The sequence below is a fragment of the Streptomyces sp. ML-6 genome, from assembly GCF_030116705.1.
In the GTDB taxonomy this organism is placed as follows: domain Bacteria; phylum Actinomycetota; class Actinomycetes; order Streptomycetales; family Streptomycetaceae; genus Streptomyces.
This window is the reverse complement of sequence record NZ_JAOTIK010000001.1, coordinates 5,193,094-5,423,779: the sequence shown is the minus strand read 5'-3', so window position 1 is coordinate 5,423,779 and position 230,686 is coordinate 5,193,094. Positions and strand designations below refer to the sequence as shown.

At 72.0% G+C, this 230,686-nt stretch carries 179 protein-coding genes, 2 tRNA genes, 4 pseudogenes and 1 riboswitch (2 of these 186 running past the window's edge); of the genes and pseudogenes, 70 read left to right on the top strand and 115 right to left on the bottom strand.

Annotated elements, in window-relative coordinates:
* Window positions 1-581 carry the 5' portion of a sensor histidine kinase gene (locus OCT49_RS24150; RefSeq protein ID WP_283855923.1) on the bottom strand. Its footprint begins 886 nt before the window's first position, so 581 of the gene's 1,467 nt are visible here — the first part of the coding sequence; its start codon is at window positions 579-581; its stop codon lies beyond the left edge, outside the window.
* Between the two features lie 584 nt (window positions 582-1,165).
* On the opposite strand from OCT49_RS24150, the gene nagB reads away from it, so the two are divergent.
* The gene (nagB, locus tag OCT49_RS24145) at window positions 1,166-1,951 is read left to right on the top strand and encodes a glucosamine-6-phosphate deaminase (protein WP_283853923.1); all 786 of its coding nucleotides are present in this window, start codon (window positions 1,166-1,168) and stop codon (window positions 1,949-1,951) included.
* A 289-nt stretch (window positions 1,952-2,240) separates the two neighbouring features.
* On the opposite strand, the gene OCT49_RS24140 is transcribed toward nagB, so the two are convergent.
* The 4 genes from OCT49_RS24140 to OCT49_RS24125 all read right to left on the bottom strand — a co-directional run bounded on the left by OCT49_RS24140 (window position 2,241) and on the right by OCT49_RS24125 (window position 7,076).
* Window positions 2,241-3,782, bottom strand: coding sequence for a glycoside hydrolase family 3 protein (locus OCT49_RS24140; RefSeq protein ID WP_283853922.1), 1,542 nt, complete (start codon window positions 3,780-3,782; stop codon window positions 2,241-2,243).
* 9 nt (window positions 3,783-3,791) lie between these two features.
* The gene (locus OCT49_RS24135) at window positions 3,792-4,652 is read right to left on the bottom strand and encodes a carbohydrate ABC transporter permease (RefSeq protein ID WP_283853921.1); all 861 of its coding nucleotides are present in this window, start codon (window positions 4,650-4,652) and stop codon (window positions 3,792-3,794) included.
* Window positions 4,649-5,662, bottom strand: a complete 1,014-nt coding sequence (locus OCT49_RS24130) for a carbohydrate ABC transporter permease (RefSeq protein WP_283853920.1) — start codon at window positions 5,660-5,662, stop codon at window positions 4,649-4,651. The genes OCT49_RS24135 and OCT49_RS24130 overlap by 4 nt, the downstream gene beginning before the upstream one ends.
* 115 nt (window positions 5,663-5,777) lie before the next feature.
* Complete coding sequence (locus OCT49_RS24125; RefSeq protein WP_283853919.1) at window positions 5,778-7,076, bottom strand: sugar ABC transporter substrate-binding protein; 1,299 nt, start codon at window positions 7,074-7,076, stop codon at window positions 5,778-5,780.
* A gap of 282 nt (window positions 7,077-7,358) precedes the next feature.
* Here OCT49_RS24125 and OCT49_RS24120 point away from each other — a divergent pair, with 282 nt between their 5' ends.
* The 5 genes from OCT49_RS24120 to OCT49_RS24100 all read left to right on the top strand — a co-directional run bounded on the left by OCT49_RS24120 (window position 7,359) and on the right by OCT49_RS24100 (window position 14,144).
* Window positions 7,359-8,123, top strand: coding sequence for a GntR family transcriptional regulator (locus OCT49_RS24120; RefSeq protein ID WP_283855922.1), 765 nt, complete (start codon window positions 7,359-7,361; stop codon window positions 8,121-8,123).
* 285 nt (window positions 8,124-8,408) lie between these two features.
* The gene (locus OCT49_RS24115) at window positions 8,409-8,663 is read left to right on the top strand and encodes a DUF3311 domain-containing protein (RefSeq protein ID WP_283853918.1); all 255 of its coding nucleotides are present in this window, start codon (window positions 8,409-8,411) and stop codon (window positions 8,661-8,663) included.
* On the top strand, window positions 8,660-10,294 hold the full coding sequence (mctP, locus tag OCT49_RS24110) for a monocarboxylate uptake permease MctP (RefSeq protein WP_283853917.1): 1,635 nt from the start codon (window positions 8,660-8,662) through the stop codon (window positions 10,292-10,294). Before OCT49_RS24115 ends, mctP begins: the two co-directional genes overlap by 4 nt.
* A 155-nt stretch (window positions 10,295-10,449) precedes the next feature.
* A riboswitch (cobalamin riboswitch) is annotated at window positions 10,450-10,576 on the top strand.
* Window positions 10,577-10,716: 140 nt separating this feature from the next.
* The gene (locus OCT49_RS24105; protein WP_283853916.1) at window positions 10,717-13,128 is read left to right on the top strand and encodes a ribonucleoside-diphosphate reductase subunit alpha; all 2,412 of its coding nucleotides are present in this window, start codon (window positions 10,717-10,719) and stop codon (window positions 13,126-13,128) included.
* On the top strand, window positions 13,128-14,144 hold the full coding sequence (locus OCT49_RS24100) for a ribonucleotide-diphosphate reductase subunit beta (RefSeq protein ID WP_283853915.1): 1,017 nt from the start codon (window positions 13,128-13,130) through the stop codon (window positions 14,142-14,144). Before OCT49_RS24105 ends, OCT49_RS24100 begins: the two co-directional genes overlap by 1 nt.
* A 5-nt stretch (window positions 14,145-14,149) precedes the next feature.
* Here the strand turns inward: OCT49_RS24100 and OCT49_RS24095 are convergent, their stop codons facing one another.
* Entirely contained in the window at window positions 14,150-14,362 is a 213-nt protein-coding gene (locus OCT49_RS24095; protein WP_283853914.1) for a hypothetical protein, read from the bottom strand.
* 81 nt (window positions 14,363-14,443) lie between these two features.
* Here OCT49_RS24095 and OCT49_RS24090 point away from each other — a divergent pair, with 81 nt between their 5' ends.
* Window positions 14,444-15,418: a GlxA family transcriptional regulator gene (locus tag OCT49_RS24090; protein ID WP_283853913.1), complete on the top strand. Its 975-nt coding sequence runs from the start codon at window positions 14,444-14,446 to the stop codon at window positions 15,416-15,418.
* A gap of 100 nt (window positions 15,419-15,518) precedes the next feature.
* Here the strand turns inward: OCT49_RS24090 and OCT49_RS24085 are convergent, their stop codons facing one another.
* The 9 genes and pseudogenes from OCT49_RS24085 to OCT49_RS24045 all read right to left on the bottom strand — a co-directional run bounded on the left by OCT49_RS24085 (window position 15,519) and on the right by OCT49_RS24045 (window position 24,482).
* Entirely contained in the window at window positions 15,519-16,256 is a 738-nt protein-coding gene (locus OCT49_RS24085) for a D-Ala-D-Ala carboxypeptidase family metallohydrolase (protein ID WP_283853912.1), read from the bottom strand.
* A gap of 176 nt (window positions 16,257-16,432) precedes the next feature.
* On the bottom strand, window positions 16,433-17,071 hold the full coding sequence (def, locus tag OCT49_RS24080) for a peptide deformylase (RefSeq protein WP_283853911.1): 639 nt from the start codon (window positions 17,069-17,071) through the stop codon (window positions 16,433-16,435).
* A 155-nt stretch (window positions 17,072-17,226) separates the two neighbouring features.
* Window positions 17,227-18,219 carry a tetratricopeptide repeat protein gene (locus OCT49_RS24075; protein ID WP_283853910.1) on the bottom strand — a complete coding sequence of 331 codons (993 nt, stop codon included), beginning with the start codon at window positions 18,217-18,219 and terminating at the stop codon, window positions 17,227-17,229.
* A 91-nt stretch (window positions 18,220-18,310) separates the two neighbouring features.
* Window positions 18,311-19,576, bottom strand: a complete 1,266-nt coding sequence (locus OCT49_RS24070) for an HD-GYP domain-containing protein (protein WP_283855921.1) — start codon at window positions 19,574-19,576, stop codon at window positions 18,311-18,313.
* Between the two features lie 252 nt (window positions 19,577-19,828).
* Window positions 19,829-21,211: pseudogene (locus tag OCT49_RS24065) on the bottom strand (HD-GYP domain-containing protein); the annotation flags it as partial.
* 311 nt (window positions 21,212-21,522) lie between these two features.
* Window positions 21,523-21,843: a mycothiol system anti-sigma-R factor gene (gene rsrA, locus OCT49_RS24060; protein WP_283853909.1), complete on the bottom strand. Its 321-nt coding sequence runs from the start codon at window positions 21,841-21,843 to the stop codon at window positions 21,523-21,525.
* Entirely contained in the window at window positions 21,840-22,496 is a 657-nt protein-coding gene (locus OCT49_RS24055) for a sigma-70 family RNA polymerase sigma factor (protein WP_283853908.1), read from the bottom strand. Before OCT49_RS24055 ends, rsrA begins: the two co-directional genes overlap by 4 nt.
* Window positions 22,497-22,771: 275 nt before the next feature.
* Window positions 22,772-23,347 (bottom strand): annotated as a pseudogene (locus tag OCT49_RS24050) (alpha/beta hydrolase family protein); the annotation flags it as partial.
* Window positions 23,348-23,666: 319 nt separating this feature from the next.
* A complete protein-coding gene (locus OCT49_RS24045; RefSeq protein ID WP_283853907.1) occupies window positions 23,667-24,482 on the bottom strand; it encodes an SOS response-associated peptidase in 816 nt (271 codons plus the stop codon).
* Between the two features lie 65 nt (window positions 24,483-24,547).
* On the opposite strand from OCT49_RS24045, the gene OCT49_RS24040 reads away from it, so the two are divergent.
* The 4 genes from OCT49_RS24040 (at window position 24,548) to OCT49_RS24025 (ending at window position 28,388) form a co-directional block, all read left to right on the top strand.
* On the top strand, window positions 24,548-25,261 hold the full coding sequence (locus tag OCT49_RS24040; RefSeq protein WP_283853906.1) for a M50 family metallopeptidase: 714 nt from the start codon (window positions 24,548-24,550) through the stop codon (window positions 25,259-25,261).
* Window positions 25,262-25,416: 155 nt separating this feature from the next.
* Window positions 25,417-26,757, top strand: a complete 1,341-nt coding sequence (gene aroA / locus OCT49_RS24035; protein ID WP_283853905.1) for a 3-phosphoshikimate 1-carboxyvinyltransferase — start codon at window positions 25,417-25,419, stop codon at window positions 26,755-26,757.
* Between the two features lie 3 nt (window positions 26,758-26,760).
* Window positions 26,761-27,777 (top strand): ribosome small subunit-dependent GTPase A, encoded by a 1,017-nt coding sequence (rsgA, locus tag OCT49_RS24030; RefSeq protein ID WP_283853904.1) that lies wholly within the window; start codon window positions 26,761-26,763, stop codon window positions 27,775-27,777.
* 287 nt (window positions 27,778-28,064) lie between these two features.
* Window positions 28,065-28,388 carry a DMT family transporter gene (locus OCT49_RS24025; protein ID WP_283853903.1) on the top strand — a complete coding sequence of 108 codons (324 nt, stop codon included), beginning with the start codon at window positions 28,065-28,067 and terminating at the stop codon, window positions 28,386-28,388.
* Window positions 28,389-28,403: 15 nt separating this feature from the next.
* On the opposite strand, the gene OCT49_RS24020 is transcribed toward OCT49_RS24025, so the two are convergent.
* On the bottom strand, window positions 28,404-29,090 hold the full coding sequence (locus OCT49_RS24020) for a TetR/AcrR family transcriptional regulator (protein ID WP_283853902.1): 687 nt from the start codon (window positions 29,088-29,090) through the stop codon (window positions 28,404-28,406).
* A 119-nt stretch (window positions 29,091-29,209) separates the two neighbouring features.
* Between OCT49_RS24020 and hisN the strand changes: the two genes are divergently transcribed.
* Both hisN and OCT49_RS24010 read left to right on the top strand, forming a co-directional pair.
* The gene (gene hisN / locus OCT49_RS24015; RefSeq protein WP_283853901.1) at window positions 29,210-30,010 is read left to right on the top strand and encodes a histidinol-phosphatase; all 801 of its coding nucleotides are present in this window, start codon (window positions 29,210-29,212) and stop codon (window positions 30,008-30,010) included.
* Window positions 30,011-30,288: 278 nt separating this feature from the next.
* The gene (locus tag OCT49_RS24010; RefSeq protein WP_283853900.1) at window positions 30,289-30,693 is read left to right on the top strand and encodes a CBS domain-containing protein; all 405 of its coding nucleotides are present in this window, start codon (window positions 30,289-30,291) and stop codon (window positions 30,691-30,693) included.
* A gap of 73 nt (window positions 30,694-30,766) precedes the next feature.
* Here OCT49_RS24010 and OCT49_RS24005 read toward each other — a convergent pair whose 3' ends face one another.
* The gene (locus tag OCT49_RS24005; RefSeq protein WP_283853899.1) at window positions 30,767-32,218 is read right to left on the bottom strand and encodes a catalase; all 1,452 of its coding nucleotides are present in this window, start codon (window positions 32,216-32,218) and stop codon (window positions 30,767-30,769) included.
* A 161-nt stretch (window positions 32,219-32,379) separates the two neighbouring features.
* On the opposite strand from OCT49_RS24005, the gene OCT49_RS24000 reads away from it, so the two are divergent.
* The gene (locus OCT49_RS24000; protein WP_283853898.1) at window positions 32,380-32,799 is read left to right on the top strand and encodes a Fur family transcriptional regulator; all 420 of its coding nucleotides are present in this window, start codon (window positions 32,380-32,382) and stop codon (window positions 32,797-32,799) included.
* A 170-nt stretch (window positions 32,800-32,969) separates the two neighbouring features.
* Here OCT49_RS24000 and OCT49_RS23995 read toward each other — a convergent pair.
* The 4 genes from OCT49_RS23995 to OCT49_RS23980 form a co-directional block, all read right to left on the bottom strand.
* Window positions 32,970-33,043: transfer RNA gene (locus OCT49_RS23995), tRNA-Met, on the bottom strand.
* 352 nt (window positions 33,044-33,395) lie between these two features.
* Window positions 33,396-35,540: a tetratricopeptide repeat protein gene (locus OCT49_RS23990; protein WP_283855920.1), complete on the bottom strand. Its 2,145-nt coding sequence runs from the start codon at window positions 35,538-35,540 to the stop codon at window positions 33,396-33,398.
* A 214-nt stretch (window positions 35,541-35,754) separates the two neighbouring features.
* Window positions 35,755-35,828, bottom strand: a tRNA-Met gene (locus OCT49_RS23985).
* Window positions 35,829-35,880: 52 nt separating this feature from the next.
* Complete coding sequence (locus tag OCT49_RS23980; protein ID WP_283855919.1) at window positions 35,881-38,865, bottom strand: UPF0182 family membrane protein; 2,985 nt, start codon at window positions 38,863-38,865, stop codon at window positions 35,881-35,883.
* A 138-nt stretch (window positions 38,866-39,003) separates the two neighbouring features.
* Between OCT49_RS23980 and OCT49_RS23975 the strand changes: the two genes are divergently transcribed.
* Window positions 39,004-39,564, top strand: a complete 561-nt coding sequence (locus tag OCT49_RS23975) for a PPA1309 family protein (RefSeq protein WP_283853897.1) — start codon at window positions 39,004-39,006, stop codon at window positions 39,562-39,564.
* Window positions 39,565-39,594: 30 nt separating this feature from the next.
* Here the strand turns inward: OCT49_RS23975 and OCT49_RS23970 are convergent, their stop codons facing one another.
* The 4 genes from OCT49_RS23970 to OCT49_RS23955 form a co-directional block, all read right to left on the bottom strand.
* A complete protein-coding gene (locus OCT49_RS23970) occupies window positions 39,595-40,683 on the bottom strand; it encodes a YlbL family protein (protein ID WP_283853896.1) in 1,089 nt (362 codons plus the stop codon).
* Window positions 40,684-40,824: 141 nt separating this feature from the next.
* The gene (locus OCT49_RS23965) at window positions 40,825-40,995 is read right to left on the bottom strand and encodes a hypothetical protein (RefSeq protein WP_187438840.1); all 171 of its coding nucleotides are present in this window, start codon (window positions 40,993-40,995) and stop codon (window positions 40,825-40,827) included.
* Between the two features lie 129 nt (window positions 40,996-41,124).
* Entirely contained in the window at window positions 41,125-41,586 is a 462-nt protein-coding gene (locus OCT49_RS23960) for a molybdenum cofactor biosynthesis protein MoaE (protein ID WP_283853895.1), read from the bottom strand.
* Window positions 41,587-41,915: 329 nt separating this feature from the next.
* On the bottom strand, window positions 41,916-43,058 hold the full coding sequence (locus OCT49_RS23955) for an SDR family oxidoreductase (protein WP_283853894.1): 1,143 nt from the start codon (window positions 43,056-43,058) through the stop codon (window positions 41,916-41,918).
* Between the two features lie 192 nt (window positions 43,059-43,250).
* On the opposite strand from OCT49_RS23955, the gene OCT49_RS23950 reads away from it, so the two are divergent.
* Entirely contained in the window at window positions 43,251-44,699 is a 1,449-nt protein-coding gene (locus OCT49_RS23950) for a zinc-dependent metalloprotease (RefSeq protein WP_283853893.1), read from the top strand.
* Complete coding sequence (locus tag OCT49_RS23945) at window positions 44,696-45,244, top strand: NUDIX hydrolase (protein WP_283853892.1); 549 nt, start codon at window positions 44,696-44,698, stop codon at window positions 45,242-45,244. Before OCT49_RS23950 ends, OCT49_RS23945 begins: the two co-directional genes overlap by 4 nt.
* A gap of 80 nt (window positions 45,245-45,324) precedes the next feature.
* Here the strand turns inward: OCT49_RS23945 and OCT49_RS23940 are convergent, their stop codons facing one another.
* From OCT49_RS23940 to OCT49_RS23925, 4 genes are all read right to left on the bottom strand, one after another.
* Window positions 45,325-46,080, bottom strand: coding sequence for an AIM24 family protein (locus OCT49_RS23940; RefSeq protein ID WP_283853891.1), 756 nt, complete (start codon window positions 46,078-46,080; stop codon window positions 45,325-45,327).
* Between the two features lie 16 nt (window positions 46,081-46,096).
* Window positions 46,097-46,777: an AIM24 family protein gene (locus OCT49_RS23935; RefSeq protein ID WP_283853890.1), complete on the bottom strand. Its 681-nt coding sequence runs from the start codon at window positions 46,775-46,777 to the stop codon at window positions 46,097-46,099.
* A gap of 11 nt (window positions 46,778-46,788) precedes the next feature.
* Window positions 46,789-48,492 carry a TerD family protein gene (locus OCT49_RS23930; RefSeq protein ID WP_283853889.1) on the bottom strand — a complete coding sequence of 568 codons (1,704 nt, stop codon included), beginning with the start codon at window positions 48,490-48,492 and terminating at the stop codon, window positions 46,789-46,791.
* A gap of 107 nt (window positions 48,493-48,599) precedes the next feature.
* On the bottom strand, window positions 48,600-49,223 hold the full coding sequence (locus tag OCT49_RS23925; RefSeq protein WP_283853888.1) for a M48 metallopeptidase family protein: 624 nt from the start codon (window positions 49,221-49,223) through the stop codon (window positions 48,600-48,602).
* Between the two features lie 220 nt (window positions 49,224-49,443).
* Between OCT49_RS23925 and OCT49_RS23920 the strand changes: the two genes are divergently transcribed.
* Window positions 49,444-50,589: a ThiF family adenylyltransferase gene (locus OCT49_RS23920; RefSeq protein ID WP_283853887.1), complete on the top strand. Its 1,146-nt coding sequence runs from the start codon at window positions 49,444-49,446 to the stop codon at window positions 50,587-50,589.
* A gap of 41 nt (window positions 50,590-50,630) precedes the next feature.
* On the top strand, window positions 50,631-52,073 hold the full coding sequence (locus tag OCT49_RS23915) for an ABC1 kinase family protein (RefSeq protein ID WP_283853886.1): 1,443 nt from the start codon (window positions 50,631-50,633) through the stop codon (window positions 52,071-52,073).
* A 286-nt stretch (window positions 52,074-52,359) separates the two neighbouring features.
* On the opposite strand, the gene OCT49_RS23910 is transcribed toward OCT49_RS23915, so the two are convergent.
* From OCT49_RS23910 to OCT49_RS23890, 5 genes are all read right to left on the bottom strand, one after another.
* Entirely contained in the window at window positions 52,360-52,587 is a 228-nt protein-coding gene (locus tag OCT49_RS23910; protein ID WP_283853885.1) for a hypothetical protein, read from the bottom strand.
* A 208-nt stretch (window positions 52,588-52,795) separates the two neighbouring features.
* Window positions 52,796-53,119, bottom strand: coding sequence for a putative WhiB-interacting protein (locus tag OCT49_RS23905; protein ID WP_283855918.1), 324 nt, complete (start codon window positions 53,117-53,119; stop codon window positions 52,796-52,798).
* Between the two features lie 32 nt (window positions 53,120-53,151).
* A complete protein-coding gene (locus tag OCT49_RS23900) occupies window positions 53,152-53,520 on the bottom strand; it encodes a WhiB family transcriptional regulator (RefSeq protein ID WP_148839094.1) in 369 nt (122 codons plus the stop codon).
* Window positions 53,521-53,693: 173 nt separating this feature from the next.
* On the bottom strand, window positions 53,694-54,026 hold the full coding sequence (locus OCT49_RS23895; protein WP_283853884.1) for a hypothetical protein: 333 nt from the start codon (window positions 54,024-54,026) through the stop codon (window positions 53,694-53,696).
* 163 nt (window positions 54,027-54,189) lie between these two features.
* Window positions 54,190-56,403, bottom strand: coding sequence for an ATP-dependent DNA helicase UvrD2 (locus OCT49_RS23890; RefSeq protein WP_283853883.1), 2,214 nt, complete (start codon window positions 56,401-56,403; stop codon window positions 54,190-54,192).
* A 433-nt stretch (window positions 56,404-56,836) separates the two neighbouring features.
* Between OCT49_RS23890 and OCT49_RS23885 the strand changes: the two genes are divergently transcribed.
* Window positions 56,837-57,091 carry a glutaredoxin domain-containing protein gene (locus OCT49_RS23885; RefSeq protein ID WP_283853882.1) on the top strand — a complete coding sequence of 85 codons (255 nt, stop codon included), beginning with the start codon at window positions 56,837-56,839 and terminating at the stop codon, window positions 57,089-57,091.
* Between the two features lie 131 nt (window positions 57,092-57,222).
* On the opposite strand, the gene nudC is transcribed toward OCT49_RS23885, so the two are convergent.
* From nudC to OCT49_RS23860, 5 genes are all read right to left on the bottom strand, one after another.
* Complete coding sequence (gene nudC / locus OCT49_RS23880; RefSeq protein WP_283853881.1) at window positions 57,223-58,170, bottom strand: NAD(+) diphosphatase; 948 nt, start codon at window positions 58,168-58,170, stop codon at window positions 57,223-57,225.
* Between the two features lie 44 nt (window positions 58,171-58,214).
* Window positions 58,215-59,609 carry a dipeptidase gene (locus OCT49_RS23875; RefSeq protein ID WP_283853880.1) on the bottom strand — a complete coding sequence of 465 codons (1,395 nt, stop codon included), beginning with the start codon at window positions 59,607-59,609 and terminating at the stop codon, window positions 58,215-58,217.
* A 10-nt stretch (window positions 59,610-59,619) separates the two neighbouring features.
* The gene (locus tag OCT49_RS23870) at window positions 59,620-63,312 is read right to left on the bottom strand and encodes an ATP-dependent helicase (RefSeq protein WP_283853879.1); all 3,693 of its coding nucleotides are present in this window, start codon (window positions 63,310-63,312) and stop codon (window positions 59,620-59,622) included.
* 196 nt (window positions 63,313-63,508) lie between these two features.
* Entirely contained in the window at window positions 63,509-66,985 is a 3,477-nt protein-coding gene (locus OCT49_RS23865) for an ATP-dependent helicase (RefSeq protein WP_283853878.1), read from the bottom strand.
* A 611-nt stretch (window positions 66,986-67,596) separates the two neighbouring features.
* Window positions 67,597-68,070: an MGMT family protein gene (locus tag OCT49_RS23860; protein WP_283853877.1), complete on the bottom strand. Its 474-nt coding sequence runs from the start codon at window positions 68,068-68,070 to the stop codon at window positions 67,597-67,599.
* A gap of 221 nt (window positions 68,071-68,291) precedes the next feature.
* Between OCT49_RS23860 and OCT49_RS23855 the strand changes: the two genes are divergently transcribed.
* From OCT49_RS23855 to OCT49_RS23845, 3 genes are all read left to right on the top strand, one after another.
* Window positions 68,292-71,090, top strand: coding sequence for a lysylphosphatidylglycerol synthase transmembrane domain-containing protein (locus OCT49_RS23855; RefSeq protein ID WP_283853876.1), 2,799 nt, complete (start codon window positions 68,292-68,294; stop codon window positions 71,088-71,090).
* 286 nt (window positions 71,091-71,376) lie between these two features.
* Window positions 71,377-72,972, top strand: a complete 1,596-nt coding sequence (locus OCT49_RS23850) for an alpha/beta hydrolase (protein WP_283853875.1) — start codon at window positions 71,377-71,379, stop codon at window positions 72,970-72,972.
* 217 nt (window positions 72,973-73,189) lie between these two features.
* A complete protein-coding gene (locus OCT49_RS23845; protein ID WP_283853874.1) occupies window positions 73,190-74,770 on the top strand; it encodes an alpha/beta hydrolase in 1,581 nt (526 codons plus the stop codon).
* A gap of 82 nt (window positions 74,771-74,852) precedes the next feature.
* Here the strand turns inward: OCT49_RS23845 and moeZ are convergent, their stop codons facing one another.
* From moeZ to OCT49_RS23790, 12 genes are all read right to left on the bottom strand, one after another.
* Complete coding sequence (gene moeZ / locus OCT49_RS23840; RefSeq protein WP_283853873.1) at window positions 74,853-76,031, bottom strand: adenylyltransferase/sulfurtransferase MoeZ; 1,179 nt, start codon at window positions 76,029-76,031, stop codon at window positions 74,853-74,855.
* An 85-nt stretch (window positions 76,032-76,116) separates the two neighbouring features.
* The gene (locus tag OCT49_RS23835; RefSeq protein WP_283853872.1) at window positions 76,117-76,947 is read right to left on the bottom strand and encodes a spherulation-specific family 4 protein; all 831 of its coding nucleotides are present in this window, start codon (window positions 76,945-76,947) and stop codon (window positions 76,117-76,119) included.
* Window positions 76,935-77,900 carry an NAD-dependent epimerase/dehydratase family protein gene (locus OCT49_RS23830; protein ID WP_283853871.1) on the bottom strand — a complete coding sequence of 322 codons (966 nt, stop codon included), beginning with the start codon at window positions 77,898-77,900 and terminating at the stop codon, window positions 76,935-76,937. Before OCT49_RS23830 ends, OCT49_RS23835 begins: the two co-directional genes overlap by 13 nt.
* Window positions 77,901-78,159: 259 nt before the next feature.
* Window positions 78,160-79,602 carry a hypothetical protein gene (locus OCT49_RS23825; protein WP_283853870.1) on the bottom strand — a complete coding sequence of 481 codons (1,443 nt, stop codon included), beginning with the start codon at window positions 79,600-79,602 and terminating at the stop codon, window positions 78,160-78,162.
* On the bottom strand, window positions 79,595-81,508 hold the full coding sequence (locus OCT49_RS23820) for a glycosyltransferase (protein WP_283853869.1): 1,914 nt from the start codon (window positions 81,506-81,508) through the stop codon (window positions 79,595-79,597). The genes OCT49_RS23825 and OCT49_RS23820 overlap by 8 nt, the downstream gene beginning before the upstream one ends.
* Before the next feature lie 189 nt (window positions 81,509-81,697).
* Entirely contained in the window at window positions 81,698-83,374 is a 1,677-nt protein-coding gene (locus OCT49_RS23815) for a dipeptide ABC transporter ATP-binding protein (protein WP_283853868.1), read from the bottom strand.
* Entirely contained in the window at window positions 83,371-84,360 is a 990-nt protein-coding gene (locus tag OCT49_RS23810; RefSeq protein ID WP_283853867.1) for an ABC transporter permease, read from the bottom strand. Before OCT49_RS23810 ends, OCT49_RS23815 begins: the two co-directional genes overlap by 4 nt.
* Complete coding sequence (locus OCT49_RS23805; protein WP_283855917.1) at window positions 84,357-85,325, bottom strand: ABC transporter permease; 969 nt, start codon at window positions 85,323-85,325, stop codon at window positions 84,357-84,359. The genes OCT49_RS23810 and OCT49_RS23805 overlap by 4 nt, the downstream gene beginning before the upstream one ends.
* A 79-nt stretch (window positions 85,326-85,404) precedes the next feature.
* On the bottom strand, window positions 85,405-87,129 hold the full coding sequence (locus tag OCT49_RS23800; RefSeq protein WP_283853866.1) for an ABC transporter substrate-binding protein: 1,725 nt from the start codon (window positions 87,127-87,129) through the stop codon (window positions 85,405-85,407).
* Window positions 87,130-87,366: 237 nt separating this feature from the next.
* Complete coding sequence (locus OCT49_RS39855; RefSeq protein ID WP_349632801.1) at window positions 87,367-87,462, bottom strand: Ms4533A family Cys-rich leader peptide; 96 nt, start codon at window positions 87,460-87,462, stop codon at window positions 87,367-87,369.
* Between the two features lie 169 nt (window positions 87,463-87,631).
* Window positions 87,632-89,002 (bottom strand): DUF3152 domain-containing protein, encoded by a 1,371-nt coding sequence (locus OCT49_RS23795; protein ID WP_283853865.1) that lies wholly within the window; start codon window positions 89,000-89,002, stop codon window positions 87,632-87,634.
* Window positions 88,987-89,952: an alpha/beta fold hydrolase gene (locus OCT49_RS23790; RefSeq protein WP_283853864.1), complete on the bottom strand. Its 966-nt coding sequence runs from the start codon at window positions 89,950-89,952 to the stop codon at window positions 88,987-88,989. The genes OCT49_RS23795 and OCT49_RS23790 overlap by 16 nt, the downstream gene beginning before the upstream one ends.
* Window positions 89,953-90,061: 109 nt before the next feature.
* Between OCT49_RS23790 and OCT49_RS23785 the strand changes: the two genes are divergently transcribed.
* The 4 genes from OCT49_RS23785 (at window position 90,062) to OCT49_RS23770 (ending at window position 92,089) form a co-directional block, all read left to right on the top strand.
* Window positions 90,062-90,277, top strand: coding sequence for a hypothetical protein (locus tag OCT49_RS23785; RefSeq protein WP_283853863.1), 216 nt, complete (start codon window positions 90,062-90,064; stop codon window positions 90,275-90,277).
* A 168-nt stretch (window positions 90,278-90,445) separates the two neighbouring features.
* Window positions 90,446-91,087, top strand: coding sequence for a TetR/AcrR family transcriptional regulator (locus tag OCT49_RS23780; RefSeq protein ID WP_283853862.1), 642 nt, complete (start codon window positions 90,446-90,448; stop codon window positions 91,085-91,087).
* Between the two features lie 166 nt (window positions 91,088-91,253).
* Complete coding sequence (locus tag OCT49_RS23775; RefSeq protein ID WP_283853861.1) at window positions 91,254-91,481, top strand: DUF3107 domain-containing protein; 228 nt, start codon at window positions 91,254-91,256, stop codon at window positions 91,479-91,481.
* Between the two features lie 338 nt (window positions 91,482-91,819).
* A complete protein-coding gene (locus OCT49_RS23770) occupies window positions 91,820-92,089 on the top strand; it encodes a hypothetical protein (RefSeq protein WP_283853860.1) in 270 nt (89 codons plus the stop codon).
* Window positions 92,090-92,207: 118 nt separating this feature from the next.
* Here OCT49_RS23770 and OCT49_RS23765 read toward each other — a convergent pair whose 3' ends face one another.
* The gene (locus OCT49_RS23765; protein ID WP_283853859.1) at window positions 92,208-92,942 is read right to left on the bottom strand and encodes a ferritin-like fold-containing protein; all 735 of its coding nucleotides are present in this window, start codon (window positions 92,940-92,942) and stop codon (window positions 92,208-92,210) included.
* 486 nt (window positions 92,943-93,428) lie between these two features.
* On the opposite strand from OCT49_RS23765, the gene OCT49_RS23760 reads away from it, so the two are divergent.
* Window positions 93,429-95,270: a DEAD/DEAH box helicase gene (locus OCT49_RS23760; protein WP_283855916.1), complete on the top strand. Its 1,842-nt coding sequence runs from the start codon at window positions 93,429-93,431 to the stop codon at window positions 95,268-95,270.
* Between the two features lie 327 nt (window positions 95,271-95,597).
* Window positions 95,598-96,443 carry an alpha/beta fold hydrolase gene (locus OCT49_RS23755; protein ID WP_283853858.1) on the top strand — a complete coding sequence of 282 codons (846 nt, stop codon included), beginning with the start codon at window positions 95,598-95,600 and terminating at the stop codon, window positions 96,441-96,443.
* A gap of 121 nt (window positions 96,444-96,564) precedes the next feature.
* Here the strand turns inward: OCT49_RS23755 and OCT49_RS23750 are convergent, their stop codons facing one another.
* The gene (locus OCT49_RS23750; RefSeq protein ID WP_148839063.1) at window positions 96,565-97,452 is read right to left on the bottom strand and encodes an NYN domain-containing protein; all 888 of its coding nucleotides are present in this window, start codon (window positions 97,450-97,452) and stop codon (window positions 96,565-96,567) included.
* Window positions 97,453-97,671: 219 nt separating this feature from the next.
* Here OCT49_RS23750 and OCT49_RS23745 point away from each other — a divergent pair, with 219 nt between their 5' ends.
* Window positions 97,672-97,824, top strand: coding sequence for a DUF8834 family protein (locus OCT49_RS23745; protein ID WP_266729866.1), 153 nt, complete (start codon window positions 97,672-97,674; stop codon window positions 97,822-97,824).
* A gap of 100 nt (window positions 97,825-97,924) precedes the next feature.
* Here OCT49_RS23745 and OCT49_RS23740 read toward each other — a convergent pair whose 3' ends face one another.
* From OCT49_RS23740 to OCT49_RS23730, 3 genes are all read right to left on the bottom strand, one after another.
* Window positions 97,925-98,530 carry a MarC family protein gene (locus tag OCT49_RS23740; protein WP_283853857.1) on the bottom strand — a complete coding sequence of 202 codons (606 nt, stop codon included), beginning with the start codon at window positions 98,528-98,530 and terminating at the stop codon, window positions 97,925-97,927.
* A gap of 147 nt (window positions 98,531-98,677) precedes the next feature.
* A complete protein-coding gene (locus tag OCT49_RS23735; RefSeq protein ID WP_283853856.1) occupies window positions 98,678-99,544 on the bottom strand; it encodes a PHP domain-containing protein in 867 nt (288 codons plus the stop codon).
* Between the two features lie 128 nt (window positions 99,545-99,672).
* Window positions 99,673-100,317: a DUF6758 family protein gene (locus OCT49_RS23730; protein WP_283853855.1), complete on the bottom strand. Its 645-nt coding sequence runs from the start codon at window positions 100,315-100,317 to the stop codon at window positions 99,673-99,675.
* A gap of 157 nt (window positions 100,318-100,474) precedes the next feature.
* Between OCT49_RS23730 and OCT49_RS23725 the strand changes: the two genes are divergently transcribed.
* A complete protein-coding gene (locus OCT49_RS23725) occupies window positions 100,475-101,707 on the top strand; it encodes an MFS transporter (protein ID WP_283853854.1) in 1,233 nt (410 codons plus the stop codon).
* Window positions 101,708-101,866: 159 nt separating this feature from the next.
* Here OCT49_RS23725 and OCT49_RS23720 read toward each other — a convergent pair whose 3' ends face one another.
* The gene (locus OCT49_RS23720) at window positions 101,867-102,451 is read right to left on the bottom strand and encodes a suppressor of fused domain protein (protein WP_283853853.1); all 585 of its coding nucleotides are present in this window, start codon (window positions 102,449-102,451) and stop codon (window positions 101,867-101,869) included.
* A 411-nt stretch (window positions 102,452-102,862) separates the two neighbouring features.
* Here OCT49_RS23720 and OCT49_RS23715 point away from each other — a divergent pair, with 411 nt between their 5' ends.
* Entirely contained in the window at window positions 102,863-103,978 is a 1,116-nt protein-coding gene (locus OCT49_RS23715) for a magnesium and cobalt transport protein CorA (protein ID WP_283853852.1), read from the top strand.
* Window positions 103,979-104,036: 58 nt separating this feature from the next.
* Entirely contained in the window at window positions 104,037-104,573 is a 537-nt protein-coding gene (locus OCT49_RS23710) for a hypothetical protein (protein WP_283853851.1), read from the top strand.
* A 188-nt stretch (window positions 104,574-104,761) separates the two neighbouring features.
* Here the strand turns inward: OCT49_RS23710 and OCT49_RS23705 are convergent, their stop codons facing one another.
* Entirely contained in the window at window positions 104,762-105,526 is a 765-nt protein-coding gene (locus OCT49_RS23705; RefSeq protein WP_283853850.1) for a hypothetical protein, read from the bottom strand.
* A 216-nt stretch (window positions 105,527-105,742) separates the two neighbouring features.
* On the opposite strand from OCT49_RS23705, the gene OCT49_RS23700 reads away from it, so the two are divergent.
* The 3 genes from OCT49_RS23700 to OCT49_RS23690 all read left to right on the top strand — a co-directional run bounded on the left by OCT49_RS23700 (window position 105,743) and on the right by OCT49_RS23690 (window position 108,794).
* Entirely contained in the window at window positions 105,743-107,017 is a 1,275-nt protein-coding gene (locus tag OCT49_RS23700) for a magnesium transporter MgtE N-terminal domain-containing protein (protein WP_283853849.1), read from the top strand.
* Window positions 107,007-107,564, top strand: a complete 558-nt coding sequence (locus OCT49_RS23695) for a DUF1003 domain-containing protein (RefSeq protein ID WP_283853848.1) — start codon at window positions 107,007-107,009, stop codon at window positions 107,562-107,564. The genes OCT49_RS23700 and OCT49_RS23695 overlap by 11 nt, the downstream gene beginning before the upstream one ends.
* A 96-nt stretch (window positions 107,565-107,660) precedes the next feature.
* Complete coding sequence (locus OCT49_RS23690; protein ID WP_283853847.1) at window positions 107,661-108,794, top strand: Mrp/NBP35 family ATP-binding protein; 1,134 nt, start codon at window positions 107,661-107,663, stop codon at window positions 108,792-108,794.
* Between the two features lie 69 nt (window positions 108,795-108,863).
* Here the strand turns inward: OCT49_RS23690 and OCT49_RS23685 are convergent, their stop codons facing one another.
* From OCT49_RS23685 to sigE, 6 genes are all read right to left on the bottom strand, one after another.
* Window positions 108,864-109,526, bottom strand: a complete 663-nt coding sequence (locus tag OCT49_RS23685; protein ID WP_283853846.1) for a hypothetical protein — start codon at window positions 109,524-109,526, stop codon at window positions 108,864-108,866.
* Window positions 109,527-109,645: 119 nt separating this feature from the next.
* A complete protein-coding gene (locus OCT49_RS23680) occupies window positions 109,646-110,131 on the bottom strand; it encodes a sec-independent translocase (RefSeq protein ID WP_283853845.1) in 486 nt (161 codons plus the stop codon).
* Window positions 110,132-110,230: 99 nt separating this feature from the next.
* A complete protein-coding gene (locus OCT49_RS23675) occupies window positions 110,231-111,757 on the bottom strand; it encodes a S1C family serine protease (protein ID WP_283853844.1) in 1,527 nt (508 codons plus the stop codon).
* On the bottom strand, window positions 111,736-112,107 hold the full coding sequence (locus OCT49_RS23670) for a hypothetical protein (protein ID WP_283853843.1): 372 nt from the start codon (window positions 112,105-112,107) through the stop codon (window positions 111,736-111,738). The genes OCT49_RS23675 and OCT49_RS23670 overlap by 22 nt, the downstream gene beginning before the upstream one ends.
* Before the next feature lie 110 nt (window positions 112,108-112,217).
* On the bottom strand, window positions 112,218-113,264 hold the full coding sequence (locus OCT49_RS23665) for an anti-sigma factor family protein (RefSeq protein ID WP_283853842.1): 1,047 nt from the start codon (window positions 113,262-113,264) through the stop codon (window positions 112,218-112,220).
* Window positions 113,261-114,022, bottom strand: coding sequence for an RNA polymerase sigma factor SigE (gene sigE / locus OCT49_RS23660; protein WP_262375829.1), 762 nt, complete (start codon window positions 114,020-114,022; stop codon window positions 113,261-113,263). The genes OCT49_RS23665 and sigE overlap by 4 nt, the downstream gene beginning before the upstream one ends.
* A 186-nt stretch (window positions 114,023-114,208) precedes the next feature.
* Here sigE and OCT49_RS23655 point away from each other — a divergent pair, with 186 nt between their 5' ends.
* Window positions 114,209-114,874, top strand: a complete 666-nt coding sequence (locus OCT49_RS23655; RefSeq protein WP_283853841.1) for an O-methyltransferase — start codon at window positions 114,209-114,211, stop codon at window positions 114,872-114,874.
* A 228-nt stretch (window positions 114,875-115,102) separates the two neighbouring features.
* Here the strand turns inward: OCT49_RS23655 and OCT49_RS23650 are convergent, their stop codons facing one another.
* On the bottom strand, window positions 115,103-115,270 hold the full coding sequence (locus tag OCT49_RS23650; RefSeq protein WP_003966491.1) for a DUF3117 domain-containing protein: 168 nt from the start codon (window positions 115,268-115,270) through the stop codon (window positions 115,103-115,105).
* 314 nt (window positions 115,271-115,584) lie between these two features.
* On the opposite strand from OCT49_RS23650, the gene chcB reads away from it, so the two are divergent.
* The gene (gene chcB, locus OCT49_RS23645; protein ID WP_283853840.1) at window positions 115,585-116,397 is read left to right on the top strand and encodes a 2-cyclohexenylcarbonyl CoA isomerase; all 813 of its coding nucleotides are present in this window, start codon (window positions 115,585-115,587) and stop codon (window positions 116,395-116,397) included.
* A gap of 68 nt (window positions 116,398-116,465) precedes the next feature.
* On the opposite strand, the gene OCT49_RS23640 is transcribed toward chcB, so the two are convergent.
* Together OCT49_RS23640 and OCT49_RS23635 are read right to left on the bottom strand one after the other, a co-directional pair.
* Window positions 116,466-117,053: a DNA-3-methyladenine glycosylase I gene (locus OCT49_RS23640; protein WP_283853839.1), complete on the bottom strand. Its 588-nt coding sequence runs from the start codon at window positions 117,051-117,053 to the stop codon at window positions 116,466-116,468.
* Window positions 117,050-117,496, bottom strand: a complete 447-nt coding sequence (locus tag OCT49_RS23635; RefSeq protein WP_283853838.1) for a DivIVA domain-containing protein — start codon at window positions 117,494-117,496, stop codon at window positions 117,050-117,052. The genes OCT49_RS23640 and OCT49_RS23635 overlap by 4 nt, the downstream gene beginning before the upstream one ends.
* A gap of 248 nt (window positions 117,497-117,744) precedes the next feature.
* Between OCT49_RS23635 and folP the strand changes: the two genes are divergently transcribed.
* On the top strand, window positions 117,745-118,617 hold the full coding sequence (gene folP / locus OCT49_RS23630) for a dihydropteroate synthase (protein ID WP_283853837.1): 873 nt from the start codon (window positions 117,745-117,747) through the stop codon (window positions 118,615-118,617).
* A gap of 121 nt (window positions 118,618-118,738) precedes the next feature.
* Here folP and OCT49_RS23625 read toward each other — a convergent pair whose 3' ends face one another.
* Together OCT49_RS23625 and dapE are read right to left on the bottom strand one after the other, a co-directional pair.
* Entirely contained in the window at window positions 118,739-119,488 is a 750-nt protein-coding gene (locus OCT49_RS23625; protein WP_283853836.1) for an LOG family protein, read from the bottom strand.
* Between the two features lie 99 nt (window positions 119,489-119,587).
* Window positions 119,588-120,667 (bottom strand): succinyl-diaminopimelate desuccinylase, encoded by a 1,080-nt coding sequence (gene dapE, locus OCT49_RS23620; RefSeq protein WP_283853835.1) that lies wholly within the window; start codon window positions 120,665-120,667, stop codon window positions 119,588-119,590.
* Between the two features lie 222 nt (window positions 120,668-120,889).
* Here dapE and OCT49_RS23615 point away from each other — a divergent pair, with 222 nt between their 5' ends.
* Both OCT49_RS23615 and OCT49_RS23610 read left to right on the top strand, forming a co-directional pair.
* Entirely contained in the window at window positions 120,890-121,843 is a 954-nt protein-coding gene (locus tag OCT49_RS23615; RefSeq protein ID WP_502963410.1) for a hypothetical protein, read from the top strand.
* 297 nt (window positions 121,844-122,140) lie between these two features.
* A complete protein-coding gene (locus OCT49_RS23610) occupies window positions 122,141-122,539 on the top strand; it encodes an ATP-binding protein (RefSeq protein WP_283853834.1) in 399 nt (132 codons plus the stop codon).
* A gap of 225 nt (window positions 122,540-122,764) precedes the next feature.
* Here OCT49_RS23610 and dapC read toward each other — a convergent pair whose 3' ends face one another.
* Both dapC and fdxA read right to left on the bottom strand, forming a co-directional pair.
* On the bottom strand, window positions 122,765-123,874 hold the full coding sequence (dapC, locus tag OCT49_RS23605; RefSeq protein WP_283853833.1) for a succinyldiaminopimelate transaminase: 1,110 nt from the start codon (window positions 123,872-123,874) through the stop codon (window positions 122,765-122,767).
* A 160-nt stretch (window positions 123,875-124,034) separates the two neighbouring features.
* Complete coding sequence (gene fdxA, locus OCT49_RS23600; protein WP_018105475.1) at window positions 124,035-124,355, bottom strand: ferredoxin; 321 nt, start codon at window positions 124,353-124,355, stop codon at window positions 124,035-124,037.
* Between the two features lie 117 nt (window positions 124,356-124,472).
* On the opposite strand from fdxA, the gene OCT49_RS23595 reads away from it, so the two are divergent.
* From OCT49_RS23595 to OCT49_RS23575, 5 genes are all read left to right on the top strand, one after another.
* Complete coding sequence (locus OCT49_RS23595; RefSeq protein ID WP_283853832.1) at window positions 124,473-125,561, top strand: GNAT family N-acetyltransferase; 1,089 nt, start codon at window positions 124,473-124,475, stop codon at window positions 125,559-125,561.
* 47 nt (window positions 125,562-125,608) lie between these two features.
* The gene (locus OCT49_RS23590; RefSeq protein ID WP_283853831.1) at window positions 125,609-126,466 is read left to right on the top strand and encodes a transglutaminase-like and tetratricopeptide repeat-containing protein; all 858 of its coding nucleotides are present in this window, start codon (window positions 125,609-125,611) and stop codon (window positions 126,464-126,466) included.
* Between the two features lie 553 nt (window positions 126,467-127,019).
* Window positions 127,020-127,889, top strand: coding sequence for a hypothetical protein (locus OCT49_RS23585; RefSeq protein ID WP_283853830.1), 870 nt, complete (start codon window positions 127,020-127,022; stop codon window positions 127,887-127,889).
* A 195-nt stretch (window positions 127,890-128,084) separates the two neighbouring features.
* Window positions 128,085-128,828 carry a class F sortase gene (locus OCT49_RS23580; protein ID WP_283853829.1) on the top strand — a complete coding sequence of 248 codons (744 nt, stop codon included), beginning with the start codon at window positions 128,085-128,087 and terminating at the stop codon, window positions 128,826-128,828.
* Between the two features lie 132 nt (window positions 128,829-128,960).
* Window positions 128,961-130,499, top strand: coding sequence for an FG-GAP-like repeat-containing protein (locus tag OCT49_RS23575; protein ID WP_283853828.1), 1,539 nt, complete (start codon window positions 128,961-128,963; stop codon window positions 130,497-130,499).
* A gap of 59 nt (window positions 130,500-130,558) precedes the next feature.
* Here the strand turns inward: OCT49_RS23575 and OCT49_RS23570 are convergent, their stop codons facing one another.
* Both OCT49_RS23570 and OCT49_RS23565 read right to left on the bottom strand, forming a co-directional pair.
* Window positions 130,559-130,852, bottom strand: coding sequence for a DUF397 domain-containing protein (locus OCT49_RS23570; RefSeq protein WP_283853827.1), 294 nt, complete (start codon window positions 130,850-130,852; stop codon window positions 130,559-130,561).
* A complete protein-coding gene (locus tag OCT49_RS23565; RefSeq protein WP_283853826.1) occupies window positions 130,839-131,666 on the bottom strand; it encodes a helix-turn-helix domain-containing protein in 828 nt (275 codons plus the stop codon). Before OCT49_RS23565 ends, OCT49_RS23570 begins: the two co-directional genes overlap by 14 nt.
* A 123-nt stretch (window positions 131,667-131,789) precedes the next feature.
* Between OCT49_RS23565 and OCT49_RS23560 the strand changes: the two genes are divergently transcribed.
* From OCT49_RS23560 to OCT49_RS23550, 3 genes are all read left to right on the top strand, one after another.
* Window positions 131,790-132,014, top strand: a complete 225-nt coding sequence (locus OCT49_RS23560; protein ID WP_283853825.1) for a hypothetical protein — start codon at window positions 131,790-131,792, stop codon at window positions 132,012-132,014.
* Between the two features lie 127 nt (window positions 132,015-132,141).
* Window positions 132,142-133,137, top strand: a complete 996-nt coding sequence (locus OCT49_RS23555; RefSeq protein WP_283853824.1) for a hypothetical protein — start codon at window positions 132,142-132,144, stop codon at window positions 133,135-133,137.
* A 355-nt stretch (window positions 133,138-133,492) separates the two neighbouring features.
* Window positions 133,493-134,374: a glycosyltransferase family 2 protein gene (locus tag OCT49_RS23550; RefSeq protein ID WP_283853823.1), complete on the top strand. Its 882-nt coding sequence runs from the start codon at window positions 133,493-133,495 to the stop codon at window positions 134,372-134,374.
* A 7-nt stretch (window positions 134,375-134,381) separates the two neighbouring features.
* On the opposite strand, the gene OCT49_RS23545 is transcribed toward OCT49_RS23550, so the two are convergent.
* A complete protein-coding gene (locus OCT49_RS23545) occupies window positions 134,382-135,104 on the bottom strand; it encodes a DUF981 family protein (RefSeq protein ID WP_283853822.1) in 723 nt (240 codons plus the stop codon).
* Between the two features lie 297 nt (window positions 135,105-135,401).
* Here OCT49_RS23545 and OCT49_RS23540 point away from each other — a divergent pair, with 297 nt between their 5' ends.
* From OCT49_RS23540 to OCT49_RS39845, 5 genes and pseudogenes are all read left to right on the top strand, one after another.
* Window positions 135,402-135,827 carry a DUF6507 family protein gene (locus tag OCT49_RS23540; protein ID WP_283853821.1) on the top strand — a complete coding sequence of 142 codons (426 nt, stop codon included), beginning with the start codon at window positions 135,402-135,404 and terminating at the stop codon, window positions 135,825-135,827.
* Window positions 135,824-138,184: a hypothetical protein gene (locus tag OCT49_RS23535; RefSeq protein WP_283853820.1), complete on the top strand. Its 2,361-nt coding sequence runs from the start codon at window positions 135,824-135,826 to the stop codon at window positions 138,182-138,184. The genes OCT49_RS23540 and OCT49_RS23535 overlap by 4 nt, the downstream gene beginning before the upstream one ends.
* Before the next feature lie 13 nt (window positions 138,185-138,197).
* On the top strand, window positions 138,198-138,485 hold the full coding sequence (locus tag OCT49_RS23530) for a hypothetical protein (RefSeq protein WP_283853819.1): 288 nt from the start codon (window positions 138,198-138,200) through the stop codon (window positions 138,483-138,485).
* Window positions 138,486-138,572: 87 nt separating this feature from the next.
* Window positions 138,573-139,109 (top strand): annotated as a pseudogene (locus OCT49_RS39850) (immunity 49 family protein); the annotation flags it as partial.
* A 70-nt stretch (window positions 139,110-139,179) separates the two neighbouring features.
* A complete protein-coding gene (locus OCT49_RS39845) occupies window positions 139,180-139,284 on the top strand; it encodes a hypothetical protein (protein ID WP_349632832.1) in 105 nt (34 codons plus the stop codon).
* A gap of 60 nt (window positions 139,285-139,344) precedes the next feature.
* On the opposite strand, the gene OCT49_RS23520 is transcribed toward OCT49_RS39845, so the two are convergent.
* From OCT49_RS23520 to OCT49_RS23480, 9 genes are all read right to left on the bottom strand, one after another.
* Complete coding sequence (locus OCT49_RS23520; RefSeq protein WP_283855914.1) at window positions 139,345-140,157, bottom strand: DUF3626 domain-containing protein; 813 nt, start codon at window positions 140,155-140,157, stop codon at window positions 139,345-139,347.
* A gap of 182 nt (window positions 140,158-140,339) precedes the next feature.
* Complete coding sequence (locus tag OCT49_RS23515; RefSeq protein ID WP_283853818.1) at window positions 140,340-140,951, bottom strand: response regulator transcription factor; 612 nt, start codon at window positions 140,949-140,951, stop codon at window positions 140,340-140,342.
* Window positions 140,948-142,096, bottom strand: a complete 1,149-nt coding sequence (locus OCT49_RS23510) for a sensor histidine kinase (RefSeq protein ID WP_502963409.1) — start codon at window positions 142,094-142,096, stop codon at window positions 140,948-140,950. Before OCT49_RS23510 ends, OCT49_RS23515 begins: the two co-directional genes overlap by 4 nt.
* A gap of 99 nt (window positions 142,097-142,195) precedes the next feature.
* Window positions 142,196-142,936, bottom strand: coding sequence for an ABC transporter permease (locus OCT49_RS23505; RefSeq protein WP_283853817.1), 741 nt, complete (start codon window positions 142,934-142,936; stop codon window positions 142,196-142,198).
* On the bottom strand, window positions 142,933-143,868 hold the full coding sequence (locus tag OCT49_RS23500) for an ABC transporter ATP-binding protein (RefSeq protein WP_283853816.1): 936 nt from the start codon (window positions 143,866-143,868) through the stop codon (window positions 142,933-142,935). The genes OCT49_RS23505 and OCT49_RS23500 overlap by 4 nt, the downstream gene beginning before the upstream one ends.
* A 305-nt stretch (window positions 143,869-144,173) precedes the next feature.
* Window positions 144,174-145,547 (bottom strand): peptidoglycan binding domain-containing protein, encoded by a 1,374-nt coding sequence (locus tag OCT49_RS40145; protein ID WP_502963408.1) that lies wholly within the window; start codon window positions 145,545-145,547, stop codon window positions 144,174-144,176.
* Window positions 145,548-146,476: 929 nt separating this feature from the next.
* On the bottom strand, window positions 146,477-146,923 hold the full coding sequence (locus OCT49_RS23490; protein ID WP_283853815.1) for a DUF6113 family protein: 447 nt from the start codon (window positions 146,921-146,923) through the stop codon (window positions 146,477-146,479).
* The gene (gene mshB, locus OCT49_RS23485) at window positions 146,920-147,825 is read right to left on the bottom strand and encodes an N-acetyl-1-D-myo-inositol-2-amino-2-deoxy-alpha-D-glucopyranoside deacetylase (protein ID WP_283853814.1); all 906 of its coding nucleotides are present in this window, start codon (window positions 147,823-147,825) and stop codon (window positions 146,920-146,922) included. The genes OCT49_RS23490 and mshB overlap by 4 nt, the downstream gene beginning before the upstream one ends.
* 228 nt (window positions 147,826-148,053) lie before the next feature.
* Window positions 148,054-148,248, bottom strand: a complete 195-nt coding sequence (locus tag OCT49_RS23480; RefSeq protein ID WP_148839028.1) for a hypothetical protein — start codon at window positions 148,246-148,248, stop codon at window positions 148,054-148,056.
* 174 nt (window positions 148,249-148,422) lie between these two features.
* On the opposite strand from OCT49_RS23480, the gene OCT49_RS23475 reads away from it, so the two are divergent.
* Window positions 148,423-150,558 (top strand): alpha/beta fold hydrolase, encoded by a 2,136-nt coding sequence (locus OCT49_RS23475; RefSeq protein WP_283853813.1) that lies wholly within the window; start codon window positions 148,423-148,425, stop codon window positions 150,556-150,558.
* 135 nt (window positions 150,559-150,693) lie between these two features.
* Here OCT49_RS23475 and OCT49_RS23470 read toward each other — a convergent pair whose 3' ends face one another.
* The 6 genes from OCT49_RS23470 to OCT49_RS23445 form a co-directional block, all read right to left on the bottom strand.
* Window positions 150,694-151,707: a hypothetical protein gene (locus OCT49_RS23470; RefSeq protein ID WP_283853812.1), complete on the bottom strand. Its 1,014-nt coding sequence runs from the start codon at window positions 151,705-151,707 to the stop codon at window positions 150,694-150,696.
* Between the two features lie 196 nt (window positions 151,708-151,903).
* Window positions 151,904-153,235: an ABC transporter ATP-binding protein gene (locus OCT49_RS23465; protein WP_283853811.1), complete on the bottom strand. Its 1,332-nt coding sequence runs from the start codon at window positions 153,233-153,235 to the stop codon at window positions 151,904-151,906.
* Window positions 153,225-154,202: an ABC transporter ATP-binding protein gene (locus OCT49_RS23460; RefSeq protein ID WP_283853810.1), complete on the bottom strand. Its 978-nt coding sequence runs from the start codon at window positions 154,200-154,202 to the stop codon at window positions 153,225-153,227. Before OCT49_RS23460 ends, OCT49_RS23465 begins: the two co-directional genes overlap by 11 nt.
* A 13-nt stretch (window positions 154,203-154,215) precedes the next feature.
* Complete coding sequence (locus tag OCT49_RS23455) at window positions 154,216-155,190, bottom strand: ABC transporter permease (protein WP_283853809.1); 975 nt, start codon at window positions 155,188-155,190, stop codon at window positions 154,216-154,218.
* Window positions 155,183-156,106 (bottom strand): ABC transporter permease, encoded by a 924-nt coding sequence (locus tag OCT49_RS23450; protein WP_283853808.1) that lies wholly within the window; start codon window positions 156,104-156,106, stop codon window positions 155,183-155,185. Before OCT49_RS23450 ends, OCT49_RS23455 begins: the two co-directional genes overlap by 8 nt.
* A 118-nt stretch (window positions 156,107-156,224) precedes the next feature.
* Complete coding sequence (locus OCT49_RS23445; protein WP_283853807.1) at window positions 156,225-157,856, bottom strand: peptide ABC transporter substrate-binding protein; 1,632 nt, start codon at window positions 157,854-157,856, stop codon at window positions 156,225-156,227.
* Window positions 157,857-158,388: 532 nt separating this feature from the next.
* Between OCT49_RS23445 and OCT49_RS23440 the strand changes: the two genes are divergently transcribed.
* The 5 genes from OCT49_RS23440 (at window position 158,389) to OCT49_RS23420 (ending at window position 164,550) form a co-directional block, all read left to right on the top strand.
* Entirely contained in the window at window positions 158,389-159,414 is a 1,026-nt protein-coding gene (locus OCT49_RS23440; protein ID WP_283853806.1) for an ABC transporter permease, read from the top strand.
* 77 nt (window positions 159,415-159,491) lie between these two features.
* A complete protein-coding gene (locus tag OCT49_RS23435) occupies window positions 159,492-161,276 on the top strand; it encodes an ABC transporter substrate-binding protein (RefSeq protein WP_283853805.1) in 1,785 nt (594 codons plus the stop codon).
* Window positions 161,277-161,363: 87 nt separating this feature from the next.
* Window positions 161,364-162,344, top strand: a complete 981-nt coding sequence (locus OCT49_RS23430) for an ABC transporter permease (protein ID WP_283853804.1) — start codon at window positions 161,364-161,366, stop codon at window positions 162,342-162,344.
* Window positions 162,345-162,415: 71 nt separating this feature from the next.
* Window positions 162,416-163,381, top strand: a complete 966-nt coding sequence (locus OCT49_RS23425; protein ID WP_283855912.1) for an ABC transporter ATP-binding protein — start codon at window positions 162,416-162,418, stop codon at window positions 163,379-163,381.
* 26 nt (window positions 163,382-163,407) lie between these two features.
* A complete protein-coding gene (locus OCT49_RS23420) occupies window positions 163,408-164,550 on the top strand; it encodes an ABC transporter ATP-binding protein (RefSeq protein ID WP_283853803.1) in 1,143 nt (380 codons plus the stop codon).
* A 215-nt stretch (window positions 164,551-164,765) separates the two neighbouring features.
* Here the strand turns inward: OCT49_RS23420 and OCT49_RS23415 are convergent, their stop codons facing one another.
* The 8 genes from OCT49_RS23415 to OCT49_RS23380 form a co-directional block, all read right to left on the bottom strand.
* Window positions 164,766-165,917 carry an ABC transporter ATP-binding protein gene (locus tag OCT49_RS23415; RefSeq protein ID WP_283853802.1) on the bottom strand — a complete coding sequence of 384 codons (1,152 nt, stop codon included), beginning with the start codon at window positions 165,915-165,917 and terminating at the stop codon, window positions 164,766-164,768.
* Entirely contained in the window at window positions 165,910-166,962 is a 1,053-nt protein-coding gene (locus OCT49_RS23410) for an ABC transporter ATP-binding protein (protein WP_283853801.1), read from the bottom strand. Before OCT49_RS23410 ends, OCT49_RS23415 begins: the two co-directional genes overlap by 8 nt.
* A gap of 14 nt (window positions 166,963-166,976) precedes the next feature.
* Entirely contained in the window at window positions 166,977-167,930 is a 954-nt protein-coding gene (locus OCT49_RS23405) for an ABC transporter permease (RefSeq protein WP_283853800.1), read from the bottom strand.
* Complete coding sequence (locus OCT49_RS23400; protein ID WP_283855911.1) at window positions 167,923-168,849, bottom strand: ABC transporter permease; 927 nt, start codon at window positions 168,847-168,849, stop codon at window positions 167,923-167,925. Before OCT49_RS23400 ends, OCT49_RS23405 begins: the two co-directional genes overlap by 8 nt.
* A gap of 150 nt (window positions 168,850-168,999) precedes the next feature.
* On the bottom strand, window positions 169,000-170,643 hold the full coding sequence (locus OCT49_RS23395) for a peptide ABC transporter substrate-binding protein (RefSeq protein WP_283853799.1): 1,644 nt from the start codon (window positions 170,641-170,643) through the stop codon (window positions 169,000-169,002).
* A 767-nt stretch (window positions 170,644-171,410) separates the two neighbouring features.
* Window positions 171,411-173,315, bottom strand: coding sequence for a translational GTPase TypA (gene typA / locus OCT49_RS23390; RefSeq protein ID WP_283853798.1), 1,905 nt, complete (start codon window positions 173,313-173,315; stop codon window positions 171,411-171,413).
* Between the two features lie 703 nt (window positions 173,316-174,018).
* A complete protein-coding gene (locus OCT49_RS23385; protein ID WP_283853797.1) occupies window positions 174,019-176,418 on the bottom strand; it encodes an ABC transporter family substrate-binding protein in 2,400 nt (799 codons plus the stop codon).
* 302 nt (window positions 176,419-176,720) lie between these two features.
* Entirely contained in the window at window positions 176,721-177,092 is a 372-nt protein-coding gene (locus tag OCT49_RS23380) for a hypothetical protein (protein ID WP_283853796.1), read from the bottom strand.
* Between the two features lie 283 nt (window positions 177,093-177,375).
* Between OCT49_RS23380 and OCT49_RS23375 the strand changes: the two genes are divergently transcribed.
* Window positions 177,376-178,431, top strand: a complete 1,056-nt coding sequence (locus OCT49_RS23375) for a LacI family DNA-binding transcriptional regulator (protein ID WP_283853795.1) — start codon at window positions 177,376-177,378, stop codon at window positions 178,429-178,431.
* 147 nt (window positions 178,432-178,578) lie between these two features.
* Here OCT49_RS23375 and OCT49_RS23370 read toward each other — a convergent pair whose 3' ends face one another.
* Window positions 178,579-179,571 carry an acetylxylan esterase gene (locus OCT49_RS23370; RefSeq protein ID WP_283853794.1) on the bottom strand — a complete coding sequence of 331 codons (993 nt, stop codon included), beginning with the start codon at window positions 179,569-179,571 and terminating at the stop codon, window positions 178,579-178,581.
* 247 nt (window positions 179,572-179,818) lie between these two features.
* Here OCT49_RS23370 and OCT49_RS23365 point away from each other — a divergent pair, with 247 nt between their 5' ends.
* The 5 genes from OCT49_RS23365 (at window position 179,819) to OCT49_RS23345 (ending at window position 186,348) form a co-directional block, all read left to right on the top strand.
* Window positions 179,819-181,069, top strand: a complete 1,251-nt coding sequence (locus OCT49_RS23365; protein ID WP_283853793.1) for a sugar ABC transporter substrate-binding protein — start codon at window positions 179,819-179,821, stop codon at window positions 181,067-181,069.
* A 5-nt stretch (window positions 181,070-181,074) separates the two neighbouring features.
* The gene (locus OCT49_RS23360; protein WP_283853792.1) at window positions 181,075-182,067 is read left to right on the top strand and encodes a carbohydrate ABC transporter permease; all 993 of its coding nucleotides are present in this window, start codon (window positions 181,075-181,077) and stop codon (window positions 182,065-182,067) included.
* Window positions 182,064-182,951 carry a carbohydrate ABC transporter permease gene (locus OCT49_RS23355; RefSeq protein WP_283853791.1) on the top strand — a complete coding sequence of 296 codons (888 nt, stop codon included), beginning with the start codon at window positions 182,064-182,066 and terminating at the stop codon, window positions 182,949-182,951. Before OCT49_RS23360 ends, OCT49_RS23355 begins: the two co-directional genes overlap by 4 nt.
* A gap of 111 nt (window positions 182,952-183,062) precedes the next feature.
* A complete protein-coding gene (locus OCT49_RS23350) occupies window positions 183,063-184,265 on the top strand; it encodes a glycoside hydrolase family 1 protein (protein WP_283853790.1) in 1,203 nt (400 codons plus the stop codon).
* Between the two features lie 304 nt (window positions 184,266-184,569).
* Window positions 184,570-186,348 carry a TPM domain-containing protein gene (locus OCT49_RS23345; RefSeq protein WP_283855910.1) on the top strand — a complete coding sequence of 593 codons (1,779 nt, stop codon included), beginning with the start codon at window positions 184,570-184,572 and terminating at the stop codon, window positions 186,346-186,348.
* 248 nt (window positions 186,349-186,596) lie between these two features.
* Here the strand turns inward: OCT49_RS23345 and OCT49_RS23340 are convergent, their stop codons facing one another.
* The 5 genes from OCT49_RS23340 to OCT49_RS23320 form a co-directional block, all read right to left on the bottom strand.
* Window positions 186,597-189,125, bottom strand: coding sequence for a SpoIIE family protein phosphatase (locus OCT49_RS23340; RefSeq protein ID WP_283855909.1), 2,529 nt, complete (start codon window positions 189,123-189,125; stop codon window positions 186,597-186,599).
* Between the two features lie 192 nt (window positions 189,126-189,317).
* Window positions 189,318-189,746, bottom strand: a complete 429-nt coding sequence (locus tag OCT49_RS23335) for an ATP-binding protein (RefSeq protein ID WP_283853789.1) — start codon at window positions 189,744-189,746, stop codon at window positions 189,318-189,320.
* Between the two features lie 326 nt (window positions 189,747-190,072).
* Complete coding sequence (locus OCT49_RS23330; RefSeq protein ID WP_283853788.1) at window positions 190,073-190,285, bottom strand: acyl-CoA carboxylase subunit epsilon; 213 nt, start codon at window positions 190,283-190,285, stop codon at window positions 190,073-190,075.
* A gap of 69 nt (window positions 190,286-190,354) precedes the next feature.
* Entirely contained in the window at window positions 190,355-191,917 is a 1,563-nt protein-coding gene (locus OCT49_RS23325) for an acyl-CoA carboxylase subunit beta (RefSeq protein WP_283853787.1), read from the bottom strand.
* A gap of 29 nt (window positions 191,918-191,946) precedes the next feature.
* The gene (locus tag OCT49_RS23320) at window positions 191,947-192,969 is read right to left on the bottom strand and encodes a polyprenyl synthetase family protein (RefSeq protein WP_283853786.1); all 1,023 of its coding nucleotides are present in this window, start codon (window positions 192,967-192,969) and stop codon (window positions 191,947-191,949) included.
* Window positions 192,970-193,262: 293 nt separating this feature from the next.
* On the opposite strand from OCT49_RS23320, the gene OCT49_RS23315 reads away from it, so the two are divergent.
* Entirely contained in the window at window positions 193,263-195,416 is a 2,154-nt protein-coding gene (locus OCT49_RS23315; protein WP_283853785.1) for an MMPL family transporter, read from the top strand.
* A gap of 539 nt (window positions 195,417-195,955) precedes the next feature.
* Here OCT49_RS23315 and OCT49_RS23310 read toward each other — a convergent pair.
* The 3 genes from OCT49_RS23310 to OCT49_RS23300 all read right to left on the bottom strand — a co-directional run bounded on the left by OCT49_RS23310 (window position 195,956) and on the right by OCT49_RS23300 (window position 199,572).
* Window positions 195,956-196,480 carry a PadR family transcriptional regulator gene (locus OCT49_RS23310; RefSeq protein WP_283853784.1) on the bottom strand — a complete coding sequence of 175 codons (525 nt, stop codon included), beginning with the start codon at window positions 196,478-196,480 and terminating at the stop codon, window positions 195,956-195,958.
* Between the two features lie 84 nt (window positions 196,481-196,564).
* Window positions 196,565-198,505: an ABC1 kinase family protein gene (locus tag OCT49_RS23305; protein ID WP_283853783.1), complete on the bottom strand. Its 1,941-nt coding sequence runs from the start codon at window positions 198,503-198,505 to the stop codon at window positions 196,565-196,567.
* A complete protein-coding gene (locus tag OCT49_RS23300) occupies window positions 198,502-199,572 on the bottom strand; it encodes a methyltransferase (RefSeq protein ID WP_283853782.1) in 1,071 nt (356 codons plus the stop codon). Before OCT49_RS23300 ends, OCT49_RS23305 begins: the two co-directional genes overlap by 4 nt.
* A 302-nt stretch (window positions 199,573-199,874) precedes the next feature.
* On the opposite strand from OCT49_RS23300, the gene OCT49_RS23295 reads away from it, so the two are divergent.
* The 3 genes from OCT49_RS23295 to OCT49_RS23285 are packed head-to-tail and all read left to right on the top strand — an operon-like array spanning window position 199,875 to window position 202,728.
* The gene (locus OCT49_RS23295) at window positions 199,875-200,879 is read left to right on the top strand and encodes a hypothetical protein (protein WP_283853781.1); all 1,005 of its coding nucleotides are present in this window, start codon (window positions 199,875-199,877) and stop codon (window positions 200,877-200,879) included.
* Window positions 200,876-202,072: a sensor histidine kinase gene (locus OCT49_RS23290; protein ID WP_283853780.1), complete on the top strand. Its 1,197-nt coding sequence runs from the start codon at window positions 200,876-200,878 to the stop codon at window positions 202,070-202,072. Before OCT49_RS23295 ends, OCT49_RS23290 begins: the two co-directional genes overlap by 4 nt.
* A complete protein-coding gene (locus tag OCT49_RS23285) occupies window positions 202,069-202,728 on the top strand; it encodes a response regulator (RefSeq protein ID WP_283853779.1) in 660 nt (219 codons plus the stop codon). Before OCT49_RS23290 ends, OCT49_RS23285 begins: the two co-directional genes overlap by 4 nt.
* A gap of 56 nt (window positions 202,729-202,784) precedes the next feature.
* Here the strand turns inward: OCT49_RS23285 and OCT49_RS23280 are convergent, their stop codons facing one another.
* The 9 genes and pseudogenes from OCT49_RS23280 to OCT49_RS23240 all read right to left on the bottom strand — a co-directional run.
* On the bottom strand, window positions 202,785-203,240 hold the full coding sequence (locus OCT49_RS23280) for a YbaK/EbsC family protein (RefSeq protein WP_283853778.1): 456 nt from the start codon (window positions 203,238-203,240) through the stop codon (window positions 202,785-202,787).
* Window positions 203,241-203,317: 77 nt separating this feature from the next.
* Window positions 203,318-204,553, bottom strand: a complete 1,236-nt coding sequence (locus OCT49_RS23275) for a cytochrome P450 family protein (RefSeq protein ID WP_283853777.1) — start codon at window positions 204,551-204,553, stop codon at window positions 203,318-203,320.
* Between the two features lie 13 nt (window positions 204,554-204,566).
* Window positions 204,567-205,529 (bottom strand): ATP-binding cassette domain-containing protein, encoded by a 963-nt coding sequence (locus tag OCT49_RS23270; protein WP_283853776.1) that lies wholly within the window; start codon window positions 205,527-205,529, stop codon window positions 204,567-204,569.
* A 6-nt stretch (window positions 205,530-205,535) separates the two neighbouring features.
* On the bottom strand, window positions 205,536-208,289 hold the full coding sequence (locus OCT49_RS23265) for a cytochrome P450 (protein WP_283853775.1): 2,754 nt from the start codon (window positions 208,287-208,289) through the stop codon (window positions 205,536-205,538).
* A 7-nt stretch (window positions 208,290-208,296) separates the two neighbouring features.
* On the bottom strand, window positions 208,297-209,091 hold the full coding sequence (locus OCT49_RS23260; RefSeq protein ID WP_283853774.1) for an ABC transporter permease: 795 nt from the start codon (window positions 209,089-209,091) through the stop codon (window positions 208,297-208,299).
* A gap of 28 nt (window positions 209,092-209,119) precedes the next feature.
* The gene (locus tag OCT49_RS23255) at window positions 209,120-212,290 is read right to left on the bottom strand and encodes a non-ribosomal peptide synthetase (RefSeq protein ID WP_283853773.1); all 3,171 of its coding nucleotides are present in this window, start codon (window positions 212,288-212,290) and stop codon (window positions 209,120-209,122) included.
* Window positions 212,287-215,712 (bottom strand): annotated as a pseudogene (locus OCT49_RS23250) (non-ribosomal peptide synthetase); the annotation flags it as partial. The gene OCT49_RS23255 and the pseudogene OCT49_RS23250, both read right to left, overlap by 4 nt.
* A 113-nt stretch (window positions 215,713-215,825) precedes the next feature.
* Window positions 215,826-217,130, bottom strand: coding sequence for a cytochrome P450 family protein (locus tag OCT49_RS23245; protein ID WP_283853771.1), 1,305 nt, complete (start codon window positions 217,128-217,130; stop codon window positions 215,826-215,828).
* A 50-nt stretch (window positions 217,131-217,180) separates the two neighbouring features.
* On the bottom strand, window positions 217,181-230,686 hold the 3' portion of the coding sequence (locus tag OCT49_RS23240; protein ID WP_283853770.1) for a non-ribosomal peptide synthase/polyketide synthase. Its footprint extends 5,778 nt past the window's final position; 13,506 of the gene's 19,284 nt are visible here — the last part of the coding sequence; the start codon falls outside the window, past its right edge; its stop codon occupies window positions 217,181-217,183.

Below are 230,686 nucleotides of genomic sequence, written 5' to 3'. Positions count from 1 at the left end.
GCGGAGAGGCCGTTGGGGCTGGCGTACTGGACGATTCCGTCGGCGTCGAGCCTGATCAGCCCGTCGCCGACGCGTGGCGACGCGTCCATGTCGACCTGCTGGCCGGGGAACGGGAAGGCCCCGGCGGCGATCATCTGGGCCAGGTCGGAGGCCGACTGGAGGTAGGTGAGCTCCAGCCGGGACGGGGTGCGGACGGTGAGGAGGTTGGTGTTGCGGGCGATGACGCCGAGCACCCGGCCCTCCCGGCGCACCGGGATCGACTCGACCCGTACCGGCACCTCCTCGCGCCACTCGGGGTCGCCCTCGCGGACGATCCGGCCCTCGTCCAGCGCCGCGTCCAGCAGCGGGCGGCGCCCGCGCGGGACCAGGTGGCCGACCATGTCGTCCTGGTAGGAGGTGGGGCCGGTGTTGGGCCGCATCTGGGCCACGGAGACGTAGCGGGTGCCGTCGCGGGTGGGGACCCACAGCACGAGGTCGGCGAAGGACAGGTCGGAGAGCAGCTGCCACTCCGATACCAGCAGGTGGAGCCATTCCAGGTCGGTGTCACCGAGGGCCGTGTGCTGGCGGACGAGGTCGTTCATGGAGGGCACGGGTGCGAGCGTACCCGCGGACGGGCAATGGTTCCGAACCGGACGACCCGGCCGTACGTGCAGAGGGGAGGGCCCGGAAATTTGCCGTGCTCCCATGGATGGACACGGGCGAATGGTCTAGTCCACAATGCCAGTACACGACTTCCGCTCTCCCCGCACAGGAGGGCGGATCGAGGTGCCGCGCTCTCTGCCCTGACCGCGTCGGCACCTCTCCCCGGCCGGGGGCACCGCACACCGCCGGCCTTGCTCCGGGCTGCGGTGCCGGACGGGCTGAGGGTCCCGTCCCGGCGCCGTGGCCCGTGGGTTTTTCCGGGGCCGTTCCCGCGCCCGGCAGGACTCGGTGACCTCGGCCGGCGCCCGGAGCGCGGCCGGGCCCCGGCCCCGGGCGATCGTCACCTCGTACGCCGGCCTCCGCACCGGCGGGATCCCCAGGACCGGCCGGTCCCCTCGGCACCCCCGGCCGCCGGCGGACAACCCCTGAGACAGCCGTGCCCGCGGCGGGCAGGTCTGCTAAATTGGGGCGCGATTGGTCTATACCACATCTCGATTCGACTCCTCAGATCGGCAGGCCCCGCGTGGAAGTTGTCATCGTCCCGGACGCCCAGGCAGGCGGAGAACTCATCGCGGAGGCCATCGGTGCCCTGCTGAGCCGCAAGCCCGACGCCCTTCTCGGCGTTGCCACCGGCTCGACCCCGCTGCCCATCTACCGCGCGCTGGCGGAGAAGGTGCGCTCCGGCGCCCTGGACGTCTCGCGCGCCCGCATCTGCCAGCTCGACGAGTACGTGGGGCTGCCGGCCGGCCACCCCGAGTCCTACCGCTCCGTGGTGCTGCGCGAGGTCGTGGAACCGCTCGGTCTGTCCGAGGAGTCCTTCATGGGCCCCGACGGCTCCGCCGAGGACATCCCGGCCGCCTGCCGGGCGTACGACGAGGCGCTCGCCGCGGCCGGCGGGGTGGACCTCCAGCTCCTCGGTATCGGCACCGACGGGCACATCGGCTTCAACGAGCCGTGCTCCTCGCTCGCCTCCCGCACCCGGATCAAGACGCTCACCGAGCAGACCCGGATCGACAACGCGCGCTTCTTCGACGGCGACATCGACCAGGTGCCGCACCACGTGATCACCCAGGGCATCGGCACCATCCTGGAGGCCCGCCACCCGATCCTGCTCGCCACCGGCGAGGGCAAGGCGGAGGCCGTGGCGCAGACGGTGGAGGGGCCGGTGGCCTCGATCGTGCCCGCGTCGGCGCTCCAGCTGCACCCGCACGCGACGGTCGTGGTGGACGAGGCCGCGGCGTCGAAGCTGAAGCTGGCGGACTACTTCCGCGCCACGTACGCGGCGAAGCCCGCGTGGCAGGGGCTGTAGACCGGCCCTGAGGCTGGTGGGAGGGCCGGGAACACCGTGGTGGTGTTCCCGGCCCTCTCGCGTGCCGTGACCTGTTACCGGGGCGTACGGGGCCGCGACGCACCGCGGTCCCCGGCGCGCGGGGACCGCCCCGTACGCGCGGACGCCCGGTGCCGACGCCCCGCGCGTACGCGTCGGGGAGGTCCTCCGCCCCGTACGCACGCGAACGCCCGGTGCCCGTCCGTGCGGACGGGCACCGGGCGTTCCGGTCGGGTGTGACGCGCCTCGGTCCGCGTCACACCCCGTGTGCTCAGGCCGTCGGGCCGGCCGTGCCCTTGACGATGACCTCCGCCGCCGCCCGGCCGCAGACGCGGGCGGCGCCGTGGGTGGCGATGTGCAGGGCGCCCCTGGCGGGTGCCTGCGGGAGGCCCATCTCGACCACGACCGTGTCGGGGCGCAGCGCGACCAGGGCGTCCAGGGCCTCGCCCATCCAGGCGTGGCGGTGGGCGTCGCGGACGACCACGACGACGGGCCGCTCCCCCGCCGCCCGCGCCACGGCGGCCGCCGGGTCCTCGGTGTCGCCGCCGTACATGCCGCTCTCCGTGCCCGGCACCAGCCGGTCCAGTTCGACGGCCACGCCCCACGGGGTCTCGTCGCCGACCGCGATGTTCGACTCGGAGGTGAAGGAGGCGACGTGGGCGGGGGTGGTCAGCGGCGCGGCGGAGCCGGTCACGCGCACCGCGCGGCGGGCGGCGACCAGGCCGACGTCGGATCCGGTCCCGGTGCCGGGCGCGGTCCCCTCCTGCGCTGCCGCACCCGGCTCCGGACCGGTCTCCTTCGCGCTCCGCGTCCAGGACGCGAGGGCGCGTACCCGTGCGGCCGCGTCCGCGAGCCGCTCCTCGGGAAGTTCACCGCTGCGCACCGCCGCGACCAGCGCGTCGCGCAGCCGGAGCACGGTGCCGTCGTCCTCCAGGCCGCCGCCGACGCACAGCGCGTCGGCGCCCGCGGCGATGGCGAGGACGGAGCCGCGCTCGATGCCGTAGGTCCCGGCGATGGCCCGCATCTCGACGGCGTCGGTGACGATCAGGCCGTCGTAACCGAGTTCCTCGCGCAGCAGGCCGGTGAGGATGCGCGGGCTGACCGTGCCGGGGCGGTCCGGGTCGAGGGCCGGCAGCAGGATGTGCGCGCTCATCACGCACTTGGAGCCGGCCTCGATGGCGGCGCGGAAGGGCACCAGCTCCCGGGCGTGCAGGGTCTCCAGGTCGACGTCGATGCGGGGCATCGCGTGGTGCGAGTCGATCGCGGTGTCGCCGTGTCCGGGGAAGTGCTTGGTGCAGGCGGCGACCCCGGACGCCTGGAGGCCCTGGATGTACGCGGCGGTGTGCCGCGCGACGAGTCCGGTGTCGGAGCCGAAGGCGCGGACACCGATGATCGGGTTGTCCGGGTTGGAGTTGACGTCGGCGGACGGGGCCCAGTTGAGGTTGACGCCGCACTCGGCGAGCCGGCGGCCCAGTTCCTGGGCGACCGCGCGGGTCAGGTCCACGTCGTCGACGTACCCGAGCGCGAGGTTGCCGGGGAAGGAGGAGCCGGTGCGGACCTCCAGCCGGGTGACGTCCCCGCCCTCCTCGTCGATCGCCACGAGGAGGTCCTCGCGCTCGGCCCTGAGCTGGGCGGTGAGCGCGGTGACCTGCTCGGGTGTCTGGACGTTGCGGCCGAACAGGGCGACGGAGGCGAGTCCTTCGTCGACCCGGCGCAGCACCCAGTCCGGGGCGGTGGTGCCGGTGAATCCGGGCTGGAGGACGGCGAGGGCGTCGCGGGTCAGGGTGTCCGTGGCAGAGGTGAGGGTGGTCATGAGGCTGCGTTATCCCTTCACTGCGCCCGAGGTGAGGCCCGTGGCCATCTTCTTCTGGATGAACATGAAGAACACGACGACCGGAAGCGCGATCATCGTCGACGCCGCCATGAGCGCGCCGTAGTCGGTGCCCCGCTCGGTGGTGAACGTCATCAGCCACACGTTGAGCGTGTACTTGGAGTTGTCGTTGATCAGGATGTACGCGAAGAGGTACTCGTTCCAGGCATTGACCAGCGCGAAGATCGAGGCGGCGGCGAGCCCGGGGGCGAGCAGCGGGAAGATCACGCGGCGGAAGGCGCCGAAGCGGGTGCAGCCGTCCACCATGGCGGACTCCTCCAGCTCCACCGGGATGTTCACCACGAAGCCGCGGATCATGATGGTCGCGAACGGCAGGGTGGAGACCAGGTAGACGACGATCAGGCCCCAGTACTCGTCGACCCCGCCCATGGCGTTCAGCTGTGCGTAGATCGGGATGAGCATCGCCGTCGGCGGCAGCATCTGCACCAGGATCATGATCAGGAGCAGCGGCTTGCGGCCGAAGAAGCGGAAGCGGCCGATGGCCAGCGCGGCCAGGGTGGCGATGATCATCCCGCCGACCACGGCGGTGAGGGAAACGATCAGGCTGGCCTGGATCGCGGTCTCGAAGTTGGGCTGCTTGACCGCCCGGACGAAGTTGTCGAAGGTGATCGACGTGGGCCACAGGGTCTGGTCGTAGGACCGGATCTCCCGGTTGGGGCGCAGGGAGCTGATCACCAGCCAGTAGACCGGGAAGACCATGACGAGCGCGATGCCCAGGCCGAGGACGTCGAATCCGAATCGGCTCTTCTTCCGGTCCGGCCGCAGGACCTGTGTGTCGGTCGTGGTGCTCATTCGACCTCTCCCGTCTTCATGAGCTGGCGCAGGTAGTACACGGCCACGCCGGACAGCAGGACCACCGTGATCAGGGCGATCGCGGTTCCCTGGCTGAAGGAGGTGGACGTGAATGCCTTGGAGTAGGAGTAGAGGCCGAGGGTTTCGTACTCCGGTTCGGGCTTGTTGCCACGCAGCAGCCAGATCTGGCCGAAGACGTTGAAGTCCCAGATGATCGAGAGCGTGGACACCATGGTGAAGACCGGCTTGATGACCGGCCAGGTGACGTACCGGTAGACGCCGTAGCTGCTGGCGCCGTCGAGGGCGGCGGCCTCCTCCAGTTCCTTGGGGACCTGGGTGAGCGCCGCGTACAGCGTGACGACGACGAAGGGGATGGCGCCCCAGACCACGAGCAGCGTGATGATCGTGAAGCCCTGGAGGGGGTCCAGGTACCAGTTGTGGCCCAGCCAGTCCTCGCCCACGACCTTGGCGATGAGGGTGTTGATCAGGCCGTAGTCGGAATCCGCCATGAAGCGGAAGACCGAGGCGGCGACCATCAGCGGCATCGACCAGGCCGCGATCAGGGCGAACGTCAGCACCAGCCGGACCCAGTTGGTCAGGCGGCGCATCAGGAGGGATATCAGCAGCCCGATGCCCATCGTGAGCACCACGCAGACCGTCATGAAGACGATCGTGCGAAGCGTGACCCACCAGAACTCGGAGTCACCGAGGATGTTGGTGAACTGGTCCAGTCCGACCCACGGCGCGGCTTCACCGGTCCAGAGCTCGCGGCGGCCCATGTCCTGGAAGGACATGATGACCGTCTTGCTGAGCGGGTAGAGGTAGACGGCGGCGATCGCCACAATCGCCGGGAGTATCAAGAGGTAGGGGAGGAGTTCCCCCTTCTTCCGCTGCCTCTTCTGCTTGCGTGGCCCCGTGCCGGCCTCGTGGGACGAGGAGGTGGCGGGCACTTGGGAATCACGTGGTGCGGGGACCGGTGGTCCGGCAGCCTTGGTATCAGCGGCAGTCACGTGGCTGACCTTCCATCGCGGGATCCGGGGCGAGCCCCGGAAATCACAGCAGTCTCTAGCTGAAAGGGTGGGGGCCCGGCACAGTGCCGGGCCCCCACCTGGCAGTTCGGAAGGCTCAGGCCTTCTTGTTGATCAGACCGTTGATCTCGGCGTCGGCCTTCTTGGTGGCCTCGGCGACCGAGGTGCCCTTCAGGACGTCCAGGAGAAGCTTCTCCAGCGTCTCTTCCTTCTCGATCGAGGCCCAGCCCGGAGCGATCGGCGTGAACCAGGCTTCCGGCACCGCGTTGGCGATGGGGGCCGTCTCCGGCTTGGCCTTCAGCGGCTCGAGCTGCTTCTCGTTGTTCGGGAGGATGTTCTTCGACGCGAGGACGTCCATGGACTTCGCGTTGGTGAAGAGGGAGATCCACTCCTCGCCGAGGTCCTGGACCTTGGACTTGGAGATGGTCGCCAGGTCGGAGCCGCCGATGAAGGACGGGAGCGCCTTGCCGTTCGGGCCGGGCATACCGGCGGTGGCGATCTTGCCTTCCAGCTTCGGGTTGCCGTTCTCGCCCGCGGTGACGCTGCCGGCCTCCCAGCCCTGGCCGTAGATGACCGCGGCCTTCTCGTTGGCCATGACGTTGGCGTGGTCCTGCTCGTCCTTCGTCTGGTCGGCCTTGTTGTACTTCTTGACCAGATCGACGTAGTGGGTGATGCCCTTCTGCGCCTCGGGCGAGGAGAGGGAGCCCTTCCACTCCTTGCTGCCCTCGTCGTACGTGGCGATCTGGCCGCCGTAGGCCGCCACGTAGGACATCGCGGCGTACCAGTACCGGCCCGGGTAGTACACGGAGGAGGCGCGCTTGTCCTTCTTGCCGAGCTCCGCCGAGACCTTGTCCATCGCCTTGAGGAACTCGTCCTCGCTCTCCGGGAGGACGTCGCTGCCGGTGCCGGCCTTCAGCATGTCCTTGTTGTAGATGGCGAGGCGGGCGCTGGCGTAGTACGGAACGCAGTAGAGCTTGCCCTCGTAGGAACAGGTGTCCTTGAGGCCCTTGATCCAGGTGTCGGAGTTCTCGTACTTCTTGGGGTCGATCTCGCCGAGCGCACCATTGAGGATGTACTGCATGGTTTCGGTGTTGCCGAGTTCGACGACGTCCGGGAACTTGTCACCACCGAGCGCGGTGTCAAGCTTCTTGACCTTGTCACCCCACTGCTGGTACTGAATGTTGACCTTGACGTTGGGGTACTTCTTGTTGAACTCGGCGTTGACGTCCTTGACCAGCTCCGGCCAGGTGGACTGGGCGTCGCCCATCAGCCAGACGGTCAGGTCCTCCTTGCGGTCCTTCGGGTCCTTGGACGACGCCTTGTCGTCCGAACCGCATGCCGCGACCGACATCAACATGCCCGCGACGCCGATCGCCGCGATGAGCTTGCGCTTCACGCCAAACCCTCCTCAGGGATGCTGCAACCCCGCCCACCACCGCGAAGACATTCGACGAGTACTGCTGGGGCTGGACCTGGTCTTTAATGGTTTAGACCAGTACCGGGAGCTTGGCCTAGACCTTTAGGGGTGTCAAGGGTGTATAAGAAGTGCACTCGCGTCCGTTATCGGACCGACACCTAAGGGAGGGCGACGACCCGTGACCGGACCGTGCCACCATGTGAGCCGCGACAGACGGAGGAGCCGGTGACGGCAGCAACGCAGCAGTCGGGAAGGCGGGCCATGGGTGCCGACGGGGGAAGCACGGAGAACGAGACGGGCGCGGCCACGCGGACGGCGCGCGTCCCGAAGTACTACCGGCTGAAGCGACATCTCCTCGACATGACGGACACCATGCCACCGGGCACCCCCGTGCCTCCGGAGCGGACCCTGGCCGCCGAGTTCGACACCTCGCGCACCACCGTGCGCCAGGCGCTCCAGGAGCTGGTCGTCGAGGGCCGGCTGGAGCGCATCCAGGGCAAGGGCACCTTCGTGGCCAAGCCGAAGGTCTCGCAGGCCCTGCAACTGACCTCGTACACCGAGGACATGCGCGCCCAGGGGCTGGAACCGACCTCCCAGCTCCTGGACATCGGCTACGTCACGGCCGACGACACGCTCGCCGGACTGCTCGACATCACCACCGGCGGCCGGGTGCTGCGGATCGAGCGGCTGCGGCTCGCCAGCGGGGAGCCGATGGCGATCGAGACCACGCACCTTTCGGCCAAGCGCTTTCCCGCGCTGCGCCGTTCGCTGGTGAAGTACACCTCGCTCTACACCGCGCTGGCCGAGGTGTACGACGTGCGGCTGGCGGAGGCCGAGGAGACCATCGAGACCTCGCTGGCCACCCCGCGCGAGGCCGGTCTGCTCGGCACGGACGTGGGCCTGCCGATGCTGATGCTGTCCCGGCACTCGCTCGACGGACGGGGCGAGCCGGTGGAGTGGGTGCGCTCGGTCTACCGGGGCGACCGGTACAAGTTCGTGGCGCGCCTGAAGCGGCCCACCGACTGAGCACGGCGGGGCCGAGGACGAATTCCGGCCATCGGCCCGCCACCGCCACCCCTCGGAATCCCTACGGAAAACCCCTGCGGAACCCACCGTTCCGCAGGGGTTTTCCGCATGCCGTCCACCCCGTTGGTACGGACCGGAACCGTGCGTACGACCGCTCGTCGCACGTATCCGCCCGCTCGACGCACCGTTGCCGGACCGCAATGCGGACGGGGGTGACGCTGCCCGGAAGCTCGCTTAGATTCCCTGCCCATCACGAGGTAACCAGCGAGGGGACGGAGCCGCCTCATGCCAGCAGAACCCGAAGAGAAACCACCCACCGTCACACCCGTGCGCGTGGTCATCGCCCTCTGTCTCGTCGCCCCGTTCGTGGCGATGCTCTGGGTGAGTTCCTACGCGAAGGTGGACCCCGCCTTCATCGGCATCCCGTTCTTCTACTGGTACCAGATGCTCTGGGTGCTGATCTCCACCGCGCTCACGATGGTCGCGTACAAGCTGTGGCAGCGTGACCAGCGCGCCCGCAAGGGGGGTTCTTCCTCATGAAGGACGGTGTGAACGGCGTCGCGCTCGGCGTCTTCATCTTCTTCTTCGTGGCCGTCACGGTCATGGGGTTCATGGCGGCGCGCTGGCGCAAGGCGGAGAACGAGGCCAGTCTCGACGAATGGGGCCTGGGCGGACGGTCGTTCGGCACCTGGGTCACCTGGTTCCTGCTCGGCGGCGACCTGTACACCGCGTACACCTTCGTCGCCGTTCCCGCGGCGATCTACGCGGCGGGCGCGGCCGGCTTCTTCGCCGTGCCGTACACGATCCTCGTGTACCCGCTGATCTTCACCTTCCTGCCCCGGCTGTGGTCGGTCTCGCACAGGCACGGGTACGTCACCACCTCGGACTTCGTGCGCGGACGGTTCGGCTCGAAGGGCCTGTCGCTGGCGGTCGCCCTCACCGGCATCCTCGCCACGATGCCGTACATCGCGCTCCAGCTCGTCGGCATCCAGGCGGTGCTGGACGTGATGGGCGTCGGCGGCGGCGAGAACACCCACTGGTTCATCAAGGACCTGCCGCTGCTGATCGCGTTCGCGGTGCTCGCCGCGTACACCTACTCCTCCGGGCTGCGGGCCCCCGCGCTGATCGCGTTCGTCAAGGACGGGCTGATCTACCTGGTCATCGCGGTGGCGATCATCTACATCCCGATCAAGCTGGGCGGCTTCGACGACATCTTCGCCAAGGCGGGCGAGGCGTTCTCGCAGACCAACCCGGACACCGGCAAGCCGCGCGGCGCGCTCGCACCGGGCGAGGCGGGCCACTGGGGATACGCCACCCTGGCCCTGGGCTCGGCGCTGGCGCTCTTCATGTACCCGCACTCGATCACGGCGACGCTCTCCAGCCGCAGCCGTGACGTGATCCGGCGCAACACCACGATCCTGCCGCTGTATTCGCTGATGCTGGGCCTGCTGGCGCTGCTCGGCTTCATGGCGATCGCCGCCGGGATCAAGGTGGACAACGGGCAGCTGGCCATTCCGCAGCTGTTCGAGAACATGTTCCCGGACTGGTTCGCCGGCGTCGCGTTCGCCGCCATCGGCATCGGGGCCCTGGTGCCCGCCGCGATCATGTCGATCGCCGCGGCCAACCTCTTCACCCGCAACATCTACAAGGACTTCCTGAAGCCGGACGCCACCCCGGAGCAGGAGACCAAGGTCTCCAAGCTGGTCTCGCTGCTCGTCAAGGTCGGGGCGCTCGCCTTCGTCCTCACGATGGACAAGACCGTCGCGATCAACTTCCAGCTGCTCGGCGGGATCTGGATCCTCCAGACGATGCCGGCCCTGGTCGGCGGCCTGTTCACCCGCTGGTTCCACCGCTGGGCGCTGCTCGCGGGCTGGGCGGTCGGCATGGTGTACGGGACGGTGGCCGCGTACGGGGTCGCCTCGCCGACGCAGGAGCACTTCGGCGGCTCGTCCGCGGAGATCCCCGGCATCGGCGAGATCGGCTACATCGGTCTCACCGCGTTCGTGCTGAACGCGGTGGTCGTGGTGGTGCTCACCCTGGTCCTGAACGCCATGAAGGCGCCCGCCGGGACCGACGAGACCTCGCCGTCCGACTACACGGCCGACGCGGGCGATCCGGGTGTCGCCGCCGAGCTCCCGCCGGCCACGGCGGGGGCGCCCGGCGGCCACTGACGCCCCGTGACGGCCCGTTCCCGCCCCTTCCCGAAGGGCGGCGGGAGCGGGCCGTCCGCTGTTTCCGGAAGGCCCGCAGGGCGCTTCCCGCCGGTCCGGACCGAGCTGACCGACACAACATCTGGGGGCTGCTTCATCGGGCTGCCCCCACATGTATGCTCATCCTCGCTGTCGCCGCAGGGGAATCCGGTGCGAATCCGGAACTGTCCCGCAACGGTGTGTTCAGTGCGCATTCGCGCACCCCGGACAAGTCCGAGGACCTGCCGACAGTGCGTCCGGCTCGACCGATCCGGGCGCCAGACGTCCGGGCCTCGCGGTTGGGCCGGCGGACGCCGTGCGGAGCGCCGTCCCGTCCCGGGTGCGTGCCCGCACGGCCGCCCCGTTCCCCCGCCGGCCCCGAGCCGAGCGAGGGAGAGCACCACGTGACCATCGCGCCAGCCGATCCGGCTTCGGTCGCCGCGTCCACGGCCGCCGATTCCGGGGCAGCCGCACACGACGGACCGGGGGCCGCGCTGCTGCGGACCCTGACCGACCTCACCGCCGATCTGCCCGACACCGACCCCGGGCGCGTCGCCGCCGCCGCACTGCGCGGCCGCAGCGCGCGGGCGGACGAGGCCGAGCTGTGTGCGCTGGCCACCGAGGCCGCCGCCGGACTGATCTCCGAGGACCCCGCCTACTCCCGGCTCGCCGCCCGGCTCCTGACCCGCGCCATCGCGGACGAGGCCGCCGGCCAGGGCGCCGTCTCCTTCTCCGCCTCGGTCGCCGTCGGGCACCGCGAGGGCCTGATCGCCGACCGCACGGCCGGCTTCGTCGCCCGCAACGCGGACGCCCTCGACGCGCTGGTGGAGCGCGCGCTCGCCGACGGCGCCGACGACCGCTTCGGCTACTTCGGGCTGCGGACCCTGCACAGCCGCTACCTGCTGCGTCACCCGCACACCCGTCAGGTCGTCGAGACGCCGCAGCACTTCATGCTCCGGGTCGCGTCCGGGCTCGCCGAGGACGACTCCCCGCGTGCCGTGGACGAGGTCGCGGCGCTGTACGGGCTGATGAGCCGGCTCGACTACCTGCCCTCCTCGCCGACCCTCTTCAACTCCGGCACCCGGCACCCGCAGATGTCCTCCTGCTACCTGCTGGACTCCCCGCTCGACGAGCTGGACTCGATCTACGACCGCTACCACCAGGTGGCCCGGCTCTCCAAGCACGCCGGGGGCATCGGCCTGCCGTACTCCCGCATCCGTTCCCGGGGTTCGCTGATCCGCGGCACCAACGGGCACTCCAACGGCATCGTGCCGTTCCTGAAGACGCTCGACGCCTCCGTCGCCGCGGTCAACCAGGGCGGCCGGCGCAAGGGTGCCGCCGCGGTCTACCTGGAGACCTGGCACGCGGACATCGAGGAGTTCCTGGAGCTGCGGGACAACACCGGCGAGGACCAGCGGCGCACGCACAACCTCAACCTGGCGCACTGGATCCCGGACGAGTTCATGCGCCGGGTCGAGGCGGACGGCCACTGGTCGCTGTTCTCGCCCGCCGACGTGCCCGAGCTGGTGGACTTGTGGGGCGACGACTTCGACGCGGCGTACCGGGCCGCGGAGGCGAAGGGGCTGGCCCGCAAGTCGATGCCCGCCCGGGAGCTGTACGGCCGGATGATGCGCACCCTCGCCCAGACCGGTCAGGGCTGGATGACGTTCAAGGACGCCGCCAACCGGACCGCCAACCAGACCGCCGAGCCGGGCCGCGTCGTCCACTCGTCGAACCTGTGCACGGAGATCCTGGAGGTCACCGACGACGGCGAGACGGCCGTCTGCAACCTGGGCTCGGTCAACCTCGGCGCGTTCGTCGTCGACGGCGCCATCGACTGGGAGCGGCTGGACGCCACCGTCCGCACCGCGGTGACCTTCCTGGACCGGGTCGTCGACATCAACTTCTACCCGACCGAGCAGGCCGCCCGCTCCAACGCCAGGTGGCGCCCGGTGGGCCTGGGCGCCATGGGTCTCCAGGACGTCTTCTTCCAGCTGCGGCTGCCGTTCGACTCCGCCGAGGCCCGTGCGCTCTCCACGATGATCTCCGAGCGGATCATGCTCGCCGCGTACGAGGCGTCCTGCGAGCTGGCCGAGCGCTCGGGCCCGCTGCCCGCCTGGGAGCAAACCCGTGCCGCGCGCGGGGTGCTGCACCCCGACCACTACGGCGTCGAGCCGAACTGGCCGGAGCGCTGGGACGCGCTGCGCGCCCACGTCGCACGGAGCGGGATGCGCAACTCGCTGCTGCTGGCCATCGCGCCGACGGCGACGATCGCCTCGATCGCGGGCGTGTACGAGTGCATCGAGCCGCAGGTCTCCAACCTCTTCAAGCGCGAGACGCTCAGCGGGGAGTTCCTCCAGGTCAACGCGTACCTGGTGGAGGACCTGAAGCGGCTGGGGGTGTGGGACGCGCGCACCCGGGAGGCGCTGCGCGAGGCGAGCGGCTCGGTGCAGGGCTTCGCCTGGATCCCCGAGGAGGTGCGGGCGCTGTACCGCACGGCGTGGGAGATCCCGCAGCGCGGTCTGATCGACATGGCGGCGGCCCGTACCCCGTTCCTCGACCAGAGCCAGTCGCTGAACCTCTTCATGGAGACGCCGACGATCGGCAAGCTCTCCTCGATGTACGCGTACGCCTGGAAGCAGGGGCTGAAGACGACGTACTACCTGCGTTCGCGCCCGGCGACCCGGATCGCCCGTGCGGCGTCCGGTGCCGCGTCGGCCGCCGCCCCCGTTCCCGTACCGCGGGTTCCGGCGCCCGACGCGGACGCGATCGCCTGCTCCCTGGAAAACCCCGAGTCCTGCGAGGCCTGCCAGTAATGACCGCCAACGAAGAGAAGAACCTGCTCGACCCGGGCTTCGAACTGACCCTGCGCCCCATGCGCTACCCGGACTTCTACGAGCGCTACCGGGACGCGATCAAGAACACCTGGACGGTGGAGGAGGTCGATCTGCACTCCGACGTGGCCGACCTCGCCAAGCTGTCGCCGGGCGAGCAGCACCTGATCGGCCGGCTCGTCGCGTTCTTCGCCACGGGTGACTCGATCGTCTCCAACAACCTCGTGCTGACGCTGTACAAGCACATCAACTCCCCCGAGGCGCGGCTGTACCTGTCGCGGCAGCTCTTCGAGGAGGCCGTGCACGTCCAGTTCTATCTGACGCTGCTGGACACCTACCTGCCCGATCCGGACGACCGGGCGGCGGCGTTCGACGCGGTCGAGGAGATCCCCTCGATCCGGGAGAAGGCGCAGTTCTGCTTCAGGTGGATGGACTCGGTCGAGAAGATCGAGCGCCTGGAGACGAAGGCCGACCGGCGCCGCTTCCTGCTGAACCTGATCTGCTTCGCCGCGTGCATCGAGGGGCTGTTCTTCTACGGCGCGTTCGCGTACGTCTACTGGTTCCGTTCGCGGGGGCTGCTGCACGGTCTCGCCACGGGCACCAACTGGGTGTTCCGGGACGAGACGATGCACATGAACTTCGCGTTCGAGGTCGTGGACACCGTCCGCAAGGAGGAGCCGGACCTCTTCGACGAAGAGCTGCGGCAGCAGGTCACGGACATGCTCAAGGAGGCCGTCGAGGCGGAGCTGCAGTTCGGCCGCGACCTGTGCGGTGACGGCCTGCCCGGCATGAACACCGAGTCGATGCGGCAGTACCTGGAGTGCGTCGCCGACCAGCGGCTCACCCGGCTGGGCTTCCCGGCGGTCTACGGCTCCGAGAACCCGTTCTCGTTCATGGAGTTGCAGGGGGTGCAGGAGCTGACGAACTTCTTCGAGCGCCGCCCGTCCGCGTACCAGGTGGCGGTGGAGGGCTCGGTCGCCTTCGACGACGACTTCTAGGTTCTCTAGATCCTGGCCCAGCTTCTGACGTACGGGCGCCGCGCGGTTCTGACGGGCTGCGCGGCGTCCGCCGTTTTCGGCGGTCCGTCGCTCCGGGCCCGTTGTGCGGCGCGCAGTTCGCGGTCGATGCGGCGCTCCCGGGCGAGCCCGGCCAGGGCGGGCAGCAGGACGAGAGCGATAAGTGCGAGTATGCCCAGGACGTTCTGGAATGTGTTCATGGCTCTACTCTCGCCTGCGCGGCCCCTTCGCAGCAGTGGCAGGACTGTCATGGAACGTCGAATTACTGCCACACTGATTCCATGCTGAACAATGTCGCCGCTCTGCTGCTCGACGATGTCCATCCCTTCGAACTGGGCGTGCTGTGCGAGGTCTTCGGGCTCGACCGCAGCGAGGACGGGTTGCCGGTGCACGACTTCGCCGTGGTCTCCGCCGAGGGCCCGGTGCTCCGGACCCACGCCGGTTTCACCATCGGCACGTCGCACGGCCTCGACCGCCTGGAGGAGGCCGATCTCATCGCCGTGCCCGCCGGTGGCCGCTTCGTGGACCGGGAGTACCCCGAGGAGGTCCTCGCCGCCCTGCGCCGGGCGGTGGACCGGGGCGCCCGGGTGCTGAGCGTCTGCTCCGGCGCGTACCTCCTCGGCGCGGCCGGGCTGCTGGACGGGCGCCGCTGCACCACCCACTGGCGCCATGCCGGGGAACTGGCCCGCCGCTTCCCCCGGGCCGTCGTCGAAGCCGACGTGCTGTACGTGGACGAGGGCCAGATCATCACGTCGGCGGGCACCGCGGCCGGTATCGATGCCTGCCTGCACCTGGTCCGGCAGGCGTACGGGCCCCACGTCGCCAATGCGATCGCCCGCCGCATGGTGGTGCCGCCGCACCGGGACGGCGGCCAGGCGCAGTACATCGAGCGCCCGCTGCCGCGCACCTCCTGCGACACCGTCGGCGAGACGCTCGTCTGGATGGAGCGCCACCTCGACCGGGAGATGACCGTCGAGCAACTGGCCGCCCAGGCCCACATGTCGCCGCGCACCTTCGCCCGCCGCTTCCAGCAGGAGACGGGCACCACGCCGTACCGCTGGCTGCTGCGCCAGCGGGTGCTCCTGGCGCAGCACCTGCTGGAGACGTCCGACGAGACGGTGGACACCATCGCCGGGCGCACCGGCTTCGGGACCGCCGCCGCGCTGCGCCACCAGTTCGTGCGCTCCTTGAACACCACCCCGAACGCGTACCGCCGCGCCTTCCGCGGCCCCGGCGCGGTGTCCGAGGTGGCCTGATCCGCGGCCCCGCACGGCACCCGGCACGCGAAGGGCCCCGGGCGCCGGTCCGTGAGGAACCGGTGCCCGGGGCCCTGGTGCGCAGGACGTGCCGGGTGCGTCAGATGCCGCAGCTGGGCGCCGACCAGTAGTGCGAGGGGCCCTGGTTCACGTGGATGTGGTCGTTGTGGCCGGGGTAGCCCGGGCCGAGGATCCCGTTGAAGCCGTGGTAGCGGGCCTGCTTGGCGATGGTGCACAGGGAGTGCGGTCCGGAGCCGAGGTCGACCGCGTCCCCGTACATGTGGCGGCTGTTGGACGCCCCGCCGACCGCCGAGTTGCAGGAGACCGAGCGGAATCCGCTGGTGACCCGGATCGACTGGTCACCGAGCGCGTGCCGCAGCGCCTCCAGCTTCCACATGGAGCTGAGCGCGTTGGCCCTGGCCGTTCCGGCCGCCACCTTGCCGCCGCTCCAGGTGCTGTTGCACTTGTTGAGCTCGGGGTAGGTGAAGTGCGCCGGGGTGCAGTCGCCGTCCTGCAGCGCGTAGATCTTGGCCTGGGTGGCCGGGCCCGCGATGCCGTCGGCGGCGAGGCCGTAGGCGGCCTGGAAGCGCTTGACGGCGGCGGTGGTGGCCGGGCCGTAGGAACCGTCGATGGCCAGCACGGAGTTGTAGCCGGGGTATCCGGCCACCCGTATCTGGAGCTGGACGACGTCGTTGCCCGTGGCGCCGGGGCGCAGCGTGCGGGACCAGGTGTAGCAGTCGTCGGCCTGTGCGGTGCCGGCGGTCACCACGACCCCGCCCAAGGCGAACGCCATGGTCATGACAAGGCCGAGCAGGAGTCGTGCGGTACGTCTGAGCATGAGGGAGCTCCCTACCCGATAAAGGTGTGGGAAGAAAGCCTGTCGGACGAGTCGACGCGCGTCAACTTCCCGCAAAGAAATGGCAGTTGGCGGCCACAGCCGGTCCGGGAACCCGACGGGCCCCGGCCCTCCCCGCGGGGCGGGCCGGGGCCCGTCGGCAACAAGCTGACGCCCGGTCAGTCGTTCGGCACGACCTCGTAGCGCGGGGTGTTCTCCGCCATCTGCCGCAGCGCGTCCTTGCGGTCCCGCTTGGAGAGGCGGTCGATGTACAGGTAGCCGTACAGATGGTCCGTCTCGTGCTGGAGGCAGCGGGCGAAGTAGCCGCTGCCGCGGACCTTGATCGGGTTGCCCTTGGCATCCTGCCCGCGGACCACCGCGTAGTCCGGGCGGGCCAGCGAGGCGTACGCCGTCGGGACGGAGAGGCAGCCCTCGTTGGAGTCGTCCAGGACCCGGTCCTCGGGCGCCAGCTCCTCCAGCACGGGGTTGCAGACGACGCCCACGTGCCGCACGCCGTCGTCGTCCGGGCAGTCGTAGACGAAGACCTTGAGGTCGACGCCGATCTGGTTGGCGGCCAGGCCCACGCCCTCGGCCGTCCGCTGGCTGGCGAACATGTCGTCGATCAGCCCGGCCAGCTCGTCGCCGAACTCGGTGACGTCCTTGCACTCCTTGTGGAGCACCGGGTTGCCCACGACCGTGATCGGGCGGGAGGTGCCGCGCTCGCGGTAGGCGGCCTCGCGCGCCTCACAGTCCTCGGTGTCCACGACGAATCCCTCGTCGTCGACGTTGATCTGCTCGTCCGTGTCCTGTTGCGCCATGTCCGCCGTATGCCTTCCTCAAAAACCTTGGGACCCGGGCAGTCCGGGGAACCGCCGAGCACCTCGACCGGTGCGCGTACAGCCTAACGGCCGCGGGTGGGGCCGTCGGGGCCGTGCCGCGGCCCCGACCGACGCGGGCTTTCCGGCCGCACCGGTCAGCAGACCTCTTCGAGGTCCCGCCACTCCCGGCTGTCCGGGCTGTCCGCCACCCAGCCGTCCAGCAGGCCGCGCACCAGCCCGGCCGGCGCGGCTATCCCGCACTCCCGCTCCGGCACCCACAGCTCACCGGCGGTGCGGTGGCCCAGCGGGCCGGGGTGTCCCGGCTCGCTGTGGTCGTGCGGGTCGAGGTGGTCGCCGTCGCCCTCGTCGCTCTCCATCCGGCTCTCCGAACAGGCCCGGCAGAGCAGCCGCACGGAGGACGACCAGTCCTCGGCGGCGAACCCGGCGTCGGACGCCAGCCGCTCCAGCGCGTCCCGGTCCGCCTCGGTGGCCGCCTCGAGCAGCACCACCCAGGTGGGCACGGGGGACGGCGCCCACAGCTCGATCTCGTCGAAGACGGGGTACGAGGGCCCGGCCGCGGTGACCCGTTCGCCATTGGGCACCCCGTCGTGCAGGACGACCTCGCCCCAGCGGCGCCCGGACGACGGCAGCGGGATGGACAGCACCTCCATCCGGGCCGGGTCGAGCCTGCGGCCCCACACGACCTCGGCCTCGCCCTCCGGCGACAGCCGCACCGCGGCGCTGCCCAGCTCCATGCCGACCGGCTCGCTGTTGGCCGCCGAGGTGTGCTGAGCGGCGCCCGGCACCTTCAGGCCGTACGCCTGCCAGGCCCGGCGCGCCAGCGGCCAGTCCTGCAGCGCGGTGGCGGCGATCCCGACGTTCCACCAGTCGGGGGCGCCGGACTCCTTGTCGAGCAGCGCCACGGCCCGCAGGCCCGCCGCCCTCGCCTGTTCCCAGTCATGCCGGAACTTGTGCAGCAGCGCCAGGTTGAACCACGACTCGGAGAGCCAGGGTTCCAGATCCGCCGCACGTGTCAGCAGCGCGCCCGCGTCCTCGTACCGGCCGTCGCCGATCAGCGTGAACGCGCGGTCCGTGGCCTGCCGCCAAGAGGCGGAGGGCCGATGCCGTACCTTCCCGAAGATCCTCACGATTCCCGCCCGTCCCGACTGGACACCCTCGTTTTCCGCTCTTCTTCGCATCCAACCATGCCGGGCCGGACGCTCGCTCATTACCCATGGGTTACCCGGGGAGAACCGGGGCCGGACCGCTCCGGGCCAGGACCCGGGCCAGTGATTCCACGACTTCGGGCTGATAGTCGTGGGCGGTCCCGAGCCTGAGCTGTTCCAGTGCGCCCAGCGGCCCGATGAGCCCTTCCCCGCAGAGGTCGTCGTATGCGTTGACCGTCCTGACGATCCTGGCGGACAACGGCTGCTCGCGATAGGGGTCTGCCTGTCTCTCCACCACGACGGCGACCTCGGCGTCCACCCCGGTCTGCCGGACCACGGCCCCGCCGAGCAGGGCGATGCGGCGCTGCTCGGCGGCGGGCAGGGTGGCCGTCGCCCCGTCCGGCACCGGGTCGACGAGGGAGAGCTGCCCGATGTCGTGCATCAGGGCCGCGTACTCCAGCACGGTCAGCTGGGGCCCGGAGAGCCCCAGCTCACGGCCGACGGCCCGGCAGAGCACCGCCACCCGGCGGGCGTGCCCGTGCGGGGTGTATCCGGCGACCTCGGTGGCCCGGGCGAGCGAGGCGATGGTCTGCCGGTAGGTGGTGCGCACGGCGACGAACCGGCGGAAGGAGACCTGGGTCAGCAGCAGCGGCACGCACAGCACGGGCAGCGCCCACAGCCCGGCGACGGCCACCCCGAGCGCCATCACGACACCGGTCGCGCAGACCGCCGAGCCGATGCCGGCCAGACCGCGCAGCTGGTCCCGCAGCAGCGGCGGATAGGGGTGGCGGGTGCGCGAGTGCAGCAGCAGGGCCGCGAGGACGGCGTCGCACAGGGCGGTGAGCCCCAGGAGCAGCAGCAGGACGAGCACGTAGTACGGGCCCTCGCCGAGCCGGCTCATGATCTGGCCGGAGTTGTACAGCGGCTGGAAGCAGACGGCGGCGAAGGTGACGGACAGGATCCGGCGGGCCACCCGGTCGGGACCCGGCCCGGTGCCGCGCGCCACCTGGGGCACGCAGGCGACGAGCTGCGCCGCGACGAGCACGGCGATCACCTGGAACACGTCGTGCGCGGTGGGCGCCCCGCCGCTGCGGCCGAGGAGGGCGTACGCGAGCGTCCCGGCGGCGCCGAGCGGCGCGGGCTCGCGCTCGGCGGGCAGGGCGCCCCAGCGGGCCAGCTCGCCGACGGCGATCAGGACGCCGAAGGCGAGGGCGTGGCCGGGGTCGTGGACGCCGTACCAGAAGGTGTGGGCCAGTCCCGCGACGGCGAGCAGGGCGGCGGCGCCCCGGACGACGAGGGCGACGGGGGACGGCCGCGCCCCGGCCCGGTCCCGGCTCACCGGGGGTGGTCCGCGGACGACTGCGGCCCGGACGGCTGAGGGCCGGACGACTGTGTGCGGGCGGGCCGGACGGTCCCGTCCCGCGACGGCCGCGCGGGGGCGTCCGGCCGGTCCCGGGCCCGGTCGGGGGCGTCCGGTCGGGCCCGTTCCCGGCCGGGGGCGCTGCGGAGGTCCGGCCGGTCCCGCCCTGCGACGGGCGGGCGCACGACGCGCCGCCGCGCCCGGGGCCGTCGCCTGCGGGGGCGGGACGTGGTCGGGTCCGGACGGCGGCCGTGGACGGGCCGGCCGCCGGAGGGCCCCGGCGTCCCCGTCGCCGCCCGGCCGGGCGTCCTGGGGCTCGTCCGCCGTGACCCCGGCCGTCACCGCCGACCAGCCGTGCCGCTCCAGCCCGCGCACCAGCGCCCGCACCATCTGCGGATCGAACTGCGTGCCCGCGCACCGCTTCAGCTCCTCCAGCGCGGCGGGCACCGGCCTCCCCCGCCGGTACGAGCGGGTCGAGGTCATCGCGTCGAACGCGTCCGCCACCGCGACGACCCGCGCGAACTCCGGGATCTCGCGCCCCCGCAGCCCGTACGGATAGCCGCTGCCGTCGAGCCGTTCGTGGTGGTGCAGGATCGCGGCCCGCGCCTCGCCGAGGAAGCCGATGCCGCGCACGATCTCGTGCCCGTACTCCGGGTGCAGCTCGATCACCTGTCGTTCCTCCGGGGTGAGCGGCCCGTCCTTGCGGAGCACCCGGGTGGGGACGCCGAGCTTGCCGACGTCGTGCAGGATGCCGGCGAACCGGAGGACCTCCAACCGGTCCTTCTCCATGCCCAGTTCGCGGGCGATGATGACGGAGGCCCGGCCGACCCGTTCGCTGTGTCCCCGGGTGTAGGTGTCCTTGATGTCGACGGCCTGCACCAGCGCCCTGATGGTGGCGCGGTGGGCGGCGTGCTCGCGGTGGTACTGGGCGAAGACCCAGCAGGAGATGTACATCGGCAGCAGGACGATGAGCGCGGACAGCGGTCCGTACGGGCCGCGCCACAGCACCGCCATCATCAGCCCGGCGAGCCCGTGCACCTGGTGCGGCCCCAGCGAGCGGGACAGCAGTCCGCTCCAGGCGCGCCCCGGCGGCAGCCGTTCGGCCACGACCAGGATCGAGCCGTCCAGCGCGGTCAGGACGAGGCTGAAGACCAGGGCCGCGACGCAGGCGGGCAGGATCGCGTACGGGAGGTCGGGGCCGGTGCCGGTCCCGCCGAGCGCCGCGGTGCCGCCGAGCAGTGCGTGGACGGTCGAGGCCGCCCAGACCGTGACGGCGAGCTGCGCGGCCCGCCAGACCCGCCGGGCGGCGGCGGGCGGCTGCTCCACCCGGCCGACGAGCGATCCGGGCACGGCGACGAGGGCGGCGGCGGCGGGCGGCAGCAGGAACGCGGCGGCGAGCAGCAGCGGAAAGAACGATCCGGCACTGATCGGCACGGAGCCGCCGAAGAACGGGCAGCGCCCGGGGAGTTCACAGACCAGGTAGAGCCCGGTGAGCAGCGCGAGGGTGAACCACGGGACCTCCGCCCCGGTCCGCAGGACGGGGAGCACGCAGGCCAGGGCGCCGATCACGGCCACCAGGATGTATCCGCGCGCCGCCCCGCGTGTGGCTCTCACCCGCCCGGCCCGCCCCCCAACATGGTCAATGGAGGCGCCACGCTAGCGATTCGCGGGCAGGCCCGAGCGGCAATGGACCGGATTAGCACATTCGGGTGACAAGCGGGGTGACGTACCGGGCCGGGACCGTCGATGCTTGCCGCCCGCCGTGCACATCCGGGGCTTGTCACCCGCCGTGCACGTCCGGGCGGACCGCCGCGACGGGGATGCGTGCCGGGCCCGGAGAAACGAGTGGGGGCGCGCCGCGTGGTGCGCGGCGCGCCCCACCCGTACGGAACGCGAGGAGGACCGGTCGGGCCGGGGCCCGGCCGTCACTCCTGGGCGGTGGCCGACGTCTCGTTCTCCGCGGCCGTCAGGTCCTGCTCGGGCACCGCCTGGCCCGAGCGGATCAGATCGATCCGGCCCATCACCTTGGACCGCAGATCACTCGGTACGTCGTCCTGGCCGCAGCAGCGCTTCACCAGCTTCTTCACGGCCTGCTCCAGACCGTACTTCTCCAGGCACGGGGAGCACTCCTCGAAGTGCACCTCGAACTTGGTGCAGTCACTGTCGGGCATCTCGTGGTCGAGGAACTCGTAAAGATGATCGAGCACCTCCGAGCAGTCCGTCTCGTGCGGCTCTCCGCAGCTCATGAGCCCGAGCCTTTCCGATCGTCCGACTCTCCGGCACCGGCCGGGACGAGCCCGCGCTCACGGGCGTAGTCCTCCAGCATGCCGCGCAGCTGGCGGCGGCCCCGGTGCAGTCGGGACATCACCGTACCGATGGGAGTCCCCATGATGTCCGCGATCTCCTTGTAGGCAAAGCCCTCCACATCGGCGAGATACACGGCGATGCGGAACTCCTCGGGGATCGCCTGCAGGGCGGACTTCACGTCAGAGTCGGGCAGGTGGTCGAGCGCCTGCGACTCCGCGGATCGCAGACCGGTCGACATGTGGGACTCGGCGCGCGCCAGCTGCCAGTCCTCGATCTCCTCGGCGGCGCTGCGCTGGGGTTCCCGCTGCTTCTTGCGGTACGAGTTGATGAAGGTATTGGTGAGGATGCGGTACATCCACGCCTTGAGGTTGGTGCCCTCACGGAACTGATGGAAGGAGCCGTACGCCTTGGCGTACGTCTCCTGGACCAGGTCCTCGGCGTCCGCGGGGTTGCGCGTCATGCGCAACGCGGCCGAGTACATCTGGTCGAGGTAACCGAGAGCGTCCCGCTCGAAGCGTGCGTTGCGCTCGGCAGCCGTCTCCGGTACGCGGCCCTCGTCGGTCCCTGTGTCGGTCCCAGTGACCGGACCCACCTCCTCCAACGCTGGGGCGGAGCCGAAACCGGACCCGCTCGAATCGGAGAATAGTCGACCTCGCTCCGGGACGGCCTGTCGATTCGTTCCGCCCGCCGCCCGCTCGGGAGCGGTCCTGGCCGCATGCAGGACCGTCCACTCCAGGTCAGCGGCGTTCGAGCGACGCGGGCAGATGGTCGAACCCATGCGACGGACTCCCTCTCCACACATACGACGTTGATGTACCGATGACACGCACAACAGCCGCCCCTCCCCCAACATTCCCGGGGTGCGCGTCACCCGGGGGCGAGGACCATGGAGAGCCACCCGGTCACGGCGGCGGTCAGGGTCTCCAGCGCCTCCTCCTGCGTCGTGCCGGCCTTCTTCGGCACGGCGAAGCCGTGGTCGCCGTACGGCACCTCGGCGATCCGGTACGTCCCCGGGGAGAATTCGGCGGGCCGCCCGAACGGGTCGTTGCCGCCCTGCACGACGAGCGTGGGCACCCCGGTGCCGAGGAGCTCGTCCTCGCGGGACTTCTCCGGCTTTCCCGGGGGGTGCAGCGGGAAGGCGAGCGCGAGGACGGCGCGGGCGCCCAGCTCCGCAGCCGTCCGGCAGGCCACCCGGGCCCCGGCGCTGCGTCCGCCCGCGACGACGGGCAACCCGGCGGCGGCGAGGGCGGGCCACACCCCCCGCCATCCGGTGTCCAGCGTCTTCGGGGCGGGCGCGAGCTTCTTCCCGGCGACCCGCCACGGCTGCTCCACCAGGGCGACGGTCACCCCGTGGGCGGGCAGCGCGGCGGCCAGGGCCCGGAGGTCGCGGGCCTCGATGCCGCCGCCCGCGCCGTGGCCGAGGGCGAGCACGAGCCGGGCACCCGCCGTGCCCGTGGTGTCCGCCGCGTTCGTGGCGTTCGTGGCGTTCGTCGTGCCCGTGGCGTTCGTGGCGTTCGTCGTGCCCGTGGCGTTCGTGGCGTTCGTCGTGCCCGTGGCGTTCGTGGCGTTCGTCGTGCCCGTGGCGTTCGTGGCGTTCGTCGTGCCCGTGGCGTTCGTGGCGTTCGTCGTGCCCGTGGCGTCCGTGGCGGGGAACCAGGTGATCCTGGCCGGTCCGACGTCGGTTTCGACCGTCTCGACCGTACGGTCCTTCTCTGGGGTGGTCACGTCTCCCATCCTCCCCCGGCGGGAGGCCGAGAGGGCGTCAGAAGAGGGTGCCCTCCTCCGGCGCGGCCAGCTCCTCCACCAGCTCGGGCCCGTTGTTGCGGACGTTGCTGACGGCCGTGGCCACCGGGTAGGCCCGCATCAGCCCGGCTGGCGGCGGGGCGAGCAGCCCCCGCACCTCCTCGGCCTCGGTGTTCGACGGGTCGAGCCAGGCGTCCCACCGGTCCGGGGTGAGCATCAGGGGCATCCGGGGGTGGATGTCGGCGAGCGTCGCCGGGCCCTCGGCGGGGGCGACGCCGAGCGGGGTGGTCTCCGCCTCCGTCGTGATCACCGAGCAGGTCACCCACCAGGCCCCCGGGTGGTCGTCGGGCAGGGTCCGGTCGCGCCAGAAGTCGTACAGCCCGGCCATCGCGAAGACGGACCCGTCGGCGGGCGTCACGAAGTACGGCTGCTTGCGCGGGCGCTTCTTCTTCCCCTTCTCCTCCAGCTGCCGCTCGTCCGCGCCGGTGACCCATTCGTAGTAGCCGTCGGCGGGCAGGATGCAGCGCCGGGAGACGAAGGAGCGCCGGAAGGACGGCTTCTCGTGGACGGTCTCCGCGCGGGCGTTGATCATCCGCGCGGCACCGTCGGGCGACTTCGACCAGGACGGCACGAGTCCCCATCTCAAGGTGCGCATCTGGCGAACCGGACGCGGGTCCGCCGCGTCCTTCACAGGACGTTCCAGTACCGCGTGGACCTCCTTGGTCGGCGCCACGTTCCAGTCCGGCGCCAGGGCCTCCGCGGGCTCCCACTTCTCGACCTGGAAGATTCCGGCCAGGTCCTCGGGCCGCCGACTCGATGCATACCGTCCGCACATGAGTGCCAGACTGCCACGACCGTCACGACGACAGGACGCCGATACCGCGAGGAGCCGCCCGCGTCATGGACAGCACCGATCTGGGCAATCTGTGGGACCGCCTCACCGGCACCCAGCCCGCCCCCGAACAGTGGCTCGTGGTGGTGACCGGGACGCTCGCCCTCATCGCCGTCGTACCGAATCCGCTGTGGCGGCTGAGCCGCAACGCGATCACCCTCACGCACGAGGGCGGCCACGGGCTGATCGCACTGCTCACCGGCCGGCAGCTCACCGGCATCAGACTGCACTCGGACACCAGCGGCCTGACCCTCAGCCGCGGCAGACCGACCGGCATCGGCATGATCCTCACCGCCGCGGCCGGTTACACCGCCCCGCCGCTGCTGGGGCTGGGCGGGGCGTGGCTGCTGGTCGACGGCAGGATCACGCTGCTGCTGTGGCTGGCCACCGCGCTGCTCGTGGCGATGCTGGTGATGATCCGCAACGTGTACGGGGCGCTGGCGGTGATCCTCACCGGTTCGGCCTTCCTGCTGGTGTCCGGGCTGGCCTCGCCCGCCGTGCAGTCGCTGTTCGCGTACGCCGTGGTCTGGTTCCTGCTGCTCGGCGGCGTACGGCCGGCCTTCGAGCTCCAGTCGATGCGGCGGCGCGGGGGCGCGCCGGACTCGGACGCGGACCAGTTGTCACGGCTGACCGACGTGCCCGCACCGCTCTGGCTCTTCCTCTTCCACACGGTGTCGCTCTCCTCCCTGATCGGTGGGGGTCGCTGGCTGCTCGGCATGTGAGACGGGCGGTGCCCCGGGCGCGGGACGGACGGTGCCCCGGGCGCGGGACGGACGGCGAAGGCCGGGCCGCGTCGGCTGCCGCACCCGTGTGACGCCAGGGTTCATATCGTTTCGCCCAGGATTCGGGTTCGCGGTGAGCCACTAAAGTGAGGGCCATGACCGAAAGCTCCGTGCACCCCGCCCTCTGGCCCGCCCCGCATGCGACCGGGGCCGTCGACGCGACCGTCACCGTGCCCGGGTCGAAGTCGGTCACCAACCGCGCGCTCGTCCTCGCCGCGCTCGCCGCCGAGCCCGGCTGGCTGCGCCGCCCGTTGCGTTCCCGCGACACCCTGCTGATGGCCGAGGCGCTGCGCGCGATGGGCGTCGGCATCGAGGAGACGGTCTCGTCCAGCTCCGCCGTCACGGGCGGCCCGGAGGCGTCCGGCGAGGCGTGGCGGGTCATCCCGGCCGGTCTGCACGGCCCCACCACGGTCGACGTCGGCAACGCCGGCACGGTGATGCGCTTCCTGCCGCCGGTCGCGGCCCTCGCCGACGGCCCGATCCGGTTCGACGGCGACCCGCGTTCGTACGAGCGCCCGCTGGACGGCGTGATCGACGCGCTGCGGGTGCTCGGCGCCCGGGTCGACGACGAGGGGCGCGGCTCGCTGCCGATGACGGTGCACGGCAGCGGTGCGCTGGACGGCGGGCCGGTGGCGATCGACGCCTCCTCGTCCTCCCAGTTCGTCTCGGCGCTGCTGCTCTCGGCGCCCCGCTTCAACCAGGGAGTGGAGGTGCGCCACACCGGCGCCCGGCTCCCCTCCATGCCGCACATCCGGATGACCGTGGACATGCTGCGGGCGGTCGGCGCGCAGGTCGACGAGCCGGAGACGGGCGGCGAGCCGAACGTCTGGCGGGTCTCCCCCTCCGCCCTGCTCGGCCGCGACCTCACCATCGAGCCCGACCTGTCCAACGCCCAGCCGTTCCTCGCGGCCGCGCTGGTCACCGGCGGCCGGGTCACCATCCCCGACTGGCCCGAGCGCACCACCCAGCCGGGCGACGCGCTGCGCGAGATCTTCACCGCGATGGGCGGCAGCTGCGAGCTGACCGAGCGCGGCCTCACCTTCACCGGATCGGGCCGCATCCACGGCATCGACGTCGATCTCGGCGAGGTCGGCGAGCTGACGCCCGGCATCGCGGCGGTCGCGGCCCTCGCCGATTCGCCGTCCACCCTGAGCGGTGTCGCCCATCTGCGGCTGCACGAGACGGACCGGCTGGCCGCGCTCACCAAGGAGATCAACGAGCTCGGCGGCGACGTCACCGAGACCGCCGACGGGCTCCACATCCGGCCCCGGCCGCTGCACGGCGGTACCTTCCATACGTATGACGACCACCGGATGGCAACCGCGGGGTCGGTCATCGGCCTTGCCGTCCCCGGAGTGGAGATCGAGAACGTGGCGACAACCGCCAAGACCCTGCCGGACTTCCCGCAGATGTGGACCGGAATGCTCGGGGTCTGAGAGATGCGCCGTTACGGCAAGAACCCCGACGAGGACGACGTCCGGATCCGCCCCAACCGCAAGGGCAACCGGCCCCGTACCCACATCCGTCCCAAGCACGAGGACGCCGAGGACGGCATGGTCCTCACCGTCGACCGCGGCCGTCTCACCTGTCTCGTCGACGGCCGTACGGTCGTGGCGATGAAGGCCCGCGAGCTGGGCCGGAAGGCCGCCGTGGTGGGCGACACCGTCTCGATCGTCGGGGACCTCTCCGGCGACAAGGACACCCTCGCCCGCATCGTCCGCATCGGTGAGCGCCGCTCGGTGCTGCGCCGGACCGCGGACGACGACGATCCGTACGAGCGGGTGGTCGTCGCCAACGCCGACCAGCTGGCGATCGTCACGGCGCTGGCCGATCCGGAACCCCGGCCGCGGATGATCGACCGCTGTCTGGTCGCCGCGTACGACGGCGGCCTCTCCCCGCTCCTGGTGCTCACCAAGTCGGACCTGGCCTCCCCGGACAAGCTGCTGGAGGCGTACACCCCGCTGGGCGTCCCGTTCGTCGTCACCAGCCGCGAGGAGCTGGAGAGCGGCGACGCGGCCGAGCGGGTCCGCGAGCAGCTCCAGGACCGGGTCACCGCCTTCGTCGGGCACTCCGGCGTCGGGAAGACCACGCTGGTCAACGCCCTCGTGCCGAAGGACCGGCGGCGCACGACCGGGGTGGTCAACGCGGTCACGGGCCGCGGCCGGCACACCACCACGTCGGCGCTCGCGCTGCCGCTGTCCGGCGGTCGCGGCTGGGTGATCGACACCCCCGGGGTGCGCTCCTTCGGGCTCAACCACATCGACCCGTCCCGGGTGATCCACGCGTTCCCGGACCTGGAGCCCGGCGCCGAGGAGTGCCCGCGCGGCTGCACCCACGACAGCCGGCAACCGGAATGCGCCCTGGACGCCTGGGTGGCGGACGGCCACGCCGACCCGGCCCGGCTCGACTCGCTGCGCCGGCTGCTGTCCACCCGCGAGCGGCGCGAGGGCGACTGACCCGGCGACCGGCCGCACGTCGCGGGACGAGGGCGTCGGCCACCGCTCGCCGCGGGACCACGCGTGCCGGGGCCGCGGCGGCGGCCGTTCCCTGCGGACGACGCACGGCCACCGCTCGCCACCGAACGCTCCGTCGGCGGTCGTTCGGCGCCGGGCGGCGCCGGGCGGCGCCTCGGCGACCGGGCGACGCGTCGGGGGCCGGGCACGTTTGCGAGCCGCCGCCGCCGGTAAGTGCATAATCACACCGAGCCTGGCAAGGCGGTCACCGACGTGGGAGGGCACTGACGATGGCGTGGCTGCTGGTCGTGGTCGCAGGACTTCTGGAGACCGGTTTCGCCGTCTGCCTGAAACTCTCGCACGGCTTCACCCGGCTCTGGCCGACCATCGCGTTCGCCGTCTTCGCCCTCGGCAGCTTCGGTCTGCTGACGCTGTCGCTGAAGAAGCTCGACGTGGGGCCCGCCTACGCCGTGTGGACCGGCATCGGCGCGGCGGGCACCGCGATCTACGGCATGGTCTTCCTCGACGACGTGGTCTCCACCCTCAAGCTGGTCTCCATCAGCCTGGTCATCCTCGGGGTGATCGGCCTCCAGCTCTCGGGCTCGGCCCACTGACCGGCGCCGCACCGGTCACCTGCGGGAGCGCGGCTCGGACGAGCGGACCGGGCGCCCCTCCAGCACATGGCGCACCAGTGGGACCGGCCCCCGCCCCGTTCCGGGCCGCGCCGGCACCAGCGCGTAGCTCAGGGCCAGTCTGAGCACGATCTCGCAGCGCGGGGCGAGCACCGCCGGGTCGTGCGGCGAACGTTGCGCCGTCGGGTCGGTCGGTGGCCGTTGCGCGGACGGGTCCGGGCCGAAGGCTCCGAGGACGGCCGCCGCGCGTTCCCTGGCCAGGCGGAGCAGCTCCGCGGGCGGTGGCGTCCCGGCATCGGCGCGCCGTTGGGCGGGCACCGACGAGACGGGCGGAGTGCCGCAGCGCACGGGGCGGGGTGCCCGCTCGCTCCAGCACCCCGTCAGCACCCCTCTGACCAGGGCGTTCGCGCGTACGACCCGGACGGTCCAGACAGCGGTGGCGGTCAGCTTCTCCGTCGCGCCGCCGTCCGAGGCCAGGGCCCGCTCCACCCCGGCCAGATAGCCGTCTGCGGCGTCCCGGAGCAGGGCGCGGGCCAGGCCGTCCTTGCCGCCGAACTCGTTGTGGAGGGTCTGCCGGGAGACGCCGGCGGCGGCTGCCACGTCGACCATGCGCACCGCCGTCCAGGGCCGGGTCGCCAGCGCCGAGAGGGCGGCGTCCAGCAGTGCTTCCCGCGCTGTGGGCATCGTCGCCTCCCGCGCCGAGGGCTCCGTCCCAGCGTTGGGGCACCTTGGGGAAGTGTCAATGACCCGTGCGGGGCCGGGGTCATGTGGTCCCGTTCACCCGCGGTCGATACTGTGACGACATGCCCGATTACCACGATGATCTGCGCCTTGCCCATGTACTGGCGGACGCCGCCGACGCGGCGACGATGGAGCGGTTCAAGGCCCTGGACCTCAAGGTCGAGACCAAGCCGGACATGACGCCGGTGAGCGAGGCCGACAAGGCCGCCGAGGAGCTGATCCGGGGCCATCTCCAGCGGGCGCGCCCGCGTGACGCGATCCTGGGCGAGGAGTTCGGCATCGAGGGCACCGGTCCGCGGCGCTGGGTGATCGACCCGATCGACGGCACCAAGAACTACGTGCGCGGCGTGCCCGTCTGGGCGACGCTGATCTCGCTGATGGAGGCCGGGGAGGAGGGTTTCCAGCCGGTCGTCGGCGTGGTGTCGGCCCCGGCGCTGAACCGGCGCTGGTGGGCGGCGAAGGGGGCCGGGGCGTTCACCGGCCGCAGTCTGACCTCCGCGACCCGGCTCCAGGTGTCGAAGGTCGAGCGGATCGCGGACGCCTCGTTCGCGTACGCATCGCTGAGCGGCTGGGAGGAGCAGGGCCGGCTCGAGGGGTTCCTGGATCTGACCCGGGCCTGCTGGCGCACCCGCGGGTACGGCGACTTCTGGCCGTACATGATGGTTGCCGAGGGCTCGGTGGACATCTGCGCGGAGCCGGAGCTCTCGCTCTGGGACATGGCCGCCAACGCGATCGTCGTCCAGGAGGCGGGCGGGAGTTTCACCAGCCTGGACGGGGTCTCCGGCCCGGGCGGCGGCAACGCCGCAGCCTCCAACGGCCTGCTCCACCACGAACTGCTGGGCTATCTGAACCAGCGCTACTGACCCGGGACCGGGCCCGATCCCGGGCCCGCCCTCGCGCCCCGCTCGCCCCGTACCGCCCGGGGCGCGCACGGGGGGCATCCGCCACCCGGACCGCCTCAAGGGCCCGCCCCGGCCGACCGGGGGCGGTCCGGGACGGCGTCACGCGCCCCCGTGTGCGCACTCCGGGGCGGCTTCGCGCCTTGCCGGTCCCCCGCATCGGTGCGATTCTGGGATTCCCCCCACTTGTGCATTTGTGAACCGATCCGTGTGGTCGTTCCGACAAGGAGGTGGCTCCCTTCATGCTCGTCCGTGACGCCATGAGCACTCTGGTCCTCACCATCGGCCCCGCCCACACGCTCCGTCAGGCGGCGCGGCTGATGTCGGTCCGTCGCGTCGGGGCCGCGGTCGTCCTCGACCAGGACACCAGCGGGCTCGGCATCCTCACCGAACGCGACATACTCGACGCGATCGGCTGGGGCCAGGATCCCGACGTCGAGACCGTCGCCACCCACACCACCACCGACGTGGTCTTCGCCGCCCCCACCTGGACCCTGGAGGAGGCCGCGGAGGCCATGACGCACGGGGGGTTCCGCCATCTGATCGTGCTGGACGACCACGGGCCGGTGGGCATCGTCTCCGTCCGCGACATCCTGCGCTGCTGGACGCCCACCAGGCGCCGCCGCCACGCGGAGCTGATCGGCTGAGAGCCCTGGAACGACCGGTGGGCCGGTCCCCAGGGAAGGGGGACCGGCCCACCGCCGACGACAGGCGTCCGGGTCAGCCGCGCAGGGCCTGGACCGCGGCCTCCAGACGCTTGCCGAAGTCGCCGTCCGCCTGGCGGAAGTTGTTGATCGCGCGCTCGATGATGTCGTCGCGCGACACCTTGGCGATGAACCCGGCGAGGTTGTCGATCAGCCGCACCTTCTCGTCCTCGGAGAAGAGCCGGTAGAGGTTTCCGGCCTGCACGAAGTCGTCGTCCTCGGCGTGGCTCGGGGCCGCGTGCGTGCCGACCTCGCCGTTGACGGTGGTGGGCCCCCACAGCGGGCGGTCCGTCTGCGCCGGGCCGCCGAAGCTGTTCGGCTCGTAGTTCTTCGCGCCCTTGTGGCGGCCGTCGTACAGGTAGCCGTCACGGCTGTTGGTGCGCGCCTCGGTGGCGTGCGGGCGATTCACCGGCAGGTGGTCGGCGTTGATGCCGACGCGGTAGCGGTGGGCGTCGCCGTAGGCGAAGAGACGGCCCTGGAGCATCTTGTCGGGGGACGGGCCGATGCCCGGCACGAAGTGCGCGGGGCTGAAGATCGACTGCTCGACCTCGGCGAAGATGTTCTCCGGGTTGCGGTTGAGCTCCAGCTTCCCGATCTCGATCGGCGGGTAGTCCTCGTGCGGCCACACCTTGGTGAGGTCGAACGGGTTGAAGCGGTACGTGGCCGCCTCGGCCGCCGGCATGATCTGGACCTGCACGGTCCAGGTCGGGAAGTCGCCGCGCTCGATGGCCTCGCGCAGGTCGCGCTGGTGGCTGTCCGGGTCGGAACCGGCGAGGAGGGCGGCCTCCTCCGAGGTGAGGTTCTTGATGCCCTGGTCGGTCTTGAAGTGGTACTTGACCCAGAAGACCTCGCCGGCCTCGTTGTTCCACTGGAAGGTGTGGGAACCGTAGCCGTTCATGTGGCGGTAGCTGGCGGGAATGCCTCGGTCGCCGAAGAGCCAGGTCACCTGGTGGGTGGACTCGGGGGACAGACCCCAGAAGTCCCAGACGTTGTCCGCCTCCTGCGAGCCGGTGTACGGGTCGCGCTTCTGGGTGTGGATGAAGTCGGGGAACTTGATGGCGTCCTTGATGAAGAACACCGGGGTGTTGTTGCCGACGAGGTCGTAGTTGCCCTCCTCGGTGTAGAACTTCAGCGCCCAGCCGCGGGGGTCGCGCACCGCGTCGGCCGCACCGAGGTTGCCCGCGACGGTGGAGAAGCGCAGGAACGTCTCGGTCTGCTTGCCGACCTCGGAGAGGAACTTCGCCCGCGTCCACTGCGAGACGTCACGGGTCAGCGTGAACGTGCCGTACGCACCGGCGCCGCGGGCGTGCACGACGCGCTCCGGAATGCGCTCGCGGTTGAAGTGCGCCAGCTTCTCCAGCAGTGACTGGTCCTGCACCAGGACGGGACCGCCGACGCCCGCGGTCTGGCTGTTCTGGTTGTCGGCGACCGGCGCGCCGGCCTCCGTGGTGAGCGGTCCCTGCGTCACGTGCGCCTCCTGCGTCGTTCCTGCACATTCGTCATGTCCTGCACAGCCTGTCCCTTGGCGTATGCCGGTCTCGATCCTACAATGGACATTGTCCAAGTCAAGCGAGCATCCAAATCAACACCCGTTCGGGACACGCTCCCTCCACTGTTAGGCTTGTCGTCATGAGTGACCTGCTGGAACGACTCCGCGGACGCGGCTGGCGCATGACCGCACAGCGGCGCGTCGTGGCCGAGGTCCTCGACGGGGACCATGTGCACCTGACGGCCGACGAGGTCCATGCGCGGGCCGTCGCCAAGCTGCCCGAGATCTCCCGCGCCACCGTCTACAACACCCTGGGCGAGATGGTGACGCTCGGCGAGGTCATCGAGGTCTCCACGGACCGGCGCGCCAAGCGCTACGACCCGAACGCGCACCGCCCCCACCACCACCTCGTCTGCGCGAGCTGCGGCGCGATCCGCGACGTGCACCCGGTCGGCGACCCGATGGCGGACCTGCCTCACGAGGAGCGCTTCGGCTTCACGGTCTCCGACGTCGAGGTGACCTACCGGGGCATCTGCCCGAACTGCGCCGCGACGGCCTGAGCCGACCCGAGTCGGCCCGGCCGGCCGGCGATCGCGGCACGGGGCTTCCCCCGTCCGCCACTTCCCCGTCTGCGATTTCCCGTCCACGGGGGTGCCCCGTGGACTCCCGGACCGGGCCCCGGCATGCACAGAGGGCCGGATCCCTGAAGGATCCGGCCCTCTGTTTTCAGTAGCGGGGACAGGATTTGAACCTGCGACCTCTGGGTTATGAGCCCAGCGAGCTACCGAGCTGCTCCACCCCGCGTCGTTGTGTGCACAACACTACGTCACCTCTCCGGACCAGTGCAAATCGATATAGCCCCCCAGCAGGGACGGCACGGATCCGGAGCCCTCACCCCGGTCGCGCCTCGCACGCGGAGGGTCCGGAACGGGGCGGGGCAGTCCGGGGACGCGGCACGCAGGCCGGGCCGGGGAGGGTACGCAGGCCGGGCCGGACCGACGGGGGCGGCGCCGCCGCACAGCCCGGGGGCAACGCAAGGACGGCGCAGGCATACCTCGCCGTTCGGCGCGCGGGCGGTGCCTCGCCTTCCCTTTCAGGGGCGGTGCGGGCGGTGCCTCGTCACCCCGGCCCCGTCCGCCCCGTCCACCCGCCCCGCCTACGCGGTCAGCTCCTGGTGGAGTGCCTCACTCAGCCGGGCGGCCCGTTCGGCGACCTCCGCCGGGCCCAGCTCGACGGCCCGCGCGCACCAGCGCCGCCCCTCGGTGAGCTCACCGCGACGGGCGGCCAGCAGGGCCAGCCGCAGGGCGGCCCGACCGTGCCCGTCGTTCGCGGCGCGGCTCCACCACAGCGCGGCCTCCCGCTCGCTGCCCTCGCGGGCGAGCAGCAGCCCCAGGTTGAAGGCGCCGTTGCGACTGCCCGCCTCGGCGGCCTCGCGGTACCAGCGGGCGGCGCTGTCCACGTCGCCGCGGGCGGCCGCGAGCATCCCGACCCGCACCTGGGCACGGCGGTGCCCCTGCTCGGCGGCCCGCTCGTACCACTCCTCGCACTCGGTCTTCTCCGGCATCGGCTCGCCCAGCGCGGGAGGGCCCGGGGGCGGCCGGCGCGAGTCCAGCACCCCGGCCAGCCGGAAGGCGGCCTCGGCGCTGCCGCCGCCGGCCGCGCAGCGCAGATGGCGTTCGGCCTCCTGCTCCTCGCCCTGGTGCAGCAGGGCCATGCCAACCTGGAGCGCGGCCTCGGTGTGCCCGGCCGCCGCCGCCCGCTCGTACCAGACCAGGGCGGCACGGTCCTCGTCGCGCCCGGCGTACAGGATGCCGAGGTTGAACGCCGCGTCCACGCTGCCCGCCTCGGCCGCCTTGGAGAACCAGGGCTCGGCGCCGGTCGCGTCACCGGCCTGGAGCAGGAGCACGGCCAGCGCGTTGGCGGCCTCGCGGTGGCCCGCGTACGCGGCGCGGCGGTACCACTGCTCGGCCTGCGCGGTACGGTCCTGCGCCGCGCAGAGCAGCCCGAGGTTGTAGGCGCCGTTGACGTCGCCCGCGTCCATCGCGGCGCGGTACCAGCGTTCGGCGGTCTGCTGCTCGCCGCGGGCGGCGTGCAGCGCGCCCAGGGCGTTGGCCGCGTTGCCGTCGCCGTCCTGCGCCGCGCGCAGCCACCACACGGCGGCGCTCTCCTCGTCACCCGCGTCACGCAGCAGGAAGCCGAGCGCGCAGGCGGCCCGCGCCTCACCGGCCTTCGCGGAGATGAGGTACCAGCGGCCGGCCTCCTTGGGCTCGCCGCGCTGTTCGAGGATGGCGCCGAGGTGCAGGGCGGCGCGCTGGTGCCCCCGCGCGGCGGCCTGCCGGTACCACTGCTCGGCCTCGCCCACGCGGCCGGTCGCCGGGCCCGCCACCGGGCCGTCGTCCCTGCGCGCCATGATGCGGTCGAGGACGTCCGGCCGGTCGGCGCCCCTCCCGCCGGGGCCGGAGCCCGGCCGTCCGAAGGCGTCGTGCGGGTCGTCCGCGGCGCTGCGGTCCAGCATCCGCGCGAGACGGTACGCGGCTTCCCGGTGCCCCTGTTCCGCGGCGGCGCGCAGCCAGCGTTCCGCGCCGACGTCGCTGCGGTGTTCCAGCAGGTCGGCGAGGGCGTACGCGCCCAGCGCGTGGCCCTGCTCGGCGGACTGCCGCAGCCAGTACTCGGCGCCGGGCTCGTCGCCGCGCTCGCGGTAGTGACGGCCGAGGGCGTGTGCGGCGGCCGCGGAACCCGCGACGGCGGCGACGCGCCACCAGCCGGCCGCTTCGTCGGGGTATCCGCGCTGGTGGAGCAGGACGCCCAGGTTGTTGGCCGCGGCCCGGTCGCCGTCCGCGGTGGCGCCGCGCAGGTAGGGTTCGGCGCCGTCCAGGTCGCCGCGGCGCAGCAGCAGCGCGCCGAGGACGCTCATCGACGCGGTGTTCCCGGCGTCGGCGGCGCGTCGGTAGCGGGCCTCGCTCTCGGCGCTCTCCGGGCTCTCAACACCGCCGGTCGTCCCGGTCGTCCCGGAGGCCCCGCGAGCCTCGGCGCTCCTGCCGATGCGGGCGCTTCCCGTGTTCTCTGTGAACTCCGTGCTCTCGGCGGTCGCGGCACACCCCGCAGTCTCGGCGGTCTCGGTCGTCCTGATGATCTCAGGCGTTTCAAGCGTCTCGGGTGTCTCAGGTGTGTCGGTGGTCTCACTCTTTACTGCGGCATCACCGCCAAAAGCCGCATTTGCCTTGCTATCCGGCCGATGAACGCGGCGCTGCACAAACCGCCCTGTCTCCAACAGAGTTGCCCTGTCCCCCATAAATACCATCGTCACACCACCTGTAACCCGCGTACACCCGGTATATCGCGGCCAGTGAGGTCACTTCAGCGTTTTGTCGACATGCCCACAGAGAGACAAGTCAAACACGTCCGGGCTCAACTCGTGCCCTGCGAACCGCCCTTCACGCGCTTCGCACAAGAAATCTCGTCATGGCACGACAAAGGCCCGGATCCTCGAAAGGATCCGGGCCTTCGTCTTTCAGTAGCGGGGACAGGATTTGAACCTGCGACCTCTGGGTTATGAGCCCAGCGAGCTACCGAGCTGCTCCACCCCGCGTCGTTGTGTGGAAACCGTACCACGACGCGGGGTGGAGCCTTTACCGGGTTTCTCAGCCGCCGCCGCTGCGGGCGACGGAGGCGTTCTCCTTGTCCTTGTCCTCCGGCCTGCCCTTGTCGTCCTCCGGCTTGCCCTGTTCGGAGCCGTTCTTGTCCGTGCTGTCCGTGCTGTCCGGCTTGGACTGGGCTGCCGCCGCGCGTTCGAGCGCGTCCTGCAGGTCCTTCTGGGCCTCGCCGTAGGCGGTCCAGTCCTGTTCCTTCAGGGCTGCCTCACCCGCCTCGTAGGCCTTCTGCGCGTCCGCGATGGCCTTCTTCAGCGCCGCCTCGCCGGTGGCCGGCGGCTGCGTGGTGTCGCTCGGTGGCCGGGTGGTGTCCGTGGGCGGCTGGCCGGTGTCGGAGCCCGCCACCCCGAAGACCGCGTTGAGCGCCTCGCCGAGGCTGTTCTCGAAGACGGTCTTCGACCCGTACGAGGCGGCCACCTTCCGCAGCAGCGGATAGTTCTGCGTGCCACCGCGCGTGTAGACCGGCTCGATGTAGAGGAAGCCCCCTTCGAGCGGCACGGTCAGCAGGTTGCCGTACTCGATGTCGGAGTCGGTCCCCTTCAGGTTCCTCACGAACTCGGCGACGTCGTCGTTGCCGTTGAGCTCACTCTGTACCTGACCGGGGCCCTTCACCGTGGTGGTGACCCTCAGCAGCCTTATCGTGCCGTAGTCCTTGCTGGCCGCGTCCGCGTCCACCGCCATGAACGCCCCGAGGTCGGGTCGTCCCTTCGGTGTGAACGTCGTCGTCAGCGAGAACTTCTGATCCTCCTGCCCGGGCATCTTTATGCTCAGGTAGTACGGCGGGACGGAACCGGACTCCTTGTTGGTCGGGTCGTCCGGGACCTGCCACGCGTCACTTCCGCTGTAGAACTGGGCGGGGTTCGTGACGTGGTAGCGGGTGAGCAGTTCGCGCTGCACCTTGAACAGGTCCTGCGGGTAGCGCAGGTGGTCCATCAGCTCCTGCGGGATGTCCGTCCTCGGCTCGACGGTGCCCGGGAACGCCTTGCGCCAGGTCTTGAGGACCGGGTCCTCGGTGTCCCACTCGTAGAGCTTGACCTTGCCGTCGTACGCGTCGACGGTGGCCTTCACCGAGTTGCGGATGTAGTTGACCTGGTTCTGCTGGGCGACGACCGCGCGCTGGTTGGTGGTCAGCGAGTCGGCCGTGGTGTCACCGAGCGTCGTGCGCGAGGCATACGGGTAGCTGTTGGTGGTGGTGTACGCGTCGACGATCCACTGGATGCGGCCGTCCACCACCGCCGGGTAGGCGTCGCCGTCGATGGTCAGCCACGGGGCGACCGCCTCGACGCGCTCCTTGGGCGTGCGGTTGTAGAGGATCCGCGAGCCCTCGCCGATGGCTCCCGAGTAGAGGATCTGCGGCTCGCTGAACGCGACGGCGTACGCGGCACGGTTGAAGGCGTTGGAGAGGCTGACCCCGCTGTCGCCCTGGTAGCTGGTGGTCTTCTCGCCGTCCTCCTCGTAGTCGAGCTCCTTCTGGGGCCCGCCGACGATGGAGTACTGCTCGGTCTTCTCGCCGTAGTAGATCCGCTGCTCGTACTTGCCGAGCTCACCGTCCGTCGGCAGGCCGGACTCGGTGAAGTCCGGGGAACCCTTCGGGTTCTTGCCGGTCGTCGTGCCCCGGGCCGCGATGGCACCGTAGCCGTGGGTGTAGGTGAAGTGGTCGTTGATCCAGTTGCGCTTGGGGATGCCGTCGAGGTTGAGCTCGCGCAGACCGATGATCGTGTCCTGGTCCTTGCCGGCGGCGTCCTTGTAGCGGTCGACGTCCAGCGTCCTGGGGAACTGGTAGTAGTTCCTCTTCTGCTGGAGCTGCTGGAAGGCCGGGGAGACGACATTGGGGTCCATCACCCGGTAGCTGGCGGCGCTGTCCGCGCTCGCGCGCAGCTTGGCGTCGTCGTCCGTCGTGCTCTTGCCGGAGTAGTCGTCGACCTGCGCGTCGTCGATGTCGTACGCGTCACGCGTCGCGTCGATGTTCTTCCGGATGAACGGTGCTTCCTTGGCCTGCTCGTTCGGCTGGACCTGGAACTTCTGCACGATCGCCGGGTACAGCCCGCCGATCAGGATCGCCGAGAGCACCATGAGGCCGAAGCCGATCACCGGGAGCTGCCAGGTGCGGCGCCAGAGCGTCGCGAAGAACAGCACGGCGCAGATCGCGGCGATGCAGAAGAGGATGGTCTTCGCCGGGAGGTAGGCGTTGGCGTCGACGTACCGCAGGCCCGTCCAGTTGTCCGTGGCCTTGAAGTCGCTGGACTTCACGGCCAGGCCGTACCGGTCGAGCCAGTACGCCACGGCCTTCAGCGAGACGAAGATCCCGAGCAGCACCGACAGGTGGCCGGTGGCCGCACCGGTCGCGCGGGCGCCGGGGCTGGTGATGCGGAGCCCGCCGTACAGGTAGTGGGTCAGTCCGGCGGCGATCAGCGAGAGCACCGTGGCCGCGAAGCCGAAGCCCAGCAGGAAGCGGTACCACGGCAGGTCGAAGGCGTAGAAGGACACGTCCAGGTGGAACTGGGGGTCCTTCTGTCCGAACGCCACGCCGTTCACGTACATCAGCCAGGTACGCCACTGGCCGGAGGCGGATGCTCCGGCGATCAGTCCGACGAGGGCGGTGATCGCGAGCAGCACCCACTTCTTGTGCGGGGCCAGGCTCATCCGGTAACGGTCCAGGCTCTGCTGCTCCAGGGACATCGCGCTCAGCGGCGGCCGGAGCCGGTGCGCGAGCCAGATGTTCAGACCGACGGCCACGGCCATCAGGAGTCCGAAGACGAGGAACAGCCCGATCTTGGTCCACAGGGTGGTGGTGAAGACGGACGAATACGAGACCGACCGGTACCAGAGCCAGTCCGTCCAGAACCCGGCGAACATGACGAACACCATGGCGAGAATCGCCAGGACGCCCAATGTCATGAGCAGGGTACGGGCGCGCCGGGACGGGCGGCCGACTCTGATCCGTGGCCCTGTCGGGCCTCCGCCGCGGTCCGGCATCTGGAAAGCCAACGTGCGCACCTCGAAGTTCGCGGGTCGTTGTGAAGCGGGCCCAGCGATCGTAGAGCCCACCTATGCAACTTACTGAGGCTTTACCTAGTTCCCGTTACCGGGTCGGAAGGAGGCAGGATATTGGCCATGTCCAATGTTTCCCCCTCTGGCCCCCCGATGGCCGCGAGCCCGCTCACCGTCGCCGTGCTCGAAATCGACGAGTACATCTCCGGTCTCGGCTGGGACCAGCCGGCCCGGCTCTTCGCCCTGGTCGACACCGCCAAGCTGCGTGACCAGGAACCCGGTCTCGCGGCCCAGCTCGGCCTCGAAGACCCCGAGGCCCCGGCCTCCTCGCTCACCCCCATCGAACAGGACGAGCTGCCGCCGGGCACCGCCCTGGACGAGTTCCTGGCCACGATCGCCTGGCCCGACGCGGTGATCGGGTGCGCGATGTCGGTGGAGCGGCTGATGCTGCCGCCGTCCGCCGAGGCGTCCGTGCCGGAGGGGCTCAGCGACGCGCAGCTGACCAAGTGGGTCGCCAAGCACCCGGAGCGCCAGGAGGTGCGGATGACCGTGGCCGTCCTCCGGGACGGTACGCGCGAGTCGGCCGTGCGGCTGCGGGCGAAGGACACCCCGAGCGAGGTGCGGACCGGCGCCGGTCTGGTGCCCGGACTGGCCGACGCACTGGCCGCCACCTTCGAGGCCTGACCCGCCGCAGCCGCCCCGCCGGGGGCGCGGTCAGCCTGCCGAGCAGCTCGGCAGCCCGGCCGTGTCCCCCGCCCCGATCTTCTCCAGGGACTCCCGCGCGTCGGCGAGCGTCTTGACCCTCACCAGGGTGAGCCCGCTCGGCGTGTCGGCGGCGGCGGACCTGCAGTTCCCGTCCGGTGTCAGGAAGTACCTGGCACCCGCCTCGCGTGCGCCGACCAGCTTCATGTTGATGCCGCCGATCGGGCCGACCTTGCCCTTGTCGTCGATCGTACCGGTGCCCGCGACGAACTTCCCGCCGGTGAGCTTGCCGGGCGTCAGCTTGTCGATGAGGCCCAGCGAGAACATCAGGCCGGCGCTCGGTCCGCCGACGTCGGCGAGCTCGATGTCGATCCGGAACGGGAAGGTGTGGTCCGTCCCGGCCTGGATGCCGACGATCGCGCGGTCCTCCTTGGGGGCCTTCGCGGTCGTGATGACGATCTCCCGGCTGCCTTCGGGCTCCTTGCCGGCCTTCTCCGCCGCCTGTGCCGTCTTCGCGGGGATGATCGTGAACGTGACCTTCTCACCGGGGTCGTGGCGGGTGACGAGCTTCGCCACGTCCTCCGGCTGCTCGACCGGCGTGCCGTCGACCTGCTTGATCACGTCGCCCGCGTGCAGCTTGCCCTGGGCGGGGCTGTCCTTCACGACCGTGGAGACCACGACGCGCGAGGAGACCGGGATGCCCAGCTCGGTCAGCGCGGCGACCTTGGCGCTCTCCTGGGACTGGCTGAACTCCTCGGCGTTCTCCTGGGTCGACTCCTGCTCGGTCTTCCCGTCGGGGTACAGCGTGTCGTGCGGCACGACCACGCTGTCGTGGGCCAGCCAGCCGTAGACGGCCTCGACGAGGTTCATCCGGTAGTCGGCGCCGGTGACCCTGACCGTCGTCATGTTGAGGTTTCCGGACGTCGGATACGTCTTGTGCCCGGAAATCTGCAGGACGGGTTCGCTGCCGACCTTGCCGAGGGTGTTCACGGTCGGTCCGGGGGACATTTCCGAGTACGGCACTTTGATCAGCACGCCTGCGCAGAGCAGCGCGATGAGGATCAGGGTGGAGGCGAGCATCGTCGCGGTGCGGCGTGGCATGGAACGACAGTACGGGAAGGGACTGTCAGTGCACTGTCGGGGCCGGTCCGCAGGGAGGGAGACGGGGCGGGGCGCGACGCCGGAAGGCGGCCGTGGCCGGAGCCGTGCCGCGAATTGGCGACTGCGTATGTGTGACGGATTTCAGACGACGTCGGAACCGGAGTGCGATTTCTCCATCGCCTCACGGAACCGGGCATACCCGGCGAGCTCGGAGACATCACCGGTCGTGCGATTACGAGCGGCCCAGCTCCCCCATATCGCAGCGCCGAGCGCAGCGAAAAGCGGAATCAACAACCAGGCGAGTGCTGCCATTACGACCTCCCTACCCCGTGAGCGACCGCAACTGACCGATCAGCAGATTAACCGTCTGCGGAATCAACGCTCACGGCAGGGGGGCGGTTACGCAAATCAGGTCCGGTGTGACGTCCGTCCGGGTTGCGCTCAGCAGGCGCCGACCCACTCCTCGGTGCCGTCCGAGAAGCGCTGGTGCTTCCAGATCGGAACCTCGTGCTTGAGGTCGTCGATGAGCTTGCGGCACGCCTCGAACGCCTCGGCGCGGTGCGGGCAGGAGACGGCGACGACCACCGCGAGATCGCCCACTTGGAGCTCGCCCACCCGGTGGACGGCGGCCAGCGCGCGGACCGGGAAGTTCGCGGCGACCTTCTCGGCCACCCGGCGCAGCTCGTCCTGCGCCGACGGGTGACAGGAGTACCCGAGCGCACCGACGTCCTGACCGCCGTCGTGGTTGCGCACCGTGCCGACGAAGAGCGCCGTGCCACCGGCGGCGTCGTCCCCGACGGCCCGGAAGACCTCGTCGACCGACAGCGGCGTGTCGCGGATCTCCAGCAGCCGGACGGGGTCCGTAGACGCCTGCTCGCCGGGGTGGTCGTGAATGGGAGCCATGCGCCCCATGGTGCCGTACGGCACCGACAGCGCGGAACCGCGTTTTCCACCGGCGGGCCGCCCCCTGCCTTGGAGCCTTCTCCAGGCACCCCGAAGGGGTGCGTGCGGGCATCCGGCCGGAAGGAACGCGACAAGGGCCGTGCCGCAGGGGCCCGTGCCCTGGACGCCGCACCCGGGAGGACCGCGCCTTGGACGCCATGCCCTGGGGGATGTGTCCTGGACGCCATGCCCTGGAGGCAGGTCCGGAAGACCGTGTCCTGGGAGGCGCGGGGCCTGGGAGCGCGTATCCGGGGGCGCGGGGGCCGGGAGGGCGCCCGCGCCCGCCCCGCTCAGATGCGGCGGCGGGCCTTGCGGGCGCGGCGGACCAGCGCGGCGGTGCCCAGGAGCGCCACGGTCGCACCGGCGGCGCCCGCCGCGGTGGCGTCCTTGCGGCCGAGTCGACGGCCGGCGACGGTGTGCCGACCCTCGACCTCTTCGAGGAGCGCGGCGAGCACCTCCTCGTTGGTCCAGGCCGGGCGCCAGCCCACGTCGTGCAGCCGGCTCACGCTGACCACCCAGGGGTGCATCGTGTACGCCAGATCGCCCGCCGGTGACGGGGTGAGGCCGATCCGGTGCAGCCGGGCGGCGGCGCCCAGGGCCACGGCGGAGGGCAGTTCCATCCGGCGGACGCCGCTGAGCTCCTCGACCTCCTCCTGTTCCAGCCAGCCGTCGCAGCCGACCGCGAACTCGCCGTCGATCTTCTCCAGCGCGGCGTACTCCAGGGCCGTGACCAAATCGTCGACGTGGCAGAACTGCCAGGCCGGTCGTGATCCGGCGACGACCAGGAGGCGCGGCGACTCGAAGTAGCGGGTCAGCGCGGTGTCCGTACCGCCGACCAGGACCGTGGGCCTGACCACGGTCACGTTGAGTCCGGGGTGGGCGCGGGGCGCGCGGCGGCCGAGCCGCTCGATCTCCAGGAGGTCGCCGACGCCGGTGGCCTCGGCCGTGGCCCGCAGCTCGGCGTCCTCGGCGAGCGGGATGTCGTTGTCGGGCAGCGCCCCGTAGACCATCGCCGATGTGCACAGCACGACCCGGTGGACGCCGACGGCCGCCGCGGCCGTCAGCACGGTCTGGGTGCCGCGCACGTTGTAGGCGGTGCGGGCCGCGGGGTCGGTCTCCAGGTCGAGGTCGAGCGCCAGGTGCACCACGACGTCCGCGCCGCGCAGTTTCTCCGCGATGGCGGGGTCGCGGACGTCGAGGAGGTGCCAGGTCGCCTCGGACACCTCGCCGCGCCGCTCGTCGATGGCGATGACCTGCTTGATCTCCTCGGACGCCGCGAGGCGCGCGGTGAGCAGCTCGCCCACGCCACCGGCGGCTCCGGTGATCGCGACGACGGGGCCACGGCTTCGGGAACGGCTCTTTGCGGGTTTGTTCTCGGTCGAGGGGGCGGACGGGTTTCGCGCTGCGCGAACCTGAGGGTCTGGGGAACTCACCGGGCGTCTCCAGCGGTTGTCTTCAGTACGTACCCGAGTGACGCGTGCGTACCAGGTGGCGTCCATCCTGCCGCAGGGCGGGCCCCGACGGAGCACTGAGGCCCTGAGCGGACTTTTGGTGTCTACGCTGGATGGTGATGTCGGGCAGTCGCCGCCGGTTCGAGCCGGCGGCCCTACGAGCCGAGGAAACCCGTGAGTGACACCCCATTCGGATTCGGCCTTCCGCCGGAGGAGCCGGAGAACGGCGACGAGGGCAAGAAGAAGGACCCCACCGGAGGTGGGCAGGGTTCGGGCGGGCCTGCGAACCCGTTCGGCTTCGGGCCCGGCGCGGGCGGTGAGAATCCGTTCGCGGCGATGTTCGGCACGATGAACCCCAACGACCTGGGCGCCGCCTTCCAGCAGCTCGGCCAGATGCTGAGCTACGAGGGCGGTCCCGTGAACTGGGACATGGCCAAGCAGATCGCCCGCCAGACGGTCTCGCAGGGCACGCCGGACGGCACCAAGGACGCCAGCGTCGGCCCGGCCGAGCGGTCCGCGGTCGACGAGGCGCTGCGCCTGGCCGACCTGTGGCTGGACGGCGTGACGTCGCTGCCCTCCGGTGCGGTCTCGACCGTGGCGTGGAGCCGGGCGGAGTGGGTCGAGGCGTCCCTGCCCGCGTGGCAGAAGCTGGTCGACCCGGTGGCCGAGCGCGTCGGTCTCGCCATGGGCGACGTGCTGCCCGAGGAGATGCAGGCGATGGCCGGCCCGCTGATCGGCATGATGCGGTCGATGGGCGGCGCGATGTTCGGCCAGCAGATCGGGCAGGCCGTCGGCGTGCTGGCCGGTGAGGTCGTCGGTTCGACCGACATCGGGCTGCCGCTGGGCCCGGCGGGCAAGGCCGCGCTCCTTCCTCTGAACGTCGAGAGGTTCGGCAAGGACCTCAGCGTCCCGCAGGACGAGGTGCGGCTGTACCTGGCCCTGCGCGAGGCCGCCCACCAGCGTCTCTTCGCCCACGTCCCGTGGCTGCGCTCGCACCTCTTCGGTGCCGTCGAGGGGTACGCGCGCGGCATCAAGGTCGACACCAGCAAGCTGGAGGACGTGGTCGGCCAGTTCGACCCGTCGCAGCCCGAGCAGCTGCAGGACGCCCTTCAGCAGGGCATGTTCCAGCCGGAGGACACGCCGGAGCAGAAGGCCGCCCTGGCCCGGCTGGAGACGGCGCTCGCGCTGGTCGAGGGCTGGGTCGACGCCGTGGTCCACGAGGCCGCGAAGTCCCGTCTGACCTCGGCGGACGCGTTGCGCGAGACGATGCGCAGGCGCCGTGCCTCCGGCGGTCCGGCCGAGCAGACGTTCGCCACGCTCATCGGTCTGCAGCTGCGCCCGCGGCGGCTGCGCGACGCCTCGCGGCTGTGGGCGTCCCTCACCGACGCACGCGGTCTCGACGGACGCGACGCCCTGTGGGAGCACCCCGACATGCTGCCGACGGCCCGGGACCTGGACGATCCGGACGGCTTCGTGCACCACGAGCAGCTGGACTTCTCCGAGCTGGACAAGATGCTCGGCGAGGCCGCGCAGGGCACGCAGAAGCCCGCCGCGGACGACGGGGACGACAGCACCGGCGGCGCCGAGGGCCGCGACGGCGGCAAGGGCGACACCGACCGGTGAGCCTGCACGACGACGCCGTGCTCGTGCTGAAGGAGTACGAGCAGCGGGCCGACCCGGCCCAGGACGAGCTGCGCCGGGGCTACCTCGATCACCTGGCGGAACACCCCGACGGCATGTGGAAGGCCTGCGGGGCGGGTCATCTGACGGCCAGCGCCCTGGTCGTCGACCCGGAGCGCGGCCGGGTGCTGCTCACCCTGCACCGCAAGCTGCGGATGTGGTTGCAGATGGGCGGCCACTGTGAGCCGCAGGACACGTCGCTGGCCGCCGCGGCTCTCCGGGAGGCGTCCGAGGAGTCCGGTGTCAGCGGCCTGACGCTGCTCGCGGGGGGCCCGGTGGCACTGGACCGCCACCCGATCCCCGCCCCCTGCCACTGGCACCTGGACGTGCAGTACGTGGCCCTGGCGCCCCCGGGTGCGACGGAGCAGATCAGCGACGAGTCGCTGGACCTGCGCTGGTTCGCGTACGACGAGGTCGCCTCGGTGGCCGACGCGTCGGTCATCAGGCTGACGGAACTGGCCCGCGCGGCGCTGGAGCGGCGGGGCTGAAAAGCCTGCACGCGGAAGCGGGTGGGGCGGTCTCCGAGGAGGCCGCCCCACCCGCTTCGGTCCGGGTGTCGTGCCGCGGATCAGTTCCAGGCGTTGTTCTGGTTCTGGCCGTGGGCTCCCTGCTGGCCCATGCCGTACTGGGCCCGGGCGCCCTGGCCGATCTGCTGGTTCTGCGGGGGCAGCACCTCGCTGGGCTGGACCAGGGCGAAGCCCTGGCCGAGGAAGTTGAGCTCCCAGCCCTCCCCGGTGTTGCCGCGTCGGCGCCACACACCGGAGGAGTGCGTCTGGGCCTGCATCTGCACCCGCAGCGAGCTGGACCAGGCGACGATGGCGTCGGCGTCGGCGTTGACGTACTTCTCCGGGGTGACCTGCATCATCAGCGGCTGGCCCGAGGTCATCAGGGCGACCTTGCCGGTGCCGGAGATGTTGAGCTGGTACTTGCCGGTGCCCGAGATGCCGTACTGGCTGTCCACCGCGATGACCTCGGTGTGCAGCGCGGAGTCCAGCGCCAGGACGTAGGCGCTGTCCACCGTGAGGCCCTCGTGATCGACGTCCACGATGTGGATGTACTGCGCGAGGTTGGCGAGGAAGACGGTGCCCTGCCCGGAGCAGCGCATCAGGTCGAGGCCCTCACCGGTGTTCGCGCGGGCACGGCGCTGGCTGTTCGTCTGGTACTCGCCGTCGAACTCCATCAGCCCCTGGTAGGCGACCATGGCGCCCTTGCGGGCGAGCACGTCGTCGTGGCCGGTCAGCGCGACCCGCAGGAGCTGCGGGTTCTGGATGGCGTACCGGTCCTGGGACTGCTGTTCCGTGTAGTTGAAAAGCGGACTCTGCATGGTGGTTCCCTCCCCCTCAGTTCCGGACCCGCAGGCGGTCGGTACTGTCCTCGCTCGGCTGCACGACGACGATGCCCTGGCCGGAGAAGGCCATCTGGTAGGCCTCACCGCTGCCCCGCCCGATGAGCGAGGACGCCTTGAAGCTGCGCTTGCCCTTCACCTTGAGGTTCGGGGACCACGCCACGAGGGCGTCCGGGTCGACGTAGGTCTCGTCCTCGCCGCGTCCGCAGTCGACGACGATCGGCGTGCCGCGCGAGGTGATGGCGACCCAGCCGGTGCCGGAGATGCAGACGTTCCACAGGCCCTGGCCCGCGAACTTGGCGAGGCCCTTGACCCGCTCCACGCCCCAGGTGAGGTGGCCGTCGAAGGCCAGGAGGTTGGTGCCGTTGACCGAGAGGGAGTCGTTGTTGAGGTTGATGACGACCACATCGGCGCCGTAGTCGGCGAGGTAGAGCAGCCCGTCGCCGGAGCACTTCATGATCGGCGCGCCCTCGCCGGTGATCCACTGGGAGGCGATCTGGCGGGCGGCGGGCGGGTTGGGCTCGTACTGGATGAAGCCCTCGTACGCGACCATCGAGCCGGTACGTGCGTAGAGGTCCTGGCCGGTGGCCATGGCGACCTTGAGCATCGTGCTGCCGTGGTTCTCCATCCGGGCCGTGACGGGGGTCGGGGCGAAGCCCGCGAGTTGCTGGTTCATGACGGGCTCCCTCAGACCTCGTAGGGCTGGACGACGATGAAGTTGCCGGGAGCGCCCCGGAACTGGAGGTTCACGGTCTCCCCGCTGTGCCCCGGGTACGCGTTGCGGCGCAGCCGGACCTGGCTGGAGATGATCACCTGGGACGCGGACGACCAGGCCACGACGGCGTTGCAGTCGGCGAAGGTGGTCGGCGTGACGGGCAGGACGACGGGGACGCCGCGGGTCTTGACGACGATCGTGCCGGTGCCCTGGAACTGCATGGTGAACAGGGCCCCGCCGGGGATTCCGTGGCCCTCGATCCTGCGGACCTCGTACTGCAGGGTCTCGTCGAAGGCGAGGACGTTCTCCGCCGAGACGCAGATGCCGTCGCCCTGGAGCTCGATGGCGTGCAGGTGGGAACCGTCCTCCGCGAGGAAGAGCTGTCCGCGGCCGGTGCAGCGCATCAGCTGCATCTCCTGGCCGGTGGAGTTGCCGACGATGCGGCCCGCGAAGCCGGCGCCCTTGTAGCTGAAGTCGACCTTGCCCTGGTACATCACCATGCTGCCCTGGCGGGCGAGCACGGGCGTGCCGCCCATGGAGAGGTCGACCCGCATGAGTTGCTGGTTCTGCGGGGTCCAGCGCTGGCCGGTGGCCGTCTCCTTGTAGGGCTGGAGCGCCGCCTGGAGCCCGGCACCGGCCTGCGGCATGCCCTGCGGTACACCCTGGGGCATGCCGGGCGGCTGCATTCCCGGCATGCCCATGGGCTGCATTCCCGGAGGCTGCTGCCCGTACGGGGCGGGAGGCTGCTGTCCGTAGGGCCCGGGGGCCTGCTGTCCGTACGGGGCTGCGGGGGCGGGCTGGCCGGGGACCTGGCCGAACTGCGGCTGCTGGGGCTGCTGCGGCTGCCCGTACGGAGCGGGGGTCGGCGCGGGCGTGGGCGGAACCGCGCCACCGGGCGGCGCCAGCGGCGCGGCCATCGTCGGCGCGGTGTGCACCTGTTGCGGCGGCGCGGGGGGTGGGGTCTGGCCGACCGGAGCCCCGAAGGACGGAGCCGGCTGGGGGGCCTGCGGGGCCGCCGGGGCGCCGAAGGACGGGGCGGGGGCCGGCGCGGCCGTCTGGGCGGGCGGTGCGAACGACGGGGCGGCGGCCTGGGCGGGTGGTGCGAACGACGGAGCGGCGGCCTGCGGCTGGGGAGCGGCGGGCTCCTCCTCGGCGACCTCGCCGCCGAAGTTCTTCAGCAGCGCTTCGAGGCCGCCGTCGAAGCCCTGGCCGACGGCGGCGAAGCGCCAGACGTCCTTCAGGTAGAAGTCGCCCAGCATCACCGCGCGCTCGGTGCTGAACTCCGAGCCGTTGAAGGCGTACCTGACGACCTCCTCGCCACCCGCGACGACCCGGATGTACCCGGGGCCGATCTGGGACATCTGCCCGGCCCCGTCGATCGTCGCGGTGAACGACAGCTTGTGGATGTGCGCCGGAATGCGGTCCAGGGTGACGCGGAACGACTCGGTGTCGCCTGCCTGGGCACCGAGGAGCTGAATGGACTCCTCGGGCGATTTAGGCTGATTGAAGAAGATGAAATACCGGTCGTCGGAGAGTCGCTCCTCGGCGTCGAGACCGAAGCAACTGATGTCGAAGGTCAGTCCCGACCCGGCGATCTGCACGCCTACGTACAGGTCTGTCCCCGGCGTGAGATCGCTGATCTTGGCCTTGTGGCCGCGTTGGAATTCCCTGGCCATGCGTAACGACCGTCCCCCATCCCGAATGTGAATGCGTCGCGCCAGGCTAACCGCAAACTCCGACACCGGGCTAAGCCGGTACACACCTGGTACGGAATCGCCGCATGTCACTCACCGCGTGCGGCCGGCAACTGCGGCAGCCGGTCGGCCGCCACCACGCCCTCCAGGTAACCGCGCGCCCGCTCGGTGCGGGGGTACGCCTCCAGCAGCCGCCAGAAGCGGGGCCCGTGGCCGGGAACGAGCAGGTGGGCCAGCTCATGGACCAGCACGTAGTCCACGACGTACTCGGGCATGCCCTGCAACCGGTGCGACAGGCGGATGCTGCCCTCCGCCGGGGTGCAGGACCCCCATCGGGTGTTCTGGTTGGTCACCCAACGCACCGACGCCGGTCTGGCCCGGCCCTCGAAGTACTGGGCGGACAGCCGCTCGGCGCGCTCGGCCAGCTCGCCGTCGCCGAGGACGCGTCTGCTCTCCTGCGCCGCGAGCCGGTCGAGCATCACCCCGACCCAGCGCTGCTCCTCGGCCTCCGACATCCGGGCCGGAATGAGCACGATGGTGCGGTCGCCCTCGCGGTACGCGGAGACCGTTCTGCTGCGACGGCTGCTCCTGCGGACCTCGACCGCACTCGTCGCCGAGGCACGGGGCGGACGGTCCAAGGCGTCGCGCCGCCGGGTTCCGGCGCCGCTCACGGAGGTCTCCCCGGCGATTCCGGGTGACGGGTCGGCGGGCACGCGACGACGTTACCCGGTATCGGTGGGGGAAGTCCCGCCTCCGGAACGGTTCGTGTCCGATCCACACCCCAGCACGCACCATTTGAATGACTAATACCCCCCACCTGTGGATAACTTTCTGCGCGCTTCGGCGCCGGGCCGCATTCTGACCAACGGATCTCGCGAAGATCCGGGCCGCGGCCCACGCACAGAGATCGAGGAACACAGACCGGGGGTAGTCGTGCATCCAATGTTGAAACCCGCACTGCGCCGCGCGTGGCGCGGCCGGGGCACCGTGCAATTCGGAGTGACCCCTGCTCATGCGGTGAAGTTCGGCCCGCTGGATATCGCCACGGGCAGTTTTCTGGAACTGCTCGACGGGACGCGTGGTCTTCCGCTGCTGCACGAGGAGGCCCGGACGCTGGACCTGTCGGAGCATCAGGTGGACGTGCTGGTGAACCGCTTGGCGAGCGCCGGACTGATCGACGACGTACGGGCCGCCGGCCCGGAGACCGAGGCGTTGCGGAACCGGCCCGGTGCGTTGGAGCGGCACCGCCCCGACCTGGCGTCGCTCTCCGTCGTCCATCCCGAACCGGGCGGCGGGATGCGACGGATGGCGGCCCGTCGGGGGATGCGGGTCCAGGTACGGGGTGCGGGCCGGGTCGGGGCCGCGATCGCGGCGGTGCTGTCGGGGGCCGGGGTGGGCCGGGTGGAGGTTCTGGACGGTGGGCACACGGAGCCGTGGGACGTCTCGCCCGGCGGGCTTCCTCCGACGTCCGTCGGTGAGCGCAGGGACACCGCGGCCCGGCAGTTGGTGCGCAGATCCGCCATCGGGGCGACGCCCCGGACGGCGGAGTCGGCTGGTTCCCCGTCGGGTGGTGAGCCGGGGCTTTCGCTGATCGTGGTCGCCCCGCGCGACGGCCTCGCGGTGTACGCCCCCGACCCGCGTCCGGCCGAACCGTGGATCGCGTCGGGTACTCCTCATCTCTACGCGGGGGTGATGGAGGCGACGGGGGTGGTGGGGCCGCTGGTCCTGCCCGGAGGCACCGCCTGCGCGGGGTGCCTGGAGCTGAACCGTGCGGACGGGGACGAGCAGTGGCCCAGGATGCTGTCCCAGTGGCGGTCCGGGCGGCGGGCCGCCGTGCAGGCCTGTGACCTGGGGCTGGCGACGGCGGTGGCCGGGTTGGCGGCCGCCCACGCGTTGTCCTTCCTGGACGGGGAGTTGCCCGCGAGCACCGGGTCGCGCTGGGAGGCGGCGCTGCCGTTGCTGGACTGGCGGTCCGAGCAGATCGGAGCGCATCTCGACTGTTCCTGTGGAGCGGCCGGGCACATTGGGAGGGAGTGCTCCTCCGGGGCCGGAACCACGCACGACACAATGGCCGGGTAACCGCCGCGCCCGGCACGGCAGTCTGGGATTTGGAGGGGCTCATGTCTGATCTTCCCCGGAAAGCGGTCACCCGTACCGCCAAATTGGCCGCCCTGCCCTTGGGGTTCGCCGGTCGCGCCACATGGGGCCTGGGCAAGCGGATCGGCGGGAAGTCCGCGGAGTTGGTCGCCCGGGAGGTCCAGCAGCGCACCGCGGACCAGTTGTTCAAGGTCCTGGGCGAGCTGAAGGGCGGGGCGATGAAGCTGGGGCAGGCCCTGTCCGTCTTCGAGTCGGCGCTGCCCGAGGAGGTCGCCGGTCCGTACCGGGCGGCGCTCACCAAACTCCAGGAAGCCGCACCTCCCATGCCCAGTGCCACCGTCCACGCGGTGCTGGAGGAGCGGCTCGGCGAGAACTGGCGGGAGTTGTTCCTCGAATTCGCGGACACACCGTCGGCGGCCGCCTCGATCGGTCAGGTGCACCGGGCGGTGTGGCACGACGGGCGGGACGTCGCGGTGAAGGTGCAGTACCCGGGTGCCGGGGAGGCCCTGCTCTCGGATCTGACCCAGCTCAGCAGATTCGCCCGGGTGCTCGGCCCGTTGATCCCGGGCATGGACATCAAGCCGCTCATCACGGAGCTGCGCGACCGGGTCTCGGAGGAACTGGACTACGAACAGGAGGCACGGTCGCAGCAGGAGCACGCCGAGGAGTTCGCCGACGATCCCGATGTCGTGATCCCCGGCGTGGTGTACCACTCCGACCAGGTGCTGGTGACGGAGTGGATGGACGGTGTTCCGCTGGCCGACGTGATCACGGGGGGCACCCCGGAGCAGCGGGACCGGGCCGGTCAGTTGCTCGCGCGGTTCCTCTTCTCGGGGCCCGCCCGCACCGGTCTGCTGCACGCCGATCCGCATCCGGGCAATTTCCGGCTGCTTCCCCCGGACGAGGGAGCGGGCGAGGAGGACGGCGAGGAGAGCGGGTGGCGGCTCGGGGTGCTGGACTTCGGAACGGTGGACCGGCTGCCGGGTGGTCTGCCGCAGCCGATCGGCGACTCCTTGCGACTGGCGCTGGAGGGTGAGGCGGCGGCGGTCTACGAGCTGTTGTGCGAGGAGGGGTTCGTCAAGGAGTCGGTCGACCTCGACCCGGACGCGGTGCTCGAGTATCTCCTGCCCATCATCGAACCGGCGCAGGTGGAGGAGTTCACCTTTACCCGGAGCTGGTTGCGCACCCAGGCGGCACAGATCGCCGACCTCCGCTCCCCCGCCCATCAGCTCGGCAAGCAGCTGAACCTGCCGCCCGCCTATCTCCTGATACACCGGGTGACGTTGAGCACGATCGGGGTGCTGTGCCAGTTGGGGGCGACGGTACGGCTGCGCGACGAGCTCGAAGCCTGGCTGCCGGGCTTCCTGCCGGAGTACGAGGAGGAGGACGCGGCGCGGGAGCCGGTGGAGGACGAGCAGGAGGGTGTGACACCGGAACTGGTGGAGGACGCGCCCGCAGGGGCTTAGGCCAGGGCGACGCCACGGGTACGTTCCCGCCAGGTGCGTTCTTGGCCGGCGCGTTCCTGGTCGGCGCGTTCCCGGTCGGAGCGTTCCCGCCGGGCGCGTTGTTCCCGGTAAGCGCGTTTCCAACAGGCGCGTTTCCGGCAGGCACGTTCCGGCCCGGGGCGGGGAGGACCGGGTCGGGGAGGGCCCGGGCGAGGACGGGAAGCCTCCGGCCGGAACACCGCTGGCCGGAACGCTGCGGCTCGGGGCGTCGCCGATCGGGGTGCTGCTGAGCGGGACGCCCAGGGGGTCACCACCAGGCGGAGTCGAGGCGGCTTTCGATCGCCCTGATGTGGGTGCGGGCACACTGCTCGCAGAAGTACCGGCGCCGACCGTTCTCCACGGAACAGATCCAGGTCGGCGGTGTGCTCTCACTGTCGGCGGAGGTGCGGCACAGGGCACAGACGACCGCTGCCTCGTCGCTCCGCGCGGACTGCTGAGCGGACTGCTGAATCGGGTGATGGGTCTCCTCGTCCACGTCGTGACGATAACCCCGGTGCGGTCGCGCCGCTCGGCACCACACGACGGGACAGGCACGGCGGCACCGGCATGCGGCTCGGTCGCGCTGGGACACGACCGCGGGGCCGGTCCGACCGGACCGGCCCCGCGGAAGGGGTACTGACTGGGGGTGCTGTTCGCCGCCGGGCGGAGCGGTTGCCCGGCGGCGGGTGCTGCTGTCGGCCTGGCTAGTGCATGACCGCCATGGCCAGCGCCCGGCGGGCGCGCATCGAGGCGCGCTCGGCCCTGCGCTGCATCCGACGCGCGGTGACCAGGCGCACGGCCTGGCGTTGCGTGTCGGCTTCCCTCATGCGGTCGTGCATATGAGCACGCGCCAGGGCTTCTGGGATGAGTTGCATCTCGCGGGTCCTGTTCTGACGCGAGTCGTTCGCGCCGATGATCGTGACGTTCGGTGTTGCGGAGCCGACGGGCTCATTCGTGGGGACGGACATGGGGGCCTGATTTCGGGGATCGTGGGTGTGGGGACGGTCGATGGTTCCGATGCGCTTCATGGGTTTGGGAGCCGTGGCCCCCAGGTCGGCGATCACGCCGCGACCGGGTTCTTGCGCGGACGACCACGCGGCCGCTTGCGAGCAACGACAACACCCTGGATGAAGAGCTCACCGCCCCAGACGCCCCACGGCTCACGACGCTCCTTGGCGCCCGCGAGGCAGGCCTCGACGAGCGGGCAGGTGCGGCAGAGGGACTTGGCGTACTCGACGTCGGCGGGCGACTCGGCGAAGAAGACCTCCGGGTCGTAGGAGCGGCACGGAACGGGTACGCCGAGGTTCTCGATGGCGTCGTCGAGCGCGGTGAGCGCGGTGAGGGGAAGCAAGGTGGAGTCCTCCGTGAGGCCGGGCGGGGAGATCGTGTCGGAAGGCGGTACGGACGGGGCGTGCGCTTCGAGTTGCACGGTGGGTGGTGTCCTCGTCTGTTCGTTCCGGCCTGTTGACCGGGTGGCGGCTGGTACCGGGTGTTTCTTGTCCCGAGGCCCCTTCGCGCTGTCTCGTCCGTTCGGACAAAACAAAAGGGCCGCGGATCCCGAGTGGGGTTCCGCGGCCCTGAAGGCGCCGGCCTGATGGTGGATCAGGCTGGATGACTCCAGGGTTCAGGCCCACGGAAGGCCCACATCGTGTGGTGCTTCGTCTGCTTCTTGGTGCCGAATTCCGCTCCCGCACCGACGGCGGCAAAGGCATAGGCCTGGGCCTGTCCCTTCGCTACTGCTGCTGCCGGTGCCTGGGCCGGTCGCTCATTGCGCTCCCGCACGGAGAGGCTCGCCGGGGCCGACAGGCTGACGGCAGGAATGCCGGACAGACCGGTGCCACGGAGCGAGGACTCGGAGGAGCGGGCGAGGCCGAGCGAGCAGGCGGAGACGACGGAAAGATCGGTCAGTTCGTTGGTCTTGATGATGCTGATCACTTCAATCGCCTCCTCTCGGCGTCCAGGGGACCGGCGAACCGGTCCTGCGTATTCGGATAAGTACAGCACAGAACCAGGACTTCAGAGAAGCCGCTGTTTCCGTGGTTAAGAACCTATGGTGATGACTGGGGCGCGCGCAAACTATTTTTCCGACGAGTTTTCCTCAGGTCTCGTCGCCGGCTTCCCCGAGCACTTCATCCACCGTCCCACCTGCACAGATGGCCAGGACCGCGGTCCCGAACCGGTCCAACTTCCGCACACCGACGCCGGAGATCCCGGCCAGCTCGCCCTCGCTGCCGGGCACGGCCTCGGCGATCGCCATCAGGGTCTTGTCGGTGAACACGCAGTACGCGGGCTGGCCGATCTCCCTCGCCCTGACCGCCCGCCAGTCGCGCAGCCGCTCGTACAGCGCCTCGTCCATGTCGGAGGGGCAGTCGTCGCAGCGCATCAGCTTCATCTCGCCCGCGTCGGTGAGGGTCCTGCCGCAGACCCGGCACCGGGCGGGGCCGCGTCGGCCGCGTCTGGCGACCGGCCCCTGCCCCTGGCCTTGATGGCCCCTTTCGATCCCGCCGGTGGAGGCCGCCGCCCCGTGTCGCGCGCCGAGGGCCGCCGAGCCGGGGCGCAGCCCGTTCAGGAAGCGGCTGGGGCGTCGTCCGGCGCGGCCGCCGGGCGAGCGGGAGAGCGACCAGGACAGCATGAGGTGCAGTCGGGCCCGGGTGACACCGACGTACAGCAGTCGGCGCTCCTCCTCGACCTGTTCGTCGGTCTTGGCGTAGGCGATCGGCATCATGCCCTCGGTCAGCCCGACCAGGAACACGGCGTCCCACTCCAGGCCCTTCGCGGAGTGCAGCGAGGCGAGCGTGACCCCCTGGACCGTGGGGGCGTGCTGGGCGGCGGCCCGTTCGTCGAGCTCCGCCACCAGGTCGGAGAGCGTGGCGCCCGGCTTGGCCCGTTCGAAGTCCTCGGCGAGCCGGACCAGGGCGGCCAGGGACTCCCAGCGGTCCCGCACCGCGCCGGAGCCCGCGGGCGGGTCCGGTGTCCAGCCCTTGGTGGAGAGCACCGCGCGCACTTCCGCGGGCAGCCCCTCCGCGTCGTCGAGCAGGGAGTCGTTGCTCCCCGCACGGGCCGCGCCGCGCAGGGCGACGCCCGCCTCCCGCACCTCCACCCGTTCGAAGAAGCGCTCCGCGCCCCGCAGCTGGTACGGCACGCCCGCGTCGGCCAGGGCCTGCTCGTAGACCTCGGACTGGGAGTTGACCCGGTAGAGCACGGCGATCTCACCGGCCGGGACGCCCGCCGCGATCAGGTCGCGGATGCGGCGGGCGGTGCCCTCGGCCTCCGCGGGCTCGTCGGCGTACTCCGTGTAGGCGGGCTCGGGGCCGGGGTCGCGCTGCGAGATCAGTTCGAGCCGGTGTTCCGCGGCGCGGCCCCGGGCCTGGCCGAGCAGTCCGTTGGCCAGGTGGACGACCTGGGGTGTGGAGCGGTAGTCCCGGACGAGTTTGACGACCGTCGCGCCGGGGTGGCGGGTGCGGAAGTTCAGCAGGTGGTCGGGGGTGGCTCCGGTGAAGGAGTAGATCGTCTGACTGGCGTCACCGACGACGCAGAGGTTGTCCCGGTCGCCGAGCCAGAGGTCGAGCAGCCGTTGCTGGAGCGGGCTGACGTCCTGGTACTCGTCGACGACGAAGTGCTGGTACTGGCGGCGGACGTGGTCGGCGATGTCGTGCCGGTCCTGGAGGATGGCGACGGTGAGCAGCAGCACGTCCTCGAAGTCGATCACCGAGCGGTCGCGCTTCAGCTGTTCGTACGTCGCGTAGATCTGGGAGATCTCGGCCGGGTCCCTGGGGGCGTCGCGCTGGGCCTTGGCGACCGCGGCCGGGTAGTCGGCGGGGACGGTCTGGGTGACCTTGGACCACTCGATCTCGCTGGTGACGTCCCGCAGCTCGTTGCGGTCGAGGCGGATGCGGCAGCGGGCCGCGGCCTCGGCGACGAGCTGGACCTTGCGCTCCAGCAGTCGGGGCAGGTCGCCCCCGACGGCCTTCGGCCAGAAGTACTGGAGCTGGCGCAGGGCGGCGGAGTGGAACGTCCGTGCCTGCACCCCGCCCGCGCCGAGCTGGCGCAGCCGTCCCCGCATCTCGCCGGCGGCCCGGTTGGTGAACGTGACGGCGAGCACGCTCGCCGGCTGAAGTATCCCCGCGCGCACCCCGTAGGCGATGCGATGGGTGATCGCACGCGTCTTGCCCGTACCGGCTCCGGCCAGCACACACACCGGGCCGCGCAGGGCCGTGGCGACCTCGCGCTGCTCGGGGTCCAGGCCGTCGAGCACGGCGTCGGCCGACTCGGGGACCTGCGGGAAGAGGAGGGAATGCGTTGCTGCTGTCACCCCGCCATGCTGCCAGGTCGCAGGAGCCGGACGCGGAGGTTGTCCACAGGGGGCCGCATTCGTCGTACCGGTCCCGTCTCCAGTCGTCCTCCAGTCGTCCTGACCAGTGCTGACCGGTGCTGACCGGCGCGGGGCGGTGCTCGTGCCGGGCGAGAGCGCGGCAGTACGCAGTACTCGGTACGGCGGTACTCGGTACGGCGGTACTCGGTACGGCGGTACTCGGTACGGCAGCACAGCGGCACTGCGGTACGACGGGACGGGGGCGGGAATGGTGGTCGGCTCGCGTACGTTCCCCTTCCGGGCGGTGCCGCGTTCCGCGGTGGCGCGCTTCCCGGCTTCTCCGCACGACGGATGAGGCTGCGAAGAGAACGAGACCGAGTCCGAGACCGAGACCAAGTCCGAGAAGACGGACGAGCCAGAGGAGCACGAAGACATGCCGGGCACTGTGACGATGTACAGCACCACGTGGTGCGGCTACTGCCGTCGGCTCAAGAGCCAGATGGACCGTGAGGGCATCGCGTACAACGAGATCAACATCGAGCAGGACCCGGAGTCCGCGGCCTTCGTCGAGAAGGCCAACGGGGGCAACCAGACCGTTCCCACCCTCCTGGTGGTCGGTTCCACGGGTGCCGAGGCCGTCATGACGAACCCGTCCCTGGCGCAGGTGAAGCAGGCGCTCGCCGCCTGATCCCGCGGCTCCTGCGGTCCCGCCGTTCCCGTGGCCGGAGGGACACCCCTTCGGCCACGGAGAGGGCGGCGTTCCCGTACGCGTCCGGGGAGCGCCTGCCCGGGGCGGACCCGGCCCGGGCCCGCCAGGTGTCAGCCGATGCTGCCCGGCTTCGGAAGCGGCTTGCCGTACCAGAGCTCGATCAGCCGCGCCGCGATCGAGATGCCGTACGGGGGCAGGATCTCGCCCGATTCGAAGGCTGCGGTCAGGTCCTCGCGGGAGAACCAGCGGGCCTCCTCGATCTCCTCGCCGTCCACGTTGATCTCGGAGGAGGTGGCGCGGGCCATGAAGCCGAGCATCAGGCTGGAGGGGAACGGCCAGGGCTGGCTGGCGACGTACTCGACCTCGCCGACCGTGACCCCCGCCTCCTCGAACACCTCGCGCGCCACGGACTGCTCGATCGACTCCCCCGGCTCGACGAAGCCCGCGAGCGTCGAGAAGCGGCCCTCGGGCCAGTGCACCTGGCGGCCCAGCAGGGCGCGGTCCTTCTCGTCCGTCACCAGCATGATGACCGCCGGGTCGGTGCGCGGGTAGTGCTCGGCGCCGCAGGCCGGGCAGCGGCGGATGTGACCGGCCGCCGCGATGACCGTGCGCTCGCCGCAGCGCGAGCAGAAGCGGTGCAGGCGCTGCCAGTTCTCCAGCGCCACCGCGTGCGCCATCAGCCCCGCGTCGCGCGGGCCGAGCAGCAGACCGGCCTCGCGCAGGCCGGCCGGACGGGCGGGCTGGTCCATGCGGCCGGGCAGGGAGTCCTTCTGGAGCGCGAAGTAGCTGACCCCGTCCTCGTCGGTGCCGAGGAAGTAGCGGTGGGTCTCGGTGATCGGGGCCTCGAACGCCGGGGTCATGACGATCTCCGTGCCGCCCTCGGCCGTGTCGTCGATCAGCACCTGGCCGCCGGAGACGACGAACACGCGGGTGGTCGGGTGGCTCCACGCGGCGGCCAGCCACGCCTCGTCGAGGCGGTGGTGCGCGGCGCGGTCGATGCCGCTGGGCGCGGTCAGACCGATGGGCCGGACCGCGGCGGCGTTGTCGAAGGTGCTCACAGGTGCTTCCTACTCCCCCGGGATGGATCGGGTGTTCAGAGGATTCAGCGGAGTGCCGCGGCCAGTTCGCCCCAGAGGTGCGCGGTCGTCTCCACGCCCTTGAACAGGAGGTCGAGCTCGACCTTCTCGTCGGGGGCGTGCCAGCCGTCGGACGGTACGGAGATGCCCAGGAAGAGGACGGGCGCGCCGAGCACGTCCTGGAGGTCGGCGGCGGGGCCCGAGCCCCCTTCCCGGGTGAAGAGGATCTTCTGGCCGAAGGCCCGTCCCATGGCGCGGGCCACGGCCTGCAGGGCGGGGTGGTCCAGCGGGGTCAGACAGGGGCGGGTGGCCGGGGCGAAGGAGATCCGGTGCCGGACACCGGCCGGGACCTGGGTCCCGGCCCAGGCCCGGACCACCTGCTGGACGTGGTCGGGGTCCTGGCCCGCGACCAGCCGGAAGCTGATCTTCACCAGGGCGGAGGACGGGATGATCGTCTTGCTGCCGGCGCCCTGGTAGCCGCCCCCGATGCCGTTGACCTCGGCGGTGGGGCGGGCCCAGACGCGTTCCAGCGTGGAGTAGCCGGCCTCGCCCGACGCGGCGCGGGACCTGGCGGTGCGCAGCCAGGTGTCCTCGTCGAAGGGCAGCTCGGCGAAGAGCGCGCGCTCGGTGTCGGTGAGTTCGGTGACGCCGTCGTAGAACCCGGGGATCGCGACCCGGCCGTCCGCGTCGTGCAGTGCGGCGACGAGCCGGGCGACGGCGGTGGCCGGGTTGGGGACCGCGCCGCCGAACGAGCCGGAGTGGATGTCCTGTTCGGGGCCGTACAGCTCGATCTCGCACTCGGCGAGGCCGCGCATGCCGGTGCAGACCGTGGGAGTCGTCTCGTTCCACATGCCGGTGTCGGAGACGATCACGGCGTCGGCGGCGAGCCGGGCGGCCCGCTCCTCGACCAGGGCACGGAAGTTCGGGGAACCGGACTCCTCCTCGCCCTCGATCAGGAGCTTGAGGTGGACGGCGGGGGAGGTGCGGCCGGTGGCGGCGAGGTGGGCCCGGACACCGAGGGTGTGGAAGAACACCTGCCCCTTGTCGTCGGCGGCGCCCCGCCCGTACATGCGGCCGTCGCGGATCACCGGCTCGAACGGGTCGGTGGCCCAGCCGTCCTCGCGGGCGGCGGGCTGCACGTCGTGGTGCCCGTAGACGAGGACCGTCGGGGCGTCCGGGTCGTCGGACGGCCACTCGGCGAAGACCGCGGGAGCGCCGGGCGTCTCCCAGATCTCGGTGACCGGGAAGCCGGTCTCCCCGAGCTTGGCCGACAGCCACTCGGCGCTGCGCCGTACGTCCCCGTCGTGCTCCGGCTGGGCGGATACGGACGGGATGCGCAGCCAGGCGGCGAGGTCGTCGAGGAAGGCTGTGCGATGCTGCTCGGTGTACGTACGGACGGCGCTGTCCGGGGTGTCGCTCATGGCCTTGAGCCTAGTGCCTCGTCCGGCGGGGTCCTTCCGCCCGCGGTGCCGGGGCCGGTTCGGCCGGCGGGGGCCGGTCCGGCTGTTCGTCGAGCAGGATCCGTTCCAGTTCCGCACGGCCCGGGAGGCGGGTGGGGCGGACGATCTCACCGGTGCGCACGTAGAGGAACGTGGCGAGGACGTCGGTGGGCGGCAGGCCGTGCAGCTCGGCCCAGGCCAGGCGGTAGACCGCGAGCTGGAGGGGGTCGGCGGTGTTGGTGCGGGTCGTCTTCCAATCGACGATCTCGTACGTGTTCCCGGTGCGGTACACCGCGTCGATGCGGCCCCGGACCATCCGCCCGGCCAGGGTGATCTGGAACGGCGTCTCGACGCGGTACGGGGTGCGGCGGGCGTACGGGGTGCGCTCGAACGCCTCCTTGAGCTCGGCGAGGTCGCGCTCGTCGGCGATCTCGGCCTCGTTCGCGTCGCCGCCGGGCAGCTCGTCGGGCCCGAGCATGGGCAGCGGCACCTCCTCGAAACGGGACTCCACCCAGGCGTGGAAACGGGTGCCCCGGCGGGCCGCGGGCTGCGGGGGCCGTGGCATCGGACGGGCCAGCTCCTGGGCGAAGCCGTCGGGGTCCTCGGCGAGGCGCAGCAGCTGGGTGGCGGAGAGCGACGCGGGGACGAGGACGTCGCGCACGGTGGCGCGGGCGCGCCGCAGTTCGCCGGTGAGCGCGTCGAGGTCGCGGTCCCAGGAGGCGAGGGTGCGGGACTCCTCGGGGGTGAGCCGGCGCTCCCCGGCGGGCGCGGGGCGCTCCTCCTCGGGGGCTCGGGCGGCGGGAATGCGGGGCCCAGCGGGACGGGCGGGCCCGGTGGTGCTGTTGGGGTCGGAGGTACTTCCGGTGCCAGGGACGTCGGCGGGCTCGCTGCCCCCGGCGGCGGTGGTGGCGGGGCCGGGGACGGGGTGCGCCTCGTCGTCGGGGAACGGGGCCTCGTCGTACGGGTCCTCGGGGAAGGGGTCGTCGTACGGGGGCTCCTCGTACGGGTCGTCGAGGAACAGGTCGTCAGGAAACGGGGCCTCGTCATCGTCAGGAAACGGGCCGTCATCGTACGGACCGTTGTGGGGGGACGGGCCGTTGTGGGGGGACGGGCCGTTGTGGGGGGACGGGGCGTCCTCCGTCGTGGCCAGGGTCTCCAGGTGTGCCAGCACCGCGTCGGCGGCAGCGCGGCGGCGGGCCAGCGCGAGGTCGTCGAGGGGGAGCGGCCATGCCTGCTCGGCGGTCCGCTCCGCGAGCGCCGGGTTCTCCTCGTCCTCGGCCGGTTCGTCGGCCCAGACCTCGATCTCGCCGTACCCGGCCGCGCAGTGCTCGTACAGCGCGTGCAGGAAGCCGGACGGGCCGCGCGGCTTCTTCTGGGACGGGCCCCACCAGTGGCCGGAGCCGAGCAGCAGGGTGCGGGGCCTGGTGAAGGTGACGTATCCCAGGCGGAGCTCCTCGGTGTACTGGTGCTCCTTCATCTCCTCCTTGAAGCCCTTGAGGCCCTTGGCGTCCCAGGAGCGGAGGTCGGGGAGGGTGGCCCGGTCCCCGCGCAGGGCGTGCGGGAGGACCTTGGCCTGGGTGGTCCAGGCGTCGCGGGACTGGCCGCTGGGGAACTGGCCGGTGACCAGTCCGGGCACGGCGACGACGTCCCACTCCAGCCCCTTGGACTTGTGGGCGGTGAGGACCTTGACGGTGTTCTCGCCGCCGGGCAGGGCGTTGTCCAGGCCCTTCTCGTACTGGACGGCGGTGCGCAGGAAGCCGAGGAAGGCGAGGAGGGTGGCGTCGCCCTCGACGGCGGAGAAGCGGGCCGCGACGTCGAGGAAGTTGCCGAGGGTCTCGCGGCGGCGGGCGGCCAGGGCCTGCGGCGACGCGGAGAGCTCGACCTCCAGGCCGGTGGTGGCGAGGACCCGGTGCAGCACGTCCATCAGGGGGTCGGCCAGCGAGCGGCGCAGGTCGCGCAGTTCGGCGGCGAGGCGGGCGAAGCGGACCCGGGCGTCGGCGGAGAACGGAAGCCCGTCGTCCTCCTCCCCGCCGGATTCGAGGAAGGTGTCCAGCGCGTCGGCGAGCGAGATCACCTCGGCCGGGTCGATGCCCTCGACGGCCTCGGCGAGCCGGCGGTCGGGGTCGAAGTCCTCGTCGTCACCGTGGGCCGCGCGGTGGACGAGGAGCCGGGCCCGGCGGCCGAGCAGGGCCAGGTCGCGGGGGCCGATGCGCCAGCGGGGGCCGGTGAGCAGCCGGACCAGGGAGGCGTTGGCGCCGGGGTCCTGGAGGACCTCGCAGACCGCGACGAGGTCGGCGACCTCGGGAAGGTGCAGCAGCCCGGACAGGCCGACGACCTCGACCGGGACCTCGCGGGCCACGAGCGCGGCCTGGATCTCCGGGAAGTCGCCCGCCGTCCGGCACAGGACGGCGATCTCGCCGGGCTCCTTGCCGGTCCTCACCAAATGGGCGATCGATTCGGCGAGCCAGTCGATCTCCTCGGCGTGGGTACGGAGCAGGGCGCAGCGGACGATGCCGTCGCGTTCGGCGCCCGGGGCGGGGCGCAGCGCCTCGACCCCCTCGTGCATGGCGCGCAGCGGGGCGGCGAGGCCGTTGGCGAGATGGAGGAGGCGACCGCCGCTGCGGCGGTTCTCGCTGAGGGAGTAGCGGGTGGCGGGGGTGCCGTCGGCGTGCGGGAAGTGGAGCGGGAAGTCGTCGAGGTTGGCGACGGAGGCGCCGCGCCAGCCGTAGATCGCCTGGCAGGGGTCGCCGACGGCGGTGACCGCATGGCCGGTCGCGACCGTCCCGTCCGGCGCATCGGTGCCGTTCCCGGGGCCGCGGCCGAAGAGGGCGGAGAGCAGCAGCCGCTGGGCGACGGAGGTGTCCTGGTACTCGTCGAGCAGGACGACCCGGAACTCGTCGCGCAGGATCGCGCCGACCTCGGGCCGGGTGAGCGCCAGTTCGGCGGAGAGCGCGATCTGGTCGCCGAAGTCGAGGAGGTCGCGGTTCCGCTTGGCCTCGCGGTAGCGGCGGGTCAGCTGGAGCAGTTCGCGACGGGCCTCGGTGGTCTCGGGGACCTTGCGCAGTTCGGCGTTGGTGAGCCGGGCCGATTCGAGCGTGTGCAGGAGGTCGGTGTCGTGTTCCGCGAGCTGTTCGGGCCGTACGAGGTGCTCGGCGAGCTCGGCGTCCAGGGCCAGCAGATCACTGACCAGGGTGGGGAACGACCTGGTCAGGGCCGGGTAGGGGCCGGGGGCCTCGCGCAGCACACGGGCGGCGAGCTGGTAGCGGGTGGCGTCGGCGAGGAGGCGGGTGGTGGGTTCGAGCCCGATGCGCAGCCCGTGCTCGGTGAGGAGCCGGCCGGCGAAGGCGTGGTACGTGGAGATGCTGGGCTCGCCCGGGGGGTCGTCCGGATCGATCGCGTCCGGATCGGTGACCCCGGCCGCGATCAGGGCCTTGCGGACGCGCTCGGCGAGCTCGCCGGCCGCCTTGTTGGTGAAGGTGAGCCCGAGGACCTGCTCGGGTGCCACCTGGCCGGTCCCCACCAGCCACACCACCCGGGCCGCCATCACCGTGGTCTTCCCGGACCCGGCCCCGGCCACGATCACCTGCGGCGCGGGCGGTGCGGTGATGCAGGCCATCTGCTCGGGGGTGAACGGAATCCCGAGGAGCTCCTTGAGCTGCTCGGGATCGGTGATGCGTGAGGACACCCCAGGAGGTTAGCCGCAGGCACCGACACCGAGGGGCCCCGCCCGTTCACCAGCCCGTTCACCGGCTCGTGTGCGCACCCCGTTCACCGGCCCGTGTGCACGCCCGGGGACGACCGGTCCGTTCTGCTCCGCGGCTCCGCGGCTCCGCGGAAGTCCGCGGAAGGGCCTCCGCTCCTCGAACAGTCCACGAAAGGACTCATTCCAGGATGTGGCGGCCCTCCGGCTGCGCGCTGCACGAGGCCCGGAAGGCGCAGTGCCCGCAGTGCTGGCCGGTCGAGGGCGTGAAACGTTCGTCCAGGACCCGGCCGGCGGCCGTGGCCAGCAGGTCGGAGATCCATTCGCCCCCACCGACCCCGCCGTCCAGCGGTCCCTGCGCCTGCACCTTGGGAAGGGCGTCGCCGCCCTCCTTCTTGGCGGCGGCCTGGCGCAGCTGCACCAGTTCGGCGCCGCCCGGCTCGGGGCGTCGGCCGTCGAAGACCTCGTCGACCGCCCCTTCCCGGACGGCCAGCTGGTACACCGCGAGCTGGGGGTGACGGGCGACCTCGTCCTTGGTCGGGGCCTGTTTGCCGGTCTTGAAGTCGACGACGTAGGCCCGGCCCTCGGCGTCCTGTTCGACGCGGTCCATGGAGCCCCGGATGCGCACCTCGTACTCCCCCGCCTCCAGCGTCACGTCGAAGTCGTGCTCGCTCGCGGCGGAGGTGCGGCCGGTGCGGTCCATGACGTGCCAGCGCAGGAAGCGTTCGAGGGCGATCCGCGCCTGTTCCTTCTCCTGCCGGGACTTCCAGGGGGCGTCGAAGACCAGGCCGTCCCAGACCGAGTCCAGCCGTTCCATCAGGACGTCCAGATCGGCGGGGGTGCGCCCGGAGGCCACCTCGTCGGCGAGTACGTGGACGACGTTGCCGAAGCCCTGGGCGGCCGTCGCCGGGGCGTCCGCCTTCACCTCGCGGCCGAGGAACCACTGGAGCGCACACGTGTTGGCGAGCTGGTCGAGCGCACTGCCGGACAGCGCCACGGGCCGGTCCCGGTCGCGGAGCGGCACGGCGGAACGGGTCGGCTCGTACAGGCCCCACCAGCGGTGGGGGTGCGCCGCCGGTACGAGCGGTGCGCCCTCCTCGTCGGTGAGCGCGGCGAGGCGGGCGAGCCGGCGGGCGGCCTCCTCCCGCAGGACGTCGGACGCCTCGGGATCGACGGTGGTGGCGCGCAGTTCGGCGACGAGCGCGGCGACGGCGAGGGGGCGGCGCGGGCGGCCGGTGACGTCGCGCGGTTCGACGCCGAGTTCGGCGAGGAAGCGGGACGGCTGGTCGCCGTCGTCCGCGGGGGCCTTCACCGCGGTGACGACGAGGCGTTCCCGGGCGCGGGTCGCCGCGACGTAGAAGAGCCGGCGCTCCTCGGCGAGGAGGGCGCCGGGGGTGAGCGGCTCGGCCAGGCCGTCGCGGCCGATCCGGTCCGCCTCCAGCAGCGAACCCCGGCGGCGCAGGTCCGGCCAGAGCCCCTCCTGCACCCCCGCGACGACGACGAGGCGCCACTCCAGCCCCTTGGAGCGGTGCGCGGTCATCAGCCGTACGGCGTCGGGGCGCACCACGCGCCGGGAGAGGGTGTCGGCGGCGATGTCCTGGGCGTCGACCTCCTCCAGGAAGTTGAGCGCGCCGCGCCCGCCGGTGCGTTCCTCGGCGCGGGCCGCGGTGTCGAAGAGGGCGCAGACCGCGTCGAGGTCGCGGTCGGCGTTGCGTCCGGCCGCACCGCCGCGCAGTGCGGCGCGCTCCAGCCGCGACGGCCACGGGGTGCCGGACCACAGCGCCCACAGCGCCTCCTCCGCGGTGCCGCCCCCTTCGAGCAGCTCGCGCGCCTTGCGCAGGAGCGCGCCGAGTCGCTGGGCCCCGCGGGCGTACGCCGGATCGTGCGTGACGAGCCGTTCGGGTTCGGCCAGCGCACGGGCCAGCAGGTCGCCGGAGGGCGCCGGCACCCGGTTCCCGGCGGCCCGCTCCTCGTCGCGCAGGGCCCGGCCGAGGCGGCGCAGGTCGGCCGCGTCCATGGAACCGAGGGGGGAGGCGAGGAGGGTCAGGGCGGTCTCGGTGTCCAGCCAGCCGGCCCCGTCGTCGGCTGCCCGGCCGCTCCCCTCTTCCGGAACCTCGTCCGCCGAGGTCTTCTCCTCCGGTGCCTTCTCCTCCGGTGTCTCGTCCGCCGAGGCGTTCTCCTCTGCCGTCTTCTCCTCCGGTGCCGCTGTCCCCTCCTCGTCCGGCGCGCCCCGGTGCAGGGCCGCCGTGGCGACCGCGCGCAGGGCGGTCAGGAGCGGGGCCACCGCCGGTTCGTGACGCAGGGGAAGGTCGTCGCCGTCGACCTCCAGGGGAACGCCGGCCGAGGTCAGGGCCCGGCGCAGGGAGGGGATCGTGCGCCCCCCGGCCCGTACGAGCACCGCCATCTCGTTCCACGGGACGCCGTCCTCCAGATGGGCCCGGCGCAGCAGGTCCGCGATGTTCTCCAGCTCCGTGGAGGCGGTCGGGTAGGTGTACGCCTCCACCCTCCCGCCCTCGTGGACCGCGGCCAGCTCCCGGTGGGCGCGGACCTTCTCCGCGGGGAGCCGGGTCAGCGGCATCCGGCGGGTCAGCAGCCGGGTGGCGGCCAGCAGCCGCTCCCCGGACCGGCGCGACGTGGTGAGCACGCCGACCGGGGCCGGGGCGCCGTCCGCCCGCCGGAACGTCTCCGGGAAGTCGAGGATGCCGTTCACGTCGGCGCCCCGGAACGCGTAGATCGACTGGTCCGGGTCGCCGAAGGCGATCAGGTCCCGGCCGCCCCCGGCGCCCCGGGCGCTCCCCCGGTTGCCGGCCAGCGCGTGCAGCAGCCGCACCTGGGCCGGGTCCGTGTCCTGGTACTCGTCGACGAACACGGCGTCGTACTGCCCCGCGAGCAGCGCCGCCACCTCGGGGCGCTCCGCGAGCAGCACGGCGCGGTGCACCAGCTCCGCGTAGTCCAGCACCCCCTGCGCGTCCAGCACGTCCAGGTACTCGGCGAGGAACTCGGCGGCGGCGCCCCAGTCGGGCCGGCCGGTGCGGCGGGCGAAGTCGGCCAGCGCATCCGGTCCCAGGCCCAGCTCCCGGCTGCGGGCCAGCACGGCGCGCACCTCGTCGGCGAAGCCGCGCGTGGTCAGGCAGGCCCGCAGCTCGTCGGGCCAGCGGATGTGGGGGAAGCCCTCCCGTTCCAGTTCGAGCTGGCCGGCGAGCAGTTCGCGGACGGTGACGTCCTGCTCCGGCCCGGAGAGCAGCCGCAGCGGTTCGGCGAAGAGGTCGGCGCCCTGGTGGGCGCGGACCAGTGCGTAACAGAAGGAGTGGAACGTGGTGGCCTGCGGGCCGCGGGCGGCACCGAGCCGGGCGGCCATCCGGTCGCGCAGCTCCACGGCCGCCTTGCGGCTGAAGGTGAGCACCAGGAGGCGGGCGGGGTCGGCGCCCCGTGCGACCCGGGCTGCGACCGCCTCGACGAGCGTGGTCGTCTTGCCGGTGCCGGGCCCGGCGAGCACCAGGAGCGGGCCGCCGGGGTGGTCAACCACCGCGCGTTGTGCCGCGTCCAGAAGAGGGGGTTCCACGGAGCCCGGCGGAGTACGCACCAGTCGGTACGCGCCCGCGGTCCGCCGTCGGGCCTGACGGTACGGACTGTGCCGGGTGGAGGAGGAGGAACTCACGTGGATCGCCGGTCCTGGTGGGTGTGCTGGTGGTGAGGGTGCGGTGCGGTGCGCGGGCTGACGACGCTACGCCAGCGGCGGCGCGGTGCGGGACGTGCGGGCTGCGGGGCCCGTCGCTTTCCGGGGCGCGGGCGTGGTCGGAGGCCGCACCGTACGCCCGACCGTGTCGGACATCACGTACGCCGCGCGCATCGCGTACGTCACATGTGTCGCGCACCTCGCGTGCATCACGCACGCCGTGCCCGTCGTGTGCGTCATGTGGTGCGTCCCACACGCCATGCGCATCGCACACGCCATGCGCGTCGCACGGCCCGCGCACTCCGGCCCGTACGCCCCGTGCGATTCGCGCTGTCCGTGCTGCTCGCACGCCCCGTACCGCTTGGCAAGAACCTGCTCGCACGCCCCGTACCGCTCGGCAGGAACCTGTGCGTCCGGCCCCGCGGAAGCCGGTGCGTCCGGCCGTGCGGACCCCGTCCCGGCCCCCGTTCCCGCCCCCGTTCCGGCCCTGGGGCCGACTCGCGGCGCGGGTCCTGCCCGGCGTCGCCACCGGGGTGCCGGGGGTGTCGTACGGGCCCGGCGCCGCCCGCCGCGCCGCCGAATGGCCGAAGCTGTCAGATGTGAGCACCTCCGCCCCTGTCCCGGTCCGCGCCTCCGCCCCCCTCCGCGGTGACGCCGTCCCACCGCGCCCGCTTCATGTCGAGGCGCGGCAGATGCCCCTCCGCGCCCCGCGACGCCCCGCGCAGCGGGGTGCCCTCCTCGCGGTAGTGGTCCAGGGCCCGCAGCTCGTGGCCGGGCAGCAGCACCCCGTCGGACCGCACCACGCGCCACCACGGCACCGCGGACCCGTACAGCGCCATGACCCGGCCGACCTGGCGCGGGCCGCCGTCGCCCAGCCACTCGGCGACGTCTCCGTACGTCATGACACGGCCGGGCGGGATCAGCTCGGCGACGTCGAGCACCCGTTCCGCGTACTCCGGCAGCTCGTGGACCGTCGGCCCGGCGCTCTCCGCCCGGTCGACGCCGGTCCGGCCGCTGGTTGTCCCGCCGCCGTTCGTCCGGCCGCCGCTCCTCCGGTATTGGCTCATCCGCCCCATCCTGCCGTACGCCACCGACAGTCCGGCCCGGTCCGGGTACCCCCGTCCCCAGGGCGTGCGTGCGGGGGCAAAGGGGCGTATCTTGCGCTTCGCGTGTTCGTGCAGTGCACCCTGACGCCTCCCTCCGTCGCCGGGCCGTGCCACCATCGTGCGGGCGGTGACCGGTGATACGAGACCACGAAGACCATTCAGAGGCGACGAAGGAGCAGGGCGTGCAGCCACCGAAGGCGGCGGACGCCTCTGATGCGGAGCCCCACCCGGACGAGTCCCGCGCATCCGCCGGAAAGGGCCCGGACACGCCCCGCGTGCCGGCCGGGGAGTCCGGCCCGGAGCGGGGGACGGCCGCCCCCGGCCACCCGGCCGGGTCGACGCTCTCGACCGTCGCGCAGGAGCAGGCCGAACGCGTCTCGGGGGACGAACCGCTGCTCCCCGCCCGGGTGCACCGCCCCTCCGACCTCATGCGGCTCCTCATCGGCGTCCTGGCGATCGCCGTCCTGTTCGCGATCGCCGCGTTCGCCCACGGCACCACGGCCGGTCTCGAGGAGGACATCAACAAGGGCACCGACCAGGCGCCCGACGTCCTGATCAAGATCGCCGGTCTGGTCTCCAGCATCGCCGTGCTGCTCGTCCCGGTCGCGTTCGCGATCGAGCGGCTGATCAAGCGCGACGGACTGCGGATCGCCGACGGGGTGCTCGCCGCCGTGCTGGCGCACGGCGTCACCCTCGCCACCGACCTCTGGGTGTCCCGGTACGCGCCCGGCACCATCAAGGACGCCCTGACCCAGCCGCAGGCCGGGGCGCTCACCGACCCCGTGCACGGCTACCTCGCCCCCGTGATCGCGTACATGACGGCGGTCGGGATGGCGAGACGGCCGCGCTGGCGGGTGGTGCTGTGGGTGGTGCTGCTGCTCGACGCGTTCGCCATGCTGGTCAGCGGCTACACGACCCCGTTCTCGATCGTCCTGACCGTGCTGATCGGCTGGAGCGTCGCGTACGGCACGCTGTACACGGTCGGCTCGCCCAACGTCCGGCCGACCGGTCAGCACCTGATGGCCGGGCTGCGGCACGTCGGCTTCCGTCCCGTCACCGCGATGCGCGCCGAGGACTCCCCCGACGCGGGCGACCAGAGCGACCGGGGGCGCCGCTACCTGGTGTCCCTGGAGGACGGGCCGCCGCTCGACGTGACGGTCGTCGACCGCGAGCAGCAGGCCCAGGGCTTCTTCTACCGGGCGTGGCGCAGGCTCACCCTGCGCGGCATCACCCAGCGCCGTTCCATCCAGTCGCTGCGCCAGGCCCTGGAGCAGGAGGCGCTGCTCGCGTACGCGGCGATCGCCGCCGGGGCCAACGCCCCCAAGCTGATCGCCACGTCCGAGCTCGGCCCCGACGCCGTGATGCTGGTGTACGAGCACATCGGCGGCCGTTCCCTGGACGCGCTGGAGGACTCGGAGATCACCGACGAGGTGCTGCGCGGCGCCTGGCGCCAGCTGAAGGCGCTCCAGTCGCGACGGATCGCGCACCGCAGGCTCACGGGTGACGCCATCCTGGTGGATCGTTCCGGCAAGGTGTTCGTCACCGATCTGCGCGGCGGCGAGATCGCGGCCGGCGACCTGATGCTGCGGATGGACGTCGCCCAGCTGCTGACCACCACCGCTCTGCGGGTGGGGGCCGAGCGGGCCGTGGCCGGGGCCCTGAAGGTCCTCGGCCCCGATGTCGTCGCCGACTGCCTGCCGCTGCTCCAGCCGATCGCGCTGAGCCGTTCGACCCGGGCGACGCTGCGCCGGCTGGCCCGGGAGCGTGCGCAGCGGGAGCGGGAGGCGGTGCTGGAGGCGTCGGACGCGGCCAGGCGGGCCAGGGCGCAGGAGCACGGCGCACCGGAGGGGGCGGCCGGGCCCGGGGCCGACGACCGTACCGGCCGCAAGCCGGGCCGCAAGGCGCTCCGCAACCAGAAGCAGGCCGAGAAGCGGGCCCTGGACGACGCGCTGGAAGGGGCTCGCGAGGAGGACCTGCTCTCCCAGATGCGGCAGCAGGTGCTGCGGATCCGGCCGCAGGCGCCGGTCGAGCCGGTCCGCCTGGAGCGCATCAAGCCGCGGACCCTGGTCAGCTGCATCGCCGGTGCGATCGCCGCCTACCTCCTCATCTCGCAGGTGACCCAGGCCGACTTCGGCGCGGTCGTCGAGCAGGCGGAGTGGGGCTGGGTGGCGACCGCCGTCGGCTTCTCGGCGCTGAGCTACGTCGCGGCCGCGATGAGCCTGCTGGGCTTCGTACCGGAGCGGGTGTCGTTCGGGAGGACCGTGCTGGCGCAGGTCGCCGGGTCCTTCGTGAAGCTCGTCGCCCCGGCCGCGGTCGGCGGCGTGGCGCTGAACACCCGCTTCCTGCAACGGGCCGGGGTGCGGCCGGGGCTCGCGGTGGCGAGTGTCGGCGCCTCGCAGCTGTTCGGCCTGGGCTGCCACATCCTGCTGCTGGGTGCGTTCGGCTATCTGACCGGCACCGAGCGGACCCCGTCCTCGCTCACCCCGTCCAGGACCGTGATCGCCGGGCTGCTGACGGTCGCCGTGCTGGTGCTGGTGGTGACGGCGGTTCCGTTCCTGCGGAAGTTCGTGGTGACGCGGGTGCGGTCGCTGTTCGCCGGGGTCGTGCCGCGCATGCTCGACGTGGTGCAGCGGCCGCAGAAGCTGCTGACGGGCATCGGCGGGATGCTGCTGCTGAGCGGGACGTTCGTGATGTGCCTGGACGCGTCGATCCGGGCGTTCAGCGGTCCGGACGTGCCGACGCTCAGCTACGCGAGCATCGCGGTGGTCTTCCTGGCCGGCAACGCGCTGGGGTCGGCGGCGCCCACGCCGGGCGGTATGGGCGCGGTCGAGCCCGCGCTGACGCTGGGTCTGATCGCGGTCGGCCTGCCGAAGGAGGTCGCGGCCCCGGCCGTGCTGCTGTACCGGCTGCTGACGCTGTGGCTGCCGGTGCTTCCCGGCTGGCTCTGCTTCAACCACCTGACCCGCAAGGGCGAACTCTGACGGCTCCCGGGCCCGCGGCCCTGCGGCTCCCGGGTACCGGCCCCCGGTTCGCGTGACCGGGGGCCGGGGCAAGGCCCTGGGCCGTGTCAGGGTCCAGGTCCGGAAAGGGGCCCGGGTCCGGCCCCCGACGCCCCCTTTCCGTCCGATCCGCCGGCCGATCCCTGACGGTTCCTCAGCCCCGAACGGGGCAATCCGCGCGGCCAGTCGGGCGACGGTCCGTGCGCCGGCCACCCGCTTGGACCGGTGTCCCGTGCACCCCTCCGGTCCGCCCCGCACGATGGGCCCCATGAGGACCTCCCCCGCCCTGCGTGCCGCCGCCCTGGCCGCCGTCACCGTGCTCCTGCCCATCACCGCCTGTTCGAGCGGCGGCACCGAGGAAGGCGCCGGGCCGCGCAGCTCGCCGCTCGCGGCGAACGCCGCGGCGACCGACTCCGACGACCTCGTCTCCCAGCAGCTGACGTGGAAGCCCTGCCCCGCCCCGGTCCCGGCGCAGGGCGGCGGGAAGGCGCCGACCCCGCTGCCCGGCGGCACCCCCTGGGAGTGCTCGTTCATGCGGGCCCCGCTCGACTACGCGAACCCCGACGGCAAGACGATCCAGCTGGCGCTCATCCGGGCCAGGGCCGAGAACCAGGACAAGCGGATCGGCTCCCTCGTCTTCAACTTCGGCGGTCCCGGCGCCTCCGGCGTCGCCACCCTGCCCGCCTTCGGCAAGGACTACGACAAGCTCCGCGCCCGCTACGACCTGGTCAGTTTCGACCCGCGCGGCGTGGGCCGCAGCGCGGGGGTGCGGTGCGAGAGCGACAAGCAGCTCGACGCCCGCTACGAACTCGACGGCACCCCGGACACCCCCGCCGAGGTGAAGACCTTCGTCGAGAGCACCAGGACGTTCGCGGATGCCTGCGAACGGAACTCCGGCACCCAGCTCCCCCATGTCGGCACCACCGAGGCCGCCCGTGACATGGATCTGATGCGCCAGGTGCTCGGCGACAAGAAGCTGTACTACTTCGGCATCTCGTACGGCACCGAACTGGGCGGCGTGTACGCCCACTTGTTCCCGAAGAACGTGGGCAGGGCGGTGCTGGACGCGGTGGTGAACCCGACCCAGACCTCCGAGCAGGCCTCGCTCGGCCAGGCCAAGGGATTCCAGCTCGCGCTGGACAACTTCGCCCAGGACTGCGTGGACCGCGGCGACAACTGCAGGCTCGCCGGTGCCACCCCCGAGGAGGTCCAGCAGGGCATCTCCAATCTGCTCGACTCGCTGGAGAAAAAGCCGATCGAGGGCATCGGACCGCGTCGGCTGACCCAGACCCTGGCCACCACCGGCATCGCGACCGCGCTCTACTCCAGGGCGACCTGGCCGCTGCTGGAGCAGGGCGTGGACGAGGCCGAGGGCGGCAGCGGCGCGCTCCTCCTCGCCCTGGCCGACTCGTTGAACGGCCGTTCCGAGGACGGCCGCTACGACAACTCGATGACCGCCAACACCGCCATCAACTGCGCCGACTCCAAGCAGCGGTTCACCGTGGACCAGACCGAGGACAGGCTCCCGGAGTTCCGGTCCGCCTCGAAGATCTTCGGGGACTACCTCGGCTGGGGCCTGATGGCCTGCACCGACTGGCCGGTCGCGGGCGCCTGGGAGACCCCGGACGTCAGCGCCCCGGGCGCGGCCCCCATCCTCGTCATCGGCAACACCGGCGACCCGGCGACGCCGTACGAGGGCGCCGAGGCGATGACGAAGGCGCTGGGCGAGGGCGTCGGCGTGCAGATGACGTACAAGGGTCAGGGGCACGGCGCGTACAACAGCGGCAACGCCTGTGTGCAGAAGGCCGTGGGCGGTTATCTGCTGGACGGCAAGGTTCCGGCGGCCGGGACCGTCTGCCAGTGACGACGCTCCCCCTGCGGGGGTCCGGGGCCCGTCCGGCGAGCGGAACCGGACGGGCCCCGTCGTCGTTCCCCGGCGGCGCCCGCCGAAGATCGCCGGACAGCCCTTAGCATGAGCGGACTTCTGCACGCCTCGGATGCAGGCACCTCCGTACGCCACGACGACCGGCGCCCCCTGTGCGCCGCGTGGCGTGCGGGCGACAACGGGGAGGACGTACGACGTGGCCGCACACGCACGCGCCGGAGCTCTGGCCGGCACCGCACTTCTGCTGACGGGCCTGCTCGCGGGCTGCGGCGGGGGAACGGACGAGAAACCGGCCGACCGCACGGACCGCGGCGCGGCATCCCCGGCCGGCAAGCCGTCGGCCACGCCGGACGGGCCGGAGGGCCTGCCCCCGCTGCCCGCCTCCCTCACCTCCCAGCGGCCGGACTGGAAGCGCTGCGAGGCCCCGGAGGGCGGCAGCGCGCCCGGGTCCCAGTGGCGGTGCTCGACGATCCGGGTGCCGCTGGACTACGCGAAGCCGGAGGCCGGGACGGTCGGGATCGCGCTGATCCGCAAGAAGGCCGCGAACTCCGGCCGGCGCCTCGGTTCGATGCTGTTCAACTTCGGCGGTCCCGGCGGTTCGGGGGTCGCGATACTGCCGCGCGCCGCCCGCGCGTACGGGGAGCTCAACTCCCGGTACGACCTGGTGGGCTTCGACCCGCGCGGGGTCGCGGGCAGCGAGGGGGTGAACTGCCGCACCGACAAGGAGCAGGAGGACTCCTTCCGGAAGATCGACGTGACCCCGGACACGCCGGCGGAGGAGGCGGCGTTCCTGAAGGACGGCGCGGACTTCGGCGCCGGGTGCGAGCGCCGCTCCGGCAGGATCCTGCCGCACGTCGGCACGGTGAACGCCGCCCGCGACATGGACCTGATCCGTCAGGTGCTCGGCGACCGGAAGCTCACCTACTTCGGCATGTCGTACGGCACCGAGCTCGGCGGCACCTACGCCCACCTCTTCCCGAAGAACGTCGGACGCACCGTCCTGGACGCCGTCGTCGACCCGACCGCGGACGCCATCGGGCACGCCCGCAACCAGGCGACCGGCTTCCAGCGGGCCCTGGAGAACTACCTCAAGGACCGGGGCCAGGACCCGAAGGCGGGCACGCAGCGCATCGCGCGGCTGCTGGAGCGCATCGACAAGAAGCCGCTGCCGACCGCCTCGGGCCGCAAGCTGAACGACTCGCTGGCCGTCACCGGCATCGTCATGCCGCTCTACTCCAAGAGCAGCTGGCCCTACCTGACGCAGGCGCTGGACGAGGCGGAGAAGAACGGCACCGGCACCAAGCTGCTCGAACTCGCAGACTCGTACAACGGCCGTGACGAGAAGGGCCGCTACGACACCCAGAACCACTCGCAGCGCGCCATCTCCTGCGCGGACAGCAAGCTCCGGCCGACGGCGGACGAGGCCCGGGCGCTCCTGCCGGAGTTCCGGAAACTGTCCCCGGTGTTCGGTCCGTTCCTGGCGTGGGACACGGCGGGCTGGTGCTCGCAGTGGCCGGTGGAGGGCGAGCACGACAACCCGGAGACGAGTGCTCCGGGCGCCGGTCCGATCCTGGTCGTCGGTACGACCGGTGACCCGGCGACGCCGTACGAGGGTGCCCGGAAGATGGCGGACGAGCTGGGCGAGGGCGTCGGGGTCCTGCTCACCAACAAGGGCGAGGGGCACGGCGCGTACGGCGTGAACGCCTGTGTGACGTCGGCCGTGAACACGTACTTCCTCGACGGGAAGGTCCCGGAGGACGGGAAGACCTGCTCGTAGGGCTGCTCCGGAGACGCGGCGAGGGGGCCGGTCCGTGCGGACCCGGCCCCCTCGCCGTGTTCGGTGCCCCGGTGCGTCGGGCTCAGTACACCGGCTTCTCGGGCTCGATCTGGTTGACCCAGCCGATCACGCCGCCGCCCACGTGCACCGCGTCGGCGAAGCCCGCCGACTTGAGGACCGCGAGGACCTCGGCGCTGCGGACGCCGGTCTTGCAGTGCAGGACGATGCGCTTGTCCTGCGGGAGGTCCTGGAGGGCGTTGCCCATCAGGAACTCGTTCTTCGGGATCAGCCTGGCGCCGGGGATCGAGACGATCTCGTACTCGTTCGGCTCACGGACGTCGATGATCTCGATCTTCTCGTCCGCGTCGATCCACTCCTTGAGCTGCTTGGGAGTGATCGTGGAGCCGGCCGCCGCCTCCTGGGCCTCCTCGGACACGACGCCGCAGAAGGCCTCGTAGTCGATGAGCTCGGTGACGGTGGGGTTCTCGCCGCAGACCGCGCAGTCGGGGTCCTTGCGGACCTTGACCTGGCGGTACTGCATCTCCAGGGCGTCGTAGATCATCAGTCGGCCGACCAGCGGGTCGCCGATGCCGGCGAGCAGCTTGATGGCCTCGTTGACCTGGATGGAACCGATGGAGGCGCAGAGCACCCCGAGCACGCCGCCCTCGGCGCAGGAGGGGACCATGCCCGGCGGGGGCGGCTCCGGGTAGAGGCAGCGGTAGCAGGGGCCGTGCTCGGACCAGAAGACGGACGCCTGGCCGTCGAACCGGTAGATCGAGCCCCAGATGTACGGCTTGTTCAGCAGCACGGCCGCGTCGTTGACCAGGTAGCGAGTGGCGAAGTTGTCCGTGCCGTCCACGATCAGGTCGTACTGGGCGAAGATGTCCATCACGTTGTCGGCTTCGAGCCGCTCCTCGTGAAGGACCACGTTCACGTACGGGTTGATGCCGAGCACCGAGTCCTTGGCGGACTCGGCCTTGGAGCGGCCGATGTCGGACTGGCTGTGGATGATCTGGCGCTGCAGGTTCGACTCGTCGACCTCGTCGAACTCCACGATGCCGAGCGTGCCCACACCGGCCGCGGCCATGTACATCAGGGCCGGCGACCCCAGACCGCCGGCGCCGACACAGAGCACCTTCGCGTTCTTCAGCCGCTTCTGTCCGTCCATCCCGACATCCGGGATGATCAGGTGGCGGGAGTACCTGCGGACCTCGTCGACGGTGAGCTCAGCAGCTGGCTCGACCAGGGGTGGCAGCGACACAGGAACCTCAACAATGCAGGTGGTCGGTTTCTACGTACTTCAACTGCGTACGGTTGTTCTTCCGGTAACACTGCCACGCCCCTTCTCATTCCGAGATACTCGGTCCGATCCGCGAGACGATTTCGTCCCAGTACCTGGGCAGCGTCGCGAATGGGTCGATTTTTCCTTGTTGGCCGTCTCGATCCGTGAAGAAGATCGTGCCCGCCCCCTGCCAGCGGGCGATGCGCATGGCCTCTTCGAGGTGGGTGCGCGGGACGCCGTGGACGAAGTGCACGAACTTCTCCGGCGGATAGGCCGCGGTCCACTCCGCCACCTGCGACCAGCGGTAGTCGGTCCACGGGCCGCGGAAGGTCACCAACTGGTCGGCGGCCTCCGCGTAGCCGGGGTACGGGTGGGTGCCGGGCGCGAGCACCAGCGGCCCGCGCCCCGGACCGGCCGGCCGCTCCCCGTCGTCGAGGAGCGCGGCGAGCGTGCCGGTGAGACGGCGCACCGCCGGGAGGCCGGCCCGTTCGGCCGGGCAGCGGTCGAGGTAGAAGCCGTCGACGCGGTACCAGTCGAGGAAGGACCGCGCGTCGGCGATCAGCTCCGCGAAGGGGCGGTCGCCGTGGGCCAGGTCGAGGTGGCCGAGCAGCCTGCCGCCCGCCGCCCGGACCGCCTCGCGCGGGTCCTCGTCGTGCACGGCCCGCTCCCGCGCGTTGCGCAGTCGGCCCGCGGCCTCCAGGCAGTGCGGGTCCGGTCTGCTGCCGGGGCCGTTGTCGATGTTGAGGACGGCCCAGTGCAGCGGGGTGCCGGGGCGGGCCAGTTCGGCCCATTCGGCGGGGGCGAGCAGCGGGTGCGCGCAGCCGGGGACGCCGAAGCCGAACCGTTCGGCGCCACTGGTCCTCGGGACCGTGCCGGTGATGGTCAGATACGGCATGCCGCCTCCATCCAGATGTCGGCGAGGGATTCCTCCAGATTGATCCGGGGGCGCCAGCCGAGCCGGTCCCTGGCGGTGCGGACGTCGGCCTGCTGCCAGGCGCCGCAGCCGTCGGGGTAGGGGGACGGGGTTGCCGAGAGGTGCTCGATGACCGACTCGTTGGAGGTGCGCGGGGCGCCGATGGGCAGCCGGGGCGGGGGCCCGTCCAACTCGTGGAGCGCGCCCGCGTATCCGGCGACCCGGGCGAGGACGGCGGCCGCGTCCCGCAGGCGCACGGCGCGTCCGGTACCGATGTTGACGACGCCCTGGGCGGCGGAGAGCGAGGCGGCGTGCACGGCGCGCGCGACGTCGCGCACGTCGACGAAGTCGCGCTGCACCCCGAGGCCGCTGAGCTTCAGCTCGCCGTCCCCGGACTGCATGGCCCGGCGCATCGCCTCGGCGAGCCTGCCGAGCGGGGAACCGGCCGGGGTGCCCGGTCCGACCGGGGAGAAGACCCGCAGCACGACCGCATCGAGGCCGGAGCCGAGGACGAGTTCGGTGGCGGCGAGCTTGCTGACGCCGTACGGGCCGCCGGGGCGCGGCAGCGCGTCCTCCGCGGTGGACGAGCCGGGCTGCGAGGGCCCGTACTCCGATGAGCAGCCGACCTGGACGAGGCGGGCCGTGCAGCCGCTGCGCCGCATGGCCTCGCAGACGGTGGCGACGGAGACGGTGTTGTGGCGGGTCAGCTCGCGCGCCCCGCCGCGGGTGGCGCCCGCGCAGTTGACGACGACGCCGGGGTGGACGGCGTCCAGGAAGCGGGTCAGCGCGCCGGGGCTTCCGCTGGCCAGGTCGAACCGTACGTCGGCGTCGTCGCCGCGGCCGAGCGCCGTGAGGTGCACGGCGGGGTCGGCAAGCAGGCGGTCGGCCACGAACCGGCCGAGGAAGCCGTTGGCTCCGAGCAGCAGCACCCTCATCGCGCGCCCCCTCGGCGCCGACGGCGACCTGCCGGGGAAGGGGATTGGGGGGTCATGTCCGTTGTCTCCTCGTTGAAATGGGATGGGTGGAGCGGCAGCGACCCGCGACGTCGGCTCCGCGGGGCGTGCGCATGGTTCATGGGGGGTGGTGGAACGGTGGTGCGGCTTCGGGGTGGTGCGGGGGTGTTCGCGCGCGCCGCCCGGCCCGGGACGGGGCGGTCGGGCGCGGGGTGGTGAGTGGTGGGCGGTACGACGGTGGTCACCCGGTGGTGCCGCTTTCATCGGCTCGGGCTGTGGCGTGGGCGGACGCCCGGGAGAGGACGACGGTGGCGGTGATGAGCAGCCCGAGGGCGGAGGCGCCGCAGGCGACGGCGGGTACCGCTCCGGTGCCGCCTGCCACGACGAGGAGGTCGACGGGGCGGGCCAGGAAGTGCAGACCGGGCAGTCGCCCGGCCAGGATCAGGGCGGGTGCCAGGGCCTCGACGGCGCAGGCGGTGGCGAGCGCGGCGGTGGCCGGCCCGGGGTATCCGTGTCCGGTCAGCAGCCGGGCCGACAGGAACAGCACGCCGAGCGCGGCCGCCCCGGCGAACGCCCCGCCGCTCCCGTACCCGAGGCGGGCGAGGTGCAGCAGACCGATGAGGACGCACAGGTGGAGCGCGACGGCGCCGATCAGCAGGGGGCGCACACCGGCGGCGAATTCCTCCAGTGCGCGGCTGCCGTGGAGTTTTCGGCGCGCGTGCAGGGAGAAGAGGTGGGCGCACCAGGCTGCCGGGGCGAGCGAGAGGGCCAGCCCCAGCAGGGGGGCGGGGGTGATCTCCCAGGGGCCCTCGGGTCCGCCGCTGAGCACCTGGTCGAGCAGGGGCTCGCCGTACAGGACGTAACCGAGGAGCCAGCAGCCGTACAGCCGGGCGGTGACCGGGGAGCGGCCCCCGGCGCGCAGGGGGCCGTCGCGCAGGGCGAGGGCGAGTCCGGCGAGCGCGAGGAGCGCGCCGGTGAGGGCGACCGCGAGCCGGGCCCCTCCCCCGAGCACCCCCTCGGTGAGGTCGAGCACGCCGACGGTCGCGACGCAGACGGCGCCCGGCAGCAGGGCGCGGAGCGACCAGGCGGCGCGCGTCCGGACGTCGCGCTCCGGCGCGCCGGGGCAGGTCGCGGGCTCCGTGGCCGTTTTGGGCATCCGGGCGAACAGTTCCTCGGCGAGCGAGAAGACGTCACGGTGCCGGTAGCGGGCGGCCACCCGGTCGGTGACGCCGTGGGCCTCCAGGCCGGCGGCGATCTCCAGCGGGTCGACGGCCCGTTCGCACAGCTGCCGGTGCCGGTGCATCAGCGACTTCACGGGGTCGGCGGTGCCGCACCGCGCGGTACCGGGCCGTCGCGCCGCGACGGCCCCGGCGATCTCGGGAGCACGACGGGCCCCGGCGCCGGTGACGGAGGTACCGGCCCCGGCCCCGGCCCCGGCACCTCCTCCTGCTCCCGCTCCCGCTCCCGCTCCCGTGACGAGGGTTTCGGCGGTCGGGGGCAGGGCGTCCCCGCCGCTCCCGGTGGCCGGTGTGACGGGTGCGTCGGGCACCTCGGCCGGGCGGCCCATGGTGACTCCTTCGTGATCGTCGCCGACCGTGCCGGACCGTCCCGGCGCGCCGCGGCCCTGCGCGCCGCGAACCGGCCCGGCCGCCTCCTGCCCCTGCCCCCGCTCCTGCTCACGCATCCGTGCCCCCCGCTCCCCGCGCTCCGGCGCAGACGGTCCGGGGCCCGGCGGCCCAGCTCGGCGTGCGGTCGGCCCGAGCGGTGTACGGGTCCGTCCACGGGCCCATGACGTGCGCCTCGGGCGGGACGGCGAACGGGCGCGGTCCGCCGTCGGGCTCCGCCACCCCGGCCCCGGCCCTCCGCCGCACCGGGGCGTGCGCCATCAGTTCCAGGTAGATGCCGCGAAATGCCGCGAGGTTCTGTTCGACGGTGAAGAGTTCGAGGGCGCGGGCGCGCGCCGCCGCTCCGAGCCGTGCGCGCCGCTCGGGGTCCCGCAGCAGCGCGAGACAGGCGTCGGCCAGCGCCCCGGGGTTGCCCGGGGGCACCACGAGTCCGGTGCCGCCGATGGCTTCGACGACCGCGCCGACGTCCGTGGAGACCGTGGCCCGGCCGCAGAGCATCGCCTCGACGAGGCCGGTGGGGAAGCCCTCGGCCACGCTGGAGAGGACGACGACCCCGGCCGCCCCGTACGTCTTCGCCGGGTCGGCCGCCCCGGTCGCGCCGGGGTCCTCGAAGGAGACCGGGCCGCCGTCGGCGGTGTCCGCGCCCGCCGCCCCGGCACGGAGCTGCCGGGCGGGGAACTGTCCGGCAGGGAGCTGCCTGGCGGGGAACAGCCGGTCGGCGAGCGCCCGGCAGTGGGCGAGGTAGGCGGCACCCTCCGGGCTCCCCGCCGGGGTGCCGATGATCCGCAGCCGGGCGGCCGGTGCGGATCCCCGGACCTCCGCGAAGGCGCGCAGCAGCGTGACCAGGTCCTTGCCCGGCTCGATCCGGCCGACCCAGACCAGGGTGTCGTCCGGGCCGCCGTCGCCGCTCTCGCCCAGCTCCGTGAAGCGGTCGGACTCCATGCCGGGGTGGACGGTGCGCAGCTTCTCGCGCCCGGCCCCGCACCGCTCCTGCCAGCGGCGGGCGTGGGCATCGCCGGAGGTGACGATCGCGGCCTGCCGGTACACCTCGGCGGCGAGCAGCCGGTGGAAGCCGGCCCGCAGGGCGCGCACCGGCGCACTCGATCCGGAGCCGGTCGCGGCGAGGTGGTGCGGCCGCAGCCGCGCGCCGTACTCGGTGACCAGCAGGGGCACCCCGAAGAAGCGTTTGCCCAGCAGTCCCGGCAGGGCCGTGACGCCGCCGGACGTCGCGTGGCAGAGGTCGACCGCGCCGAGGCCCTCCTCGTCGTACCAGCCGAGCGAGAGCGGGTGCAGCGCCCGGTCGAGCTCCCGGGCGAAGACGAGCAGATCGGGGACGGTGGCGGCCTGGACGGTGCGGCCGGCCCCGGGGGCGTGGCAGGCCGCTTCCAGGGCGCGCACGGCGGTCTCGGAGCGGAGTGCCGGAGCCGGTCCGCCGTGTTCGCGGGCCAGTTCGGCGAGCCCGTAGAGGCCCTGCGCGAACCGCTCGCCCACGGCGCCGCCGGCCGTGTGCCCCGCACCCGCCCCGCTGGAACCGCCCACCCCACCGGAACCGCCCGCCCCACCGCTCCTCACGTCGCCCGCGCCGCCGAGGGGCCCGCCCTCGGCCCGTGCCCCGTCGGCCGCGCAGACCGCGGACGCGAGAGCCGTCAGATGCGCCGTGAAGCGCTGCCGTTCGCGCCGTCCGTACGGGCGCGCGCCCCCGCCCGACCGCATCCGGCCGCGCGGTCCCCGCAGCCCGCGGGTGCCCGGAGCGCCCTCGTCGGCGGTCCACATCGGCGCCGTCCGCACCCGGCCGACCTGCATCGGGAGCGGGCCCCAGCCCTGCTCCCCCTGCTCGGCGGAACGGCTGAGCGCGAAGAGATCGAACTCGTGCTGCGCGATTCCGCGCACCAGACGGTCGCACCAGAGCCCGGACTCACCGTTCGGGTACGGGTAACCACCTTCGGTGAGGAGTCCGATCCGCACGGGCACACCTCCGATCTCCCCTGGGACGGCCACCGTTGACACGGCGACTCATAGCGGGAAGACCGTAAGCGGATACGCCGGTGGCGCGACGGACGGTTGTCCGTCGCGCCACCGGAAGGGGTGAACCGGCGTAACTTTCCCGCTCCGACGGCGTTTCGTTGCGCCGGGAGAGCGGTTCGTCCCCCGGGGTCAGGCGGCGGCCAGCTCCTTGCGGGCCGCGCGGCGCACCGCCGCGAGCGCCGGGTCGAGCGCGGGGACGGCCGCCAGGAGCTGCTTGGTGTACGGGTCCCGGGGGTTCCCGTACACCTCGTCGACCTCGCCCTCCTCGACGATCCGGCCCCGCCGCATGACCGCGACCCGGTCGCTGACCTGCCGCACGACGGCCAGGTCATGGGCGATGAAGACCAGGGCGAGCCCCAGCTCCCGTTGCAGCCGCGCCAGCAGGGCGGTCACCTGGGCCTGGGTCGTCACGTCGAGTGCGGAGACCGCCTCGTCGCAGACGATCAGCTCCGGCTCGGCGGCCAGCGCCCGTGCGATGCCGACGCGTTGGCGCTGCCCGCCGCTGAACTCGTGCGGGTAGCGGTGATAGCTCTCCGGGTCGAGGCCGACCCTGGTCAGCAGGTCCCGCACCCGGGCCCCGATCACGGACTCGTCGCGTACCCCGGCGGCCCGCAGCGGGTCGGCGACCGACTCGCCGATCGAACGGCGCGGGTTGAGGGAGGAGACGGGGTCCTGGAAGACCATCTGCACCCGGGCCCGGCGGGTGAGCCGGCCCGAGGTGGGCTCCCGCAGCCCGACGAGCATCCGCCCGAGGGTGGTCTTGCCGCTGCCGCTCTCGCCGACGACGCCGAGGGTCTCGCCGCGGCGGACGGTGAGGGAGACGCCGTCCACGGCCGCGAAGGCGGACTTCCCCCTGCCGAACACCTGGCGTACGTCGACGGCTTCGACGAGCACGTCGGCCGCTCCGGCCGCCTCCCCCGAGCCGCCCGGAACCCCGGCGGCACCCGAAGCCACCCCGGCCTCGGAAACCCCCTCGGCCCCCGGGGCGACCCGCGCCCGCGCCCCCGTCACCCGAGGCTCCGTCACTCGCGGCTCCGTCACCCGGGGCACCGCCGCCAGCAGCGCCCGCGTGTACGGCTCGCGCGGCGCCACGAGCACCTCGCCCACCGGCCCCCGTTCCACCTCCCGCCCCGACTGCATCACCAGCACCTCGTCGACCGACTCCGCCGCCACGCCCACGTCGTGCGTGACCAGCAGCAGCCCCATGCCCGTCTCCCGCCGCAGCCCGTGCAGCAGGTCCAGGATCTGGGCCTGGACGGTGACGTCCAGGGCGGTCGTCGGCTCGTCGGCGATCAGCAGCTGGGGCTCGCAGGCCAGGGCCATCGCGATCAGCGCCCGCTGCCGCATCCCGCCGGAGAACTCGTGCGGCCTCGACCGGGAGCGCCGCGCCGCGTCGGGAATCCCGACCCGGTCCAGCACCTCCACGGCCCGCGCCCGCGCCGCCCGGCGGGAGACCCGGTTGTGCACCCGGTACACCTCGGCGATCTGGTCGCCCACCGCGTAGTACGGGTCGAGCGAGGACAGCGGGTCCTGGAAGACCATCGCGGCCTTCGCGCCCCGCAGCGCCCGCAGTTCCGGGTCGTCCGCCGTGTTCACGTCCACGCCCGCGACCCGGACCGAGCCGCCGACCTCGGCACCGGTCCCCCGGTGCAGGCCGAGCAGGGCGTACGCCGAGGCGCTCTTGCCGGAGCCGGACTCGCCGACGACGCCGAGCGCGCCGCCGGCCTCCAGCGAGAACGACAGGTCCTCCACCGCGCGCACGTCGCCGAACGAGATCGAGAGACCGGATACTTCGACCAGGCTCATGCCAGCACCACCCGTCGGTCGGCCATCGCCTGCAGGATGTCGGCGACGGTATTGGCGAGGACCACGAAGAACCCGGTGACGAGCACCAGGCCGACGACCACCGGAAGGTCCACGTGCTTCACGGCGTCGACGAGTTCCCGGCCGACGCCCGGAATCCCGAAGAGCGACTCGGTGAGGACGGCCCCGCCGAACATCGAGCCGATGTCCAGCGCGCCGAGCGCGATCACCGGCGCCAGCGCGCCGCGCAGGGCGTGCCGTCCGACGATCGCCCGCTCGCCGACCCCGTACGCCCGGAAGGTGCGCACGTGGTCCTCGGCCAGGGTCTCCAGCATCGAGGCCCGGGTCATCCGGGCGTACGGGGCGGCGGACACCAGGGCCAGCGAGATCCAGGGCAGCAGCAGGTTCCAGGCCCACTGCTCCGGGTCCTCGGTGAACGGCACGTAGTCGGGGAACGGCAGGATCTGGAGCGCCGTGACCGTGATGATGATCAGCAGCAGCCCGATGACGAAGACCGGGGTGGCCATGCCGGCCAGGGTGATCCAGGTGAGGATGCGCTCGGTCGGACGGCCGCGCCGCCACACCGAGAGCAGTCCGGTCCCGACGCCGAGCAGCATCCACAGCACGAAGGCGCCGACGGCGAGCGAGACGGTGGCCGGGAGCTTGGCCAGGATCAGCTCGGTGACCTGCTGGTCGCTCTGGTACGAAAGCCCGAGGCAGGGGGCCTGGCAGTGCAGCACGCCGGTCCCGGTCGAGTAGTCGCGGCCGGTGAAGAGCCCCTGGAGGAAGTGCGCGTACTGCACGTACAGCGGGTCGTCCAGGTGCAGTTGTTCGCTGACCTGCGCCACCTGCGCGGGCGAGCAGCGCGGGCCGCAGGCGATCTGCGCGACGTCGCCGGGCGCGACGTAGAAGGCCGCGTAGACGACGACGCTGAGGGCGAGCAGCACGAAGAGCGCGCCGCCCAGGCGTCTGAGCAGGAACCACTTCATGCCACGGCCTCCTTCTCGCGTCCGGCGCCGGTCCCGGTGCCGATGCCTGTGCCGGGGCCGGTGCCCGTACGGGTCCGCTTCCGGCCCGTGCCGATCCGCAGCCGGGACTCGGCGCGCGGGTCGAGCGCGGTGCGCACGCCCTCGCCGAGGACGGTCAGCGCCAGCACGGTGACGAAGAGCAGCAGGGCGGGGATCAGCAGATAGGTGGGGGCCGCCTGGTACCAGGTGTCGGCGTCGCTGAGCATCTGTCCCCAGGACGGGGTGGGCGGTTTGATGCCGACGCCGAGGAAGGACAGGGCCGCCTCGACGACGATGTTGCCCGGGAAGAGCAGCACGGCGTACGTGATGACGGGGGCGGCCAGGGCGGGCAGCAGTTCGCGCCGGGCGATCTGCCAGGAGCCCCAGCCGCTGAGCCGGGCGGCGGCCACGTGGTCGAGCGATTTCAGCGCGAGCGTCTGGGCGCGCACGATCTTGGAGATGCCGGACCAGCCGACCATGCCGATGACGACGGCGATCAGGACCGGGCGCGGGAAGCTCGCCGGTACGACGGCCAGCGCGCCGAGCGCGATCACCATGACGGGCAGCGCGACCACGACATCGGTGACCCTGCTCAGCGCCTGGTCGACGAAGCGGTTGCCGAGTCCGGCCGCGAGACCGACGGCGACCCCGATGAGCACCTGGAGCAGGGTGGCGGCCAGTGCGACGCCGAGCGAGACCCGGGCGCCGTACACGACGCGGGCGAACAGGTCGCGTCCGGTGAGCGGTTCGACGCCGAGCCAGTGCTCGGCGCTCATGCCGCCGAAGGAGCCGATCGGCACCCCGCCGGTGGCGGAGTCGACGAGGTCGGGGTGGTACGTGGTGGGGTCCTGGCCCTCGATGCCCGTGAGGAGCGGGGCGGCGAGCGCGGCCAGGACCAGCAGGGCGACGACCACGGCGGCCACCAGGGCCGAGCGCCGGGCGCGCAGCCGCCGCCAGAACGGATGGGCCCCGGAGGCGGGGGCCGCGACGGCCCCGCCTCCCCGGCCGGAAGTGCGTCGGCCATGGTTACTTGACCGCGACCTGCGAGACGTCGAGCACACCGGTCCAGTCGCTGATCACGACGTTCTTGACGGCCTCGCCGTACAGCCGCTTGTAGACCGGGTGGAACAGCGGCACGGTCAGGGCCTGCTCGCCGACCTTCTTGTCGAGCGCGCCCCAGCGCTTCGCGGCGGCGTCCAGGTCGGTCAGCTTGTTGATCTCGTCGATCTCCTTGTTGACCGAGGGGTCGTTCAGCTGGCCGGAGTTGAAGTTGTAGCCGGACTTGACGATCTGGCGCCCGTCGAAGATCGGCGCGAAGAACGGGCCGCCGGACGGCCAGTCGGCGCCCCAGCCGCCGAGGAAGAAGCCGGGCTCGCTCTTCACGTTGTGGACGGTGTCGGAGTAGTCGTTGCTCTCCAGGCCCTGGAGCTCGACGGTGATGCCGGCCTTCTTCAGCGCCTCCTGGATCGCGGTGGCGATCTCCGGGCTCGTCGCGAAGTCCTTGTCGTTGGAGTGCGTGAGGGTGACGGTCAGTCCGTCGGGGTGGCCGGCCTCCTTCAACAGCTCCTTGGCCTTGGCCGGGTTCCCCGACCTGCCCGCCGGGAAGTGGTCGTACGGCGTGTGGCCGAAGGCCGCCTGGTTCGGCAGGAAGGTGGTGGCGGGCTCGGCGAGCGAGGAGCCGCCGGCCGCGTTGACCACGGAGGAGCGGTCGATGGCGTACGAGATCGCCTGGCGCACCTTCGGGTCGTCGAACGGCTTCACCTTCGGGTTGAAGGCGATGTAGTTGGTGTAGCCGAAGTGGCCGGTGCCGACCCGGGCGGCGAGCTTCTTGTCGCCGGTGACCTTGGCGAGTTCGGCCGGGCCCAGGTTGGTGTCGGTGGTGACGGCGGCGGCGTCGGCGCCCTGGGACGCGGACAGACGCTGGTTGATGACGGCGGAGTCGAGGCCGGAGCGCACCTCGATCCGGTCGGGGTACGCCTTGCGCTCCTCGTCGGTCGCCTCCGACCAGTGCGGGTTGCGCTCCAGGGTCAGGCGCTCGCCGTCGCCCTCGTTCTTCACGACCTTGTACGGGCCCGAGGAGATCGGGTGCTCCTCGTACTTGGTGCCCTTGTCCTTGGCCCTGGGCACCGGGGTCGTCTGGGTCTGCGTGGCCAGGAAGGGGAATTCGCCCTCCGGCTTGTTGAGGTGGAAGACGATGGTCTTCGCGTCGGGCGTCTCGATCGAGTCGAGGCCCTTCTTGTCCTTGTACGGGCCCTGGTAGTCGGCGCCGCCGATCAGCCAGTCGCGCAGGTAGGGCGCGCCGCCGGAGAGTTCGGCGGCGAAGGAGCGCTCGATGCCGTACTTGATGTCGGCACTGGTGATCGCGGTGCCGTCCTCGTACTTCAGGCCGTCCTTGAGGGTGTACGTCCACACGGTGGCGTTCTTGCTGGGGGTGCCCAGGTCGGTCGCGAGGTCGGGGACGACCTTCGCGCCGGCGGCCCCGTCCTCGCGGTTGCGGGTGGTGAGCGTGCGGAAGACGAGGGAGGGGATGTTGCCGCCGCCGGAGGTGTAGAGCCGGGCGGGGTCGAAGTCGCTCTGCGGGTTGCTGTTCAGGACGGTGAGGGTGCCGCCCTTCCGGGGCTTGCCCGCCGCGCCGGAGTTCCCGTCGCCGCCTTTGCTGTCCTCGGGCCCGCAGGCCGCGGCACCCGCTGCCACGACGATGACTGCGGTGGCCGCTGCCACGCGGCGCGATATGACGGACGGTTGACGCATCGGAAGGTGACCTCTCGGATGACTGCCTGAAGAAACGGGCGGAAGAAACGGACTAAAGAATTCCGCAGGCAGGGACGAGAACGGCCGGGCATGGTCGTCACTCGTGCGAGGGGGTCGACCGGGGGAACCGGGAACTGCCGCGCCTGCGGGCAAGGTGCGCCCGGCGCGGCGGTCGTGCGTGGCCGTGTCGGCCCGTTCGGGGCTCGGACGGCGGGCGGACGCGCGCTCGGGCAGGCGTCAGCAACAGTGGATGTCGGCGACACTGTGCCCGGTCACGCCGATGAGCGCCAGCTCTATGGCCGGGCTGCCGGGGGTGACGGGGCGGTGTGACATGCCGAGAAATATGGATCACCGCTCGAACCGATGTCAACGCAATTCGAGACGCCCATACCAGCATGCGGACAGCCCGGGGGCGTGGACGCGCCGTCCGCGCGAACCGTGCCGGGGCCCGCCCACGCGCCGGGGACGGCCCGCCGTGTCCGCGGACCCGCCCCTTTCCGGGTCAACTGTCCGGATGGACCCAGGCGTTGGGACGGCACTTGATCCCGTCGAGGTCCAGGGTCTTGGTCTGCTGCTGCATCACCGGGGCGAGGGCTCCGGGCGTGCGGCAACTCACATGGTTGTGACCCAGTCGGTGGCCGACCTCATGGTTGATCAGCATCTGGCGGTAGGCGAAGAGTTTGTCCGGACCGAAGGTCGACGAGCCCTGGGCCCAGCGGTAGGCGTTGATCATGACGCGCTCGGTCGCGGCGGAGTCGCACGAGACGTTTTCCTGCGTGATGTCCAGGTCGGACTTGTCGCACCAGACGGCGGTGGTGCCGGGGCTGGCCAGGGTGAGCACGAAATCGGCCTTCCCGGAGGAGACCCGCTCGAAGGTCATCGCCCCGTCGTGCGCCCAGCTGCGGTCGTCGTTGAGGGTCTCCTGCACGGCCCTGGCGAAGAGCCCGGCGTCCAGGCCGAGGCCCTTCTCGACGTCGATCCGGTAGCGGTACTTGTGGCCGCGCCCCGGCGCCCTGGCCGTGCCCGGCACCGTCTCGAACTTTCCGGACGCCTCAAGTTTGGGGTCGAGCGGATAGGCGCGGGCCATCTTCTGCTCGTACGAGAGCGGCTTGGCCTGCGCCGGCGTCGGTGTGGGCCGGTCGTCCGAGCGGGAGGCGTCGCCGGTGCCGTCCCGTTCGACGCCGGGGGCCTGCGCGACCGCGTTCCCGCCGTCATGGTCCTGGGCGACCTGGCCGGCCACGACCACGGCCAGCACCGTGGTCACCGCGGCGGCCGCGATGCCGGTGAAGGTACGGCCCCTGATGCCCTTGTCGTCCCGGGCGGCCTCCGGGGCATCGGCGTCGGCATTGGTGTCGGCATTGGCGTTGGCGTCGGCGCCGTCACCGGGCGGCCGTTCGTCCCACGCGCCGACCGGGGCGTACGGATCGGCCGGGCGGGCCGGCGGAACGACCGGTCCGCGCGACGCGGGCGGGGCGGGCGGCGCATCGAAGGCTTCGACGAACTCGCGCCGCGGGCCCGGTATCAGCGGCCGGGCACCGGCCGGGGGCTGCTGCGGGGGCGCCGTCCGAGGCGGCGGGGCGGGATAGCGGCCCGGCTCGCGGTGCCGCGGCTGCGGCCCGGCCCCCCAGCCGCCACCGGGTTCCCGCTGTTCGGGGTGGCCGCCGCGGACGTGGCCGGGCTGCTGGAACGGGGCGTGCCCGTTTGCACCGGCGGGGGCGTCCGCCACCCTCCGGCGCCGCCCGGTACCGGGACCGGGCCTGACGCCCTCGCGTTCGCCGCCCGGGTTCGCGGCGGCGGCCCCGGTGCCGGACCCCGGGGGTTTGGGGCCCTTTCGACTGTGTCGTCCCACGCCCCGGATCAGCTCCCGCCGCATTCGTCGAGCAATTCCCGGAAGGCCTGGGCGACCGCCTCCGGGTACTCCATCATCGCCACGTGCCCCGCGTCGGGCAGGGTCAGCAGCCGGGCGTCGCGGAAGGCCGCGGCCGCCCTGCGCGCCATCCGGTGGGAGACGAGCTGGTCCCGTCCGCCGTAGACGAGCTGGGTCGGTGCGAGCACCCGCTCCGCCTGGCGCCACAGCCCCTGCTGGCCGCCGAGCGTGTACGCATCGACAATGCCACGCGCCGAGCGCGCCATCGCGTCCCAGAAGTAGGGCAGCTCCATCCGGCGCTCCATTTCGGCCACCGCCTCGCGGAAGCCCTCCTCGGAGACCCGCGTCGGGTCGCCGTAGCAGAGCGCCATGACGCCGCGGGTGCGCTCCTCCGCGGTCCACTCCCTGGTCATCCGGGCGAACAGGGCGGCCACGCCCGGCAGCGCGAGCAGGCCCGTCGGCACGGCGGACCGCTGCACCCGGATCTCGGGCAGCGCGGGCGAGACGAGGGTGAGGGTGCGCACCAGGTCGGGCCGGACCGCGGCGACCCGGGTGGCCACGGCGCCGCCGAGCGAATTGCCGAACAGGTGCACCGGCCCCCGCTCCCCGGCGTCGAGGAAGCGGATCACGGCGCGGGCGTGCCCGGTGACCGAGTAGTTCCCGTCGTCCGGGGGCGGCGAGCAGCCGAAGCCGGGCAGGTCGACGGACTCCCCGTCGACCACGTCCTGGAGCAGCGGCATCAGGGCCGACCAGTTCTGCGAGGAGCCGCCGAGCCCGTGCACGAAGAGCGCGGGCGGCAGACCGGCGCGCTCCGGCGGCCGGGAGCGCACGGTCAGCGTCAGCCCCGGCAGCGCGACGGAGCGCAGTTCCTCCCCCTCCGCGACCTTCACGGCGCTCACCACGGGCGGCACCGCGGCGGCGACGGCACGGACTCCCGGCAGCTCGGTCGAAGACATGCGGCAATGTTACGAGACGATCACACCCCGGTTCATGTGTTCGCCGTCACAGACCGCGTAGCGGCCCGGGGGCCCAGCTTCTACGCTCGAAGCGAGGAAGGGAGTCCCCATGACGGTCGATCCCAGCGACCCGGAGACCTTCGAGGACATCCAGCCGGACGAACCGGACGAGGAGACGCCCCGGGCGGACGCCGCCGAGCAGCGCACCGATCTCCAGCCGCAACGCGACGAACCGCTCACGGACATCGACCCGACCAGCGCCGACGAGGCCGATGCCGCGGAACAGGCCCGCGTGGTCACACAGGATGAGGACGATTACCGCTGATACGACCGGCTTTGCCCCATGGATCGTCGAATCTGCGGCTACCGCAGCCGTCCGGTCCGTGAAATTCTGCGTCCGCGCCGCGCACACCCGGGTTACCCAAAAGTACGATGGCGGTACGGCGCAGCGGGCACGGAAAGGCTGTGTTCGATCACGATTTTGGGAGGCGGCGTGACAGCCATCGAGCAGACCGAGGCGGCGCGCCCGAGGGGTACTCGCCTGCCCCGCCGCGCCCGACGCAACCAGCTGCTGGGCGCCGCGCAGGAAGTTTTCGTGGCCCAGGGCTACCACTCCGCCGCGATGGACGACATCGCCGAGCGGGCCGGAGTCAGCAAGCCGGTGCTCTACCAGCACTTCCCGGGCAAGCTGGAGCTCTATCTGGCCCTGCTCGACCAGCACTGCGAGGCGCTCCTCCAGGCGGTCCGTACGGCACTGGCGTCGACGACCGACAACAAGTTGCGCGTCGCCGCGACGATGGACGCGTACTTCGCCTACGTCGAGGACGAGGGCGGCGCGTTCCGGCTGGTCTTCGAGTCCGACCTGACCAACGAGCCCGCGGTGCGCGAGCGCGTGGACCGGGTGTCGCTGCAGTGCGCGGAGGCGATCTCCGACGTCATCGCCGGTGACACGGGGCTGTCCAAGGACGAGTCCATGCTCCTCGCGGTCGGCCTGGGCGGGGTGTCCCAGGTGGTCGCCCGCTACTGGCTCTCCAGCCAGTCCGCCATCCCGCGCGACACCGCGGTCCAGCTGCTCACCTCGCTGGCCTGGCGGGGCATCGCGGGCTTCCCGCTGCACGGCATCGACCAGCACTGAGGGCCCGCCGCCCGGCGGGCCCGGGTCCGGACCCGGGCGGTGGCCGCCGCCCGTGTTCGCTGCGGGCGTTGCCCGCCGACCACTGGGGGCTCCCCGCAGCGGGCTAATGTGTGCTGCGTACGGCGCGGTGCACCGCGCAGGGACTGACCGTCGGAGGGACATAGCCGTGGAGGTCAAGATCGGGGTGCAGCACACTCCCCGGGAGATCGTTCTGGAGAGCGGGCTCACCGCCGAAGAGGTCGAGAGCACGGTCGCCGAGGCTCTCGCCGGGAAGACGCAGCTGCTCAGCCTCACGGACGACAAGGGCCGCAAGGTCCTGGTGCCGGCCGACCGGGTCGCTTACGTGGAGATCGGCGCGCCCACCACGCGCCGGGTGGGGTTCGGCGCGCTGTAGGCACGTCGAAGCGGTGACCGAGGCAGCGGCCCGGCGGGATTCCCGCCGGGCCGCTGCGCGTGTCCCGGCCGAGTCCCGTGGCTCGTCGTCGCGGCCGGGCCGAGTCCCGTGGCGCGTCGTCGCGGCCGGATCCCGCGTGCCTCGTCACGGCCGGACCGGATCCCACTGCACGTCCTCGCGGCCGGGCCGGGTCGCGCAGTCGGCCTGATCCGTCCGCACATGCGTCCAGCAGGGGATTCCTGTGCGAAACCGGCTCGGGGAGGGTTGCATTTCGCGCCCTTCGGGTAGGACCGCTAACGACCGTTTTACCCGCCCCGCCATTCGCGAGGTGATCATCTGTGATCCTGGAACCGCTCGGTGCCGTCGTACTCGGACTCACCCTCGCCTGGGTGGCGCTCCGTTGCCTGCCCCACCGGCTCCCGTCCCGTCGCGCCGTGTTCACCACCGGCGCCCTGGGAGCCCTGTTCGGCATGTTCCTCACGCATTCGGCGCTGGGCCCGGGTCACGGTGTGGCCACGCTGATCGGCGCGGTGCTGATCGGCGCGGTGACGCTCTCGCTGCTGGTCCGTCCCCGCAATCACGGTCTGAGCCGGTCGGCGGCGGCCTGAGCGGTGCCGTCCCGCGCCCGGGCTCCCGCCCCGGGGCGGGAGCCCGGGCGTTCCGGGGCCGGCGGGGAAGCGGGACCGGGGCCGCGGGCGCGGCCCCGGTGACCGCCCTGTCCCGTGGCTACGCGGCGAGCCCCAGCGCGGCCATCCGCTTGGTGTGCGCCTCGGTGATCCGGGAGAACATCCGGCCCACCTCCGCCAGGTCGAAGCCGTCCGCCACACCGCCGACGAGCATCGTCGACAGCGCGTCGCGGTCGGCCACCACCCGCTGGGCCTGGGAGAGCGCCTCGCCCATCAGCCGGCGCGCCCACAGCGCGAGCCGGCCCCCGACGCGCGGGTCGGCCTCGATCGCGGCGCGCACCTTCTCGACGGCGAAGTTGCCGTGTCCGGTGTCGTCGAGCACGGCGAGGACCAGGGAGCGGGTGTCCGAGTCGAGCCGGACGGCGACCTCGCGGTAGAAGTCGCTGGCGATGGAGTCGCCCACGTACGCCTTGACCAGCCCCTCCAGCCAGTCCGAGGGCGCGGTCTGGCGGTGGAAGTCGTCGAGCGCCTTGGCGAACGGCTCCATCGCGCCGGTCGGCTCCACCTCGATCGCGGTCAGCCGCTCCGTCAGCCGCTCGAAGTGGTGGAATTCGGCGGAGGCCATCTTCGCCAGCTCCGCCTTGTCGGCCAGGGTCGGCGCGAGTTTGGCGTCCTCGGCGAGCCGCTCGAAGGCCGCCAGCTCCCCGTACGCGAGTGCTCCCAGCAGGTCCACGACCGCGGCACGGTACTGCGGTTCCGCGGACGCGGTGGCCCAGTCCTGGGCTGCGATCCCAGTGGGTTCGGGGGTTTCAGTGGCGTTGTCAGGCGTCTCCATGGACCGCAGAATAGCCCGCCCGCAGAGGTGCGTAAGGGCCCGACCGGTACGCGACATCACACCGTTCCGATGAATTCGCCCAACACACATGCGCGATTCCGGGGTACAGTGGTATTGCGCCTACTGAGTATTTTGGATGTGCTTACGGCGCGAAAAATGGTGAAAAAGAATGAGGATGCCCGGTCGGTGGCCCGATCGGCTCCGACCCGACAGCCCTCCGCGCGGGTCGTGCGACACCGTACGACCGCAGATGAGGGGCCCCCTCAGCGGCACGAGCGCTCGAGCGACGGCAGTGGTCCCGCGCCACCCGGCCCATCCACGGCCGGATGACCAACCCCGGCACGGTACGACCCCCAGCGTTCGCCTCGGACCGCGTCTCACAGAAGAGGCAGCACCCTGACTACGTTCCGAGAACTCGGGATTCTTTCCGAGACCGCCGAGGCCCTTGAGTCCGTCGGCATCGTGTCCCCCTTCCCCATCCAGGAGATGACGCTCCCCGTCGCGCTCTCCGGCTCCGACGTCATCGGCCAGGCCAAGACCGGCACCGGCAAGACGCTCGGTTTCGGGCTGCCGCTGCTGGAGCGCGTCACCGTCCCCGCGGACGTCGAGGCCGGCCGGGCCGCGCCCGAGGAGCTGACCGACGCCCCGCAGGCCCTGGTCGTCGTCCCCACCCGTGAGCTCTGCCAGCAGGTGACCAACGACCTGCTGACCGCCGGCAAGGTGCGCAACGTCCGCGTGCTGGCGATCTACGGCGGCCGTGCCTACGAGCCGCAGGTGGAGGCCCTGAAGAAGGGCGTCGACGTGATCGTCGGCACCCCGGGCCGGCTGCTCGACCTGGCCGGGCAGCGCAAGCTCGACCTCTCGCACGTCCGGGCGCTCGTGCTCGACGAGGCCGACGAGATGCTCGACCTGGGCTTCCTGCCCGACGTCGAGAAGATCATCACCATGCTTCCGCAGAAGCGCCAGACGATGCTGTTCTCGGCGACCATGCCGGGCGCCGTCATCGGCCTCGCGCGCCGCTACATGTCGCAGCCGACGCACATCCGCGCCACCTCGCCCGACGACGAGGGCGCGACCGTCGCGAACATCTCGCAGCACGTCTACCGGGCGCACTCGATGGACAAGCCGGAGATGGTCTCCCGGATCCTGCAGGCCAACGGCCGCGGACTCGCGATGATCTTCTGCCGCACGAAGCGCACGGCGGCCGACATCGCCGAGCAGCTGGACCGGCGCGGCTTCGCCTCCGGCGCGGTCCACGGCGACCTCGGCCAGGGCGCCCGCGAGCAGGCGCTGCGCGCGTTCCGCAACGGCAAGGTGGACGTGCTCGTCTGCACCGACGTCGCGGCGCGCGGCATCGATGTCGAGGGCGTGACCCACGTCATCAACTACCAGTCGCCGGAGGACGAGAAGACGTACCTCCACCGCATCGGCCGAACCGGCCGGGCCGGCGCCAAGGGCATCGCGATCACGCTGGTCGACTGGGACGACATCCCGCGCTGGCAGCTGATCAACAAGGCGCTCGACCTGAAGTTCAACGACCCGGTCGAGACGTACTCCACCTCGCCGCACCTCTTCGAGGAGCTCGACATCCCGGCCGGCACCAAGGGTGTCCTGCCTCGTTCCGAGCGGACCCGTGCGGGGCTGCGGGCCGAGGAGATCGAGGACCTCGGCGAGACGGGCGGCCGCGGCCGCAAGTCCGCCGCCGCACCCGCCGCCACGCGCGAGGAGCGTGCGCCGCGCACGCCGCGCCAGCGCCGTCGCACCCGGGGCGGTGCCGCCGTCTCCACCGAGGCGTCCGCCGCCGCCGTGCCAGCCCCGGCCCCCGAGGTCGCCGACGCACCGGCGGAGCCGCGTACGCCGCGCCGCCGCCGCCGTACCCGTGCCGGTGCCGCGGAGGTCGCGGCCGAGGCCGCGCTGAACACGGTGCAGGCTCCCGCCGAGGCGGTGGCCGAGGTTGCGCCGAAGGCCGCCGAGGTCGCGGCCGAGACCAAGCCGCGCCGTCGCCGCACCCGGGTCGTCAAGCCGGTCGCGGACGAGGTGGACTTCCAGATCGCGCCGGTCTCCGAGCCGGTGGCCGAGGCGAAGACGGTCACCCGGCCGCGCCGCCGCGCCCGGGTCGTGAAGCCGGTCGAGGACGAGGTCGACTTCCAGATCGCGCCGATCTCCGAGCCCCGCTCGGAGACCAAGCCGCGCCGCCGCACCCGTGCGGCCGCCAAGCCGGCCGCGGAGACGGTGGCCCAGGAGGCCCCGGCCGCCGAGGCCGGGGCCGAGGTGAAGCCGCGCAGGCGGCGGGCGCCGCGCGCGGCCGCCACGAAGGCCGAGGGCTGAGCCCCGCCCCTGACGCAGGGGCGTGAGGTCGCCGGACGGGCCCGAGGGATTCCCTCGGGCCCGTCCGGCGTTCCGGGACCCCGGCGCTCCTCGGGGTGTCGGAACGGGCCGGGGCACGGCGGCGCTCCTCAAGGGCGTCGAGAGGGTCCGGACGCGGCGGTGCTCCTCGGGATGCCGGGAGAATCCGGGGCGCGGCCCTCCTCAAGGCGTCGAGAAGATCCGGGCCCTCGGGCTCCTCGGGGGCATCGGAAAGATCCCGGGGTGCGGGACGGGCTCTTCCGGCCTTCCGGCCGCACCGCCTGGCACCGCACCCTCTAACCTCGTCCCATGAGCCGGCCGCACACCTTCACCCCGCCCCCCTGCGCCCACGCCCACCGGTTGCGTACCGCGCGCGGCGACTTCGCCGTGCTGGACGCCCCGCCGTCCGGTGCCGTACGGGGCACCGCGCTCCTGCTGCCCGGCTACACGGGCAGCAAGGAGGACTTCGTCGCGCTTCTCGAACCGCTCTCGGCCGCCGGGTACCGCACCGTCGCCGTGGACGGCCGGGGCCAGTACGAGAGCGAGGGGACGGACCGTCAGGAGACGTACGAACAGGGCGAGTTGGCCCGCGACGTACTCGCACAGGCCGCCGCTCTCGAAGCCGGTGAGGGCGGGGTGCACCTGCTGGGGCACTCCCTCGGCGGGCAGATCGCCCGCGCCGCCGTGCTGCTCGACGCCTCGCCGTTCCGGTCGCTGACCCTCATGTCGTCGGGGCCCGCCGCGGTCGTCGAGGCCCAGCAGCTCAAGGTGAAGATGCTCAGCGACGCGCTCGCGACGCTGACCATGGCCCAGGTGTGGGACGCGATGCGCGCCTTCGACCCGCCCGAGGACGCGGCGACGGACGGCGAGGACCTGCGTCGGCGCTGGTTGCGCCACCGGCCCGCCCAGCTGATCGCCACCGGCCGCCAGCTGGCCACCGAGCCGGACCGGGTGGCCGAACTGGCCGCCGCGGGGCTGCCGCTGCACGTGCTCTCCGGCGAGCGCGACGACGTCTGGCCGGTGCCGCTGCTCGACGAGATGGCCGCCCGGCTGGACGCCCGGCGCACCCGGATCGCGGGCGCCGAGCACTCGCCCAACACGGACCGCCCGCAGGAGACGGCCGCCGCGCTCGTCGCGTTCTGGGACGGTCTGTAAGGGCCCGCGGGCGAGGCGTGCGCCGCCGGAGGCCCCGCGACGGACCTCCGGCGGCCCGGGCCGGGCCGGTGAGCGGGCCCGCTCACCGGCCCGGCCCCGCACCACGCACCGGCCCGCGGTCTCAGTACTGCGCCTGCAGGTGCTGCCAGAAGCCGTCCCGCAGCGCCCGCCGCAGCTGGGCGTGGCCGCGCAGCGACCGCTGGAGCAGCCGTTCGGCCTCGACCAGCAGGTCCTGGTCGACGGAGCCCGGCAGGTACGGGTGGCCCGGCAGCAGGTCGGCGAGCGATTCGCGGCCCCGGGCGACCAGCCAGGCCGCGGCGATCTGCGCACCGACGAAGCGGACGTCCTCGCGCGAGGGCACGGGGGCGTCGTCCTCGTAGGTGGTGACGGGGCGCCTGGTGACGTACGGGCGGCAGAAGTCCAGGTCGAAGGTGCGCTGGCTGTCGACCTCCCAGAGCAGCGGTTCGGCCTGGTTGCGCCCCTCCCCCGCCTCGATGCCCCACAGGTGGACCCGGGCCCCGTAGCCCTGCGCGGCCTCCACCGCCGACACCAGGTCCTCGTCGCCGCCGACCAGGGCCGCGTCGCTGATGGCCCGGTGCCGGGCGAGCGATTCGAGGTCGGTGCGGATGAGCGAGTCCACGCCCTTCTGCTGGTTGTTGGCGTTGAGGTTGCCGAGTCTGACCTTGACGTCGGGGAGTTCGGCGATGGACTGCTGCTCGGCGGTGTGGATGCGCCGGCGGGCCCCGTCGTACCAGTACACGCGCAGCAGTCTGCTGTCCGCGAAGATCGTCCGGGCCTTGTCGATGAAGGCCTCGATCAGCCCTTCCGCGTCGAGGTCGAAGGAGCGGCGGTCCTCGGTGCCGGTGACGAGCAGTCCGGCCGCGGCGTACACATAGCCCGCGTCCACGAAGATGGCGTGGGTCGAGGGGGTCTTCGACACCTCGGCGAGCACCCGCTGGAGCAGCGCGTTGGTGCGGTCCAGGCGCTCGCCGATCTCTGCCTCGTTCATTCGGGCCTCGTCATGGACCTCGTCGCCGGTTCCTGTGCGATGACCTGCTGATGCTTAGACATCCAAAAAATTTCCTTAGCGTAGGGAATGTTTGCAGGGGGCAAGCCGTTGTACCCACGTGAGCGCGGGCCGACGATGCCGAGCGCTCACATCCTTGCGGACGGGTCACCCGTCCTCCCAGTAGTTCTCCAGCAGGAGGATCGGACGAAGGGAAGCCATATGCGCTTCGAGATCATGCGACTCGACGATGTCGACGGTACCGCCGTGGACAGCACCGTCGTGGACGCCGCCTCCGTCAACCGGATCGTGCAGCAGGCCGCAGCCGTGGGCCAGCGCATCTACATCCGCCCGGCCGAAACCTCGGCTTCGTAACGCTCCACGCCGCACACATTCGTAACGCTCCACGCCGCACAAAGACGAAGCGCCCCCGTACGGAGGATCCGTACGGGGGCGCCGTGGTTCCGGCGGGCGGTCAGGAGTTCTGGATGACCTGGGTGACGCCGTTGATGATCTGCTGCACGGCGATGGCGGACAGCATCATCCCGGCGAGCCGGGTCACCAGCACGACCCCGCCGTCCTTGATGACCCGGATGATCAGCAGCGAGTAGCGCATGGCCAGCCAGAGCACGACGTGCATCGCGACGATCGCCGACCAGACCGAGATCTGGTCGCCCACGCTGTCGGCGTGCTGCACGGCCAGGATCACCGAGACGATCGCGCCGGGGCCGGCGAGCAGCGGCATGCCCAGCGGTACGAGCGCCACGTTGACGTCCTTGGTCTGCGTCGGCTCGTCGGTCTTGCCGGTCAGCAGGTCGAGCGCGATCAGCAGCAGGAGGAGTCCGCCCGCGATCATCAGGGCGGGTACGGAGACGTGCAGGTAGTCGAGGATCTGCTGGCCGAGCACACCGAAGACCGCGATCACGCCGAAGGCGACGGCGACCGCCTGGAACGCCATCCGGCGCTGCATCCTGGCGGGGCGGCCCGCGGTGAGGGCGAGGAAGATCGGGGTGATGCCCGGGGGATCCATAATCACAAAAAGCGTGAGAAAAAGGGATCCAAAGACAGCGACGTCGAACACAGTGAGCCTTGCGGGAGGAGAGAAACGAGGTGGAGGGGCGCACCGGCGAGGCCGCGGGGGCAGCCGGGGGCGCGCGGATGAAACGTGTAAGCGGACCGGGCGACGGTGTGCGGGGGCGGGCGGAGCCGTGCCCCCGGGCGTGCGCCGTTACGCGGTGCGGAGTCCGCCGGCGCCCGGCACCGGGAAGGCTCCCGTGGCGCGCCGGGTGATCTCGCCGTAGATCTCGGGGTCGGTGGTGTACTCGCCGAGCCCGACGGACTTGCGGCTGCCGTGGTAGTCGCTGGACCCGGTCGTCAGCAGCCCCAGCTCACGGGCGAGGTCGCGCAGCCGGGCCCGGGTCGGCCCGTCGTGGTCCATGTGGTCGACCTCGATGCCGTCGAGGCCGGCGGCGGCGAGCCGGGCGATCGACGACTCGGGCAGCACCCGGCCGCGCTTGACGGCGGCCGGGTGGGCGAAGACGGTGACGCCCCCGGCGGCCTTGACCAGCCGGATCGCGTCGAAGGGGTCGAGTTCGTGCTTCTCGGCGTAGGCGCGTCCGCCGTCGGCGAGCCACTGCGGCGTGAAGGCGTCGGAGACGGTCTCGACGACGCCCAGCTCGACGAGCGCGGTGGCGATGTGCGGCCTGCCGACCGAGCCGTCCCCGGCGATGCTCGCGACCCGCTCCCACTCGACCGGTACGCCCAGCTCCTGGAGCTTGCCCACCATGGTGCGGGCGCGCGGCACCCGGTCGTCCCTGACCAGTTCGCGTTCGCGGGCCAGCTCGGGCTCGTCGGGGTCGAAGAGGTACGCCAGCAGGTGCAGGCCGACCCCGTCCAGCCGGCAGGAGAGCTCGGCGCCGGTGACGAGCGTGAGCCCTTCGGGAAGGGCGGCGACCGCCTCGGCGTGGCCGCGCACGGTGTCGTGGTCGGTGAGCGCGACGACGTCCAGCCCCGCGGCGGCGGCGCCCAGCACCAGCTCGGCGGGGGTGTCCGTGCCGTCCGAAGCGGTGGAGTGGGTGTGCAGGTCGATGCGCACGACGCGTACTCCAGTGCTCGGGGCCGGACAAGAGGGACGTTCAAGGATAACCGGCGTTCGAACACCCTCCGGCACCCTCCGGCCGGACCCGGGAGGGCCCCGGCGCGCACTCCGGCGGCAGCCCGCCGTCAGGGCGTGTCGAGCAGGCGCGGCGTGAGCGCCCCGCACGGCACGAGGTCCATCTCTCCCCCGGCCTCGCGCAGATCGGCGAGCACCAGCTCGTCGTACATCAGGAGTCCCGACTGCTCGGGCCAGACGATCGCCCAGAGCCAGAGCCCGCGCGCCTCGCCCGCGAAGACCGCGCGGTCCTCGGGGGCACCCCTGACGTGCCAGAGCGGGGTGGGGCGGCCGGCCGCGAGCATCTTGACGTCGGGCGGGCCGTCGACCTCCAGGTACGGGGCGGGGTCGGGGCCGTCGATCCCGGCGTACCGCGCGCCGAGGCCGAGCCCGAGCTCCTCGGTGACCAGCAGCAGCTCGCCGATGCCGCCGACGGGGCCGGGGCCGGAGCAGGCGACGACGGTGGCGCGCCCGCCGCTGCGGTCGTCGCCCGCGCTCGCCACCCCGGTGAACAGCCAGCCCACCGGCAGCGGCCAGGGCATCCACACCGGCACCTGAGCACGGCGCACCACCGCGCCCAGCGCTTCCACGCTGGGCGGAACGACCGGCTGCAGTGGCTGCACGCTGCCGTGCAGGGTGCACTGCCAGGTGTCGGCGAAGAGACCGGGCGCCCTGACCCGGCCTCCGCACTTCGGGCAACTGGGTTCGCCCCTCATAGCGACCAACGGTCCTCCAGGACCGTCGCCGCGTCAAGCAAGATCACCCGTCCGTAGTGCGCCCTTCACCGGCAAATTTAGATGTAACTTGCACTCATTAGTCTATCTAACTTATTCTGTGCACATTGCACCGACCTGGTGGAGAGCGAGGAGACCCATGCAGGGAGAGGATCCGTTCGATCAGGGCGCGGGCAGCATCCTGCGCCAGCCGAAGGCCGTCTGGGCCACGGCGGGCGCCTCTGTCGTCGCGTTCATGGGAATCGGCCTGGTGGACCCGATTCTCCCGTCCATCGCCAAGGGGCTGGAGGCGACGCCCAGCCAGGTGTCCCTCCTCTTCACCTCGTACTTCCTGATCACCGCCGTGGCGATGCTCGTCACCGGCTTCGTGTCCAGTCGCCTGGGCGGCCGCAGGACGCTGCTGGCCGGGCTGGCGCTCGTGGTCGTCTTCGCAGCGCTCTCCGGCACCTCCACGTCCGTCGGCGAACTCGTCGGCTTCCGGGCCGGCTGGGGACTGGGCAACGCCCTCTTCGTGTCGACCTCACTCGCCGTGATCGTCGGCGCGGCGGCCGGCGGCAGCGCGGCGGCGATCCTGCTCTACGAGTCGGCGCTCGGCCTCGGCATGGCGTGCGGACCGCTGCTCGGCGCGCTGCTCGGCGACGCCAGCTGGCGCTACCCGTTCTTCGGCACGGCCGCGCTGATGGCGATCGGCTTCCTCTGCATCACCGCGTTCCTGAAGGAGCAGCCCCGGCCCGCCCGGAAGACCTCGCTGCTGGACCCGATCAGGGCCCTCGGCCACGGTGGTCTGGCCTCGGTCGCGGCCTCGGCGTTCTTCTACAACTACGCGTTCTTCACGATCCTGGCGTTCACCCCGTTCGTGCTGGACATGACGCCCTACCGGGCCGGCGCGGTGTTCTTCGCCTGGGGCCTGCTGCTCGCGGTCTTCTCGGTGCTCGTCGCCCCGCGGCTCCAGGAACGCTTCGGCTCGCTGAAGGTGCTCGGCGCCTCGCTGCTGCTGCTCGCCGTGGACCTGCTGGTCCTGGGGTACGGCGACCACACCGCCGCCATCGTCTGCACGATCGTCTCCGGCGCCTTCATCGGCATGAACAACACCGTCTACACGGAGCTGGCGCTCGGCGTCTCGGACGCGCCGCGGCCGGTGGCGAGCGCGGGGTACAACTTCGTCCGCTGGTTCGCCGCTGCCGCCGCCCCGTACCTCGCCCCGAAGATCGAGGAGTGGAGCGACATCCACGTCCCGTTCGTGGTCGCGGCGGTCGCGGCCGTGGCCGGCGCGCTCGTCGTGTGGGCCCGGCGCTCGGCGCTGACCCACGAGGCGGAGGCGCTGGGGCCGAAGCACGCCGCCGAGGACGGGGGCGCGGCCTTCGCCGACTGAGCCGCCACCCGTCCCGTTGTCCTTTTCGCGGTCCTGCCACGGGGCCGCCGCCCGTCCCGTACCGCCCCGCCCGCGCGCCGGACGTCCGGGGCCGGGACATCGGGACCAGGGCCGGGACGCCGGGACCGGGACGCCGGGACCGGGACGCCGGGGCCGGGATCAGTCCAGCGGTACCGAGCCGCGCAGCGGGTCGCGCAGGTCCGTGCCGTGCGAGAGCCACCGCTCCTGGAGTTCCTGCGCGCCCCGGACCCGCTTCCACGCGGCCTCGTTGGGCGTCATCGGCAGCAGCGGCAGGAACATGACCGGGTCCATCGGCGCATCCAGCTCCAGGTCCTCGACCAGGCCGCCCGGCTCCGCGACCAGTACGGAGCTGAAGGGCGCCCCCGGCCACAACGGTTCGCCGACGTCCAGCGAGGCGCCCGGCGCCACCACCACCCCCTCGACCTGCGGGGAGGCCGCCAGCACGGCGAGCGGGCGCAGCGCCTTGTCGGTGTCGGCGAGCCCGGCGCGCACGGAGAGGACCAGCTCGGCGCGCGGCCCCTTCACCGGGTCGGCGAGGACCGCGGTCGGGTCGGCCATCGGCTGGGCGGACATGCCGAGTGTGGCGTAACGCACCACATCGCCGTCGACGAAGCGGAGCACCTCGATCCGGTCCGTGCCGAGAAACGTCACTGCGGCGCGCGCGTCCGGTTCCCCGAGGGCCGTCAGCAACCGGGCCTCGACCAGAGCAAGAATTTCTCCCATCCCGCGAGCATAGAACGCGTATGGAACGGGCAAAGTAAGGGATTGACCGCCGGGCGGCTGATAGTCTTGGCCGCTGGTCGGGGCAGCACGCAGAAGCGTCGCTCTCAGCCCCGACGACACGTCATCCCCCAAGGGGGACCGGCTGGAGGAGGTGGGGCTGCCATGGATCGAAGTCGACCGTGCAGTACCAACCGCTCTTCCGCATCTCACCTTCCCCCGGTGATCTGAAGCCTTCTCGGTCAAGGCCCATGGCATTGCGCACGACGGAAGAGCACTCCTTTCTTGCCTGTCTGTAGCGAACGCCGTCATCGCGCCGCTGCGGTGCCGCCCGCTTTGCGGACGTGAGCGCACGTCCCCATTCCGGGTTGTTCCGCGTGCCCGACGACGGCCCTCCGTGAAGAGGAGCCAGCCATGTCGATGATCCGCGACCTGCGCGCCGCCGTGCGCCCGTCCCTGCGCAAGAGCAACGCCCTGCACAACGCCTACGACACCACCCGCGACCCGTCCGCCTCCAGCGCGGTCGTCGACTGCGCGGTCTACCGCGACGGCCGGCGCCTGGAGCACGGCACCTGCCGCACCCCGCACGAGGCGATGCTCGAGGTGCGGGCCGAGGGCGGCTTCGCCTGGATCGGTCTGCACGAGCCCACCGAGGAGGAATTCGCGGGCATCGCCCGGGAGTTCGGACTGCACCCGCTCGCCGTCGAGGACGCCGTCCACGCCCACCAGCGGCCGAAGCTGGAGCGGTACGACGACACGCTCTTCACCGTCTTCAAGACCATCCACTACGTCGAGCACGCCGAACTCACCGCCAGCAGCGAGGTGGTGGAGACCGGCGAGGTGATGTGCTTCACCGGCCGGGACTTCGTCATCACCGTGCGGCACGGCGGGCACGGCTCGCTGCGCGCGCTGCGCCACCGGCTCCAGGACGACCCCGAGCTGCTCGCCAAGGGCCCCTCCGCGGTGCTGCACTCCATCGCCGACCACGTCGTCGACGGCTACATCGCGGTGGCCGGGGCCGTCCAGGACGACATCGACGAGGTGGAGATCGAGGTCTTCTCCGCCCCGGCGAAGGGCAGCCCGCGCGGCTCGGAAGCGGGCCGGATCTACCAACTGAAGCGCGAGGTACTGGAGTTCAAGCGGGCGGTGTCGCCGTTGCTGCGGCCGATGCAGCTGCTGAGCGAGCGGCCGATGCGGCTGATCGACCCCGACATCCAGAAGTACTTCCGTGACGTCGCCGACCACCTGGCGCGGGTGCACGAGGAGGTCATCGGCTTCGACGAGCTGCTGAACTCCATCCTCCAGGCCAACCTGGCGCAGGCGACCGTCGCGCAGAACGAGGACATGCGCAAGATCACGTCCTGGGCGGCCATCGTCGCCGTGCCGACGATGATCTGCGGCGTCTACGGCATGAACTTCAAGCACATGCCCGAGCTGGGCTGGCGGTACGGCTACCCGATGGTGCTGGGCGTCATCGGCGTGGTCTGCTTCTCCATCCACCGCACGCTCAAGCGCAACGGCTGGCTCTGACCACCGGTCCGCCCGCCGCCCCGGTCCCGGCCCGCGGCCGATCCCATAGAGTGCGGGCATGACTGCTGCCGCCGCCGATCTGCCACTGGGCCGGGCCCTCGTCGAGGAGGCCACCAAGAAGTCCGGCCTGATCTGGGTACGGGGCACCGGCCCCGCACGGGCGTTGTGGCACGTGTGGCACGAGGGCGCGGCGCACCTGGTCGGGGACGGCCCCGGCGAACAGCCGTTCCCGGCCGGGCTCGGCGACGGGGCCGCCGCCGAGGTGACCGTGCGCAGCAAGGACAAGGGCGGCCGGCTGATCGCCTGGACGGCCGCGGTGACGGAGCTCGCGCCGCACTCGCCGGAGTGGGAGGCCGCCGTCGCCGAGCTGAAGGGCAAGCGGCTGAACGCGCCGGACGCCGAACGGATGACGGAGCGGTGGGCCCGGGAGTGCCGGGTGCTGCGGCTGACGCCCGGCGACTTCCGTACCGAACTGCCGGACGGCTCCCTGGCCGCGGCGCCCCTGCCGACGCCCGCGACGACGCGCCGCCCGGTGCCCGCCGGACTGCCGCGCCTGCTCCTCAAGCGCGGCCGCAAGGGCCGGCGCACCCCGTAGGGTGCACCCGGCGCATCTGGCGCGCCCCGTAGAACGCCCCCGTCTCACCCGGCGCATCTGGCGCGCCCGTCTCACCCGGCCGGGACGTTCCCCCGGCGCATCCAGCTCACCCGGCACGCCCGCCCCACCGGCTCACCCGGCGCGCCCGTCCCACCCGGCCGGGGCGTCGCCCCGCCGCCCGGACACCGTCAGGAGGTCGTCCTGGGCAGCTGCTTCCCGTAGTCGACCGTGTCCTCCTTCTCCGGCGCCTCCAGGGTGAAGTCCTTGCCCCAGTCCGACAGCAGCACGGTCCCCCCGCCGCCGCCGCGCGCGAAGCGCAGCGGGTACGCGGTGCCCTTCAGCGAGACGTCGAGCGTGCCGCCCGCGCCCTCGTCGCCCGTGATCTGGATGGTCCGGGTCGCGCCGATCTTCTTCCGGTCCCCCTTGGCGAGGGCGCCGTGCAGCGTGAGCAGGCCGTCCAGCAGCGTCTTCTTCTCCGTGAAGCCGCGCAGCTGCTTGTACGCCGGGTCGTCCTGGGGCACCTTCACGTACTTGTCCCGGAGCTTGTCGGCGGCGGCCCCGCCCGCCTCGCTGTCGGCGCCGGACTCCTCCTCGTGGCTCCAGAACCCGGCGTCCGCCTTCAGGTAGAGCTCGTCCCCGATGCGCAGCAGTTCGAAGGTGCTGTTCTTCGAGACGACCGAGCCCGTGCCGCCGTCCGCCTTGAGCTGCATGTCGAGCTTGTACGTGCCGCCCTTGCCGACCAGCGATCCGGCGAGGCGCACCGCAGCGGCGGAGTCCGCCGCCTTCTGCGTCTTCTTCTCGATCTGCGCGGCGGTCAGTCTGCCGACGCCGTTGGTCCCCTCGTCCGGGTCCTCGCCGCCGCAGGCCGTGAGCGCGGCGGTCAGCCCGGCACAGAGCATCACGGCGAGGGCGGTCCGGCGTCGGGCCCGGACGGGCGGGGCGGGAGGGGTCACGGGCGCACTGCCTCTCATCTGCGTGGCGGGGGTGACAGACCGCAGCGTACCGGTGCCGTACGAACGCTCCGTCAGGGAGCCGTACGGACGGATCCACCGCGCAGGCCCCGAGCGGTACGGGCTAGCCTGATCACGACATAACGGCCGATTGACCGCCAACCGGGCCGGGCTCGGACGTCGTACCCGGAAGTCGTACACGGAAGAAGGAGGCGCAGCATGGCGGCAGGCGCCCCCCGGGTCTTCGTCTCGCACCTCTCCGGCGTCCCGGTCTTCGACCCCAACGGCGACCAGGTGGGCCGGGTCCGCGATCTGGTCGCGATGCTGCGGGTCGGCGGCCGGCCGCCCCGGCTGCTCGGCCTGGTCGTCGAGGTGCTCAGCCGTCGCCGGATCTTCCTCCCGATGACCCGGGTGACGGGCGTCGAGTCCGGTCAGGTCATCACCACCGGCGTGGTCAACATGCGGCGCTTCGAGCAGCGGCCCACCGAACGGCTGGTGCTCGGCGAGTTCCTCGACCGGCGGGTCCGCCTGGTGGAGACCGGCGAGGAGGTCACCGTCCTCGACGTCGCCATCCAGCAGCTCCCGGCCCGCCGCGACTGGGAGATCGACAAGTACTTCGTGCGCAAGGGCAAGGCCGGGGCGCTGCGCCGCAAGGGCGAGACCCTGACGGTCGACTGGTCGGCCGTCAGCGGGTTCTCGCTGGAGGAGGTGGGGCAGGGCGCCGAGACGCTGGTCGCCACCTTCGAGCGGCTGCGCCCGACGGACGTGGCCAACGCGCTGCACCACCTGTCGCCGAAGCGGCGGGCCGAGGTGGCCGCCGCGCTCGACGACGACCGGCTCGCCGACGTCCTGGAGGAGCTGCCCGAGGACGACCAGGTGGAGATCATCGGCAAGCTCCAGGAGGAACGCGCCGCCGACGTCCTGGAGGCGATGGACCCGGACGACGCGGCCGACCTGCTGTCCGAGCTGCCGGAGGAGGACAAGGAGCGGCTGCTGACGCTGATGCGGCCGGGCGACGCGGCCGACGTGCGGCGCCTGATGTCGTACGAGGAGCGGACCGCGGGCGGGCTGATGACCACCGAGCCGATCATCCTGCGGCCGGACGCGACGATCGCCGACGCCCTCGCCCGGGTCCGGCAGGCCGACCTGTCCCCGGCGCTCGCCGCCCAGGTGTACGTGTGCCGCTCCCCCGACGAGACGCCGACTGGCAAGTACCTGGGCACCGTGCACTTCCAGCGGCTGCTGCGCGATCCGCCGTACACCCTGGTCAGCTCGGTCGTGGACAGCGATCTCGTCCCTCTCGGCCCGGACACCCCGCTGCCGGCCGTGACGAGCTATCTGGCCGCGTACAACCTGGTCTCGGCCCCCGTGGTGGACGAGAGCGGGTCGCTGCTCGGCGCGGTGACGGTGGACGACGTCCTCGACCACCTGCTGCCCGAGGACTGGCGGGAGACCGACTTCCACAGCGAGGAGGGGGTGGCCCGTGACGGCTGAGGAACGCACGAAGACGGGGCCGGCGGGCGCCTCGGGCATCGTGCGCCCGCCGCGCCACCGGCTGGACCAGCCGAAGGACCCGCGCCGCAAGGTGCTGCCCGACTACGACCCGGAGGCGTTCGGCCGGTTCTCCGAACGGATCGCCCGCTTCCTGGGCACCGGGCGGTTCATCGTCTGGATGACGCTGGTCATCATCGTCTGGGTGCTGTGGAACGTCTTCGCGCCCCTGCCGTGGCGGTTCGACCAGTACCCGTTCATCTTCCTGACGCTGATGCTGTCGCTCCAGGCCTCCTACGCGGCCCCGCTGATCCTGCTCGCGCAGAACCGGCAGGACGACCGCGACCGGGTCACCCACGAGCAGGACCGCAAGCAGAACGAGCGCTCCATCGCGGACACCGAGTACCTCACCCGGGAGATCGCGTCGCTGCGGATGGGGCTCGGCGAGGTCGCCACCCGCGACTGGATCCGCTCCGAGCTGGAGGACCTCGTGAAGGACCTGGACGACCGGGAGGCCCTGCTCACGGCCGAGAGTGACGAAGACCACTGACCGGTGCTACTCACCCGTAGCAATGGGCGCCGTACCGCCCTCCCGTCGCCCACCACCACCCTCAAGGAGCGTCGCGCGCACCCGTACTATCGAGGTATGGCTACGGAAGACGCGGTGCTTGAGGCACTGGCGACAGTGAACGACCCGGAGATCCACCGTCCGATCACCGAGCTGGGCATGGTGAAATCCGTCGAGATCGGCGCCGACGGTGCGGTCGCTGTCACGGTCTATCTCACGGTCTCGGGCTGTCCGATGCGCGAGACGATCACCAAGAACGTGACGGACGCGGTCTCCCGTGTCGAGGGCGTCTCCCGGGTCGACGTCACGCTGGACGTGATGAGCGACGAGCAGCGCAAGGAGCTCGCGGCCTCGCTGCGCGGCGGCACGGCGGAGCGCGAGGTGCCGTTCGCCAAGCCCGGCTCGCTGACCCGGGTCTACGCGGTCGCGTCCGGCAAGGGCGGCGTCGGCAAGTCGTCCGTGACGGTGAACCTCGCCGCGGCGATGGCGGCCGAGGGCCTCAAGGTCGGGGTCGTGGACGCGGACATCTACGGGCACAGCGTGCCGCGGATGCTCGGCGCGGACGGGAAGCCGACCCAGGTCGAGAACATGATCATGCCGCCGTCCTCGCACGGCGTGAAGGTCATCTCCATCGGCATGTTCACCCCGGGCAACGCCCCGGTGGTGTGGCGCGGCCCGATGCTCCACCGCGCGCTCCAACAATTCCTCGCCGACGTGTACTGGGGCGACCTGGACGTCCTGCTGCTCGACCTGCCGCCGGGCACCGGTGACATCGCGATCTCGGTGGCCCAGCTGGTGCCGAACGCCGAGATCCTGGTCGTCACGACCCCGCAGCAGGCGGCGGCCGAGGTGGCCGAGCGGGCCGGTTCGATCGCCGTGCAGACCCATCAGAAGATCGTCGGCGTCGTCGAGAACATGTCGGGCATGCCGTGTCCGCACTGCGACGAGATGGTCGACGTGTTCGGCACCGGCGGCGGCGCGAAGGTCGCCGAGGGCCTGACGAGGACGGTCGGCGCGGAGGTGCCGGTGCTCGGCTCCATCCCGATCGACGTGCGGCTGCGCGAGGGCGGCGACGAGGGCAAGCCGGTCGTCCTGTCCGACCCCGACTCCCCGGCCGGCAAGGCGCTGCGCACCATCGCGGACAAGCTGGGCGGCCGCAAGCGCGGTCTGTCGGGCATGTCGCTGGGCATCACCCCGCGCAACAAGTTCTGAGCCGCGGGGCGGTGACCGGCCTTCCGCCGGGCCACCGCCCCGTACCGCTCGTCCCTCCCGGGCCGTGGCCTACGACGCGTACGACGTGATGTCGTCGATCACCGAGAAGCCCAGGCCGTAGGCGCTCATGCCCCGCCCGTACGCGCCGATGTGCACCCCGCCGGGCGCCGAACCCGCCAGCACCCAGCCGAACTCGGACTCGCGGTAGTGGAACGGCACCGGGACGCCGTCCACCGGCAGGGACAGCATCGACCAGGCGGGGCCCTCCAGGTCGTCGGCGAGGTCGAACGCCGTCTCCGTCTGCTGGTTCAGCCAGTCGTCGCGCAGGGCGTGGTCCAGTTGCGGCGGCCAGGTGCAGGCGAGCAGGCCGGAGCCGGCCAGCCAGGCGGCGGAGGAGACCGTGGTGGCGTCCAGCACCCCCGTGCCGTCGCCGCTGTGCCGCACCGGGCTGTTGCCCAGCGAGACGACGACGGCGAACCGCTGCTTCTCCGCGCCCGCGTCCGCCCGTACCGACGGTTCGTCGCCGTGGCCGACGGAACCGTGCTGCACCGCGCCGTCGGCGGCGATGCCCACCTGCATCAGCCGGCGCGGCCCGGTGAAGGCCTCGTCCAGCCCGTACCAGGGAAATCCGGCCGCCAAGTAGCCGTCGACGATGCGCCGGGCCACCGGACTCCCCTCTGCGGTGACCGTGCTCGGCGCGTCCTCCGCGCCCACCCGACTCGTCGTCCCCATCTGTCCGGCCGCCTCCTCGATCCGTTGGGCCCGGAGCGGCCCGCCCCCCGACGGGCGTCCTCACTTCCGGACAGATGGAGAATAGCCATACCGTCCGGACGAGCCCGGTTGGCGGGGGGTCAGGTGGCGTCGGCGTCGAAGGGCGAGTGCTTGTCCCCGGCCGGCTGATCACGCTTCTTGAGCAGGTCGGGAGCGCCCGGGGAGCCGTTGGCGGCGGCGATCGCCGGGCTGCTCGACACGCCGCTGCGCGAGTCGGCGGACTCCGCGTCCACGCTCTCCCGGCCGTTCACCGCGTCGGTGATCTCGTTGAGGTCCTTGCGCAGGTCGAAGGTCTCGCGGATCTCCTTCAGCCCCAGGTCGTCGTTGCCGTCCATGAGCTGCTTGCGGACGAACGTCTTGGGGTTGAGGTCCTCGAACTCGAAGTCCTTGAACTCCGGGCCGAGTTCCGTGCGGATGTCCTCCTTGGCGCTCTCCGAGAAGTCACGGACCTTGCGGATGAAGCGCGAGGCGTCCTGGATGACCTTGGGCAGCTTGTCCGGGCCGAAGATCAGCACGCCCAGGATCCCGAGCGTCACCAGCTCGAGTACGCCTATGTCATTGAACACCCTGTTGCTCCTCGTGTTCTCCGGGGCCGTGTCGGTCGAGGTCCGGACCCGGCCCACGGTACCCGCCGAAACTGCCGTCGCGGTAGCGCACGGGGGCTGTCACGTGCCGGTTGCCGACCCGAGAGTCACAGAGATGGACAGGTCTTTACCACCGCGTGTCAGACCGAGGTCCAGACGGTCGCCGGGCCGGTGGGCGCGGATCTTCACGATCAGTTCCTCGCCGCTGTGCACCCGGCGGCCGTCGACCTCCGTGATGACGTCCCCGGGCCTGATGCCGGCCTTGGCGCCGGGTCCGCCGGGCGTCACCGCGGGGTTGCCGTCCGCGCCCTTGGTGCCGACCCGGGCGCCGTCCCCGGTGTACTTCATGTCGAGCGTGACGCCGATCACCGGGTGGGTGGCCCGGCCGGTCGCGATCAGTTCCTCGGCGACCCGCTTGCCCTGGTTGATCGGGATGGCGAAGCCGAGGCCGATGGAGCCGGCCTGGCCGCCCTCGCCCGCCGAACCGCTGTCGGCGGCGCGGATGGCGCTGTTGATGCCTATGACCTGGGCCTTGCCGTCGACGAGCGGGCCGCCGGAGTTGCCCGGGTTGATCGGGGCGTCGGTCTGCAGCGCGTCGACGTAGCTGATGTCGCTGCCGTCGCCCTTCTCGCCGCCCGCGGTGATCGGCCGGTCCTTGGCGCTGATGATGCCGGAGGTCACCGTGTTGGACAGGTCGAAGGGGGCGCCGATGGCCACCACCGGGTCACCGACCTGCACGTTGTCGGAGTTGCCCAGCGGCAGCGGCTTGAGGCCGGAGACGCCGGAGACCTTGACCACGGCCAGGTCGTAGCCGCTGTCCTTGCCGACGATCTCGCCGCGCGCCGTCTCGCCGCCGCTGAACGTCACGGTGATGTCGCCGGACGAACCGGCCGGGGCGACGACGTGGTTGTTGGTGAGGATGTGGCCGGACTTGTCGAGGACGAAGCCGGTGCCGGTGCCGGACTCGCCGGTGCCGCTGACGTGCAGGGTGACCACGCTCGGCAGGGCGCTGGCGGCGATCCCGGCGACGCTGTCGGGGGCCCGGCCGCCGCTGTCGCGGCCGGCCTGCGGCAGTTCGATCCGGGTGAGGCCGCCGTTGCGCTCGATGTAGGCCCCGATGCCGCCGCCGATGCCGCCCGCCACCAGGGCGAGCAGCACCGCGCCGATGAGGAGCGAGCCGCGCCGCTGCTTCCTGCGGCCGGTGTCGGCCCCGAGCGGCGGGCCCGGGTTGGTGGTGAGCGGCTGCCGGGGCGCGCCCCAGGGGTCGTACTGGAGCCACTGCGCCGGCTGGGCCGGCTGCGACGGGTGCGCGGCGGGTGCCGCTTGGGAGTGCTGGGGCTGCTGAGGGTGTGGCTGCTGGGACGTGTGGGGCGGGGGCGTGAAGCCGGGGGCGGGGGCGGCCGGTGCTGCCGGGGCCGCGGCGAGTGGGGCGGGGGTGCCCGCCCCGTTCGTCCCGGTGTACTGCGGGGGTACGGAGGTGCCGTGCGCGGGGGTCGGGACCGGGCGCTGCACGGGGGGTGCGGGCGCCCAGGGGCCGGGGCCGCCGTAGGGCGGGGTGCTGTACTCGTCGGGCTCGTGCAGCGGCTTCATCGGCTGCCCGGACGCCATGGGCCCGACGGCCGGGGCCTCGGGGAGCGGTGTCCCGGAAGCGGGGGTCCGGTCCTGGCCCGGGACCGCCGGTACCGGCCCGGGGCGTCGGCCGCCGGGGCGTGGGGCCCGGCGGCCGGGGGTGCCACGGTGGTGCGGGAGTCGTCCGGCGCGGACGGCTCCGGGCCCGCGGGCGCCTGCGCGGCGTCCGCCGTCGGGAGCCCGGTCGTCGGCGCGCCCGCGGAGTCGGCCGCGGGCGGCGCGTCCTCGACGGGGGACGAGGACTCGTCCGGCGTCGTGCGGGTGGCGCGTCCCGGTGTGGGACGGCTCCACCACTTCGCCTTCGGCCCGGTGGACTTCCCGTCTTCCATGCTCTCCCCGCAACTGCCTCAACTGGCCCGTGCACGCCCCGGCAGGGGCGTCCCTCCCGGAACTGCTCCAGGAATTCAACCAGGTTTGCGAATGCTTGCGCAGACCCCGGTCAACGCCGGACGGAAAGCGGCAGGCCGCGCTCGACGGGGGTGGGAAGAGCCGAGGCCGACGGTTGCGCCCATGACGACGGTGGCGGGGGCGGTGGGGGTGCGTAGGGCGTCGGGGACGGCGGGGTGAGGCGTCCGAGCACCTTGGCGAAGAGGGGGGTGGGGTCGGTCGGACGTATCAGGGAGGGCGCGGACATGTTCGTCAGGACCTGGGTGGTGAAGGGACCGCCCATGAGGCTCCCGGTGGACATCACCGCGGACGTGGAGAGGGTGGCGGGGGTGGCCGCAGGGGGTGCGGCCATCGTGCCCGGAGCGGTCGACGGGGCCGCCACGGCCGTGCGTTCGCCCTCCTTCGCCGCCGTGAGCCTGCCGTGACCACCACTGTTGTTGCGACGGGCGGCCGGGCTGCCGCCATCGCCGCGCGAAGTGGTGTCGAAGGGGGTCACGGCGTTCCCGGAGCCCGAGGCGCGGGCCGCGGCACCGCTCCCGGAGCTCGTGGGCAGGGCGCCGCCGAGGGCGATGGCCGCCAGCGAGACGGCGCTCGCCGCCGCGAAGGCGAATCTCCGGCCCCGCCAGGGCGAGCGGTCGGCCTCCCGCCCCACCTCATGGATCCGGAAACCGGAACGGGAGGATCTGCCCGGCAGCACGGCGGTCGAGCCGTGCGGGGCCGGCAGGAAGCCGAAGCCGCCGAGCGGGGAGCCCCCCGACGGATCCGTACGGCTGCCGGACGGCCGGACCACGGGGAAGAGCCCGTCGGCGAAGCGTCCGGTGCCGCCGAACGGTCTTCCCTCGTCGTCGCCGTCACCTCCCGGCCCGCCGGGAAGGCCCTGCAACCGGGCGAGGAACCCCTCGGACGGCGAGGGCGGGGCGGACTGCGCGAAGACGCTCTTCAGGCGCCGCTGGTCTGCGGCCTCGGCCTTGCACTTGGCGCAGGTCGCGAGGTGGGCGAGCACCCGGTCCCGGGCGTCGTGTTCGAGTTCGCCGTCGACCAGCGCGGCGAGGCGATCCCCCAGGTGTTGTTCCGCGGGGGTCGGACCTGTGCCACTCACGCCGTTCCGCCCTCCCCCGCAAGTACCGCGCCCGCCAGCGAGCGCTGCTCGGCACGGGCCGCGGGCGAACGGTGCTGCAGCGCCTTGCGCAGGTGCGAGCGGCCCCGGTGGATACGGCTGCGCACGGTGCCGAGCTTCACGCCCAGCGTCGCGGCGATCTCCTCGTACGAGAGGCCCTCGATGTCGCAGAGCACGACGGCGGCACGGAACTCGGGCGCGAGGGTGTCCAGCGCCTGCTGCACGTCCGCGTCGAAGTGGCTGTCGTTGAAGACCTGCTGCGGGGACGGCTCACGGCTCGGCAGCCGCTCGGCGGCGTCGTCCCCGAGGGAGTCGAAGCGGATGCGCTGCTTGCGACGGACCATGTCCAGGAACAGGTTGGTCGTGATGCGGTGCAGCCAGCCCTCGAAGGTGCCGGGCGTGTAGGTCGACAGCGACCGGAACACGCGGACGAAGACTTCCTGGGTGAGGTCCTCGGCGTCGTGCTGGTTGCCCGTCAGTCGGTAGGCGAGGCGGTAGACCCGGCCGCTGTGCGTGCTGACGATCTCTTCCCATGAGGGCGGTGTCCACGCCTGGGAGTCCGCATCGGAGGCGAAGGTCGCGGTCGGTGCGGAGTCGTTGGAAGAACGGTCAGCGATGTAGGTCACGGATTTCGGCTCACCCGCCGACCTGAGAAAGCGCCGCAGCACTCCTCCCCGATCCACAGGCGCAGCCGCACCTCCCCTGTCGGCTCTGGTGGTGTCCAGTGGAGTCCCTACCATAGCCACCTCGCCCGTTAGCTCCGGATAAGCCTTTTTCCTGCTGGGGGCGGGGACGGGCCCCGGGAAAGCGTCGGCCCGTGGCTGCCCGGACCCGATCTGCGGGGCCGGTCCCACGGGCTCTCCCCCGCCTCCTCATAACGCCCGGTCCCATCTGCGGGTTCCCGGGTTCAGCGGATACAGTCACCGTTGCGCCAACTACGGGGACAGGAGAGGGTCATTACCGCCAACCGGCAGACGAGCTGGGCGTTCGCCGACGCCTTTGTCGCCGAGGACGAAGCAGTGCGCTGGGCCAGGGACCGGGCCCGGGACGCAGGGCTCCGCCCGGTGTCGCCAGGCACCGGCGCAGCGCTGCGCCTGCTCGCTGCCACGACGGACGCCAAAGCGGTGGCCGAAATCGGCACCGGCACCGGCGTGTCCGGACTCTATCTGCTGCACGGCATGCGGCCCGACGGGGTGCTGACCACGGTCGACCCGGAGCCCGAGCGCCAGCAGTTCGCCCGCGAGGCGTTCCGGGCCGCGGGCTTCGCCGCCAACCGCTCCCGCTTCATCCCCGGCCGCGCCCTGGACGTGCTGCCGCGGCTCGCGGACGGCGGGTACGACCTCGTGTTCTGCGACGGCGACCGGCTGGAGAGCCTGGACTGTCTCGCCGAAGCGTTGCGTCTGCTGCGGCCCGGGGGCCTCGTCTGCTTCGAGGGCGTCTTCGCCGACGGCCGTACGGTCGACTCCTCGGCCCAGCCCGCGGAGGTGCTGCGGGTGCGGGAGCTGCTGCGCACGGTGCGGGAGAGCCAGGAGCTGATGGCGACGCTGCTGCCGGTGGGCGACGGGCTGCTGTGCGCGGTGCGCCGGGGCTGAGCGACGGGGCCGGGCGACCGGACCGGGACCGGGAGCCGGCGGGCGGCAGACCGCAGGCGACAGGCCCACAGGGTTCCCGAGGCTTCCGGCCCTCCCGTGCGCTCCCGCGCGCTCCCGTTCGTCAGGCTTCCCGGACTCCGTTCCGGGCGGTCCCGGATCGTCGTGAACGCATCACTGCCCCGGCACGGGCTCCGTGCCGGGGCAGTGATGAAGAGTGAACGCCGCTGTTCAGCCGACGACCTTCTTGAGGGCGTCGCCGAGTGCATCGGCCTCGTCCGGCGTCAGCTCCACGACAAGCCGACCGCCGCCTTCGAGCGGAACGCGCATGACGATGCCCCGCCCCTCCTTTGTCACCTCGAGCGGGCCGTCGCCCGTCCGCGGCTTCATGGCCGCCATGCTCGTTCCCCTTCCTGAAACCAGCTCATCGCAACCGGCGGCCCCACTGACAGGCGCTGTGTCACCGGCATCGAACACATTGCTTCCAGGTCATTATCCCGCATCACAGACCCCGATGACCAACCTCGGTCGGCATCGCTTGTGCAACGCGCTCTCGCAAAACCACCCATTTCGGCGATCGACCTGCGATACTCCGTCGCCCTCGCCCCTCTGCCGGGGTGCAATTGTTAGACGCAGGTCACATGTCGGCTTCCCGTCGCGTCGGCCATGCTTGCCTGGACAGGCACCGACCGAGGCCCGGAGGGGACAACGAAATGGCCGATCACATGGCGGACAGCGTGCTCTACGAGGTGAGCGACGGACTCGCGACGATCACCCTCAACCGCCCCGACGCGATGAATGCCATGGACACGGCTGCCAAGGTGGCGCTCCGGGACGCGCTGGAGGCCGCTGCCGCCGACACCGCCGTACGGGCCGTTCTGCTCACCGCGACCGGGCGCGCCTTCTGCGTGGGGCAGGACCTGAAGGAGCACGTGGCCAAGCTCGCCGAGGCCCGCGAGTCGGACGGCGGCAACGCGCTGAGCACCGTGCGGGAGCACTACAACCCGATCGTCCGGGCCCTCACCGGGATGCCCAAGCCGGTCGTCGCCGGGGTGAACGGCGTCGCCGCGGGCGCCGGTTTCGGCTTCGCGCTCGCCTGCGACTACCGGGTGGTGGCCGACACCGCCTCGTTCAACACCTCGTTCGCCGGGGTGGCGCTCACCGCCGACTCGGGCGTCTCCTGGACGCTGCCCCGGCTGATCGGGCAGAGCCGCGCCGCCGATCTGCTGTTCTTCCCGCGCTCGATCTCCGCGCAGGACGCGTACGAGCTGGGCATCGTGAACAAGCTGGTGCCCGCGGCGGACCTGGCCGCCGAGGCCGCCGCCGTGGCCCGTGCCCTGGCGTCAGGCCCCACGGTGGCGTACGCCGCGCTCAAGGAGTCCCTGGCCCACGGCGCCGGGCACACGCTCGACGAGGCGCTGGAGAAGGAGGACGAGCTCCAGACCCGGGCGGGCGCGTCCGAGGACCACACGATCGCGGTGCAGGCCTTCCTGAACAAGGAGAAGCCGAAGTACCTCGGCCGGTAGGGCCGAGAACCGGCAGCGACGAGAACCCGAGGGCCCCGAAGGTGCCGGGCCGGGTCCCGGCGGGCGGGTTACGCGCCGCCGCCGCGTGCCACGCAGTCGGCCAGGTGGTCATTGACCAGGCCGCACGCCTGCATCAGGGCGTAGGCGGTGGTGGGCCCGACGAAGCGCAGGCCGTGCTTCTTGAGGTCCTTGGCCAGCGCCGTCGACTCCGGTGTGACGGCGGGGACGTCGCCGAGGGCGCGCGGGGCGGGGCGGCCCACCGGGTCGGGGGCGTGGGACCAGATCAGCTCGTCCAGCTCGCCGGCGCGCCAGCCGGCCAGCACCTTGGCGTTGGCGAGGGTGGCCTCGATCTTCGCCCGGTTGCGGATGATGCCCGCGTCGGCGAGGAGGCGTTCCTCGTCGGCGCCGGTGAACTCCGCCACCGCGGCGATCTTGAACCCGGCGAAGGCGGACCGGAAGCCCTCGCGGCGGCGCAGGATCGTCAGCCAGGACAGGCCCGACTGGAACGCCTCCAGGCAGAGCCGTTCGAAGAGGGCGTCGTCGCCGTGGACGGGGCGGCCCCATTCGGTGTCGTGGTACGCGAGGTAGTCCTCGGTGGCGAGCCCCCAGGGGCAGCGCAGTCCCCCGTCCGGGGCGGCCTCGGCTCCGCCGCTCATCGCCGGGGCTCCTCTCCGGGGTACTCGGGATGGTCGTGTCCGCTCCCGCCGGGCTCCTGCTCGGGCGCCTCCCACGGCGCTCTGTGGCGTTCCTCGGACGGTTCCACGGCCGGCTTCCCGAACAGGCCGGGGCCGCCGACCGCGGTGGCCTGGGCACCGGCCAGCGCCGACTCCAGCTCCGCGATCCGCGCGTCCCGCTCGGCGAGTTCGGCAGCGAGGCGGTCGAGCACCTCGTCCACCTCCGTCATCCGGTAGCCGCGCGCGGCCACCGGGAGCCGCAGCGCCTCGATGTCCGCGCGGCCCACCGGGCGTGTCTCCGGCAGCGGGTCGGTCAGCTGCTCGGGCGCCACGTCCTGCAGGACCGCGCTCTTCCCCCCGCCGACCACCGCGAGGGTGACCGCGGCCACGACGACCACCATCGTCAGCAGCAAGAACCAGAACACGCGCATCTCCCCATGGGCGGAAACCTGTCCGGGTCCGATCGTGCCATGCGGCACCGACAACCGGGGCCCGTCCGCCCCGGACCGCGGCCCGACAACCGAAGTCCGCCCGACCCGGACCGCAAGGCCGAGGGCCGGGGTCCGTCCGGCCGGGACCGTGGGACCGGCGGCCGGGACCAGGCGATAACTTGGCGGGCACGGCCCAGGGCGCAGGCGACCCGCGGGGCGATCTACCGGAGGAGAGACACGGGATGCGAAGCGGTGCGCTGAGACTGGGACGGCGCGAATTCGGTGCGCACGAGCCGGTGATCATGGCGATCGTGAACCGCACCCCGGATTCCTTCTACGACCAGGGCGCGACCTTCCGGGACGAACCGGCGCTCGCCCGGGTCGAGCAGGCGATCGCGGACGGTGCGGCGATCGTCGACATCGGGGGCGTGAAGGCGGGCCCCGGTGAGGAGGTGACCGCCGAGGAGGAGGCCCGCCGCACGGTGGGGTTCGTCGCGGAGGTGCGCCGCCGCCACCCGGACGTGGTGATCAGCGTCGACACCTGGCGGCACGACGTGGGCGCGGCGGTCTGCGAGGCCGGCGCGGACGTGCTGAACGACGCGTGGGGCGGCTTCGACCCGAAGCTCGCGGAGGTCGCCGCGCGGTACGGCGCCGGGCTGGTGTGCACGCACGCGGGCGGCGCCGAGCCCCGGACCCGGCCGCACCGGGTCGGGTACGAGGACGTGATGGCGGACATCCTGCGGGTGACGGTGGGGCTGGCCGAGCGGGCGGTCGCGCTCGGGGTGCGGCCCGACGGGATCATGATCGACCCCGGTCACGACTTCGGGAAGAACACCCGGCACTCCCTGGAGGCGACCCGGCGGCTCGGCGAGATGACGGAGACCGGCTGGCCGGTCCTGGTGTCGCTGTCCAACAAGGACTTCGTCGGCGAGACGCTCGACCGGCCGGTGAAGGAGCGGGTGCTCGGGACGCTGGCGACGACGGCCGTGTCGGCGTGGCTGGGCGCGCAGGTCTACCGGGTGCACGAGGTGGCGGAGACCCGGCAGGTCCTGGACATGGTGGCGTCGATCGCCGGTCACCGGGAGCCCGCGGTGGCCCGCCGCGGCCTGGCCTGAGGACCGCGGGGGCCAGGGCGGGACGGGAGCGGCCGGCCGGACGTGGGGCCGGGGCCGGGACGGACGCCTGCCCCGGTACCGGGCACGGCCCGGCCCGCCCCGGATCCAGCCCGGGCCCGGTCTAGCGGCCGACCTCCTTCGTCACGAGGTCGACCGCCTCGTCCACGTCGTCCGTGACGTGGAACAGCAGCAGGTCGTGCTCGGACGCCTTGCCCTGGGCCACCACCGTGTCCCGCAGCCAGTCCACGAGGCCGCTCCAGTACTTGGTGCCGAACAGCACGATCGGGAAGCGGGTCACCTTGCCCGTCTGGACGAGGGTGAGGGCCTCGAAGAGTTCGTCCAGGGTGCCGAGGCCGCCGGGCAGCACGACGAAGCCCTGCGCGTACTTCACGAACATCGTCTTGCGGACGAAGAAGTAGCGGAAGTTCACCCCGATGTCGACGTGCGGGTTGAGGCCCGACTCGAAGGGCAGCTCGATGCCGAGGCCGACCGAGATGCCCTTCGCCTCCCGCGCCCCCTTGTTCGCCGCCTCCATCGCGCCGGGCCCGCCCCCGGTGATCACCGCGAAGCCCGCCTCCACCAGGGCCTTGCCGATCCGTACGCCCGCCTCGTAGTCGGGTCCGTCGGCCGGGGTGCGGGCGGAGCCGAAGACGCTGATGGCGCTCGGCAGTTCGGCCAGCGTGCCGAAGCCCTCGACGAACTCCGACTGGATGCGCATCACCCGCCATGGGTCGGTGTGCACCCACTCGGAGTCGCCCTCGGTGTCCAGCAGCCGCTGGTCGGTGGTGCCGGGCTGAATCTGTTCCCTGCGGCGCAGTACCGGTCCGAGCCGCTGCTCCTCGGGGACGCGCGCTCCCTCGGGGTTGCCCATGACCTGCTCCCTCCGACGATCGACGGCCGTCCGACGGCGGCCGTCCGTTGTCAGCTCAGGGTAGATCGCCGGAGGTTACGACCAGGGGAATACCGTCGGTCAGCCGGTCAGCCAGGAGCGGAGGCGCTCCTCGCAGTGGGTGATCCGCTCGACCTTCACGTGCTCGTCGCGCTTGTGCGCCAGGAGCGGGTCGCCGGGTCCGTAGTTCACGGCGGGGATGCCGAGGGAGCCGAAGCGGGCGACGTCCGTCCAGCCGAACTTGGGCCGGGCGGTGCCGCCGACCGCCGCCATGAACGCCTGGGCCGCCGGGTGGGAGAGGCCGGGCATGGCCGCGCCCGAGTGGTCGTCGACGACGAATTCGGCGACGCCGCAGTCCGCGAAGACCTCGTGGACGTGGGCCAGGGCCTCCTCGGCGGTGCGGTCGGGGGCGTACCGGTAGTTCACGACGACGGTGCAGGCGTCGGGGATGACGTTGTTGGCGACGCCGCCCTCGATCCGTACCGCGTTCAGGCCCTCGCGGTATTCGAGGCCGTCGATGACCGGGCGGCGCGGCTCGTACGCGGCGAGGCGGGCCAGGATCGGGGCGGCGGCGTGGATGGCGTTGGAGCCCATCCAGCCGCGTGCGGAGTGGGACCGCTCGCCCTCGGTGCGCAGGAAGACCCGCAGGGTGCCCTGGCAGCCGCCCTCGACCTCGCCGTCGGAGCCCTCCAGCAGGACCGCGAAGTCGCCCGCGAGCCAGTCCGGGTGGGCGTCGGCGATGTGGCCGAGCCCGTTGAGGTGCGCGGCGACCTCCTCGTTGTCGTAGAAGACGAAGGTCAGGTCGCGGTTGGGTGCGGGCACGGTCGCGGCGATCCTCAGCTGGACGGCGACGCCCGACTTCATGTCGGAGGTGCCGCAGCCCCACAGCAGGCCGTCGGCGTCGAGCCGGGACGGCACGTTGTCCGCGATCGGCACGGTGTCGATGTGCCCGGCGAGCACGACCCGCTCGGCGCGGCCCAGGTGCGTCCTGGCCACGATGTTGTTGCCGTGCCGGTCGACGGTCAGGTGCGGGAGCGTGCGCAGCGCCGACTCGATCGCGTCGGCGAGGTCCTTCTCCTGACCGCTGACCGAGGGGAAGTCGACGAGCGCGGCGGTGAGTGCCGGGCCGTCCAGGGTGAGGTCAAGTGTGGTTTCGGGCATGGCACCGACCCTAACGACCCCGCCCGCGGCCGGCAGGGCCGTCCCACTGCCGATTGCCAATCCTGGGCGGGACCGGGCAGGACCATGCGGACCGGGCTGGACCGTGCGGGACCAGGGCTTTTCGTCCGCTCCGGGGCGGATCGGACCCCTCGGGCGCGTCATGATCCGAACCTGGGCCCCTGGACCCTCGGCCCCGGTCGGACACTCCAGTACGGTGGCCCCGTGTCCCGGACCGTCTCTTCCACCAGCCGCCCCACCGGCCGCAGCCGCCTCTTCCGCATCACGGCGGCTCTTCTCGTGCTCGCCGCGCTCGGCGGCTATCTGGCCGTTCAGTACATCACCGGCAGCAAGCTCGTCGAGGGCTGCATGGTGGAGTCCGCCGACGGTTCGGACGGCGGGGCCCGTACGTACCGGATGAGCCCCGAGCAGGCGTCCAACGCCGCGACGATCTCGGCGGTCGGCGCCTCGCGCGGGATGCCGGAGCGCGCCGTGACGATCGCGCTGGCCACCGCGCTCCAGGAGTCCGGGCTGCGCAACATCGAGTACGGCGACCGGGACTCGCTGGGCCTGTTCCAGCAGCGTCCCTCGCAGGGCTGGGGCACGGAGGAGCAGATCCTGGACCCGGTCTACTCCGCCGGTGAGTTCTACCGGCACTTGGCGAAGGTCCCCGGCTACTCGCGGCTGCCGCTGACCGTCGCCGCGCAGCGGGTCCAGCGCAGCGGTTTCCCGCAGGCGTACGCGAAGCACGAGCCGGACGCGGCGCTGCTGGCGGCGGCGCTGACCGGCCGGGCGCCCGCCTCGCTGAACTGCGTGCCGCCGCGGGCGGCGGGCGCGAAGGCGGACCCGGCGAAGGTGCGCTCGGAGCTGGTGCGCGCCTTCGGCAAGGACGTGCTGCCCGCGCAGGGGGTCACTTCGGCGGACGGGAAGTCCGCGGCCGGGGCGCCGGCGGCGGGCACGATCTCGGTGCCGGTGCGCGCGACCCGGGCGTCCGGGGGCGGCGGGAAGGAAGCGGACCGGCGCGGCTGGGAGCTCGCGCACTGGGCGGTCGCGCGCTCCGAGGCGCTCCGGATCGACGAGGTGTCCTACGCGGACCGGGTGTGGGAGGCCGGGGCGGGCTGGCGGACGGAACGCAAGGAATCGGGCACCACCAAGGTCCGGATCGGGCTCGCGCAGTAGTTCGCCCGATCGCCCGCAACGGTCATCCGGGGCGTCCCGGCCGTTCCTCCGCACGGACCGCCACGGCCTCCCCCGTCACTTCCTGAGAGAACGTCAATTTCCTTGCGGTACAAGGGGAGTGACGGCTCATCCACCCAGTCGGAAAATCGTGGACCGACCGGATTCCGCCGCCGCGCACCGTGCGGTGCGTTACCGACTCTTTACCTCGGCCCACCGCAACCTCTCCCGCCCTCACGACGGTTGTCATTGCGTCCGATCAACGGACAGACAGATTCCTCACCCCGTCGAAGGAGCATCATGTCCCTCCCCCTGACCCGCCGGATCGCCCGTGCCGCGCTGCTGATCGCCGCAGGCGCCGCCCCCGTGGTCGGCGCGGCCGGAACCGCGGGTGCCGCGACGCTTCCGCAGGCCCCGGACCTCGGCGGTCTGACCACCGTCGACGGAGCCGGCCTCGGCGAGGTGACGGACGGCGCCGGTCTCGGCAAGGCGGTCGACGGCGCGTCCCGGCAGGGTGCCGAAACGGCGAACGAGACCGGCGGCAAGCTCGTCGGCACGGCCCTGCCGGTCGCGAGCAGGACCGTCGGCGAGGCCGGCACCCAGGCGGCCCCCACCGTGCAGAAGGCCGCGGGCGGCCTCGCGGGCAACGCGGGCGAGACCCTCGGCGGCGCGGCCGAGGGCGGCCTGCCGCTCGGCTGACCCGCCTGACCCGCCCCGGCCACCGGCCGGCGCACCACGCGTGAGGGGCCTCGGGACGCGCTGCGTTCCCGAGGCCCCTCACGCGCGTACGGCGGACCGACCGCGAACCGTTCAGGACCGGCCAGGGGCTGATCCGGACCGGCCATGAGCCCGTCCGATCCGACCACAAGCGGGTCCCACCACAAGCTGGGCCGACCACACGCCCGGCCGGTCCGGATCGCTCGCCTACGGCGCCAGGCGCTTGACCGCCGCCGCGACCCGCTCGTCCGTCGCCGTGAACGCCACGCGCACGAAGCGGTCGCCGGCCGGGCCGTAGAAGTCGCCCGGCGCCACCAGGATGCCGAGCTCCGCCAGGTACGCCACGGTCTCCCAGCACGGTTCGTCGCGGGTGGCCCACAGGTAGAGGCTGGCCTCGCTGTGCTCGATCCGGAAGCCGTGCGCCTCCAGGGCCGCGCGCAGGGCCGTGCGCCGTTCCGCGTACCGCTCGCGCTGTTCGGCGACGTGCGCGTCGTCGCCGAGCGCCGCGACCGTCGCCGCCTGGACCGGGGCGGGCGTCATCATTCCGCCGTGCTTGCGGATCAGCAGCAGCTCGCCCAGCACGGCCGGGTCGCCCGCGATGAAGGCGGCCCGGTACCCGGCCAGGTTGGAGCGCTTGGAGAGCGAGTGGACGGCGATCACGCCGTCGTACGTGCCGCCGCAGACGTCCGGGTGCAGCACGGAGACCGGCTCGGCCTCCCAGCCCAGTTCCAGGTAGCACTCGTCGCTGAGGACCAGCACCTCGTGCTCGCGGGCCCAGGCGACGATCCGGGTCAGTTCGTCCTTGGCCAGGACGCGGCCGGTCGGGTTGGACGGCGAGTTCAGCCAGAGCAGCTTCAGCCCGGCCGGGTCCAGCTCGGTCGGGTCGTCGTAGACGACGGGCTCGGCGCCGCAGAGCCGGGCACCCACCTCGTACGTGGGGTAGGCGAGCCGCGGGTACGCCACCCGGTCGCCCGCGCCGAGGCCGAGCTGGGTCGGCAGCCAGGCCACCAGCTCCTTGGAGCCGACGACCGGCAGGACGTTCTCGTGCGCCACTCCGACCGCGCCGAGCCGCCGCTCCAGCCAGCCGGTGATCGCGTCGCGCAGCTCGGCGGTCCCCCACACCGTCGGATAGCCGGGGCTGTCGGCGGCGGCGACGAGCGCCTGCTGGACCAGCGCGGGCACCGGGTCGACGGGCGTGCCGACGGACAGGTCCACGATGCCGTCGGGGTGCCCCGCGGCCGTCGACTTGTAGGGGGCGAGCTTGTCCCACGGGAAGACCGGGAGACGGGAGGAGACTCGGGAGGAGACTGCGGACACGGAATCTCTCTGCTTTCTCGTACGGGGGCTTTCTCGTACGGGGACTTTCTCGTACGGGCCGCCGGGGCGCCGGGCACCCGTCACCCGGGTGCGAAAACGCCTCGGCCCCGCACGGTGACGAGCCGTACGGGACCGGGGCGGTGCGCGTGGCGTCCGCCGACTACTGGTTCTGCGGCGGGAGCGCGGCGATGAACGCGTGGTCGCGCTCGATCAGGCCCAGCTTGGAGGCACCACCCGGCGACCCGAGGTCGTCGAAGAACTCGACGTTCGCCTTGTAGTAGTCCTTCCACTCGTCCGGAGTGTCGTCCTCGTAGAAGATCGCCTCGACCGGGCACACCGGCTCACAGGCTCCACAGTCGACACACTCGTCCGGGTGGATGTACAAGGACCGCTGGCCCTCGTAGATGCAGTCGACGGGGCACTCTTCGATGCAGGCCTTGTCCTTCACGTCGACACAAGGCTGCGCGATGACGTAGGTCACGCTGTCGTTCCTCCTCGGTAGGGCGTTGGCTCTCGCGCGGGAGCGCGGCGTCGTCGATGCCCACCTCTAGTATCTCCGTTCCGGGGCACGAACCGAACAGGAGGGGCACACAGAGCTGTGGAATTCACCATCGGCGGACAGCTCGAGGTCCGCATCACACCGGCTGACGTGGGCAAACGTGTATCAGTCCGGCGTGTGTGCGAGACCGGCCCTCAAGGCGTGAAGTTCACGGACACCGTCGGGGTTCTCACATCATGGGACAACGGTGTGCTCTCGATCACACGGAAGAACGGTGAATCCGTCCGGATCGACGAGTCCGCGTTGGTCGCGGGCAAGGTCGTGCCGGCGGCTCCGGCCCGCCGCCGCGGTCCCGCCGCCTCCTTCGAGGAACTGTCCGCCGTCTGTGCCCGTGCCTGGCCGCCGGTGGAGAGCGAACCGCTGGGCGACTGGCGGCTGCGCGCCGCGCGGGGGTTCACCCGGCGCGCCAACTCCGTGCTGCCGCTCGGTGATCCGGGCATGCCGCTCGACGAGGCGCTCCGGCGCGTCGAGCAGTGGTACGGGGAGCGGGGCCTGCCCGCGTACGTCCAGGCCGCGACCGGCGCCGAGGGCACCCAGGAGCTGCTCTGCGCGGAGCTGGAGGAGCGCGGCTGGCGGCGCGAGGTGACGACGGAGGTGCGGACCGCCGCGCTGGCGCCGATCGGCGACCTGGCGGCGGACGTGTCGCGGGTACGGGTGGGCCGGGACCTCGACGAGGCGTGGCTCTCCCGCTACCAGCGCTTCGAGACGCCGGGCCCGCACGTCCTCCAGGTGCTGCGCGGCGGCCCGTCGGTGTGGTTCGCCTCGGTACCGGCCGACGACGCCGAAGCCCGAACCGAAGCCGAAACCGAAGCCGAAACCACAGCCGAAACCCGGACCGAAGCCCACACCACAGCCGGGGGGAGCGTCCCGCCCGCCGCGATCGGCCGGTGCGCGGTGGACGGCCGGTGGGCGGGCTTCATGGCCGTCGAGGTCGATCCGGCACACCGGCGCCGGGGGCTGGCCACCGCCGTGATGACCGCGCTCGCCCGCCGGGCCCTGGACGAGGGCGCGTCGGCGGCGTGGCTCCAGGTGGAGTCGGACAACGAGGGCGCCCGGGCGATGTACGAGGACATGGGGTTCGCGGTCCACCACCTGTACCACCACTTCCGGCACTTCCCGTCGGCGTGACGGAGGCGGACGATCCCGATGAACCCTCACCGAGGCGGACGATCCCGATGAACCCTCACCACCACGAACCGTCGGACCGCCCCGGCCCCGACGAGTTGCGCAGGCGGTTCGCCGAGGAGGCGCGCGAGGAGCGGCCCGATCTCGCGCTGCTCTGCCTGCTGCTGGGCGCGGTGGCCGATCCCTCGCTGGGCGAGCACGGGATCGACGCGGCGCAGATCGAGCTGGACGAGCTGGCGGGCCGGCTTCCCTACGGGGTGCGGGGCGGCCGGGCCTGGGCCTCGGCCCTCGCCGAGCTGCTCGGTGAGCAGTGCGGCTTCGCGGGCTCGTCGGCGGACTACCAACGGCTGGAGTCGTCACTGCTGCACGAGGTGCTGCGGCGGCGCCGGGGGCTGCCGATCCTGCTGTCCGTGGTGTGGATCGAGGTGGCGCGGCGGGCCGGGGCCCCGGTGTACGGGGTGGCGCTGCCCGGCCATTTCATCGTCGGTTTCGGCGACCCGGACGAGCGGGTGCTGGCCGATCCGTTCGACGGCGGCCGGCCGCTGTCCGGTCAGGACGCGGAGCTGCTGGCGGCGGGGGCGACCGGACGGCCGCTCGACGAGTCGATGCTGGTGCCCGCGCAGACCCTGGACATCGTGCTGCGCATCCTGAACAACATCAGGGCCTGGGCCGCGAACCGGCCGGAGCGCACGGACGTGGCGCTGTGGGCCGTGGACCTCTCGCTGCTGCTGCCCTCGCACCCCGCCAGACTGCGCTACGAGCGCGCCCAGCTGCTCGTGCAGAGCGGGCAGTTCCTGCGCGGGGCGGTGGAGATGGAGGAGTACGCGGACGTGGTCGCCGCGGTCGAGCCCGCGACGGCGGAAGAGGTACGGCGCCGGGCGCGGGCCGCGCGGTCCTTGCTGAACTAGGCCGGCCTGTCCGCGCCCCGGGGCGATCCGCCCTCCGAGGGGCCCCGGCCCCGGCCCCCGTCTCCGCCCCCGGTCCCGACCACTTCCGGCCACCCGAAAGCAAGCAGCTCAGCGGTGGCGAGTCATCCGCCACCGCACGTCACGGACCGGGATCGGGAACCGTCCGCACGAAGAATCCGACGGGCCGCCAGAACCTCCCCACCCGGCGAACCCTCGACCCACCACACACGACCTGACATCAACTTCCCTCAGCCAAAGCCCTGTTGACGGAAAACAAGGAATCCGGGCGGACCGGCCGCCGAGCGTGCCGACGAACTGACACACCGGCAAACGGGTGGTCCGCCGCCGCCCAAACCTCACGCGGCGCTGCGTGCAGTCCAACGGGTGATTATCGGCCAGGCGCCACCCGAAGAGAGCAGGGCGTAGCTCCAATGCGCCTCTCCCCGATGGCGCGGATCGGCATTCCGGCTGACGGTGGATCACGTCGCCACTGCGCCACCTTGAGTCGACAGCCCGTCACTCTTCGCAGTTGCGGCGGAAGGAATGTGTTCAGATGCGCTCTGCCCGCACACTGTTCGCTTCGGCCGCTGTCACAGCGGTCCTCGCCATCACCGGCCCGGCCGCCTACGCCATGGCGGCATCCGACGACTCCGGCCACGACAGCGGTTACTCGTCCTCGCACGGGGACGACTACGGGAAGTCCGACTACGACCGCGGCGGTGACCGCGGCGGCTACGGCGGCCACGACAAGGGTGGCAAGGACGACTACGACAAGGGCGGCAAGGGCGGCCACGGCAAGCCCTGGGGCGGCGTCCACACCGGCGGCGGCTTCATGGCCTCCGTTCCCACGGGTGACGACGAGGGTGGCCGCGGTGGCTACGGCGACCACGACAAGGGTGGCAAGGACGACGAGGGTGGCTACGGCGACTACGACAAGGGCGGCAAGGACGACGAGGGCGGCTACGGCGACCGCGGCGGTGACCGTGGCGGTTACGGCGACCACGACAAGGGCGGCAAGGACGACTACGACAAGGGTGGCAAGGGCGGCCACGGCGACAAGCCCCGCGGCGGTGTCCACGCCGGTGGCGGCTTCATGGCCTCGGTGATCACCGGCGACGAGGAGGGCGGTCGCGGCGGCTACGGCGACCACGACAAGGGCGGCAAGGACGACTACGACAAGGGTGGCAAGGACGACGAGGGCGGCTACGGCGACCGCGGCGGTGACCGTGGCGGTTACGGCGACCACGACAAGGGCGGCTACGGCGGCCACGGCGACAAGCCCCGCGGCGGTGTCCACGCCGGTGGCGGCGGCATGGCGATGACCGGTGGCGGTCTGGCCGCCGGCTCGGCGCTGCTCCTCGGTGGTGTCGGCGTCGGCGCGTACAAGCTGCGCCGCCGGTCGACGGGTGGCGCGATGGCCTGACCGGGCCCGCTCACCGTCCGAACGGCACGTTGTCGCGGCCGTCGCCCCCTCGGGGCGGCGGTCGCGGCGGCTGCGTTTCCCCGAACAAATCCCCGAGGGGTCCCGGGCCCGCGCGACCCGGCCCCCTCCCCCCTCCCCCTCACGTACGCACCCGCGCCCTCAGCACCGCACGACTGAACCGAAAGGCACGTTCCCATGGCCGCCCCGCAGTCGACCGGCTCCACCTCCATCCGGACTGCCTCCCGAACCACACTGGGCCGCGCCCTGATGTGGCCCGCCGTGACAGCCGGTGTCGGCGTCCTCCTCATCTACAACTCCTTCGGCACCGCGGCCGACGACAAACCACCCGCCCCGCCCGCAGCCGTCGCGTCCGCCTCGCCCTCGGCCGTCGCCTCCCCCACGCCCGAGATCCTCGGCTCCCACGCCGCCCCCGCCCCGCTCCCCCCGTCGCCGACCACCGTCGGCCCGACCATGCCGCGTTCCGTCCCCAAGCGGCTGAGCATCCCGGCCATCGGCGTCAACGCCCCGTTCACCGACCTGTCCCTCGGCCCCAACGGCCAGCTGGACGCGCCGCCCCCCGACGACAGCAACCTGGTCGGCTGGTACAAGGACGGCGCCACCCCCGGCGAGCGCGGCGCCTCGATCGTGGCGGGTCACGTGGACACGATGACCGGCCCGGCCGTGTTCCTCCAGCTCCAGCACCTCAAGCCCGGCGCCAAGGTGGACGTCACCCGCGCGGACGGCTCCGTCGCCACGTTCAAGGTCGACTCCGTCGAGCAGTTCAGCAAGGCGAACTTCCCCGACGACCGGGTCTACGCCGACACCAACTCCGCCCAGTTGCGCCTGATCACCTGCGGCGGCGCGTACGACAAGACCGCCAAGGACTACAAGGACAACGTGGTGGCCTTCGCCCACCTCGACACCTTCAAGGAAGGCTGAGCCGACGACGTCCGTCCATGGTCGTCGGCACTCCCGGCACAACCATCCGCCGGATCACGACGTCGTACGGGGCAGTGCGGAACCTTTTCCGTACTGCCCCGACCGACGTACCGAGCACCGGAGTTGATCCACGTGCCTGTTCTTTCCCCCCACCGTCGGCTGGCGATCGCGACCGGTGTCGCCCTGGTCGCAGGAGCCCTCGCCGCGCCCGTGGGGCACGCCGCCGCGCAGTCCTCCGCCCCCACCGCGCGGTCGTCCGCGTCCACCGCACAGCCGTCCCTCGCCGCCGCGAGCACGCCGAGCCCCGAGCGGCTGCGCGACGACTTCAACGGCGACGGCTACCCGGACGTCGCCGTCGGCGCCCCCATGGCCACCACCGTCGTCGGCTCGGAAGAGGGCGCGGGCGCCGTGAGCGTCCTGTTCGGCGGCCCCGGCGGCCTGTCCTCCGCCCGAAAGCAGGTGCTGACCTGGCCGGACCGCTCCGGCATCGAGGGAGGCAGCGACGCCCGTTACGGTACGGGGCTGCGCAGCGCCGACCTGAACGCCGACGGCTACGCGGACCTCGTCAGCCGCCTCTGGGCGAACATCCCCGGCGACCAGGGCACGGTCCTGTCCGTCAACTGGGGCAGCGCGTCCGGCCTTTCGAAGAACGCCACGGTCCTCGCCCCCGTCCCCGGCGAGCAGACCGACGCCACCGGCGACCTGGACGTGGGCGATGTGGACGGCGACGGCCACGCCGACATCGCGGTGGGCGACGTACGGCGCGGCGGCCACGTCCTGCACGGCCCGGTCAGCCGTACGGGCAAGCCGAGCCGGATCAGCTCGTTCTCGGTCGACGGCACGGCCGTGCTCGACACCTCGGAGATCGCCGTCGGCGACGTGACCGGCGACGGCGTGGGCGACCTGGTGATCCTCGGCTTCGCCGAGGACGGCCCGTGGGCACAGCACACGTACCTGCTGAAGGGCAGCCGCACCACCGGTTTCGCCGCACCGGTCGAGATCAAGGACGCGGACGGCGCCGGGGTCGGGGGTGTCAGTGTGGGCATCGCCGACCTGGACAAGGACGGCCACGGGGACGTCGTCATCGGGCGCGGCGACGAGTGGTCGCACGCCGACACCCCGGTGAAGAAGGGCGGCGCGCTCTTCGTCTCGTACGGCGGCCCGAAGGGGCAGAGCACCACCCGGAAGCCCGTCTGGATCAACCAGGACACCGAGGGCGTCTCGGGCACGGCCGAGGCCCACGACCGGATGGGGTACAGCCTGGCGCTGGGCGACACGGACGGCGACACCTACCCCGACATCGCCGTGGGCCTGCCCGGCGAACGGATCAACGGCATCTCCGACGCCGGCCGGGTCCTGGTGTTCAAGGGCGGCCCGAAGGGCGTGAGCGGCGCGGGTTCCAAGGAGTTCGGCCAGTACACGGCCGGGGTTCCGGGTGTCGCCGAGGCGGGCGACCAGTTCGGCGAGGCCGTCGCGCTGGGCGACTACGACCGCAACGGCCGTACGGAGATGGTGGTCGGCGCCCCCTCGGAGAACAACAGCAAGGGCGCCCTGTGGATCTTCGGCACGGACCCCACCGGGATCGTCGCCAAGGGCTCCGTCTCGTTCGGCGCGGCCACGCTCGGCGCCCCGACCAACTCGTCCCGCTTCAGCGAGACGCTGACGGACTGACACATAAAGCGTGCGGGGGCTGTTCGGCCCCCGCACACCACACCGTCACACCAGCACCGTCACACCAGACGGTCACCCTTGACCGCCGTCACGAACGGCGTCCAGGCCGAGGCCGCGAAGACGACGGCCGGACCGTGCGGGTTCTTGCTGTCACGTACGGGGACGCAGGCGGTGCAGGCGTCGTTCACTTCGAGGCAGTCGCCGCCGTTGTCGCCGCTGTACGAGGACTTGCGCCAGGACGCGTACGCCTCGCTGATCTCCAGGCAGTCGCCGCTGGTGCCGCCGCTGTACGAGGACTTGCGCCAGGCGGGCAGGACCGAGGCGTCCGGAACGATGGACTCACTGCGCTTCATGCTCGTATTCCTCCGCAACCGAACGGATGAGGGCCAGGGACTCCCGGTGTGAGAGCGCATCCCCCAGTGCGTGATCGTAGGCCACCTGACAATCACGCACTGCTGACGGATTCTCCCAGACCCGCCCCGACTTGAGCCCTTCGGTGTAGGCAACGGGCGGCAGATCCTCGAACCACATCAGGGAGACCAGCCCCTCCAACAGCGCGTGGTAGCCCGCCGAGAACGGCAGGACGTGCACCCGTACACGTCGACGCTCTCCGAACTCCACGACATGTCGCAGCTGTTCGGCCATCAGGGCCGGACCACCAATGGGGCGGCGCAGCACCGCCTCGTCGATCAGCACCCACACCACGGGCGACTGGAAGTTGTCGAGGATGCGGGCGCGCTTCAGACGTGTGACGAGCAGCCTGTCACGTTCCTCGTCGCTCTTGGGCGGGAAGCCGGAGCTCAGCACCTCGCGGGCGTACGCCTCCGTTTGGAGCAGGCCAGGAATCAGCTTGGGTTCGTACAGCCGGAGCACTGTCGCCTGCTTCTCGAACTCCGCAGCGGCCTCGAAGTGTTCGGCAACACCCGGTGTCTCCTCCAGCACGGGCAGGAACCTCACGAAGAACCCACCCACCTCCAACACCTGGTCCAGCCGTTCGGCGTCCTCCGGTGAGGGCAGCCGCCGCCCCGCCTCCATGTGGGCAAGGTGTGTGCGGGACAGGAACGCACGTTGGCTCAACTGCTCCTGCGTCAGCCCCGCCACTTCCCGGCGACTGCGCAATTCCTTGCCGTACAGGACCCGGGCTTCTGGAATCTCCTCGCTGGCCACCGGCAACTCCCCCATGTGCGAAGCGCATCGTCACGCTGAACCCTCTGGCGAGCGTAGCCGCAAGTAGCTCACCCTGTGACATGAATCACCCACACAGAGTGAAGCGAACCAAGAGGAAGCGCCATGACAACACCCTTCGGACAGAACGCCTACGTCGCCCACACCGGTACCGACGTCTACGGCCCCGGCAAGGTCATCGGGGTGGACGGGGCCCTCCGGCGGGTCCGGTTCGTACATTTCGTGGCGACCATCAACGCGGGCGATCTGCGCGCGGCGTCACCCGAGGAGACGCACGTGATCCAGGCGTGGATCAAGCGGAAGCAGGAGCGCTACGGGGGAGAGTGGTGATCCGCTGAAGTGACCCTGCGTGCGCGAATGTTCATGTACGGTGACCAATGAAGCGGCCCCCATCGCCGGGTGCAACCAGCGACAAGGGCCTTCACCGCCAGTTCCCGACACGACAGGAACACGAACGATGCTTCGGCATGTTATCGCGCCCTTGCGCCACTTCTCTCAGATCTCCAACGAGATCCTGCGGCATCCCCGGCTGTCGTCCGACGCCGTCCGCATCCTCACCTGGCAACTTTCCCTCCCGCCGGGCGCCGCGGAGTCCCTTTCCCGCACCGCCACCCGTGCCGGTATCGGGAAGGGCGCCTTCAACCGGGCCAAGGCCCAGCTCAAGGGGGAGGGATTCGTGCACGAGTGGCGACAGCAGGGGCTGCGCGGCCTCTGGTCCACCGTGCAGCTGGTCTCCTCCGTGCCGCTGACCGCCGAGGAAGCCCTCGCCGTACGCAACGGGCGCCCGACGGCCGCCGAGCGCACCGAGCATCCGACGGCCGCCTGTCCGGCCGCCGGTGAGCCGAAGGGTCGGGGCGCCGGTCGTCATCCCGAAAAGACCACGGTGGGAAACACCTCCACCCCTCCCCCGCCCCCGCCTCCGCCTGCGGATTCCGGATCCGAGCCCGGATCCGAATCCGAATGCGAACCCGAACGTGACCGCGAGGCGCGGGAGTTGGTCGACAGCATCACGGCCCTGGACCCCCGGCTGACCGTGCCGCGCGGCATGGTCCCGCAGCTGGTGGCGCTCGCCTCCGAGTGGCTGAGCCTCGGGCACACCGCCGACGACGTACGCGGCCAGGTCCGGCGCGGGCTGCCGGGGCGCGAACGGGCCATCCACCGTCCCGGCGGCCTCCTGCGGTACCTGCTCAGCGAACCGGGGCCCGTGACGCCACCGACTGCGCCTTCGGCAACCCCCGCACCGCCGCCGCCCCGCCTGCCCGCGATGCGCGAGTGCGCCGGGCCCCGTCACATGCAGCCGATGCTGTTCACCCCGGAAGGGGACGAGGAGCTGTGCGCCGTGTGCCGGGACGCGTCGCCCCTCCAGGAGTCGGCAGCGGTGGCGGCCACGGCACGCGGCGCAGCCGCCGTACGGGCCGGGCTGGCCGGGCGGCGGACCGCCGCCCGTCACTGACCCGACCGCACCGGCTCCCGCGGGTTGCGGTCGACGATCCGCCGCACCGTGTCCTCCGCACCGTTCGCGCTGTATGCGCCGTCCGCCACCATGGCGCCCAGCCTGCGGAGGCACGGAGAAGCGTTCCTCAACTCACCTTGTCCGGTGATCAGTTCACGCCACAGCAGACGCACTGCCGCTCAGGACCGTCCGGGGTTCCGGGTGTCCGCGGTCCGGGCGGCTGCGTTCCGAGTCGGCTTCGGTCCGGGCGGCTGCGTTCCGAGCCGGCTTCGCCGCAACGGCGGGAGGGGCGGCGCGGCGACCATGTCGCGCGGCGCTAGCATCGGCACTCTGCCAACCACTGGAGTTTGCCGCTATGTCGTTGCCGCGTATCGGGGTCGTCATCGTGACCATGGGCACCCGCCCACGGGAACTGGATGCTCTTCTCACCTCGGTGGAGAAGCAGGACGTACCGGCGGCCCGCGTGGTACTGATCGGCAACGCGACGCCCCTCATCGATGTGGACGTGGCGGAGAACGTGACCAAGGTTCCTCTCGACGAGAACCTGGGCTGCCCGGGGGGCCGCAACGTCGGTCTGGAGCTGCTGCGCGACTCCGGCGACGTCGATGTCGTCGTCGAGCTGGACGACGACGGCCTGCTCATCGACACGGGCGTGTTCCGGAAGGTCCAGGAACTGTTCGCGTCCGACCCGCGGCTCGGGATCGTCGGCTTCCGGGTCGCCGACGAGCACGGGCACACCGAACGGCGCTGGATTCCCCGGCTGCGCGCCGACGACCCGGTGCGTCGGGGCCTGGTGACGGCGTTCCTCGGCGGCGGGCACGCCTTCTCCGTACCGATGCTCAGGCAGACCGGGCTGTGGGCCGGGGAGTTCTTCTTCGGGCACGAGGAGTCCGACCTGGCATGGCGTGCGCTCGACGAGGGCTGGAAGATCCTGTACGAGCCCGATCTCGTCCTCCAGCACCCGAAGACCTCCCCGGCACGGCACGCGGTCTACTACCGGTTCACGGCGCGCAACCGCGTATGGCTGGCACGCCGCCGCCTCCCGGTGCCGCTGATCCCGGTCTACCTCGGCGTGTGGACCCTGATCACCATGATCCGCATGCGCTCCTTGAGCGGCGCGAAGGCGTGGTGGGGCGGCTTCGCCGAGGGCGTGCGGACGTCGTGCGGCCCGCGCAAGGCGATGAAGTGGCGCACGGTGTGGCGCATGACCCGCTTGGGCCGCCCGCCGATCCTCTGACCTCTGGTCACATGGTGTTGACGATGAGCCCGATGTGGGTGAAGTAGTTCAGTGCGCCGAAGAACAGGAAGGCGAGGCCGGCCAGCCCCCAGGCGACTCCGATGACCGTGCTCATCCATGTCCTGGGCCGCCGCAGCGCGAACGGGAAGAGGACCGCGCCGATACCGACCAGGACGTACAGCCCGGACATGAAGCTCGCCTCCAGAAGCGGCCACTCCGCGAACTCACCGGAGATGGGTTCTTCCGGCGGGGCGGCGAAGAGGGTGTACTTCCAGCCTGCGGCGGCGATGCCGAAGCAGGCGAGCCCCATGCCGAAGACGAACACGGAAATGGGCGCGGCGATCTGGGCCGTACGGGTGACGCGGTCGTCGCCGAGGAGTTCGGCGCCCCGCTTCCAGAGGTAGAAGGCGGCGGCGAGCAGAAATACGCCGAAGGCCAGGGCCGGCTCACCGAAGATGACGTTGTCGAACGGAAAACCCTGCCCGGCGAGCGGCCAGGTCAGGGTCATGTGGAGACCGGTGGTGACGAGGGTGAAGCCGAGGGCGCCGAAGGCCAGCGCCCATCCCTCGGGGGCGATGGCGCTCCGTGAGGTGAGGAACTGACGCCCCAGCACCACCAGGAGCAGAAGTCCGGCACCGGCGGCCACGGACATGATCGTGTTGTAGGTCGGCATCCGAGTCCAGTCGATCTTCAGGCCGGATGCGGCGAGCGGCGCGACGTACTGCATCATTCCCGCAGAATAACCATCAATTCACCTTTTGTGCTTTATGTACCTTTTGGACCTGTCGCCAAAAATTGACCACTTGCCAGGAAGGCACCCCCTCCGGCCGCGAACTGCAAACAAGCCCCCCACGTCGCCCGGAACCGCTCAGATCATGTTTCACCACGTCACAAGCGAGCCAAGGTTGGCCAATTGACGGTTTGCTGATTGCACCAGCGACGCCCGGGTTGATAGAGATGACCATGCGAACGGTTGTTCGCCGTGCGTGGGGCCGGGGTCGCGGGGACGAGAGGCAGGGGGCTTGCCGTGGTGGGGTGGGACATCAGGCCGCAGGGGGTTCAGGGCCAGTTGAAGGTGGTCGGCGGGCATGCCGGTGATCTGCAGAAGGCCCTGACGGCGATGCTGGAGACGGTGTCGGAGGCGGCGCGGGCGGCGGGGACGGCGGTGCCGGGGCCGCAGGCGTCCACTCCTGTGCAGGGTCCGGTCGTCCCGGGGAGTGCGCCGTTGTCGCGTGCGGCGATGGGTCCGGTGGCCGCGGCGCTGGGCGAGTTCCTGCAAGGGCGTGACCGGGACTTCCGGTCGATGGCCGAGCGCACGGAGGCGTCGGTGCTGGGGGCGGCGGAGGCGACGGGCGCGTACTGCCGGGGTGACCTGGAGGCGGCCGAGCACGCGCAGAACGCGGCACGGGCGGTGCGGCTGGACCTGCTCAGGCGCGGCGGGGAGGGGCGGTGAGCGGGCCGGGACCGGTCGACCCGGTCGGCATACCCGTCTTCACCGGTGACCTGGCGCTGCTGGACACCCAGGTGACGGCCTTGTCGGGTCATGGGGAGAGGATCGCGGAGGCGGCCGGGGACGTGCACCGCAGCTTCGGCGGGCTGAGCGCCTTCTACAAGGCGCCGGAGGCGGAGCGGCTGTTCGCGACGACCGGCCCGGTCGCGGCGAAGGGCCGGTCGCTCAGTGAGGACCTGGGCGTGATCGCCGGGGCGCTGAGCACGTACTCGGACGATGCGTTTCCGTTGGTGGAGCGGCTGAAGGAGCTGAAGCGGGACGCGGTGGCCTTCCGGGTGAAGGTGGACGGCGACGACGAGTGGCATGAGGACGGGGACCTGGTCGAGGAGAACAGGCGGCGCCGGGGCGAGATCGCGGAGGTGTGGACCGCGTTCCAGGAGGTGGAACGGGCCTGCCACGCCAAGATCGTCGCCCTGGTCGGCGGGACTCCCCTGAAGACGGGGGACGGGTCGGGCAGGCCGGGCACCTACGGGTACGACGCCGAGGTGCTGAAGCAGGCCAAGTCCCTGCCATGGGGGGAGGCGGTCGAGGAGTCCACGCCGTGGTGGCAGGTGTGGGAGCACGCCTACGACTTCGGCAAGGGCTTCCTCGTCGACGGGGTCTGGGGCACCCTCAAGGGCCTGGGCACCCTGGCCGGCTTTGACGGCGGGGACGCGGCGAAGGAGGCCTGGACCGGGCTGGCGAAACTCGCCACCGGCCTCTCCCCCGCCGCCCAGCTCGCCCTGCGCGCCCTGCCCGGCGACCACTCCGCGTGGCTGCGCGACTCCGGCACCGCGGTGAAGGAGACCGGCAAGGCTTTGATCGCCTGGGACCAGTGGGGCTCCAACCCCTCCCGCGCGGCCGGAGCGGTCACCTTCAACGTCCTGACCACCGTCTTCACCGGCGGCACCGGCGGCGCGGCCTCGGGCGCCGGCAAGGCCGGCCTGGCCGCCAAGGCCCTCTCTCTCACCAGCAGGACCGCCCGCGCGGTCGACCCCATGACCTACCTCTTCAAGGGCGCGGGCGCCGGCCTGACCCGCATCGGCGACGCCCTGGCCGGCCTGAAGGGCCTGAGCGGGTTCGAGGTCCCGGCCATCGCCGTGGACGGCGCCCTCGCCCTGCCCGAAGGCGCCGCCCACCTCCCCGACGGAACGATCCACCTCCCCCCGGGCGCGGCGGTCCCGGACGGGGCAACCAAACTCCCCGACGGCACCCTCCGCCTCCCCGAGGGCACCACCACCTTCCCCCCGGGCACCGTCAAACTCACCGGGGACGGCCCGTCACAGTTCCTGACCCCCGACGGCAGCCTCTACAACGCCGCGGGCGACCTCATCCAACACGCCAAGGACGCCCCGACAGGCAACCCGGCCACCCCGGCCCCGGCCGAGATCCCCGAACGCGAACTGGTGAGCGTCGGCAGCCGCAACCCCGACGACACAACCCGCCTGGGCAGCGACACCTCCGACCCCCTCCACACGAGCGACCCCACCCCGGCCCCCCACCCGGACCACACCCCCGGCGGCCACGCGCCCGCCCACATGCCCACGAACAACCTGGACACCACCCCCCGAGGCGGCCACAACGACGGCCCCTCGGGCGCCGAACACGGCGACGGCCCTCCCGGCACCAGCAGTCACACGGACGCCCCCGGCGGCGGCCACCACGAGCCCCCGTCCACGGGCGGCGAAACCCGTCTCCCGGAAAGCCCGGGCACAGGCGGCCTGGACGACGCAGCACACGGCGCGGATGATGCGGCGCAGCCGACGGACCCCAAGGCGGTCGATGAACGCATTAAGGAGTTGGACGACCGGCAGGGAGGGCAGGGCCATGCGCCAGGCCGACACCTCTACCCGAACGACCAAGTCCTGACGGACCGGCTCGGCACAGTTCTCCGAGACAGTAACGGGGCGCCAAAACTCTACGGGCCGAACTCGAACTATCCGGGGCTGGTAAAGTCCGAAAACAACGTTGACCCATTGACCGGCACTACGGTGGACGGTGTGACCGGCGGCATACACCGAGTCGGCGCGTTCGCGACACGTTTTGACAACGCGGAAGACATGGTGCGCGCCGATGCCTACTTCCGTGAAGAGATGGCGCGCACCGGAAGTGAGCCGATGGAGACATCGATCAGTGATGTGCTCGGGCCTGGTGCCGAGAAACGATTCACGGGCTACTATCGCGACCCCGCCAACCTGAACGAGTTCAAGCCGGTGAACTTCGAGGGTGGAACCATCGTGCCCGTATACCGACTGCTCCCCGACGGGCAATACCGCCTGCACACCATGTTCGCCAACCCGGCCCCCGGTCGGCATCCATAGAGAAAGATTTTTGATGGAAGCACGTTTCAAGAATTTCATCAGAGTGAACCTGGATCTTGAGCGAGGATATGAGACGAATGGTGACCTGAGACCCACTTTGTTGAGCTTCAGCGACTCCTACGTTGATTTGATTCGTACAGGATTCGAGGAGATCATTTCGGATGACTCCTTCGGGCCAGCCGAATATGAACGACTGACTGATATTGAATTTCCCGACAGAGAAACCCTGCAAGCCTATCTTCGCGGCATGTATGATTATTTGTTCAATGACGCACCGGAGCAGCCACTGCCGCCCGGTTAGCCGACGGATTCAAGCGGTGAGAGCATCAAGCAGCGCTTAGGGCCTGCCGGGAAATGACTTGTTGTCGAACATCCTGACTGCGCCGGGATGCCAAGAGCCAGAACACGCAAGTTATTTCCCGGCAGGCCCTTATGGGCGCGGACTCAGTCCCACGGCCGCACTGATCGAGCTCAGGGATGTACCGAACGCCCCGGTGGCAGGGGGGCCGGGCAGGGAAGCGCCCCTGGAGTGCGGACTCTCCCGGCAGCCAGGGGGCCGAGGTCGTCCGCCTCTGCCGGCAACTGGCTGTCCGCGTTCTGGCTCGCCGTCATCTGCCGTGAGCAGCAGCGGATGACGCAGTTGTGCGAGATCCCGCTGGAACGGCTGCGGGCCCCGGAGGGGGCGTACGACGAGTACATCTACCACTGGGTCGACACCCTGCAGACCTACTGGCTCCGCCGCCCCGGCCTGGCGGAGAAACTCACCACCACGATCGAGATGACGGACCCCGCCATCGCCCGGATCGCCCCCCTCGACCTGCTGCAGGGACAGCTCTATCCGCCCATCAACCTCTTCCACCACTTCGTCACCAGGGACACCGAAGGCTTCACCCCCGCCCTGATCGAAACCCTGAAACTCCACCAGGCCTACTGGACCCTCACCGAAGAACGCACCACCGACATCGACGGCAGCATCGCACTCGCCCCCCCTCGCCATCGCCTGCCTCGCACACGACAGCAAATTCCCCATCGGTGTCGAATCCGATTACCTCCCCCAACACCTCCTCCAGCACAGTTGGCTCGGCGAATTCCCCACGTGAGTCCCCGGTTATGCCGCAGCAGGCGGGACGAGGCAGCGGGATCGCGGTCTCCGGCTCAGCTCAGGTCCCCGCCGGGTCGTCGTCGCCGGAGGTGGCGGCCGGACCCTGCTGGCCGAACCGTGCCAGGTAGTGCCACACCCTCTTGACCGCCTGGGGGTCGAAGCGGTCGTCGTGGGTGGCTTCTCCGAGGATGCGGGGGTCGAGTACGCCGTCGACGGCGATCTTCGTGCCCAGGTCGACGTACTCCTGGCCCCGGTAGTCGGGGTGGCGGTGGAGTTCCTCGACCGTGAGGCGGAAGCCGGGGTGCCACTCCACCGGGCAGCCGAGGCGCAGGGCCGCGGCCTCGACGGTCGTGTTCCGGTAGGAGGGGTCCAGGACCAGGGCCTCCACATGGCGGTCCGGGCGGGTCAGGCGGACCGGGCCGTGCACCTGGGCCTCGATGTAGTCGTCGAGGTCGTCCTGCTGATCGGCGAGAGCGAGGCCGATGAGTCCCATGCGGTGTGCGACGCCGAAATCCGAGGGCTCCAGGAAACTGTCCGGGTAACAGAACGTGGTCCGCTCCAGTGTCCCGGCCGCCAGCCGGAAATGAGCGGAGCCGAATCGCGGGGCCCCGCCGACCGGCTTCCGGCGGAAGTTCAACGCCCCGTAGACGGGGCGCTCATGGGCGGCTGCCTTGTCGTACGCCCCGTTGAAGATCCGGCTCTCCCAGCGCCACCGGTCGCCTCCGGGGTGCGCGGTCAGCCCGCCGTTGCTGGTTCCCGTGACGAACTGCGAGCAGTAGACGCCGTCCTCGGCCATCGCGTCCAGTATCGACGTGCCGTGTATCAGGCGGTCCGGATGGAAGTTGAGGGTCACCCGGAGCGCCGGATCCATCGGAGGGCCCGAGGCCAGTTCCGCGACATGAGCGAGGGCCAGTTCCTGCGACGTCCGGGAGGACGGGAAGGACGGGGAGGATGAGAAGGGCGGGGAAGATGGGGATGTCATTCGCACAGTGTTTCCCCACGTGGCCGGTCCGCGCACGCAAATTGTCCGTCGGCTCCGGACCCGGCCCGGTTCTACAGCCAGCCCTTCTCGCGGGCGATGCGGACCGCCTCCGCGCGGTTGCGGGCCGCCAGTTTCTGGATGGCCATGGAGAGATAGTTGCGCACCGTCCCCTGGGACAGGTGGAGGGCGGCGGCGATCTCCGTGTTGGTGGAGCCGTCCGCCGCCGCCCGCAGCACGTCGCGTTCGCGGTCGGTGAGCGGGCTCGCCCCGTCGGCGAGGGCCGCCGCCGCGAGCGTCGGGTCGATGACGCGTTCCCCGGCGAGCACCTTCCGTACCGCGGCGGCCAGTTCGGCGGCCGGGGCGTCCTTCACCAGGAAGGCGTCGGCACCCGACTCCATGGCCCGGCGCAGGTAGCCGGGGCGGCCGAAGGTGGTGACGACGACGACCTTCACGGCCGGGAACTCGCGCCGCAGGGCGGCCGTCGCCTCGATTCCGGTCATGCCCGGCATCTCGATGTCCAGGAGTGCCACATCGATGTCGTGCGCGTGGGCGGCGGCCACCACCTCGTCCCCACGGGCGACCTGGGCCACCACCTCGATGTCGGGTTCCAGGCCGAGAAGCGCCGCCAGGGCCTCGCGCACCATGGACTGGTCCTCGGCCAGAAGGAGTCTGATCATGCTCATTCGTCGGATCCTAGGCCGGAGCCGAGCGGAACGGTCAGGGTCAGCGTGAAGCCTTTGCCCGAACCGGAGTTGGTTCTGCCGGAACCGGAGTTGGTTCTGCCCGAGCCGGGGCCGGATGTGCCCGGACCGGGGCCGGATCTGCCCGACCGGGTGGTCAGCGTGCCGTCGACCGTGGCGAGGCGTTCGCCGATGCCGGTGAGCCCGTTGCCCGGTGTGGTGCCCGAGGCGCCGACGCCGTCGTCCGAGACGGCGAGTTCGAGGACCTTGCCGTCCAGGGTCTGGCGCCGGGTGAGGGTGACCGTGCAGTGGCGGGCCCCGCTGTGCCGTACGACGTTCGTGACGGCCTCCCGCAGCGCCCAGGCGAGCACCTCCTCCGGCTTCTCGGGGAGGTCGTCGGGGACCTCGGCCGGGACGTCGGCCGCGATGCCCGCGGCGGCCAGTGCCGTACGGGCGCCCGCGAGTTCGCCGGGGAGCGTGGGGCGGCGGTAGCCGGTGACCGCGCTGCGCACGTCGAGCAGGGCCTGGCGGCTGACCTGCTCGATGTCCGCGACCTGGGCGGCGGCCCGCTCCGGATGGTCCGGGAGCATCCGGCCGGCCAGCTCGCTCTTGAGCGTGATCAGGGAGAGCGAGTGGCCGAGCAGGTCGTGCAGGTCACGGGCCAGCCTGAGCCGCTCCTCGTTGGCGGCGAGCTGGGCGACGGTGGCGCGGGCCTCGCGCAGCTCGATCGTCGTACGGATCAGCTGGCGCACCCCCGTCATCGAGAACCCGCCGAGCAGCGCGGGGAAGATCAGGGCCGTGATGATCTCGCGGGGGTGGTCGTCCGTCAGCCCGATGACCACCATGACCGGCACGACGGCGGGGACCAGCCAACGGGCCGTGCGCAGTGGCAGGGTGGCGCCGACGGAGACCGACACGTACACGAAGAGCACCAGCCACGAGGTGCCGAGCGTCAGGATGAGGACGGTGGAGAGGAGCCCGAGGAAGGCGATCGAGGTGTGGACGACGCGTCGGTCCAGGGGCCGGCTCGTGTGGCGGAAGACCAGGAGCAGGTAGGCCCCCACGAAGGTGAGCAGGCCGAGCCAGCCCAGTGCCGTCCCCCACGGGGTGTGGTGGCCGCCCGCCAGGTCCTTGACCGGGGCGTTCATGAACGCGAGCCAGATGCCGATCCAGAGCAGCTTGATCCAGAACTGCTTGCGGTTCGTGGGAGGGCGTCCGGTGCCCCCCCCCCGGCGTCTCGTCGTCGTTCACGCCTTCAGGGTGTCCTTCCGGTAGAGCAGGGCCGCGCCGCCCGTGAAGAGGAGGAAGTAGGCGCAGAGGACGGCGACGTCCTTGCCGTGCGGCGCACCACCCATTTCGATCGCCTGACCGAGAGAAGCGTACGCGTGCGTGGGCAGCCACTCGGAGATGTTCCGGAGCCACTGCGGGAAGACCGCGCTGGGCATCCACAGGCCGCCGAGGATGGAGAGCCCGAAGTAGATGATCATGGTGAGCGGGCGGACCGCGTCCCCGCTCGCGAGGTAGCCGATGGCGACCCCGAGCGCGGCGAAGACCAGCGAACCGGCCCAGATGACCCCGGTCAGCGCGAACCACTGCCAGGTCTCCAGCCGTACGTTCTTGACGGCGGCACCGACCAGGAAGACCACCACGATGCAGGGCAGGGTGACCACCGCGGCACTGGCGATCTTCGCCAGGACGTAGCCGCGGCTGGGCAGTGCGGTGAGCCGGAGCTGGCGGACCCAGCCCTTCTCGCGTTCCTTGGCGATGCGTTCGCTGTTGCCCATGAGGACGGCGGTCAGCGCGCCGAAGGAGGCCATCGAGACCATGAAGAAGGCCTGGAAGGTGAGGTCGGTGTGCGGGATCCGGTCGGTGGTGTTCCGGGTGCCGGAGATGAGGAGATAGATCACCGAGGGGTAGATGACCGAGAAGAACATGAACTTCTTGTTCCGCAGGGTGCGGGTGACTTCGAGCCTGATCAGCGTGTTCATGCGGTCCTGGCCTCCTCGGCCTCGGTGATGGCGACGAAGGCCTGTTCCAGGCCGAGTCCCGCGACTTCGAGTTCGCGCGGGCGGAGACCGAGCCCGTAGATGGCGTGGACGGTCGCGTCGGTGTCGTGCGACTGGATGCGGACCCGGTTGCCGGTGATGTCGAGTGCGGCGAGGAACGGCAGGCCGCGCAGGGCCGCTTCGTCGACCGGGTCCGCCAGCTCGAAGGAGATCCGGCGGGCCCCGGCCTTCGCCTTGATCTCGGCGGCGGTGCCGTCGGCGAGCAGCCGGCCCTTGTGGAGGACGAGCACGCGGTCGGCGATCGCGTCGGCCTCCTCCAGGTAGTGGGTGGCGAACAGGACGGTGCGGCCCTGCTCGGCCTGCTCGCGCATGGTGGCCCAGAACGCCTGGCGGGCGGTGACGTCCATGCCGGTGGTCGGCTCGTCGAGGACGATCAGGTCGTTGGCGCCCGCGGTGGCGAGCGCGAAACGGACGCGCTGTTCCTGGCCGCCGGAGAGCTTGTTGACCATCCGGTCGGCGATCTGCGCGATGCCGGCGCGGGACATCACCTCGCCCACCGAGTGGGGCCTGGGATGCAGGGAGCAGCCGAGACGGACCAGTTCCTCGACGGTGACGTCCTCCATCAGCCCGCCGGTCTGGAGCATCGCGCCGACCCGGCCCTCGGCGACGGCGGCCTGCGGGGTGGTGCCGAAGACCCGGACCGTGCCGGAGTCCGCGGTGCGCAGGCCGAGCAGCAGGTCCAGGGTGGAGGACTTCCCGGCACCGTTGGGGCCGAGGAGCGCGACGGTCTCCCCGGGGTGCAGTTCGAGGGTGAGCCCGTCGACGGCGCGTACCTCTCCGTACGCCTTGCTGACCTGGTCGAAGCGGACCGCGGGGGGCCTCGCCCCGGGGGCCTCGGCGGCTTTCGTCGTCATGCGTCCAGCGTGGCGGAGGGCGGGGCGGGTGCGGCAGGGTCGCCGGTCGTGGAAACGGGATGACAGATGTCATGCCAGGTGTGTGACCGCGCGGGGCGGTGTGGGGGCGGCGCCGTTACTGGTACTGGTACCGGTACCGGGTTTGGTGGGGCGGCGGCATCGCCGGTCCCGGTCCCGGTAACGGTAACGGTTCTGGTGGGGCGGCGGCATTACCGGTCCTGTCACCGGTCCCCGTAACGGCGCCGCCCCCGGCCGGTGGGTCCGGACGAGGGCGGGCGGGTGGTGCGGTTCGGTGCGTCGGGGGGTCAGCCGTTGCCGTCGAGGTCGATGACGGCGGTCCGCTCGGCGGTCGTCTTGCCGAGCAGCACGCCCTGCATGGCCGCCGCCACGTCGTCGGCGTTCAGCTGGTGCTTCTTGCCGTCGCCCTTGGTGATCATGACGCCGTCGAAGACGCTCCCGGACAGTTCGTCGATGGCCTTCTTGTTGTAGTGCGGGACCAGCTTCCCGTCCACCGGCACCATCGAGAGGATCTGCGGCAGCGACTTGAGGGGACCGAACTGGATCTCCCCCGGCCCCGCCTTGATCGTGACCACGTCGGACATCGCGGGCTTCGCGAACTCCTTCATCGCCCGGTCCAGTTCGGCCTGGCTGATGGTGGGCTCGCGCGTGGTGACGGGCAGCTCGACGACGTTCGACCGGCCGGTCTGCACCTGGGTGCGGTACGCGTCGCGGACCGAGATCATCGACTGGTCGACGTCCAGCGACTTGCCCGGCTTGCCGGGTACGGCGGTGACCTTGCCCGGCTCGAACTTGATCGTGCCGTCGCTGGCCGAGCCGGAGACGCCCGCCAGGTCCGTCAGCGCGACGCCGAGCTTCTCCTCGTCGACCGGGATCACCGGGTCGACCTTGCGCTTGTTGCCGAACAGGGAGCCGATGACGGAGACCGGGTTGTAGTCGCTGCCGGCCGCGGCGCGCACGGTCGCCTGGCTGTCCAGGGAGAGCCCCGCCTTGTCCGGCACGAGTTCGGTCTTCTTGCCGGCCACGGACAGCTGGAGCGGGGCCTGGGCGCGCTTGCCGAGGGCCGCTTCCAGCTTCGCGACGCCGTCGTCCTTCGTGCCGCCGCCGATGTCGACGCCGAGGACGGTGGTGCCCTTGGGGACCTCGGAGTGGTTCATCAGCAGCCCGGCGCCGTAGGCGACACCGACCAGGCCGACGACGCCCACGCCGAGGAGGACCAGCTTGGAGCGGCCCTTCTTCGCGGGCGCGGACGAGGACGACGAGGAAGCCGGTTCGGTCCGGGCGGGCGCGGCGGGGCCGCCGGGGCCGGCCGGGCCGGTGCCCATCGGGTCGCTCGGGCCGCCGGACACCGCGCCGGCGCGCTCGCCGAGGCCGGGCGGGGACGGGAACGGGGAGGCGGTCCGGTGCTCCGGCGGGACGACGGGGATGCCGCTGGTGAGCGTGTCACCGGAGACGTTGCCGTCGGGCCCGGCGGGGGCCGGGGCCGCGAACTGCGGCGTCAGCACCGCCGTGTCGTCCGACATCCGCGGCGGCACACCGCCCGCGCCGCCGGGGCCGGCCGGGCCGGAGCCGGGGCCCCCCGGGCCGTCGAGGTTCGGGGTGAGGGACGACGTGCCGGTGACCGGACCCGTGGTGGGACCGCCGGGCGGCTGGGTGCGCACGCCGAGGCTCGGCGTGGGACGCGGGCCGCCCGCGGAGGCGTCGTCGCCGCCGGGACCGGGTACGCCCCGGCCGCCCGTGGGCTGCGGACCGTCCGAGAAGTACGGCAGGTCGGGGCGGGGCGGGGTGGGCGCGGGGCCCCGGGGCGTTCCGCGCCGTTGGCCGGGGCGCCGCCGGAGGGGCCCCGAGCGGCGCGTTGCCCCCGAGGGTGCCGCCGCCACCGGCCGGGCCCTCGCCGAGGGCCGCGCTGCCGCCCGGCGTGCCGCCGCCGGAGGGCGCGGGCTTCGAGCCGTTCGTGAGGGGCTTGCGCGGGGCGAACCAGTCGCTGCCGCTCGTCTCCTTGGCCGGCTTCTCGGCGGCCGGTCCGGCCGTCGCGGAACCCGTCCGCGTCTCGGCTGCCGGAGCGGCGTCGGACGTGTCCGGGGTGCTGTCCGACACGGGCCGGGCGGGGCGCGGGATGCTGCCCGTGCGCTCGGCGCCCTCGGTGTCGGCGTCGCCCACGGGCGTACGCATGACGACGGGCGGGATGGGGCGCGACCCGGGAATGTTGATCCGGATCCGCGTCGTCAGCGTCGTCTCGGTCTTCGGCTCGTCGGACCGAGGAGGATCCGCAGGTTCCGGGGCCCCCTCCGGGGCTTCCTGCGAAGGGTGCAGCGACGGATACTGGCGGGATCCGTACGGCGGCGTCCCCGAAGGGTACGCGGCTCCTCCGCGCCCCTGGGGCCCGGAGGACGAACTGTCAGTTTCACGACTCAAAGCAGGTTCTCCCGATTGGCTCCGCCGCCCGTACTTCCCCCATGCCGCAGGCCTGGGGACGGCTCGGCGCGCGAACCACCATACTGGCCGCCACCGGCAGACACCCCGCGACCGGGGGAAACGGCCGGGTGGCCGCCGGAAGGACAGGGGACATCACGGGATCGGAGACGGCACATTACTTGCCAGGCCGGTCGCTGTCGGCACCCCGCAGAAGCGACCGCGACATGGTGGCACAGATCACAGCGACGACCATCCCGCCGAGCATGAAGAGGATCAGGCCCAGTTCGCCGCCGAAGACATAGTCGCCCTCCGGCCGCCCACCGAGCAGAACAACGATCGAAATCAGCCAGCCCGCGGCGGGTGCCAGGGCGCCGAGCTGGGTGTCGAAGACCCGGCGACCGCCGTAGAAGAGACCACCGGCGGCCAGCAGCGCGAGCAGCAGTCCGGCGGGGAACCAGGCGGCCTGGACGAGCGATCCGGCGATCCCCACGAGCGCACCGAGCAGGGCGAGACCCACGTAGGCGGCGATCCGGCCGGGGTTGACGGGGGCGGCCAGGCCGGTGGCCGCGACGTTCCCGGCGGGCGTCCGGGGGCGCGCCCCGCCCCGCTCCCCGCCGCTCATCGCTCCGCCTCCGGCAGGCCCGCGAACAGGTCGTCCTCCCGGGTGCCCCGGGGCGCCCCGTACGGGCCGCGCACCAACTCGTAGTACTCGGTGGTGAGGAGCGGCTGTCCGAGGCCGTTGGAGAGGGCGAAGAGGGAGCCGTCGACGGTGATCTGGGTGGCGTGGGCGCGCATCGCGGCGGCCTTCGCGGCGGCGTGGGCCGAGCCGTCGATCTCTGCGGCGATCCGGCAGTCGTCGGCCACGCCGGGCAGATCGCCGAGGGCGGCGACGCCGGGGAAGGGGAAGACGTCCGGCGCCATCTCCCGGAGGCGGGCGAGACCGTCCTGCGCGACGGTGCGCGGCACCCGGTTCCAGTAGATCTTGGCGATGGTGTGCGGGGCGTCGGGCCCGGCACGGTACGCGGGATCGGCGGCCAGGTCCGCGGCGCGCATCGCGACCCGGTGCGCCTGGATGTGGTCGGGGTGCCCGTAACCGCCGTCGGAGTCGTAGATGACGAGGACCTGCGGACGCACCTCGCGGATGATCTCCACCAGGTGTCCGGCTGCGTCGTCCACGTCGGCCGTCCAGAAGGCGCCGGGGCGGTGGTTCTGCTCGGCGCCCATCATTCCGGAGTCGCGGAAGCGGCCGGGGCCGCCGAGGATCCGGTGGTCGGTGACCCCCAGCTCCTTCATCGCCGCGGCGAGTTCGCCCTGCCGGTACGGGCCGAGGGCGTCGTCCCGGTCGGAGGCGAGATGGGCGAGGGCGGGCGGAATGACCTCGCCCTCCTCGCCGAGTGTGCAGGTCACCAGGGTGACCCGGGCGCCTTCGGCCGCGTACTTGGCCATGGTGGCGCCATTGTTGATCGACTCGTCGTCGGGGTGCGCGTGCACCAGGAGCAGACGCCGGGCGGGATGGTCCGTCATGGGGAACAGCCTACGAGCCGGGCGGACCGATCACCGCCCGCGCACCGTACACGCACCCACCGCGCACCCGCCGCACACCGGACCCGCACCGACGGAACACCGGTCGGTCACCCGCGATCCCTGGGCTGTGACCCGCGGCCTGTGATACGTGCCCCGCGACCCGTGACCCCCGGCCCGTGATCCGTGCCCCGGTCGACGGGACGGGGCTCGGAGGTCAGAGAACGGAGGTCAGAACTTGATGCCACCGATCATGCCCGCCACGTTCGTGGTCAGCTCCGAAATGGTGGGCGCGATCGACGAGCTGGCGAGATAGAAACCGAGCAGCGCGCAGACCACCGCATGTCCGCCCTTCAGTCCGGCTTTCCGGATCAGCAGGAAGACGACGATCGCCAGCAGCACCACCGCCGAAATCGAGAGTGCCACGGCGGTTCACCTCCATCAGTTCCATCAAAGGGGTCGGGACGGGCAGCACACACGGAGCCAGCAGGTTCATACCCACCGAGCGCTACGGATCATAACTATCCGTCCCAACGCATTGTTCGGAGCACGGCAGCACGAGGGGCGCACGACCGGGTGGTCAAAGACTAAGTTCGACCCATGACTTCGCAGAAGATCTCGTTCCCCCGCCAACACGCCCGAACGATGCGTTTCAGCCTCGGAGCGCCCCGCGCCTTCACCGTCTCCCCCGACGGGGAGCGGGTGATCTTCATCCGCTCGGAGTCGGGTACGGACCGGACGGGCCGGCTGTGGGTCCTGGACCTGCCGAAGGACGGGGCGCCGGGGGAACGCGTGGTCGCCGATCCCGTTGCCCTGCTGGGCGGTTCGCAGGAGCGGCTGTCGGCGCAGGAACGGGCCCGGCGCGAGCGCAGCCGCGAGGGGTCGTCGGGGATCGTCGGCTACGCGGTCGACGCAGCCGCCGAGTTGGCCGCCTTCGCCCTCTCCGGGAAGGTGTACGTCGCCGAACTGCGGGCGGGAACGGCCCGTGCGCTGCCGGTTCCGGGCCCGGTGATCGACCCGCGACCGTCCCCGGACGGACGACACGTCGCATACGTGTCCAAGGGTGAGCTGCGCGTCGTGGGGGCGGAGGGCGACGGGGACCGGGCGCTCGCCGAGCCGGACGGGGCGAACGTCACGTACGGCCTCGCGGAGTTCGTCGCGGCCGAGGAAATGCAGCGGTCCCGGGGCTTCTGGTGGTCGCCGCAGTCGGACCGGCTGCTGGTCGCCCGGGTCGACGACAGCCCCGTGCGGCGGTGGTGGATCTCCGACCCCGCGCACCCCGACCGCAGGCCCGCCGAGGTCGCCTACCCGGCGGCCGGGACGCCCAACGCCGAGGTGCGGCTCTTCGTGATGGGCCTGGACGGCACCCGTACCGAGGTGGTCTGGGACCGGGCCCGCCACCCCTACCTGGCACAGGTGCACTGGTCGTCGAACGGGGCGCCGCTGCTGCTCGTCCAGGCCCGTGACCAGCGCAGCCAGCTCTTCCTGGCGGTGGACACGGAGACCGGCGCGACGCGGACGGTGCACGTCGACGAGGATCCCGTATGGCTGGAAATCTTCCCCGGGGTGCCGGCCTGGGCCCCGGACGGGCGGCTCGTGCGGATCGCGGACGAGGGCGGGGCGCGGGTGCTCGCGGTGGGCGACCGGCCGCTGACCGGGGCGCAGTTGCAGCTCCGGGCGGTCCTGGACATCGGGGAGTCCGACGTCCTGGTGTCGGCGTCGGCCGGTGAGGAGGCCGCGGCGCCGGAGATCGGCGAGACCCATGTCTACCGGGTCAACGAACTGGGTGTGGAGCGGGTCTCCGAAGGGGCCGGGGTGCATTCGGCGGTGCGCGCGGGCGGGGTGACGGTCATGGTCTCCCACGTGCCCGGCCGGCCGGGCGCCCGCGCCGAGGTGTTCCGGGACGGCAAGTCGGTCGCCACGGTGGCGGACCGTTCCGAACGGCCGGTCATCTCCGCGCGGCCCCGCCTCACCGAGGGGGGCGCACGCCGGATTCCGTGCGCCGTGCTGCTCCCCGAGGGGTACGACGAGTCGGACGGCCCGCTTCCGGTCCTGATGGACCCGTACGGCGGCCCGCACGGCCGCCGGGTGCTCGCCGCCCACAATCCGCATCTGACCTCGCAGTGGTTCGCCGACCAGGGCTTCGCGGTGGTGGTCGCGGACGGCCGGGGCACGCCGGGGCGTTCGCCGGGCTGGGAGAAGGCCATCAAGGACGACATGGCCCACGTGGTGGTGAACGACCAGATCGAGGCGCTGCACGCGCTGGCCGAACGGTTCCCGCTGGACCTCGGCAAGGTGGCGATCCGCGGCTGGTCGTTCGGCGGCTACCTGGCGGCCCTGGCCGTGCTGCGCCGGCCCGACGTGTTCCACGCGGCGGTGGTGGGCGCGCCGGTGACCGACCAACGGCTGTACGACACCCACTACACCGAGCGCTACCTCGGCGACCCGGCGGAGCAGCCCGAGGTGTACGCGCGCAACTCGGTGATCACGGACGAGGGGCTCTCGGAGGCCGCCGACCAGGTGCGGCCGATGATGATCGTGCACGGTCTGGCGGACGACAACGTGGTGGTCGCGCACTCGCTCAGGCTCTCGTCGGCGCTGCTCTCGGCCGGGCGCCCGCACGAGGTGCTGCCGCTCAGCGGGGTGACGCACATGACGCCGCAGGAGCAGGTGGCGGAGAACCTGTTGCTGCTCCAGGTCGACTTCCTGAAGCGGTCGTTGGGCCTGGCCGGATAGGCCGACGGGCCATCGATACCCTTCCGCTTCCGCCCGGCCGGTGAGGCCGGGCGGAAGCAGAAGGGGCACGTCCGGGCAGCACGTCCGGGCAGCGGTTCCGTCACCAGCCGGGCGGCGTCGGGAACGGCGGGCCCGTCACCAGCCGGGCGGCGGCCGGGACGGCGGCGGCGGTCCGAAGACGTCGGGCCCCGGAGGGCCGTACCCCGGCGCGTAGCCCGGGTGGGGCGGGGCGGGGACGCCGACGGGGCCCGGCAGGGACATCGCCAGCAGCGCCACGGCGCCGACCGCCACCTCGAAGAACGAGGTCAGCACGATGAGTTGCTCCTCCACCGGCAGGCCGCCGAAGCGCTCCAGCAGCTCGTGGTGCACGGAACGGGCCACGCCCATCACTCCGGCGAACAGCAGCAGCGCGGCGGCGATCAGGCCGAACGGCCGCGCGTGCGCGGCCCGGGCCAGTGCGCTCACCGCCGCGAACAGGCAGAACAGCGCCAGGACCGCCGTGAACCAGCCGGGCGGCGGGTCGATCAGCCCGTGCAGGACCCGGTCCCCGCCGACGTACCAGTCGGGGTAGACGTCGAAGCGGGCGTCGGCGAACCGCACCGCCTGGCGGATCTCCCAGGCGACCACGACCGCCCCCGCCGCGCCGAGGGCCAGGAAGGCGATCACGCCCGCGCCCTGGCCGGGCCGGGCCGGGAGGCGTTCGGAGGGGTCGTACGGCGCCCTGCGGCCGGCCCCGGCGGTGATGATCAGCGCGATGCCCGCCGCGAGCGCCACGAAGGCGCTGAGCAGGGCGCGGGTGCGCAGGTCGTCGGTGAACCGGACGGTCGTCCCGTTCCCGCCGATGGTCCAGAGCCCGGGCAGCCGCACGGCGATCGTGACCGCCCCGGCCGCGACCAGCGCGGTGGCGGCCACCGACGAGCGCAGGGCGGCGACGGCTGCGGCGAGGTACACCAGGAACAGCACCATGTCGTAGGCCGAGGTGGCGGGCGGCGCCTCGAGCCGCGCGTCGTGGTAGCCGGCCCAATGGCGCCACAGTCGTGCCGGACCATCGACCGCTCCGACGTCCCGTACGATCCAGCCCGCCACGATCACCGCGAGCACCGCACAGAGAACGGCGCCGGTGACCCTTGCCCCCCGAGTGAGTATCACGCGAGCGATCCTCCACCGTCGCGGCTCGGTCGGACAAGGGGTTCGCCCGCGTGGTGCGCGAAGGGGCAACCGGCCGGGAGTCGTGAGGGCTCCCGGCCGGTCCACGGCACCCGCACGGCCGCGCCCCGGTCCTGCCGGCGGGTCCGTGCACCGGACGGGGACGGCCGGATCGCCCCGCCGTCCACGGGCCCGGGGTTCAGCGCGCCCGGCTGCTCCCGGCAGGCGGGGCCCCGCCGTCCCCGCCCTCGCCCGGGTCCTCGCCCCCGCCCTTCGCCACGCCCCCGCCCTCGCCCGGCTCCTCGCCCCCGCCCTCGTCCGGGTCCTCGCCCCCGCCCTGGCCCGGGTCCTCGCCCCCGCCCTTCGCCACGCCCCCGCCCTCGCCCGGCTCCTCGCCCCCGCCCCCTTCCCCGTCCGCCTCGTCCGTGGTGCCGTCCGAGGTCTCCTGCGGTCCCTCCGGCGGCACCACCTGCTTCTCCTCCGCGAAGTGGCAGGCGGAATCGTGCTCGGCCATGGTCCCCGTCAGCCGGAAGACGGCCGGGACCGCCAGCAGCGGCACCTCCAGTTCGCACCGCTCCTGCGCCTTCCAGCAGCGGGTGCGGAAGCGGCAGCCGGAGGGCGGATTGGCCGGCGAGGGGACGTCGCCGTGCAGGATGATCCGCTCCCGGTGCTCGCGGGCCGTCGGGTCCGGCACCGGGACGGCGGACAGCAGCGCCTGGGTGTACGGGTGCGTGGGGTGCTCGTAGATCTGCTCGTCGGAGCCGATCTCCACGATCCGGCCCAGGTACATCACCCCGACCCGGTCGGAGATGTGCCGGACGATCGACAGGTCGTGCGCGATGAAGACGTAACTCAGGCCGAACTCCGCCTGGAGCCGGTCCAGCAGGTTGACGACCTGGGCCTGGACGGAGACGTCGAGGGCGGAGACGGGTTCGTCGGCGACGATGATCTCGGGGTTCAGGGCCAGGCCGCGGGCGATGCCGATGCGCTGGCGCTGGCCCCCGGAGAACTGGTGCGGATAGCGGTTGATGTACTCCGGGTTGAGGCCGACGACGTCCAGCAGGTCCTGGACCTTCCTGCGGCGGTCGCCCTTCGGGGCCACCTCGGGGTGGATCTCGTACGGCTCCCCGATGATGTCGCCGACGGTCATGCGCGGGTTGAGGGAGGTGTACGGGTCCTGGAACACCATCTGGATGTTGCGGCGCACCGCCTTCAGGGCGCGCCCCGACAGCTTGGTGACGTCCTCGCCCTTGTACCTGATCGCGCCGGCCGTCGGCCGTTCCAGGTGCACCAGCATCTTGGCCACGGTCGACTTGCCGCAGCCGGACTCCCCCACGATGCCGAGCGTCTCGCCCGCGGCCAGGTCGAAGGAGACCCCGTCGACCGCCCTGACCGCGCCGATCTGCTTCTTGAACAGGATGCCCCGGGTCAGCGGGTAGTGCTTGACCAGGTCGCGGACCTCCAGGATCGGCTCGCCGGTCCTCGCGGCCGCCTCGCGCACCGTGCCGGTCGCCGAGTCGTCAGCGCGCATCGAGCGTCTCCTTCCAGAAGTAGCAGGCGCTCTCGCGGTGCTCGGCCACCTCGAACAGCGGCGGCACCTCGCCCCGGCAGATGTCCTGGGCCATCGGGCAGCGCGGGTGGAAGGCGCAGCCGGGCGGGATGTGCATCAGGTTGGGCGGCAGGCCCTTGATCGCGTACAGCTCCCGGCCCTTCTGGTCCAGGCGCGGGATCGACCGGAGCAGGCCCCTGGTGTACGGGTGGGCGGGTGCCCGGTAGATCTCGTGGACGGGGGCGGACTCGACGATCCGGCCCGCGTACATCACGGCGATCTTGTCGGCGACGTCCGCGACCACGCCCAGGTCGTGGGTGATCAGGATCAGACCCATGTTCAGCTCGCGCTGGAGCTCGGCGAGCAGGTCCATCACCTGGGCCTGGACGGTCACGTCGAGGGCGGTGGTGGGTTCGTCCGCGATGATCAGCGAGGGTTCCAGGGCCAGCGCCATCGCGATCATGATGCGCTGGCGCATGCCGCCGGAGAACTGGTGCGGGTAGTTCCCGACGCGTTCCTTCGCGGCCGGGATGCGGACCCGGTCCATCAGCTCGACGGCCTTCGCCCGGGAGTCCTTGCGGGACATCCCCCGGTGCACCTCGAACATCTCGCCGAGCTGCCGGCCCACGCTGAGCACGGGGTTGAGGGAGGAGAGCGCGTCCTGGAAGATCATGGCCATCTCCTGGCCGCGGATCCTCCGGCGCTCGTCCTTCTTCATCGTCAGCAGGTCGCGGTCCTTGAAGCGGATCTCGCCGCCGCTGATCCTCCCCGGGGGCATGTCGAGGATGCCCATGACGGCCTGCGCGGTGACGGACTTGCCGGAGCCGGACTCGCCGAGGACGGCCAGCGTCTCGCCCTCGGCCACCGAGTAGTCGACCCCGTTGACGGCCTTGACCACGCCGTCGCGGGTGTGGAACTCCACGTGCAGATCGCGCACTTCGAGCAACATGGCAGCGGGCTCCTCAGCGCAGCTTGGGGTCGAGGGCGTCGCGCACCGCGTCGCCGAGCATGATGAAGGCGAGCACGGTGACCGCCAGGGCTCCGGCGGGCCAGAGCAGCATGTGCGGGGCGTTGCGGATGTACTGGGACGCGGCGGAGATGTCGATGCCCCAGGAGACGGCCGGCGGTTTCAGGCCGACGCCGAGGAACGACAGGGTCGCCTCCAGCGAGATGTACGTACCGAGTGCGATGGTCGCGACGACGATCACCGGCGCGATGGCGTTGGGGGCGATGTGGCGCAGCATCATCCGGGTGTTGGAGGCGCCGAGCGCCCGGGCCGCCTGCACGTAGTCGTTCTGTTTGGCGGTGATCACGGAGCCGCGGCCGATGCGGGCGATCTGCGGCCAGCCCAGCAGCACGATGAAGCCGATCACCGGCCAGACGGTGGAGCTGGTGACCACGGAGAGGAAGACCAGGCCGCCGAGGACCACGGGGATGCCGAAGAAGACGTCGGTGATGCGGGAGAGGACCGAGTCCCACCAGCCGCCGAAGAAGCCGGCCAGACCGCCGAGCAGCCCGCCGAGCAGGGTGACGCCGAGGGTGGCGCAGACGCCCACGGTGACCGAGTTCCGGGCGCCGTAGACGGTGCGGGTGTAGACGTCGCAGCCCTGTCCGTCGAAGCCGAAGGGGTGGCCGGGCTGGGAGCCCTCCTGGGCCTTGCCCAGGTCGCAGTCGAGGGGGTCCTGGTCGGCGATCAGCGAGGGCCAGATCGAGATGATCACCAGGAAGAGGATGACCAGGGCGGAAATGATGAAGACCGGGTTGCGGCGCAGGTCCCGCCAGGCGTCGGACCACAGGCTGCGCGGTTTCCCGGCGGGGCCGGTGCCCTCGGGGCCGCCCGGGGTCTTCTCGAGGGTCGTGCCCTCCTCCAGGGCGAGGTCCATCACACCTCCCGCTCCGGCCGACGAGATCGCCTCGCCGGGTGTCTGCTCAGGCATAACGGATCCTGGGGTCGAGTACGGCGTACAGGAGGTCGACGATCAGGTTCGCCGCAAGGAAGACGAGGACCAGGATCGTGACGAAGCCGACGACGGTCTGGGAGTTCTGGCGCAGGATGCCCTGGTAGAGCTGGTAGCCGACGCCGTGGATGTTGAAGATCCGCTCCGTGACGATCGCCCCGCCCATCAGGGCGCCCACGTCGGTGCCGATGAAGGTGACGACCGGGATCAGCGAGTTGCGCAGCAGGTGCCGGACGACGACGCGGCGCCGGGGCAGGCCCTTGGCGACGGCGGTGCGGACGTAGTCCGCGCGGGCGTTCTCGGCGATCGAGGTGCGGGTGAGCCGGGTGACGTAGGCCAGGGAGACCGAGGCGAGGACGAGCCCGGGGACCAGCAGTTCGTTGAAGGGGGCCTCCGGCGAGACGGAGGGTTTGATGACACCCCACTGGACGCCCAGCAGGAGTTGCAGCAGCAGGCCGGTGACGAAGGTCGGTACGGAGATGACGACCAGGGTCAGGATGAGCACGGTGGTGTCGACGGGGCGGCCGCGGCGCAGTCCGGTGACGACACCGAGGGTGATGCCGATGACGATCTCGAAGACGATCGCCACGATGGTGAGCCGGATGGTGATGGGGAAGGCGGTGGCCATCAGCTCGGTGACCTTCTGCCCGTTGAACGCGGTGCCGAAGTCTCCGGTGAAGACATTGCCCATGTAGGTGAGGTATTGCTGCCACACGGGCTTGTCGAGGCCGAATTCCGCACGGAGCTGGGCTGCGGTCGCCGGGTCGCACTGGCGGTCGCCGCAGAGGCCCGCGACGGGGTCGCCCATCACGTTCACCATGAGGAAGATCAACAGCGTGGTGCCGAAGAAGACCGGGATCATCTGCAGCAGCCGCCGGATCACATAACGTCCCATGAAGGGCTCCGGGGGTCGCGGGGGGTCGGGGACTCGGGGCTGGGGAGTGACGCGTCGGGGGACGGTGGGGCCGGGTGTCCGGTGCGTCGCGCACACCGGAACACCCGGCCCCGACAGGTCACTTGACCTTGATCTGCTCGTACACCGGGACGCTGAACTGGTTAAGCGACACGTCGGAGATCCGGTCCGAGTAGCCGGCGCTGCCGTTCTGGTACCAGAGCGGGATGACGGGCATCTGGTCGGCCAGGACCCTCTCGGCGTCCTGGAAGGTCGAGACGGCCTTGGCCTTGTCCGCCTCGGCGTTGGCCCGGTCGACCAGGCCGTCGAACTCCTTGTTGCTCCACTTGCCGTCGTTGGACGAGGCGTTGGTGTAGTAGAGCGGCTGGAGGAAGTTCTGGATGAGCGGGTAGTCCATCTGCCAGCCGGCCCGCCAGGCGCCGGTCAGCTTCTGCTGGGTGACCTGGCTGCGGAAGTCGGCGAAGGTGCCCACGGGGCCGCCGACGCACGCCTTGTTGTCGCCCATCACCTTGTTGATGCTGTTGCAGATGGCGTCGACCCACTCCTTGTGGGAGCCGGTGTCGGCGTTGTACGAGATCTTGAGCCGGCCGCCGGGGATGCCGCCGCCCTCCTCGATCAGCTTCTTGGCCTTCGCCGCGTCGTACTCGCAGGGCGCGCCGCACAGCCCCTCCTTGAAGCCGCCGTCCGCGCCGAGGACCGGGGAGGTCCAGTCGGACGCGGGGGTGCGGGTCTTCCGGAAGATCTGGTCGGTGATCTGCTGCCGGTTGATCGCCATCGACAGGCCCTGGCGGACCTTGACGCCGCCGGGGGTGTCCCACTTCTTGTCGTAGAAGGGGAAGGCGAGGGTCTGGATGATGCCGGCGGGGGTGTTGATGTAGCGGTCGCCCAGGTCCGCCTCCACGTTCTTCAGCTGGGAGGCGGGGATGTCGTCGACGAGGTCGAGGTTGCCGGCCGTCAGGTCCGTGTAGGCGGTGTTGTTGTCGGTGTAGACCTTGAGGTCGATGCCGCCGTTCTGTGCCTTGTCGTCGCCGGGGTACCCGTCCCACTTGCGCAGGCTCATCGCCGAGCCCTTGGTGTACTTGTCGATTTTGTAGGGGCCGTTGCCGATGGGTTTGGACATCCAGGCCGCGTGGTCGGTGAAGAAGGCCCTGGGCAGCGGGGCGAAGGCCGGGTAGCCGAGGGTGTCGGGCCAGAGGGAGAACTTCTGCGACAGCTTGACCGTGAAGGTCCGGTCGTTGACGGTCTTCAGGCCGGAGAGGGTGGCCGCGGTGGCGGCGCCGGAGTCGGGGTGGACCTTGTCGTATCCGTCGATGTAGCCGAAGAAGTAGGCGTTCTTCTGATTGTTCTTCAGCAGGGCGCCGTAGTTCCAGGCGTCCACGAACGACTTCGCGGTGATCTTCTCGCCGTTGCTGAAGGTCCATCCGTCCTTCACGGTGATCGTGAAGTTCTGGTTGTCCTCGGTCTCGATCTTCTCGGCGAGCATGTTGTCGGCCGCACCGGTCTTCGGGTCGTACCTCTTGAGTCCCCGGAAGATCATGTCGAGGACCTTGCCGCCCTGGACCTCGTTGGTGTTCGCCGGTTCGAGCGGGTTCTGCGGGTCGCCCCAGGAGGAGCTCACGATTCCTTCGGCCCCACCGCCGCCACTGCTGCCGCCCCCTCCGCCGCATGCCGTCGCCGCCAGGGCGACGACCACCGCACATGCGGCCCACCTGGCCTGTGTGGCTCCGCGCATGGAGTGCCTCCTCTTGGTGCTCCGTCTCACTTGGGGTCAAATATCACCGCACAAGGGACACAATGCACATTTAATCCACCCACTCGGGCGCGTCGGGGCCCCACCCGAGTGGCACCGCGCACCCCTCTGCGATTCACCCCGCCGCGATCTTGCGAGGGCCGAGGGGAGAGGAGGTCCGGACCGGGAAAAGAGGAGGTCCGGGCACCTGTCGCGCGACGGGGAGATAACGGCTGGGCATCGAATGCGCATCGTCCGCGAACCCGCCCGGCCGGATGTACGCATTCCGAGACAACAGCGCCCGCATATCGGACTCATTGCCGGACTTCAACCGTTAAGTCACGAACATGTCTTCGAAAAAGCCAAACGGAAGCAAAGCCACGCCCCTGAAGAGGTAATGACTCGGTCAAGTTTCCAAAGAGAATCCCAAGGGCGTCGGACATTCATTGACCCTGCATGAATTGCGTTGAAAAAGTCCCGGTAGCCCGTAGGTGCTGCCCTGCGGAGTCCTTCGACCCTCCGGGCCAGGAGCACCATGACGATTCCAACCCCGCACGCATCCGCCCCCGTTGAGGCGGAGGACGCGAAGCAGGCGATATCCGACACGTCCGCCTCGAAGGGCGGCGACGGACGCTCCCCGGGCAAGATGGCCTGGCGGCGCTTCAAGCGCGACCGCACCGGCGTGATTTCGGCCTATGTGGTCATTTTCTTCTTCGTGATCGGCATCTGCGCACCGCTGATCGCGAAGCTGTACGGCAAGGACCCGTACACCACGTACGGGCAGAACGAACCCGGCCTGCTGGACGACTTCGGCTCCCCGATGCTGCCCAACGGCGGTATCAGCAGCGACTTCTGGTTCGGCATCGAGCCCAGCCTCGGCCGGGACGTCTTCACCTTCCTGCTCTACGGGATCCGCAACTCCCTGCTCATCGCCGCCGCGACCACCCTGCTGGTGACGGTGATCGGCATCGCCATCGGCATCACCGCGGGCTACCTGGGCGGGAAGACCGACTACTTCGTGGGCCGGGTCATCGACATCCTGCTGGCCTTCCCCTCCACGCTCTTCTTCATCGCCTTCTGGCCGGTGATGATCTCGATCCTGGTCCCCCCGGAGGAGAACACCCCGGTCTGGCTGACCGTCGTCAGCCTCATCACGGTCATGACCGCGTTCGGCTGGGCCTCCATCGCCCGACTGCTGCGCGGCGAGGTACTCGCCCTGCGCGAGCGGGAGTTCGTCGAGGCCGCCAAGGTCACGGGGGCGTCTCCGGCACGCATCATCTTCAAGGAACTGCTGCCCAACCTCTGGACGCCGATCCTCATTCAGGCCACGCTCGCGCTGCCCCTGTACGTCACCGCGGAGGCGGGCCTCGCCTTCCTCGGTGTCGGGCTGACCTCCCCGACACCCGACTGGGGCGTGATGATCCAGCGCGGCTCCGAGGTCTACCAGAGCGACATCACCTTCATGCTCTTCCCCGGCGCCGCGATGGTGATCTTCGTCATCGCCTTCAACCTGCTGGGCGACTCGGTGCGTGACGCACTGGACCCGAAGACCAAGCGCTGAACCGCACTTCCTCCTCCGGCCGGGCGACGGGGCCCACCGGATCGAACGTTTCTCTCCATCGACCAGAGCAGGAAACCATGTCCCTTTCCCGCAGAAACTTCGTCATCGCCACGTCGGTCGCGGCCGGCGGTTCGATGGTCCTCTCCGCGTGCAGCAGCGGCAGCACGGCCAAGAAGGGCGGCAACAACGCCGGGCACGGGGGTGCCGACAAGTACACCGGCTCGGTCGTCGTCGGCACGAAGGCCGACTCCACCGGTCCGGCCCCCGAGGTCCCGGGCGCGAAGAAGGGCGGCACGATCCGCGGCCTCGCCCCGGACGACTTCTCGCACCTGGACCCGCAGCGCATCTACTTCTCCTGGAACTCCGCGGTCGGTGACCTCTTCATCCGCGGCCTGACCGGCTACAAGATCGCCGAGGACGGCTCGATGAAGCTGGTCGGCGACCTCGCCACCGACGCGGGCACCATGTCCGACGGCGGCAAGACCTGGACCTTCACCCTGAAGGACGGTCTGAAGTGGGAGGACGGCAGCGAGCTCACCGTCGAGGACGTGCGCCACGGCATCGAGCGCGGCTTCGCCAGCTTCACCACCGAGGGCGCCGGCTACGTCCAGAACGCACTGGTCGGCCCGGGCGACTACCGCGCGAAGTACAAGGGCCCGTACGGCGGCAAGCACCTCGACTCGGTCGTCATCGACGCCAAGGCCAAGACGATCACCTTCAAGCTGGCCGAGCCCCGCCTGGACCTCAACTTCACCCTGGCGATGAACTCCTACGCGGCCGTCCCGGTCAAGGGCGACACCAAGGAGAAGTACGACAAGGACCCGATGAGCTGTGGTCCGTACCGCATCAAGTCGCGTTCCATCGACAAGTCGATGACGCTGGTGCGCAACCCCCACTGGGACCCCAAGACGGACGCGATCCGCAACGCGTACCCGGACAGCTTCGTCTACGAGTTCGGCCCCGAGTCCCTCCAGGCCACCGACCGCATGATCGCCAACGACGGCGACGACCAGTACGCGGTCATGGCGTACAGCGGTGTCCCGGCCGAGCGCATCCAGAAGGTCCTCACCGACCCCGAGCTGAAGCAGCGGAGCTTCAACGGCCTGCTGACCGGCATCTACTACTACGCGATCAACACCAAGCGGATCACCGACGTGAAGGTGCGTCAGGCCCTCATCCACGCCTGGCCGCTGGAGCAGATCCGCAAGATCTACGGTGGTCCCTCGGCCGGTGACTACGCGACCTCCATCCTCAGCCCCGACATCCTCGGCTACGCCAAGGACGACGTCTACGGCAAGCTGAAGAAGCCGATGGGCGACCCGGAGGCGGCGAAGAAGCTGCTGAAGGAGGCCGGCAAGGAGGGCCAGAAGGTCGTCTACGCCTTCCCGCAGAGCAACACCTACGACAAGACCAAGGTCGTCATCGAGAACGCCCTCAAGGCGGCCGGCTTCGACCCGGTCATGAAGCCGCTGGACTCCACCAGCTACTACGACCAGATCCAGCAGATCGACAACAAGTTCGATGTGATGTGGTTCGGCTGGTCCCCGGACTGGCCGACCGGCTACACCCTGATGCAGCCGCTCTTCGACGGCAGCACGATCGCCAACGGCGCGAACAACATCTCGCAGCTGAACGTCGACTGGGTCAACGAGGCCATCAAGAAGAACAACCTCATCGCCGACCCGACGGAGGCCGGCAAGGCCTGGGCCGCGCTGGACAAGCGGATCATGACGGAGGAGGCGCCGATCATCCCCGAGACGTTCCAGCGCCGCTTCTACCTCCGCGGCGAGAAGGTCGGCGGGGCGATGTTCCACCCGCTGTTCTCCTCGGCCGTCTTCTACAAGCTGTTCGTGAAGGCCTGACGCCGACACTCCCGGGGCGGGGCGCCCGTGCGGCGCCCCGCCCGTTCCACTCCCCCTCGTCGGCGTCTGCCAGGGAAACCCATCGCCATGTTCCGCTTCCTCATCCGCCGGGCAATCGGCGCACTGGTCATCCTGCTGATCATCAGTGTCATCACCTTCGTCCTCTTCTACATAGCGCCCCGCGACCCCGCCCGCGCCGCCTGCGGCAAGGTGTGCACGCCCGAGACGCTGGCGCTGGTCAAGCGCAACCTGGGCATCGACGACTCGCTGCCGGTGCAGTTCTGGCACTGGCTGCAGGGTGTGTTCGTGGGCCGGGAGTACCAGTCCTTCGGCAACTGCCCGGCGCCCTGCCTCGGTTACTCGTTCCACAACCGCGAGCCGGTCCTCGGCACGATCATCGACCGCTTCCCGACGACGCTCTCCCTCTCCGTCGGCAGCGCCGTCGTCTTCGTCATCTTCGGTGTGGGCACCGGCATGCTCGCCGCGGTCAAGCAGGGCAAGGCGCTGGACAAGATCGCCTCCTCGGCGTCGCTGATCGGCTCCTCGATGCAGATCTACATCGTCGGCGTGGTCGCCATGTACTACCTCGCGGACCAGTGGCACATCCTCAGCCGCCCCAAGGAGGTCCCCTTCACCGAGGACCCGGCCGGCTGGTTCTCCGGGCTGCTGCTGCCCTGGCTGGTGCTGGCGCTGATCTTCACCGCCAACTACACCCGCATGGCGCGCTCCCAGCTCGTCGAGACGCTGAACGAGGACTACGTGCGCACCGCACGCGCCAAGGGGCTGTCCCGGCGGACGGTGTTCTTCAGATTCGCCTGGCGCGGGGCCATGGGCCCGATCGTCACCATCTTCGGCCTCGACATCGGCGTCCTGCTCGGCGGCGCGATCATCACCGAGAAGACCTTCGGCCTGCACGGCATCGGCGCGCTCTCCATCAAGGCCGTCAACGACAACGACCTTCCGCTGATCCTCGGCGTGGTCCTGGTCGCGGCAGCGGCGATCGTCGTCTTCAACATCGTCATCGACGCCGTGTACGCCCTCATCGACCCGCGCGTCCGCCTCGCCTAGGGAGAGACCCCGTGAGCACCCCCTTCCTCTCCGTACGCGATCTGCGCGTGCACTTCTCCACCGAAGACGGCATGGTCAAGGCCGTCGACGGGCTGTCCTTCGACGTCGAGAAGGGCAAGACCCTCGGCATCGTGGGCGAGTCCGGCTCCGGGAAGTCCGTCACCAACCTGACGATCCTGGGTCTGCACCACCCCGATCACACCGAGATCGAGGGCGAGATCCTGCTCGACGGCCAGGACCTGCTGTCCGCGTCGGAGCGGGAGCTGGAGCGGCTGCGCGGCAACAAGATGGCGATGATCTTCCAGGACTCGCTGGCCTCGCTGTCGCCGTACCACACCATCGGCAGGCAGATCGGCGAGACGTACCGCAAGCACACCGGCGCCTCCAAGAAGGAGGCCCGGGCGCGGGCCGTCGAGATGCTCACCAGGGTGGGCATCCCCCAGCCCGACCTGCGGGTGGACGACTACCCGCACCAGTTCTCCGGCGGCATGCGCCAGCGCGCCATGATCGCCATGTCACTGGTCTGCGACCCGGAACTGCTGATCGCGGACGAGCCCACGACCGCGCTGGACGTCACCGTGCAGGCCCAGATCATGGACCTGCTCAAGGACCTCCAGCAGGAGACCGGCACCTCGATCATCTTCATCACCCACGACCTCGGCGTCATCGCCGACATCGCGGACGACGTGCTGGTGATGTACGGCGGGCGCTGCGTCGAGCGGGGCACGAAGAAGGAGGTGCTGCGGGCGCCCCGGCACCCGTACACCTGGGGTCTGCTGGGCTCCATGCCGAGCCTGGACGGCCCGGTCGACGTGCCGCTGTCGCCGATCCCCGGCTCCCCGCCGAGCCTCCTCAACCCGCCGAGCGGCTGCCGCTTCCACCCGCGCTGCTCGTTCACCGAGCAGGTCGGCGGCGGGCGCTGCGCGAGCGAGCAGCCGCCGCTGGAGCTCACCGCCGGACGCGGTGCCGCCTGCCACCTCACCGCCGGGCAGCGCGCCGAGCTCTTCACGGACTTCGCCGGCAACCGGCCCAACTGACGTACAAGAGACGGGACTTCCCCACCATGAGCAGCAAAGATCCCCTCCTGGACGTCTCCGGACTCACCAAGCACTTCCCGATCAAGGGCGGCTTCCCGATCCGGCGGACGGTCGGCGCGGTCCAGGCCGTCGACGGGCTGGACTTCACCGTCTCCGAGGGCGAGAGCCTCGGCCTGGTCGGCGAGTCCGGCTGCGGCAAGTCGACGACGGGCCGGCTGATCACCCGGCTGCTGGAGCCGACGGCCGGCCGGATCTCCTACCGCGGGCAGGACATCACCCACGCCTCACGCAAGGAGCTGGCCCCGGTCCGCTCCGAGATCCAGATGATCTTCCAGGACCCGTACGCCTCGCTGAACCCGCGGCAGACCGTCGGCAAGATCATCACGGCGCCGATGGAGATCAACGACATCAACCCCGCGGGCGGGCGCGAGGCGCGCGTGCGGGAGCTGCTGGAGACCGTCGGGCTCAACCCGGAGCACTACAACCGCTTCCCGCACGAGTTCTCCGGCGGTCAGCGCCAGCGCATCGGGGTGGCCCGCGCGCTCGCCCTGGAGCCGAAGCTGATCGTGGCCGACGAGCCGGTCTCGGCGCTGGACGTGTCGATCCAGGCCCAGGTGGTGAACCTGCTGCAGAAGCTGCAGCAGGAACTCGGCATCGCGTTCCTGTTCATCGCCCACGACCTGGCCGTCGTGCGGCACTTCTCGCAGCGCGTCGCGGTCATGTACCTCGGCCGGATCGTGGAGATCGCCGACCGCGAGGACCTGTACGGCAATCCGCGCCACCCCTACACCAGGGCGCTGCTCTCCGCCGTGCCCGAGGTGAGCATCGAGGACGTCCCGGGCCGTGAGCGCATCCGCCTGACCGGTGACGTCCCGTCCCCGGTCAACCCGCCCTCGGGCTGCCGCTTCCGCACCCGCTGCTGGAAGGCGACGGACAAGTGCGCGAGCGAGGCGCCGCCGCTGGTGCGGGTGGAGGGCAGCCGGGAAGGCCATCTGACGGCCTGCCACTACCCCGAGGACGCCCGGTCCGTCGCGGCCGTCCCGAAGGCCCGTGAGGCCGCTTCCGGGCCCAAGCCCGACAAGGCCGGACCGAAGCTCGACAAGAAGACCGGCCCGAAGGCCGGCAAGGCCGGGAGCAAGGCCGCCGAAGACTCCGAGGCCGGGGCCTGACCCCTCTGGCCCGGCCCCGGTGGGCCTCGCGGACACGGACCCGACCGGTCTCCTCCCGCGGGGCTCCCCGGCCCCGCGGGACCGGGCACGTGAGCCCATTGACCCGAGCCACCTGCGCGCCCGGTCCCTGAAAAGGAGAAGCGCCCGGAACCGATCGGTTCCGGGCGCTTCTTATGTCCTGCGTGTCCTGCGGGTCGTGCTACGGGGCCAGGGAACTACGAGGCCGCGCCGACGACGTCCTTCTCCTCGGCGAAGTGGCAGGCCGACTCGTGCGCCGCAGGGCTGTCCGTGCCCTTGAAGCGCTCGGGGATCGCCAGGAGCGGCATCTCCGTGGCGCACTTCTCCTGGACCTTCCAGCAGCGGGTGCGGAAGCGGCAGCCGGACGGCGGGTTCGCCGGCGACGGGACGTCACCGGTGAGGATGATCCGCTCGCGGCCCTCACGGGCGTCCGGGTCCGGGACCGGGACCGCCGACAGCAGCGCCTGGGTGTAGGGGTGCGTCGGGTGGTCGTAGATCTCGGCGTCGGTGCCGATCTCGGCCATCTTGCCGAGGTACATGACGCCGACCCGGTCGGAGATGTGCCGGACGATCGACAGGTCGTGCGCGATGAAGACGTAGGACAGGTTGAACTCGTCCTGGAGCTTCTCCATCAGGTTGATGACCTGCGCCTGCACCGACACGTCGAGCGCGGAGACCGGCTCGTCGCAGATGATGATCTCCGGGTTGAGCGCGAGGCCGCGGGCGATGCCGATGCGCTGGCGCTGACCGCCGGAGAACTGGTGCGGGTACCGGTTGATGTACTCCGGGTTGAGGCCGACGACGTCCAGCAGCTCCTGGACCTTGGCCCGCCGGTCGCCCTTCGGGGCCACCTCGGGGTGGATGTCGAAGGGCTCGCCGATGATGTCGCCGACCGTCATGCGCGGGTTCAGCGAGGTGTACGGGTCCTGGAACACCATCTGGATGTTCCGGCGGACCGCCTTCAGCGCCCGCCCGGACAGCCGGGTGATGTCCTGGCCCTTGTAGAAGACCTCGCCGGACGTGGCCGTCTCCAGCGCCATCAGCAGGCGCGCGACCGTGGACTTGCCACAGCCGGACTCACCGACGATGCCGAGCGTCTCGCCCTGGTAGAGGTCGAAGGAGACCCCGTCCACGGCCTTGACCGCACCGACCTGGCGCTTGAACAGGATGCCCTGGCTCAGCGGGAAGTGCTTGACCAGGTTGCGCACCTGGAGGATCGGCTCGCCGCGCTCCACCGGGGCTTCGATCGCGGCGACCGCGGCCGTCTCGTCGGCGGCGTCGACCGTCACGACCTCGGTGACGTTCGGGGTGGCGTCCATGGAACCGTCGGTCTTGTCGAGCTCAGCCATGGATCGTCTCCTTCCAGAAGTGGCAGGCGCTGCCGCGACCGGGCAGTTCGGTGCCGTCCTGCTCGGAGACCGGCACCAGGGCCGGGATCTCCGTGCGGCAGATGTCCTCCGCCTTGGGGCAGCGCGGGTTGAAGGCGCAGCCGGACGGGATCTTGAGCAGGTTGGGCGGCAGGCCCTTGATCGCGTAGAGCTCCTGGCCCTTCTGGTCGAGCCGCGGGATCGAGTCGAGCAGACCGCGGGTGTACGGGTGCGCGGGCCGCTTGTACAGCTCGTGCACCGGCGCCGTCTCGACGATCCGTCCCGCGTACATGACCGCGATCTTGTCCGCGACGTCGGCGACGACGCCGAGGTCGTGGGTGATCAGGATCAGGCCCATGTTGAACTCGGTCTGCAGCTCGCTGAGCAGGTCCATGACCTGGGCCTGGACCGTCACGTCGAGCGCGGTGGTCGGCTCGTCCGCGATGATCAGGTCCGGCTCCAGGGCCAGCGCCATGGCGATCATGATGCGCTGGCGCATGCCGCCGGAGAACTGGTGCGGGTAGTCGCTGACCCGCTGCTTGGCGGCAGGGATCTTGACCCGGTCCATCAGCTCGATGGCCTTGAGCTTCGCCTGCTTCTTGGAGAGTCCCTGGTGGACCCGGAACATCTCGCCGAGCTGGTAGCCGACCGAGAGCACGGGGTTGAGGGAGGAGAGCGCGTCCTGGAAGATCATCGCGATCTTCTGGCCGCGGATCTTCCGCCGCTCCTCGTAGCTCATGGTGAGCATGTCCTGGCCGCGGTACAGGATCTGGCCCTGCGGGATCTTGCCGGGCGGCATGTCGAGGATGCCCATGATCGCCTGGGCGGTCACGGACTTGCCGGAGCCGGACTCACCGAGCACGGCCAGGGTCTCGCCCGCGTCCACGCTGTAGTTCACACCGTTGACGGCCTTGGCGACCCCGTCCCGGGTGTGGAACTCCACGTGCAGGTCGCGCACCTCGAGAAGCGGGGTGTCGCCCTGCTCGACGCGGGGCGCCGGAACGCCTGATGTCTTGTTGATGGTCACGTCGTACGCCCTCCTCAGCGCAGCTTCGGGTCGAGGGCGTCGCGGACCGCGTCGCCGAGCATGATGAACGCGAAGACCGTGAGGCTGAGCATTCCTGCCGGGAACAGCAGCGCATGCGGGTTGTCGCGGATGGCCTGGCTGCCCTCGGCGATGTCGATGCCCCACGAGATCGTCGGGTCCGCCAGTCCGAGCCCGAGGAACGAGAGCGTCGCCTCGGCCGAGATGTATCCGCCGAGCGCGATGGTGGCCACGACGATGGTCGGGGCGAGCGCGTTGGGCAGTACGTGCCGGAAGAGGATGCGCGAGGTGCCGGCGCCGAGGGCGCGGGCCGCCGTCACGTAGTCCGCCTGCTTGGCGGTGATCACGGAGGACCGCATCACACGGCAGATCGAGGTCCAGCCCAGGAAGGCGAGGGCCAGGATCACCACGTACACCTTGCGGTCGGTGAAGGCGTTCAGGACGACCATCGCACCGAGCAGGAAGGGGATGCCGAAGAAGATGTCGGTGATCCGGGAGATGATCGAGTCGAGCCAGCCGCCGAAGTAACCGGCGAGCATGCCCATCAGGCCGCCGACCAGGGTGACCGTGGCGGTGACGCCGACGCCGACCAGGATCGAGGCGCGGGTGCCGTAGACGACACGCGCGTAGATCGAGCGGCCCTGGCCGTCGTAACCGAACCAGTCGGGCTGGAAGAAGTGCCCCAGCTCCGGCTTGGTCAGGAAGTGGTTGGTCAGGTCGCCGTCGCGCGGGTCGGCGCTGGTGAACAGCCCCGGGAAGGCGGCGACCACCAGCAGGAGCAGCAGCAGGATCGAGGAGATCCAGAACATCGGGCGGTGGCGCAGGTCGAACCACGCGTCGCCCCAGAGGCTGCGCGGCTTGCCCTGCTCCTTGGTGGCGCCCTCGGCGACCGCGGGTGCGGCGGTGGCGTCCACCGCTGCTTCGGTCTTGGTCTTGGTCACGTCAGGCATACCGGATCCTCGGGTCCAGGACCGCGTACAGCAGGTCGACGATCAGGTTGATCACAAGGATGACGAGGACGAAGACCGTGACGACGCCGACGATCGTCGAGCCCTCGCGCTGCTGCAGCGCCTTGAAGAGAAGGTTTCCGACACCCTGGACGTTGAAGATGCCCTCGGTGACGACCGCGCCGCCGATGAAGCCGCCGACGTCGGTGCCCAGGAAGGTGACGACCGGGATCAGCGAGTTGCGCAGCAGGTGGACACCGACGATGCGGCGCCGCGGCAGGCCCTTGGCCATGGCGGTGCGCATGTAGTCGGCGCGCAGGTTCTCCGCGAAGGTCGTGCGGGTCAGTCGTGCCACGTACGCCATGGAGAGCATGGCGAGCACGAAGCCCGGCAGGAACAACTGCGCGTAGTCCGTGGAGTCCTGGACGTTCGGTGCCACCCAGCCCAGTGTGTCCGCGAGGACGAAGCGGGCGAGGAAGCCGAGCACGAACACCGGGATCGAGATGACGATCAGGGTGAAGATCAGTACGCCGGTGTCGGCGGCCTTGCCGGCCCGCAGGCCCGCCCAGGCGCCGAGGCCGATGCCGACGATGATCTCGATGAGCATGGCCACTGCGGTCAGACGCAGGGTCACCGGGAAGGACTCGGACATCTCGTCGATGACCTGGCGACCACCGAAGGTCTTGCCGAAGTCGCCCTGGAAGAGATTCGCCATGTAATCGACGTATTGCTTCCACAGGGGCTGGTCGAGCCCGAACTCATGGCGCAGCGACGCGACCTGTGCGGGGTCGGCCGCCTTGTCGCCCCACATCGCCCGGATCGGATCGCCGGGAAGGATGTGGACCATGAGGAAAATAATCAGAGTGGTCCCGATGAATACCGGGATCATCTGGAGCAGTCGCCTTGCGACGTAACGCCCCATCATGCCTCCATGCCGTGAGGGGTCGGCGATGGCCTTCTCAGAGGTGTCTCCGCCGCGGGGGTGTGGGGGAGAGCCCCGGGGCCTACGCCCGTGGGCCGGTTCCGCCGTCCCTGGAGAGGGACGGCGGAACCGGCCTTCGGATCCCGATGGTTACTTCTTGGCCTTCACCTGGACGTCGGTGAAGATGGGGTCGCCGTCCTGGCCGTAAACGATCTTGCCGAAGACGTTCTCGGACTGACCCGAGTTGTTCTTGTAGAACCACAGCGGGATGGCCGGCATGTCGTTCTTCAGGAGCTGCTCGGCCTCCTGGTACATCTTGACGGTCTCGTCGAGCGTCTTGGCCTTGTCGGCCTTCGCGGCGAGCTCGTCGAACTCCTTGTTGGAGTAACCCGAGGTGTTACCGGCGGCGGTGGTGCCGTACAGGTCGCGCATGAAGTTCGAGTTGACCGGGTAGTCGAGCACCCAGCCACCGCGGTACATGGACTTGACCTGCTTGTTGTCGCGGGCGTTCAGGTCCGCCTGGAAGTCCGGCTTGGAGTCGCCGGTGCACTCGACACCGGTGGCCTTGCGGATGCTGTTGCAGACCGCGTCGACCCACGGCTTGTGGGACTGGTCGGCGTTGAACTGGATCGAGATCTTGTTGCCGGGGACGCCGCCGCCCTCTTCGATCAGCTTCTTGGCCTTGGCCGGGTCGAACTTCGTGATGTCACCGAGGGCGCCGGGCTTGTAGCCGAGCACACCGCGGGCGACGTACGAGTCGGCCGGGGTACGGGTGCCGTGCAGCACGGTCTTGGTGATCGTGTCACGGTCGATGGCCATCGACAGACCCTGGATGACCTTGGGATCGATGTCCTTGAACTGCTTGGTGTAGAACGCCGGGACGATCGACTGCACCGCGGAGTACTCGGCGTCGATGGCACGGTCGCCGAGGTCCTGCTTGTAGCTGGTCAGCGAGGTCGTCGGGACCTGCTCGATCCAGTCGAGGTTGTTCGAGCGCAGGTCCGAGTAGGCGGCCTCGGCGGTGGTGTAGTTCTTGAAGTCGATGCCACCGTTCTTGGCCTTGTTCGGGCCCTGGTAGTCGTCGAACTTCCGGACCTTGATCAGCTTCTTGTGGTCCCACGAGACGAACTTGTAGGGGCCGTTGCCGATCGGCTTCTGGCCGGCGGCGGCCGGGTCCTTGAAGAAGACCTCGGGCAGCGGCGCCCAGACGTCGTAGCCGAGCTTGTACGCGAAGTACGAGACCGGGCCGGTCAGGGTGATGGTGAAGCTGTTCTCGTCAACGATCTTCAGACCGGACATCTTGTCGGACTTCGGGTCACCCTTCTCCGGGTGGACGTCCTCGTAGCCCTTGATGTCCTGGAACCAGCTGGAGTTGGTCTGGTTGTTCTTGACGTTGGCCGACCAGTTCCAGGAGTCCACGTAGGACTTGGCGGTGACCGGGGTGCCGTCGTGGAACTTCCAGCCCGGCTTGAGCTTGACGGTCCACACCGAGGAGTCCTCGTTGGGCGTCACGGACTCGGCGTTGACGTACGTGAGCTTGCCGGTGCCGGGCTCGTAGTCGACCAGGCCGGAGAAGATGGTGCGCAGGACACGGCTGCCCTGGCTCTCCTTGGCGTTCGCCGGCTGCAGCGGGTTCTGCGGCTCCCCGAGCTGGGCGGTCAGGATCCCGTTCGGGTCCGCCTTGCCGGAGTTCATGCCACTGTCGCCGTCCTTGTCGCCACCACCACAGGCGGTCGCGGCCAGGGCGATGATGGCCGCACCTGCGACCCACTTGGCGCTCTTGGCACCACGCATGGGTTTCCTCCTCATGAGTCCACTTTTGACTACAAGAAGGGCACTGGAGTGATACACCGACACCCCTGACGGTGATCGTTTCAGTGCCCCTAGTGTGCTCGTGAGTCGGCACTCCCCACAGTGCGTGACCCATTGACCCGAGCTCAATGGAGCCAACTATTAAGTACGACCGGGCTGTAAACCACACTTAAGGGGTCTCGTTTTGACAACATCGAGGAACCCCCATTGCCCGAAATCCGGACAAAGTGATCTCAGACAGACACCCTCGAAACGGACCGTTAGCGCAGCTTTCGGAGAGCGACGATCGATATCCGGACGGATTGCCGGAGAAAACCACTGGACAAGGGCATGATCGGGCTACCGGACGATCATGCGTCCGCCCCTCCCGGTCGCGGATGCACACGACCGCACCCCGGCGACGCGTGCCGGCGCCCTCGCACCATGCCCATGAATGATCCCGCACAACCGTCGCGACCGCACGGACACCCCCCTCGGAGGGCGTCCGGCGGATCCCCGGAACACCGCACGAGGGCCCGGCCTCCCGTCAGTTGACGTAGGACCGGGCCCTCGTGGTGCACCGGGACGCGCACCGGCGTGCGGGACGTTCCCCGCACCCGACGCCGCGTCAGCGCCCGGCGCGCGGCCCGGGGCCGGTGTGCGGCACGGGACCGGTGTGCAGTCCGGGATCGGTGTGCGGCACGTGTCCGGTGTGCGGCCCGGGACCGGCGCGCCGCGCCCGTCCGGCGCCGGACGGGCGCGGGGTCACCTCAGCGCTTGGCGCGCGACGCGGTGCGACCGCGCTCCTTCTGGTCCAGGACGACCTTGCGGATGCGCACGGCCTCCGGGGTCACCTCGACGCACTCGTCGTCGCGGCAGAACTCCAGGGACTGCTCCAGGGAGAGCTTGCGCGGCGGCACGATCGCCTCGAAGGAGTCGGCGGAGGAGGAGCGCATGTTGGTGAGCTTCTTCTCCTTGGTGATGTTCACGTCCATGTCGTCGGCGCGCGAGTTCTCACCGACGATCATGCCCTCGTAGACCTCGGTGCCCGGGTCGGTGAAGAGCACGCCGCGCTCCTGGAGGTTGGTCATCGCGAAGGCGGTGACCGCGCCCGAGCGGTCGGCGACCAGCGAGCCGTTGTTACGGGTCGTCAGGGTGCCGAACCACGGCTCGTGGCCCTCGTGGATGGAGTGGGCGATGCCCGTGCCGCGGGTCTGCGTCAGGAACTCCGTGCGGAAGCCGATGAGACCGCGGGAGGGCACGACGAACTCCATGCGGACCCAGCCGGAGCCGTGGTTCGACATGTTGTCCATGCGGCCCTTGCGGACGCCCATGAGCTGCGTGACGGCGCCCATGTGCTCCTCAGGCACGTCGACGGTCATGCGCTCGACCGGCTCGTACGTCTTGCCCTCGACCTGCTTGGTGACCACCTGGGGCTTGCCGATGGTCAGCTCGAAGCCCTCGCGGCGCATCTGCTCGACCAGGATGGCCAGCGCCAGCTCGCCGCGGCCCTGCACCTCCCAGGCGTCGGGGCGCTCGGTGTCCAGGACGCGGAGCGAGACGTTGCCGATGAGCTCGCGGTCCAGGCGGTCCTTGACCTGGCGGGCGGTGACCTTGCGGTCCTTGACCACGGCCTTGGCGTCCGCGCCCTTGCCGGTGGCACCGCGGCCGACCAGCGGCGAGGTGTTCGTACCGATGGTCATGGAGATCGCGGGCTCGTCGACCGTGATCAGCGGGAGCGCGACCGGGTTCTCCGGGTCGGCCAGCGTCTCGCCGATCATGATGTCCGGGATGCCGGCCACGGCGCAGATGTCACCGGGGCCCGCCATCTCGGCCGGCTTGCGGGTGAGCGCCTCGGTCATCATCAGCTCGGAGATGCGGACGTTGGAGACCGTGCCGTCACGCTTGATCCAGGCGACCGTCTGGCCCTTGCGCAGCTCGCCCTGCTCGACGCGGAGCAGCGCGATGCGGCCGAGGAAGTTGTCGGCGTCGAGGTTGGTGACGTGGGCCTGGAGCGGCGCGTCCTCCTCGTACGTCGGGGCCGGGACGTGCTCCAGGATGGTGGAGAAGAACGGCTCCAGGCTGGTGGAGTCGGCCGGGACGGTGCCGTCCTCGGGCTTGGTGAGGGACGCGATGCCGTCACGGCCGCAGGCGTAGACGATCGGGAACTCGATCTGGTCCTCGTCGGCGTCCAGGTCGAGGAAGAGGTCGTACGTCTCGTTGACGACCTCGTCGATGCGGGAGTCCGGGCGGTCCGTCTTGTTGATGCACAGGATCACCGGCATCCGGGCCTGGAGGGCCTTGCGGAGCACGAAGCGGGTCTGCGGCAGCGGGCCCTCGGAGGCGTCGACCAGCAGCACGACCGCGTCGACCATCGACAGGCCGCGCTCGACCTCACCGCCGAAGTCGGCGTGGCCGGGGGTGTCGATGATGTTGATCGTGATGGGCGCCCCGCCGTCCTTGGGGTGGTACTTCACCGCCGTGTTCTTGGCGAGGATCGTGATGCCCTTCTCACGCTCCAGGTCGTTCGAGTCCATGACGCGGTCGTCGACGGACTCCAGCTGGTGGGCGGCGAACGCCCCGGCCTGCTTGAGCATGGCATCGACGATGGTCGTCTTGCCGTGGTCGACGTGGGCGACGATGGCTACGTTACGGATGTCGTGGCGCGTGGGCATGGGTGGCTTGCGCTTCTCTCGGATCGTGGGATCAGGCGTCTCAGTCGGTCTCGGGTTCCTCGTACGCCCGCCGGGCGGACGCGCCACGGCTTGTCCATGGTACGGGGCTGACGCCGCCGCGGCTTCCCGGGCGAGTACCGCCCGGCCTCCGGGCGGGCGGCGCGGCCCCGCGGACGGGACGCCCGGGCACGGCCGTACGGGCCGGTGGGCACACGGCGCCGGCCCCCTTCCCCGGCGGGCCCGCGGGCGGCGGGTGGCCTGCGGAATCGCCTGCGGAATCCCCTGCGGTGGCGGACCGCGGAACCGTCCGCGGCGGCGGGCGTGAGCGAGGGACGTCATGCGCCCGCTCCCCCCGGTCCGTCCGGCGCCGATCCGGGCCCGCTTCGCGTTTCCGCCTCCGTGACCGGCTGTTCCGGCGATCGTCATCGACCGGTCGGGCCACGGTCGCCCGGCGGCGGAAGCGGGCGGGGGTCGGCACGTCTCGGAGGTGGGGCTCCGGGACGGAGATTCTGAGGCTCCGGAGTTCATGGGCTCCGGGGTGGGGGGCCTCAGAAGTGGGGGGAGCGAGCGGCCACCCGGGTCGGCGGGTGGATACGACCTTGCCCGCCGGGCAGTCCGGCGGGCAAGGAATTTGAGCCATTTCTGAGCTTTTGGGAACCGCCCTGACCTGCTACTTCTTCTTCCCGGCCGGAGTCCTGGCGGCTTACGGTTTCTTGAAACCGATGTCCTGGTAGTGGGGTGGGGCGAAGCCGAAGGCGCCCACGTTCAGCAGGTCGCGATCGGTCGCCACGAGCTGCGGGCGCTGGTAGAGCGGAATCGACCCGGCGGCGGCCCAGATCCGGGCGTCGGCCTGCTTCATCAGGTCCCGGGCGGCCTCCTCGTCCAGTTCCGAGACCGCCCGGTCGAAGAGCTGGTCGATGTGGTCCGTGCCGACGCGGGTGTAGTTCTGCTCGACCAGCAGCGAGCCGTCGGTGGCGGGCACCGGCTTGGCGTAGATCGGCCGGTCGTCGGTGGCCGGGTAGGCGGTGGCGGGCCAGGAGTACAGTGCCAGGTCGTAGTCGCCGGACGCGATGTGGTCCCGGAAGTAGCTGTCGTCGGAGACCTTGGTGATCTCCGTACGGACGCCGATCGCGTCGAGCATCGCCGCGATCCTGTCCCCGACGCCGCGCAACGGCTCCGCCCCCGGCCCTGACGGCAGGACGAAGCGCAGCGTCAGTGGCTCCCCGTCCTTGCCGAGCGGGCCGCCGTGCGCGCCGGACGCTCGGGCGGGGGCCGCGGTGCCCGCGGGGGCGTACGCACCGGTGGCACCGCCCGGCCGCCGGTCCCGGACGGCGGCCTCGGCGGGAGGGTCCTCGGAGGTCCCGGTCCGGGCCAGGTACCCGGCCTGCCGCAGCAGGGTCGAGCTGTGGAACGCGCCCACGGGGGCGGGGGCCAGGATGTGGGTGTCGCCACCCGCCGGGTCGCCGTCACCGGACTTGCCGTCGTCGCCGGATTTGTGGCCGTCGCCGGACTTGCCGTCGTCACCGGACTTGTCGTCGTCGCCGACGATGTACAGGCCGTCGTCCGCGGCGGGCTCGCGCCCGGCGGCGTTCTTCCCCTCGGCGGGCCCCGCCTTCTCCGTCTGCTCCTCGGGCTTCCCCGGGGCCTGCTTCTGCTTCTCGTCGGCAGGCTTCTCCTTCTCTTTCTCCTTCTGCTTCTTGTCGGCCTCGCTGCCCGCCCTGGTCCCGGCGGAGGTGTCGAGCGCGCCCTCCCGCGTCCAGCCCGCGTCGGCCAGCAGCGCCTGCGCCTCCTCGGTGTCATGGCCGCCGAGCGCGCCGCTGCCGTCCTCGTACCCCGGCTGTCCGGCCAGGGCGAGGTGGCTGCCGAGCGGCTCGGCGGGCAGGCCGAGCGGTGCGAGCACGGCCTCGGCGATCTCCTGACGGTTCAGGGCGCGGGCGACCGCGCGGCGCACCCGGGCGTCGGCGAGCGGCCCGGACTCGCCGTTCAGCGCGAGCTGGGTGTAGGCGGGCTCCAGCGACTTGCGGACCACGTAGGCGCCCAGCCCGTGCTGCTCGACGGCATACGTCTCGGCGGCGGCCCGGGCCTTCTCCCGGGCCGCCCGCGCGGCGGCCGCCGCCTTCTGGTCGGAGCCGTGCGCCACGGCCCAGGAGCGCAGCGCCGCGGCCGGGCCCGCCGGGGCGCCGGGGCCGTGGGCGAGCGGGCCGGCCGCGCCCCGGTCGACGGCGGCCCGGGTGATCCGGTCCGCCGTCGCCGCGTCGATGTCGGCGACGTCCACCTTCCCCTCGATCAGGGCCTTTGTGCGGTCCTGCGGTTTCACGGCCCTGAAGACCAGCGCGTCCAGCTTGGCCCGGTCGCCCCACCAGCGCGGGTCGCGGACCAGGGTGACCTCGCCCTTCGCCTTGTCCACGCCGCGCAGCCGGAACGGTCCCGAGGTGGCCTCGAGCGTGGTGCGGGCCCCGTCGTTGAAGGTGTCCGGGGAACCGGTGACCTCCTTGGGGTAGAGCGGGGAGAACAGCGAGCGCCAGTCCGCGTACGGCTTGGCGAAGGTGACCCGCACCTCCAGGTCGTCGGCGCCGCGCTCGATCTTCTCGATCCGCTCGTAGCCCGCGTTGCGGGCGGTCCAGAACACCGAGTCCTTGCCGCTCAGCGCCCGCCACTGGGCGACGAAGTCGGGCGCCCCGATCTCCCGGCCGTTGCTCCACACCGCCTGCTGGTTGAGCCGGTAGAGCACCACCTGCCGGGGTTCGTTCTCGATCACCTTCGCGGACTCCAGGTAGTCCGGGTCGAGCTGCGGCCTGCCCCTGGCGTCCAGCGGGAAGAGGTGCGGCAGCAGGGCTTCGGTGATCCGGGCGGTGGCGGCGTCGGCGTCGGCCTGGAAGGCGTTGAGCGTGGTGGGCACGGCGTCGATCGCCCAGTGGACGGTGCCCCCCTCGGCAACCGTGTTCCGGCCCGCGACCGCGACGTCCTGGGCGGCGGCGAGGGCCGCGCCGCCGTCGTCGGAGGTGCAGCCCGCCAGCACGGGGAGCGTCAGCACCCCCGTCGTGAGGAGCGCGAGCGAGCGGCACTTGCGGGCCGTCCCGCGCGGGACGCCGACGTGGGACATGGCTGATACCTCCGGGGCAGGCCCGGCTCACCCGCACCCGAGTGGGCCGAATTGTGATTGTTTGGCTGCATAGGCAGCTGATCACACTGATTCCGCCCCTCCACTGAAGGCGCCCCCGCGCGCGAGGCCGCGCAGACACGGCGCCGCAGCCCGCAACCTCACCCGTGCGGAGGAGCGGGGCCGCCCACGGATCGGGCGGGGCCGCTCACGGATCGGGGCCGGGTGCCCCCTCGGCCGCAGGCGGCCCCGCCCACCCGCTCCCGGACCGCTGTCGCTGAGCGCTCCAGGTGGCGAGTGAGCCTTCAGTCGGCGCGTCGGTTCGCGGAGACCAGCCACCGCCGGCGTCGACGCTCCGTGACAAGGGTGGCGGCAGCCAGCAGGGTCACGGGGACCGCCGCCCAGGAGGGCCAGGCCAGCCACGAGAAGACCACGGCCGCAGCGAGTTGGAGCAGCACCAGCAGGATCGTGACCCGGCCCGGCACCGCGATGATCACGTGGGCCTTGTCCCCCGGAGTGGAGAACAACGTCGGAAGGCCGATCAGGATCAGTACGGACAGGGCGGCAAGCAGCCATGAGTGGCCGGCCAGGGCCCAGGGGGTGGCCACCCACGCGACGAGTTCCGTCGTGAAGCGCAGGGCGGACGCAGCGCGGTCGTCCGGCCGCCTCGAGGACATTGCCCCATCAATAGCATCAATCACCCACGGACGATCTCATGGCGCGGCTGACCGCCAGGGGCCGGGACGCCGTCGCACCATGGCTTCCCGTCCGCTCCCCCGGCCGGGGAGACCCGGCACGCCGAGCGCCTCAGTCGGCGAAACCCGCCGACCAAGGCACTCGGTCACGACCGCCTTGCCCGCCGCGCGGCCCGCAATCTAGGGTGAATGCGCTTTCAGAAAAGGGTCGGGACATGCAGCATCAGGTGCTTCGGCACGGAACAAGAAGCGGACGGTCGGTCGAGTGAGCGCCCCCACGGTGTACGACGTCGCCGAGCGGTCCGGCGTCTCCATTGCCACGGTCTCGCGGGTCTACCGCACCCCCGACTCGGTGCGCGCCCAGACCCGTGAGCGGGTCCTCGAGGCCGCCCGCCAGCTCGGTTACGTGCCCAGCGGAAACGCCCGGGGGCTGGCCAGCCGGACCACCGGCGTGCTCGGCCTCTGCTTCCCCGACTACGCGGACCCCGACGCGGAGGCCGACGCCGAGGCGGACAGCGACGCCGACGACGCGGTGATGCTCTACTCGGACCAGATCATCCGGGGCATGGAGCGGGCCGCCCGCCGGCACGGCTACGCGCTGCTGATCGCCGCCTCCCTGGAGGGCGGGCCGGAGAGCCTGGTCGCGAAGGTCGCGGGCCGGGTCGACGGCTTCGCCGTGCTGGCGCAGACCGTGCCGACCGAGGACCTGGAGGTCATCTCGCGCCGGCTCCCGGTGGTGATGCTCGCCGGACCCCGCGAGATCGACCACCTCGACCACATCGTCGTCGCCAACGCCGACGGCGAGCGCGAGCTGACCCGCCACCTGATCGAGGACCACGGGCTGCGCAGACTGGCCTTCGTCGGCGGCGAGGTCGATTCGCCGGACGCCGAGGCCCGGTTCCTCGGCTTCCGGCAGGCGTGCGGCGAGGCCGGGCTCCCGGTGCCGGACGCCCCCGACCTGCGGGCCGCGATGATGACGCAGGCGGAGGGCGCCCGGGCCGCGGAGGCGCTGCTGGACCGGCCCGGCGAACGGCCGCAGGGGGTGCTCTTCGCCAACGACCAGATGGCGGTGGGCGCGCTGCGCGCCCTGGAGCGGCGCGGGGTGCGGGTGCCCGAGGACATCGCGGTGACCGGCTTCGACGGGATTCCGCTGAGCCGGATCGTCCGGCCCCCGCTGACGACCGTGCGCCAGCCGATCCGTCAACTCGGCGAGCAGGCCGTCGAGTTGCTGGTGCAGCGGCTGGGCGACAGCAGCAAGGAGCCGGTGTCGCTGATGCTCCCGGTCACCCCGGTGCGCCGCGCCAGCTGCGGCTGCGGCTGACACCTCCGGGGACGCCGGACCGCGGCCGCCGCCCCGCGACGGCGGGGCGGGACGACGACCCGGCCGACCGGCCGGCGATGCGGCCGGCACGCCCGTACCACTCGCACCACCCGCCCCGTACCGCTCACACCACTCGCACCGCCCGGGTCAGCGTCCCAGCCGCTCCCCGAAGAACCACTTGCGGGCCGCCCTGAGCTCCGCCGTCTCCGCCGCCAGACCCTCGTGCTCGAAGTGGCCCGCGCTCAGCACCTGGAGCTCGCTCTCGCCGGCCAGCGCGTTGTGCACGGCGAACTGCCCCGGCGGCGGCACCGACGGGTCGAAGAGCGCCGCGGCCACCAGCGTGGGCTGCTTCAGCCACGTCGCGGCCGTGGCGGCGTCGAAGTACCGCAGGACCTCGGTGGCCTCGGGGCGGTCCCGGTGGTACCCGCGCACCGCCTCGCCGCTGCCGGTGCACTGCAGGGTGAGCCGGAGCGGGTGGTTCCCGAAGGTCGGCACGGTCAGCTGCGCCGCCCCGAACCGGTCGTCCCAGGGCACCGCCAGCGCGCCGAGCCCGCCGCCGAAGCTCTCCCCCAGGTATCCGAGCAGCGGGGCACCCGTGCCGGGCGCCAGCTCCGGCACCAGCTCGTGCAGGGCCGAGGCCGCGCACCACAGGTCCGCCACGCAGTCGCCGATGACATAGGTGTCGCGCGACTCGATGCCGTGCAGCACGTGCGCGCTGGAAACGGTCGGCACGCCCGGCAGCAGGCCGCGCGAGACCATGCCCCGCACGCACGGCAGGATCGCCGCGGACCGGGGCAGCGGCAGCGGTACGTCGGGGCCCGCCGCCTCCCGGCCGCCGTAGCCGTGCCCGATGACGAAGCCGTGCTCCGCCGTCCCCGTGTCGGGCAGCGCCACCCAGCCGCCGAGCCGCACCCCGCCCACCGAGGTGAAGGTCACGCCGTGGATCCGCACGCCGTCGCGCTCGTCCTCCGGCGGGCCGAGTTCCGGCTCGGTGTCGACCTTGCGCGCCTCCTCGTACCGGCCCCGCCAGAAGTCGGCGAAGTCGGCCGGGGCGGCGTCGGGCGCGGATATCCGCAGCAGGTCGTCGAGGGTGTGCCCGTGGGTCGGGTCGAAGGGGAAGTCATGTTCGAACGAAGCCATGGTCGCGACAGTAGCGCCCCGCCCCCGCGGGCCTCGGGGCACCGTCGCACGATCCTGCGGAATCGGTCACAACAGCCACTATTTCGCAAATGGCACACTTACCGTGCCAAGTTGAACATTCAGGTGTCCAGCACGTTGCACGAGTGTGACCCAGCACCCTCTTGCGGATTCCCGGATTCCTGTCGCAGAGTGATGTATGCGCTTACAGGCAGCGCATACATCAGGATTGCTCAAGGAGGAGCCCTCCATGTCCCGCACCGCCAGAAACGCCACGGTCGGCATCGCCACCGCAGTCGCGCTCACCTTCGGTATCACCGCGTGCGGCAGCTCCGGTGGCGACGACGTCGCCGCGGACGAGAAGCAGACGATCACCGTCTGGGCCATGGGGGCCGAGGGCGAGAAGCTCACGGATGTGGCCGAGGAGTACACGAAGGCCAACCCGAACATCACCGTCAAGGTGACCCCGGTCGGCTGGGACGTCGCCCACCAGAAGCTGGTCTCCGCGGCCGCCGCCGGCACCCTGCCGGACGTGGCGCAGATGGGCGGCAGCTACATGGGCGAGTTCGCCGAGCTGGGGGTGCTGGAGCCGGTCGACACCAAGACCTTCGACAAGAAGGACTACTTCCCCGCCGGCTGGAGCCAGGGCGAGGTGGACGGCCAGGCGTACGGCGTGCCGTGGTACGTCGACACCCGCGTCCTCTACTACCGCACCGACCTGGCCGAGAAGGCCGGCGTCACCGAGGCTCCGAGCAACTGGAAGGAGATGCAGGACCTCGCCACGGCCTACCAGAAGAAGGCCGGGACCAAGTGGGGCCTGTCCATCCAGCCCAGCGGCCTGGACACGGTGCAGAACTTCTACTCCTTCCTCTACTCGGCCGGCGGCGAGATCGTCAACGACAAGGGCGAGGCCGTCATCGACAGCCCCGAGGCCGTCAAGGCGCTCGAGGAGTACGGCTCGTACTTCGACAAGGGCCTGTCCAACAAGTCGGTGCAGCCCGGCTACGACGTGGTGAAGGACTTCGGCAACGGCCGCGTCCCGATGTTCTTCGGCGGCCCCTGGCACGTCACCCTGCTGAACGAGGGTCAGCCGCAGATCAAGGGCAAGTGGGCGGTGGCCAACGTGCCCGCCGACAAGTCCTCGGTCTCCATGGCCGGCGGCTCCTCCCTGGTGATCTCCAAGGACAGCGAGCACAAGGCCGCCGCCAAGGAGTTCATCAAGTACCTGACCGACACCAAGGGCCAGGCCGACTGGTACGAGCGCACCAAGGACCTGCCGGCCAACACCGCCGCCTGGGCCTCCGGCGACCTCGCCGACGACACCAACCTCCAGGTCTTCAAGAAGCAGATGGACACCGCCAAGTCCTCGCCGTCGCTGTCCAACTGGACGGAGATCACGGACAAGGTCGACCAGGCCATCGCGAAGGTGACCCAGGGCAAGGCGTCCGCCGAGGACGCGCTCAAGACCGCGCAGTCCGAAATCGAAGGCCTCGTGAAGTAGGAGTCATGCGCACCATGACCTCAAGGGCCGCGGAGTCGGCCAAGGCGCAGGCCGGACCGGGGGCCTCCACGTCCCCGGCCGGCGGGCCCGCCGGCCGGGGAGGCGGCCGGAAGCGCTCGATGGGCGTGCAGAACCTGGCCGGCTGGCTGTTCTCCACCCCGTTCCTCGTGCTCTTCCTCGTCTTCATGGCGTTCCCGATCATCGCGACGCTGGTGATGAGCTTCACCGACTTCGGGCTGCGCAACGTCACGCACCCGCTGGACGCGGAGTTCATCGGCTTCGACAACTACGTCAAGCTCTTCGGCGACGAGAAGTTCCTCAAGTCGCTGTTCAACACGGCGTACTTCGTGGTGGTCGGCGTCCCGCTGACGATCGGTCTCGGCCTGGTCGTCGCCGTGCTGCTGAACAACGGCATCGACCGGGCACGGACCTTCTTCCGCGTCGGCTTCTACGCCCCGGTGGTCACGACCATCGTCGCGGTCGCCGTCGTCTGGCGGTTCGTGCTCGACCCGAGCGACGGGCTGATCGCGGGGCTCTTCTCCGAAGTGGGCCTCACCGCGCCCGACTTCCTGGGGTCCGAGACGCTCGCCATGCCCTCGATGATCGCGATGGCGGTCTGGCGCAACCTCGGCACGGTCATGGTGCTCTTCATCGCCGGCCTCCAGGCCATCCCCACCGAGGTGCGGGAGGCCGCCCGGCTGGACGGGGCCGGCGCCTGGCAGGAGTTCAAGGGCATCACGGTGCCGCTGCTGCGGCCCACACTGCTCTACGCCACGGTGATCACGACCATCGGCTACCTCAACGTCTTCGAGGAACCGTTCGTGATGACCCAGGGCGGCCCCTCGGACTCCACGCTCACCGTCTCGCTGAACATGTACCGCGAGGGCTTCAACTTCTTCCACATGGGCTATGCGAGCGCCATGGCGTATGTCCTCTTCGTAGTGATCATGGGCATCACGGTGCTGCAGCTCCGACTGCTGAAGGACAACACGAAATGAGCGCCACCCGTGCACCCGGCGCCGTCCCGACGGCGCCCGTGAAGAAGTCCCCGCGGTCCGGCGGCGGAGCCAAGCGCGTCCTGGTCTACGTCCTGCTCTCGCTCGGCCTGCTGGTCATGTCGGCGCCGTTCCTGTGGATGGCGGTCTCCGCCTTCAAGACGCAGACGGACCTGTCGGCCAGCCCGCCCGTGTGGCTCCCGACCGAGTGGACCCTGGAGAACTTCCGGAACCTGCTCGACAAGCTCGACCTGCCGCTGTACTTCATGAACTCGGTGATCGTGGCGGTGCTGGTGACCGTCTCGAACCTGGTGTTCTGCTCGATGCTCGGCTACGCCCTGGCCAAGCTGAACTTCGCCGGCCGCAACAAGATCTTCGGGCTGGTCCTGGGCGCGCTGATGGTGCCCGGCAACCTGATGCTGCTGCCGCTGTTCGTGCTGATGAGCAAGTTGCAGCTGATCGACTCGTACGCCGGTCTGGTGCTGCCGTTCGCGGCCGGCGCCTTCGGGGTCTTCCTGATGCGGCAGTTCATGCAGTCGATCCCGGACGAGCTGCTGGAGGCGGCCCGGATGGACGGCGCCGGCGAGTGGTACATCTTCTGGCGCATCGTGATGCCGCTGGTGAAGCCCGCACTGGCGACGCTCTCGATCTTCACCTTCCTGGGCTCCTGGAACAACTTCGTCTGGCCGCTCATCGCGACCAACGACCCCGACAAGTACACCCTTCCGGTCGCACTGGCCACCTTCGCCACCGACCCCAACAAGGCGGGCGGGTCCAACGGCATGCTGATGGCCGGGGCCTTCCTGATCGTGCTGCCGGTCCTGGTCGTCTTCATCGCGCTCCAGCGCCACTTCACCCAGGGCATCGCCACGGCGGGCATGAAGTAGCCCCCGCCCCGGGCGGCCGGGCCCTTCCCCGGCCGCCCCCCGAAACGTACGAGGCCGCGCGCCCCCATCCGCCCGGTCACACCCCTTCACGCACCAGAAAGACATTTCGCGATGACTCACACCCAGGTCCCGTTCCCCGAAGGCTTCCTGTGGGGCGCCTCCACCGCCGCGCACCAGATCGAGGGCAACAACACCAACTGCGACTGGTGGGTCAAGGAGCACACCCCGGGCACCCACATCCAGGAGCCCAGCCTGGACGCCTGCGACAGCTACCACCGCTGGCGCGAGGACATGGACGTGCTGGCCCGGCTGGGCTTCACGGACTACCGGTTCTCCATCGAGTGGGCCCGCATCGAGCCCGTCGAGGGCACCTTCTCCCGGGCCGAGCTGGCCCACTACCGCCGCATGGTCGAGGGCGCGATCGAGCGCGGCCTGCGCCCCATGATCACCCTGCACCACTTCACCGTGCCGCAGTGGTTCGAGGCGCGCGGCGGCTGGACCGCCGAGGGCGCCACCGAGCTGTTCGCCCGTTACGTCGCGGCCTGCGCGCCGGTGATCTCCGAGGGCGTCGAGTACGTCTGCACCATCAACGAGCCGAACATGATCGCCGTGATGGCCGGCCAGGCCAAGCGGGGCGACAACAGCTTCCCGCCCGCCGGCCTGCCGACCCCCGACGACGAGACCACCGGGGCCGTCATCGCCGCGCACCACGCGGCCGTCGAGGCGGTCCGGGCGATCAACCCGGACATCAAGGTCGGCTGGACCATCGCCAACCAGGTCTACCAGGCCCTGCCCGGCGCCGAGGAGGTCACCGCGGCCTACCGGCACCCCCGCGAGGACGTCTTCATCGAGGCCGCCCGCGGCGACGACTGGATCGGCGTGCAGTCCTACACCCGGACCAGGATCGGCCCCGAGGGTCCGATACCGACGCCCGAGGACGCCGAGCGCACCCTCACGCAGTGGGAGTACTACCCCTCCGCCGTCGGCCACGCGCTGCGCCACACCGCCGAGGTGGCCGGCAACGGCATCCCGCTGATCGTGACCGAGAACGGCATCGCGACCGACGACGACCAGCGCCGGATCGACTACTACACCGGCGCGCTGAACGAGGTCGCCCACGCCATCGAGGACGGTCTGAACGTCCGGGGCTACCTGGCCTGGAGCGCCCTCGACAACTACGAGTGGGGCTCCTACAAGCCCACCTTCGGCCTGATCGGCTGGAACCCGGAGACCTTCGAGCGGCTGCCCAAGCCGTCCGCCTCCTGGCTGGGCGGGATGGGCCGCACCCGCGCGCTGCCGCGCACCGCCGGCTGACGCCGGCCCCCGGAGCCGCTCCGGCTCCACGGGCCGGGCCCTCCCGGCCCACCCCGACCGGGAGCCACCTGACGGCTCCCGCCCGTACGGGGCCGGCGACACCTGACGGATCGCCGGTTCCCGTACCGCCGGGGCCCGTCCGCACCGCCCCCGCGCCGGACGGGCCCCGCGCCCGCCCGTGGCGCCGCCCGTGTCCAGCCCCGTTCACGGGCGGCGCCCGGCACCCCTCGGTGGGCTCGGGGCCCCCTCAGCCGCACCGGCCGGGTCGCGGGGGGCACGGGACGGACATAGCCTCGCAAAGGTGATGCCGCTCGTGGGCCGCCCCCGGTTCTCCCCGCCGGGCCGGGCCCTTCTCGCCGTGCTGTCGGCGGTGTGCTGGCTGGCCCTCCCCGTGCTGCCGGCCGCGCACGCCGACGATCCCGTCATGCTGTCCCGGGACGGGCGGATCACCGACCGGGCTGGGGCACCGGGCGACCACGGGGAGCAGGCGGAGGCGGTGCCGACGGGCAGGCCCGTGCCCGCCCCGGCCCCCACCCCCGGCGACCCCGGCCCCGGTGGCGACGGGACGGACGCCAAGGACCTGATCCTGCCGGTGGTCGTCCTCGGCGGGGCGGCGGCGGTCGCCGGTTACGCGTACGTCCGCCGCAGCCGGCGCGCCACGACCCGCACCACGCCCGCCGCGCGGGGCTGGGGCCGGAGCGGCCCGCCGCAGCCGCCGCCCGTCCCGCTGGAGCGGCTCGACGCGCGGGCGAAGGAGGCGCTGGTGGGGACCGACGACGCGGTGCGCACCAGCGAGGAGGAACTGGGCTTCGCCACCGCCCGGTTCGGCGAGGAGGCCACCGCACCCTTCGCGGCGGCGCTCGAGGGGGCGAAGGGCGAGCTGAGGACCGCGTTCCGGTTGCGGCAGCAGTGGGACGACGGCGTTCCCGAGGACGACGCGGCCCGGCGCCGGATGCTGGACGAGATCGTCCGCCGCTGCGCGGACGCGGACGCCCGGCTCGACGCCGTGTCCGGTGACTTCGACCGGCTGCGGGCCCTGGAGCGCGACGCGTCGGGGGCCCTGGCCCCGGTCGAGGAGGCGTTCCGCGCGCTCGCCGGACGGGTCCCCGCGGCCGGGGCGGCCCTGGCCGCGATGCGCGGACGGTACGCGCCCTCGGCGTCCGCGGCGGTCGCCGGCGCCGTCGAGCAGGCCAAGGAGCGGCTGCTGTTCGCCACGGCCGGGCTCAACCGGGCCCGGCAGGCGGTGGACGAGGGGGACGGTTCCGCGGCGGCCGGGTACATCCGGGCCGCCGAGGGCGCCGTGGACCAGGCGGCCACCCTCGTCGACGCGGTGGACCGGCGGGGCCGGGAGCTCGCGGAGGCGGACGAGCGGCTGGCCGGGGCGCTCGCCGGGGCGGAGAGCGATCCGGCCGACGCGGGCGGGCTGCTGGAGGACACCGGGGCGGGCGGGCCGAGCGGGGACCTGCGGAACCGGATCGCCCGCGCCCGTTCGGTGCTCGACGGGGTGCGGGAGGAGCTGCGGGCCGGGCCGTACGACCCGCTCGACGCGTTGCGCAGGGTGGAGGAGGCGGACGCGGCGCTCGACGAGGTGTCGGCGAGGGACGGGGAGCGGGCCCGTTCCCTGCTCGACCGCACGACGCTCACCGCGCGTTCGGCGATCGCCGCCGCCGACGACCTCGTCGCCACGAACCGCGGTGCGGTGGGCAGCCCGGCCAGGACCCGGCTGGCGGAGGCGCAGCGCCGGCTCGACCGGTCCCTCGAACTGGCCGGGGCGGGCGATCCGCAGGGGGCGCTGGCCCAGGTCCGGCAGGCGGACGCGCTGGCCGTGGAGGCGTCGAGCCTGGCGGAGCAGGACGTGCGGTCGTACGGCGGTGGCGGCGCGGCGGGCGGTGCGCGGGGGACGGATGACGGGCTCGGCGGCGCGGTGCTCGGCGGGATCATCCTCGGCGGCCCCGGGGGCGACCGGCACGAGGGCGACGGGGACGAGGGCGACGGACACGAGGGCGGCAGGCACCAGGGCGGCGTGCCCGGCAGCTTCGGCGGCGGGGGCACGCGGGAGCGGCGCGGCGGGGGCCGCTTCTGATCTGCCGGGCCGGACGGTCCCGCCCGGGGTCCGCGCACCCGCGACACGTACACGTACACCTACCCGTTGCCCGTGCCCGTACCGAGGAGAGGCGCCACGTCCCTCGGCGCTCTGCGGCTGATGGAGCAGGGCCACCGGGAGGACGTGGCCGCGGCCCGGGAGCGGGGCGACGAGCCGAGGGCGGCCGGGGCCGGGGCGGAAGCAACCGCCCGCCAACCGGCCGGCCCGACGGGCCCGGCGCGGCCGTCTCAGTACATGCTCAGCAGCTGCTCCACCGAGAGTTCGGCGGGCGGTTCCCCGTCGGGCAGGGCCAGTTCGAACCAGACGGTCTTGCCGCGCGGGGTCCGCCGCGAGCCCCAGGCCACGCTCATCAGCCCCACCAGCTGGAGGCCGCGACCGCCCTCGTCCGTGTCGCGGGCCCGTCGGCGGCGCGGCTGGACCAGGCCCGCGTCCCACACCTCGCACACCAGGGTGCGGTCGCGCAGCAGCCGGAGCCTGATCTCGCCCTCGCCGTACCGCAGGGCGTTGGTGACCAGCTCGCTGACCAGCAGTTCGGTGGTGTCGACCAGTTCGTCCAGGTCCCAGGCGAGGAGCCGGCCCCGGGCCAGTTCGCGGGCGCGGCCGACGGAACGGGGTTCGCGGGGCAGCACCCAGTCGCCGACCGCGTCGTCCGGCAGCCCCTGGACCCGGGCCACCAGCAGGGCGATGTCGTCCTCGCCGTGCCGGGTGTCGAGGGTGGACAGCACCCGGTCGCAGACGTCCTCGACGGGCCGCTCGGGTTCCACGAGCGCTCCGCGCAGTGCGTCCAGCCCTTCGTCGAGCGGGTGGTGGCGGGATTCCACGAGGCCGTCGGTGTAGAGGGCGAGCAGGGAGCCCTCCTTCAGCTCGACCTCGACCTCCTCGAAGGGTTCGCCGCCGACGCCGAGCGGCATCCCGGGGGGTACGTCGAGCAGCATGGCGGGTTCGCCGGGTTCGGCCACGGCGGGCGGGAGATGACCGGCGTTGGCGAAGGTGCACTGCCGGGTGACCGGGTCGTAGACCGCGTACACACAGGTCGCCAGGTAGACCTCGGAGAGGTCCGCCTCGCGGGACTTGTGGGCGGCCCGGGAGGGCCACTGGGAACCGCCGCGGGAGGGGCCGGAGCCGCCGGAGGTGCCCAGTCCGCGGGCGACCTCGTCGAGGGCGGAGAGCACCTCGGCGGGTTCCAGGTCCAGCAGGGCCAGGGTCCTTACGGCGGTGCGCAGTTCGCCCATCGCCACGGCGGCCCGCAGTCCGCGGCCCATGACGTCGCCGACGACGAGGGCGGTGCGGTGGCCGGGGAGTTCGATGACGTCGAACCAGTCGCCGCCCACCTCGGTGGCCGTGTTCCCGGGGAGGTAGCGGCAGGCGATGTCGAGTCCGGCGGCCACCGGGTCGCCGGGGGGCAGCAGGCTGCGCTGGAGGATCAGCGCCCGTTCGTGCTCGCGCCGGTAGAGGCGGGCGTTGTCGATGCAGACCGCGGCGCGGGCGGCGAGTTCGGTGGCCAGCGCGCGGTCCCGTTCGCCGAAGGGCTCGCTGCCCTTGGTGCGGGAGAACCGCACCAGGCCGACCACCGTGTCGTGGGCGACCATCGGCACGGCGAGCGTGGACTGCACGAAGCCCCGGTCGTCGCCGGGGACGTCCTCGACGCGGCCGGTGCGCAGGGCGATGGCGCAGGGCGAGTTGAACGAGAAGCGGTGCACGGCGCCGAGCGCGGGCCCGTCGGCGGCGTCGGCCTCCGGCAGGGCGTCCGACACGGCGCTGGCCAGGGCGACCCGGCGCAGCTCCGCGGAGCCGCCGACGGATTCCTGACGGAGCGAGTCCCAGCTGCCGGGCGGGGCGTCGTCGCCGGTGAGCAGCCCCTGGTACAGGTCGACGGAGGCGAGGTCGCAGAAGCCGGGCACGGCGACGTCGAGGAGTTCGCGGGCGGTGGTCTCCAGGTCGAGGGAGTTGCCGATGCGGGCGCTGGCCTCGTTGAGCAGGGCGAGGTTGCGGCGGGCGCGGGCGGCCTCGCGGGCGGCGATGTGCCTGCGGGTGACGTCGGTTGCCAGTCCGGCGATGCCGACGGGGCGGCCGGATCCGCTGTGCACCCGGTAGAGGTTCACGGACCAGTACCGGCTGCCGGGTTCGCCGGGGGCGGTGCCGACGAGCTGGAGGTCGGTGACGGACGTGCCGGTCGCCAGGACGCGTTCGAGGCTGGCGGTGAGCCGGTCGGCCTCGGGGCGGGGGAGGTAGTCCTCGACGGTGCGGCCGCGGTGGTCGTCGGCCCGGCCGCCGAAGACGGTGGCGAAGCGCTGGTTGGCCCGGATCACCGTGAGGTCGGTGCCGAACAGCACGAAACCGAAGGGGGACTGGCCGAATATGGCCTGTGAGGCGGCGAGGTCCGTCTCGATGCGGCGCAGGGCCCGGACGTCCACGACGATGCAGATCGCGGCCCGGTCCCCGTGTTCCGTCTCGCTCGGCATCACATAGATCTCGGCGAGGCCGTGCACGGTGTCCTCGTCCGGCATCCGGAAGGGGACGAGGCCCGTCCACTCCCGGCCGTCGAGAATCTCGTCGATCCGGCGCCGGCCGTCGGCGCGCAGCCCGTCGGGCAGGAACGCCTCGACCGGGTCCATGCCCACGGCCTTGTCCGCGCCGATGCCGAAGAGGCCGGCGGCCCGGCGGCTCCACTGCTCGATCAGGCCGTCGGGGCCGATCGAGAAGGAGGCGACCCTGATGTAGTCGTAGATCGAGCCGGGCGGGCTTGTCTGCCACATGACATCGCCCGCCGTCTCAGGTATTTCGCTCACGCGACCGTCCCCTCCAGCTCACACACCGGACCGGTCCTGCCCGCAGTATTCAGCACTACGGCCTCTTCCGACACGGCGTTCACGATCACAGCACGGTCTCAGTCCCTTTCGTCCAGGTTCCTTCGGACCTCCGTGATCGCTGTGCGTCCCACCCCACTCCTAACCAGGCAGGGCCAGCTCGAACCACACCGTCTTGCCGGTCTTTCCCGGTCTGGTCCCCCAGCTCCGTGCCGTGCGGGCCACGAGCTGCAGTCCTCTGCCGCCCTCGTCGTCGGGTCCGGCCGCGCGCGCGGTGGGCGGATCCGGAAGCGGATCGGATACCTCCACCAGCAGTCCGGGCCGGGCGGCGGGTCCGCCGCCGTCGGGGTCGGGCCTCAGCAACCGTACGCCGATGGGACCCGATGTATACCGCATGGAGTTGGTCACCAACTCGCTGACCAGCAGAACCGTCACATCGGTGAGCCCGGCGTCGAGCCCCCAGGCGCGCAGTGCCTCGTGAACCGCGTGGCGTGCGGACCGAACGGCGCCCGGCACAGCCGGGAAGGTCCACTCGGCGCTGTCGCCTGCGGTGTCGATCACGCCGATCACTTCCCAAGACCAGCAGAGGAGAAGGCCTCGCCTGCGAGGACTAATCAGCACATACCCGATAATCGGGGTGAACTATCGTCCGCATCGACACGTGGGGCGTACGGGTGTATGACCGCGCGCACGAACGGGTGGACACCGTGATGGGGGCGCACGAGCGTCCGGCGCGCGCCGCCGGGAGGGCGCTTGCCTCGGTCAACCACCTGCTCGGCGCCCCCGTACGCCCTGTTCTCGCGCCCAACCCCGAGCACCCCGGGCGCACCGTCGCACTCCGGCGCACGCGGGTTCCACCGCCACGTTCCCGCCATCGCCGGACCCTTGGGGCCCGGCTACTTCGGGGTCATCCAGGAGGCCAGCGGGAGGCCCCGGCTCCCGGCATGTCTCCAGGTCGCGGCGGTCGGCCCCGGTGCCGGGGCCCCGCCCTCGCCACCCTGGAGGGCGGTGAGGACCACCGTGACGGCGGCGAGTTCCTCGGGCGTGGGCGTACCGCTGACGACCTTCACCGGTGCGGACCCCCGCGGGGCCTGCGGAGCGTTCGTCATGCTTCCTCCACTCGCTGTCTCGTGGTGCCCGGCCAACGCGGGGCCGCCGGGCGGTCACCCGACGGGCCCTCAGGCCGGCGGGTTGCCGTGTTTGCGGGAGGGCAGTTCGGCGTGCTTGTTGCGGAGCATGGCGAGCGAGGCGATCAGGACCTCGCGGGTCTCGGCGGGGTCGATGACGTCGTCGACCAGGCCGCGTTCGGCCGCGTAGTAGGGGTGCATCAGCTCGGCCCTGTACTCCTTGACCAGCAGGCCGCGGGTGGTCTCCGGGTCGTCGGACGCCGCGATCTGCCGGCGGAAGACCACGTTGGCCGCGCCCTCCGCGCCCATCACCGCGATCTCGTTCGAAGGCCAGGCGAAGGACAGGTCGGCCCCGATGGAGCGGGAGTCCATCACGATGTAGGCGCCGCCGTACGCCTTGCGCAGGATGACCTGGACCCGCGGGACGGTGGCGTTGCAGTACGCGTACAGCAGTTTCGCGCCGTGCCGGATGATGCCGCCGTGCTCCTGGTCCACGCCCGGCAGGAAGCCGGGGACGTCGACGAGGGTGACCAGGGGGACGTTGAACGCGTCGCAGAACTGGACGAAGCGGGCGGCCTTCTCCGAGGAGTGGATGTCCAGGACACCGGCCAGGGACTGCGGCTGGCTGGCCACGATCCCGACGGCCTTCCCGTCCAGCCGGGCCAGGGTGCACACGACACTGGTCGCCCAGCGTTCGTGGACCTCCATGTGCTCGCCGTCGTCGACGATCTCCTCGATCACGGCCCGCATGTCGTAGGGGCGGTTGCCGTCGGCCGGGACCAGCTCCAGAAGCTTCTCGTTGCGCCGGCCGGCCGGGTCGGTGCCGGGGACGGCGGGCGGGTTCTCGCGGTTGTTGGAGGGGAGCAGGCCCAGGAGGTAGCGGACCTCGGCGATGCAGGTCTCCTCGTCGTCGTAGGCGAAGTGCGCCACCCCCGACGTCTCGGCGTGGACGTCGGCGCCGCCCAGGCCGTTCTGGGTGATCTCCTCGCCGGTGACGGCCTTGACGACGTCCGGGCCGGTGATGAACATCTGCGAGGTGTCGCGGACCATGAACACGAAATCCGTCAGCGCGGGGCTGTAGGCGGCGCCGCCGGCGCACGGGCCGAGCATCACGCTGATCTGCGGGATCACGCCCGAGGCCCTCGTGTTGCGCTGGAAGATCCCGCCGTAGCCGGCCAGCGCCGAGACACCCTCCTGGATACGGGCCCCGGCCCCGTCGTTCAGCGACACCAGCGGCGCACCCGCCGCGATCGCCATGTCCATGACCTTATGGATCTTCGTCGCGTGCGCCTCCCCCAGCGCACCCCCGAAGATCCGGAAATCATGCGCGTACACGAAGACCGTACGCCCCTCCACCGTCCCCCACCCGGTGACCACCCCGTCGGTGTACGGCTTCTTCTCCTCCAGACCGAACCCCGACGCCCGGTGCCGACGCAACTGCTCGACCTCACGGAACGAACCCGCATCCAGCAGCAGACCGATCCGCTCACGCGCCGTCAGCTTCCCCTTCGCATGCTGCGCCTCGGTCGCCCGGTCGGGGCCGCGGAGCACCTCTTCGCGGATGGCGGCGAGTTCGCCGACGCGGTCGAAAGGGGCAGCGGTGTCCTGCGGCATGACCAACTCCTTTGTCGTCTCTGCCCTGTTCAGCCGGTGCGCAGGGCCACGTAACCGCACAGCGCGTCGAGCGCCCGGCGGGACGGGCACTGCGGCAGCGACTCCAGCGCCGCCCTGGCCAGATCCAGTCGCCGGTGCAGGAGGTCGCGCGCCCGGGCGGGCGCGGAGGAGGACCCGAAGAGCTCCAGGGCGCGCCGTCTGGCCCCGTCCTCCTCGACCGGGCCGTCCGCCAGCAGCGCCCGCAGCTCGGCGCCGTCCGGGCTGGCGTCCGCCAGGGCCAGGAGCACCGGCAGGCTGGGCACGCCCGCCACGAGGTCCTTGCCCTGTTCCTTGCCGGTGAGGGCGGCGGGGGCGGCCAGATCGAGCAGGTCGTCGGATATCTGGAACGCGACGCCGAGCTGGTTGCCGTACTCCGCGAGGGCGCGCACGAACCCGTCCGGGGCCCCGGCCTGGAGCCCGCCGATCGCCGTCGCCATGGAGAACAGTGCGGCGGTCTTGCCCTCGGTCACCTCGAAGAAGTGCTCGACCGGGTCCTCGTCCGGGGCGGGCCCGGTCAACTCCCCCAGCTGTCCCGCGACCAGCCGGCTCGCGACCTCGGCGTTGAAGCGCACGGCCTCCGGCCCCAGTTCGGAGGCGAGCCGGGCCGCGCGGGCGAGCAGCCAGTTCCCGCCGGCCACCGCGAGCCGTTCGCCCCAGCGCGCGTTGACGCTGTCCACGCCGTGCCGCATCGTCGCCCCGTCCATCACGTCGTCGTGGTAGAGCGAGGAGATGTGGACGAGTTCGGCTATGACGGCGGCCTCGGTGACCCCGTCGCGGAACGGTTCGCCGAACTCGGCGCCGAGCAGCACCAGCAACGGCCTCAGCCGCTTGCCGCCCGCGGCGGCGAGATGGCTCGTGAGCGCGGCGACCCTCGGGTCGGGAGCGCTCGACACGCAGTCCAGCAGCCGCTTCTCGGCGGCGGCCAGCGACTCGGTGATCCTGTTCTCGAACTCCGGCTCGCCGAGGGCGAGGTGGGCGAGCATTTCGGATCCCGCCGGCACCGTGACGGTCATGCCCTCACCGCGCCCGTCGGACGGACGACCACGGACCGGTACGAGCAGGAGTGCGGGTTCATCGCACGAGCATCCGATTCCCGCTCCGGCCCCGGCAACACCGCTGGCCGCTTGATGCACACCCTGTCATCTTCCTGCCACACCGCTTCCGCCGGTGTGCGCAGGGATGCTCCTCCCGCAGGTGCCGGATTCATGCGGCAGGTTGCTGCCACATGTATCCGGGCGGCAGGAGGCGGGGAACGTCGCACACCGAGAATCAGGGGCCCCCTGGAAAGACGCACCGAAGGAGTCTCATGTTCGGAAGGATCGGGCAGTCCGCCGTCAAGCATCCATGGCTGACCATTCTCGCCTGGGTGATTGCGGCCGCCGCCCTGATATCCCTCGCTCCCCAGCTGAAGCCGACCAACGACCAGGCCGACTTCCTGCCGTCGCACTACGAGTCGGTCCAGGTCGGAAAGGTGCAGGAACGCGCCTTCCCGCAGCAGGAGCAGCCCGCCTCCATCGCGGTCTTCCAGCGCAAGGACAAGGCTCCTCTGACGGCTGCCGACAAGGCCGACGTGGTCGAGGTCGTGGCCGCTCTGGACAAGGCCGGCCTGAAGAAGATCAAGCGGATCGAGACCAATCCGCAGTCGGTCTCCGCCAACGGGAAGATCGCCCTGGCCAGCATCCTGGCCACCTCGAAGGACCCCTACGACGCGGACCTGATGAAGTCGGTCGAGGAGCTGCGCAAGAAGGTCAAGCCGCTTCTCGAACCGACCTCGTTGAGCATGGGCATCACGGGCCAGACGGCCACCGCGGTGGACACCATGCAGTCCTCCGGCAACACCGACGCGATGATCATGATGGCGACGATGGCGCTCATCGTGGTGCTGCTGCTCGCCATCTTCCGCAGCCCGCTGATCGCGTTCCTGCCGCTGATCGTGATCTCGGTCGTCTTCATGGTCGCCAACGGGCTGATCGCGACCGTGTCCGAGCTCGGCGGTCTGAAGACCGACGCGTCGATCTCGTCGATCCTGATCGTCGTGCTGTTCGGGGTCGGAACCGACTACCTCCTGTTCCTGCTCTTCCGCTACCGGGAACACCTGCGGACCGGCCAGGAGCCGAAGCAGGCCATGGCGGACGCGGTCGGCAAGGTCGGCGAGACCATCGCCTCCGCCGCCGGCGCGGTCATCGTCGCGTTCCTCGCCCTGCTGCTCTCCAGCCTGGGCATGTTCCGCGCCATGGGCCCCGCCCTGGCCATCTCCGTCGGCGTGACCCTCGTGGCGGCGCTCACCCTCGTGCCCGCGGTCTTCTCGCTCCTGGGCACCAAGGTCTTCTGGCCCTCCAAGGCCTGGCGCAAGCAGCCCGAGCACCGGCTCTCGCAGCGCGTCGGCACTCTCATCGGACGCCGTCCCGGTGTGGTCGCCGCGGGTTCGGCCGGGCTGCTCGCCGTTCTCGCGGTGGGTTCCCTCAGCTTCAACCCGATCTTCGACAGCGGCAGTTCGCTGCCGAAGGAGCTGGAGTCCGTCCGGGCGATGGAGGACCTCCAGCGCGGCTTCGCGGCCGGCCAGACCGACCCGGTCTGGGTGCTGGTCCACACGGACGACGGCAGCAAGCTGGACCAGGCCGGGCTCGGTGCGTACGCGAAGGAGCTGGCCGCGGTCGACGGCGTCGGCACGGTCGCCCCGCCGGTGACGAGCCCGAAGGGCGACGTCGCCCAGATCGCCGTGATGATCGACTACCGGCCGACCGGTGACCAGGCCATCGAGCTGGTCTCGGGTCCGCTGCGCGACGCCGCGCACGCCTCGGCGCCCGAGGGCACGGAGGCACTGGTCGGCGGCACCAGCGGGGTGATGGCCGACGTCCAGGACGCCGTCAACCACGACTACTCGCTGGTCTTCCCGGCCGCCGGACTGGCCATCATGATCATCCTCGGCCTGCTGCTCCGCAGTGTCGTGGCCCCCTGGTACCTGATGCTCGCCGTCGGCCTGGGCTTCGCCGCGACCCTGGGATCCACCGTGTGGCTCTTCCAGGACCTCAAGGGCGAGAGCGGGCTGCTGTTCACCCTGCCGGTGATCCTCTACCTGTTCGTCGTGGCGATCGGGACGGACTACAACATCCTCATGATCGCCCGACTGCGCGAGGAGGTCGGACGGGGCATCGGCGTGGCCGAGGCCACCCGCCACGCGATCGTCAGCTCCGCGTCGACGATCGGTGCCGCCGCCGTCATCCTGGCGGGCACGTTCGGTGTGCTGCTGCTGGCCGAGAACACCATGCTCCAGCAGATGGGCTTCGCAGTGGCCTTCGGCATCCTGCTCACCGCGTTCGTCATGGCGATGCTCCTGGTGCCCGCGGTCACCGCCCTGCTGGGACGCAGGGCCTGGTGGCCCGGCGGCCGGGACCACGGGCAGCCGGCCGCCCCGGACGAGACGCCTCGCGCGAAGGAGACCGTCGGCACCTCCGGCTGACCACCGTGGCCGAGCGACCGTGACGGCCAGGACCGGCCGTCACCCAAGGGCCGCCGCGCGGCGCACCCCCTCCCGGGCGCCGCACGGCGGCCCTTGCCGTGCGCGGGGCGCGCCCAGGGCGTACGCAAGGCGCGCACGGGCCGGGAGCAAGGCTGGAAGCGGGGACCTCAGGGGCCCGCAGGAACGAGGCCGGGAGCGGGGCCACACGGGCCGGGAGCGGCCCTCTTCGGCGTACGCGCAGGGCGGCGGTGGCCGTTCCCCGGGCGCGGTACCGGGGAAGGGCCCGCCGTCCCCGTACGGCCGCCGTGCGCCCCCTCGTGCGCCGGAGTGCGCCCGGCTCCCCCGGGGCTCCCCGGAACTCCCCCGGGCTCCCCGGCAGCTCCTCGGAGGCTTCCCGGGAAGCCTCCGGGCTCCTTCCGGACCCCTCCGGGCAGCGGAAAGCGGCCGGAGCGCGGGGAGTTCACCCGCGTTCCGGCCGCTCCGGTGTTTCCGGGTACCCGCCTACCCGGGTACCCGGGTACTCCTGGGCCCGGTGGTCGTCAGTCCTCGGCCAGCAGCGCGTACAGCTTGCGGCGCGCCTCGGCCAGCACCTCGGACGCCCGCTCCGTCTTCCGTTCGTCGCCCGACCACGCGAGCCGCCCCGCGGCCATGACCACATCGCCCATCAGCCGGTGCGCCTCCATGGTCCGGCCACCGGGGCCGGGCCGGCCTGCGGTGGCGTCGGACTTCCCGTCCGGCACGGCCGCCCGGCCCTTCTCGGTGAGCGTGTACGTGCGCGGCCCGTCCTGCCCCTCGGACGTCACCAGGCCCTCGTCGGCGAGCTGCTGGAGCAGCGGGTACACCTCGTCGGCGGTGGGCCGCACGCCCGGACGGCGCGCCGCCTCCTCGATCAGGGCGGCCCCGGTGCGCGGACCGTCGGCGAGCAGCAGCAGCACCGTCCCGCGCAGCCCCTGGCCGTGGGGCCGGTACAGCCCGTCCGCGAACTGGTCCAGCAGGTCCGGTACCAGGTCCAGGAGATCGGGACCGCCGGGAACTCCCCAGCGCTTGCGGTCGGTCGACTTCATCGGGACTCCTCCAGTCAGAGGTTCGCTTCGGTGGTTCGCCCGGATTCGGTTCGGTTCATCCGGGGACGGACGGCGGTACGGGTGTCAGGACTCGCCCCGGAACACCCGCACGAGGACGCGCAGGCCCAGCACGGAGCTGACGACCAGCAGGTTGTAGCCGAAGACGTGCAGCAGGCTCAGGGTGGGCGTGATGAGCGGGCCGTTGCTGGTGTTGAGCAGGATGACCGCCATGATCCCGAAGGCCGCGGCGAGCACCGTGAGCAGCGTCAGGTGCACCAGCCCGGTGACGAGCCTGCGGTCCCGTTCCCGGGCGCCCAGCCGGACGGTGACGCCCAGTCGGCCCTGCTCCAGGGCCCCGGTGATCCGGTCGAGGCGTCTGGGCACCTTGCCCAGCATCGAGATCATGCTGAGCAGGTTCTCGCCCGCGGAGGCGCGCAGCGAGGAGGGTTGCAGCCGCTCGGTGTAGTACCCGGCGACCAGTTCCCGGGACTCGGCGATGACGTCGAAGCCGGGCGCCAGTTGCATCAGGGTGCCGTGCAGGGTGGTGAGCATCCGGAACACCCCGGCGATCTGGGGCGGCACCGACAGCCCGTGCGAGGCGATCAGCCGGAACAGGCCCGCGAACATCTCCAGGTCGGGGGCGGAGCCCGCGGTGAGGAACAGGGCGACGAAATCGCCGAGTTCGCGCTCCAGCTCCTGCTCGTCCAGGTCGTCGTGGCGCACGACGAGGTCGAGCAGCGCGTCGCACAGCGCCTCCCGGTCCTCCCGCTTGACCGCCAGCATCAGATCGCGCAGCGCGCCGCGGGCCTTGGCGTCGAGCCGGCCCACCACGCCGAAGTCCAGGAGGGCGAGCCGCCCGTCGTCGAGCAGCAGGACGTTGCCGGGGTGCGGGTCGCAGTGGAAGACGCCGTGCATCATGGTCTGGCGCATCATGCAGTCGAGCAGGACGCCCGCGAGCTTCTCCCGGTCCACCCCCTGCTTCTCGATGGCGGGACCGGCCTCGCCCAGGGGCACCCCGTCCAGCCACTCCATGACGAGGACCCGCTTCGTGCAGAGCTTCTCGTGCAGGCCGGGCACGCACACCTCGGTGCCGGCCTCGGCCGCGGCGGCCTTGATGGCCGTCATGTTGCGGGACTCGACCTGGAAGTCGAGCTCCTCGCGCAGGGCCGTGGCGAACCCGGCGGCCAGGGTGACCGTCCCGATGGCCCGCGCCCAGTCGGCCCGGTCCTCCAGCTTGGCCGCGATCCGGTTCATGATGTCCAGGTCGCGCTCCACGACCTGGTGGATGCCGGGCCGCTGGATCTTGATCACGACCTTGGCGCCGGAGCGCAGCCGGGCCTCGTGCACCTGGGCGATCGAGCCGGCGGCCATCGGCTCGGGGTCGAACTCGGCGAACTCCGAGTCCACCAGGCCGCCCAGTTCGTCGACCAGCACCTGGTGGACGTCCGCCCAGGGCGACGGCGGCACCTGGCACTGGAGCTTGCTGAGTTCCTCGGTGAACTCCCGCGGGATCGCGTCCGGCCGGGTCGACATGAGCTGCCCGAGCTTGACGAAGGTGACCCCGCCCTCCTCGATGGCCAGGCGCAGGGAACGGGCGAGCCGGTGGGAGGCGAGCCGGCCCGAGCGGCTGCGGTCCTTGCGCCGCAGGAAGGGGGCCAGGCCGTGGCGGGCCAGGATCACCCCGATCTGCGCGTAGCGGTGGGTGCGCATGATGCGTCTGCGCAGTCGCCTGGTCCAGGCCACGGGCCGCGAACGGTCCGGCATGACGACCTCGGCCAGGACGAGGAAGGCCATCGTGACGAAGACGGAGATGCCCACCATGACGGTGGCGAGCACGCCCCGCTCCATCGGCGGCTGGACCATGTTCCCGAAGAACACGGCGGTGGTGAAACCGACCAGCGCGGCCAGGACCATGCGCAGGGTGCCGACGCGCAGGCCGAGCAGCCGGCGTGCGCCGACGGCCATGCCTATGGCCAGCGTCACCACCCCGACGGTCCCGGCCAGCGCGAACACCAGATCGTTCATGCGCGGCGGCCGAGCTCCAGCAGCGAGCGTCCGGAGGGCAGCTCGATGGTCCGCAGGACCTCCAGCCCCGCTGTGGCGGCCAGCTCCCCGTACTCGTCGAGGGAGCGTTCCTTGCCGCCGAGCGTGGCCAGCAGGATCAGGTTCAGGGTGGAGATGCCCTGCCGGATCTCGGGCTGGATCAGGTGCTCCACGACGAGGACCTTGCCGTGCTCGCCGGCGGCGTCGGCGCAGCGGCGCAGGATCTGGCGGGAGGCGTCGTCGCTCCAGTCGTGCAGGATCGTCGACAGCACGTACACGTCCGCGCCCGCGGGCAGCGGCTCGAAGAAGCTGCCGGGCACGATCTCGCACCGGTCGGCGACGCCCGCGGCGGCCAGCAGCTGTCCGGCGCCGCCGGACGCGGCGGGCAGGTCGACGAGGGTCGAGCGCAGCGCGGGGTGCGCGGCGAGCACCTCGGACAGCAGGGTGCCGGTGCCGCCGCCGACGTCGATCACGTGCCCGACCCGGTCCCACTCGTAGGTCTTGGCGACGTCCGCGGCGATCTCGGAGACCTGCTTGGCCATCTTCGCGTTGAACGCCCGGCTCAGCTCGGGGTGGGCGTCCAGGTCCTCCCAGTAGGTCCTGCCGTACACCTCGGCGTAGGCGGGACCGCCGGTGCGGATGCTGTGCAGCAGGCTGGCGAAGGCGCGCTGCGGACGGCCCATCGGGCTGTCCAGATCGAGGAACTCGCGCATCCCGACGGGGTGGTCGCTCTCGATCCAGCGGGAGAGCTCCGTCGGCGCGTAGACGCCCGGCTCGGGCTGCTCGAACAGGCCCTGGACGGCCAGGTGGCGCATCATCTCGCCGAGCGCGTCGCGGTCGGTGGACGTGCGGGCGGCCAGGTCGTCCAGCCGGTTCACCCCCTGGCGCACCAGGTCGGCCAGGCCCAGGGTCGCGGCGACCCGGACGGCGTTCGGGGTGATCACGTCGGTCATCGCCATGAAGCGCTCGGCGACGGGGTCGTGCGACGGCGCGGCGTAGGCGCCGTTGGCATCGGGGGCCTGGTCTGCCGGGTCGGTCGATCGGGACATGCATCGGCTCCTTGACGCTGATGGACGATGGCCGCTTCCGGCTCCGAGGGGCTCTCCGGGGACGCCGTGGGCCGCGTGCGGTTGGCATCCGCACGCTAGCCAGGGGAAAGCCGGTGACCGGAGGGATTGCCGGTACCGGCAACGACCGTACGGGGCACCCCCGGGGGGCGGGTAATCATCCGCAGGTCACATCCGCGCAAGACCTGAGGCAGACGCGGCGGCCGGGTCGTGGCTGCCAGGGTGGTCCATGACCGCATGCGCCGCAGAGTCAGGCCGCAGCACCGCTGGGAGAGGAGTCCGAGATGCCCGAGGGCGTCATTCCACTGACCGAGAGGACGGCTCCCCCCACCGCCGCCCCCCGGCGCACCCGGCTGTGGCCGGTGCTGGCGGCGGCCGCGGGGGTGCTCGCGACGAAGGCCCTGGAGCCCCATCTGCCGGGCGCGGCGGACTACATCAGCTCGCTGGGCATCGTGCCGTCGTGGGCCGCCTGGGCGGGTGCGGCGGCCGGTATCGTCGCGGCGCTCGCCGCCTCGTCGGAGCGGCCCGGCAAGGGCGCCCGTCCGGTGCTGCTGTTCGTCGGCTGGACCTCCTGCGTCCTGCTGCTGTGGTCGGCCGTCGGCATCATCTTCGACGCGTTCCGCTCGTTCTTCTGGGTCACCGGGATTCCCGCCGGTGACTTCGCGACCGTGGACTGGCCGGGCTTCCTCACCCGTGCCGTGGCCTTCGCCGCGACGCTGCTGCTGGCCCGCTCCACCCTCGCCTTCCAGCGCCGCACCGGGGAGGGCTGCGACCTGTGCGGGCTGCGCCCCGGCGAGCGGGACCGGCCGGCGGACTGGCTCGGGTACACGGCGTTCGGACTGGCCTTCATCTACCCCGGCGTGAAGTATTACTGGTGGGCGGGGGGCGGCATCGGCCGTCCCGAGCAATACCCCGAGGGATTCCCGGTCATGGAGACCATGTTGCTGGTCGGGGGCGGCGTGCTGTCCCTGGCGCTGGTGAGTTCGTGGGGGCGCGTCTACCCGTTCTGGGTGCCGTTCCTGGCCCGTCGCAGGGTGCCCCGCATGCTGCTGGTCTCCTGCGGCTGGGGCCTGTCGGCGGCCCTGCTGCTCCAGGGCCTGATCCCGGTGTTCGCCTCGGTCAACCACCTGCTCGGCGGCCCGGAGCTGCCCTTCGACTCCGGCAGCGCGAACTCCTGGGTGATCCTGGCGGTGTACGGCGGCTGGGCCCTGTTCGGGCTCGCGCTGCTCGGCGCCACCCGCACGTACCAGCGCCGCACCCGGGCCGTGTGCCGGCTGTGCGGCGAATGACGCCCCCGGCCCGTCCGGCCCGTCCGGACGTACTGCTCACCCTGGCCGTCGCCGTTCCGGTCGGCGGCTGGACGCTGCTGCTGCTGTGGCTGGCGCTGCCGGGGGTGTGGGCTCCGCTGCTCGCCCCCGCGGTGGTCGTCGGCCACGCCGCGGGGGCGTGGCGGCGTTCCGCGCCCACCCTGTCCTTCGTGGTGACGGGCGTGGCCTGCGCGGTGCAGGCCGCCGTGCTGCCCGGCGGTTTCCCGCTGCTGCCCTCGCTGCTCGCCTTCCCCCTGGCGCTGTTCGCGTACTGCGCGCACGGCGGCCGGCGGGCCCCGCAGGCGGCGCTGGTGGTGGGTGTGGTGGGGGCGGGCGCGGTCGCGCTGCGGACCGCCCTGTCCTCGCAGACGCAGCTGCCGCCGATGTTCCTGGCCGGTTTCCTGCTGGCGATCGTGCTGGTGGCCTTCAGCCTCGGCCTGTTCCGCCGCATCCAGCTGGCGTACGTCGGCGAGCTGGAGCACCGCACGGCCCGCGCGGAGGCCGAGCGCGAGGAGCGGGCCCACCGGGCCGCGCTGGACGAACGCGCCCGGATCGCCCGGGAGATGCACGACCTCGTCGCGCACTCCCTCTCCGTCATCGTCAGCCAGGCGCAGGGCGGCCGGTACGCGGCGCGGGCCCGGCCGGAACGCGCCGCGGAGGTGCTGCGCACCGTCGAGGAGGCGGGGCGTCAGGCGCTCACGGACATGCGCGGGTTGCTGGGCGTGCTGCGCAGCGGCGACGGCAGCGACGGTTTCGGCCCGCAGCCCGACCTCTCCCGGCTGCCCGAACTGCTGGACCGGGTACGGGAGTCGGGGCTGTCCGTCGACTTCGCCGAGACCGGCACGCCCGGTCCGCTCACCCCGGCCGCCGAACTGGCCGCGTACCGGCTGGTGCAGGAGGCCCTGACCAACACCCTGAAACACGCGGGTGCCGGTGCCCGTTGCGGGATACGGTTCCAGTGGTCGGACGACAGGGTGGAGATCGAGGTGCGCGACAACGGGAACGGTCCCGGCCCCGGCGACGGGGCGGGTCACGGGCTGGTCGGGATGCGGGAGCGGATGGCCGTCGCCGGTGGTTCCGTCACCACGGGTGCGGCGCCGGGAGGAGGTTTCCTGGTGAGTGCCCGGCTGCCGTTGCGGACCCCGCTCGCCGGGGAGCGGCGGGAGACGGCATGACGATCCGGGTCTTCTTCGTCGACGACCAGGCGATGGTGCGGGCCGGGTTCGTCATGGTCGTCGAGGCGCAGGACGACATGACGGTCGTCGGCGAGGCGGGGGACGGCGCGCAGGCCCTGGAGCTGCTGGAGGCGACCGCCGCCGACGTCGTGCTGATGGACGTGCGGATGCCCCGGATGGACGGGGTCGAGGCGACCCGGCGGCTGCTGCGCAGGCCCGACCCGCCGAAGGTGATCGTGCTGACCACGTTCGACGTCGACGAGCACGCCTTCGCCGCCCTGCAGGCCGGGGCCAGCGGCTTCCTGGTCAAGGACGCGCCCGCCGAGGACCTGCTGTCCGCGATCCGCACCGTGCACCGGGGCGACGCGGTGATCTCCCCGACCACCACCCGGCGGCTGCTGGCCGAGGTGGCGCCGGACCTGCCGACGCCGGCGTCCGGCCCCGATCCGCTGGACGCGCTCACCGAGCGCGAGCGCGAGGTGCTGCTGCTGATCGCCCGCGGCGCCTCCAACGCGGCCGTCGCCAAGGAGTTGTTCCTCTCCGAGGGCACGGTGAAGACGCATGTCGGCCGGCTGCTGTCGAAGCTCGGCATGCGCGACCGGGTGCAGTTGGTGATCTTCGCCTACGAGCACCGGCTGGTGCGCCCCGGCCGGTGAGGGCCGGGGCAGCGGGCCGTCCGCCCCTTGGTGACGTCGGCTGCTTGGCGACGCGGCTACTTGGCGACGTCGGCCACGCGCGGGTCGGCCAGCGAGACGTAGTCCGCGGTCCGCAGCGCGATCGACCGGTCGAGCCGGGCGGCGTTGAAGAAGATCTCGTCGTGGACGAGGAGGCCGGCGTCGACCACCAGCGGCAGTGCCTCGTCGAAGGAGAACGGGATGATGGAGCCGGTGCGGCAGCCGGTGAGGCGTTCGGCCTCGTCCCGGTCGCCCAGGGTGGCGTCGTTGCCACCGAACAGCTTCCTGACGCTGCGCAGGTCGACCCGGCGGTGGCCGGGGACCACGGCGAGGACATGGTGGTCCCCGTCCTGCTTTCTGCGCACGTTGACCACCATGCACTTGGCGGCCATCTCCAGCCGGTGACCGCGTAGTTCACTGGCCAGGTCGGTACGGCCCTCGGGTGCGTGGTCGATGATCCGGTAGGTGGCCGAGGACCGTGCGAGCATCGACATCAGCCGGTGGTACGTCGTGTCGTCGGCGGCCGGCGTCGTTGCCGGCCGCCGCGAGACGGACGCCCCGAACCGTCCGGTCACAGCACCACCGGAAGGGATTCCAGGCACCGCAGCATCAGGCTGAACCGCCACTGGAGCTCGTCGCGGTCGACGGCGAGCGACAGCTTCGGGAACCTGGTGATCAGCTGGCCGATGGCGACCGCGCCCTCGACCCGGGCGAGCGGTGCGCCCAGGCAGTGGTGCAGGCCGTGGCCGAAGGCCAGGTGGCCGGTGGCCGGGCGGGTGATCTCCAGCCGGTCGGGCTCCTCGAACCGGGAGGGGTCGCGGTTGAGCGCGCCGATCGAGACGAAGACCGAGTCGCCCGCCGGGATGGTCACCCCGCCGATCTCCACGGGCTCGGCCGCGTAGCGGAACGTCGCGATGTTGATCGGGCTCTCGAAGCGCAGCAGTTCCTCGACGGCGCCGGGCAGCAGCGACAGGTCGTTCTGCAGCGCCGCCAGCTGGTCCGGTTCGGACAGCAGGGAGAGCATCGCGGTGCCCATGAAGCTGATCGCGGTCTCGTGGCCCGCCCCCAGCAGCAGGAACACCATCGACATGACCTCTGTCTCGGTCAGCAGGTCGTCGGCGTCGCGGGCCTGGAGCAGGTTGCTGATGAGGTCGTCGGCGGGGTGGGACCGCTTGTCGGCGATCAGCGCGCTCAGGTAGCTGATCAGCGACTGCCGGGCCTCGGTGACCTGCTCGGGGGCGTGCACCCCGGTCATCGTGGTGTACCAGTCGCGGAAGATCTCGCCGTCCGCGGCCGGGATGCCGATGAGTTCGCAGATCACCCGGGTGGACAGCGGCATCGCGTAGTCGTCCACGACGTCGATCTTCTGGCCCGGCGCGAAGCCGTCCAGCAGGTTCGCGGCGAGCTGTTCGATCCGGGGGCGGAACATCTCCGTCGGGCGGGCGGTGAACGCCTTGGTGGTCAGCTTCCGCAGCCGGGTGTGGTCCGGCGGGTCGCTGTTGAGCATGTGCCGGGACAGGAGCTCCATGCCGGGCTCCTCGGGCCCCATCCCGGTACCGCCCGCGGGGTTGGGGAAGCTGCGCGGGTCCTTGTGCAGCTTCGGGTCGGCGAGCGCGGCGCGGGCGTCCTCGTACCGGGTGATCATCCACAGTACCGAGCCGCTCTGCTGCCGGAGCTTGACCGGGCCCTCCTCGCGCATCCACGCGTAGGTGGCGTGCGGGTTCCGCACGAAGTCCTGGTCGATCAGGCTCTCCGCCGAGCGTGCCCCGCTCTCGTCCTTCTTCTGCTTCTCGATGTCCAGTGCCATGTCGTTCTCCCGCTCACGCGGGCTGCGGTTCGCGCACCGCAGCCGTCTTGCCGATCAGGGTGAGGAACACGTCGTCGAGGGACGGGCGGCGCAGCGCGAAGTCGACGACCTCGACGCCTGCGGAGTCCAGCCGTTCCGCGATGGCGGCGATGGAGCTCATGCCGTCGGCGACCGGCGCGGAGACCTTCAGGCCGTCCTCGCTGACGGTCGGTTCCCCGGCGATGGCCGAGGAGAGCGCGCGCACCGCGTCCTGGGCCTCGGCGGGGGTGTTCACGGTCACCTCCAGCCACTCGCCGCCGACCTTGCGCTTGAGCTGGTCGGGGGTGCCGTCGGCGATGACCTTGCCCTCGTCGAGGACCGCGATGCGGCCGGCGAGCTGGTCGGCCTCGTCGAGGTACTGGGTGGTGAGCAGGATCGTCACCCCGGCGGCGACCTGTTCGCGGATCATGTCCCACAGGGCCAGCCGGCTGCTGGGGTCGAGACCGGTGGTCGGCTCGTCGAGGAAGAGCAGCGGCGGCCGGCCGATCAGGCTCGCGGCGAGGTCGAGGCGGCGCCGCATGCCGCCGGAGTAGGTGCGCAGCGGCCGGTTGGCGGCCTCGGTGAGTTCGAACCGCTCCAGCAGGGCCTCCGTCCGCTCGGCCGTCACGCGCTTGCCGAGCCGGTAGAGCCGGCCGACGAGGATGAGGTTCTCGCGGGCGGTGAGCCGCTCGTCGACCGCGGCGTACTGGCCGGTCAGGCCGATCCGCGCGCGTACGTCGTTGGCCTGGCGCACCACGTCGTACCCGGCGACGCTCGCCCGGCCCTCGTCGGCGCGCAGCAGGGTGGTGAGGATGCGCACCGTGGTGGTCTTGCCGGCGCCGTTGGGGCCGAGCAGCCCGAAGACGGTGCCGGACTCGACCGTCAGGTCCACACCGTCCAGGGCCTGGTGGCCCTTGTAACGCTTGCGCAGTCCGTGCGCCTCGATGGCGGCGTTCACGTCGCTTCAGCTCCCGTCGGATGTCTCGGTTGGAGTGGTGCCACCGGCCGGCGCGGGCGCGCCCAGGCCGACGTGCAGCGAGGTGAGCCGCCGCATGATGTGTTCCCGGGACCAGCGGACGTCCCGGTCGTGGTCGCCGTGGGCGAGCCGGAGTTCCGGGAAGCGCCGCACGAGGCGCCCGAGGGCCACTTCGCCGGTCATCCGGGAGAGTTGGGCCCCCAGGCACATGTGGATGCCGTGCCCGAAGGAGACGTGGCCGCCGACCGGGCGCGTGATGTCGAGGCGCTCGGGGTCGGGGAAGCGGCGCGGGTCGCGGTTGGCCGCGGTGAGCGCGGGCTGCACCAGGTCGCCGGGGGCCAGGTCCAGTCCCCGGGTGCACACCGCCTCGCCCGCGCGCAGCGGGTTGGTGAGGGACACCGGGGCCTCGTAGCGCAGGCACTCCTCGATGGCGCCGCGCAACAGGTCGGGCCGGGAGCGCAGGAGTTCCAGCTGGGCGGGGTGGTCCAGCAGGGCGAGCACCGCGTTGCCCAGCATGGCGGAGACGGTCTTGTTGGACGCGATCACCAGGAAGATGCCGGTCTGCACGAGTTCGGCGTCGCTGAGCCGGTCCTCGCCGACGCGGGCGTGCACCAGGGCCGAGACGAGGTCGTCCGTCGGGGTGGCGCGGCGCGCCTCGACGATCCGTGCGAACAGCTTGCCGAGGTTCTCGGTCGCCGCCTGGAACTCGGGGAAACCGGTGCTGTCGGGGAAGGCCGCCATGTCGTCCCAGTAGGTGCGGAACTCCTCGGCGTCCTCGGCGTCGATGCCCAGGAGTTCGGCGCCGGCCAGCTCGGCGAGCGGGTGGGTGAACTCCTGCACGATGTCGACCTGTTCGCGGCCCGCCAGGCCGTCGAGCAGTTCGTCGGCCAGCCGTTCCACGGCGGGGCGCAGCCGCTCGACCCGCTTGGGGGTGAGGGCCTTGCCGGTGAGCTTGCGCAGCCGGGTGTGCCGGGGCGGGTCGCTGTTGCCGATGTGTCCCTGGAACGCGTCGGGGTCCTCGACGGCGAAGCTGCGCAGCAGCCGGGGTTCGGCGAGCAGCGCCCGCACGTCCTCGTAGCGGGTGGGGACGTACACCTTGCCGCCGCCCTGGATCACGTCCTGGTGCAGCGGGCTCTCCTCCCGCATCCGGGCGAAGACCGCGTGCGGGTCGGCCAGCATGGCCTCCCCGTAGACGAGGGACTGCTCGTCGGGCATGTCGGTGGGCATGTCGGGGTGCGGTGCGCGCCGGCCGGCGACGGGCGGCTCGGGGGCCGGGCCGGGGTGCGTCGCGGAGTTGGTGTCGGACACGTCGGGGTCACGCTCCTTTCGCGGACAGGTGGCCCGTGTCGTCGGGAAGGGACGGGTCGGCCGCGGGGGCCGGGTCCGTCGGGGCGGCCCCGGTGGCGGGGGCCGGGTGGGGCGCCGCGGCCGGGTCCTCCGGGGCGGCCGGGGCGGCCGGGTTCTCCGGGCCGGCCGGCGGCGGTCCCATCGGGGGCCGGCGGGCGTCTCCGGCGCGGTGGCGGTGCGCAGGGAGCGGTCGGCCAGGCCGACCAGTGCGGCGGCCGCCAGCGCGCCGGCGCAGCCGAGGAGGGCCGGGGCCGGGCCCCAGCCGCGGGCGACGGCGCCGACGGCCAGGTAGGACAGCGGTGCGGCGAGCGCGCCGGCCGCCATCACGGTGCCCATCACCATGCCCATGGCCTCCGGGCGGGGGCCGCTGAACAGCACGCCCAGGGTGGCCGCCGACGCGGCCGCCGCGGTCAGCGCCATCACGACGGTGAGCCCGGCCGCGACCGGCAGGTTCGGGGCGTGGGCGACACCGGCCATGGCCGCGGCGGTGAGCACGCAGGCCAGGATCAGGCCCATGCCGCTGCCCCGCAGCCGCCGGGCGAACGACGGGGCGAGCGCGGCAGCCACCGTGCCGAGGCCGACGGCCCCGGCGAGGACGCCGAACCCGGTCACTCCCCAGTCGCGGTGGTCGGCCAGCAGCAGGGTGCCGACGTTGAAGGCGCCGGGGCAGCCCAGCTCGATGAGGATGGTGCAGATCAGCGCCGCCCGCACGCCGGGCAGGGCGAGGGCCTCGCCGAGCTTCGGGGAGTCCGGTCCGGGCGGGCCGGCCATGCCGGGCATGCCGCCGGGGCCCGGCATGCCCGGCATGGCGCCGGCCGGTGCGGAGGCGTCGGCGGGCAGCGGTCGCAGCAGGGTGAACACGAGCGCGGAGACCACGAACACCACGGCGTTGACGATCAGCGCGGTGGACAGTCCGAGGAGCGCGCTCAGGCCGGCGAGGGGCCCGCCGAGGACGACGGTCACGCGGAACAGCGTGGTCCGCAGCGTCTGCATCCGCTGCTGGTCGGCGGGGCCCGCCACGAGGGCGGGCAGGCCGCCGGTCCCCGGTTCGGTGACGGCCTCGACGAGGCCGAAGGCCACGCTCGCCACCAGCAGCACCGTGAAGTCCAGGGTGCCGGCGGCCAGCACCGCGGCGGCGCCCAGGGCCAGCACGGCCCGGACGAGTTCGCCGCCCGGGGCCAGCCGCAGCGGGGCGAACCGGGCCGCCAGTCCGGCGGTCAGGCCGGTCATCATCGCGATGCGCGGCAGCGTTCCCAGGGCCAGTACCACCGCCGCGGACATCGGGCCGGACACCCGCAGCACGGACCAGGCCAGCACGACGTGGAAGATCTGCGCGCCCAGCAGGGAGGCCAGCGTGGCCGCCGACCAGCGGCCGACCGGGGAGGACACCCTCATGTCAGGTTCACCGCCCGACCACGGAGTGGTAGCGGCGGACGGCCAGCGGGATGACCGGGATCAGCAGCACGATCGGCAGGAGCGTCGCCACGAGGACCGGGTGCTCGACCGGGAAGGCGCCGGTCACGACCGGGTTCGGGTTGCCCCACAGCTCACGGCAGGCCACGACCACCGAGCTGAACGGGTTCCACTCGCAGACCGTCTGCAGCCAGCCGGGCAGGTTGTCGATCGGGAAGAAGGCCGGCGACAGGAACAGCATCGGCATGACGATCATCGAACCGATGCCGGAGGACTGCGGGTTGCGGCCGGAGACGGTGCCCAGGATGCCGAGCCAGATGAACAGGTAGCCGAACAGCAGCATCAGGCCGATGCCGGCCATGCCCCGCAGGAAGCCCTCGTGCATCCGCCAGCCGATCAGCAGACCGACCCCGGCGATCACCAGCCAGCCGACGAACATCATCAGCAGTTCGGCCACGGACCGGGCGACGACGGCGGCGGACCGGGCGATCGGCAGCGACTGGAAGCGGTCGACCAGACCGTTGCGCAGGTCCTCCTTGAGGCCGTTCTGGGCGTTGGACATGCCCAGCATGGCGACCTGGGCGAAGACCCCGGCCATCATGAAGTCCTTGTAGCTGCCGTCCCCGGGCACCACGATCGCGCTGCCGATCAGCAGTCCGTTGAGCAGGACCAGGATCAGCGGGGTGATGATGACGGGGACGACCCGCTCCGGACCGCGCTTGAGGTGCCGCATCTGCCGGCCGACCAGCAGCCGGGTGTCCATCAGCATGTCAGCACTACTCATCGGATCGACCTTTCGGTACGCGATTGGCTCATGGGTTCCGTCCTTCGGAGGTGCCGCTCGCGAGCAGTTCCTCCACGCTCCTGCCGGGGTCCGCCGCGGCTGCCGTGAGCAGATCCCGCACCTGTCCGGCTATCCGGGCCAGGACGTCCCGGCCGCCCCGGTACTCCAGGGCGAGGAAGAGCTGTTCGTCGGCGCGGAAGGACAACCGCAGGGTGTGCGGGGTGACTTCGTGGGTGTGCACGCCGACGATCCGGGCCGCGCCCTCCGGCGGCAGCGCGGCCGCCCCCAGCGCCTCGGACGCCGGGCGGTTGACCGGGTAGTTCTGCGCGGCGACGGTGGCGTCGAACAGCTCCGGCAGGCCCACCGTCCGTTCGATGTCGGTGAGGCTGAGGTGCTGGTGCGCGATGAGCGCGCCCTGTTCGGCCTGGAGCCGGGTGAGCACCTCGGTGAGCGGCGCCCCGGGGCTCCAGCGGACCCGGACCGGCAGCAGGTTGGCGTAGCTGCCGATCGCGTGCTCGATGCCGGGCACCTCGGGGGCGCGCCCCGAGACGGTGTAGCCGAAGACGGTGTCCTGCCGGCCGGTCAGTCCGCCCAGCACGATGCCCCAGGCACCCAGGACCAGGGTGTTGAGGGTCAGGCCGTGCTCCCGGGCGCGTTCGCCCAGGGCCCGGGTCACGTCGGCGGGCAGCAGGACCAGGTCCTGGACGTGCGGCGCGCCCTCGTGGTGGCCGGGGTCGCTCTCCCGTACGAGGGTGGGGCCCGACAGGCCCTCCAGCGCGGTGCGCCAGGCGTCCTCGGCCGCCGCGCGGTCCCGCCCGGTCAGCCAGTCGGTGTACGGACCCCCGGTCCTCGCCGGGGGCATCGCGGAGTCGTCGCCCCGGTGCTGGTAGAGCACCCACAGGTCGTCCAGGAAGACCGGGAAGGACCAGCCGTCCATCTGGAGCTGGCTGAAGCCGATGAGCAGCCGGTGGCGCTGCTCCCCGAACCGGACGAGGCCGAAGCGCACCAGCGGGGACCGGGCCACGTCGAACGGGCGGTCCTGTTCCGCCGCCGCCAGCTTCTCGAACGCCTCGTCCTGCTGGTCCTCGGGCAGGTCGCCCAGGTCGTGCTCGGACCAGGGGAGTTCGACCTCGCCGGGCACCACCTGGAGCGGGCGGCTCAGCCCTTCGTGGGCGAACGCGGCGGTCGTCTCCGGGTAGCGGCGCAGCAGGGCCTCGGCAGCCAGCCGCATGGTGTCCGCGTCGAGCTCCCCCGCGAACTCCAGCCAGAAGTACCAGCAGTCCTGGAGGACGCGGCCGGTGCCGGTCTCGCGGCGGGCGGCCGCCAGCAGCGAGTGCTGCATGGGGGTGACCGGCAGGACGGCGGTGTGTCCGGGCCATCCCTCGGCGACCTTCGCCAGGTCGGCGGCGGGCGGCGCGAACTCCTCGCGGGCGGTGCGGTCGGCCGACTCGGCGCGGGCGGCGAGCTGTTCGGGGCTGCCGTACCGGAACACGTCCTGGACGGTCAGCGCCACTCCCGCGGTGCGGGCCTGCTGGACCAGGGTGAAGGCGGAGATGCTGTCCCCGCCCAGCGCGAAGAAGTTGCTGTCGGCGCGGACCTCCGGCAGGGCGAGCACCTCCGCGAAGAGGCCGCACAGCTGCTCCTCGGCGGGGGTGCGGGGCAGGATCCCCTCCGCGGCCGCGGCGGCGAGGTCCGGGGCGGGCAGTGCCGCCCGGTCCACCTTGCCGTTGGGCGTCAGCGGTACGGAGTCGAGCTCGACGAAGACGGCCGGCACCATGTGGGCGGGCAGTTCGGCCGACAGGTGCCTGCGCAGCTCCGCGGAGTCCGTGCTGCCCTGGGCGGGCACCACGTAGCCGACCAGCCGCCGTACCCCGGGCCGGTCCTCGCGCGCCGCGACCACGCCGTGGGCGACGGACGGGTGGGCCGTGAGCACCGCCTCGATCTCGCCGAGCTCGATCCGGAAGCCGCGGACCTTGACCTGGTGGTCGGCGCGGCCGAGGAACTCCAGCTGTCCGTCCTCCCTGCGCCGCACCAGGTCCCCGGTGCGGTACATCCGTTCGCCGGGGCGTCCGGACGGGTGGGCGACGAAGCGTTCGGCGGTGAGGCCGGGGCGGCCCAGGTAGCCGCGGGCCAGCGAGGGGCCCGCGAGGTGCAGCTCACCGGTGCCGCCCGCCGGGACGGGCTGCAACTCCGCGTCCAGCACGAGCAGTTCGGTGTTGACGATCGCGGAGCCCAGCGGCGGGTTGCCGAGGTCGGTGCGGTAGTACGGCCGGGTCATCGTGGCGCACACCGTGGACTCGGTGGGGCCGTAGGCGTTGAACATCCGCCGGCCCGGCGCCCAGCGGGCCACCAGCGAGCCGGAGCACGCCTCGCCCGCCGTGATCAGGCAGCCGCCCGCCAGGGCCCGGGTGTCGGGCGAGGTCGCGGCGAGCACCGCGGGCGGCAGGGTCGCGTGGGTGACCCGCCGTTCGGTGAGCAGCTCGGCGAGCGGTTCGCCGGGGGCGAGGCGCTCCTCCGGGGCCACCACGAGCGCGGCGCCGGACAGCAGCGCCATGCACAGCTCCCAGAAGGCCGCGTCGAAGCTGGGCGAGGCGAACTGCAGCACCCGGCTGCCCGGCCCGAGGTCGAACGCGTCGATCTGGGCGGTCAGCAGGCTCGCCACTCCCATGTGGGTGACGACGACGCCCTTGGGGCGGCCGGTGGAGCCCGAGGTGTAGATGAGGTAGGCCGGGCAGGGCAGGTGGAGCGGCCCGAGCCGGTCCTCGTTCGTCGGATCGTCGGCGCTCTGCCCGGCGAGGGCCGCCGCGGTCCCCGGGTCGTCCAGCACCAGCGGGTCCCGGACCGGCAGCCGTCCGGCGACGGCCGCCGAGGTGACGACCAGGGCGGGCCGCGCGTCGTCGAGCATGTACGCGATCCGGTCGGCGGGGTAGTTCGGGTCCACCGGCAGATAGGCGGCGCCCGCCTTGACCACGGCGAGCAGCGCGACGATCAGCTCGGTGCCGCGCGGCACGGCGACGGCGACGAAGCTCTCCGGTCCGGCGCCGCGGGAGATCAGCAGCCGGGCCAGCCGGTTGGCGCGGGTGTTCAGCTCCGCGTACGAGAGGACGCCGTCCTCCCCCACCACGGCGGCGGCCTCGGGATCGGCCGCCACCCGCAGCTGGAACAGTTCGGGTACGCACAGGGGAGGAATCATCATCATCCGGTGCCTCCGGTCACTGTGGTCATCGTGTCGTCGACGGACCGCTCGAGACCCTGGGAGAAGGCGGTGAGCACCTCCAGGAACTGGGCCTGGACGCGGTCCATCCGGCCCGGCTCGAACGCCTCGCTCCAGTACTGGGCGAGGATGCCCAGCTCCGGTCCGGGCGCCACCGCGAAGCGGAGCGGGACCCGGGCGGCGTCGTGCGCCTCCATGCCGAGGATCTGCACCAGGTGCGGCGGCATGCCGGGCGCGCCGGGCATCGGCGGCCCCATGGGCATCGGCGGACCGGCGGGCATGTCCGCGCCGGGCGCACCGGGCGCGCCCTCGGGCATCGGCGGCATGCCGGGCCCGGCCGGACCACCGGGCATCGGCGGCATCCCCTCGGGAGCGCCGGGAGCACCGGGGCCCATGGGCATCGGCGGACCGGCGGGCATACCCGGACCGGGCGCACCGGGCGCGCCCTCGGGCATCGGCGGCATACCCTCCGGAGCGCCGGGGCCACCGGGGCCACCGGGCATCGGTGCGCCGGCGGGCATCGGCGGGGGCGGCGGGGTCGTGGTGGTCGGCTGGCTCTCGAACACCACGAGGGTGTCGAACAGCGCGTCCGTCCCCGCGATGTCCATGAGCCTGGCGAGGCTGATGTGCTGGTGCGCCATCAGGCCGGCCTGGCCGCGCTGGAGCCGGGTGAGCACGTCGAGGACCTGCTCGCCGCCGTGCCAGCCGAGCCGTACCGGCAGGTTGTTCATGAACATCCCGGCCGCCTGGTCGATGCCCGGCAGTTCGGCGGGGCGGCCCGCCACGGTCACGCCGAAGACCTGCTCCTCGCGGCCGGTGAGCCGGCCCAGGAGCAGCGCCCAGGCGCCCGTCACGAGGGTGTTGAGGGTCAGGTCGTGGGCGCGGGCCCGGGCGACCAGCGCGGCGGTGACGTCCTCGGGCAGCAGGGACGTGGTCTCCACGACGGTGACCCGGCCCGTGTCCGGTGCGGCGGGCACCAGCGGTGCCGGGGCGGGCAGCCCCTCCAGGACGACGCGCCAGGCGTCCTCCGTCGCGGCGGTGTCCCGGCCGGCCAGCCAGGCCGCGTACTCGCGCTGCGGCGGGTCCTGCGGCGCGGGCGGCAGCATCGCCCCGTCGCCGCCCGTCATGTAGGTCATCCACAGCTCGCCCAGGACCAGGGGCAGCGACCAGCCGTCCAGCAGCAGCGGGGCCAGGCTCAGCACGAACCGCCAGCTGTCCGGGGCCAGTTTGACCGCGGTGCACCGCACCAGCGGCGGCTCGGCCAGGTCGAAGGGCGTGTCCTGGTCCTGTCGCAGCAGCCGCTCCAGCTCCCGCCGCTGCTCCTCCCCCGCCAGGGCGGAGAGGTCGACCTCGTGGAGGACCGGCCCGGCCTCGCCGACGACGAGCTGGACGGGGTTGCCGTCCGGACCGGTGCGGAAGACGGCGCGCAGCGCGGGGTGGCGGCGCAGCAGGACGGCCAGCGTCCGGCGCATCACCTCGGGGTCGAAAGCCCCGGAGAGCGGGAAGCTGAACTGGTCGGTGTACGGGCCGGGGCCCGTGCCCGCCGCGGCCCGGCGGATCATGGCGTCCTGCAACGGCGAGACGGCCAGGACCTCGGTCCCGTCCGGCAGCCCGTCGGCGAGCCCGGCGAGGTCGGCGCCGCCGGTGGCGGACGGCGTCCGGTCCTCCGCGTCCCCGGTGGGCACCGGTACGGCGAGCGCGGCCAGGGCGGCGGGGGTGGGCGAGGTGAAGACGTCCTTGGTGCCGAACCCGATCCCGGCCAGGCGGGCCTTCTTGACCAGGGTGAACGCCCCGACGCTGTCCCCGCCCGCGGCGAAGAAGCTGGTGTCGGCGCCGATGTCCGGCTCGCCGAGCACCTCGGCGAACAGTTCGCACAGCCGCCGCTCGTGCTCCCCGCGCGCGGCCCGGCCGCCCACCGGGGCGGCGGTGCCGGGTGCGGGCAGTGCCTTGCGGTCGAGCTTGCCGTTCGGGGTGAGCGGCAGGGCCTCCAGCGCGACGAAGGCGGTGGGCACCATGTACTCGGGCAGCCGGGCGGCCAGGGCCGTGCGCAGCGCCTCGGCGTCCACCGGCGCGCCCTCGGCGGGCACCACATGGGCCACCAGCCGCTTGGTGCCCGGCCGTTCCTCGTGCACGGAGACCGCGGCCGCGGCGATGGCGGGCAGGCCGGTGAGCGCGGCCTCGACCTCGCCGAGCTCGATCCGGAAGCCGCGGACCTTGACCTGGTCGTCGGTCCGCGCGATGAAGTCCAGCTGTCCGTCGTCCCGGCGCCGAACCAGGTCCCCGGTGCGGTACATGCGCGCGCCGGGGGCGAACGGGCTCGCCACGAACCGTCCCGCGGTGAGGGCGGGGCGGGCGTGGTAGCCGCGGGCCAGCAGCTCGCCGCCGATGTAGAGCTCCCCCACCGTGCCGGGGGGCACGGGGGCGAGCCGCTCGTCGAGCACGTAGAGCCGGGTGTTCCAGATGGGGCGGCCGATGGTGACCATGCCGGCCGGGACGGCGTCGCCCGGCTCGATGCGGTACTCCATGCAGCCGATGGTGGTCTCGGTCGGCCCGTACTCGTTGACGACCGTGGCGTCGGGCCGGCGGGCGCGCCACTCGTCCAGCGCCTCGCCGAGCAGGGCCTCGCCGCCCAGCACCAGCTGCCCGGTGGGCGAGTAGGCGTCGGGCAGGGCCGCGAGCAGGGCGAGGTGGGTCGGGGTGGCCTTGACGAAGGTGGCCTCGGGCAGCTCCGCGGCGTCCGGTGCCGTGCCCTCGTGCAGTTCGACCAGGTGCGCGCAGCCGCCCGCGGTGAGCGGCGCGTACAGCCCGGTGGCCGTCAGGTCGAAGGCGACGGGCGAGTGCACCAGGGCCCGGCCGGTGACCGCGCCGTACGCCTGCCTGGCCCAGGCCAGGTAGACGTTGAGGGAGCGGTGCTCGACGACGACGCCCTTGGGACGGCCGGTCGATCCGGAGGTGTGGATGACGAAGACCGGGTTGGCGGGGCGCAGCGGCGCGGTCCGCTCGGCGTCGGTGAGGTCTCCCGTCGCGTGCCCGGCCAGCTCCGTCACGGTCGCGGGGTCGTCCAGGACGACGCGCGCGGCGGTGGTCTCCGGCAGCGCGCCGAGGGTCGCGGCGTCGGTGAGGAGCGCCACGGGGGCCACGTCGGCGAGCATGCCGGCGATCCGCTCGGCGGGGTGGCCCGGGTCCAGCGGCAGGTAGGCGGCACCGGCCTTGACCACGGCCAGCAGGGCGACGACGAGGTCGACGGACTTCGGCAGGGCGACGGCGACGAACCGCTCGGGCCCCGCCCCGCGCCCGACGAGCAGCCGGGCCAGCCGGTTGGCCCGCTCACCGAGCTCCGCGTAACGGAGCTCGGTGGAGCCGTGCGCGACCGCGGGCGCGTCCGGGGTCCGGACGGCCTGCGCCTCGAAGAGCTCGGTGAGCGTGGCCTCGACCACCTTGTGGTCGGTGTCGTTCCATTCGACGAGCAGCCGGTGGAGTTCGTCGGGGGTGAGGTCCCCCGGTCCGGCGGCGGGCCCGGTCATGCGGTCTTCCCCGGCCGTCGGGGCGTGCCCAGTTCCACGGGGAGCGAGACCAGGCCGCGGGCGACCGGGTTGGACTTCCAGCGGACCTGCTCGGGGTCCCCGGCGTGCCGCAGGTCGGGGAAGCGGTCGAAGATCCGGTTGAAGACCGTCTGGCCCTCGATGCGGGCGGTCATGCCGCCGACGCAGTAGTGCGGACCGTGCCCGAAGCCCAGGTGGCCGGCGGTGTTGCGGGTGATGTCGAAGCGCTCCGGGTCGGGGTAGCGCTTCGGGTCGCGGTTGGCGGAGGCCCGGGACAGGATGACGATCTGGTGGCGGTCCACCTCGACGTCTCCGAAGGCGATGGGCTCCGCGGTGTACTGCGGCGTGACGATGTCGGTCGGCGGGTAGTAGCGCAGCACCTCCTCGACCGTGTTCGTCACCAGCGACGGGTCGGCGGTGAGCTGCTTGAGCTGGTCGGGGTTGCTCAGCAGGGCGTGGATGCCGTTGCCGAGCAGGTCGACGGTGGTCTCGTGACCGGCGACCACGAACAGCATGGCCTGGGCGATCACCTCGTCCTCGTCGAGGAACTCCCCCGCGTCCAGGGCCCGGACGAACGAGGTGAACGCGTCGTCGGCGGGGTTGGCCCGCTTCTCGCCGATGAGGGCGCGCAGCCGCTCGACGGCCACGACGGCCCCGGCCGCGTACTCGCCGGTGGCGCCCCGGTCGCGGGAGGCGTCGGTGCCGTAGCCGAACAGTTCGTGGTCCTCGGCCGGGACGCCCAGCAGTTCGCACACGACCGTGAGCGGGAGCTTCCAGGCGAAGTCCTGGATCAGGTCGACGGGGCCGTCGCCGGCCCGCTCGGCGAGGTCGTCCAGCAGCCCGTCGGCGAGGACCTCGATGCGGGGCCGCATGCCCTCGATGCGCCGCTTGGTGAAGAACCGCGAGAGCACCGCCCGCAGTCGCGGGTGGTCCGGCGCGTCCAGCAGCGTCAGGTTGCGGCCGAGCAGCCGCGCCACGTCGCCGCCGATGGCGGGCGGCTCGGGGATGCCGAGCTCGGCCATGAAGGCGGTCAGGTCGTGGCGCAGCCGGGAGTCGGCCTGCCCCGCGTGGACGTCCTCGTAGCGGGTGACGAGCCAGGCGTGGCCGGGCGGGCCGGGCCAGGTGATGCCGCGGACCGGGTCGTTCTCACGGAGCCAGGCGTAGGTGGGGTACGGGTTCTGGAAGAACTCCGGGTCCCACACGCCCGGACCGGTGCCGTTGATGGGCTGTCCGGGAGCCGCCGGGGCCGCAGGCCGGCCTTCGAACGGGGGAGTTTCGGACATGGCTCGGGTGCCTCCTCAAATCAGGGATGTCAGGATCTGGTCTTCTGAATTCAGGACGCGGGGCCCGTGACCTTCATGGCACCAAGTTTCTCGGCGAGCACCCGGCCGATGTGTGCGATCGGTTCGGGATTCGTCATGTCGTCGTGCTCACAGTCGATGTTCACGGTGTGGATGCGACCGCCCGTATAGGGCGACCATGCCTGCGGATTCGGCGACCCGGAATTCTTGTTTCGCGTTGCGACGAACATTAGGAGGTCGCCACGGAAAAGACGAGGCCGATGGGTGGCCCGCTGCATGTTCCTGCATGCGGCCACCAGGGCGGCGATGCGCTCCTCGTCCAGGCCGGACAGGGCGCTCCCGGTCCCGGCCACGAGGCCGGCGACCAGTCCCGCGGTGAGCTCCTGCGGGACCGACGCCGGGTCGATCCCGGTGAACTGGAGCAGTGCCGCCAGCACGTCCGCCTCCTCGGCGGCCGTCCGGTCGTCGGTGACGGCCTCGGGGTAGGAGTCCAGCGCGGCCAGCAGTTCGACCTGCTCGCCGGCCTCCTCGAGCTGGACGGCCATCTCGTGCGCGATGACCCCGCCGATCGACCAGCCGAGCAGTCGGTACGGGCCGCTCGGCTGCACCGTGCGAATCTGCTCCAGATAGTCGGCCGCCATTTCCGAAATGGTTTCCGGGAGTTCCGCGGGACCGGAAAGGCCGCGCGCCTGAATTCCATAGACGGAATACTGCGGGTCGATATGACGGAGCAATCCGGAATAGGTCCAGCTGATTCCGGCCGCGGGGTGCACGCAGAACAGTGCGGGGCCGTCCTGGCCGGTACGCAGCGGCAACAGGACGTCGAACGGGTCCTGTTCGTTCTCCGTGCCGATCCGTTCGGTGAATTCGGCGACGGTCGGTGACCGGAACAGGGTGCTGATGCTCGTCCGGACGCCGAGGACCGCCCGCACCCGGCCGGTGAGCCGGGTCGCGGCGAGGGAGTCGCCGCCGAGCTCGAAGAAGTCGTCGTCCACGAAGACCCGGTCGACGCCGAGCACTTCGGCGAACAGCCGGCACATCTCCTCCTCGCGCGGGGAGCGCGGGCCGCGGCCCGCCGCCGACTCCGTGCGGGGCTCGGGCAGTGCCGCCCGGTCCACCTTGCCGTTCGCCGTGAGCGGCAGCCGCTCCAGCGTCACGAACACGGACGGCACCATGTACTGCGGCAGCGCGGCGGCGGCGTGGGCGCGCGGGTCGGCGAGCCCGTCGCCCTCCGCCGGCACCAGGTAGGCCACCAGGCGGCGGACGCCCGGCCGGTCCTCCCTGAGCACCACGGCCGCCCGGTCCACCCCGGGGCAGCCGGCGAGCACGGACTCGATCTCGCCCAGCTCGATGCGGAAGCCGCGCAGCTTGATCTGCTGGTCGGCGCGGCCGACGAACTCCAGGTCGCCGCCGGTGTGGCGGCGCACCAGGTCGCCGGTGCGGTACATCCGCGTGCCGTCGCCCGCGAACGGGTCGGCGACGAACCGCTGTCCGGTGAGTCCGGGCCGGTCCAGGTAGCCGCGGGCGACGCCCGTGCCCGCCACGTACAGCTCGCCGACGGTGCCCTCCGGCACCGGTCGCAGCGCCCCGTCCAGGACGTACGCCGCCGCTCCCCTGACCTGGCGGCCGATCGGCGGCACGCCGCCCACCGGTGCGAGCGGGGTGCTGACGGTCGCGGCCACGGTCGTCTCGGTGGGCCCGTAGGCGTTGAACACCTGGCGTCCGGCGGCGAACCGGGCCACCAGTGCCCGGCTCAGGGACTCGCCGCCCAGCACCAGGGCCCGCAGCGCGGGCAGCGGCCGGTCCGGCAGGGTCGCGGCGACGGGGGCGGCCAGCATCACGTGCGTGACGGCCTCCCGCTCCAGCACGTCGGCCAGTTGCTCGCCGTTCAGCCCGGGGGCCGGCGGCAGCACCAGGGCGGCGCCGGAGAGCAGGGCCATCGTCACGTCGGCGAGCGACGGGTCGAAGCTGGTCGACACGGCCTGGAGGACCCGGCTGCCCGCCGAGATCCCGAACCGTCCGATGTGGTCGGCGGCCAGGTTGGCCAGGCTCTCGTGGGTGACCACGACGCCCTTGGGCTGCCCGGTGGAACCGGAGGTGTAGACGGCGTACGCCGGGTGGCCCGGGTACAGCGGCGCGGTGCGCTCGTCCTGGGAGAGGTTCCCGTCCGCGAACCGGGCGCCGACCGCCGCGAGTTCACCGCGTCCGACCACCGGTCCCGGCAGCACGGCCCCCGACCCGGTGTCCAGCACCAGCATCGGCCGGGCGTCCTCCAGCAGGAAGGCGATCCGGTCGGCCGGCAGGGCGGGGTCGAGCGGTACGTATCCCGCGCCCGCCTTGGCCACCCCGAGCATGGCGACCAGCCAGTCCACCGAGGCGGGGCCGGTGACCGCCACGAGGCGGTCGGGACCGGCGCCCCGGGAGACCAGCAGCCGGGCCACCCGGTTGGCGCGGGCGTTCAGCTCCGCGTAGTCGAGCCGGGTGCCGCCCGCGACCACCGCGAGGGCGTCCGGGGTGCGCGCGACCTGGGCCTCGAACAGTTCCGGCAGGGTGGCGACGGCGGCGGCCAGGCCGCGGTCGTCGCCCGCCGCGAGCAGCCGCTGCCGCTCGCCCGCGGACAGCGGGTCCAGCCGGCCGACCCGGGTGCCGGGGTGTTCGGCCATGGTCCGCAGCACCTGGCGCAGCCGGTCGACGAGCTGCCCGGCCTCCTCCCGGCCGAGCACGTCGGGCCGGTGGTCGAGCCGCACGTGGAGGTGGTCCCCCACGAGGGCCGCCGCCAGGCTCAGCGGGTAGTGCGTGGCGTCGCGCAGATCGGTCGCCGAGACCCGTACGGCGGGTGCCGAACCGTCGGGGGCCGACAGGCCGCCCGGCGCGGTGGGGTAGTTCTCGAAGACGGTCGCGGTGTCGAAGAGTTCGCCGACCCCGGCGATCCGCTGGATGTCCGCGAGGCCGAGGTACTGGTGCGGCAGCAGCGCGAGCTGCTCGGACTGGACCCGGTCGAGGAGTTCGGCGAGCGTCTCCTCGGGCCGGAGCCGGATCCGCACCGGCAGGGTGTTGATGAAGAGCCCGACCATGGTCTCGATCCCGGCGATCTCCGGGGGCCGGCCCGACACGGTGGCGCCGAAGGTCACGTCGTCACGGCCGGTCATCCGGCCCAGGAGCACGCCCCAGGCCGTCTGCACCAGGGTGTTGAGGGTGACCCCGAGCCGCCGTCCCGCGGCGGTCAGCTCCGCGGTGAAGTCCGCGGGCAGGTCCAGCTCGATGCGTTCGGCGACGGCCGGCTCGCCGCCGGCCGGTGCCAGCAGCGTCGGCTCCTCCAGGCCCTCAAGCGCCCGGCTCCAGGCCAGTTCGGCCGCCGAGCGGTCCTGCGCGGCCAGCCAGCCGAGGTAGTCCCGGTAGGGGGTGACACGGGGCAGGGCGGAGCCCGCGCCCGAGTAGCAGGCGGCCAGTTCCGCCAGCACCACCGGCATCGACCAGCCGTCCAGCAGGATGTGGTGGTTCGTCACGACGAAGCGGTAGCGGTCGGCGGCGAGCCGGACCAGGGCGAAGCGGATCAGCGGCGGACGCGCCGGGTCGAAGCCCGCCGCCAGTTCCGCGGCCAGGATCTTCTCCAGTTCGGCCCCGCGCAGCTCCTCGGCGTGCCCGGTCAGGTCGTACGAGAACCAGGGCAGTTCGACCTCGGCGGGGATGAACTGCACCGGCTTCCCGCCGTTCTCGTGCCAGAACCCGGCCCGCAGGTTGCCGTGGCGCCGCAGCACCTGTCCGGCGGCGGCGGCCAGCGCGTCGCCGTCCAGTTCCCCGGTCATGTCCAGGGAGAGCTGCACGGTGTAGCTGTCCGCGTCCGTCTCGTAGAGCGCGTGGAAGAGCAGACCCTCCTGGAGCGGTGCCAGGGGCAGCACCTCGTCCAGCAGCGGCCAGGCGCGCTCCAGCCGTTCGATCTCGTCCTGGGCCATCGGGACCAGCGGCAGGTCGGAGGGGGTGCGTCCGCCCGCGCCCGGCTGTCCGGCGTGGGTCACCAGGCCCTCCAGGGCGGTGAACCAGTCGTCGGCCAGCGCCCGCACCTCCCGGTCGGTCATCAGCTCACCGGGCCAGGACCAGGTGGCCGACAGCCACGGCCCGTCCGGTCCGTCCTCGACCAGGCAGTTGACCTCCAGCGCGTGCCCCAGCGGCATACGGGGGTCGAAGCCGCCGCTGCCGGTGGTGACCACGCCCTCGTCCGCCGCGTCGGCGGAACCCTGACCGGGCACGCGTCCCAGGTAGTTGAACGCCAGTTGCGGGGCGTCGAACCGGGCCAGTTCCTCGGCGGTCTCCGGGTTGAGGTGGCGCAGCAGCCCGTGGCCGAGCCCGTCGCCGGGCACCGCGCGCAGCTGCTCCTTGACCTGCTTGAGCGCCCGGCCGACGGCCGGTCCGCCGCTTCGCACCTCGTCCCAGTCGGGCGTGCCCGGGTCGAGCCGGGCCGGGTACAGGGTGGTGAACCAGCCGACGGTACGGGACAGGTCGATGCCCTCCGGCTCGTACCGGCCGTGCCCCTCGACGTCCACCAGCACCGTGCCGCGGTGGCCGTCCGCCTCGCGGCGGCGGGTCGCCGCCAGTGCCAGGCCGGTCAGCAGCACGTCGGACACCCCGGCGTGGAAGGCCGTCGGGACGGCGTCCAGCAGGCCGGTGGCGGGCAGCCGCAGCGTGAAGCGGCGCAGGGTGTCCGCCACGTCGCGGCGCGGGTCCAGCGGGCGGGAGCCGAACAGCGGGTCCGGGCCGTCCGGTCCGGTCAGCGTCTGCCGCCAGTGGTCCAGTTCGGCGGTACGGGACGGGCGCACGGCCTCCTCGGCGAGCCACTTCGACCAGGACCGCAGGGAGGTGCCCACCGGTTGCAGGACGATCTCGCGCCCGGCGCCCGCGGCCGCGAGCGCCTGGTCCAGGTCGGGCAGCAGGATGCGCCAGGAGACCCCGTCGACGACCAGGTGGTGCGCGGTGAACAGCAGGCAGCCGGGGGCGCCGGCGCCCGCGTCGAACCAGGTCGCCCGGAGCATGACGCCGCCCTCGGGGTCGAGCAGCCGCACGGCGCGCGCCGCGTGCTCGTCGACGGCGGCGCGCACCGCGGCGTCGTCCAGGCCCGCGACGTCCACCCGGCGCAGCACGTCGGCGGAGGTGACCGCCCCGGCCGGGCGGATCTCCATCGACCGGGCCGGGGCCGGGGCCAGTACGGCCCGCAGCACGTCGTGGTGGTCCAGCAGCGCGTCCAGGGCCGCGCCCACCGCGGCGGGGTCGCTGCCCGCGGGCACGGGCGCCAGCATGGACTGGCTGAACGCGTCGCTCCGGCCGCCCAGTCCGGCCAGCCAGTGCATGATCGGGGTGAACGGGAGCTCGCCCACCGGGACGTCGGGCTCCGCCTGCCGTGCGGTGTCCACGTCCCCCGCCACCAGGGCCAGCGCCTCGACGGTCTTGTGCTCGAAGACCTCCCTCGGCGTGATGACCAGGCCCGCCCGGCGGGCCCGGCTGACCAGCTGGATGGAGAGGATGGAGTCGCCGCCCAGCTCGAAGAAGCTGCTCTCGGCGCCCACCGAGGACAGTCCGAGGACCTCGGCGAACAGGGCGCACAGCCGCTCCTCGCGCTCGGTCCGCGGCGCGCGTCCGCCGGAGGCGGCGTCGAAGTCCGGGGCGGGCAGTGCCTTGCGGTCCAGCTTTCCGTTGGGCGTGACCGGCAGGGCATCCAGCGGCACGATCGCCGCGGGGACCATGTAGTCGGGCAGCCGCCCGGCGAGGTGCGTGCGCAGCGCGGCGACCAGGCTGCCGACCTCGCGGTTGCCCACCGGGTCGTTGGTGTACGAGCCGATCGAAGCGCCGGGGCGGACCTTCGGGCGCACCGTGGGCGTCGCGTCGCCCGGGGCCCCGAAGACCACGTCGACGGCGCCCTCGGCGGCGTTGTCCGACCAGGTCACGGCCACCGGCCTGGCCAGCCGGCCGGCCAGCAGCCACAGTTCCTCGGGCTCCACGCCGGCCTGTTCCGGCCGGGTCCACGCCTCGATCACGGCGGCCGGTTCCGCCTCGGCCTCCATGGCCCGCAGCGCACCGAACTCGCCGGCGAGCCGGGCGTTGGGCACCCCGGTCACCCGCAGCGCCTCCGGGGACTCCAGCAGGGCGGCCAGGTCGTCGAGACCGCCGGTGAGGGTGTCCCACGCCGCTTCCCGGGGTTCGGGGGCGGCGGGGTCCTCGGCGGACCGTCCGCCGGTGCGCAGGACCGCGTCGTAGCGGTGCCGGGTCAGCTCGTTGCTCCAGGTGGAGCGCTTGACCGCGATGTCGACGGACAGGCCGGGGACGGTATCGGCCAGGGCGCTGAAGAAGGCCGGGTCGACCAGCAGCTCCTTCTCCATCACGACGCTCTGCTCGACGCCCCGGCGCAGCGCGGCCAGTCCCTCCTCGGGCGACCAGCGGTTCAGCATCACCCCGGTCGCGAAGCCGCGCAGGGTGCGCAGGTTGCGCACGTCGCCGACGAAGACGCTGCCGCCCGGCGCCACCAGGGCGACGGCCTTGCGGACGACGTCCTCGAGGTAGTCGGCGTTGGGGAAGTACTGGGCGACCGAGTTGACGACCACCAGGTCGAAGAAGTCCCGGGGCAGCCCGTCCGTCTCGTGGGCGGCTCCGGTGCTCAGCTCGACCCGTCCGGCGAGGGCCTCCTCCCGGTCCACCTGGGCGCGCAGCGCCTCGATGGCCTGCGAGGAGAAGTCGGTGCCCCAGTACGTCTCGACGTGCGGGGCGACCTTGGACAGGATCAGGCCGTTGCCGACGCCGAGTTCGAGCACCCGGGACGGCTTCAGCGCGAGGATCCGCTCGACGGTGGCGGCCCGCCACTGCCACATCTGCTCCAGCTCGATGGGCGCGCCGTCGTAGCTGCTGAACCAGCCGGAGAAGTTCTCGCCGAACTCCCCGACCTCGGCCTCCTGGCGGTAGTGCGTGTCGTAGACCTCGCGCCACTCGTCGACCTGTTCCACGGCGTCGGCCGCGTCGCGTGCGCCGCCGGCGGCCTCGGAGCGGTCGGCGGGGACGACGTAGCCGACGAGCTGGCGGTCGCCGGGCCGGTCCTCGCGGACGATCACCGCGGCCTGGGCCACGTCCGGGTGGCCGACCAGCAGGGACTCGACCTCGCCCGGCTCGATGCGGAAGCCGCGGACCTTGACCTGGTGGTCGGCGCGGCCGACGAACCGCAGTTCGCCGTCGTCGCCCCAGCGCACCAGGTCACCGGTGCGGTACATCCGGCCGCCGGAGCCGGAGAACGGGTCGGCGACGAAGCGGCCGCCGGTCAGCGCGGGGCGTCCCAGGTAGCCGCGGGCCAGGCCCGCGCCCGCGACGTAGAGCTCCCCGACCGCGCCGGGGGCCACCGGGGCGAGCCGCCCGTCCAGGACGTACACCCTGGCGTTGTCGATGGGGCGGCCGATGGGCGGTGCGCCGTCCCCGGCCGCGAGCGGCCGGCTCATGGTGGCGCACACCGTCGTCTCGGTGGGCCCGTAGGCGTTGATCATCCTGCGGTCGGGGGCCCACCGGGCGACCGATTCGCGGGAGACCGCGTCGCCCGCGACGACCAGGGTGGTGACCGTGGTCATGGACTCGGGCGGCAGCACCGTCAGCGCGACGGGCGGCAGGGTCACGTGCGTGATCCGTTCCGTGTCCATCAGTTCGGCCAGCGGGGCGCCCGGCAGCATCCGGTCGCGCTCCGCGAGCACCAGCGCGGCGCCCGACAGCAGGGCCATGCACAGTTCGGAGAACGCGGCGTCGAAGCTGGGCGAGGCGAACTGCAGCACCCGGGCGTCCTCGCCGACCGCGAACCGGTCGATCTGCCCGAAGGCCAGGCTGGCCGGGCCCTCGTGGGAGACCACGACGCCCTTGGGGCGGCCGGTGGAGCCGGAGGTGTAGATCACGTACGCCGGGTGGCCGCGCAGCAGCCTTCCGAGGCGCTCGGCGTCGGTGAGGTCGCCGTCGGCGCGCGCGGCCGTCTCCTCGCCGGTCCCCGGCGCGTCGAGCAGCAGCACGGGCGTGTCGTGGCCGGGCAGCGCGGCGGCGGTCGCCGCGTGGCCGATCAGCAGCGTGGGCCGGGAGTCGGCCAGCATGTACGCGATCCGGTCGGCCGGGTAGTCCGGGTCGACCGGCAGGTAGGCGCCGCCCGCCTTCAGCACGGCGAGGACGGCGACCACCTGGTCGATGCCCCGGGGCAGTGCCAGCGCCACGATCCGCTCCGGCCCGACGCCCCGGTCCACCAGGACCCGGGCCAACCGGTTGGCCCGCGCGTTGAGTTCGGCGTACGTCAGGGTGCGGCCCTCGTGCACCAGTGCGGTGCGGCCGGGGGCGCGGGACACCTGGGCCTCGAAGAGGGCGGGCACCGGCAGCGCGGGCACCTCGCGGCCGGTGTCGTTCCACTCGACCAGAACCCGGTGCCGCTCCTCGGGGGCCAGCAGGTCGAGGGCGCCGATCGGCAGTTCCGGGTCGGCGACGGCCGCCGTCAGCAGCCGCTCCAGCCGGTCGGCCAGGCCGCGCACGGTGCCGGCGTCGAACAGGTCGGTGCTGTACTCGGCGACCCCGAACAGGCCGGCCGCCCGGCCCTCGGCGTCGTGCTTCTCGACCAGGTTGAACAGCAGGTCGAACCGGGAGACCTTGACGCCCAGCGGTTCGGCCCGGGTGTCCAGGCCGGTCAGGTCGCGCGGTTCGGGCGTGGCGTTCTGCAGCCCGAGCGCGATCTGGAACAGCGGGTGACGTCCCGCCACCCGCTCCGGGTTGAGCTTCTCGACGAGCAGCTCGAAGGGCAGGTCCTGGTGGGCGAAGGCGGCCAGGTCGGTGCGCCGGACCCGGTCGATCAGCTCCGCGAACCCGGGGTCGCCCGAGGTGTCGGTGCGCAGCACCAGGGTGTTGACGAAGAAGCCGACCAGGTCGTCGAGGGCCTCGTCGTCGCGTCCGGCGACCGCGCAGCCGATCGGCAGGTCGGTGCCGGCGCCGAGCCGGGTGAGCAGGGCGGCGAGACCGGCCTGGAGCACCATGTAGAGGCTGGCCCGGTGGGTGCGGGCCAGTTCCGCGAGCCGGGTGTGCAGCTCGGGGCCCAGCTCGAAGGTGATCTCGTCGCCGCGGAACTCGGTACGGGCCGGGCGGGGCCGGTCCGTGGGCAGGTCCAGCTCCTCGGGCAGTCCTTCCACCGCCCGGGTCCAGAAGTCCAGCTGACGGGAGATCACGCTGTCCGGGTCCTCGTCGGAGCCGAGCACCCGGTGCTGCCACAGCGTGTAGTCCACGTACTGCAGCGGCAGGTCCGCCCAGCCGGGGGCCTCGCCCGCGCTCCGGGCCGCGTACGCCGCGGCCAGGTCGCCGGCGAGCGGGGCCAGCGACCAGCGGTCACCGGCGATGTGGTGCACCAGCAGCAGCACCACGTGCTCCTCGGGCGCGAGCGCGAACAGGGTTGCGCGCAGCGGCGGTTCGGCCGCCAGGTCGAAGCCCTCGGCCGCCGCGGCGGCCAGCTCCTGGGGCAGGCTCTCCTCGGTGGTCACGACGACGGGCATGGCCGGCGCGGCCTCGCCGACGGGCAGGACGTGCTGGCAGGGCACCCCGTCCACCTCGGGGAAGGTGGTGCGCAGGCTCTGGTGCCGTTCGACCACGTCGGCCAGGGCCAGGCGGAGCGCGGACGCGTCGAGGGCGCCGCGCAGCCGCACCGCGAAGGGCATGTTGTACGTGCTGCTCTGCTCGTCGAAGCGGTTGATGAACCAGAGCCGCCGCTGGGCGAAGGAGAGCGGGATGCGCTCGGGCCGGTCGGGCACGACGGCCGGGGCGCGGCGGGCGGCGGCGGCCTCGTCCAGGTGGACGGTCAGTCCGGCCACCGTGGGCGCCTCGAACAGGGCCCGGACGGGCAGTTCGACGCCGAAGGCCGACCGGATGCGGCTGACCAGCCGGGTGGCGAGGAGCGAGTGTCCGCCCAGGTCGAAGAAGCTGTCGTCGATGCCCACCCGGGGTGCCCCGAGGATCTCGGCGAACAGTCCGCACAGGATCTCCTCGGCGGGCGTGCGCGGTGCGCGCCCCGCCTCGGCGGCCTGGAACTCCGGGTCCGGCAGGGCGGCCCGGTCCACCTTCCCGTTGGGGGTCAGCGGCAGTTCGTCCAGGACCATGAGGGCGGCCGGGACCATGTGGTCGGGCAGCGCCTCGCCCGCGTGCTCGCGGACGGCGGCCGGCTGGGGCGTCCGGTCGCCCGCGGGCACCAGGTACGCCACGAGGCGGGCGCCCGAGGAGCCCTGGGCGTGGACGGTGACGACGGCGCGGGAGACGTCGGGGTGCGCGGCCAGCACGGCCTCGATCTCCCCCAGCTCGATGCGGAAACCGCGGATCTTCACCTGGTGGTCCGTACGGCCCAGGTACTCCAGGTTCCCGTCGCCCGCCCAGCGGGCCAGGTCGCCCGTGCGGTACATCCGCGCACCGGCCGCCCCGAACGGATCGGCCACGAACCGCTCCGCCGACAGACCCGGACGGTTCAGATAACCCCGCGCCACACCCGCACCCGCGAGATAGAGCTCTCCCGCCACACCCGGGGCCACCGGCCGCAACCGGGCGTCCAGCACATACGCACGCGTGTTGCGCACGGGGGTGCCGATGGCGGGGGCGCCGGGCCGGTCGGTGAGCGCGAGGGCGGTGGACCACACGGTGGTCTCGGTGGGCCCGTAGAGGTTGGTCACCTCTTCGGCGAGTTCCCGCATCCCGGCCGCGAGGCCGGGCGGCAGCGCCTCGCCGCCGACGAGCATGCGCAGTCCGCGGATCCGCCCGGGGTGGGCGGTGACCAGCTCCTGCCACAGCGAGGGGGTGGCCTGCATCAGGGTGGCCCCGGTGCGGACGGCGAGCGCGGACAGGGCGTCCGGGTCGCGCACCGTCCCGCGGTCCGCCAGGACCACGCCCGCGCCGCCGAGCAGCGGGGCGTGGATCTCCAGGGTGTGGATGTCGAAGGCGACCGTGGTCACGGCGAGGAGCCGGTCCGCCGGCCCGACCGGGAAGCGGTCCGTCATCGCGGTGAGGAAGTTGACCAGGGCGGAGTGCGGGATCACGACGCCCTTGGGGCGGCCGGTGGAGCCCGAGGTGTAGATGACGTACGCCGGGTGGGCGGGGGTCAGCGGCACCGGGCGGTCCCGGTCCGTCGGGTCGGTGTCGGGCAGCGTCTCCCCGGCGCCGTACGAGTCGTCGGCCGGGTCGAGGACCAGGCGCGGCACACCGCCGGTGGCGGTCTCCCCGGTGTCGGTGACGACGAGCACCGGGCGGGCGTCGTCGAGCATGTGCGCGATCCGGTCGGCCGGGTAGTCCGGGTCCACCGGCAGGTAGCCGGCGCCGGTCTTGAGCACGGCCAGCATCGCGACGATCAGCTGCCGCGAGCGCGGCAGGGCCAGGGCGACGAACCGCTCCGGTCCGGCCCCGGCCGCGAGCAGCCGGTGCGCCAGCCGGTTGGCGCGGGCGTTGAGCTGTGCGTAGGTCAGCTCCGCGCAGGCGTCCGGCCCGTCCTCGGTGAGCAGGGCGACGGCGTCCGGGGTGCGGGCCGCCTGGGCCTCGAAGAGCTCGGGCAGGGTCGCCCCGGACAGTTCGGCCGCGGTGTCGTTCCACTCCTCCAGCACGCGGTGGCGTTCGCGCGCGCCGAGCACGTCGATGTCGCCGATGCGTGCCGCGGGGTCGGCCGCGCCGGCCTCCAGGACGCGGACGAACTGCTCGACGACGCGTTCCGCCGTGGCCTGGTCGAACAGGTCGGCGCTGTAGTCGAGCGCGCCGGTCAGCCCGTCCGGTTCCCCGTCGGCGGTGAACCGCTCGGAGAGGTCCAGCAGCAGGTCGAAGCGGACCGCGCCGCCGCCGATGTCCTCGGGCCGGACGTCGAGTCCGGGCAGGCCGAGGCGGGCGGTCTCGTTGTTCTGGAGGGTGATCATCACCTGGAACAGCGGGTGACGGGAGAGCGAGCGGGCCGGGTTGAGGACCTCGACCAGCCGCTCGAACGGCACGTCCTGGTGGGCGTACGCGGCGAGGTCGGTCTCCCGGACCCGGTCCAGGAGTTCGCCGAAGGCCGGGTTGCCGGAGGTGTCGGTGCGCAGCACCAGGGTGTTGATGAAGCAGCCGACCAGGTCGTCGAGGGCCTCGTCGGTGCGGCCCGCGACGGCGGTGCCGACCGGGATGTCGGTGCCCGCGCCGAGCCGGGTCAGCAGGGCCGCGAGGCCCGCCTGCACCACCATGAACAGGCTGGTGGAGCGCTGCTGGGCCAGCCGGACCAGGCGCCGGTGCAGTTCCGCGTCGATCCGCAGCGGGGCGCGCCCGCCCCGGAAGGTCGCGACGGCGGGCCGGCGACGGTCGGTCGGCAGTTCCAACTGGTCGGGGAGTCCGGCCAGTTCGGTCTTCCAGTGGGCGAGCTGGCGGGCCATCTCGCTGTCCGCGTGGTCCTCGTCGCCGAGCACCTCGCGCTGCCACAGGGTGTAGTCGGCGTACTGGACCGGCAGCGGCTCCCACGCGGGGGCGTCGCCGCCCAGACGGGCCTCGTACGCCTGTGACAGGTCCCGGCCCAGCGGGGCGAGCGACCAGCCGTCACCGGCGATGTGGTGCAGTCCGAGCAGCAGGACGCGGGTGTCCTCACCGAGCTCGAACAGGGTGGCGCGCAGCGGCGGTTCGGACGCGAGGTCGAAGCCGCGTCCGGCCTCGGCGGCCAGGGCGGCGGGCAGGCCGGCGGCGTCGGGGCGCACGGTGTCGAGCTCCGGGCGCCACTGTTCCAGCACCTGCTGGCGGGGTTCGCCGTCGATCTCGGGGAAGACGGTCCGCAGGCTCTCGTGGCGTGCCACGACGTCGGCGAGCGCCGCCCGCAGGGCGGTGGTGTCCAGGGTTCCGGTCAGCCGCACGGCCAGCGCGAGGTTGTACCGGGCGTCCTGCGGGTCCATCCGGTTGATGAACCAGAGCCGGCGCTGGGCCGGGGAGAGCGGGAGCAGCGCGGGCCGCTCCATGGGCCGCAGGGCCCGGCGGGCGGTGTCCGCCCCGCCGAGCCGGGCGGCCAGTTGCTCCACGACGGGGGCCTCGAACAGGGCGCGCACCGGGAGTTCGACGCGGAACTCGGTGCGGATGCGGCTGACGAGTTTGGTCGCCAGCAGCGAGTGGCCGCCCAGCTCGAAGAAGCTGTCCTCGGCACCCACCGTGTCCACGCCCAGGATCTCGGCGTACAGGGCGCACAGCCGCTCCTCCTCGGGGGTGGCCGGGGCCCGGCCGCCGCCCACCTCGGGGTCGGGCAGCGCACGCCGGTCGAGCTTGCCGTTGGGGGTCAGCGGCAGTTCGTCCAGGGTCACGAAGGCGGCCGGGACCATGTGGTCGGGCAGCGCGTCGGCCGCGGCCCGGCGCAGGGCGGCGGGGTCCGTCCCGGCGCCGTCGGCGGGGACCGTGTAGGCCACCAGCCGGGTGCGGCCGGGGCCGTCCTGGCGGGCCAGGACGACGGCGCGGGAGACGTCGGGGTGCGCGGCCAGCACGGCCTCGATCTCCCCCAGCTCGATGCGGAAACCGCGGATCTTCACCTGGTGGTC

What these genes read in the sequence shown, in the direction of transcription:
- OCT49_RS23370 (WP_283853794.1), bottom strand. Translation starts at nt 179,571, where the DNA reads ATGGCTTCGTTCGAACATGACTTCCCCTTCGACCCGACCCACGGGCAC.
- OCT49_RS24045 (WP_283853907.1), bottom strand. Translation starts at nt 24,482, where the DNA reads ATGTGCGGACGGTATGCATCGAGTCGGCGGCCCGAGGACCTGGCCGGA.
- rsrA (WP_283853909.1), bottom strand. Translation starts at nt 21,843, where the DNA reads ATGAGCTGCGGAGAGCCGCACGAGACGGACTGCTCGGAGGTGCTCGAT.
- OCT49_RS23260 (WP_283853774.1), bottom strand. Translation starts at nt 209,091, where the DNA reads ATGAGTAGTGCTGACATGCTGATGGACACCCGGCTGCTGGTCGGCCGG.
- OCT49_RS24120 (WP_283855922.1), top strand. Translation starts at nt 7,359, where the DNA reads ATGGGTGCCGACGGGGGAAGCACGGAGAACGAGACGGGCGCGGCCACG.
- OCT49_RS23675 (WP_283853844.1), bottom strand. Translation starts at nt 111,757, where the DNA reads ATGGCGTCCGGGCAGCCGATGAAGCCGCTGCACGAGCCCGACGAGTAC.
- OCT49_RS23450 (WP_283853808.1), bottom strand. Translation starts at nt 156,106, where the DNA reads ATGGGACGTTATGTGATCCGGCGGCTGCTGCAGATGATCCCGGTCTTC.
- OCT49_RS23420 (WP_283853803.1), top strand. Translation starts at nt 163,408, where the DNA reads ATGAGCAGCAAAGATCCCCTCCTGGACGTCTCCGGACTCACCAAGCAC.
- OCT49_RS23860 (WP_283853877.1), bottom strand. Translation starts at nt 68,070, where the DNA reads ATGAGCCAATACCGGAGGAGCGGCGGCCGGACGAACGGCGGCGGGACA.
- OCT49_RS24100 (WP_283853915.1), top strand. Translation starts at nt 13,128, where the DNA reads ATGACCGCCAACGAAGAGAAGAACCTGCTCGACCCGGGCTTCGAACTG.
- mshB (WP_283853814.1), bottom strand. Translation starts at nt 147,825, where the DNA reads ATGACGGACCATCCCGCCCGGCGTCTGCTCCTGGTGCACGCGCACCCC.
- OCT49_RS23245 (WP_283853771.1), bottom strand. Translation starts at nt 217,130, where the DNA reads ATGTCCGAAACTCCCCCGTTCGAAGGCCGGCCTGCGGCCCCGGCGGCT.
- def (WP_283853911.1), bottom strand. Translation starts at nt 17,071, where the DNA reads ATGGCGCAACAGGACACGGACGAGCAGATCAACGTCGACGACGAGGGA.
- OCT49_RS23835 (WP_283853872.1), bottom strand. Translation starts at nt 76,947, where the DNA reads ATGCCGTATCTGACCATCACCGGCACGGTCCCGAGGACCAGTGGCGCC.
- OCT49_RS24025 (WP_283853903.1), top strand. Translation starts at nt 28,065, where the DNA reads ATGGCGTGGCTGCTGGTCGTGGTCGCAGGACTTCTGGAGACCGGTTTC.
- OCT49_RS23560 (WP_283853825.1), top strand. Translation starts at nt 131,790, where the DNA reads ATGACAACACCCTTCGGACAGAACGCCTACGTCGCCCACACCGGTACC.
- OCT49_RS23970 (WP_283853896.1), bottom strand. Translation starts at nt 40,683, where the DNA reads ATGCCACGCCGCACCGCGACGATGCTCGCCTCCACCCTGATCCTCATC.
- OCT49_RS23580 (WP_283853829.1), top strand. Translation starts at nt 128,085, where the DNA reads ATGGCCGCCCCGCAGTCGACCGGCTCCACCTCCATCCGGACTGCCTCC.
- OCT49_RS23395 (WP_283853799.1), bottom strand. Translation starts at nt 170,643, where the DNA reads ATGCGTGGTGCCAAGAGCGCCAAGTGGGTCGCAGGTGCGGCCATCATC.
- OCT49_RS23330 (WP_283853788.1), bottom strand. Translation starts at nt 190,285, where the DNA reads ATGACGAACGCTCCGCAGGCCCCGCGGGGGTCCGCACCGGTGAAGGTC.
- OCT49_RS23300 (WP_283853782.1), bottom strand. Translation starts at nt 199,572, where the DNA reads ATGTCCCGATCGACCGACCCGGCAGACCAGGCCCCCGATGCCAACGGC.
- OCT49_RS24140 (WP_283853922.1), bottom strand. Translation starts at nt 3,782, where the DNA reads ATGACCACCCTCACCTCTGCCACGGACACCCTGACCCGCGACGCCCTC.
- typA (WP_283853798.1), bottom strand. Translation starts at nt 173,315, where the DNA reads ATGCCCACGCGCCACGACATCCGTAACGTAGCCATCGTCGCCCACGTC.
- OCT49_RS24095 (WP_283853914.1), bottom strand. Translation starts at nt 14,362, where the DNA reads ATGAACACATTCCAGAACGTCCTGGGCATACTCGCACTTATCGCTCTC.
- OCT49_RS23745 (WP_266729866.1), top strand. Translation starts at nt 97,672, where the DNA reads ATGCGCTTCGAGATCATGCGACTCGACGATGTCGACGGTACCGCCGTG.
- OCT49_RS23960 (WP_283853895.1), bottom strand. Translation starts at nt 41,586, where the DNA reads ATGGCTCCCATTCACGACCACCCCGGCGAGCAGGCGTCTACGGACCCC.
- OCT49_RS23280 (WP_283853778.1), bottom strand. Translation starts at nt 203,240, where the DNA reads ATGTCGATGCTCGCACGGTCCTCGGCCACCTACCGGATCATCGACCAC.
- OCT49_RS23435 (WP_283853805.1), top strand. Translation starts at nt 159,492, where the DNA reads ATGTCCCTTTCCCGCAGAAACTTCGTCATCGCCACGTCGGTCGCGGCC.
- OCT49_RS23590 (WP_283853831.1), top strand. Translation starts at nt 125,609, where the DNA reads ATGAACCCTCACCACCACGAACCGTCGGACCGCCCCGGCCCCGACGAG.
- OCT49_RS24040 (WP_283853906.1), top strand. Translation starts at nt 24,548, where the DNA reads ATGGACAGCACCGATCTGGGCAATCTGTGGGACCGCCTCACCGGCACC.
- OCT49_RS24000 (WP_283853898.1), top strand. Translation starts at nt 32,380, where the DNA reads ATGAGTGACCTGCTGGAACGACTCCGCGGACGCGGCTGGCGCATGACC.
- dapE (WP_283853835.1), bottom strand. Translation starts at nt 120,667, where the DNA reads ATGCCCGAAACCACACTTGACCTCACCCTGGACGGCCCGGCACTCACC.
- OCT49_RS23315 (WP_283853785.1), top strand. Translation starts at nt 193,263, where the DNA reads ATGTTCGGAAGGATCGGGCAGTCCGCCGTCAAGCATCCATGGCTGACC.
- OCT49_RS23710 (WP_283853851.1), top strand. Translation starts at nt 104,037, where the DNA reads ATGACTGCTGCCGCCGCCGATCTGCCACTGGGCCGGGCCCTCGTCGAG.
- OCT49_RS23425 (WP_283855912.1), top strand. Translation starts at nt 162,416, where the DNA reads ATGGTCAAGGCCGTCGACGGGCTGTCCTTCGACGTCGAGAAGGGCAAG.
- OCT49_RS23380 (WP_283853796.1), bottom strand. Translation starts at nt 177,092, where the DNA reads ATGTCCTCGAGGCGGCCGGACGACCGCGCTGCGTCCGCCCTGCGCTTC.
- OCT49_RS23935 (WP_283853890.1), bottom strand. Translation starts at nt 46,777, where the DNA reads ATGAACCAGCAACTCGCGGGCTTCGCCCCGACCCCCGTCACGGCCCGG.
- OCT49_RS23610 (WP_283853834.1), top strand. Translation starts at nt 122,141, where the DNA reads ATGTCCCTCCCCCTGACCCGCCGGATCGCCCGTGCCGCGCTGCTGATC.
- OCT49_RS23980 (WP_283855919.1), bottom strand. Translation starts at nt 38,865, where the DNA reads ATGCCGGACCGCGGCGGAGGCCCGACAGGGCCACGGATCAGAGTCGGC.
- OCT49_RS39855 (WP_349632801.1), bottom strand. Translation starts at nt 87,462, where the DNA reads ATGTCACACCGCCCCGTCACCCCCGGCAGCCCGGCCATAGAGCTGGCG.
- OCT49_RS23255 (WP_283853773.1), bottom strand. Translation starts at nt 212,290, where the DNA reads ATGATGATGATTCCTCCCCTGTGCGTACCCGAACTGTTCCAGCTGCGG.
- OCT49_RS23585 (WP_283853830.1), top strand. Translation starts at nt 127,020, where the DNA reads ATGCGCTCTGCCCGCACACTGTTCGCTTCGGCCGCTGTCACAGCGGTC.
- OCT49_RS23795 (WP_283853865.1), bottom strand. Translation starts at nt 89,002, where the DNA reads ATGCGGCGGGAGCTGATCCGGGGCGTGGGACGACACAGTCGAAAGGGC.
- OCT49_RS23640 (WP_283853839.1), bottom strand. Translation starts at nt 117,053, where the DNA reads ATGAGCGGCGGAGCCGAGGCCGCCCCGGACGGGGGACTGCGCTGCCCC.
- OCT49_RS24135 (WP_283853921.1), bottom strand. Translation starts at nt 4,652, where the DNA reads ATGAGCACCACGACCGACACACAGGTCCTGCGGCCGGACCGGAAGAAG.
- OCT49_RS23930 (WP_283853889.1), bottom strand. Translation starts at nt 48,492, where the DNA reads ATGGCCAGGGAATTCCAACGCGGCCACAAGGCCAAGATCAGCGATCTC.
- OCT49_RS23455 (WP_283853809.1), bottom strand. Translation starts at nt 155,190, where the DNA reads ATGCCTGAGCAGACACCCGGCGAGGCGATCTCGTCGGCCGGAGCGGGA.
- OCT49_RS23265 (WP_283853775.1), bottom strand. Translation starts at nt 208,289, where the DNA reads ATGAGGGTGTCCTCCCCGGTCGGCCGCTGGTCGGCGGCCACGCTGGCC.
- OCT49_RS23685 (WP_283853846.1), bottom strand. Translation starts at nt 109,526, where the DNA reads ATGGGGACGACGAGTCGGGTGGGCGCGGAGGACGCGCCGAGCACGGTC.
- OCT49_RS23440 (WP_283853806.1), top strand. Translation starts at nt 158,389, where the DNA reads ATGACGATTCCAACCCCGCACGCATCCGCCCCCGTTGAGGCGGAGGAC.
- OCT49_RS23570 (WP_283853827.1), bottom strand. Translation starts at nt 130,852, where the DNA reads ATGAAGCGCAGTGAGTCCATCGTTCCGGACGCCTCGGTCCTGCCCGCC.
- OCT49_RS23965 (WP_187438840.1), bottom strand. Translation starts at nt 40,995, where the DNA reads ATGGCAGCACTCGCCTGGTTGTTGATTCCGCTTTTCGCTGCGCTCGGC.
- OCT49_RS23545 (WP_283853822.1), bottom strand. Translation starts at nt 135,104, where the DNA reads ATGATGCAGTACGTCGCGCCGCTCGCCGCATCCGGCCTGAAGATCGAC.
- OCT49_RS23400 (WP_283855911.1), bottom strand. Translation starts at nt 168,849, where the DNA reads ATGGGGCGTTACGTCGCAAGGCGACTGCTCCAGATGATCCCGGTATTC.
- OCT49_RS23310 (WP_283853784.1), bottom strand. Translation starts at nt 196,480, where the DNA reads ATGAAGTCGACCGACCGCAAGCGCTGGGGAGTTCCCGGCGGTCCCGAT.
- OCT49_RS23885 (WP_283853882.1), top strand. Translation starts at nt 56,837, where the DNA reads ATGCCGGGCACTGTGACGATGTACAGCACCACGTGGTGCGGCTACTGC.
- mctP (WP_283853917.1), top strand. Translation starts at nt 8,660, where the DNA reads ATGAAGGACGGTGTGAACGGCGTCGCGCTCGGCGTCTTCATCTTCTTC.
- OCT49_RS24090 (WP_283853913.1), top strand. Translation starts at nt 14,444, where the DNA reads ATGCTGAACAATGTCGCCGCTCTGCTGCTCGACGATGTCCATCCCTTC.
- OCT49_RS23520 (WP_283855914.1), bottom strand. Translation starts at nt 140,157, where the DNA reads ATGGATCCGGCGCTCCGGGTGACCCTCAACTTCCATCCGGACCGCCTG.
- OCT49_RS23690 (WP_283853847.1), top strand. Translation starts at nt 107,661, where the DNA reads ATGGCTACGGAAGACGCGGTGCTTGAGGCACTGGCGACAGTGAACGAC.
- OCT49_RS23815 (WP_283853868.1), bottom strand. Translation starts at nt 83,374, where the DNA reads ATGAGCCTGGTCGAAGTATCCGGTCTCTCGATCTCGTTCGGCGACGTG.
- OCT49_RS23990 (WP_283855920.1), bottom strand. Translation starts at nt 35,540, where the DNA reads ATGGTATTTATGGGGGACAGGGCAACTCTGTTGGAGACAGGGCGGTTT.
- OCT49_RS23700 (WP_283853849.1), top strand. Translation starts at nt 105,743, where the DNA reads ATGGCGGCAGGCGCCCCCCGGGTCTTCGTCTCGCACCTCTCCGGCGTC.
- OCT49_RS23785 (WP_283853863.1), top strand. Translation starts at nt 90,062, where the DNA reads ATGACGGTCGATCCCAGCGACCCGGAGACCTTCGAGGACATCCAGCCG.
- OCT49_RS23295 (WP_283853781.1), top strand. Translation starts at nt 199,875, where the DNA reads ATGCCCGAGGGCGTCATTCCACTGACCGAGAGGACGGCTCCCCCCACC.
- OCT49_RS23405 (WP_283853800.1), bottom strand. Translation starts at nt 167,930, where the DNA reads ATGCCTGACGTGACCAAGACCAAGACCGAAGCAGCGGTGGACGCCACC.
- OCT49_RS23550 (WP_283853823.1), top strand. Translation starts at nt 133,493, where the DNA reads ATGTCGTTGCCGCGTATCGGGGTCGTCATCGTGACCATGGGCACCCGC.
- sigE (WP_262375829.1), bottom strand. Translation starts at nt 114,022, where the DNA reads ATGGTAGGGACTCCACTGGACACCACCAGAGCCGACAGGGGAGGTGCG.
- OCT49_RS23850 (WP_283853875.1), top strand. Translation starts at nt 71,377, where the DNA reads ATGAGGACCTCCCCCGCCCTGCGTGCCGCCGCCCTGGCCGCCGTCACC.
- OCT49_RS23625 (WP_283853836.1), bottom strand. Translation starts at nt 119,488, where the DNA reads ATGGGCAACCCCGAGGGAGCGCGCGTCCCCGAGGAGCAGCGGCTCGGA.
- OCT49_RS23445 (WP_283853807.1), bottom strand. Translation starts at nt 157,856, where the DNA reads ATGCGCGGAGCCACACAGGCCAGGTGGGCCGCATGTGCGGTGGTCGTC.
- OCT49_RS23555 (WP_283853824.1), top strand. Translation starts at nt 132,142, where the DNA reads ATGCTTCGGCATGTTATCGCGCCCTTGCGCCACTTCTCTCAGATCTCC.
- OCT49_RS23430 (WP_283853804.1), top strand. Translation starts at nt 161,364, where the DNA reads ATGTTCCGCTTCCTCATCCGCCGGGCAATCGGCGCACTGGTCATCCTG.
- OCT49_RS23285 (WP_283853779.1), top strand. Translation starts at nt 202,069, where the DNA reads ATGACGATCCGGGTCTTCTTCGTCGACGACCAGGCGATGGTGCGGGCC.
- OCT49_RS23790 (WP_283853864.1), bottom strand. Translation starts at nt 89,952, where the DNA reads ATGTCTTCGACCGAGCTGCCGGGAGTCCGTGCCGTCGCCGCCGCGGTG.
- chcB (WP_283853840.1), top strand. Translation starts at nt 115,585, where the DNA reads ATGGCCGATCACATGGCGGACAGCGTGCTCTACGAGGTGAGCGACGGA.
- OCT49_RS23320 (WP_283853786.1), bottom strand. Translation starts at nt 192,969, where the DNA reads ATGACCGTCACGGTGCCGGCGGGATCCGAAATGCTCGCCCACCTCGCC.
- rsgA (WP_283853904.1), top strand. Translation starts at nt 26,761, where the DNA reads ATGCGCCGTTACGGCAAGAACCCCGACGAGGACGACGTCCGGATCCGC.
- OCT49_RS23465 (WP_283853811.1), bottom strand. Translation starts at nt 153,235, where the DNA reads ATGCGCGCTGACGACTCGGCGACCGGCACGGTGCGCGAGGCGGCCGCG.
- OCT49_RS23670 (WP_283853843.1), bottom strand. Translation starts at nt 112,107, where the DNA reads ATGGAAGACGGGAAGTCCACCGGGCCGAAGGCGAAGTGGTGGAGCCGT.
- OCT49_RS23905 (WP_283855918.1), bottom strand. Translation starts at nt 53,119, where the DNA reads ATGAAGCGCATCGGAACCATCGACCGTCCCCACACCCACGATCCCCGA.
- OCT49_RS23325 (WP_283853787.1), bottom strand. Translation starts at nt 191,917, where the DNA reads ATGCCGCAGGACACCGCTGCCCCTTTCGACCGCGTCGGCGAACTCGCC.
- OCT49_RS23750 (WP_148839063.1), bottom strand. Translation starts at nt 97,452, where the DNA reads ATGAACGAGGCAGAGATCGGCGAGCGCCTGGACCGCACCAACGCGCTG.
- OCT49_RS23515 (WP_283853818.1), bottom strand. Translation starts at nt 140,951, where the DNA reads ATGAGCATGATCAGACTCCTTCTGGCCGAGGACCAGTCCATGGTGCGC.
- OCT49_RS23510 (WP_502963409.1), bottom strand. Translation starts at nt 142,096, where the DNA reads ATGAACGCCCCGGTCAAGGACCTGGCGGGCGGCCACCACACCCCGTGG.
- OCT49_RS23460 (WP_283853810.1), bottom strand. Translation starts at nt 154,202, where the DNA reads ATGTTGCTCGAAGTGCGCGATCTGCACGTGGAGTTCCACACCCGCGAC.
- OCT49_RS24010 (WP_283853900.1), top strand. Translation starts at nt 30,289, where the DNA reads ATGCTCGTCCGTGACGCCATGAGCACTCTGGTCCTCACCATCGGCCCC.
- OCT49_RS23365 (WP_283853793.1), top strand. Translation starts at nt 179,819, where the DNA reads ATGTCCCGCACCGCCAGAAACGCCACGGTCGGCATCGCCACCGCAGTC.
- OCT49_RS23825 (WP_283853870.1), bottom strand. Translation starts at nt 79,602, where the DNA reads ATGCGTGAGCAGGAGCGGGGGCAGGGGCAGGAGGCGGCCGGGCCGGTT.
- OCT49_RS23755 (WP_283853858.1), top strand. Translation starts at nt 95,598, where the DNA reads ATGAGCCGGCCGCACACCTTCACCCCGCCCCCCTGCGCCCACGCCCAC.
- OCT49_RS23505 (WP_283853817.1), bottom strand. Translation starts at nt 142,936, where the DNA reads ATGAACACGCTGATCAGGCTCGAAGTCACCCGCACCCTGCGGAACAAG.
- OCT49_RS24020 (WP_283853902.1), bottom strand. Translation starts at nt 29,090, where the DNA reads ATGCCCACAGCGCGGGAAGCACTGCTGGACGCCGCCCTCTCGGCGCTG.
- OCT49_RS23355 (WP_283853791.1), top strand. Translation starts at nt 182,064, where the DNA reads ATGAGCGCCACCCGTGCACCCGGCGCCGTCCCGACGGCGCCCGTGAAG.
- OCT49_RS23490 (WP_283853815.1), bottom strand. Translation starts at nt 146,923, where the DNA reads ATGAGCGGCGGGGAGCGGGGCGGGGCGCGCCCCCGGACGCCCGCCGGG.
- OCT49_RS23360 (WP_283853792.1), top strand. Translation starts at nt 181,075, where the DNA reads ATGCGCACCATGACCTCAAGGGCCGCGGAGTCGGCCAAGGCGCAGGCC.
- OCT49_RS23730 (WP_283853855.1), bottom strand. Translation starts at nt 100,317, where the DNA reads ATGAGGGGCGAACCCAGTTGCCCGAAGTGCGGAGGCCGGGTCAGGGCG.
- OCT49_RS23940 (WP_283853891.1), bottom strand. Translation starts at nt 46,080, where the DNA reads ATGCAGAGTCCGCTTTTCAACTACACGGAACAGCAGTCCCAGGACCGG.
- OCT49_RS24115 (WP_283853918.1), top strand. Translation starts at nt 8,409, where the DNA reads ATGCCAGCAGAACCCGAAGAGAAACCACCCACCGTCACACCCGTGCGC.
- OCT49_RS24085 (WP_283853912.1), bottom strand. Translation starts at nt 16,256, where the DNA reads ATGCTCAGACGTACCGCACGACTCCTGCTCGGCCTTGTCATGACCATG.
- OCT49_RS23975 (WP_283853897.1), top strand. Translation starts at nt 39,004, where the DNA reads ATGTCCAATGTTTCCCCCTCTGGCCCCCCGATGGCCGCGAGCCCGCTC.
- OCT49_RS23340 (WP_283855909.1), bottom strand. Translation starts at nt 189,125, where the DNA reads ATGTGGCAGACAAGCCCGCCCGGCTCGATCTACGACTACATCAGGGTC.
- OCT49_RS23725 (WP_283853854.1), top strand. Translation starts at nt 100,475, where the DNA reads ATGCAGGGAGAGGATCCGTTCGATCAGGGCGCGGGCAGCATCCTGCGC.
- OCT49_RS23345 (WP_283855910.1), top strand. Translation starts at nt 184,570, where the DNA reads ATGCCGCTCGTGGGCCGCCCCCGGTTCTCCCCGCCGGGCCGGGCCCTT.
- OCT49_RS23530 (WP_283853819.1), top strand. Translation starts at nt 138,198, where the DNA reads ATGGAAGCACGTTTCAAGAATTTCATCAGAGTGAACCTGGATCTTGAG.
- OCT49_RS23915 (WP_283853886.1), top strand. Translation starts at nt 50,631, where the DNA reads ATGTCTGATCTTCCCCGGAAAGCGGTCACCCGTACCGCCAAATTGGCC.
- aroA (WP_283853905.1), top strand. Translation starts at nt 25,417, where the DNA reads ATGACCGAAAGCTCCGTGCACCCCGCCCTCTGGCCCGCCCCGCATGCG.
- OCT49_RS23800 (WP_283853866.1), bottom strand. Translation starts at nt 87,129, where the DNA reads ATGCGTCAACCGTCCGTCATATCGCGCCGCGTGGCAGCGGCCACCGCA.
- OCT49_RS23720 (WP_283853853.1), bottom strand. Translation starts at nt 102,451, where the DNA reads ATGGGAGAAATTCTTGCTCTGGTCGAGGCCCGGTTGCTGACGGCCCTC.
- OCT49_RS23475 (WP_283853813.1), top strand. Translation starts at nt 148,423, where the DNA reads ATGACTTCGCAGAAGATCTCGTTCCCCCGCCAACACGCCCGAACGATG.
- OCT49_RS23290 (WP_283853780.1), top strand. Translation starts at nt 200,876, where the DNA reads ATGACGCCCCCGGCCCGTCCGGCCCGTCCGGACGTACTGCTCACCCTG.
- OCT49_RS23350 (WP_283853790.1), top strand. Translation starts at nt 183,063, where the DNA reads ATGACTCACACCCAGGTCCCGTTCCCCGAAGGCTTCCTGTGGGGCGCC.
- OCT49_RS23305 (WP_283853783.1), bottom strand. Translation starts at nt 198,505, where the DNA reads ATGAACGATCTGGTGTTCGCGCTGGCCGGGACCGTCGGGGTGGTGACG.
- OCT49_RS23715 (WP_283853852.1), top strand. Translation starts at nt 102,863, where the DNA reads ATGTCGATGATCCGCGACCTGCGCGCCGCCGTGCGCCCGTCCCTGCGC.
- OCT49_RS23810 (WP_283853867.1), bottom strand. Translation starts at nt 84,360, where the DNA reads ATGAAGTGGTTCCTGCTCAGACGCCTGGGCGGCGCGCTCTTCGTGCTG.
- OCT49_RS23385 (WP_283853797.1), bottom strand. Translation starts at nt 176,418, where the DNA reads ATGTCCCACGTCGGCGTCCCGCGCGGGACGGCCCGCAAGTGCCGCTCG.
- OCT49_RS23415 (WP_283853802.1), bottom strand. Translation starts at nt 165,917, where the DNA reads ATGGCTGAGCTCGACAAGACCGACGGTTCCATGGACGCCACCCCGAAC.
- OCT49_RS23875 (WP_283853880.1), bottom strand. Translation starts at nt 59,609, where the DNA reads ATGAGCGACACCCCGGACAGCGCCGTCCGTACGTACACCGAGCAGCAT.
- OCT49_RS23500 (WP_283853816.1), bottom strand. Translation starts at nt 143,868, where the DNA reads ATGACGACGAAAGCCGCCGAGGCCCCCGGGGCGAGGCCCCCCGCGGTC.
- OCT49_RS23275 (WP_283853777.1), bottom strand. Translation starts at nt 204,553, where the DNA reads ATGGCACTGGACATCGAGAAGCAGAAGAAGGACGAGAGCGGGGCACGC.
- OCT49_RS23650 (WP_003966491.1), bottom strand. Translation starts at nt 115,270, where the DNA reads ATGGCGGCCATGAAGCCGCGGACGGGCGACGGCCCGCTCGAGGTGACA.
- hisN (WP_283853901.1), top strand. Translation starts at nt 29,210, where the DNA reads ATGCCCGATTACCACGATGATCTGCGCCTTGCCCATGTACTGGCGGAC.
- OCT49_RS23830 (WP_283853871.1), bottom strand. Translation starts at nt 77,900, where the DNA reads ATGAGGGTGCTGCTGCTCGGAGCCAACGGCTTCCTCGGCCGGTTCGTG.
- OCT49_RS23765 (WP_283853859.1), bottom strand. Translation starts at nt 92,942, where the DNA reads ATGGAGACGCCTGACAACGCCACTGAAACCCCCGAACCCACTGGGATC.
- OCT49_RS23760 (WP_283855916.1), top strand. Translation starts at nt 93,429, where the DNA reads ATGACGCTCCCCGTCGCGCTCTCCGGCTCCGACGTCATCGGCCAGGCC.
- folP (WP_283853837.1), top strand. Translation starts at nt 117,745, where the DNA reads ATGCGAAGCGGTGCGCTGAGACTGGGACGGCGCGAATTCGGTGCGCAC.